Genomic DNA, 230,686 nt, shown 5'->3' on the forward strand with positions numbered 1-230,686 from the left:
GCAGTCAGTAATGAGAGCTACCTGATGGTGGCCCTTTTGTTTCATCAAAATATCGCAGGCTACCGGTGTCACATGGTGGCCGTCACAGATAAGCTCCGCATAGGTGTTGGGAAGGCTGTAAACAGCTCCTACCATGCCCGGTTCGCGGTGACTGAGTCCCCGCATGCCATTATAAGCGTGCACCCAGACACTGGCACCGGCTTCCACCGCTTCAACAGCCTGCTGATAGGTAGCGTTGGAGTGGCCCAAAGCGACTGTCACCCCTTTTTCTCTGGCATAGCGAATAAATTCTTCACTGCCTTTGCGCTCCGGTGCGATGGCTATCTTCTTTAAAAGGCCCTGACTGGCCGTCAGCCAGGCATCCAGTTCCTGACAGCTGGGATTGCGCATATAGGTCGTATTTTGCGCACCTTTATAGGTTTCCGTAAAGTAAGGCCCTTCAAAATAAAGACCTTGAATCCTAGCACCGGTTTCTTGACCTGCAAATTCTGCTGCGGTCTGACAAATGGCCGTCAATTCTTCAAATGAAGCTGTCAGAGTTGTCGGCAGGAAGCTTGTTACACCGGCCGCAAGCAAAGCCTGACTCATCTTTTCCAGAGAAGATCTGCTATTGTCCATGGTATCAGCACCGGCATAGCCGTGAATATGGGTGTCAACCAAACCGGGCGCTATTGAATACCCTGTACAGTCAATCACATCGGCTTCCTTAGGCACGTCGCTCTGCCATTGTCCAAAACAGCCGTCTGTAATTTCCAGAAATCCGCTTCCCTTAACGTCATAGGGGTAAAAAAAGCTATCTGCTTTAATATATTTTGTCATCAAAAAACGCCTCCATTTCGTTTATATTATACAGTAAATTTTTGGCTTTATAAATAAAAAATCAAGAGTTTACTGCTCCTGATTTTTTGACTGGTGGCGCTTTGACAAAGCTTGATTGATTTTTTGGGTTTTAAGATAGATATCCAAACGCACCATGCACCATATAATCACATAGATTAGGAAATACTCGATCCAGAATCGCGGCAAAAGCAGAACCTCCTGCCAGCCGTTGTAAACCATCATAGCTGCGACAAGGGCCAAAGTGGCTAAACAGTGGACAGCCAAAAGCAGCAGAAATGAAAAACGCTCACTGTCAAATATCAGACTGACAAGCCCAATAGCAGCACTCATGACTAAAATACTAATAATATTGCTTTTGCTGACCGGTGATTGCTGAATATCAAGAAGAAGAACTAAGAGATAGGTAAGACTGCCTGTACGAAGTCCTGACAGCATAGCACTGAATACTTTTTTCATCCCGATTTCCTTTCTAAAGTCCCAGCTGAGCCATCAGCAGTTTGACATACTTGCGGCTCACGCTGGACTTAATATTGTTGCTTAACTTGGCCATCATATTTCCTGAAAAGCTGTCAGACAGCGATTCCAGATGGTCAAGGTTAATCAGGGCATGCTTTGAAATTTGAATAAAATTAGATTTATTCAGCCGGTTTAAAAAATGAACCAGTGTTTCTGTTGTCGTATAGACACCCTTTAAGGTATAAATTTTCAGAGTCGTTTGGCTGACATCGGCCAATATGATCTCGCTGAGTTTGAGCATGATGATTTTGTCCATGCTCTTGATGGGAACAGCAGTGCTTGCGGTCAGCTGATAGTTATCAATATAATCAAGCAGCCGCTGAATATCGTCTGTTTTTTCTGCTGCCTTGACCAAAACAAGGGGAGTATGGACCGGAATTTGCGAATCCAGCTCAAATTGACTTTTTACCACCTAATCTTCCTCTCTAAACAAGGGCTCGGCGCTGCATCAGAGCATTTTGCAAGCTGAACAGGACAAGTCCAATCGCTAAGATACCTACCACTATATAGTAGGTCTGAACATTTGTCAACAACTCCTGCCAATCTAAGCGTATTCCCATTATTTTTTCAAAGTGCTCTCTGGCGCTGCTCTGGCTGAAATTATTTTTGAGGGCATCTGCCATGAGCACCTGTCTGAATAAGGAAGCGATATAAGCTCCCGGTGTGCATTTCATCAGGGTTTGCGCAAAATCCGGAAGCGCACCGATCGGAACGTAGGTTCCTACAAGAAAACCCGAGGCAGCCCCAAAAACAGTTGCAAGTTTGCCGAGATTATCAACTGAGCGCATACGGCTGACCAAAAGAGCATTAAGCAGGGTTGAGATAAGCGTATTTAAAAGCATGACAGCAAGGAGCTGAGGCCACACAGACCAAGAAAGGCTGACCTGATCCGCCACATAAAAGTAGCTGCTCATAATAGCAAACATTATCAGCTGCATGACAAAGCCAACAAGAGCTGCACTGAGAATATAGCTGAAAGACAGGGACCAGCAGCCAAGATCGGTAATCAGGAGATCCTGACGCACATGACTTTCCCTGTCCTTTGTCCACTGAGACAGACTGGATAAGGTAGTGGTAATCCCGGTGATAGCCAGTGTTCCTCCCATCAGCCATGTGTCTAAAAGCTGGTTGGTATCATCAATACGCGACCAAGAAGATTCGATATTGTCTTTGAGAAAAACCAGATAAAGAATGAAAGAAATGAGAGCTCCCATAAGTGAGAAAATCACACCGCTGCGGTTGCGGAAATAAAGAATACAGTTGCGTTTCATTAAAGCTAACATTTAGCGTACCTCCCGTCCAGTTAAGGTCATAAAAGCATCATCCATTGTGCCGGGACGAAATTCAAAATTGTGAATGAGCCCTCGGCAGCTGCTGAGAATATCCATAGCCTGCTCAGCCGTCTCAGGCCTTAAAATGACTTCCTTTTCTCCGACTTGCTCAATCAGGCTGGCCTTCTGCAAGCGATCGAGAAGACTGTTCATCTGTTCACTGTACAGTTTAAGGATATTTTTGGCATATTTTTCCTTGATGAAACTGGCTGTACCCTGCGCAATTACCTGTCCGTGATCAACGATATATACCCTATCAGCACTGTCTGCTTCATCCAGATAATGAGTGGTTAAAACAATGGTCAGCTGATCTTTTTTCTGAAGCTGATTCAGCAAATCCCAGATGGTCTGCCGGGTCTGAATGTCAAGGCCTGTTGTCGGCTCATCCAAAAAGAGAATATCAGGGCTGTTCAGCAGGGCACGCGCAATATCCACACGTCTTTTTTGCCCTCCTGACAGGCTTCCGTAAGCTTGATTGATAAAATGCATCAGCCCCAGTTTGTCAGCAAGTTCCTCTATCTTTTGAGGAGCAATATGCTTATACTGGCGTGCCCGGATGTGCAAGTTCTCCCTAACAGTCAGCATGTCATCTAAAACACTGTTTTGAAAAACCACACCGATTTTTGCCTTTTGCGTATAAATGACTCTGCCAGCATCAGGTTGGGAGAGGCCGATGAGCATCTGGATTGTAGAAGATTTCCCTGCACCATTGGGGCCTAAGATAGCGGTAAAGCTCCCCTTTTCAATATCCACATTGAGATCATTAACCGCGATATGTTTACCGTAAGTTTTAACGAGGTTTTGAGTTGTCAGCAGCATGATGAACTCCTTTCTTATCTATCTGACTGCAGTTTAACAAAAGCTCACTCAAAAATCTCGGCTTTTTGGACAAGAGGTCAAAATGCAGGGATAAGACGTTAAATAAGAGAAATGAAATCAGACTGAAGAAAAAGTCAATTTTTATCAAAAGAACTATTGTGTTATGATACTTTCCTTAGGCAGCAACTTCCTTTGGAATTTCATACCTAAGTTCAAGATACAAAGGGTGCCTTTATCCGCAGCCTCGTTCAATTCGCCTATTTTTCTTATAGATTGTGAATTGATACTATCCTAAGATGTGTGTGCTTGTGAAATGCTAACTATAGAGTTTGTCTGCAAGCTGATGATTGTTTTTTCTTATCAATAAGAACTGCTGCATAAGGCATTGGCTTTTTTCAGGCTTTCCCTTATAATAAAGAGTGCTGGCACATGAGAGCTTCTTTTTGTGTTCATATAACAATAAAGCGGTAATGATTAATGAGACTTCCTATAGCAATGATATTTTCCGGTCTGGGTGCTTTTTGCCTGGCCTATTCTTCTTTTACTAAAAATAAGCAGCAGATGCTGATCTGGCAAATCAGCGATTATATGTTTACCATTATAGCCAACCTCCTTTTAGGCGGTTATACAGGCGCCCTGACTATCAGTGTCTCCATCATCAGAAACACACTGATTATCAAACAAAAAAACAGCAAATGGATTACTGTTTGTCTGATTCTATTTCAAATCGGCCTAGGCAGCTATGTCAATAATTTGGGGCTCATCGGCTATCTGCCTATCATCTCTTCGGTCTCTTATACCCTAACAACCTTTGTAACCTCTAAAATGCAGATTCTGCGCTGGCTCATCATCGAAAACATGCTGCTCTGGCTGGTTTATGACATCACTATCAAGGCCTATCCCGTTGTTTGTATGGATATTTTCATCAGTCTGTCAACACTTTTAGCCATTTACAAACACCGAAAAGATTCCCAAAACTTATAAAAACAGGAGTGAAACGGTCTCTCCCCAGACCCTTTCACTCCTTTTTTTAGTACAAAGTGTTCAGCAGTAACTTGCCAATAAGTCTAAGACTTTTCTGCTAATCTTTTGCTGCTTGCAAAACATATTTTGTGATGGCTTCTGCCACACCGGCTTCATCGTTTGAGCTTGTTATGGCGTCTGCAATTTTTTTAACATCCTCAGCAGCATTTCCCATGGCAATACTGAAACCTGCTGCTTTCATCATTTCAAGATCGTTAGCCGCATCACCCAAGGCCACAATATCTTTGGCCTCTACATCTAATTTTTGAGCCAATTCTTTTAAACCGCTCGCCTTGGTAATGCCCTGGGGCATGGCTTCAAAAAGGTAGGATTGACTTCTGACCATACTGAATTTTTCAGCCAATTCTGCCTCAAAATCAGCCTGAAAGCTATCTAAGACGTCAGGCTCTCCCATATACATGGCCTGAAAAACGGGGTTGTCTGCTGTTTTTACATCTGCCAAAGAAACCGGCTTGGGCTCTGTGAAAACTAGGCTGGCATCATAAGTCACCAAATCCGGTACTTCATCAGCAAGTACCAAATAGTCCACATCAGCAATCAAGGTCAGGTAAATCTCGGGATAGCCGTCTAAAAGGCTGTAGAGATACTGCACATCATGAAAGTCCAAGTTATGGTAACTTAGGAGCTGCCAGTCCTCCCGAATCGTGTGAAGAGAGCAGCCGTTATTTAAAACAGCATATTCTTCCTCCGCCTTTAGCTCTAATTGATCAAAGTAAGGCTCCACACCACTTTGAATGCGGCCGGTGCAAATGACAATCTTATGGCCTTTTTGAGCTGCTTCCTGAATGACATCAATATTTCTTTGGGAAAGCTCCTTTTGACTGTCTAAGAGCGTTCCATCCAAATCAATAGCAATTAATTTAAGCACAATAATTACGACCTTTTCTAAATCAATCTACTGTCTAGTTTATCATATTTAAGCAAATAGCACATCCCATAATACAGCTGCTTATTGCCTGCATCAAAATAAGCGAGAAAATTTCTGCGGCAGCAGTTGACCTTCTCGCTTTCTTTTTTGTTAAATCATTCCTTAAAACGGCTAGACTTCTGCTCCTAATTCATACTTTGTTCCTTTTAGAGCACGTTTTAAAGACCACTTGCTGGGGTTGCCTGTTACGGTGACTTCTTTTTTATCAAGGTCAACTGTCACACTGTCCACTTTTTTTAATTCTGAAAAACGTTTGGTGACATTGTCAGCACAGCCTTGGCATTTTAAACCGTTGATATGATATGTTTTTTCCATGATAATTCTCCTTTTACAATTTTACGATTTTTAGACGCAGGGCATTTAAAACAACAGAAACTGAACTAAAACTCATAGCCAGACCCGCAATCATAGGATCAAGCAGCGGTCCGCCAAAGAGGTAAAGCACACCCATTGCTATCGGAATGGATAAAATATTGTAAATAAAAGCCCAGAATAAATTTTCTTTGATATTGATAATGGTCGCTCGGCTGATTTTGAGCGCCTTGACAATATCAAGCATAGCCGATTTCATCAGGACAATATCTGCAGATTCCATGGCAATGTCTGTTCCGGAACCCATCGAAATCCCAATGTCCGCTGTCGCAAGCGCCGGAGCATCATTGATGCCGTCTCCAACCATGGCAACCTTCTTACCTTCAGCCTGCAAATCAAGAATGGCCTGCGTTTTTTCCTGCGGCAGAACCTGACTGATTACAGAAGAAATGCCAACTTCTTTGGCAATCGCCTTAGCGGTCTCTTCATTGTCACCGGTCAGCATGACCACTTCGATTCCCATATCCTGCAAAGTTTTAACAGTTTCCTTACTGTCAGGTTTGACCTTATCCGCAATGGCAATCAAGCCCAGAAGCTGACCGTCACCTGCAACAAAAATCGGTGTTTGTCCCTTGGCAGTTGCTCCTTTGAAATCACTTTGAGCCTGTTCAAGAGAAATATGATTTTGCAGCATGAGCTTGTCATTGCCCACCAAAAGCTCTGTACCGGCTACGCGGCCTTTGAGCCCAAAGCCTGTTAACGAAGTGAAATCCTCAACGTCAAGCAAGGTATTTTCTTCCTTTCGGGCATAGTCCACAACAGCCTGACTTAAAGGATGCTCAGACAGAGCTTCCAAGGAAGCTGCCAGCTGCAGCACAGACGAATGAGAACTGTAGGAAAAACTGTTAACAACTTCCGGCTTGCCCCGAGTGATGGTGCCCGTCTTATCAAAAACGATTGTGTCAGCCTGATGGGCTAATTCCAGCACATCCCCGCGCTTATAGAGAATCCCATTTTCAGCAGCCCGGCCTGTGCCCACCATAATAGCGGTCGGCGTTGCTAAACCCAAGGCGCAAGGGCAGGCAATAACAAGAACAGCTACGCTGACTGTCATTGAAAAAGTGAAATCCTGTCCCATCACAAAATACCAGAAGAGACCTGTCAGCAGGGCGATTGCGATAATAACTGGGACAAAAACTGCCGATACCTTATCCGCAATCTTAGCAATAGGCGCTTTTGTCTGCTGGGCATCTTCAACCAGTTTAATAATCTGAGACAGCAAGGTTTCACTGCCAACCTTTTCGGCTTCAAAGACAAGGCTGCCCTGACCGTTGATGGAGCCGGCATAAACTGGACTGTCAGCTGTTTTTTCGATAGGAAGCGACTCTCCCGTCAGCATGGACTCATCAATAGCAGAATGGCCGGAAAGCACGCGGCCGTCAACCGGAATCTTCTCTCCCGGTTTAACCAGGATATGATCGCCAATCTCTACATCTTCAATCGGAATGCGGACTTCCTTGCCATCGCGAAGGACGATTGCTTCTTTTGCCGATAAATGCATCAGTTTTTTGATAGCATCTGATGTCCGACCTTTGGATAGCGTTTCAAAGTATTTCCCCAAGGTAATCAGTGTCAAAATAACAGCTACCGATTCATAGTAGAGATGGTGGGCATAATGAACATGGCCCAGATAAACGTGATAGGTTCCGTAAAGACTGTAAAGGAAAGCCGCTGCCGTCGCTAAGGCAACAAGCGAATCCATATTGGGATGCCCTTTAAAGAGTGAGCGAAAGCCATTGTCATAATAACGGCGGCCAAAGTACATGACTGGTAGGGTCAGAGCCAACTGTACCAGTGCATAAATCATGGGGTGGCGGGACATGTCCAAGATACTTGGCACCCACATGCCCAGCATAGAGCCCATGGACAGGTAAAGCAGAGGCGCGGCGAAAAGTGCCGACCAGAGGAACTTGTGCCACATGGTGTTTGTCGCCTCACCTTGGCGCTCTTCCTGAGATTTGGCTGTAGCTGGGTCAAAGACGCTGGCCCCATAGCCCGCATCAGCGACAGCTTTTTCAATCTCTGCTTCAGAAATCTTGGCAGGATCATAATCAACCGTCATCTTCTCCGTAGTCAGATTGACCACTGCAGCGTCCACGTTATCCAGCTTTTTGACTGCATTCTCAACCGTCAGCGCACAGGAGGCACAGGTCATGCCTTCAATAACAAATGTTTCTTCCTTCATCTTCTCACCCCCACATGTTCTTGACAGCGGCACTGCCCTGGAATACAGTTGCAGGGCACCTGCTCGACCGTTTCTTTGGTCAACAGCAGAGCTTGCAGCTGACTGACATCTTCTGCCGTCATTGGGGTTTCAGCCAGCAGATGCTCTAAGATTGCCGCATGCTTGCGCTGGCAAAATTTGGCAAAGAGCTCATCAGCCTGCTTGTTGATGCTTTCTTCTTCACTGAAGGAAGCCGAATACAGAAACTGCCGTCCATTTTTCTTTGTTTGCAAATACCCCTTGTCCGCCAGACGTTTGAGGAGGGTCTTGACTGTTGACGCCGTCCATTCCGTCTTTTGGCTCAGGATATCTATAATCTCTGCACTGGTCGTCTGGCCCTTGGTCCAAACCACCCGCATGATTTCCCATTCCGCATTTGAAATTGTCATGCTTGTGCTCCTTTCGTTTACGTTTGTAAACAAATTATAACACCGTCGTCTACAGATGTCAACGATAAAAATTAGAAAAGAACAGACAACCCTAGTACCTAGGCAATTACGGTTATCTGTCCCAACAGTATTTCATTTTATTATTTTTTGCTTTCCAAATCCCGCAGCATTTGGTCAATCTTATTGCCATAGTCAATAGATTCATCTCTGATGAACTGGAGATCCGGAATCTTGTACATGGTCAGGTTTTTCCCTAATTCACGCTTGATAGTTCCCGTAGCCTTTTCAAGTCCCAACTGTGCTTTTTGTCTGTCAGAGGCCAGATCGCTCATAACCGTATAAAAAACCTTTGCCAAAGACAGATCGCCCAGCATTTGAACTTCTGTTATGGTGACTTCATGAACGCGCGGATCACGAACCTTCTTTTGCAAAATCTCGTTGACTTCACGTTTGATTTCCATGCCCACACGGTCAATGCGATGATTAGACATTGTTTTTTCCTTTCTTTTTAGCTTTCCAATTTTTAAACCTAATAGTTCAAAAATTCTGTGATAGTTAACAATTTTTCGAAAAAGCTAGGCCAGATGACCTAGCTTTATATCGTTGCTTTTTGCTTCCAAAAGAAATAATATGACCTTAATCCAAGGTACCGCAACGGCGGCTGTACTTGCGTACGGCTAAAGGCGGTAAGGAAGGATAAGTAACTATTATTATCTTTTAATTTCTTCCATGATGTAAGCTTCAATGGCATCATCAACTTTGATATCATTGTAGTTTTCAATCATCAGTCCGCCTTCTTGACCGTTGCCGACTTCTTTCACATCGTCTTTATAGTGCTTCAGGCTGGCTAATTTACCATCAAAGACGACTACACCGTCACGGATAACACGGACACTGGAATCGCGCGTAACTTTACCGCTGGTTACCATGAAGCCGCCAATTGTTCCCACTTTAGAAACCTTGAAGGTTTCACGAATAAGTGCTTCACCGATAATTTTTTCTTCAAATTCCGGATCCAGCATACCTTTCATGGCATCTTCCACTTCTTCAATGACCTTATAAATAATGGAATGCAGGCGGATTTCAACATCATCAGCCTCAGCCTGCTGACGGGCCTGCGGTGTCGGACGGACATTGAAGCCGATAATAACAGCATTGGAAGCTTCAGCCAAAGTAACGTCGGATTCATTGATAGCACCGACAGCTGAATGGACAACATTCACCTTGACACCTTCAACATCAATCTTGAGAAGAGAAGATGCTAGGGCTTCAACAGAACCTTGGACATCCGCCTTGATGATGACATTAACTGATTTGACTTCGCCGGCTTTAAGCGTATCAAAGAGATTATCAAGGCTGACACGGTGCGTCAGTTGACGCTGTTTCATCAGGGCACGCTTAGCTCGTTCTTCTCCGGCTGCACGGGCTGCTTTTTCATCTTCATAGACCGCAAAATGGTCTCCCGCCATAGGTGCCTCATTCAAACCGGTAATGGACACCGGTGTTGATGGCAAAGCTGTTTTGACGCGGCGGCCGAGATCATTAGTCATGGCACGGACACGGCCAAAAGTATTGCCGACAACAATCGGGTCCTGAACATGCAGGGTTCCCTGCTGAACCAAAAGCGTCGCAACAGCTCCCTTACCTTTATCCAGACGGGCTTCGATAACCGTACCGATAGCACGGACTGTTGGATCGGCTTTGAGCTCTTGAATTTCCGCAACCAGAAGTACCGTTTCCAGCAATTCTTCAATATTTTGACCGAATTTTGCCGAAATCTCAACAAACTCAGAATCACCGCCCCAGGCTGTTGAAATAACACCGTGTTCTGCCAACTCACCGATTACGCGCTCAGGATTGGCTCCGGGCTTATCAATCTTGTTAATGGCAACAATAATCGGGACATTGGCTGCTTTTGAGTGATTGATGGCTTCTATCGTTTGAGGCATAACCCCGTCATCAGCTGCAACGATGAGGATAGTGATATCCGTAACAGAAGCTCCCCGTGCACGCATGCTGGTAAAGGCCGCGTGTCCCGGTGTGTCCAAGAATGTGATCTTCTTGCCGGCTTCTTCAATCTGATAGGCACCAATATGCTGAGTGATACCGCCTGCTTCACCTGTAGCAACACGTGAATTGCGAAGCGTATCAAGGAGCGTCGTCTTACCATGGTCAACGTGCCCCATAATAGTAACAACAGGTGCTCGTTCAACCATATTTTCTGGATTGAGATAATCATCCTCAACGAAGAAACGCTCAATATCGGCTGTATCGATCTCAACCTTCTTATGGGCTTCAATACCATAATCTACCATCAGCAGTTCAATAGTATCTCCGTCCAAAGATTGGTTTTGCGTTGCCATAACTCCCATCATAAAGAGTTTTTTAACAATTTCTGCCGGCTCACGCTTGATACGTTTTGCAATCTCAGCAACCGTCATACCTTCTGTGTATTCAAATTCTTTCGGTAATTCATGGAACTTGCGCTCAGTCACAGGTTTTGGACTGCTGTCCTGATTGCGATGATGTTTACCTTTTTTAGCTTTCTTGTTCCAATTACTATTTCTTTGGTTTCTCACTTGATTTTGCTTATTCCGATTTTTCTTGTTTTTGCTTTGTTTTGGTCCATCCTCATTTTCATGTGCAAAATCACGTGATTTATCTGGACGGGCCTGTTTCTTCCGCCGTTTATCTGCTGCGGCCGGGCTCGGTGCCGGTGCCGCCGGCTGACTTTGCAGCGGTGCCGCAGCTGATGCCGCCTGAGCAAGTGCTGCTGCAGCGTTCTGCTCTTCTTCTTTGGCCTTTTTGGCTCTTTCCTGAGCCTGCACTGCTTGACGGCGCTTAGCTTCTTCAGCTTCATGGAAACGCACTTCACTCTGACGAGAATACTCAGCATTCTGCTCTGCTTTTAAAGCAGCTGCCCGCGCTTTAAAGTCCATACGCGGTCCTGCCTGACTGCCCCTTGGAGCAGCTTGATTGCGATTGTCGCGGCGATTGTCATTCTGACGGCGATTGCGGCTGTCGCCTCGGCGATTATCCTGACGGTTTTGCTGATGGCGATTATCGCTGCGTCGGTCATTGCCGCGGTTAGATCGGCCTTCATTGCGATTGCCGCCGCTGGCCCGGCGCTCTGCCTCTGCCTTAGCACGCGCCTCACGTTCTGCCTTAAAATTCCGGTTTTGCGGTCTTGGACGAGCCGGCTTAGCTTGCGTTTTGGCTGCTTCAGATGGCTGCTTATCCTGCGCTTTTGCTGCTTCTTTCGGAGCTTCTGCAGCTTTTGGCTTCTGCGGAGCCGCAAAACTTTCTGCAATGCGCTTAGCATCCTGTTCATCCACACTCGAAGCGTGGCTTTTTACTTCTAGGCCCAACGATTTTGCCTTTTCGACAACTTCTTTACTTCCTTTGCCAATTTCCTTGGCAATTTCGTATAATCTTTTCTTAGACAAATCTTGTCCTCCTATTCTTCTAGTCCATAAGAGTCCTCATTTTCTTTGAAAATCCAGTGTCCGTAACAGCAAGCACTTTTCTGCTTCTGCCAATAGCGGCACTTAATTCCAGTGTTGAAAACACTGTGGAGACTTCTATATCATAATAGTTGCTTTTATCAGTCACTTGTTTGGTCAGATTGACCCCGGCATCCTTGGCCAGAAAGACGAGCTTAGCTTTGTTGGCCTGAATAGCTTTAATAACCTGTTCCTCGCCGGAAATAACACGTCCTGCTCGCTGGGCCAATCCCAATAGCTGTGACAGTTTTTCTAAATTACTCAAGGCCTAACTCTCTTCTTTTTACCTTATGATCAACGAAGGCAATCAATTCATCATAAAAGCTCTCGGGAACGTCCATGGAAAAGCTGCGGTTAAAAACCTTTCTTTCCTTAGCTTTCAAGGCCTCTTCGTTGTCAATCTTGATGTAGGCGCCCCGGCCGTTTTTCTTGCCGGTAGGATCAATAAAAATCTGGCCTTCCTTGGTTTTGACAATGCGGAGCAGATCACGCTTATCAATGATTTCGCCCGAAACAAGAGACTTTCTTAAAGGTATCTTTCTTGTCTTTGCCATCAAACACCTCCGGATTCTCTACTCAATATCGTCTGACACAAGTTCCTGAGCAAAATCAGCCTCAACAGCCTCTTCAGTGTCTGTCTCATTGGCAGGAAGCTCTTCAAAGGACTCCTCTTCCTGTGCCCATTCAACTTCCATTTCTTCAAATTCACTGGCCGATTTAATATCAATACGGTAGCCTGTCAGATGAGCTGCCAAACGAACATTCTGCCCGCGGCGGCCGATAGCAAGCGACAGCTTGTTGTCAGGGACGACAACAGTGGCATGCTTTTCATCTTCTTCGTCAAAGAGAACCTGATCAACCTCAGCAGGTGCAATAGCATTGTAGATAAACTCAGCCGGATCATCAACCCATTCAATGACATCAATGTTTTCTTCAACAGGCACCCAAAGCCCAGTTTTTTGATCTAAACGTTTCGGATGGAATTTGCTGGTAACTTTCTTGATGTTGGCACCCTTGCGGCCGACAATGGTTCCGATAGCGTCAACATTAGGATTGTGGCTGCGGACAGCAACCTTGGTTCGGTCACCGGCTTCACGTGCCACACTCATGATTTCAACCGTTCCGTCAAAGACTTCCGGAATTTCCTGTTCCATGATACGCTTGATGAATTCCGGATGGCTGCGGCTGACGAAAACATTTACCCCTTTAGGATTGTTTTCAACCTTGTAGACATACACTTCAATGCGGTCATGAGATGCAAAGGTTTCTCCCGGAATTTGATCCTGACGGGACAGCTGAGCTTCAATAGTCCCTAAGTTGACATAGATAAAGCGGTCATCAAAACGCTCAACTGTGCCTGTCATGATTTCTCTTTCATGCTCTTTGTATTCATTGAAAGTCACTTCGCGCATTTGACGGCGCATTTTTTCCATGATAGTCTGCTTAGCCGACTGAGCAGCCACACGGCCGAATTCTTTGGGACTTTCTTCAAAGCGAATCTTATCGCCCAGTTCATAAGCCGTGCTAATCGCAAGAGCATCTTTGAGGCTGATTTCAAGGCGGCTGTCAAAAACTTCCTCGACAACTTCGCGCACAGTATAAACCTTAAAATCACCTGTTTTTTCATTAAATTCAATTTCAGCACTTTCGGACTGGCCGTAACGGCGCTTATAAGCTGACTTCAGAGATTCTTTAACCGCATCAATAATATCATCTTTGTTAATGTGTTTTTCTTCTTCCAAAATACGGAAGGCTTCTAGCATTTCTTTGCTCATAGTCTTCATCCTTGCCCAACAAGGATTTTCCTTTCTAAAGTTTTACAGAGAGACGGGCTTTTGCGACCATCTTATAGGGAATCGTAACTGTTTTTTGACGTGTTTTATCCATATAGGAAATTGTCAGTGTTTCGCCATCAAAAGCAAGCAAATCACCTTCAAAAACCTTTACCTTGTCAATAGCCTGATAGAGGCTGACATTGACATACTGACCGACAGCATTTGCCAGACTTTCAGCAGTTTTTAACGGACGCTCGAGGCCTGGACTGGATACTTCCAGCATGTACTGATCTGGAAAAGGATCTGGTTTGATGGTATCCAGCAGAGGACTGATAATATCTGTCAGTTCTGCCGTATCCTCGACGGTAATGCCCCCTGGTTTATCTACCAAAATACTGAGAACATAATCGCCCCCCATTTTTTCATACTCGACATCAACCAGCTCAAAGGGCTCAGCAATAACAGGCCTTACTGCCTGTGTCACTATATCAATAATCGTTGCGATTGCATTTCCCTCCTTACACACACAAGGAGCGAAGTCACAACTTCGCTCCTTTCTGTATTATTTGTTAACATTATAACATAAATTGAGGAAAATGCAAGCCTAACAGTTGGTATTTCTGCTGTTTAGGCTATTTTTATCCCTGACAGACAGCCTGATTTGAACTTTTAAAGGCTATCTCTTTCAGCATAACATAAGGAGAGGAGGGGATTAAATGAGAATTCTCAATCCATCTACATCTTCTAAAAAGCTATTAAAACGCGGTTTGATATTACGATAAATTGGATAAAATAGGTACAAAAAGAGGTTTGATAAAAAATTGGTGGGTGGTTAGTGGGTGATTTTATTATCTTAAAAAGGTACTAATAGCCAGCATAAAATTTCCGCAATAATGGATATTTATAAAAATTTCCGTTTTCTAGATAGTAAGCAAAAAACCTTAGAAAATCCTAAGGTTCTATCTGGAATTATTTTACTGCTCCTTTTTGAAAATTATCAAATGTCTTAGTTGACACTTTCATATTTTTAACTCCATTTGCCCAGAAAACTGCAGGGTCTTTTGCATCAAGCAAAGCATAAAATACTCCACCTGTAACTAATGCGATTCCTCGGTTTGGTGCTGAAATTGTAAACATATCTTCTTCCTCCTCTTCTTTACTAATGTCTGCATCCTCATATTTTGGACGAATCCAACCAATAACATCTGTTAATGAACGTGTACGATAGCGAGCTGGTCCACCAACATAAAGTGCATCAGCATTTCCATCAACGTTCTGCTCAACAGTTTTCATATTACTGCTATTACTATCTTCAATAACTAAGCCAGTATGTCCATAATTTACTCCACCGATAATAGAGTTCATCACAAAGACATCTCCCGCTTTAGGAGCGACTCCAGAAGATTTGTAAATAACAGTGTAACCATTCTGTTTTGCTGAATCAAGTAAATTAATAGCGTTGCCGCTTAATGGACGACCAAAAAATTTACCAAAGACCCAGTTTACTAAGTCAACACACTGCGTGCCATATTGACCATCATAGTCAACACCAACACCGCGGTTTGCTAAATCTTTCGCCCAGTTTACGACGTCCGATCGTTTTACCATAGTTTCTCCTTCCCTTCAAGGTTAACACGTTTAAAATTTTAGAAAGCATTGGATCCTCACCTTTCTAATTATAGTTTAACACGTTAAACACATTTTGTCAAACATGTTAAACAAAACCATTTAAATTTTTAGTGAGTCATTGTATAATAAGAGTAGTAACTAAAAAGAGGATAAAAAATGAAACTAGGTGAATTATTAAACGACTATCGTTCAAAATATAAAATTTCTATGGATGAATTCTCAAAAGTGTCTAATTTGACAAAGGGTTATATTTCTATGCTAGAAAAGAATGAGCATCCGAGAACTAAAAAACCAATCATTCCTTCATATGAGACTGTCCAAAAAATTGCTAAAGGTATGGGAATTTCTTTTGAAGATTTACTTACAAAACTAGATGCAGATCAAGAAATTGCAGTTAACGCTACTCCAGATTTTTTCTTTGTATCTGATATTCAAAAAATTTATAATCAATTAAAAGGAGTCGAAAAGAATAAATTACTGAAATATGCTAATAATCTCCTTATTAAGCAAGAAAGTACTGAACAATTATATGCAGTAACTGGTTTATCTGCCTCTGCAGCTGCTTCAGGTTGGGGAAGAGGCTATGGCTATGATGATAATGATATTTACACTGTATATACAAACGAGGAACCACCAAGACATGATATTTCAACCATGGTTATTGGAGATTCTATGGAGCCTGAATATCATGATGGAGAAATGTTATATTTGGCAGACAAAGGAATTTCCACGTACAATGGCGATTTAGCAGTCGTTGTTTATGAAGACAGAACTTATTTTAAAAAAGTTTATACCGAACAAGATCAAATTCGCTTGATCTCACTTAATAAAAAATATGATGATATCTGCATTGATTTTCCACCAGCAGAAGATTCTCATATTAAAATTTTTTCAGTCGTTGGTAGCTTTAAACCTATTGAAGTATGATACAAAAAGTTAGAAACTTTGTATTTTTAAAGATCATTTTGACGATTAAAAAAGCCCTAACAAAATTATAGTAACCAAAAACCAATTTACTACTTCAAAATTCAAAAAACGCCAAAATTTGCAAATAAGCATTGAAAAAAACTAATGCTAAACTCAAAAAAGCTGTTTTTGCAAAATAAAAAATCCTACCAATTCGGTATAATTGGTAGGAATATTTCCAGTAGGGTATTTCTAATCAAAGAGCGCGCCCTTCCGCGCTTCTTTTAAATTACTATTTACTGTTATTATTTCCAGTAAATAGACCAATCAAACCCAGCGCAGTTGTACCAGTCAGGATACTACCCGCTATTTGTTTATCTTTTGCAATTAGATAGATACCTCCAATAATAACCATGGTAGCAATTAAAAATCCAAAAAGTTGACCTAATTTGTGAGCCGTAATATTTCCTGACAAATACCTCTCTTCCATTTTTCTTCTGTGAACACTTTCTGATATCCCATTGTCAATGATTTTCTTGGCTGCATCAGGATATAGTCTGTTATACCCCTCTAAAATATCTGGGTGTGGTAAATCGCCTTGATAAATTTCTAGTTTCTGGAGAACTACTTGGCGCTGATCTATCGGTAACTTTTCGACTTCTTCAACAATACTATCAATATTTTCAATTTCGTTTGAATTTTTATTTTCTGTAGTCAAACTCTAATACCTCTTTTTGGATACCTTCAAATGATTTTAGGTAATCTTTTTTGACTTTATTACCATCAGATAATTCTTCTGCGTCAATCTTTTTAATTGGTTGATTAAAATTTAAAACAGGTAAAATAATAGCAGACATTCCTAATAAGAATGAATTAAAATAATGAGGTTGTTTCTTAGCATTGATCTTAATAAATCTTCCATTATTTTTTGATAATGTAGTCATAACATAACCCCCTCTTTTTATATAATTTTTTATATAATTTTTTATATAATTAATTGTGTCATATATTACACAAAATGTCAATCAGCGATGTCTGACTAGGCGAAGTATTTACGGTAAAATAAAAAGCCCTAGGATTTTCCTAGGGTTAAAAATCGACTGCTAGCATTTTTCGTCTGCTAGACGTGCAAGGAGAGTTACCTCTTCTCTTTTTTAGTTTTCACAGTCTTATTTTAGATATAGTGTTTCTTGCTATTATTAGTCTGTTTAAGAGCTGTAAAAAAATATTTGACCCATTTTTGAAAGTTTAGTCTTCGTTCAAATTTACCATGCTCTCGTCGAAATTTGATGTATTCTGGCGAATTAGATCTAACAAATACTGCTCGAGCTATCTTTTTTGCGCTAAAAGTTTTAATTGAGATAGTCTGATTAGATATGGGCAAGACAGCTTATGATCGATAACTGCAATCTCATGCTTGATTTGCTGTTTACATGTATTTGGCATGTACTATCACCTACTTTTGATAGTCGGGCCTAATACAGCCGAGTATGTAATTTTTATCATTGTGCATGTATGTCCATGCCCGTAAAGAGCTAACGTATCTATAAATAAAGATATAGCCGAGCTGCGGCTCTGCGTTGCCAGAAACGACGTTATAACTGACAGCTCGTGCATTATCCAGTAAATCGATAGCATTACCACTGACTAACTGTCCGCAGTAGTTTCCCGTCAAATCAAACACAATATCTACACACTGCATGCCAAACATACCGTCGTAATCAACACCTTGACCACTAGTTGCCATACGAGTATACAGCTCGTTTGTTTGATGAACAGTTAATCTAGATGTAACAGCATCCCCATCTGTGGTTTGTGGTTAATATAAATGATAAGAAAGATAAAACTAAAATCATAAATAATTTAGATGCCTTGATAAAATCATCGCCCTTTATTAATAATTATCAGCTGGTTCAATTGTCTTGATTTTAAATGTATGAACAGCACGAGTTACACCTACTGCGTTAGTTGTAATTGTAGTTAGCATTTTAAAATATGGAGTGAACAATTTATATTCTTCGCTAGAGATGTGCTTCATAACTCCTGTGGCTGTATTCACCGTAAAGATTGCTCCTGCCCCGTACTCGTCGTCACCTAGTTTTACGTAGCCGTTTAGTTTGATTAAAAACATGTCCTTTCCTTTCAATTTTTCGTATTGTTTGTTAATTGTTGACGTTGACTGTGGTGCTGTTTCGTCATTGATTAGCACTATATTTTTGTCTAATCCACCGGGTAGACCAGTTGACGTAAATTGCCACCATCTGATGCCGTCCATACTTGGGAAGATGGACCATACCGGATCCGGCGTATAGTTGTAGTTTGGATAAGCCGCAATCCAGAGACTATCAGGATATTTAGCCAAGATTTGTTTATAGTAAACATTAGCCAGTGTAAAAGGCTTGTAACTGTAATAGATAGGTATATACCCTGCGGCTTTAATCGTATCCATAAACGCCAATACAGCGTTTGTGTTGGCTTGCACATTACTGCTAGCGGAATCTTCGTAGTCGCATACTAAGTATTTAACGCGCTTAGGTACCGTGCTCAAAAAGTATCTAGCCTCTGCTTGTGCCTGTGCAACTGAGTCGCCGAATCTTGCGAAGTGATAGTAACCGACGCAATTTGACGTATTAGTCTGAGATACAGCGCTATAGTTGTAGTATCCGATACCTTCTGTCAGCTTGATAATCGTCTTGTCACTTGCTGACGCATATAAAACGGCATTTGCATTTTGGTAAGACGAAATGTCGATGAAATAATCATTCTTTTTTAGGTCAGTCATTCTAACCTCCTTAATCAATCGGTTACAGTTGTAATTAGATTTTCAGGATCTTTGGCATCTTCTGGTTTTTCAACAACTTCAACGAGTTTAGCATCTTCAACTGTTTCCAGTTGTGCCACTTTTTCAGCGTCATAAATAGCTGTGTTTTCTTTCTTAGTGCCAGCAGTCGCGCTGTCAGACAACTTGTTGACTGCTGCCTCAATTAAATCATCAAGCTGATCTTCTGTGACTTTAAGTTTGAGTTTGCTGTTATTGATATAAGCAAGCATTTTAGTGCGTGCAACAGCTTTTTTATCAGACGGCAAGAGATTGCTCATCTGTTCTACAGCTGTTACAACGCGCAATGTATAGCTTTCTAATACTTGGATCCGCTTGTCTGTCGTTTTTGCTTGCAACCACTTGATAGCTGAGATAACCAGCGGTGATACCACCGTTAACACAGCCAAAACATCAAAAATATTATTTGCGATTGTCACTAGTTGTTCCGTCATTTAATTTCTCCTTCTAGTTTTTCGTCAATTTTGTCAACTTTATCAGATAAAGCAGAGATTTGTTCTGTTAGTCTAATGATATTTTCATTTTGTTTATCATGATTATCTAGTCGCCGCTTATGCTCTTTTAGCTCTAGTTGTTGGTTTTGTTGCTTTACTTCAAGTAACGTCAGTTTTTTATCGAGCAAGAGCGATTCTTGCTGATGCTCTTTATTTTTATTGTTGAAGAAAGTGTTGACTGTGATAAGCGTTGTTATAAAACTAAGGGCTATAGTAAAAGCCTGAAATAACTCGAGCCTCATTAAACCAACTCCTCAATTATAATGATAACAACTGGTTTAGTCTTTCTGACAGATACTGTCATCAGCGAACTGTCGACTTTAAGATTATTGCTGACTTCCATAGCTGCTTGCAGGTTAGTTTTGAGTGTGTCAATTTTCTTCTTGATTGATTTTTTGCGGTCTGCTAATCGACTTTCTTCTTGCTTAATGACCGCGATGTCATTTTCAAGATTTTTGATGACTTTTGCATAGCCAAAAACTTTTTCTTCAAAATCTTTTTGCCAATCAATAGTCTCCAACGTATCTAGTTTCGTTTCGTCGGTAATATCTATGTTGTAGATGTCTAAATATTGACCTGTTAGTTCGTATAGTGTGCTCATTTTTTGCTCCTTTGTTTTATCAGCTTTCCTCTTGCTTTGTTTTCCATGTTTTTGCCTTTCTGTTAAGCTCTTTCCCAATACTTCGTTAAATCGACAGATAACACAGCGCCTAAGTTTCTTTTCTCAGTTGCAATTTGTTTTCGATAAGGAGTTATTCCTGCTTCACGCTCATCTTTGTTCCGTGGAATGTAGTAACCACTTGGTTGCGTCTTCTTTGCAACAATCGGATGTCCATGTACGAACCTAAGAGTTTCAACAATCTCTTCAAGACCACGCTTTGATAATCCTAGATCATTTCTAATTTTCTCTGCTTTTACTGGTAATTTAAAACTGCCGCGGTTTAAGATAACGTCGAGGACGTTAGCCTCAATAGTTGTCATTTCTCTGTTCATAAGCTTTCCTTTCTCTTTCTGTATATGCTAAGTGCTTGTTTAGATGTAATCTTTGCGCCAAAGGCATATAAATTTATGGGGTTGACAATCGGTTTCACGCCATCCTTAGTAATTCCTGTTTTACAATAACTCAAAAAATTATTGAATGTTCTTTGTGATGACGGTCTGCTAAAATGCTTCTTCAAAAAAATGTTGTACTCACTAAAAAGCGTTCGGGTCATCTTTTATCTCGCTTTCATTAACTTTTAGATCGTCTAAATCTGGCGCTTTGTAGTTTGGATTACTCCATTTGGGGACGTTTGATTTACTTTGTTGTTTAACCGGCTGATTGAGATAGCTTTCAAATTTCGTTCCAAAAAGTGTTTCTGGTCGTAAATACTTAGACATATCTGTATTTAGCCACTCATCAACTTTTTTGTTGATTACTGTTTTAAAATCTTCTAAGCTAAAGCCATCATTTAGCCTAGCTTTTATATGTTTACGTGTTTTTTGGGTGCTATGTTTGTACTTAGTACCAGCTTTTAAGTTTAAGTAAGAGACAACATCAATGATTTCAGCGGATAATGCCGTCCTTGTTTCGTCAGAAACTGGACTATATATATCTAATCTACCCTTATCTAATCTATCCTTACCTAACCTAACCTGCGTCTCCATTTTGGATACATTTTGGATATATTGTTTTAAAGGCTTTAGGTTAGCGGTTTTTGTCTCGTCGTATTCAAGTTGTTCTTTTTCTTTTTTATATAAAGTGCTTTGAAACCTATCGGACTGAATATAGTTGTGGATTCTCCAATGACGAATTACAACTATTCCACTTTCAAACGGGATTATAAATCCTTTTGCAATCAGGATTTTCATGTCGTCTTCATTTGCGCCGATGGTACGCTGAATCGTTTTTGCTTTATTGACAAAGCCTTCATCGTCAGCCCCTAAATTAAGATGGAAATATAACGCTTGACTGGAAAGTGGCATGTCTATAAAGGCATCGGTTTCCGTTATCTTCTTACTAAACATTCTTCTTTGAGCCACTATTACCACCTTCTTCCTATTTTACTCATTTCTTTCTCTCTACCTTTCTTAAATTTTATTCTCAGCTAATCCATGCGCTCGATTGTACGCTCTAGCACTCGCTTCCCAACCGTCATTTTTAACCGTCCAAGCAGGTCCCGCTTGCTGCTCCTGTTTTGGTTCAAATAATTTTGCAAATAATTTTTTCATCTTACACTCCTATTTTTGTTCTTCTAACCATTTGATGATGGCTAATTTTGACCAACGCCGCGCTGGTAGTTCTTTTGGAAACCCACCAAGCCCCCGATAATGATCATCAAATGTGGTTACATCAATATTCAACATATCTGCCACTTCTTTACGCTTTAACAGAGTTGCTTCAAGTTCTGCTTCACGCATTCTGACAATTTTGTTGGTGGCTTCTAAGACGGCAGAAATAATCCAGTCTTTTAATGATTCAAAAATATTGTCCATTGTGATATAATCTCCTTAGGTGTTATTTTTTTAGTCGCTGTTACCGCAGCGGCTTTTTCTGTTCTCGTGTCAAGTCAATTTGGCAATTAAAATCAATTTAACTTCTGCATAGCCGTTATCGGCTGTAGTTTTTATTTCAAATTCCGTTTGTTGTTATCGAAAAAGATACCAAATAATAAGACTTAAAATCCCAATTATGCCAACAACAGCAATAATAAACAGCAGTATTGCAATCACAAATCCCATAAATTCACCGAATTTTACACTTAGCGGCTTATCCATGTAGACTTTCTCAGCAAGTTCAGCTAGCTCTTCATCTTGATATGCAAGCTGTTTCTCGAGTTTCTCTACTCTTTCTTGTAATGTCATTTAGTCTCCTTTCTAAATTCATCTAAACTGATATCCAGCGCATCAGTGATTTCAGGAAAATGCAGATCCATCTGAAAAATCGTTCCGTGGAAATCAAATGGCTGTCATTTCATACTATATTTCTCTTGGTATGCTCGAGAAATATCACCGATGGCTGAACAAATAGTTTTGCCATCTATTTTCAAGCCTGCTAGTTCACAGCAAGTAGATTTTCTATTTCCGCTATACGGATAACTTTTTGGTCTCATACTGCCTCCTTTCTAAGTTCTAATTCTTCCAGATTCAAATTTTTGTTTATACACGTCTGTAATTTTATTTTACGAAATTTTCGTATTTATTTCCTAAAAAAATATCATCAAACTTAACATGAAATTTATCCATGTATTTCTTCAGAGTTCGATAACCAATGTCAGAACTATCTTTTTCAAGTCGAGCTATTGTTTGACTTGAAACTTCAAATTCTTCTGCAAGCTCCATTTGGGTTAAATTAGCAGAAACTCGCATTGCTTCTAGCGTCCACTGCATCTTCTCACCTCACTTTCTTTGGTATAATATAAATAAAAACATTTGGAGAAAATTTTATGAAATCGTTCAATACTGTTGTTGGAACTCTTGGGCTAATTATTGCTGTCATTGCATTGATGCATGCAATCTATTACAACCTTGCCAAAATAAAACTATCTAACTGCACAATTGACAGAGTTGACGAAGGTTACAACAAGATTTACTCTTTCGAAGTAAGCAACCTCTCAAATGTATCTATAATGGTTACAGGCATTGAGTTATATAATAAACAAGGAAAATTATTGAATGATAGTGGATTTGATCCATATAAAAAATACGATAACGAGTGACAGACATCCGCCGAATCATACGGATTTAGATTGCACCTTCCAAATATTCACTTACCATCTGGTTAGAAATTTGTGCCATTTAAACATGAGATGGAGGTTTTCCTACTCTCTGAATGAACAACCATCTCGAATTATTGTCAAAACAGATAAACGTATCCATAAATTCAGAAAGAAAAAAATCATTCTTTCCCCATTTTGATAATAATTGCTAAGATAACACTATTTACAATCAAATTTAAAATAAGTGCTGCTGTTAGTATCATTTTTATATCCTTTCTATCCATATTTAGGCGTTAGCCTATAGCATAGCCATCAGCAGTTTCAACAATTAGAGATGTATACAACTCTGAATTTAATGTTGTTTCTAACTTCAATCACTGTCTCCTTTCCACCCTTTCTTTTTTATTTACTTAATTCTTTAAGCTTGATCATATTATAATACGTTTTTTTCGTATAGTCAATGATTTTTCCTAGGGAAATAAGATTTTTTCGTATTTTTTTATTGTTAAACTATAAAAAATGATATATAATATTTATTGAGAAAGGAGAGCGCATTTATGGAAAATAAAGAACGAATGAAAATTATTGCTAATAATATCACTTACTTCAGAAAGCAAAAAGGGATAACACAGAAAGAATTGGCTAAGAAGATAGGAATACAACCTAGTACACTTTCTGATTACATTAATTTAAGAAGCGCTCCTTCTTTCGGAATAATTCAAAAACTAGCTGATTATTTTGAAATAAACAAATCTGATATTGATACTACTTTTAAAGAAAAAGATGATGCGGTATCTTCCACAAAATCCGAAATTCAACAAATCTACGATCAATTATATGAACCAAGACAAATAAAAGTTATAGATTTTGCTCAAGACCAATTAGATGAACAAACAGGTAAAAGCATTGACGTCACTGAAAAGCGGACTATGTATAAAGTTAGGAAGCGTATCAGACTTCCTGCGCCAGGCAAAGTTTCAGCTGGTAGCGGCTACTGGCAAGAAGACGACTATGATACAATGGTTGATTTCTACGCTGATGAAATACCCAATAGCAGTGACTATGACACTATCGCTATTGTCGTAGGGCATTCAATGGAGCCAAAGATAAAAAATGGTGACTTCCTTTTTATTAAATTAACAAATCAGGTTGACCTAAACAAGATAGGTATCTTTAAGGTTAACGGTGAGAATTATGTTAAGAAATTAAGAAGTAATTATTTAGAATCGTTAAACAAAGAATATAATGATATTCAGCTATCTGCAAACGACGACATCAGAACTATCGGCGAAGTCGTAGACATTTATAGAGAAAATTAATTAATGTGCAATAACTGATGCATATAAAAAGCTGACAGGAGAAGAAATAAAAAGTAAAAGTATTTAGTCTGGCTGTCTTAACTGCATTAACATTAGCTACATTAACGATTTAGCAAACGTGACATCAAATTCATCCGTTATTGTTCAAGCCAAAACTAAAAGGAAGAAGAAAAAACTAAAACGAAAGTTCCAAGAGAATACAGAAACGCTTTAAAATCAGCACAGAACTATATTGATAATATGGCCTTTTCTAAGAGAGGGCTTCACGAGCAATTAACTTTTGAAAATGGCGAAAAATTTACCGCTGAAGAGGCTCAATACGCTATCGATAATTTAGACAAATAAAAAAGAGGTTGGGCAAAAAGTCCAACCTCATCAATTAGAGTTCGTTTTAACATCATAACGCAGTGGTTGAATGGCAGTTTCGTTCGCGTTTTACACTCCGAACCTGGCCTATTCAACTGTGCGGGGGTGGGAAGACGAACCCCTTTGTTATTTGTTGGATTCTTTCCCACTCCCAATGTCTACTAGTATTTTATTCTAAAATAATTGAAAAGGTGATAGAGATTAGGAGATAAGATGGAAAAACTAGCAAAACGTCTAGTTGATAAAAGCATAGAGGCTTTCATTATGGGACTGGAGATATACAATAAACCAACAATTAAATACAGAATTGAAAGTTTTAGTTTCTTTATCTGTAACGCATGGGAACTCATGCTGAAGGCTGAAATGTTGAATAGAAATCAATCAATCTATATTTCAAAGACAATCCAGATAGGACACTTAGCCTTGAAAATGTTGTGAAAAAGATATATTCAGACGACAGCACACGTATTCGTCTAAATCTTGAGCGCATCATCGAATTACGGAACATCAGTACCCATTACGAATTAAAGTACGCTCCACTATTTCAGGCTTGTGTTCTCAACTATATCAATGAACTTCAAAGATTTCATTCAAAAGATGTTACAGAAGCTATTTCGCAGAATTTCTTAACAATTTCTGCAACATATGAACCCTTATCCAACGAACAAATCAGATTAAAATATCCATCAGAAATTGCTGAAAAATTCATTCAGCAGGCAAACGACATTGATGTCTTGGTAGCTGAGTATAATTCAGATAAATTTGCCATTGGTGTAAAACAAAATCTTTATATCACAAAGAAAAAGTCTGAAGCAGACTTTACCGTTACTATCGCAAATCAATCACCTTCTCAAGTTGCGATTGTCAAGGACCTAAAAGATCCATCGGAAACACACAAATATTCCTATGAAAACGTCATCTCTGTTGTGGTTGATAGGTTGAATAAAAATAATATAAAACTTAACTATAAACCTGCCTTCAACCAATATGTTTTGACACTAATCATTGATTTCTATTCGATAAAATCAGACGAAAAGTATGCTTACTATCACAAAATTGGTAAATCTGAACATTATACTATTCACAACAATTCGTTGATTTTATTGTTTCAGAAATTGAAAAAGACCCCCGACATTTTGTTGAGAGCCTAAAAAAGATAACCCCAGGCACATAGGAATGCTCAGCCTTAATGGCTTACCCCATTCTGGGACCCAGCGTTTATCCTTCACAAGTTATCTTTATAACACACAAAAAATGCTCTGTAAAGAATTTAATAAAAAACTCCCTACGCCCCAACCGACCAAAACGAAGTGTAAGGAATTGATACAAGAAATAAGGTAAAAAACAATGGCAAGCTATCGAAAATTAGATACAGGATGGGAATTTAGAATTATCTATAAGGACCACAATGGAAAAAGAAGAGAAAAGTCCAAACGCGGCTTTAAAACTAAGAAATTAGCACAGATAGCTGCTGCTGAAGAAGAGCTATTGTTTGATCTTAAGACTGAAAGTCTAAGGAATATGACAATATACGACTATTCAGTCAGATGGGCAAATATCTATAAACGCCCTCATATAACAGCTAAAACTTGGAAAACTTACACTAAAAATTTCAAGCATATTAAAACTTATTTTGGTGATAGTAAAATTAAAGATATATCACCATCATCTTATCAGCAGATCCTTAATAATTTTGGCCAAAAAGTAGCTCAAAGCACACTCGAAAAACTGCATTATCACATCAAAGGGGCTATGAAAGCCGCTGTCAGAGACGGCATTATCAGGGATAATTTTGCTGAAGGAGCCATCATAAAGGCGCAAAAAGCCGGACAATCTAAAGAAGATAAATTTTTGCAGGAAGACGAGTATCTAAATTTTATCAAGATAGCAAAGAGCAAAATCCAGTACCCATCATATCTCACTGCATACCTCATCGCCGTAACTGGCTTAAGATTTGCGGAAGTTCAGGGCTTGACATGGGATGATATTGATTTTGAAAAGGGTACAATTGATATAAATAAAACCTATGATTATTCCATTTCTCAAGAATTTGGCCCAACAAAAAACAAACAATCTATGCGCATGGTGCCGGTTGATGGAAATACACTGCAGGCTTTACAGTATTATAAAGACAATTACTATAAAGATAACCAGCTTGATCGTATCTGCTTCGGGACATCTAATAATGCGGCCAATAAAGCAATAAAAAAGGCGACCGGCAAAAATGCAACCTGTCACTCTTTAAGACATACATATGCCTCTTATTTAATTTTTAAGGGCGTTGACCTCATATCGATCTCCCAACTTTTGGGACACGAAAATTTAACAATCACTTTAAAGGTTTACGCACATCAGCTCGAGAAACTCAAAGATAAAAACAATGCTGAAATTAAAGAAATTTTCTCAAAAATAACATTTGGTGGGTGATTGGTGGGTGAAATCTTCACAAACCCCATTATATCAAGGGGATAAAAGGAGAGGAGGGGATTCGAACCCCCGAGCCCCGTTAAGGACTACACGCTTTCCAAGCGTGCGCACTCGGCCACTATGCGACCTCTCCGTAAAGAGCGAGACTAAAACCTCGCTTCAACACGATAGATAGGCTGACCTTTCTGCGAAAATTTCTCTTCATACTCGGTCATCACATTATTATCATAATCACTGGCATGCAAATCTAACCATACCTGCTCTAAAATCATACCATATTGTGAGAAACTTGCCAAGCTATATTCGAAAAGTTTGCGATTATCTGTCTTAAAATGAATCTGACCTTGTTCCGGCAGAATCTTTTGATAGACTTCTAAAAAGTTTTTATGAGTCAGACGCCGCTTCTCATGGCGCTTTTTGGGCCAAGGGTCGCTGAAGTTTAAATAAATCAAACCAACCTCATGATCCGCAAAATAATCGCTAAGACTGGAACCATTTGCCAAAAGCAGCCGAACATTGGGAAGCTGATCTTCCAATACCTTATCTAAAGCATGGCTGAGAACCGAAACCTGCAAATCAATCCCAATATAATTAATTTGAGGATTCTGGGCAGCCATGCCCGTAATAAAACGTCCTTTGCCGCTTCCAATTTCAATATGAATAGGGTTATTGTTGCCAAAAACTTCCTGCCAGTGTCCCTTGACTTCTTCCGGCTTTAAAATAACATAGTGAGGATTATTTTTCAGATGCTCTTCGGCACCTTTGCGTCTTCTAACTCTCATGCTTTCTTTCTAAAAGGATTCTCTGAATTTGCGCAGTTCATAGATTTCCTGATTGACATTTTCCATATCGCGGTTTTCATAATATTTTAAAATCTGTGACAGGTAAGAAAGCTGACCGTACCATTTAATCTTTTGAAAGACTTTTTCATTTTTCTTATAACCGTAATAAGTCAGCCATTCCGGCCAGCGGGTATGCGGAATATAATGGCTTAAAATATGGGCCACATCATACATACGGTCTGTCACACGCACTGAATCCCAATCCACCAAGTAAATCAAACCGCTGGTTGTCACCACCCAGTTGCTGTGTCTGACATCTCCGTGAACAATGGTCGCATAGTCCTTCTTAAAATCAGGCAGATTGCGCTTCATTTCGGCAACTACAGACTGTAAGTAGGCATTTTCTGCAATTTGATAAGGCGCACTGCGCTCCCAAGACAGCAGTAAGTCCAGCGGCCCTTCTATCTTATAATTTAATTGCAGCAGCTGGTTTACCAAGGGCTTTGATTTGTGCATCTGCAGCAGAATCTGAATAATCTGCTTACTGTTCATATCAGCTCTGGTTAAGAGTCTGCCGTCCAGCCATTCCTGAGCACTCATCATATCACCGTTGCCCAGGCGCTTGGCCCATAAAAGCTGCGGTGCGATCTGTTCTTTGGCCAGAGCCGCTAAAATCGGCGTTGTGTTGATTTTTACAAAAATCTTATCACCATTGGGATAAGTGCCGATATAGGCTTGACCGCTTTTCCCTTTTAAGGGTGTCAAGGTTAAATCTTTATCTGATTGGATCACACGCTTTCCCTCCTTTTCATCTCGAATCACTAGTCCTATTTTACTTGTTTTATACAGCTTAGTCAATCATCTTCTTTATTTTGTAGGACAGGTAGAGTTCATTTAAAATAATCATTGCTGCCGCTAGAAAAAGCGACTTCTGCCAAGAAAAGCTAAAGCATATTTCAATAGCAGTCAGCAGGTACAGAACAAGCCGCAAAAATTGCTTGAGATTAGTTTTTTTAGCCTTGCTGTCAATTGGAAAAAGCCTGGTCAGATACTGATAATCATAGTGCTTATACAAGGCCAGCAGCTGAAACAGCAGCAGATAATTAAAGAGCACAGCCAAACCTGCTGACATCAAAGGATTGGCAATGAAAACAAGGCTCAGCAAACTTAAAATACCCAAACGCAGCGTAAGACCCAGATAATCACCGCTCCGCAAAAAAGCACGTAAATAGAGATGCCCCCAAGTATGACTGTGCTTTCGCAATAGAAAACCTGTCACAAAGTCCAGATAAGAGCGGCGCTTAACACTGGCAGAAAGGCCCTTAACATTGGTGAAGAGAGAGAAGAATTTTAAAATTATCTGCCGGCGCTTTCTTTCTTGACTGATAGCCTTGACCCAGTCCAGTTTTCCTTCATGCACAAAGACCTGCACTTTTTTGGCAATAATCAGCCATTTTAAAGCAAGAAAAACAAGCAGAAAAATCACAAAAGAAACAAAAGACATTCCCAAGCGCAAAAATAAGGGCGCTAAAATCAAAAGAAAAATAAGCTGCAGCGTTCCCCAAAAGAGGAAGGCCCGCTTTTGAGCCCCTTTGATTAAGGAAACGACTTCCTTTTCCTTCACTATTAAAAAATGCTGATCAGCCGGCTCCAGATAAGTGGCTGAATTTCCCCAAAAAAGCAGAGCTGCAACCACCACAGATAAAACGATGATGACAGGCAGATGATTGACGGGAAAATGCTTTAACAGCTGACTGTACTGCACCATGAGAAAGCCCAGCAGAAAAATGAGCACCAAAACAAAATGGTCATTAAACACATAGCGCAGGTATTTGCTGCTTTGAGTAAGAAAAGCGAACCGCCTTTTGCTAAATATTGTTTTCATAATCACGCCTCTTTGGTCAAAGCCATATAAATATCATTGAGACTGGCTGTAGGACTGCCGAAATCGGCCCGTAAGTCGTCCAGCCTACCTTGGGCTCTGATCTGTCCGGCATGCAGAATAACAAAACGGTCACACATTTTTTCTGCCGAATCAAGAACATGCGTTGACATGAGAATGGATTTTCCCTTTGCTTTTTCAGCCGCCAAAAGCTTAGTCAAGTCCGCAATAGCTACAGGATCCAGCCCCAAGAAAGGTTCATCAATAATAAAAAGACTAGGATTAACAACAAAAGCACAAATAATCATCACTTTTTGTTTCATACCCTTAGAAAAATGGCTGGGAAACCAGTCGAGCTTATCTTCCAGCCTGAACAGCTCCAAAAGCTTTTGAGCACGGCTCATTGCTTCTGCCTGTTCAATATCATAGGCCATAGCGATGGTCTCAAGATGCTCTTTCAGCGTTAGCTCCTCATAAAGACTGGGGGTCTCAGGGATAAAACCGATTTTCTTACGGTAATCTTCTTCCTGTTCGGACAGGGTCAGCCCATCAATGCTGATTTTCCCTTCATAGGGGGTCAGAAGACCGATAATTTCATTAATCGTCGTTGATTTACCGGCACCATTGAGCCCGATCAGACCGACTAATTCGCCGTCGTCTACTTGAAAACTGATATTTTTTAGGACAGGGATATTGACATAACCGCCTGTCAGATTTTCGATTTTTAACATGACGTTTCTTTCTAACTTTGATATACTATATTATAACAAAAACAAGCTAAGAAGGTGATTTTTAATGGACAATTGTATTTTTTGCAAGATTATAGCGGGTGACATTCCTTCATCAAAAATCTACGAGGATGAAGACGTTTTAGCCTTTCTGGATATTTCACAGGCTACTGTAGGCCATACTTTGGTCATTCCCAAAGAACATGTTCGCAATGCTCTGTCTATGGACGAAAAGAGCGCAGCCAAACTGTTTGCCCGGATTCCTAAAATTGCCCGCGCCCTGAAAAAAGCAACCCAGGCCGACGGACTTAATATTATTAATAACAATGAAGAAGCAGCCGGACAGACCGTTTTTCACGCTCACGTGCACCTGGTTCCCCGCTTTGCGGATTCAGACGAATTTGCCATTCATTTTGTAGAGCATGAACCCGATTTCCCTGCTCTTGCTCAGTTGGCTGAGAAAATTCATGAGGAGATTGAGGCATGAAAGTAAAAACCTTTATTGTTTCAAGCATCCTTGGAGCAGGTCTTTACCTGCTTTATCAAAAACGCCATGTTCTCCAAAACTCGCTGACAGAATCCAAGCAGCATTTTGACCGGGCAAAGGCTGATGCCGACAATATCAAAAACAGTTTGCTCACCATCAATCAGCAAACAGAAAAACTGGCTGCCATCAGTCAGGAGTTAGCTTACAAATTTCGGGTTCTGCAGGAAGAGAGCCAGTCTCACTTAGCAGAAATTAAAAAAACAACTCAGAAGTACGGCTCCAAAGATTAAATCTGTTTACAGCATAAAACAAGAGAGGAAAGCACTTATGCGCTGACCTCTCTTTTCTATTGTTCAATTAATAACCGGAGCCTGCAGCGGGCTGCTGGTAATTTCCTTGGTTATAATAACCGCCCTGATCAGAATAGCTGCCTGAATTGGATGAACCGCCCGAGCTATAGTCTGAACCCGAGCTTGCCCCTGAATCGTAACCATAAGCTGAGCCGGCTCCGTAATCAGAGGAGCTGCTTGAGCCTGAATAATCACTGCTGCTATAGTCTGAAGCGCTCGATTCACTGTCATACACACTGGTATCACCGTACAGACTTTCATAGAGACTGGCTGTTGTTTTCAGGTTTTCCGCAGTCGATTTTTTCTGTCCCAGCTGCTTCTTGATACGATTTTGCACCTTGAGCATTTCCTTGGCTGTTACCAGCTGATAAGAACCGCCGTCAATAGTGGCTGATTCGCCTTTAAGCTGATAAGTTTTAACATTTTTAAGAGCATCGCTGTAGCCCAGAAGATTAGGAATAGTAGAGCTGGAAATTTCAATATTAGTCTGCATATTCTTGCTGACAGCAGACAGAATTTTACGGTACTTGCTGACACTGTCCAGAGCCAAAATCTTTTTCAAGACCTTGCTGATAACTTCGCGCTGCCGCTTTTGCCGGCCATAATCGCCATCGGGATCATCATAGCGCATCCGAGAATAAACAAGAGCCTGCTCGCCGTTAATCTTGTGACGGCCGGGTTCTACAGACGCTGTAAACTCAGGCTCGTGTTCTTCTATAGAAATAGGAAAATCAAAGTGATTGGTCACCGTGATACCGCCCACAGCGTCTACCAGCTGAACCAGACCTTTCATGTTGATTTGAACATACTTGTCAACCGTAATATCAAGCATATCCTGAACAGTCATGATTGCCATTTTGGCTCCGCCGGCAGCATAGGCAGCGTTCAGCTTGGCATCATAGCCTGTCTGTTCATTACTTTTGGGTCCGGACAGCTTGATTAAAATATCACGCTCCAAACTGGTCATGGTTGTCTTTTTCGTCTTTGGATTAATAGTTACCAGAATCATGGAATCGCTGTTGCCTTCCCATTTGGACGTTCTTTCTGCCGAACCGGTATCTACTCCCATCAAAAGGATACTGAAAGGTTTTTCGTCAGCAATAACATCTTTTCCTGAACCTGTTCCATAGTCTTTAAAAGTCTTTGAAAATTCACCCAAAGAAAAATTATAGATACTTGTCGCATAAACCCCCAAAGCAAGAAAGCTTGTAAGAACTATGGTGACAAGCATGATTAAAATTTTTTTACCAATTTTCATCTGTTTTTCGTTAATCTATCAGTTTCCCCATCAGGTAAACATCAAGAAATTCTCCATCTTTTGTTTTTGCACCACGTTTCTTGATGCCTTCAATTTCAAAACCAAACTTTTCATAAATATGTACTGCTTTGGCGTTGCGCTGCTGAACAGTTAATTCCAATCTGCGGATGACAGAGCTGTGTTCTGCCCAGTCAATCGCAGCCTCCATCAAGAGCTGGCCTATCCCATAACCCCAATAGTCTTTTAAAACTGCTAGAAAAATATCGCCAATATGATTGATGCGGTTGTGGCTGTAGGCAGAAACCATCAGGACACCTACGACACGATCTTCAATTTTAGCCACAAGACAGATTTCATTGAACGACTGTGATTTTTGCTCAATAAATTCAGCCATTTCCTGAGCGTTCATATGAGGACTGTCTTCATCCCGCGTAATAAAATCAGTTTCTTTTGTCAGCTGTTTCAAGGCGGCGGCTAAACTTGCCGCATCCTCAGGCAGCACCTCACGGACAATAACCTCTTGCTCAATCATGATCAATTTCCTCTGCTAACGCTTGACTGCGTGACCCATGCGGAATAAAGGTCAGCTGTCTGCCCTCATCCAGCCTGTCTATCTGGATAGTCAAGTAGTCGTCAAAAAGAGCAGCATCCAGCAGTTCTCCCCATTCGATGACAGTCACCCCATCACCAAAAAGAAAATCATCCAAATCAATAGAGTCAGGATCATCACCAATACGATAGACATCCAGGTGGTAAAGCGGCAGTCTACCTTCATACTCACGGACAATTGTATAGGTAGGGCTCTTAACCATCTGCGTAATCCCCAAACCTTTAGCAATTCCTTTTGTAAGAGTCGTCTTGCCAGCCCCTAAATCTCCTGTCAAAACAAGTACGTCCTGAGCTTTGAGCTTTTGACCAAGCCTTTGACCGAAAGCCAGAAGCTGATTTTCATTTTGGCTATAAAACATAGACATATTATATCAAAATGTTTTACCTCTTCCAACTATTTTCCGAAAAAGCAGAAAAATTTTGCTGATTCCCCAAAGAAGAGCAGCAAAAAAGAACAGGCCTCCGCTGAACCAGCGCCTGAGTCCTGTTCCTTTATTATTAATCAAAAAGTGCTGAGCCAATTTCATTAAATGTCTATAAGACTGCCAGACTGATGAAGTTCAAAATGAAAAGAACATCAAGCACCCAAATAATCGGGTGGATATCTTTTGCTTCTTTTTTAATAACTTTTGAAAAAGTATAGAAAAGAAAACCGGTCGCAATTCCCTGAGTGATACTGTAAGCAAGACCCATGAAAATTGTCGCAAAGAAGGCTGGGATAGCCTCACTCATATCAGACCATTCAATGTCTTTAAGACTGGACAGCATCATAATTCCCACAATCAAAAGCACGGCGGCTGTTGCCTGGGTTGGAACGATAGCAAGAAGGGGACTGAAGAAACTTGAAACAGCAAAGAGAGCTGCTACGACAACTGCTGTCAGACCTGTGCGGCCGCCAGCACCAATACCTGCTGCCGATTCTACAAAGGTAGTGACATTTGAGGTTCCGGCAATGGCGCCGACAGTGGTTCCCACCATATCGGAAAACAGCGCCTTATCCATCTTGTTTTTCAGACCGCTCGATTGAGAGTTATCTGTTACATCAAAAATACCTGCTTTGGCACCTGTACCGATCAGCGTACCGACATTATCAAAGATATCTGTCAAAGCAAAGGCCAAGACTGTCATCAGCACTTCAGGAATACGTCCGGCATCTGAAAACAGAGCGCCTAAACCTTTACTTCCAAGAGCTGCTCCAAAAATAGTTCCCAGATCCTTAACGGCAGCCGCCGGATTATTGGCTGAAAAGTCAATAGCTGACAAATCAACAATACCAGCCAGAATAGCAATAACAGTCGTCAGAATAATAGACAGAATAACACCGCCCTTGATATTTTTAATAATGAAAAAGGCAGTGATGATAATCCCAACAACAGCAACGACAACCGCAGGATTGTTGAAATTCACCAGCGATGGAGTTGCCGAAGAGTTAGCTGTAATAGAAGCCAAGCCTTTTGCTGCTCCTTTACCGGAAATTGTATAGGTCCCGGGATCAATAGCAAAGCTTAAGAGACCGGCATTTTTCAAACCGATGTAAGTTAAGAAAACACCGATACCGGCACTGATGGCTTTTTTTAGACTGTCAGGAATTTCATCAATAATCATCCGGCGAACCTTGGTCAGCGTAATAACAATAGAGATAACACCGCAGATAAAGACCATAGCTAAGGCCTCCTGCCAGGTGTAGCCCAGCGAGAAGACAACCGTATAGGTGAAGAAAGCATTGAGTCCCATACCCGGCGCCATAGCATAAGGAATATTAGCATAAAGCCCCATCATCAAAGTTCCGGCAATGGATCCGATAATGGTAGCCAGAAAAACACCCTGTGACGGCATTCCCGTCTGGCTTAAAATAGACGGGTTAACAAATAAGATGTAACTCATGGCAAAAAAAGTGGTAAAACCAGCCAGCACTTCGGTACGGACCGTTGTCTTGTTTTCTTTCAGTTTAAAAAACTTTTCCATTATAAAAATACAGTCTCCTTTTTATGAACGATAGTCCTATTATAGCTAAAGATTGGACGCTCTTCAAGAGCTTTATTTAGTATTTTCCTGATTGAAAAAGAGCAGAACCATTACCTGCAAAAAGGTAAATCCCAGAATAAAAGGCAGGGCACTTTGTGAAAATACCTTGGTCAGCTCATCGATGACAAGCAGGGGCCGCAGAGCTATATCCCATGAATTGAGTCTGGCATAGCGTCCCAGATGAATAGCCATGCTGGACACAAATGAAAGCAGCAGCATCAGAACTAACTTGGCATAAAAATCCCTAATGTTAAAACGTTTAAAAAACTGACTGACACTCTCAGCACCGCACAGGACGCCAAACAAAATACTAGCCAGAAAAAGAAAATAAAGGATGAGGCTCCTTGGATCACTGAAAATGCTGGTCACAAAGTTCATATGAACTACATCTGTCAGCATGTAAAAAGTATTGGGGTAAAAGAAAAACCAAAGCAGCCCAAAAAGCAGGCTCAGAAAAAGATTCTTAAAACGATTCAGGCAAAAGCTAAAATCCAGAGCCGACAGTGCCAGAAACATATTCCAGATCAGATACTTTTCCTCTATTTTAAAATAGAGGATGGCTCCAGAAATGATAACGAAGAAAAGATGGCTGATTAATAGCTTGTTTTTCATAGCGAACTCCTTATTTACTGAAAATCAATTATACCACACTGTCCTCTGACACCAAACCAACTCACTATCTTTTCTTGCCTATTTTTCTTACTTTCTGCTATAATGGCTCTATGACTAAAAAAACGATTGCTATTGATTTAGATGGGACACTTCTTAGAAGTGACGGCACCATTTCAGATTATACGGTGGCCATTATCAAAAAAATTCAGGAGCAAGGACATCTGGTCATTATCTCAACCGGCCGTCCTTACCGCATGGCTCTGGAATTTTATAAAATTCTGGGATTAAAAACACCAATGATTAATTTCAACGGTTCCCTCATCCATATTCCTGAACAAAAATGGGCTGGTGAGCACAGGGTTAAGATTGAACGTAAATACCTCTTTGAAGTTTTGAAAAATGAAAAGGCCTTTGAAGCGGATTTTATTGCCAGCGAATACCGTAAAAAATTCTATCTGACTTTCAATCACCGCCAGACCATCAAACCGGAAATATTTGGGGTCAAAGAGCTGACCGATAAGATGCAGCTCAAACCAGAAAAAATTACCCGCGACCCGCATGCCCTGCTCATGCAAACCCGAGTTGAGGACAAATATGCTCTGGCTGACGATATGCGCCGCCATTTCAACCACGAAATGGAAATCAGCAGCTGGGGCGGTCCTATGAATATTCTGGAATTCTCGCCCAAGGGCGTTAACAAGGCTTATGCCCTTAAGCACCTGCTAAAAACGCTCAACCTCTCCAAAGAGGATTTAATTGCTTTTGGCGATGAGCACAATGACCGTCAGATGCTGGCCTTTGCTTCTGTTGGCTACGCTATGAAAAATGCCAGCCAAGTCCTGCTTCCCTATGCGGATAAAATGACAGCATTTGATAATGATCACGATGGTGTGGCTAAAGAATTAAAAAAGTTGCTTTTGTAAATTAAAAAAGAGTGGACAGACAGGATTGCTGCGCCTCACTCACAAAATAATGTCAGCCAGGTAAGATAAGCAGCTGCGTCCGGAATTGAGGATGAAAAGAGAGTGGAAGGTTTTTATTCCACTCTTTTTTGAGCTTTATATCACTGAAGGTAAGACGAAGGCCAAAGAAGTGACATGAAAACGGGCGAAAAACAACGGCTGGCCAGCACTTCCACTTAACACCATAAACAGCCATCGGCCGAACTGCAGTCTCACCTCAAAAACATTCCCCCCAGAAATCTTAAAATATGAGAGATGTAATTCTTTATCCTGATTCTAGCTGGGCTTGGCACTGCCGGTATTTCTTAGTCCCTTGCCGGCTCCATTCAACTTAAAAATCATCTGCTGTCAAGGAAAACTCTTCCTTATTACTGTCTTCTAGAGCCGTTACTGTTACACCCAGCAATCGAACACCGGAGTTGTTTTCAGCAAGGCTGTCAAAAATTTGATGAGCCTGATGTTCAATAACATCAAAGTCCTGTGTTGGAAAATCTAATGTCTTGCGCTTGGTAAGGGTCGAAAAATCCGAGTAACGAACTTTGATGACGACAACCCTTCCCTTTCTCTCATTTTTTATTAAGCTGTCGGCCACCCGTCTCGCATTTTTGGAAAGTTCCAGTTTGATGTCTTCATCGCTGTAAAGGAGTTTACTGTAAGTCCTTTCGCTGCCGATAGATTTGCGAATGCGATCATTTTTGACGGGTGAATTGCTGATGCCGCGCGCCTTTCGATAGAGATCAAAGCCAAAACGGCCAAAGAGATCAATCAGAGTCATTTCTGGTATCTGCTGCAAATCTTTGCCGGTAAAAACATTGAGTTCATGGAGTTTCTCAACTGATTTTTTGCCCACTCCGTAAAATTTTTCAATGGGCAGATCAGCTAAAAACTCCTCTGCCTCATCAGGCAGAATAACCGTCAAACCGCGGGGCTTCTCATAGTCGCTGGCCAGTTTAGCCAGAAATTTATTATAGGATACTCCGGCTGAACAGGTCAGATGCAGCTCATTCCAGATATCGTGCTGAATCAATTTAGCTATTTTAACAGCAGACTTAATCTTCGGCTTATTCTCTGTAACATCTAAATAGGCCTCATCAATGCTCATAGGTTCTACCAAATCCGTGTAACGTTTGAAAATATCCCGAACCTGCATGCCGATTTCACGGTATTTGGCATGATTGCCCCTGATAAAAACAGCCTGCGGACAGCGTTCATAGGCTTCTTTAGAAGACATGGCTGAGTGGATTCCAAATTTTCGCGCTTCATAATTGCAGGTCGAGACCACACCGCGGCCGCCTGTCTGACGGGGGTCCGCACCAATAACCAAGGGCTTCCCCCGCAGCTTGGGATTGTCCCGCTCTTCGACCGCAGCAAAAAAAGCATCCATATCAATATGAATGATCTTTCGCGATGTGTCATTAATCAGCGGGAAAATTAACATTAGACCTCCTCAGCAGAACCCTAAAGCATAAACAAACATGTTACTATCACCAAGGTTTTCTTATAGTCTTTATTGACCAAAAGGTAGACACTGCCAAATAAAAAGCCGGCCAGACAGGTTAAAATACCTGTCAGGACACTTCCTTTTGACAAAATATGCATCAAGCCCCAAGTCAGCCCCAACAGAATACCGCCATAGGGGATTTTATCATTTTTAAACCAGAGTTCAAAAGCCTTCTGCCCAAAAACCAAGACCAGTGAAATCAAAAAGCTTTCAGCTATATAGTAGAGGTATTGAAACACAAATTTCAGCCAGCCCAGATGCTGAAATTCAATCAAAATTTTAAACCCTTTCCAATCCCAATACTGAACCAGTGTGATAAGGACAAAACTCAGGATAACTGCCAACCATTGCCAGACAGACACTCTCTTTTTATTGCCTTTTAGAAGATCAAGACCGGTCTGCTTCTTACCCAAAGCAATGATAGCAAGTCCTAAAGCCAGCCAGCCCAGACTGGTGACAATCCAGTGGCCAATCATCTGAGCTGGACTTGCCTGATTGAGCGAGATGCCAAAAAATTCTTCAATCGGCACTAACAGAATTTCAAATAAGAAGGCAGCTGCTGCATATAAGGCCAGCCATAGAAAAGTAAACCCTGTAACATTGTTTTTTGGTTTCATGGCAGACAGTCTCCTTTAAACTTTTAATAATCCTATTATCATTATACTCTATTTAGAGGATTTTTTCATTTATAGTACAGTTAAGTTTCTTTTAATGATCTGTATTATAAAAGAAAGTGTTTACAGCTAGAGCTTTTTAGTTGTGAAAACGGTTACTGTGTGATAGAATGTAACTGAAAAATGTAACAGATGGACTGTTACTAGAAAAAAAGAGGATATTTCATTATGGCAACTGTTAAAACTAACACTGACGTTTTCGAAAAAGCTTGGGAAGGTTTTAAAGGAACTGACTGGAAAAACAAAGCCAGCATCGCTCGCTTTGTACAAGCTAACTACACACCTTATGACGGTGACGAAAGCTTCTTGGCAGGACCAACTGAACGTTCTTTGAAGATCAAAAAGATTGTAGAAGAAACTAAGGCTAAATATGAAGAAGCTCGCCGTTTCCCAATGGACACCCGTCCAACATCAATCGCTGACATCCCTGCCGGCTACATTTCAAAAGATGATGAGTTGATTTACGGTATCCAAAATGATGAACTGTTCAAACTGAACTTCATGCCAAAAGGCGGTATCCGTATGGCTGAAACAGCTCTGAAGGAACATGGTTATGAACCAGACCCAGCTGTTCACGAAATCTTTACTAAATACGTTACAACTGTTAACGATGGTATTTTCCGTGCTTATACGTCTAACATTCGCCGTGCCCGTCACGCTCACACTGTAACCGGTCTGCCAGATGCATACTCACGCGGACGTATCATCGGTGTTTATGCACGTCTTGCCCTTTACGGTGCTGACTACTTGATGCAGGAAAAAGTTAACGACTGGAATGCTATCACTGAAATTGATGAAGAATCTATCCGTCTTCGTGAAGAAGTGAACCTTCAATACCAAGCACTCGGTGAAGTTGTTAAATTGGGTGACCTTTACGGTGTTGATGTGCGCAAACCTGCCATGAACGTTAAAGAAGCTATCCAATGGGTTAACATCGCATTTATGGCCGTCTGCCGTGTCATCAACGGTGCTGCTACTTCTCTCGGACGTGTGCCAATCGTTCTTGACATCTTTGCAGAACGTGACCTTGCCCGCGGAACATTCACTGAAAGTGAAATTCAAGAATTTGTAGATGACTTCGTTATGAAACTTCGTACCGTTAAATTTGCACGTACTAAAGCTTATGACGAACTTTACTCAGGTGACCCAACATTCATCACAACTTCTATGGCTGGTATGGGTGCTGACGGACGTCACCGTGTCACTAAGATGGACTACCGTTTCTTGAACACTCTTGACAACATCGGTAATGCTCCAGAACCAAACTTAACAGTTCTTTGGACTGACAAACTGCCTTATTCATTCCGCCGCTATTGTATGGTAATGAGCCACAAACACTCTTCTATCCAATACGAAGGTGTGACAACAATGGCTAAGGATGGTTACGGTGAAATGAGCTGTATCTCATGCTGTGTATCACCGCTTGACCCAGAAAATGAAGAACAACGTCACAACATCCAATACTTCGGTGCTCGTGTAAACGTCCTCAAAGCCCTTCTTACAGGTCTTAACGGCGGTTACGATGATGTTCACAAAGACTACAAGGTATTTGACATCGAACCTGTCCGTGATGAAGTTCTTGACTTTGATACCGTTAAAGCTAACTTTGAAAAATCTCTTGACTGGCTGACATCAACTTACGTAGATGCCCTTAATATCATTCACTACATGACAGATAAGTACAACTACGAAGCTGTTCAAATGGCCTTCCTGCCAACTAAACAGCGCGCTAACATGGGATTCGGTATCTGTGGTTTCGCAAATACTGTTGATACTCTGTCAGCTATTAAGTATGCTACTGTTAAACCAATCCGCGACGAAGATGGCTACATCTATGACTATGAAACAACCGGCGAATACCCACGCTGGGGTGAAGATGACCCTCGTTCAAACGAATTGGCAGAATGGCTGATTGAAGCTTACACTACTCGTCTTCGCAGCCACAAACTTTACAAGAACGCTGAAGCTACTGTATCACTTCTTACCATCACTTCAAACGTTGCTTACTCTAAACAAACTGGTAACTCACCAGTTCACAAGGGTGTTTATCTCAACGAAGATGGCAGCGTAAACTTGTCTAAACTTGAATTCTTCTCACCAGGTGCCAACCCATCTAACAAAGCTCGCGGCGGATGGCTGCAAAACCTCAACTCTCTTGCAAGCCTTGACTTTGCCTATGCAGCTGATGGTATCTCATTGACAACGCAAGTTTCACCTAAAGCACTTGGTAAAACATTTGACGAACAAGTTGATAACTTGGTAACAATTCTTGACGGTTACTTCGAAAACGGCGGTCAGCACGTTAACTTGAACGTTATGAGCCTCAAAGATGTTTACGACAAGATTATGAGTGGTGAAGATGTTATCGTTCGTATCTCTGGTTACTGTGTAAACACTAAATACCTGACACCAGAACAAAAGACTGAATTGACACAGCGTGTCTTCCACGAAGTTCTTTCAATGGACGATGCTGCTGAAGCTCTTAGCGGTCAAAAAGCTTAATCTTTAAAAGCTAGCAGACGAGTTTGGGACAGTATGTCTCAAACTCGTTTTTAATGTAAAAGCCGAAGCTGCATCTGCTGCTAACAGTTTTGATGACCTCATCTACAGCATATGCAAAGCGAGGCACTCCTGAAACTTTCTGCCTGATTCCTGACCAATAAAACTATGAAAATAAAACAAACGCGCGATACTTTATCAACTGTCTATCTTGATGCTGTTAAAATCAGAAACACAATCTTTGTCCAAGGACAGGGAGTTCCTCTTTCTATCGAAATTGATAAAAATGAGGCCCGCTGTATTCATTTCGTCCTTTATGATGATAATAACAGCCCCCTTGCGACCTGCCGGCTTCTGCCCAACAAGCAAAAAGATGTTATGACTCTGCAGCGGATGGCTGTTCTTGACAGCCACCAAGGGCTGGGCTTAGGGCGTATGATTCTGCAAGCAGCAGAAAAATTTGCCAAAGAACAAGGCTTTAAAAAGGTTACCCTTCATGCACAGATAAGCGCCTATAGCTTCTATGCTAAAAATGGCTATACACCAGTAGGTGAGCGATTTTTAGAGGCCGGTATTGAACATATCACTGTTGAAAAATTTCTCCAAAGCAAAAGGGCTGGAACAGTCCTGTACGCTGACTGACAGTCAGGCAGGGCTTGTTCCAGTCTCCCTATTTAATATTTAACTTTTTAAAAGCAGGCCGACAAAAGGCCTGCTTTTTTGCTTGTTTACTAGTTTAATTCTTGCCGGATCAGAGCTATTAGCTCATTGCGATCCAATATCCATTGGGCGCGCTCATCTTTTTCGTAGGTTCGGTTGCTTAGAAAAATAGCTGCACGCTGCTTGGGAATATTAATAAGAACAAAAGTTCCCGTATAACCAGTATGCAAAAGCCAGTCACCTTCCAAATCCCATGCCAGGCTGCGCTCCTTAGCATCAAGGGAATAATTTTTAGTCAGATGTCTTGCAAAATCATCAGCCAGATAGTGATTGACAAAAATTTCCAAATCTTTAAGCGTTGAAAATAAACCGGCCGAACCCGTATGAACACCTAAAACCTGGGCCTTGGGATCGTGGACTCTTCCTGGCGGAAGACCTCTGACCGTCGGAACGGCTGAGGAAACCGGACCAAAGGTTGTTTCCCTCATATTCCAAGGTGTAAAAATCTCCCGATTAAAAAGACTGGCTAAAGACTGGTCCGTCAGCTCTTCCAGCATAAAACCAAGTAAAATAAAATTAATATCCGTATATTTGAAAGACTTGTCTGCAGTCACCGTGATGTGGTTGACAGCATCTTTCAGCTCGGCTGCTGACAGACTGTTTCGATTGGGAATATAGGGATCAATACCGCTGGTATGTGTCAGAAGCTGCCGCAGCGTAAGCGACTTATCATGAAAAGCGGGGTAGTAAAACTGCAAAGAGCGATCCAGCTCTAAAAGGCCGCTGTTGAGCATGAAAGTGCAAACAGTTCCAACACCGACAACCTTGGAAACACTGGCCAAGTCGTAAAGGAGATTAGGCCTTGTTCTTTCTGCAGGAGACGTCTCTCCAAGATAAAACTCCTGCCAGCTGTCATTTTCATAAAGTGCCAGACTTGCTCCTAAATAAATGTGCTGGCTGATTTGGTCCTGAATCTTAGTGATTATCTTTTGATGGTTCATGATAATTTACGGAACCAAATTTCAATGCGGCTGGGATCCGACAGAACCAGAACTTTTTCCTTTTTATCCAAATAGACGTCCTGTCCCTTTTCTTCAAGGTAGACCTTCAAAGCTGCCAAATCATAGTCTGGAGTTACCTTAACTTCTAAAATTTCCAGATCCCAGGCAATATGCGGAGCAATCTCCAAATCATCTCCTAGCCCTTCAACAAAATCTACGGACAGCGGAAATTGATTTTGAAAAAGCCTTTGATAAAAATCCTGTGATTTGCCTTTATCAGGAACATTTAAGATAAGTTTTTCCACCCTATAGGCGGACAGTCCTTCAAAATCCTCCTGCGGCCGGATATCCGGTTCTTCTGCTTCTTTGAGAGTGCTCAGATCATCTTCAGCATGGAGTAAAAAAAGATCATTGTCCGGTGACAGAGCTTCAAAAGCATAGCCCTTTGCCCCTTTGAAAATCTTAACAGCCTCAGCCCCGTTTGCTAATAAAGCCGCAATCTCATCTGCCTTGTCAGCCTTGATAATCATTTTTTGCAACTTTTTCAAACCTTTAACCGCTCTGGTTCTAACATCAGGTGACTCTTCAATAATAAAACGACTCCCCGAATGAGACCAGTCCGTAAAAATAGCCAGTGCATTTTCTTCCGAAAACAGCCTAAAGCCTAAAGTCTTCTGATAAAAATCAATATTTTTATCGCGGTCATTAACCCGCAGGACCGGCGAGTGAAAATCCATTTGTTCAAATAAGCTCATTGTCCTATCCTCCCTTAACATTTCCATTTTAGACAAAATATGGCTATTTGACAAGAAATTATGTGCTCCATCAGGCATTTTTCATTAAAAAGCAGGAACAGACTGTTCCTGCCCCATCATTCACATTTATGGTTAAGCCCGCTCTTTTCAGCAGCTGTTGAGAAAAGGTCAGCATTTCAGCGTCATGCTTCATTCAGTCCAGCTGTCAGCGGCTTTTCTTTTAGTAAGCTCTTTATTTATCCGATTTATCTGTTAAAAAGAAAAAGCCGGGAATTTCTATTTGACATCCCGGCCTTTAGCTATTATTTCAAGTATAAATATTTAAACAAAGCCACACCTGCGATAGCGGCAAGAATTGGCGCACAGACTGGCACCCATGCATACCACCATTTTGAATCACCTTTGGATTTACCCAAAACTGACTCTGGCAGGAAGTGGTGCAGAAGACGCGGACCTAAGTCACGTGCAGGGTTAAGGGCAGGACCTGTAGGTCCTCCTAAAGCTGCTACAAGAGCCATTACAAGGAAGCCTAAACCTAAGTGGGCCACTGCTAAACCAGAATTGATATTAGCGCCGACAGTCAAACCAACTTGAGAAAATTTAAAGGATGATGAAGATACATCTGTTCCCATTGTATTTAATTGCTGAACAATTTCACCGCCGAAATAATTTTTAGTCAGGGCAAGCGCTCCGAAGAAAAGGACAAATGAACCGGCAAACTCATTGAGGAAGCCATTAATCAATGATGCTTTCTTAGTCGCATCCGTATCATCATCAACAGCTGATGTCGTTGAGAAAGTTCCTAAAATAGCATTGGCATCTTCAGTTTGTCTGTAGTATGGCGCATGAGTTGCCACAACAACCAATTGACCGAAAATAGCTCCTAAAACCTGAGCCGCAATGTAAGGAAGGACTTGTTTCCATGGGAAAAGATCTGAAACAGCAAGACCGAGCGTGAAAGCCGGGTTAATATGGTTGCCAGACACATTACCAAACATCAAAGCGGGCAGCATAACACCAAAACCATATCCTAAAGTGATAATCACCCAACCGCTTTTATGACCTTTTGTTCCTTTTAATTCAACATTTGCAACGGCACCATTCCCCAAAATAATAAGGAGAGCTGTACCAATAAATTCTGTGATATACTTCACAGTCCATGTAACATCCATTTGTCTTTTAATCCTCCGAGTTCAAATTTTTTAGACATGTACCATTTTATCAAGTATAATAGATAATGTAAAGCCTCTTAGAAAATTAAAAACGTTTACTTTGAAAGGTTCCCTATGAAATACAATCAATACAGCTACATTGAGACAGCGCTCCCTCAGGCAGAAAAAGAACTGCAGGAGTTGGGATTTCACTTAAGCAGTCAACAAACAAATAAGGAAAATTTGGCTGAGTTCATCAGTCAGATTTATTTTCACAACCCTGATAAAGATTATGTCTTTCAGAGTCTGATTGCTGACAGCAAGACTGATTTTGCTGCTTTTTTGCAGTCTCCCCAAGAGCTGACAGATGAGATTTTCTATCTGCTGGCACTGCAGCTTTTAGAATTCATTCCCCATGCGGATTTCACAAACAGCAAGTCCTTTGTCAAAGAAATCAAATTTCCGCTGACTTTTGATCCCGAGCATTTTCTGCTGAATCTCTATCAGCTGCTGGCAACCCGCACCAAAAACGGCATGACTCTCATTGACCGCTTAGTCAGCCAAGGCTTTCTTTCAGCTGACAACAGTTACCATTATTTTAACGGCAAAAGCTTAGCCACCTTTGATACGGCTGATGCCATCCGCGAAATCGTTTATGTTGAGGCGCCGATTGACACAGATAAGGATGGAAAACTAGACCTCATTAAGATCAATATTATCCGCCCTAAAAGCAGGGAACTGCTTCCTGTTATCATGACTGCCAGCCCCTATCATCAGGGCATCAATGAAAAGAAATCCGACCAAAAGCTGCATCAAATGGAAGGTGAGCTGACTGTCAAACAAGCGGGGCCTATCAAGGTTACCCAATCTGATTTTCAGCCGCTTAAAACCAGCCTTCCTGACCTGCCGACAGGTCCAGCTCAGGAGAGCTTTTCCCATATTAGCAGCTATACCCTCAATGACTATCTTCTGGCTCGCGGCTTTGCCAATATTTACGTGTCCGGTGTCGGTACCAGGGACTCTGATGGGTTCATGACCAGCGGCGACTATGCCCAAATTGAATCGTTTAAAGCTGTCATTGATTGGTTAAATGGCAGAGCAGCTGCTTACAGCAGCCACAAGCGTGACCAGCTGGTGACTGCCGACTGGACAAACGGACTGGTTGCTACATCTGGAAAATCTTATCTGGGCACCATGTCTACTGGTTTGGCAACAACAGGAGTTGAGGGACTTAAGGTTATTATTGCAGAGTCTGCCATCTCTTCCTGGTATGGCTATTACCGGGAAAACGGGCTGGTCTGCAGTCCTGGCGGTTATCCAGGCGAAGATTTGGATGTCCTTACCGAGCTGACCTATTCGCGCAATCTGACGGCTGGTGATTATTTGAGAAACAATGCCCGCTATCAAGAGATGCTCGAGGAGCAGTCTCAACAAATAGACCGTACCAGCGGCGACTACAATCAGTTTTGGCAGGACCGCAATTATTTACCCTATGCGCACAAAGTCAAGGCACATGTGGTTTATACGCACGGCCTGCAGGACTGGAATGTCAAACCTAATCATGTCTATGATATTTTAAAGGCTCTGCCTTCTCACATAGAAAAACATGCCTTTTTGCACCATGGCGAGCACGTCTACATGCACAATTGGCAGTCTATTGATTTTCGTGAAAGCATGAATGCCCTTTTGACTAAGGAATTGCTGAGCTATCCTAATCATTTTCAGCTGCCGGCTATCATCTGGCAGGATAATTCACAGTCCCATACATGGCAGCATTTAGAACATTTTGGCAGCAGTCAGACTGTGCAATTTTCTCTTGGAGAAGATCAGCAGATGATTGACAACCATTATCCTGCTGCTGAATTTAAAGGTTACAGCAAGGATTATCACCGTTTCAAAGCAGATCTTTTCACTAAAAAAGCCAATGAAATTGTTGTTGATCTGCCGATTGAGGAAGACCTCCTCATCAATGGCCAAATCACCTTAAATGTCAAGCTCAAATCCAGCAGCAATAAGGGAATTCTCTCGGCTCAAGTCTTAGATTTCGGCCAAAAAGAGCGTTTTGCTGATTCACCAAGTATTGTAGAGCTCAACAGCATCGATAACGGCCAAAACTTCTCCCTTGAAGCCCTTCGTGAACTGCCCTACAAAAAAACACCTTACCGGGTTATCAGCAAAGGCGTTCTCAATTTACAAAACCGCACAGACCTGCTAAAAATTGAGGATATTACCCCCAGAGAATGGATGACTGTGCAGTTTAAGCTGCAAGCCAGTATTTACCAGCTCCAAAAAGGAGATACACTCAGAGTTATTCTTTATACCACTGACTTTGAACATACTATTCGTGACAACAGCAACTATGCTCTGACGGTGGACTTAGCCGAGTCATCGCTGGACATTCCGCATACGCCACTTTCAAAGTAAACATTTTCAAACTGCAAACAGCCCAAAAGCGGCGAAGCAGCAATCGGGTTTTAACCGACAGCTGCTTCGCCGCTTTTACAGTTAATAAAGTCTAAGCTTCTTATTATAATAGACTGCAGGCCGTCCCGGAGTAGAGCAAAGTGAAGCCAACAGTCTATCGTTTTTTTAGCCCACAGAGCCTTCCATTTCATAAGAAATCAGGCGGTTGAGTTCGATGGCATATTCCATTGGCAGCTCCTTGGTGAAGGGTTCAACAAAGCCCATGACAATCATTTCGGTAGCCTGGCTTTCTGTCAAGCCGCGGCTCATTAAATAATAGAGCTGCTCTTCAGAAATTTTTGACACCTTGGCTTCATGCTCCAAGGCCACCTGAGAATTGTGAATTTCATTGAAAGGAACGGTATCAGACCGAGAAAGTTCATCCATAATAATGGTGTCACACTCAATATGGCTGACAGATTTTTGAGAATTTCTGCCGAAAGTCACCTGACCTCGGTAATTAACTTCCCCGCCTCCTTTGGAAATGGATTTGGAAACAATTGAAGAGCTGGTGTGAGGAGCATTGTGAATCATCTTGCCGCCAGTATCCTGAACTTGTTTGCCATTAGCAAAGGCAATTGACAGCATGGTCCCACGCGCACCTTCTCCATCCAAAATAACAGACGGATACTTCATCGTCGTATGGGAGCCTAAATTGCCGTCAATCCATTCGACTGTGGCATTCCTATCAGCTTTGGCCCGCTTAGTTACCAAATTATAGACATTATCCGACCAATTTTGAATGGTCGAATAGCGCATGTAAGAACCTTCTAGAGCGTAAACTTCAACAATGGCAGCATGCAGACTGGCAGTAGAATAAATGGGTGCCGTACAGCCTTCAACATAATGGACGCTGGCTCCCTCATCAACAATAATCAGGGTCCGCTCAAACTGCCCGGTCTCTTCATGGTTCATCCGAAAATAGGTCTGCAAAGGAATATCACATTTGACACCTTTGGGAACATAGATAAAGGTACCGCCTGACCAAAAAGCAGCATTTAGCGCTGACAGTTTATTGTCTCCCGGCGTCACCAATTTCGCAAAATACTTTTTAAACAAATCAGGATATTCCCTGAGCGCCGTGTCCGTGTCCGTAAAGACAATTCCCAGACGGTCATACTCGTCTTTCATGTTATGGTAGACAACTTCTGACTCATACTGAACAACAGCGCCGGCCAAGTAATTGCGCTCCGCTTCAGGAATCCCAATCCGGTCAAAGGTTTCCTTTATCTTCTCGGGAACATCATCCCAGGAATATTCGGCCTGCTTTGAAGCCTTTTGATAATAAATAATCTCATTAAAGTCAAGCTCAGAAAGATCCGGTCCCCAATCCGGCATAGGCATTTTATGAAAGGTCTCAAGAGCCTTGAGACGGAAATCCAGCATCCATTCGGGCTCTCCCTTAGCTCGGGAAAGTTCGCGCACGGCAGCTTCCGTCGCACCTTTTCCGGTTGAAATAATAGGCTCGATATCATCATGAAAGCCAAATTTATAATCACCTAACTCAATAGGTTTAGGACTTACTTGTGTACTTGTTTCAGACATTGTTCCACCTTCTTTAATATATTATCTAATATACTAAAATTTCTGATATTTTGCCATTTTTCTGACAGCTTTTTTTGCCCCTTTAAAACAAGCATAATACTGTCGGCTGCATAAATTATTGGAGTGCAGCTTTAAAAGAGCTGATGTAAACTTAGAAATCTAGAAATCCTGCAAAATTGATCAAATACCAAGCCTAACTGACAAACGTCTCTCAATTAGCCGCTACAGCACCTTGAGATTTGAAGGACTAATCAATAAAACTGACTGTCTTTCACACAAGACAGCCAAATAAATTTAGGGATTTAAGTTACTGCCCAAACATGGTATAATAAACACTGTACTTCTTCTTACAAGAAAGTGCTTCTGCCTTTTAAAATTTTTAACAATAAGGCAAAATAAGGCAACGAAAATTTACAAATAGGGTCTAAACCCTTGATACGAAAGGAATCTAGAAAATCTTATGATGAATATGCAAGACCCCTAGTTCAGTTCTGTAAGTCTTGTAATCGTTATAAAACCTTCTATAAAGGGCTTTATCTTTCGTTAATATTATCTAAAAACATTTAAATTTATTTCCATAAGACAAAAAATAGGCAATGGCAGTATCTTTTATACAACCTAAAAAAAGCTTCTCTCACTGAGAAGCTTTTTAAAATTTATCTGTCGGGAAGTTAAATAACTTCCAATTATCTTTGTCCGAATTATCAATTATTATTTTTCTTTGATTACGCAGCAATTCATTGCTCACAAAATATTGCCCCAATCGATCTATATTTCCACAGTAGCGACAAGTATATAAATAGTCATTTCTAATCTCATCTATCAAAACTTTATCAAAATCATAATTATTCCCACACTCATCACAAGTCATACTGATAGTATTACTAGCAAAAATGTGTCCAAAAACACTTCCTAGCTCTCTATTTTCATCTTTTGATAAGGCTAATATTACCTTCAAGTTTCTTATATATCGATTAATCTCTGATACTTCTTGATTAATTTCTACGTATTTTTCAAATATGGCAATAACAACCTCTACTAAATAAATCAAAATATATGGAATTTTTTCATAATACAGATTCCAAAAGTCATTCCAAATTTTATCATCTGCAAATATAAAGTTAAGATTCTGTTTTTCAGTGGGATAATTTTTATTTCTAGTCACTAAATGAATTGATTTATCAAATGCACTAGTTAAGCTATTTTCAGCCCTTCGATTATATATGACATCATACAATAATTCTGGATTAAGTAGTTCTTTACTAAAATCTAGTGAATTACTTTCAGACTGTATTAATCTCTTTGCTTTTGAGAACAGGTCAACAACAACTTCTTTATTTCCTTTTAAAGCACTGACATCATATTCTTCGAGGCTTCCGTATTGTACTTTTTCTAAAAATTCAGCTGGTCTAACCAAAATCCAACTTAAATAAAACAAGTTATCTTGTAAAGGTTTCCGTGCAAGTGAAAATGCAACAGTAACTTTCCCTCTCTCAATACAACTCAAGGATTCATAGAGATAATAATTCAAATCTCTCAGAATTGAAAAAAAGATATGTGGAATAAAAACTCGTTCAGAAATCTCTATATCTCTTTGTCTTTCTAACTCGTCCAATAGATCAAGTTCATCATCAAGCTTATTAGTAAGTTTAAAAGATAAATTTGATAATCCATATTTATCAGCTTTGACTAATATATCTACTAAGATATCATACAAGTAAAGAAGCAATTGATGGCGTTTTTTATACTTATTAGGCAACATTTCCGATACATATGATTTAGCCAATATTTTTCCTCAATTCTTTTTTATTAGTAATATTATACTCCTAAAATAACTAATATCTATCTTTAAATTTTACTCTTCAATATGTTAGTCCACTTTGACTTTCAATCTATATGTATTAGATTTCTCTTTTTGAGTATGTTTAAAGTTTTTCTTCTACCCTCAAGCAAACAATCTTTTAAATACATATACAACTTTACAAGGTTGTATATTTTTGGTAAAATTGAGAAAAATATGGAGGATTTGAAATGAAAAAAATTATCTCAATTATCGTACTCGTTGCTTTAGTCTCTGGAGCTACTTTCTTTTTTATCAATCGTAAATCTAGTCCCGAAGATCAGGTCGTTGGAACTTGGTATAACGGGAAAAATGACCAGACAATTATATTAAACAAAGACAAATCTCTTGAAATGACTAATAAAGATGAAGAAAAAAGAACTGGTACTTGGAAAATTGCTGGCGACAAAATTAAACTAGATCTTACTAGTTCAGCTGATGCATCAGGCGAACTTCCAAAAGGGGAAATTAAATCAATTTATATAGAATTTGATGGCTTGAATAAAGATAACTTTTACACATTTAGTGGTACATTTGAAAAGCAATAATTACAAAAGAGCATGGTTTAAACTGCCATGCTCTTTTCTATTAACTTCACTGCTATCTGATATCAATCAATATAATGAAATCCGAAATATTTCTCAATCAGGTTCTTTCTCACATAAGAAATACTAACATTGGATGCCAATGTTAGTATTTCTTATGATTGATTGTTATTCTGAAACTTTAGTACCACACTCTGCACAGAAACTCGCATCATCTGATAATTGTTGCCCACAATTGGAGCAATATCTTATAATCTTATCTACTCCTATCACATCTATATTCTGATGCTCAGTTTTTTCTACTTTTATACCACAGTGTGGACAAAAAGTAACATCCCCACTTAATGATTTACCACAAGTGTTGCATAAAACACAAGGCTCGTTTAAACTCTTTTCATTCTCAAGTTTCTCAATCATCTTATCAGAGTTTAAAATCTCAGTAATTAAATTTTTAAACTCATTTTCTGCATTTCCTCTATATTTTTCAAAATATGATAGTCCCAGAGTTTTTAATAATTCTTCCCTTTTCTTTTTCTCTTTGGAAATCTGACTTTGAACTTTAGCATTCTGAACTAACCCACTTGTTTTTTGACCAACTATATTGCTTGCATCTGTTAATTTTGCAGTAATTTCCTCAATTAAAGACATGAACAACTCCTTATATTATTTCTAATTACTTAAAAAGTAAATAAATCATCATATAACTGATCAGTATGATTACTCATACAAATCATCAATAGTATTATGGCAAAAGCTAATAAGATAAACTGTAACTTTCTATTCGTTGCATGTTTAAATCCTATTAAACCAGTAACAATTGAAATAAAACTAATAAAAATTCCTAGGACTGGTTGAGTCATGCTCAACATCAAAACAATTACTAACAAACCTGCTGTTACGTAAGTATAAAAGTCTGGTGATGAACCTAACTTAGTATTAACTTGCTTTTGTTTCGAACCTGAAGACATCTCAGATACTGTATTGATAGTCTGTAAGGATGCTCCACACGACACACAAAATTTACTTCCACTTTTGTTCTCTTTCCCACATCTTGAACAAAACATATCTAACTCACCTCAATCTTAGTTATTCTAAATTAAAAAATTAAAGTTATGAGTATTAACCTATAAAATAGGATATCAAAAATAAAACAACTTTTCAAGGCTGTATACAACCTTTTGAACAGTTAAAAACAACCTTACAAGGCTATAAAATATCCTTTGAGGTGAGATATGGAAAAACTACAAGCATATATCAGCAAACGAATTAGAATTCTACGCACTAAGCAGGGAATGACACAGGAACAACTAGAAGAAAAAGGTGAGCTACCAACTAATTATGTTTATAAACTAGAAAATTTAGAACCCAATATTAAAATTCAAACATTAGAAAAGATTATGAAAGCTTTAGATGTTGACATTGCTACATTTTTTGATGTCACACTAAAAGAAGAAAATATTGAGCTAACTCAATTAGTTGATAACATTAAGTCCTTACCAGATTATAAGCAACAAAAAATTATTTCTGCTATTAATACTTTAATTCAAGAAACTAAATAATGTAAGCCCTGACGTTCTACATTCGTCAGGGCTTTTTTGAAATTAATTCACTAAAGCCAGTATATTTTCTATATATTCATCGATTAACTATAGAAAACATACTATTCTTCACCTTATAATTACTACTTGCTTCAAATCGACTTTATAAACAATTTATTAATTTAAAAAATAATAAATATACTCTGGCTACCAAAATGGTCAGAGTTTTTTTAATGTAAAAAAGAGTCATATTTCAACTAAAAAAATGCCGTTCAAGTGCTCTTAGAATGACATACTTTATTTGAAGATATCAAATGTTTATATAAATTGATATCTTTCAAAAACTCAAAAATCGTTCAAAATGATGCGCATCAATCGGACGGAAAGGAAAATTTATGGCTCTTAATATTCTTATTCGAAGTATATACACTCAAAAACTAGGTGATTACTTAAACCAAAAGAACTTTTCTTACACAATAAGAGTTTTTGCTCCCAAATCATTGCTGAAATTTTGTATCTTATTACAACAAATGAAAACTTCGAAGGAACTTTATTGAAATCAAATATATTAAAATTATTAAATAATACCAATCCAACTTCAAGCAATATATTAAATCAGCTCAATAATAACTATCGTATTCAATTAATCGATTCCTTGTGGAATTACTTTCCCTCTTTTCCTGAAGAAGAAACCTCTTATGATATCGCTGACAAATTGACAGACTGGTTATCCGTAGAATTGGCATGTCTCATATCACAATTTTAAGTTAAAAACCGTCAAAAAAATTGACGGTTTTTAATAATCACATCAACTAAAATGTAATTGTGCTTAGCTAAGACACAAAAAATTTTTTTAACGGAGGTATGCCAAAATGCGTACAAATCATAGAAAAGGCGGATATTCAACTGCAACTGCAAAACAATACATTGATTCAAAACAACCAATTTATTCTTTGAGCACTGAGTTAGAACCTCAAACTAAATTTGAAGATAAGCAACCAACAGGGAAAATTGTTGCTTACAAAGCATGGTTTTCACAAAAAAGATTGCCTCCTTTCAACGTAAAATTGAATCAGATATTTCCTTACCTGATTATATGGCAATTATTGAATTTGACAATCTTAAAGCTTGTGAAGTAGGATTTAATGTTTACTTCAAAGCAGATGATATTAAGGTAATTAAATAATGAATAAACGTGAATTAGAAAACTACTTACTTCAATATCTTAATATGGTATTAGGTACTTTAATACAAGGTGAGACTAGCTATACTAATAGTTTTGACTGTAAAATTATGGAGGATGGCTTCTTATTTCTACCACGACTTCCATCAAGTTATATTATTGATGATGATCTATATCAAAAAAATCTATTTGATTGCGAATGCTGCCTTATATCCACTTTATACCCTGCTAAAGCAAAACTCTGCTTATTTTGTAGCACTAAAAACTAATGATACCCATACACAGCGTGGACTATTTTTTCCATGGAAAAAGGGAGTTTCAGAACGATTAGCTATTCCTGATTTAGATATCTTTTCACGTAAGCCAAATAATAATGAAATTCCAATTATGAAAAATTTCGTTATTAATTATGATAAAGTGACATCTATTGCCATTGTTGGCAACAGTGGGGCTGGAAAGTCTTACACGTTGACTTACTTCTTAAGTCTTTTGAAATACATATCCGATCTTATCATTGTAGATCCGAAGCAGGACGAACCAAGTCGTTACTGTCGTCAGTATGGTATTGCTGTTATTCATCCTAAAAAGAACCGCTCTAAATCCGATTTCGTTTCTGAAATTAACGAAACTCTAAGTACAGGCTTAGACATTATTCATCAAAAACAGGAAATTCTTTATGATAATCCTGAGCATCAGTTTGACCATCTAACAATTGTTATTGATGAAGTATTAGCATTATCTGAAGGCATCAATAAATCTATCAAAGATTCTTTCTTCTCATTGATTTCACAAATTGCACTTCTTGGTCGTGCGACTAGAGTCCACTTACTATTGTTTTGATCATAACACTATTCCTGTATCTGTACGAGAACAGCTCAATGTCCTTATTCAAATTGGTAATATAAATAAGAAAACGACTCAATTTTTATTTCCTGATTTAGATCCTGAAGGAATTGTCATACCAATTGGAAGGGGAACTGGATTGATTCAAATTATTGATAATGAACATCCTTACCAAGTGCTTCCGCTTCTTTGTCCGACCTACTACACCAAGAAAGGAATACTATAATGAAAAAAAGTTTTTTTCAAATGACGTTTAACTTTATTCGTTATTTATTGATTTATAGCTGTTTCTGTCTTCTCCTTTCATTTGCTTTTTTTACCTTCAAGTATTATTTAAAAATGGGTATTTTAATCAAGAAGTAGTCATAATATTACAACAACTTTTAGTAATCTTGTCAAGTTATGCTCTTATTGTTGGTGTCGTCCTTCTTCTGAATGCTACCATTCTAATATTCATTGAACTGACCAACCGAATAACATCAGATAATATTCAAAATTACATAATATCTATAAAACAAACAAAGCAGTTGCGACGTTTTTTAAGACAAGATGAACAATCAGAACAGTTGACTGGTTTCAACAATAGGACAAGTACTCACTTCAACCCAATTCTGAAAGATTTCAATAAAACACTTTCTAATGTACAGTGGATGTTCAATACGAAACTATTCAAGTTACTCTGAACTATCCTAAAAGTCAACAAGCACAAAAGCTACTAAATATAATAGAAATTCAAATAAAAGAAGAAGTCTCCAGTTACAACCCAGATTACTATTTCTCCTCATTCATAAGAAAAGGAAATACGATTTGGCTATCGGGAGCCAGAAAATAATGGAGTGGTAGTGCTTGGCTCACGCAGTGAAAGCCAGAAGTACCGCCTTTTTAAACTCTATCTCAACCATGTAATGGGGTTACTACGACCCCCATTACACCAATAATCACTCATCAAAGAAAGGAAGACAATGACAAAAGAAAGACGCTCAAATAAATGGGCATTCCTGCTCTATCAGGAAAGTGCTCCTGATAACTACTTAGAAGTTCTTGAAAGCATGCACATTCCCTTTATTCTTAGTCCATGGCATGACAAGGATATCAATAAAGAAACCGGAGAATTTAAAAAAGCTCATAAACATGGAGCACTCTTCTTTGAGTCACTCAAAAGCTATTCACAAGTCTCAGAATTATTGACTGAACACCTGAACACTCCAGCACACGTGAAAATTGTGATGAGTCCTAAAGGCATGTACGATTATTTCACCCATGCGGAAAATCCAGAAAAGACCCTCTATGACATCAATGACATTGAATTCGGCTGCGGGTTTGAATTAGATAAATTTCTCCTCAGCACTAGCAACAATGAATTCTTCACAACTGTTATTGACATTATCGAAGAACATAACTTTACAGAGTTTAACAATTTAGTCAAATATGCAAGAACTGAGAATCCTCAACTCCTTAGCTTAATTATAAATAAAACTTATTTCTTCGCTAAGTATTTGGATTCACGGCGACATAGCTCTCAGCAGAAACAAGCAATTAAAGGAGAGTATGATGATTGATATTGTAGACAAAAATGACCTAATGACATTAACAGGCTACTCTCAAAGTCAATGTAAAAAGTTGATTCGAGAAGCCAAAGCTAACTTAGTTGCAAGTGGATTCTCTTGGTATGATAACAAGCGTGTTGGACGTGTTCCACTCAAGACTATTGAAGACATTCTCGGCTTTCGGTTATCTCAGAAAAATGATATAATTTATGATGTACTTCAAAATGCTGGTCTACATGATACAGGAGAACAGCAATGACAGTTACAAAACTTAAAAACGGAAAATGGTTTGTAGATATAAGTGATGGTTATAGTCACTTAACAGGCGACCGCATTCGTCACCGTAAAAAAGGATTTAGGACTCGCAAGGAAGCTGAACGATATGAAGCCGATTATCGAATCAATCAGCTTCATCAGTTCAAACCAAAAGACCGTCTGAGTATCGACTACCTCTATTCTCTGGTTCGTCAAGAAGACAAATTGAGAGGAAACAAAAGAGGAACAATTGATACACAAGAATCCTATTATACCCAATATGTTTCCAAATTCTTCGCTAATGCTGATATGAAACTTGTTACGGTCAACGATATTAAGGAATATCGTGACTGGCTCATCCAGACACCAAGTGTAAAAGGAGGAACATTGTCAAACAGTCATATCAATCAACAGATGATTTTCATTCATAAGCTGTTTGAGGTAGCGATTGCTAAACGTTTTAGGACTGATAATCCTTGTAACGGGCTCAAGCGTCTGCCTGAGCAACACAAGGAAATGTCCTACTACACACCTGAACAGTTTAAAATCTTTGATAGTTGTTTCACTGAAGGTGAATACCGCTATCAGCTACTCTATCGAGTATTGATGTTCACAGGTGCACGGCTTGGTGAAGCCTTGGCTCTTACTTGGAATAATGTAAATCTTACTGAACACTACATTGATATTGTTTATAGTGCATACTATCGTAAGAATCAAGTTCATATTGGAACAGTGAAAACAACTCAATCACGAAGACGGATTTACATTCATTCTGCCTTTGCTGAAGAGTTGAAACAATGGAAAGAACAACAGGGAGAACTCCTTTCAGAGTTCACAGAGGACCTTGAAAGTCTTCAAATCTTTCAAGACTCTCCTGAAAGCCTGACTTCTGCCAATGTCACCAATTTCAAGACAAAACTGAAGAAGCGACTACCCGAGAATATGAAGATGATTCGCAATCATGACTTCAGACACTCACATGCAGCTTTTTTAATCAGTCAGGGTCTACGAAATGGAGAAGGAAAAGATTATATCTTCTTCACTCTCATGAAACGTTTGGGACATTCATCCATTAACACAACCATCAATGTTTACTCTCACCTTTTTCCATCACAACAAAAAGAGGTCGCCAATGCCTTTGATAACTTCTAAAAAAGTGGTCACGATTGGTCACCGTTTCAAAACAAACAGGGTCTAACCCCTTGATACGAAAGGAATCTAGAAAATCTTATGATGAATATGCAAAACATGATGAAGCAAGCACAAAAGCTGCAGAAACAAATGGAGAAAAAACAGGCTGAACTGGCTGAAACAACTTTTGTTGGCAAATCAGCCCAAGAACTCGTTGTAGCTACCTTTACAGGTGACAAGAAACTTGTTTCTATTGATTTTAAAGAAGCTGTTGTTGATCCTGAGGACATTGAAACACTGCAGGATATGACCGCTCAAGCTGTAAACGATGCTCTCAGCCAAATTGAGGACGCTACGCAAAAAACAATAGGCGCCTTTGCCGGTAAACTGCCGTTTTAAAACTCGTCAAAAAGATAATATAAAAAAAGCCCAGCGGATTGGACAAAACAGGAACTTGAAAAAAATTAAGAAAGTGACTGTTCAATCTGCCGCGGTATCAGCCGATACAAAGTTCAAGACTGGAACATTTTTGTTCCAGCCTTCTTTTATTTCCCAAACAATCTCGCAAAGAAGCCTTTTTTGATGCCTTCCTGCTGATTTTGAATCTCTTCAACCTCTGCCTTAGCTTCATCCAGCTCCAGCTTCAGCTGTTCCTTATCCTGCATGGCTGTCAGGGTCAGCTGCTGCTGCTGATCAATTTGCTTATCCTTTTCAGCAATCTGAACATCCTTGATGCGCAGCTGCTCGTCTTTTGAATCCAGTTGGCTGTCTTTGGCCTTAAGCTGCTCATAAAGGCGCGTGATCTCAGTATTTTTTTCGTCAATTAAAATTTCCAGAAATTCCCGCTGCTTAACTTCTTCACTGACTGGCTCGTCTTCAAAGATTGTTTTCTTGTAAATTTCCTCTAATTTAATAAGGCCGGCACGGTTGACAACCGTAACCCCCTTGTCATTTTTTTCAACGTATTCTTCAGGAAAAGATTTTACACGGTTATTGACCGCTTGCCGGCTCACTCCCAGAATTTCAGCCAATTCGCTGACTGTCTTTTCAATTGCCATAATATCCTCATTTTTACAGAATTTATACTATGAAAATAGTATCATATCACCCTTAATCTGTCAATTTATGGCAGGTCATGCAGTGTTTGAAGGAAGCTGTCAAAGGCAGTAAATTTATGCTAAAATGAACCTATGACACATTTTGATACTATTGTTATCGGCGGCGGTCCCGCCGGTATGATGGCCAGCATTTCTGCCGGTTTTTACGGACAAAAGGTTCTCCTCATTGAGAAAAACCGCAAGCTGGGCAAAAAGCTCTCCGGTACTGGCGGCGGCCGCTGCAACGTTACAAACAACGGCACTCTTGATGACCTTATGGCAGGTATTCCTGGCAATGGGCGCTTTCTCTACAGCGTCTTTTCCCAGTTTGACAATCATGATATTATCCATTTTTTTGAGGAAAATGGGGTAGCCCTGAAAACTGAAGACCACGGGCGCGTCTTTCCGGTAACGGATAAATCACAGACAATTATCCGCGCTCTGGAGGCAAAAATTCAAGAAACCGGCGGCACCGTTCTGACCAATACAGAAGTTACTTCAGTCAAGAAGAAGGACGGTCTCTTTCAGGTCAAATCAAAAGACGCAGCCTTTACCTGTCAGAAACTAATTGTTACAACCGGCGGAAAATCTTATCCATCGACCGGTTCAACAGGATTTGGCCATGAAGTTGCCCGCCATTTCAAGCTGGAAGTGACCCCTCTTGAAGCGGCTGAAAGTCCGCTGCTGACAGATTTTCCCCATAAGGCCTTGCAGGGAATCTCACTTGATGACGTCACCCTTAGCTGCGGCAAACACCGTATAACTCATGATTTGCTCTTTACACATTTTGGCCTGTCCGGCCCTGCTGCGCTTCGTCTGTCCAGCTTTGTCTCCAGCGGTGAGACGGCTAATCTGGACTTCCTGCCACAGATGACGCCTGCTGATCTGCTCAGCTATTTTCAGGAAAACCGTGAAAAATCCTGCAAGAATACTCTTAAAAGCCTAGTTCCCGAGCGCGTGGCTGACTTTCTAACTGCAGACCTGCCGGACAAGATCAAGCACTTATCCCCAAGCCAAGCACAAGAGCTTGCGGACAAGCTTAAAAAACTGCCTATCAAGATTACCGGCAAGATGTCTCTGGCCAGATCTTTTGTTACCAAAGGCGGAGTCAATCTTAAAGGAATCAACCCTAAGACACTGGAAAGCAAAAAAGTGCCGGGCCTCTTCTTTGCCGGTGAAGTCTTAGACATCAACGCTCATACAGGTGGATTCAACATTACATCTGCTCTGTGCACCGGCTGGGTGGCCGGCAGCAGTTTGCTTTAACTCAGCTTACCTCTGACATGACCAAAGCGTATCAACAGTTCAGACAGGCTTTGGTGTTCGCTAAAATAGCAAAAAAACTGGGGTACTCATCCCAGTTTTTTACTGATACTATCTGCAAATGCCTTCACAGCAGAACTCGCACTAAGCTATCATGACTGTTTAAATCTTTCAAGGAATTTAGTCCTTACCTGATCTCTGGTAGTTTCCAGATTTTTTAGCTGATTGACCTGATGAATGCCGTAAGCAATGTTATAGGCTGAAGTCACAAAACGCGGCACAACCTTGCAGCAAATTTCTTGCTCAAAACGATAAAAGAACAAATTATAGGAGCTGCAGCGGCCGCCGGCAAAATCATTGAGCACATAATCACTGAGCAGCTGAACACTGTCCGCTAAACGATCCAAGTCACTGATATCAGCAATTCTGACATTAAATTCTGTAAAGTCCTGTAAGGGATACGAGGATATACTAATTTCGGTCGCATCTTTTGCTTCCTTATATATTTCTAAGCCTGCAAAAGTTTTCTTATCCAAAGCCGCATAGGCATCTATATCTTTAAAGCCTACAAGCTGTGAATGCGGATGTCTGAGGCTCCCGCCAGACAAGGGACCAAAATTACGAAAGAGAACAATACTGCGGTAATCGTTGCGGGCTTCAAGCACTGCCCATTTTTCAAACATAAAGGCGAAAAGCTGACGGTTAACGGTCAAATCATAAGCAGAGATGTCACCATCGTGCCAGCTGGACTCAATAATCAGGGTCTGATAGCTGTCTTGTAAAACAGGAAACTTATTTTCAACCCAAATCATGTCCTTTTTCGTATCTAAAATTTTGCCCAGCTCCGTCTGGTCGCAAAAGGGACAGACGTCCTTGTTGCTAGGCTTCTGACTGGCAATATTGGGATTAAAAGTGAGCTTGCGGTAAGTCATGATTTTTCCTTTTCTAACTGTTTATGAGACTATTCTAGCATAATTTTTTCTGATTGAAACAAAAAGAGAACCGGCTCTTTGCCGGAACTTGTTGACAGCTTGGATATAAAGCATTGCTGACTTTTTACCGTACAGAACTATTAAGACAGCGATTGTAGGCAGCATAGGTCTTTTCATCGAACAGGACCCATTCGACAAGGTCAAAAGCATCTGGATGCTCCCGGATATAACTGGCAACCTCAGAACAGGCAATTTCGGCCGCCTTATCAAGAGGAAAATGATAGACACCTGTTGCTATGGAAGGAAATGCAATCTTGCGAATACCATGCTGGGCCGCCAACTTCAGCGACTCACGATAACAGGAGGCCAGCAGTTCAGCTTCGTTTTTCCCGCCGCCCTGCCAGACCGGGCCAACTGTGTGAATAATGTAGCGACAGGGAAGATTATAGGCCTTGGTCAGCTTTGCCTGACCGGTCTTACAGCCTCCAAGCCGGCGGCACTCTTCCAGCAGCTCTTTGCCCGCAGCCCTATGAATCGCACCATCTACACCGCCGCCGCCCAGTAATGTTTGATTGGCTGCATTGACGATAGCATCAACGTTTGTGACCTTGGTAACGTCCCCTTGAATAAGCTCTAACATAAACTCTACCTCAATTATTTTTAGTGACCATCCATTTAACACCCCGCCTGCAGCAGCTATTATTAAAACAGCAGACGAATCACGGCCATGGCTGCGATTCCTGTTAAGACAGCATAGAGTAAATTTTTAGACTTATAGGCAATGTAAAAAGCAGGCAGACTGGCTAAAACTTCCAGCCAATGGACTTGCGGCAGACGTCCTATCTTTTCACTGAGAAGACTGGAAAAAGTCAAGGCAAAAAGAATGGATACCGGCAGATACTTGAGAAAACGAACCGCAATATCCGGCAGCCCCTTATACTTGACCAGAATAAAAGGTGCAATCCGAGGCAGCCAACTGACTGCAAAGCCCAATAAAACAGCGGTTAAGACATAAGAATCAAGACTCATCCAGCACTACCCCCACTCCGCAGCCAACCAAAGTTGAACACAGCACTGCCAAGGCTTCTGACAGCAGCATTGAAAGCAGCACAAAACTCACTGCAACTGCTATCAAAACCAGAACAACCTTTTTGGTGCCGTCTGTCAGCGTCATGGCATCAAACTGACTGACCAAAAGCCCGATAAACATAGCAATCAAGGCAAAATCAAGACCGAAATTTTCTGGGTTGGGAATGGTGTTGCCCAGTAAGGTTCCTGCAATACTGGCTCCCACCCAGGCCGAATAGCTCAGAAGATTATTGCCGTGCATCCAGCTGGCCTGGATGTTTTTATTGTGGACATTTTCCCCCAGCAGGACGCCGTAACTTTCATCGGTAATCAGTGTACCAATAGCAATATTCTGCCAAAGGCTGGACTTGGTAAAAATCGTCGTTGCATGCAGACTCATAAGCATATTGCGCAAGTTAACCAAAAAAACAGTCAGAGTAATCGTTCCCAAATCTGCACCTGAAACAAACATAGCAACCATGGCAAATTGGGCAGAACCTCCATAAATCAAGAGGCTCATCAAACCAACCTCTAAAGGAGACAGACCGGCAGCTGCTGCCACAATCCCAAAGGCAAGTCCTATTGAAATGTAGCCTAGTGCTGTCGGTGCAGCATCCTTCATTCCTTCCCGAAATCCTTTTTCCTGCATCAAATCCCTCACAATTCATCTCATGTTTTCATTATAGCACACAAAAATGCTCTTGAGTATGGAATCAAGAGCATTTGACCTGCATTCTTTTAGAGCCTGTCTTCTTCTATCGCCTCAATCATATCCAGTCTCTTTTGATGGCGGCCGCCTTCGTATTCCGCATTCAGCCAGCTGTCTACAATCATCTTGGCCAATTCAATCCCTACGACACGCGCGCCAAAGGCAAGAACATTGCTGTTGTTGTGCTCGCGGGAAAGTTTGGCCGAATAGGGTTCACTGCAGATGACGCAGCGAACGCCCTTGACTTTATTGGCTGAGATTCCGATACCGACGCCCGTACCGCAGATTAAGATTCCCTTGTCAACCTGACCGCTGACGACTGCCTGAGCAACCGCCTTGGCTGATAGGGGATAGTCAAAACGTTCCGGGCTGTCTGTTCCAAAATTAACGACCTCATAGCCATACTCTTCTTCGATGTAAGCACTGATAGCCTTCTTATAATCCACAGCGACATGGTCATTGCCAATTCCAATTTTCATAATTTTCGCAGCTCCTTCATTAACTCTTGATAGCTTTTTCCCTGGCCAAAAAGCGCACTGGTTCCTAAAACAAAGCCATCACAGCCCATTTGGGACAGCTCAGCTATAATTTGGGGACTGCAGGCTCCGTCAATGATGATTTTGTAATGATAGTTTTCCCTCATATCAAGCAAAACTTTGATTTTTTCTTTAACGGCTGGCAAAAATGCCTGGCCGGCAAAACCCGGATTAACCGTCATGACTAAAAGGTAATCACACAGGTCCAAAACTTCTGTTACTATTAAAGGGTTGGTATCAGGGTTAATGGCAAGACCTGCCAGCTTCCCTCGGCTTTTAATATAGGCAAGCGTCTTTGAAACATAGCGCTCACTCTCAGGATGAATGTAAATCAAATCAGCACCGGCATCGATGAACCAGTCGATCTTACTGGCGGGATTTTCAATCATGAGATGGCAGTCTACCATCTTATCAGTATTTCGGCGGACAGCTTCAATAGCCATCATTCCCATGGCTATATTAGGGACAAAGCTGCCGTCCATCACATCGCAGTGAAAGCTATCAGCACCGGCTAAATCAAGTTCTGTCACTTCTTTTTTGAGAGTGTCAAAATCAGCGCACATCATACTGGGACACAGTAATTTTTCCATACCTATTCTCCTTTTTTAAATGAAAAATCTTCTTCCTGAAAATATCAGTAATCAGATCTTCATCATCAGAAGCAGGTATCATTTTACCTTCAGCGAGACAATATCATTAATTGTAGAATCGAATTGGTCAGAAATTACGGTAAGGTGTTTCAGGTCAAAGGCCTTAACATTGGAGGTCTTGTGAAATTTTGAACTGTCACACAGGAGAAATAAGTGATTGGAATGTTCCTTAACAATTCTTTTTTTAACAGCTTCTGCCAGTGTCGGTGTCGTTCCGCCGCTGGCTTTTGACAGACCGTTGATGCCTAAAAATGCCTTGTCAAAATACAGGTTTCCTAAATTTTCTTCGGTCAAACTTCCTTTCAAGGAAGATGTTTTAGGATTGTATTCACCGCCCAGCAGAATAATTTTAGCAGCGATTGGTTCACGAAAGGCTAAAATATCGGTATTGGTCGTGTAAATGGTTATCCTCCTGTCAAAAATCTTCTCAAAAAGAGCCGAGCAGGTCGAGCCTGAATCAAGATAAATCACATCACCGTCTGCAATTTCTCGGGCAGCAATTTTAGCAATTTTTGCTTTTTTATCGCTGTTTAGAGTACTTTTTTGCGAAATCGGTATCTCTCTGACTGTCGAATTAAGCTTGACAGCTCCTCCTGACAGAGCTTCGATCTTACGAGCTTTTTCCAATTCTTTCAAATCCCGTCTCAAGGTTGAAATTGATACACCGCTTATCAATTCTTGCAGCTGGTCAATTTTTACAATTTCCTTATTTTCAATAATTTCTAATATTTTTTGCTGTCTCTCATATGGAATCATTATCAGTCACCTTCACTTTATAGTAATAATGATACCATATTTACCCTGCATTTTCATTTACGCTAATTGATCTTCTTTTGTCGTGAAAATATAGCCTAAAATCCCGCCAACAAGTACTGAGATAGCAAGACCGATGATGCCGTTGATGACATTTGCATTCCCCGCAATGAAAGCCGGAAAAGTTGTCACGCTGCCAAACACAAAGGCATTGGTCACCACTTTAGTAAAGCCTAAATAGGCTCCGCCAACAGCACCGCCGATAATTTGAGCCAGAAATAGTTTTTTATTTTTGACCAGCAGACCAAACAAGGTTGGCTCAATGATAGCTGATAAAGCAATCGTTACCACACCGGTCAGGGCAAAATTTTTCAGATTTTTGTCCCTTCCTTTGAGGTAAACACCCATGGCTGTTCCAATAACGGCAAAGTTACAGGCAAAGGTCAGAGGACAAATATAGTCAAAGCCGTTTTGAGAGATATTATTAATCATAATCGGATTGACTGCCCAGTGAATACCAAAGCTGACCAGCACACTCCAGCCGCCGCCAATGACAACTCCTGTTAAAAGGCCGCTTCTTTCAATCAGCCAGTTCACACCATTAGCAATTAATTCACCGCCATACACACCCATAGGTCCAATAACAATTACTGTTAAAGGCACCATGATTAATAGAGAGATCAAGGGAACCATAACTAATTTCAGCGTCTCAGGAATATGCTTATCCAGCCATTTATAGAGGTAAGAATAAGCCCAGATAGTTAAAATAATGGGAACTACAGTTGAATTATAGTTCATCAGAACAACGGGAATTCCAAAGAAATCAGTCATTGCTCCATTTCCTGTTTTACCCAGCAAGGCAATAAAATCCGGATGCAAAAGGGCAGCCCCAATCAAAGCAGATATATAAGGACTGGCACCAAAGCGTCTGGCAGAGGTAAAGGCCAGCAAAACAGGCAGGAAGTAGAAAACACTCATTGACGCAGCAAATAAGATGGTATAGGTTCCACTCTTTTCACTCACCAAACCCAGCTGTACCGCAAGAATGAGCAGACCTCTTAAAATACCAGATCCTGCTAAGGCCGGCAAGAGAGGCGCAAAAATTCCAGAAATAGCTGAGAAAACTTTACTGATGAGACTGCCGCCTTCTTCCCCTCCTTCATCAAGGCTGTTATCGTCATTTCCCTTAACCAGAATTTCAAATTCATCATAGACATGAGGAACCTCTGTTCCGATTAGAATCTGATACTGGCCGGCCTTGTTGATGACATCTACAACTCCTTCAACATTTTTGATAGCTGCATCATCTGCTTTGGAGCTGTCTTTTAAGTTTAAACGCAACCTCGTTGCACAATGTGTCATGTTCAAAATGTTTTCAGGACCGCCAATATGACTTAAAATGTCTCTAGCTGTTTTTTTGTAATCGACCATTTTATTCTCCTTTAGGTTGAAGGAAAGGTTAGTTTCCTTTAAAAAACTCAAGCATCAGCTGACTTGCTGCCACTGCATCATTCTTGTCAATAACAGACTGTATATATTCCAGACCCATCTTATCAATTAAACGCTCAAAATGCTCAATCATTTTTATATTTTGTTCACATTCCTTTGAAGCATCTTCGATAACCGGAAAGGTATCAAAATAAATAACCCCATCAAAGTTGTGCTTTTTCAAATAATACAAGAGTTCCAGCGTCTTAAAAGGTGTCGAAGTTCCAACCATAAGCCCGTCATCGTTAAGACCATAGCCGTCATTGAGATGAATACCGTAGAGTTTTTTTCGGTTGCCAAAAATATCGGCCGCAAAGGCTGGGTTTTCATGCTTCATCAGCATGTGGCAGTAATCCAGTGTCACACCGACATTTTCCCTATTGACATCATTCAGCATCATACCCGTCACACCCATGCTGTCAATAAAAGCGTAAGCCCGAGGCTGGAAAGGCTTGTATTCAATACTGATCTGCAAGTCAGGAGCATAATCGGCAATCGTTTGATAGGCAGCCGTCAGCTGCTGCCAGACTTTTTGATAATTGATTTGAAAACTGTAATCAAAACCATCAAAGCCCAGCCAAATAGTCACTACTTTCCCGCCTGCCTGACGGCAGTAATCAGCAGCGTCCTTGCACAGCTGCAAAGCTTCTTGGGCAACCTGAGGGTCGGCATTTCCCAGTTCGCCATTGATAAACTGCTCTCTAAAACGCAGGGCAACCCCGTTTAAAGCTAAGTTATTGTCAGCTAGGAGAGTTTTCATCTCTTTTGCTTCATAGCCTTTGACATGCTCCGGATAGTTGAGGTCAACATAGCCCAAACCCAGCTCTTTAAAGCGTTTAAAAACCTCCTTGATATCATTGTTGTTTACTGGCAGAAACGAATTGATACGTGTTGCTAATTTCATAATCTTTCCTTTCTATGTAGCTACAACTGTATTATATCTTTTTTGTTAATCGTTTTCAATCATTTTTTATCATTTTTTTTAATATTTTTTCAATTATTTTCGAACTTTGCCAATTTAAAACAAAAAAAGCGAGCACCAAACAGAATTCTTAAACAATCTGTTTGGTGCTCGCTTCTTGATTGCACTTTTATTCTAAACTGTCAAATGCCAAACTTGGCTTCGCATTTAAATCAAGTTCTGCCAAGTGCCCCTTTTCATATTCTACAGCAGCAGCATAAGCTATCATACCCGCATTGTCGCCGCAAAGCCGTAAGGGCGGAATAATGACAGGGACATCGCTTATTTCTGCCTCCAAACGCTCACGAAGTCCTTGATTTGCTGCTACACCGCCTGCTACCACCAAGGTCTTGACAGGGTATTGCTCCAAGGCCTTTTTCGTCTTTGCTAAAAGAATGTCTAAGACTGCGGCTTGAAAAGAGGCACATAAATCTTCTAAAGAAAGCTCTTCTCCCTTTTGCTGGGCATTATGGTGAAGATTAATAAAGGCCGATTTCAGTCCGGAAAAGGAAAATTCAAGATTGTCTTCCTTAATCATAGCTCGCGGGAAATTGTAAATATCCTGTCCCTTGTGAGCCAGTTCATCAATTTCTCTTCCGGCAGGGTAAGTCAGCCCCATGACACGGCCTACCTTGTCATAAGCTTCTCCCACTGCATCATCACGTGTTTCACCGATAATTTTATACTGTCCTGCTTCTGATACATAAACCAGTTCAGTATGACCGCCTGACACTAGGAGAGCTAGAAGAGGGTATTCTAAATTGGCTATGCTTTGTGCTGCCATGAGATGACCAGCCATATGATTGACTGGAATTAATGGAAGCCCATGCGCCCAGGCAAAAGCCTTGGCCGCTGCCATCCCAACCAGCAGAGCTCCAACCAGTCCCGGACCGTAGGTCACCGCAACTGCCGATAAATCACTCGCCTCAACTCCTGCTTCTTGCAAAGCGTCCTGAATACACAGCGTAATAACCTCTACATGATGACGGCTGGCAACCTCCGGCACCACGCCGCCAAAACGCTTGTGGCTTTCTACCTGACTGGCAATAATATTGCTTAAAAGCTCACTATCATTTTTTAAAACAGCCACACTGGTCTCATCGCAGGATGATTCAATGGCTAAAATATATCTATCTGTCATTCGTTTTCTTTCTTTTTACCTTAATAGAGCAAACCTTCACGTTTCATTAAAATAGCATCTTCTATGGGATTATGGTAATAGGCCTTCCTTTCAGCAACAGCCCGAAAACCGAATTTCCGATAAAGAGCCTGCGCTGCTTGATTAGAAGCTCTAACTTCCAAAAAGACAGGAAGCTGTTCGTCTTTTATAAATACACTCATAAGCTGACTGCCCAGCCCTTTCCCCTGATAGGCTTTCTTAACAGCAATGTTAGTCACTTCAAGCTCTCCCACTAAGTGCTGAATGGACAAAAAACCGACAATTTTCTTGTCATCGTAGGCAAAAAAGTAATCGGCATCCCGACGGTTCATGTCTGCCAAAATCTGTTTTTTGCTCCAAGGGGAAACAGAATAAACATCTTCTAAGATGGAAAAGAGAGTCCCAGCTAGTTTTTTATTCTTTTCATCTTTCATCATCACACCCGTTTGATATAGGCAAGACCAGATTCCTTATGAGTTTTGAGCCAGTTTTCTTCTGCCTCCACCCGTTTGAGATATTTGGGAACAAAGCTGTGCACATCAACAGGCGCCAGTTTTTGACCTGCCTGACCAATTTTAAAAGCAGACGGCAGAACTTCCTGCACCTTAGCCTCAGGAAAGGCCTGACTGATTTCTTGGCGAAAAACTGCTACTTCTCCTACAAAGGTGACCTGTTCTCTGCCCTTTAAATGTTCTAAAACCGCAGCCAAAGCAGCATGTCTGTCAGCCTCCACAGCTCTGCCATTTTCATAAAAACCAACATAGACATTACGGCGTCTGGCATCCATAATAGGAATAACCAAGCCCTTCGAGTGACTGCTGAGAGCAAGTGCCTGCAAACTGGAGACGCCCACCAAATCAATAGCAAGTGCATAAGCCAGCGTCTTAGCGGTTGCCACAGCCACGCGCAGTCCCGTGTAAGAACCGGGGCCTTCCGCAACCACAATACGGTCTAAATCGGCTGGCTTCAAATCTGCTGATTTCAGCAAAAAATCAATCGCAGGCATCAGACTGACACTGTGATTTTTTTTAATATTTAAGGTCATAGATGCCAAAAGATACTCCTCCTCTAAAAGAGCAACGGACATCGTTTTACTTGACGTATCAAATGCTAAAATTTTCATGACTTTCCTTTATTTCTTCTCATCCCAGAGTAAACGGCGTTTGAGTTTTTCTTCGTAAGAGCTGCCTTTTCTCCTAAACATGAGCCTTTTACTATTGTACACCATATTATCTCAATTGTTTATTATTTTCCTTCAAAAATATAGCATAAAAATAAGGGACTGTCATCTTTTTTAAATAAATTCCTGCCAACTTTTGAACTGCACCTCAACAGTTAGACTAAACATCTGATGGATTGAGAATTTTATCCTAATGCTTTTACTAACTTCTTAAATTATGGTATAATCTTAATAATTGCAACGAATCAAGGTTAAACCTATTACTCATAAAAATTTCATAGTTTCCTGTCAAATATAGCGAGGTCTTATATTTGACCGATTTTTTGTAGTTTGGATTAATCATGATATAACAGAAAGGAATAAAATGATTTACAAAGTTTTCTATCAAGAAACCCAAGACCGCAGTCCGCGCCGCGAACAGACAAAAGCTCTCTATCTCGATGTTGATGCTAACGATGAACTTGAAGGACGCATCAAAGCCCGCCAAATAGTTGAAGAAAAAACAGCTTACAATATTGAATTTATCGAACTTCTCTCAGACAGACACCTGGAATACGAAAAAGAAACAGGTGCCTTTGAACTAACGGAGTTCTAAAATGGCAAATATTAATTTAAAAGCCGAAGAAGTCGGTGTTTATGCTATTGGCGGACTGGGAGAAATCGGTAAAAATACTTATGGCATTGAATACCAAGATGAGATTATCATTGTTGATGCCGGGATTAAATTTCCTGAAGATGATCTCCTTGGCATTGACTATGTCATCCCAGATTATTCTTATATTGTGGACAATATTGACCGCATCAAGGCGCTCGTCATTACACACGGTCACGAAGACCATATCGGCGGCATTCCTTTTCTTTTGAAGCAGGTCAATATTCCTATTTATGCAGGTCCTTTGGCCTTGGCTCTTATTCGCGGTAAATTGGAAGAGCACGGTCTTTTGCGCGATGCAAAATTATACGAAATTAACCATAATACTGAGCTGACCTTTAAAAACCTCAGCGTCACTTTCTTTAGAACCACTCACTCTATACCAGAGCCCTTGGGAGTTGTTATTCACACGCCTCAAGGAAAAATTGTCTGTACCGGAGACTTCAAATTTGACTTCACGCCGGTTGGTGAACCGGCCGATCTTCACCGCATGGCTGCTCTTGGCGAAGATGGCGTACTCTGTCTTTTGTCAGACTCGACCAATGCCGAAATTCCGACCTTTACCAATTCCGAAAAAGTTGTCGGACAGTCTATTATGAATATTATTGAAGGCATTCACGGGCGGATTATTTTTGCCTCCTTTGCCTCCAATATTTTCCGTCTGCAGCAAGCTGCCGAAGCAGCTGTAAAAACAGGACGCAAAATCGCTGTTTTTGGCCGCTCCATGGAAAAAGCCATTGCCAACGGTATTGAACTGGGTTACATAAAGGTGCCTAAAGGAACCTTTATCGAGCCTAACGAAATCAAAGAATACCATGCCGGTGACATTATGATTATGTGTACAGGAAGCCAGGGAGAATCTATGGCAGCCTTGTCTAGGATTGCTAACGGCACACACAGGCAAGTTCAGCTGCAGCCCGGTGACACTGTCATTTTCTCATCCAGTCCCATTCCCGGTAACACAACCAGCGTCAATAAGCTGATTAATACCATTCAGGAAGCCGGCGTTGAGGTCATTCACGGCAAGGTCAACAATATCCATACATCCGGACACGGCGGCCAGCAGGAACAAAAACTGATGCTGCGCCTAATCAAGCCAAAATTCTTCATGCCTGTTCACGGTGAATACCGTATGCAAAAAGTCCATGCTGGACTGGCTATTGATACGGGGGTTCCTAAGGATAACATCTTCATCATGGAAAATGGTGATGTTCTGGCCTTAACTAAAAACTCTGCCAGAAGAGCCGGGCATTTCAATGCTCAGGACATTTACGTTGACGGAAACGGTATCGGTGATATCGGTGCAGCTGTCCTGCGCGATCGCCGCGATCTTTCTGAGGACGGTGTTGTTTTGGCCGTAGCCACTGTTGATTTCAAAACTAAAATGATTCTGGCCGGTCCGGATATTCTCAGCCGCGGCTTTATCTATATGCGGGAATCCGGCGACCTCATTCGCAGCAGCCAGCGAATTCTTTTCAATGCTATTCGCATCGCTCTGAAAAATAAAGAAGCCAGCATTCAGTCAGTCAACGGAGCTATTGTCAATGCACTCAGACCATATCTCTATGAAAAGACCGAGCGCGAACCTATTATCATTCCTATGATTTTAACTCCTGACAAACACTAAAATTTAAAACGAGACCTACCGGCCTCGTTTTTTTACTTTTATAACAATAAAAGATCCAAGCCCTTCTTAGCCGCACAGCAGCTTCGAATTGCCTTGGATCTTTTTAATAATGATTAATTCGCATAAATATAGCTGACAGTGCCAGGTGTACCACTGTTATTTGGATCGAACCAGCCGCGGTAGTTATCAAGCCACTGCTGATCTTTATAATTTGATTCCAGAACTTGAATTCTGCCATCTTCACCAACAGCTGTTACATAAGCAACATGCCCGTAACCGCCATCTGTCCAGCATATAATTGAGCCAACTGCCGGAGTATTGCCGACACTGTAACCCTGTGCTGCTGCGCTGGCAGCCCAGTCACCGCCATTGCCCCACCAATCGCCGGCCCAAGATGCGACTTCTTTTACTCCCCAGGTACATTGGCCAACGGGATAGGTATTGCCATCTTCTGCCGGTGCTGCTTCTGCGGGAGCTGCAGCTGGTGCCTGTGTCTGGCTAGTATCTGCAGGTGCTGCAGGACTGTTGACCGTTAAGGTCTGTCCCGGCAAAATGAGACTGGTAATTTCTTTTCCGTTAAGTGCTGCCAATTCATAGGCATCCATATTGTACTTTTGGGCAACACTGAAAAAAGAATCGCCCTCTTGAAGGGTATACGTGTCTGCACTCGTTATTTCATTTCCTAAAACAACTGTTGCTGCCGTAGCTGCAACAGTAAAGGCTGCTTTTTTAAAAAAATGATTTTTCATAACTATTCCTATCTTCTCCTTTTAGTAGTAATAACATCATATCGAATAATTATTTCAAACTTTTTAAGAAAAAGAACTTTTTCCATTACTAATTGATAACAAGGAAAGACTGGGACACAAATATGCCCAGCCCTATTAAATATAAAAAATTCTCTGTGCTCGTTCAATTGCAAAGATGACTAGCAAAAAATGGCCAATTTATTTTCTGTCATCATACCCTTTTGGATGGCTAGAATGCCATGCCCATGCCGAAGCAATAATTTTTTCAATGTCGTCAAATTGTGGTTCCCAACCAAGGATCTCACGCGCTTTGTCAGATGACGCAATCAAAGTATCTGGGTCTCCAGGGCGACGGTCAGCAAGTTCTGCTGGAATTTCTTTGCCAGTCACTTTACGAGCGGCTTCGAGAATTTGAAGATTTGAAAATCCTGTTGAAGAACCCAGATTAAATGCCGTCGACGGATTACCTTTACGCAAGTATTTTACCGCAAGCAAATGCGCATCTGCTAGGTCAAACGGGTGCACATAATCACGGATATTAGTGCCATCCGGCGTGTTGTAATCATTACCAAAAATCATGATTTTTTCACGCACACCTTGTGCTACTTGTAAAATAATTGGTAACAAATGTGTTTCTGGTCCATGGTCTTCACCGATTGAGCCATCTGGCTTAGCACCAGCTACGTTGAAATAGCGAAGCGGTACAAATTTAATACCATAAGCTTGGTCAGACCATTTCATGATGGTTTCCATCATAAGTTTACTTTCACCATAGGGATTGATTGGACGTTGCGGCGTTGTTTCTTTGATTGGAATTTCATCTGGAATGCCATAAGTTGCTGCTGTTGATGAGAAAACAATGTACTTCACACCAAATTCATTCATCACTTTAAGCAATTTAACCATACCAGCTGTATTGTTATCAAAGTATTTTAAGGGGTTTTCCATTGATTCGGCAACCAATGAGTAAGCCGCAAAGTGAATGACCGCATCTATATCTGGATTTGCTGCAAAGACTTTACGCATAAAATCTGGGTCAGTCAGGTCGCCTTGATAGAATGTCGCATCAGGGTGAACCGCAGCACGGTGTCCTGTCACCAAACTATCAACCACAACAACCTTTTCTTCACCTTTTTCAACCAAACGGTCAACCATGTGAGAACCGATGTAACCAGCCCCACCAAGCACTAAAATTGACATTTATTTCTCCTATTCTAATCCCACGCTGTCCACAAAACGCATAAAGGCAGCTTGACCTTCTTTATCTCGTTTGTAAACACCTGCGTCTTCTAAAACACGGACAAAGGTTTGCCCGACAGCCTGTCTGACGATTTCTGAAACAGTTTCTTTATTGACTTCTGGATGGCTAGCCTTGATGGCATCCGCCCAATCCTTGTGATAGTTCGCTATCTTATTATACTGGTTCAGGAGGTATTTTCCAACTTCTATCAGTTCATCTTTTAACCTTGGCGGCAAAATAGCCAAGCCCATAACCTCAATCAGACCGATATTTTCTTTCTTGATATGCTGCACATCAGCGTGCGGATGGTAAACACCATCAGGAAATTCAGCTGTCGTGTGATTGTCACGAAGGACGATATCCAGTTCAAAAACTCCGTCACGTTTACGAGCAATTGGTGTCACAGTGTGATGCGGTGTGTCTCCTGTATAAGCGACAACGTCAACACTGGCATCGGAATAATCACGCCAAGCCAAACGAATTTTTTCAGCCAATTCAACTAAACGATATTTGTCTTCACTGCGCAGTCTGATAACTGACATTGGCCAATTAACAATACCAGCTGTCACATCAGAAAAACCTTTGAACTGAAACTCACGGTCTAGCTCTGCTATTTCCATAGGAAAAACCTGACGACCACCTTGATAATGATTGTGTGTCAAAATTGACCCGCCAACAATCGGCAAATCAGAGTTCGACCCTGCAAAATACCCTGGGAACATGTCCACAATGTCTACTAACTGCGCAAAAGTATCCTTGTTAATAACCATTGGCACATGCTGAATGTCGAGGAAAATGCAGTGCTCATTGAAATAAGCATAAGGCGAATACTGGAAGCCCCATTTCCTATCACCCAAATTCATACGGATAATGCGGTGGTTGGCGCGAGCAGGGTGGTTAATTCTGCCTTGGTAACCTTCATTTTCCATGCAAAGTTGGCATTTTGGGTATGAAGAAGTTTTGACAAGTTTAGCTTGTGCGATGGCTTTGGGATCTTTTTCAGGTTTTGATAAATTGATTGTGATTTGAATATCGCCATATTGTGATGAAGTTGTAAAGGCAATATTTTTTGCAATTGCGGCAACTTTTATATAATCGTTGCGTTTGCTGAGGGCGTAAAAATCTGCGATAGCTTGCCGGGGTGATTTTGCATAAGTATCCCAGAATTTACGGTTCACCTGACTTGGGACAGGCGTGATAAAATTCATTAGCTCAGCACCCAAACAATCCTTTTCAGCCGCCAATTCACCAACCTTGCCATTTTGCACGGCTAAGTCAACCAGTTCATCTTTGAGAGCAATAAGATCTGTTCGCTTCGTTTCATGCTGGCTCCCTTCCTCGCCAACAAGGGCAAGGATACGATTACGCAAGTAAAAAATATCATCTTCTGTGTAGTCGCTAACTGCAATGACTTTAGCGACAAAAGTATCTACTAATGCTGCCATAATCTTACTTCCTTGAGAGAACACGTGAACCACCTGCAATTTCAGCAATGTAGAAAGCTGGCGCATAGCCAATTGTTTCTGTGTAAACATTGCCAACATTTTGAGTGAATTCATCAACTTTGTCTTTAGCGACAATGGCAATACCGCAACCACCAAAGCCCGCTCCTGTCATACGAGCTCCAAGGACACCTTCTTGCTGCCAAGCGGTGTGAGCAAGGGTATCAAGCTCGATACCGGTCACTTCATAATCATGCTCAAGTGATACATGCGAGGCATTGACCAAACGACCAAATTTTTCAAGTTCACCCGCAATCAAAGCTTCTTTGGCTTGAAGAGTACGTTGATTTTCCCAAACAGCGTGGCGAGCACGTTTGAGACGATTGTCATCTTTAATGAGGTAACTGTATTCATCAAAAGCTTGCAAATCAAGCTCACCAAGTGTCTTGATAGCAAGCTCTTGATTCAATTCTTCAACTGCTTTTTCACATTCGGCACGACGTTCATTGTATTTTGAATCTGCCAATTCACGACGTTTATTGGTATTCATGATAACAATAACATTGTCACCTAAATCAAGTGGGACAAGGTTGTATTCTAATGTGTTGGTATCAAGGTAAATAGCTTGCTTGTCTGCTCCCATACCAATGGCAAATTGGTCCATGATTCCTGAATTGACGCCGATAAATTCATTTTCCGTTTGTTTACCAATTTTTACCAAATCAAGACGGTTTAATTTGAGGGCAAATAATTCTTCAGCAACAATTCCGACTAAGAGCTCTAGCGAAGCTGATGATGACAAACCAGAACCATTTGGAATATTACCATTGACATAAAGGTCAAAACCAGTATCAATCGTATATCCAGCTTCTTGCAAGAATTTGATGACACCTTTTGGATAATTCGTCCAGCTGTCTTTTTTATCAAAGACAAGATGACTAAGATCAACCTCAATAATGCCTAAATCATCAAAGTTTGCTGAATAAAAACGAAGTTTCTTATCATCACGTTTGCGAGCAGCACCATGCGTTCCAAGTGTGATAGCCGCTGGGAACACATGACCTCCATTGTAGTCCGTATGTTCACCAATCAAATTGATGCGTCCTGGTGAGAAGAAGGTTGCATCTGCTTCAGCGCCAAACACTGCTGTGAAGGCTTCTTTTAATTCTGTAACTTTCATGAGGGTCTCCTTTGTGATTACTTTGCTTTCATTTTACAGCCTCAGCAAAGACTAGTCAATATTTTTACTAAAATTTTACTAAACATCTCTTCTGTGTTATACTTTAAAAAAGAGGTAATTTTTATGGCAACACTGAAAGATATCGCAAAGCTGGCAAATGTGTCCCAAGCAACTGTTTCCAGAGTTTTAAACAAGGATAAAACGCTGTCTGTCAGCCAGGAAACCAGACATCGCATTTTAACCATTGCTAACGAGCTTGCTTATCAAAAGCATTTAAAAACCACTAACTCCCCTCAAACGAGACAAAAGATTGCTATTGTGCAATGGTATAGTCAAGAAGAAGAGCTTAACGACCTCTACTACTATGCTATCCGTTTAGGGATTGAAAAACGAGCTCAGGAAATGGGTTACGATATTGTCCGTTCCTTCAACAACGAAAGCTTAGATTTACCTAAAGATATCGTCGGTTTGATTGCTATTGGCAAGTTCAGCACCCATCAAATCACAGAGCTGGAAAACTTATCTGACAAACTGGTTTTTGTTGACAGCGATACGCTCAATGCCGGACATCCTTGTGTAACAACTGATTTTGATAATGCGGTTATCAAAGTGCTTGATTACTTTATGGACCAAGGCTTTACGAAAATCGGGATGATTGCCGGTGAAGAACACACAACTGATGGAAAAGAAATTCTCGTTGATCAGCGTTTTCGTACCTATAAAAATTATGCTTCTGAACATGGTCTTTATGAGCCTAATCATATCTATATTGGTCCTTTCTCTACAACATCAGGCTATAAGCTGATGAAAAGAGCCATCGCAGAGTTAGGAGAGGATCTGCCACAAGCTTTCTTTGTTGCTAATGATTCCCTTGCTATCGGCGCTCTACGCGCTCTTCAAGAAGCTAACATCAGAGTCCCAGACCGTGTCAGTCTGATTTCATTTAATGATACTCCGCTGACACAGCAAGTTTTTCCGACGCTGTCAAGCGTTACTGTTTTTACTGAAGAAATGGGACGTACTGCTGTCGATGTCCTTAACAGACAGCTCCTTAACCTTGATGTCATTCCAAGCATGACCAGATTAGCAACCCAACTGACACTAAGAGACAGCAGCTTATAACATGGGGCGCCAAGACTTTAATTTAAACTTTTATAAAACAAGAACAGCTGTAATTGAGTATAAGAAAAAATTGATGTGATATTATATCATGTAAAACTAAAAAGGAAACGACTGATGGTTTAATCGTTTCCTTTTTTAATTTTAAGTTACCGAACTTTGATACAAAAGGCATCCCAAGGCTGCAGTTTGTGATGAACAAGAGCTGCGCTTTCATTTGTATTGCTAATAAGTGTTTCTTGATAGGTGGCAGATGTCTCGAAAATTTGTTCTTGATCGGAAAAATTGACAACAATAAGGTAAGTTTCTTCGGCGGTCTGCCGTAAATAGGCAAAGACCTTGTCTGCTGTATCAAGTAATTCAAAATCAGCATCAACTAACCAATCCTTCTCCTTGCGAAGCTGCACTAGTTTTTGATAAGTATAAAAAATTGAATTTGGATTTTCTAAAGCTGTTTCGACATTAATTTTTTTATAATTTGGGTTAACTGCTAACCACGTTTCATTTGCTTTGGAAAAGCCAGCATTTTGTGAAGCATCCCACTGCATAGGTGTTCTGGCATTATCACGGCCAATCATGCGGATACTGTCCATAACTTCTGCTTCACTTCTGCCTTTTTGAAGAGCTTCTTTAGCATAATTAAGGGACTCAATATCATCTACTTCCGTCAAATCTTTGAAGGGATAGTTGGTCATACCAATTTCTTCGCCTTGGTAAATATAAGGCGTACCACGCATGAGATGGAGGAGAATAGCCAGTGCCTTAGCAGATTTCTCACGATATTTTCCTGTATCGCCCCAAATAGAAAGCACTCGAGGCAGGTCATGATTATTCCAAAAAAGTGAATTCCAGCCTTGTCCTAATTCTAACTCCGTCTGCCACTTGCTAAAAACAGCTTTAAGAGCTGGAACATTCAATTCTTTTTCATAGTCCCATTTAGGAGCATTAGGTTTATGCTGAAGACCGATATGTTCAAATTGAAAGACCATAGAGAGTTCATGATGATCCGGATTTGAGTATTGTTTAGCAATTTCAGGTGTCGCTCCCCAAGTTTCCCCAACTGTCAACAGATCATGCTGACCAAAACTGGCAGCATTCATTTCCTTAAGATAATCATGCAATTTCGGACCATTATTGACAATATGTTGATCAGGAATTTTTCCAATCATATCAATAACATCCATGCGAAAACCGCCAATTCCTTTATCAATCCAAAAATTCATCATATCATAAATCTTCTGGCGCAAGGCTTTGTTTTCCCAGTTGAGATCTGGCTGCTTTTTACTAAAGAAGTGCAAATAATATTGACCGGACTTATCATCATACTGCCAAGCAGAACCACTGAAAACAGATTCTAAATCGTTTGGCTGATCCCGCCAAATGTAGAAATCACGTTCTGAGCTATTAGGATTGTCACGCGCTTCTATAAACCAAGCATGTTCATCTGAGGTGTGATTAACTACCAAATCCATGATAATTTTAATGCCGCGCTTTTTGGCTTGCGCCAGCAATTCATCCATATCTGCCATACTGCCAAAAATATCAGCAATAGCTTCATAGTCTGCAATATCATAGCCATTGTCATCCATCGGACTGTCATAAACCGGAGAAAGCCAAATAGCTGTAATTCCTAATTTTTGCAAATAATCAAGCTTACTCGTGATTCCTTTAAGGTCACCAACTCCATCACCATTTGCATCCATAAAAGATTTAGGATAAATTTGATAAATAGTTGCTTTGTGCCACCAATATTTTTTCATCTTATCACTACCTTTATTTATTATTAATACAAATTGATTTTCTGCTCAATAATCAGAAAATTCTATTTTCACCGAATGGCCTGCTTGGTTTCTGCATCAAAGAAATGCCCCTTAGCCACATTAAAGGTCAGCTGAATCTTTTCACCTGGTTCATGGAAATCTCTGGCATCCACCCGTGCCGCAAATTCTGTCTGACCCAATTTGAGGTAAAGCATGGTTTCAGAACCCAATAATTCAGAAACCACTACCTCTGCAGCAAGGCTAGCATCTGGATAGGTTTCCTGAACCAAGAGGCTGCTGGAGATATCCTCCGGACGAATGCCAAAAATAACCTGCTTATTCTTATAACCTTTGGCTTCAAGCAGCTTGAGCTGACCCTCTGTCACCGCTATATGAAGCCCCTCACTATTAACCAGATAGCCATTCTCAATCGTCACCTCAAAGAAGTTCATAGCCGGACTGCCAATGAAGCCTGCCACAAATTTATTGGCCGGCTGATTATACAATTCCTGCGGCGTTCCTACCTGCTCTACGCGGCCAATGGTACCTGAGCCGTCTTCATTTTTGGTGGAAGACATGATGACAATACGGTCAGCCAAGGTCATGGCCTCAGTCTGATCATGAGTCACATAGATGGTTGTGGCACCAATACGACGGTGAATCTTAGCAATCTCTGCCCGCATAGATACCCGCAGCTTAGCATCGAGGTTTGAGAGCGGCTCATCCATCAGAAAAACCTTGGCATCCCGCACAATAGCCCGTCCCATGGCCACCCGCTGGCGCTGACCGCCTGAGAGGTCTGCCGGTTTGCGCTCAAGAAACTCGCTCAAGCCGAGAATCTCCGCAGCTTCCTTCACCCGCTGATCAATAGCGTCTTTAGAATATTTGCGGAGTTTGAGCCCAAAGGCCATGTTGTCATAAACGCTCATGTGCGGATAAAGGGCGTAGTTTTGAAAAACCATGGCAATGTCACGGTCCTTGGGAGCCTTGTCATTGACGACTTCACCATCAATCGTTAACTCCCCCTTAGTGATGTCTTCCAAACCAGCAACCATGCGAAGAGTTGTTGATTTTCCGCAGCCTGACGGGCCGACAAAGACGATGAATTCCTTGTCCTTAATGTCCAAGTCAAAATCTTCAACAGAATAATGACTGCTGTTAGGATATTTTTTGTAAATGTGATTTAAATTTAATTCAACCATAGTCTCTCTCCTAATTATTCAAAGGTTACTGTTTGATGATTTTCGGTTACACTGTAAGTGAGGTCTTTGAGATTAATCTCTGCTTGCGCCAGATGACTGCCAGCTTTATTGTGACGTTTAATGATAATGGTTGTCTCATTTGGCGTCTCCACTTCAATACTGCCTTCTAAATCAAAGGCTTTTGACTGATTGCGATAGGTAAACAGCTTGAGCAGGGCTTTAACAACGGGACGTTCAACCTCCTGAGCGATTTCCTCACTCGTATAATAATGGCGGTTGATATTACGCCCTTCCTTGGTCTGTTCAAGCAGTTCTAAATCATTCCTGCCAGCTAAGAAACCAACATAGTAGACCTGCGGAATCCCCGGCGCAAAGGCCTGTATCAGACGGGCGATAAAATACTTTCTGTCGTCATCGCCGAGCGCTGAATAGTAAGTCGAATTGATTTGATAGATATCCAAATTATTGTATTCAGCTGTTGAATATTTGCGATTGACATTGGCACCAACTTTATAGAGCTGGTCTGAAGTATAGGTAATTTCCTCGTCCGTTAAAATATCCTTGACGTCCACCACGCCAATACCGTCATGGGTATCAAGAGTCGTAAACTGTTTCATGGGACTCATTTTAAGCCACTTGGCCAGACGGTCAGCCTTGCCTGAATACAGGCTATAGAGTGTCACCATGGGAAGGGCAAAATCATAGACATAATAGTCATGATCGGCAATCTTAAACTGGATGGTATAATGTTCATGAATTTCCGGCAAGATGTCTACCCCAGATTGAGTTGCAATATCACGCACTTTAGCTAACAGCTCCCAAATCTCTGGCTCCACAAAGAAATCGTTGGTATCCAATTTTTTAACCGCATAGGCAAAGGCGTCCAAGCGAATGAGATCGCAGCCATTGGCGGCTAGGTATTCGATGGTCTTTTTAATAAAGTCCATCGTCACTTCTTTGGTTACATCAAGGTCAATTTGTTCTTCGCCAAAGGTGTTCCAGAGATGTTCAACAGAGCCATCCGCAAATTGAATCTCTTGTTTGGGCGCACGGTCTTTACGCTTGTAAATCAAATCCACATCGGCCTGGGTCGGACGCTTGTCAGGCCAAAACTTATCCCAGTTGAGAAATAAGTCTTTATAGGCGCTGGCTTCATGTTTTTCCTGATAATCCTTGTAGTACTTCGACTGACGGGAAATGTGATTGATCATAAAGTCAAACATGAGGTAATACTTTTCACCCAGCTTTTTCACGTCATGCCAGTCGCCGAAGGCAGGATCAACCTCATCATAATCAACCGGTGCAAAACCGCGGTCGCCGGTTGAAGGAAAGAAGGGCAGCAGATGCACACCGCCGACAGCAGCACCGAAATAGCGCTCCAGATTGTCTTTTAATTCTTTTAGGTTCTTACCCAGGCTATCTGAGTAAGTGATTAACATTGTTTTATTCTGAATTCCCATAATAATTCCTTTGTTTTATTTTCGATGATTTATGGCCTTGTAAATGCCAAGACACAGTTGGAGACGACCTCTAAACTTGGCAAAAATGATAATTCTTCCTAGAACGTCCGTGTTTTTCGTCTAAATCCCTATTTTCACTGTGCCCGCTATACGCCCTCTGTATCCTTATTTCACCGCTCCATTACTCATACCAGCAATGATATGTTTTTGGAAAATGAGGTAGACAATCGTAATGGTAATGATTCCCACGATATAAGAGGCAAAACTTGGGCCATAGTCATTAAAGTATTGTCCGCTGTAATTGTATTGGAAAAGTGGCAGCGTCCACATGCTTGAATCCTTGTTAAGAATTAACAAGGGCAGCATAAAGTCATTCCAGAACCAAAGTGCATTAATAATCAAGGTTGTTGCATGCATTGGTTTTAACATAGGAAAAATAATTTTACGATAAGTTGTAAATTTATCCGCACCATCAATTTCGGCAGCTTCATCTAAACTGTCAGGCACACTTAATTTAATATAGCCAACATAAAGAAAGAGGGTCTGCGGAATAGCATAAGTCAGGTAAAGGATAATCAGCCCCCACATATTAGCTAGTCCCAATTTGCTCATCATAACCGTAATAGGAATCATAATAACTTGGAAAGGAACAAAAATTCCCAAAATCAAAAGACTGTACATGATATTGAAGGCGCGTCTTCTAGACATGTTACGAGCAATGGAATAAGCTGCTGCAGGAATAAAGAGCACAACCACTAGAACTGATAAGATGGTGATAACTGTTGAATTCCAAAAATATCCTCCAACACCATCAGCCAACAAGCGCTTATAATTATCCAAAGTGATGGGATTTGGAAAAGCAAAGAAATGATTCATAATATCCTTAGTTTTCTTAAAAGAACTAAAGACAGTGACCAAAAGGGGAATCAGAATTAAAATACCGCCAGCAGCCAAGAGAACATATTTCCAAAAATAATTCAATTTTTCGTCTTTTTTCATAACTCTAGTCTCCTTTAAACTTCAAATTTCTTAGAGAGTTTAATCTGCAGTACAGAAACAATTCCAATGATAATAAATAGAATCAAAGCGATGGCATTAGCATAGCCATACTGATTGCTCTTAAAGGCATAGTTGTAGACCAAAAGACCTAGTGATGTTGTTGAATTATTTGGACCACCACCCGTTAAAGCAAAGATTTGGTCAAAGGCTGTTAAACCTGCTTTCAAAGCCATGATGAAAACCATGGAAATACTTGGAAGTAAGTAAGGCAATTCGATTGACCAAAAAGTCTGTCTGCTGTCAGCACCATCAATTGCTGCTGCTTCGACAATTTCCGATGGAATACTTTGAAGACCTGAGAGAAAAAGAATGATAGGCATAGCGACACCTTGCCATAAAAGAACGAAAATTGAAGCAATGACAGCCCCGTTCGCTGTTCCCAACATACTTGTTTCTAAAAATTTAAGTCCTAAAGCACTGCCGATTGCTGGGAGGCCATAATTAAAAACTTGCTTAAAAATCAAAGATACAGTTAAGCCAGATAAAACAGCTGGGAAGAAGAACCAGGCTCTAAAAAAAGTTTTTCCTTTTATTTTAGCATTGAGAGCACGCGCGATAAGGATGCCAAGGACAATTTCACCAACAATTAGGGCCAGAGTCAAAATTAAAGTAAAGCCAATAGCCTTCATAAATTTTCCATCAGTCATCAAAATTTTATAATTATTGATGCCAACAAAATCAAAATTATAGGTCAAGCCAGTCCAATTTGTAAAACTGTAAAAAGCTCCTTGAAACATAGGGAAATAAAAGAATACAGCTTGTAAGATAAGGGGAACAATTAAAAATGTCCAACCCCAGTATTTGTTTAAAAATTTTCTGATAGTCATTCCTTATCCCTCCTAATCAACATCTGCTTTCATTGGATTAAAGAAAGCGTTAAGATCATTGGCCAACCCCTTACCATTCTTGGTCATTAGATAGTTTGTCGTCGTCGTGAAGAAATCATCTTCGCTATTCCAATGCTGACCTAACCATACATAATGCTTATCGGTAAAGGCTAATTTATTCAGGGGCTGCAAAGGTGAATTCTTATCTTCCTTAACACCCTTAACTGCTACTGGTGAACCATCAACATCATAATATTTTTGCATAGCTTTAGCAGTTGTCATATATTTAATAAATTGTTCAGCCTCTTTAGGGTGCTTTGTTTTAGCCGAAATAGATAGGGCTAAATCTCCAGCTCCGACAGTTATCCCATCTCCAGATTTTTTACTCGGAAAAGCAAAAGTGCCAATTTCAAATTTTGGATCTTGCTGTTTAATGGCTGGCAACGCCCAGGAACCATTTGGTGTCATGAGAGCTTTTTCATTAGCAAAGGCCACAAGGGCATCATTATAGGAAGCACCTTTCCAATTTTTTTGCTGGTTGCCCTCATCGGCTAAAAGATTAAGACGTGTCATGTCTTCTTTAAGAACTTTATCACTAGTCTTAATCGAATTTGGCTGTGAAAAACGAAGATACTTATTAGCGGCATCCGCACTGCCAGTAATTGAAATTAAGGATAACTGATGGTAACCGTTCAAGGTCCATCCTTCTGTTCCTGCTAGGGCAAATGGTATTTCCTTCTTCGCCTTGATCTGTTCTACCAATTTAACGAACTCATCCCAAGTTTCAGGAGCCTTTAAGCCCAATGCTTTAAATTTGGATTTATTATAATAAATCCCTGAAACATTAGCTGTCAAAGGAACGCTATAAACTTTTTTGTTAATCTTATATTCATTGGCATAGTGATTTTTTAAATTATTAAGATATGCTTTACCAGTCATATCATAAAAATAACCTGCTTTTGCCCATTCTTGAAAGTCCATATTTTGAGGATAAATATTAATGACATCGGGCACATCTCCTGCCAAGACACGTGTCTTCAAGACTGTACCGGCATCTGGAACACTGGTCATTTTAACATGAATTTTAGGATTTTCTTTTTCAAAATCTTTAATGATTTCTTTTAAAGCAGCATCCATTTCCTTTTTCTGGTTAAAATATTCAATCGTAACTTTACCAGCCTTTGTTTGCGATGTCCTGCCTTTACCACATGCAGCCAGTGTGACACTTGCCAAACCAACAGCACCTAATAAAACAATCTTTTTATACCATTTCATAAGTGTCTCCTTTTACTTTTTAATAAAATAGTATTGTTTACTCAAATAATCACCCTGAGGCATATCAACCGTTAAACCAGCATACATTAATTCCGCACCTGAAAATTCCTGTCCAGTTTCTGTGAGAAGATAAGTTGCATCTGCTTGCAGTCCTTTTAGTTTTACAGTTGTCTCAATCGTTTCTATTGTTGATTGAATGCGAACATAGGTAACAAGTACTTGATTCTCATAAACATATTGCACCGCTACTTCATTTACTCCAACCTCAGGATTGATCAAACGATAAAGCTTGCCGAATTGCACAACAGGCCTTATCTTTTTGTACTGCTTAATCTGACTAGCAACAATCCTCCTTTCTTTTGCTGTTAAGATCGTTAAATCCAATTCATATCCTAAATTTCCCATCATAGCAACATGTCCTCGCGTTACCAGAGGCGTATGCCGTCCCATCTGATGATTGGGAACCGCTGAAACATGGGCTCCCATAGAGATGGTTGGGTAAAGATAAGAGGAACCATACTGTATGGGTAGTCTTGCAATAGCATCTGTATTATCACTTGGCCATACTTGAGGAAAATAAGTCATCATTCCTAAATCATTGCGACCACCACCACCAGAACAGGATTCAAATAGAACCTTATCATGCTTTTTCGTTAAGTAAGAAATAATGTCATATAAACCGAGCATATAAGCATGAGACTGCATTTGGGTTTCCAAGTAAGTTTTACCATTGCCAATATTGGTTATATTGCGATTGTAATCCCATTTAACATAATCAATCGCATGTTCTGTCAGTAACTTATCAATAATATTTTTTACATGGGAAACAACATCAGGATTAGCTAAATTTAAAACTAATTGATTACGAGAATAGGTATGTTCTCGCTTGTCTGTCTGAATAACCCAATCTGGATGGGATCTATACAGGTCACTATCAACCGACACCATCTCTGGCTCAAGCCAAAGACCAAATTTCAGACCTTTAGCATGAATTTCTTTAATAAAATCTTTAAGGGAACCGCCTAGTTTTTCTTCATTAACAAACCAATCACCAAGCGCTCTATTATCATCAAAACGATTGCCAAACCAGCCATCATCAAGCACAAATAATTCAATCCCCAGCTCACTGGCTTCATCTGCCAACTCCAACAGCTTATCCTTATTAAAATCAAAGTAGGTTGCTTCCCAATTATTAATGAGAATAGGACGTTCTTGGGCAGCAAAATTTTTCGGAATAATATGATCCTTAATAAAATCCTGGCTTTCCTGTGTCAAATCCGTCAGCCCATCACTCGCATAAGTTATTAAGGCTACAGGTGTCTCAAAACACTCAGCCGCTCGCACTTCCCATGAAAAATTATCATCATTTAATCCTATACCCAACCGAACTTCATTTAGTTGATTTTTCTGAACAAAGGCTTGAAAATTTCCACTGTAGATTAACTGTAAAGCAAGAGCCTCTCCATAAGATTCATTACTATCATGCTCTGTTAAAATAAGAGCCGGAGTTTGAGCATGACCCGAAGCTCCTCGATTGGAACTCACTTTAAAGAAGCCCTGTTCAAGCCGATGGCGGCGTACAGTTTTTTCACGGGCATAGGCTCCTTGCAAAGTCAGCACATCATAATTACTGGCGGGCAAATCAAACATGGCTGACAAAGCCCGATGCAGAACAACCGGCTGATCAGATAGATTTTCAAACCTGATAAAAGTTGATAACGTACTGCTATCATCATAAGCAGTGTAATAAATAATCATGCGCAGCTTTGCCAAATCATCTTCTAAAACCAGAGCCAAAGTCTCAGCAGTTTCTTCTGTATGCGGATTGGGCAAGCCCTGCACCTTAACAATTCCCTTAATGATCTTAGCTTTTTTAAATTTAAACTGCGTCAAATCATTATTATCATGCTGAAGGATTAAAGATGGTGTTCTAAAATCACCAAAGCCATGAACACCAAATACCTGTCTTTGTGTATCATAACTATAGTTCCTATCAGCTGCACTGGGATTTCCTGAGAAGGCGTGATCCTTTTCAAAGACTGTATTTGAAAAATGATAGTTCTCAACTTTTCTGCCTAAATGTTTTAACAGTAAGTCACCATTTCGTTCTTCAATAATCAGCGATGACCTTTTGGTATGTATGTAAAAAAGGTTGTCTTTTATAACAATAGTCATTTAACTCTCCTTTCTTATTTCTTTTATTATATATTTTGTAAGCGCTTTTAAAAATAGGTGTTTGTTTCTAAAATATGGTAAAATGTTTCCTATAAGGAGTCATGATATGAATATTTTAAATACTTATAATGAATTCGATATTAACAACTTTGATCTAAGTATTGACCATTATGGCTCAGAAAAATGTGACAAAGGCTACTCTTTCGGCCCTGCCATTCGAGATAATTACGTCATTCACTTTATTCTTGAAGGGAAAGGGCAATTTACTATAAATAAGCAAACAGTTGAATTAAGAGCAGGTGATATTTTTATTTTACCCAAAGATGTGACTACTTTTTATCAGGCAGATTCACGAATACCCTGGCATTACATTTGGGTAGGATTCAGTGGTTCTCAGGCAGAAAGGATTCTTAAAAAATCGAGCCTTTTAGAAAATTTTTACGGTCATTCAAGTTTTATGTCAAAGATACTTTTACAGATGAAAAAAATTATACAGTTTTCTGATCAGCCTTTGACAGATATAGGGGAATTATCAATGATTGGCGAGCTCTATAAACTTCTAGCTGCCCTTATCGAAGAATTTCCTAAAACAGACTCTGAGGATAACCGATTGACAAAAATTTACATTAAACAGGTTAAAAAGATGATTCATTCTCAGTATGGCACACCTCTTAGAGTCAGTGATCTTGCTAAAAAACTGAACCTTAGCAGAAGTTATCTTTACAAAATTTTTAAAGATAATACTAATATCTCTATCAAAGATTATATCCTTCATATTAAAATGGACAGAAGCAAAACTTTACTAGAAAATCCAGACTTGAGCATTACTGAAATTTCCAATTCTGTAGGCTTTACAGATCCTCTCGCTTTCAGTAAAACCTTTAAAAAATATTTCGGTAAGAGCCCCAGTACATTTAGAAAAGAGAGCCAAAACAAATAAAAATTTTCCAATTATTCTAATTTCTTTTACAAAAAAGATGGAAGTTTTACTTACAAGCAGTTGCGATATATATTTATTGCAGCACTATTTTTATAAAGTGTTTTTCTAAAAAAAATATTGAGCCTGCACCGATTGAGAGTCTTTTCGGACATTTCAAGACTGAGGACTGCAAGCTCAAAACCTACAAGACCAATTGCTGATATTGACAACTATATCTATTTTTACAACAACCATCGTTATCATAAGAGAAGCACAAGGGCCTCGCTCCTCTTGAAATGAGGAGCGGGGCCCTTAACTAATCTTTATATTACTTGACGGTCTGCTTGACAGGGAACTGTTCATTCGAAATACCTTAGCATCAGAAATCGGTGAGAAATCAATGCTTTGAATGATTGATTTTTCCTACTTTTATTCAGCAACCATCATTCTGAGGTTTTGATCAATTTTTTCTGCTGTTTTGCGGCCTTCACGAATTCCCCAGATAACGAGACTGGGCCCGCGGCGGGCATCGCCTGCAACAAAAACTTTCTCATTGCGGGTTGAATAGTCATCGTAGACACATTCCACTTGAAATTGGTCAAAGAGAGCTTTTTCAGCACCCGTGAAGCCCATGGCCAGAAGAACGAGGTCGGCTTGGATAGTGTCTTCTGTTCCATCAATGGTTTTAAAATCAGGACCAACTTTGACAGTTTTAGCAGCAGTTACCTGACCATTTTTACCAAGAAATTCTACTGTTGATGTAGTATAATCCGTCAAATCAGCAGACTGAACGAAGTTAGCTTCTTCCTGTCCGTAACCCGTACGGTTAATCATTGGATACTGCGGCCATGGATTTGTTGGAAGACGTTTTTCAGGCAGCTGCGGCGTAATTTCCAACTGTTTAACGCTGGCAGCACCCAAACGTACAGCCGTACCGATACAGTCATTCCCAGTGTCACCGCCGCCGATGACCAAAACATGCTTGCCTTCAAGCGAGCGAGGCAGCTGCTTGTCTTCACTGTCCAAAAGCGTCTTAGTTGTTTCCGTTAAGAAATCAACTGCGAAGCGAATGCCTTTTAAGTCACGGCCCGGAACATCCAAATCACGGGGAACACTGGCACCGGTTGCTAAGATAACACGGTCAAATTTGTCTAACAGCTCTTCTGCTGTGATATCACGGCCAATTTCTGTATTGGCAACAAAGTTAATACCAATCTCAGCCATGGTGTCAATGCGGCGCTGAACAACTTTTTTATCCAGTTTCATGTTGGGAATCCCGTACATGAGCAGACCGCCAAAACGATCCGAACGTTCAAAAACTGTCACGCTGTGTCCCAGTTGATTGAGGCGCCAAGCTGCTGATAAGCCAGCCGGACCTGAACCGACGACAGCTACTTTAAAGCCAGTCCGCTCAATGGGACGGCCGGAATCAGCTACCCAGCCCTCTTCGAAAGCATTATCAATGATAAAACGTTCATTATCATGAATGGTAACGCCAGCACCGTTTAAACCTTCTGTACAGGCCTTTTCACAAGGAGCCGGGCAGACACGACCTGTCATTTCCGGTAAAGGATTGGTCCGCGTCAGCCGCTCAAAAGCACGCCTGAAATCGCCTTTATAAGCTAAATCATTCCACTCAGGAATCAAATTGTCATTTGGACAGCCGGAAACAGCACGGCCGCCGCCGTAGAATGTCCCCTCATGGCAAAAAGGAATCCCGCAATTCATACAGCGAGCCGCTTGCTTCTGGCGCTCTTCAACGGATAAAACTGTCTGCAGTTCTTCAAAATCTTTGATACGCTCGCTAACAGGACGATAGGGATTGTCCTTGCGTTCATATTTTAAAAATCCAAATGGATCTGCCATCTCATTTTCCTCCTGTTACACTAGCCAGCAAAGCTTGCCGCTCTTGCGCTGTGGCATCGCCGCCAGTGGCTACTTCAAATGTATGCAATTCGAGTTCATCGCCGCTCATGCCTTTTTGACTGAGAGCATGTTCAATATCATTAATGTCATGGAAATCGCTTGGGTAAACCTTGATGAATTTTTTCACTTCTTCATCCCAGTTGTCCAGAAGACGTTTAGCCTTGGCACTGCCTGTGTATTCATAGTGTTTTTCAACCATGTCTTTTAAGATGTCATCTCCGCGCGTTTCACCAACAGCGTACAAGTCAACCATGTCCATGTTGACCTTTTCCTTAAAGTCTCCGTCAACATCGTATACGTAGGCTACACCGCCGCTCATACCGGCAGCAAAGTTGCGGCCTGTTGTTCCAAGGATAACGGCCACACCGCCGGTCATGTATTCACAGCCGTGGGCACCGACACCTTCAACAACAACTTTGGCTCCCGAATTACGAACACAGAAGCGCTCACCTGCACGGCCTGCAAAATAAGCTTCGCCCTTGACAGCACCAAAGAGGGAAACATTGCCGACAATTGGTGAATTTTCAACGTCGTAGGCCGCATCATGCGGAGGCTTGACAATTAAACGTCCGCCTGACATGGATTTTGCAATGTAGTCATTTGCTTCACCGACCAAAGTATATTCCAGACCTTGTGTAATATAGCTGGCAAAACTTTGTCCGGCAATTCCCCTATAGTGATATTTAATCAGGCCTTCCTTAACAGAATCGTTGCCGTAGCGCTCTGCCATCCAGCCGGCCATGCGGCTGCCAACCGAACGATCCACATTATTGATAGTCTTTTCAACAGTAACACTGATGCCTTTTTCAATAGCTGCTGCTGCAAAACCATCTAGTTCTTTCCATTGGCGTTCTTCAGCAAAAGGATCTTCATTTTTCCGATCAATCGGGAAACTATTGCCAATAACCCTTGAAAAATCAAGAGATTTTGCCTTACCTTGTGCCACAAATCTTGATTTCAAGACTTCTGCATGGCCAACCATTTCATCAACAGAACGAAAGCCTAATTCAGCCATGTATTCCCGCAATTCTTCCGCTAGGAAAGTCATCATGTTGATTACATGTTCTGGCTTGCCTGAAAAGTTCTTGCGCAATTCAGGATTTTGTGTTGCAACACCGACAGGACAGGTATTGAGTGAGCACACGCGCATCATGACGCAGCCGACTGAAACCAAGGTCAAACTGGCAAACGAATACTCCTCTGCACCTAATAAGGTGGCAATAGCAATATCGCGGCCTGTCATTAATTTCCCATCTGTCTCCAAGGTCATGCGCTGACGAAGACGGTTGAGCGATAAGGTCTGATGAGCTTCAGCCAAGCCCATTTCCCACGGAAGCCCCGCATCGCGAACGGAATTGCGCGGAGAAGCACCTGTACCGCCATCATAGCCTGAAATTACCACCTTATCAGCACCCGCTTTGACACAACCGGTAGCAATGGTACCAACGCCTGTACTTGAAACTAATTTAACATTGATTTTGGCATAAGGATTGATAGCCTTCAAGTCATAAATTAACTGTGCCAAATCTTCAATAGAATAAATATCATGATGGGGCGGCGGCGAAATCAAGCGTACACCCGGGGTCGCTCCGCGAATCTCAGCAATCCAAGGGAAGACCTTTTGGCCGGGAAGCTGGCCGCCCTCACCGGGCTTAGCTCCCTGCGCTAATTTGATTTGCAGCTCTTCTGCAGACATGAGGTATTCTGCATTGACACCAAACCGTCCGGAGGCAACCTGCTTAATTTTAGAATTAATATTGCGGCCATCGGCTTGCGGCTTGAAGCGTTTGCGGTTTTCACCGCCCTCGCCAGAGTTTGATTTGGCTCCGATGGCGTTCATGGCTTGAGCAATTGTTTCATGTGCTTCCTTAGAAAGGGAGCCAAAACTCATGGCACCAACTTTAAAACGTTTTACAATTTCCTTGGCTGGTTCAACTTCTGATAGATCAACTTTGGGCCGTTTAGAATCAAATTCCCAGAGAGACCGCAGAGTTGTCGGCTGTTTTAGAGCCTCATTGTCCAACTCGGTTGAGTATTGCTTAAAGAGGCCGTAGTCCCCGCGGCGAATAGATTGTTGGAAATTATAAATAGAACGCGGGTTAAAGAGATGGTATTCTCCATCTGTCTTATACTGGTAGGAACCGCCCGAAGGCAGGAAATCATTGGCCCTTGGTCCAAAGGCAAAATCAACACGCTCCAGATATTCTTTTTCGATTTGATTTAAGGTCAGCCCTTCAATACGCGTAGCTGTTCCTCTGAAGTATTGGTTAACAACGTCAGAAGAAAGGCCGATTGCTTCAAAAAGCTGAGCTCCTTTATAGCCAAGTACCGTTGAGATTCCCATACGGCTCATAACTTTCACAATCCCTTTTTCGGCAGCCTTACGGTATTTTTCAAAAGAATCGCTGGTCTTATCAAAGGCAGCTAAGGTTGCATAGGCACCATAAGGGTGGATCGCTGTCGCACCAAAACCAACCAAGGTTGCAAAATGATGAACCTCAAAAGCCTCTGCCGTATCAACAACAATCGAAAATTGGCTGGCTTTCCCTTTGACAACCATGTAGTTATTCAGACCAGAAACCGCCAGCAAAATAGGAATGGCTAGGCGGCCCTTAGTGACGCCGCGGTCTGACAGGATAATAATCTTACTGCCTTGGCTGACTGCCTCGTCGGCCTTTTTGAAAAGATCTTCCAAAGCATACTGCAGACGGTTATTGTCAGAATCGCCCAGGTCATAAACAGTTGATAGGGTTGTCGCCTTGTAGCGCTTATCTGTCAGATTGGCTAATTTTGCAAAATCCTGACTGGAAAGCACAGGACTGTCAACCTGAACCTTGACACAATTATCAGCATTGTCTTGGCGAATATCCCCGTCACCGCCTAAAAAGACTGTCGTTGAAACCACTAACTGCTCACGAATGGCATCAATAGGAGGATTGGTTACTTGAGCAAATTGCTGTTTAAAGTAAGTGAAGAGAGATTGCGGTTTCTTTGACAATACTGCTAAGGGACTGTCAAAGCCCATCGAAATAACAGGCTCTTCCCCTTTTTCTGACATGGGCAGAATAACCGTCCGAATGGTCTCATCCGTATAGCCAAAAATTTTCCACATTTGATTAACATCATAATCATTGGCAATTTCTTCCTGCTCAGCAAATTCATCCAAGAGGGCAATATTCTCTTTTACCCACTCTTGGTAAGGGTGCTGTTTGGAATAATGTTCTTTAACGTCTTCGTTCTTTAATACCAAGCCTTTTTTGGTATCAATTAACATCATATTGCCGGGACCAAGAACCCCTTTTTCAACAACTTGGCTGGGTTCTATGTCAACGACACCGGATTCGCTTGAACAAATCAAGAAATTATCTTTGGTGCGAGAATAGCGGCTGGGACGAAGACCATTACGGTCCAAACGAGCTCCGACCATCTCACCGTCAGTAAATACCAAAGCGGCCGGGCCGTCCCAAGGAGCGACAAAACTGGATGCATACTCATAAAAAGCCGTTAATTCTTTAGAAAGTCCTGCATCTTTTCCCCAGGCTTCAGGTACCATCATCAGCAAGCTTTGCGGAATATCGCGGCCATGTCGGTAGAGATACTCCAGACAGTTTTCCAGCTTAGCGGAGTCTGAGTTTTCTTCATTATAGACTTCAATTTGATGGCTGTGCATCCAATTTTCAGCCCCGCGAAGCGTATTGATTTCTCCATTATGTGCCAAAAAACGGAAAGGCTGAGCACGGTCCCAAGACGGGAAAGTGTTTGTTGAAAAACGAGAATGGGTCAATGCAATGTGTGATTTGAACAGCTCATCTGACAAGTCAGGATAAAAGAGACGGACCTGAAAGGCATGCAGCATGCCTTTATAAACGATTGTTTTGCTCGACAAAGAGCAAATAAAAAGTTCATCTGCAGCAAAAGTTTTTTCCAGCTTACGGCGCAGACGGAAAAGTCTGTCTTCAAATGCGCGTCCGCTGCTTGTTTCAGTCGGTTTTTCAATAAAGAGCTGCACAAAACTCGGCATAATTTCCTGAGCAGCCGGACCGCAATTATCATAATTAAAAGGAACATCACGCGACAGCAGTATGTTAAAACCTAATCTTTTGATTTCACTAAGCAGACTGTCTGCTAAAATTGTTTTTGCCACCTTATCCTGAGGAAGAAACAGTTGGGCAACGGCATAATCTCCCAATGGCGGCAAATCAACGTTTTCCTCTTTAGCTTTCAGTCGGAAAAATTCATCCGGCATAGCCAGCAGCATACCGGCACCATCACCGGTATCAGGCTCAGCACCCGTACCGCCGCGATGGTTCATTCTCTCTAACATCGTTAAGGCATAATCAACCAGCTGATGACTGGCGATCCCATCAATCTGAGCAACAAAGCCCATACCGCAGGCGTCCGATTCAAAGGACGGATCCCACAGAGTTGTTTGCTGTGCCTTTTTAATAACCTCTCTCATACGTTCACTCCTAACCAGGTTTAACGAAATCTCGTTTTTTGAATAGACGATTAAATTATATCACATATTTATGCAGAAGGACCAAGTATAGTAAAAAAATTCTGAAAATTCAATTATTTAGTAGACAAAAAAACAGCCATAACTGGCTGCTTTTTGCTTAGTAAAGATCCAAATAGCTATCAACTTCCCATTGTGATACAAAGGCAGCATAGCTGGACCATTCAATACGCTTAGCCTCAAGGAAACTTGTATAAATATGATTGCCTAAGGCTGCTTTAACCACTTCATCTTCTTGTAAAGCTTTCAGCGCATTGTGAAGAGTTGACGGAAGATCCGCAATGCCAGCTGCTTTACGTTCTTCAACAGTCATCACATAAATATTCGATTCTACAGGTGCCGGTGCTTCAATTTTGTTTTCAATACCATCAAGTCCAGATTCCAAGAGAACAGCCAAGGCCAAATAAGGATTAGCTGTAGGGTCAACCGAACGCAGCTCCAAACGTGTGCTGACACCGCGTGAAGCAGGTACGCGAATCAGCGGAGAACGGTTGCGGCCAGCCCATGCGATATAAACCGGAGCTTCATAACCAGGAACTAAACGTTTGTATGAGTTAACCGTTGGATTCATGATAGCAGTGTAACTGTAAGCATGTCTCACCAAACCGCCTAAGAACTGATAGGCCGTTTCAGACAGCTGCATTCCTTTTGGATCTTTTGAATCAAAGAAGGCGTTCTTACCGTTATTGTCAAACAGGGACATGTTACAATGCATTCCTGAACCATTAATACCAAACTTAGGTTTAGCCATAAAGGTTGCATACAAGCCATGTTTACGAGCGATTGTTTTAACAACTAATTTGAACAGCTGAATTTTATCACAGGCCGTTAAAACATCAGCATATTTAAAATCAATTTCATGCTGGCCAATAGCCACTTCGTGGTGACTGGCTTCGACTTCAAATCCCATTTTAGTCAGAACATTAACAATCTCACGGCGTGTGTTATCCGCAAGGTCCGTAGGCGCTAAATCAAAGTAACCGCCCTTGTCATTTACTTCAGTAGTCGGGTTGCCAAATTCATCCATTTTGAAAAGGAAAAATTCAGGTTCTGGACCGAGGTTAAAGGATTGAAAGCCAAGCTTTTCCATGTGGCGCAAAGCCTTTTTCAAATTACCTCGCGGGTCACCGGCAAAGGGTTCCCCTTCTGCTGTATAAATATCACAGATTAAACCAGCAACAGCTCCATTTTCATCTCCCCAAGGGAAAACGGTCCAAGTATCAAGATCAGGATAAAGATACATATCTGATTCATTAATACGCACAAAACCTTCAATTGAGGAACCATCAAACATCGCTTTATTTGCAAGTACTTTATCTAATTGTTCGTCAGTAGCTGGAATCTCTACATTTTTCATGATTCCCAAGATATCTGTAAACATTAAACGGAGGAAAGTAACATTTTTCTCCTTAACTTCGCGACGAATGTCCGCTGCTGTGATTGCCATAACGGCCTCCTTTTAAAAATTAAATTTCACGTTACGCACTTACATGCGTAAACCACCAAGATGTTGGGTTGGACTTGAAAAACGGCCCTGATTTCGGAGTTCGTCATGCAAGATCCGTCGAACATCCGCATCTGTCAAAGCCTTTTGCTTTTTCAAGGAACGATCTTTGCGATCAGCATACTCTCTCTTGATAGCTGCGATATTTAATCCTTCATCCAAGAAGTCCTTGATTTCCAGTAAAACATCCATATCATTCAGCGAGTACAGACGTCGATTTCCAGAACTGCGATCCGGGGTCAGCAATCCTTGATCCTCATAATAACGAATTTGACGAGCTGTTAAATCCGTCAGTTTCATTACAGTCCCGATAGGAAAGACTGCCATTGATCGCCGAAGTTCTTTTTCTTTCATGATTTCCTCCTTTCATCGTCTATTATATTCTGAAAATTTATGGCTGTCAACCCTGTATGTTATATTTTCTGACATAAACATTAAACTTTTTCTTTCCTCAGCCATTTTCGTATTTTATCGATGTCCGAATTAACAGTGATGGCAATGAAAACACCCATGAAAGTTTCAAAAATCCTGGCAAAAATATAAAGCATTGTTTCATCCTTAGGAATGGACAAGGTAATAATAAGCAAGGCTGCAACACCGCCGATAATCCCTGTTTTATTATTCATGGCAACATTGGTCATAATAGTTAACATGGTGAATATGGGGACAAAAACAACTGTGACCCAGTATTGATAGTGAAATAAACTATTGATGAGAAAAAAGATGAGCGAGTAAACACCGCCAATACTGTTGCCGACTATGCGCGATGTCCCAAAATGAACACTTGTATCAAAATCCTCACGCAAACTAAAAACAGCCGTTAAAGCACCAATCTGAAGACCTTTCCAGCCAAATAGGCCAAAAAGCAGGAGCACTAAAAAAACAGCCAAACCTGACTTGAATGTTCGCATGCCTAAGGTAAATTTTTGAGGGTCAAAATGATATTTTTTCATACTTTAATTGTAACATGTTTTCCAGCGAAAAGTGGCTGTAAAATAATAGCCAGCCTACTGTCATACCAGCTACCTCCAGCAAGCAAGATTGCTCCTGCATGAAAATAACCCTTGCTGGCAGCTGCGCCATTTAGCTAAATCTGCAAATCCAATTACGAAGTCCTGGCAATTTAGCTTTAAACAGCAAAAAAAGAGCTCGCAAGCTCTTTTTATTATTTCTCAGTAAGTGCTGCAAGTCCAGGAAGAACTTTTCACCTTGCTAGAATTTCTAACTCGTTTCGCTTCGTAGAAATTCTACGCGATGTACAGAAAAAGACGCACATTGCGCCTTTTTCCAGCCTAAAACTATCTCCCAGATAGTTTTAGCTGACTTACCACTTATTTGTCTGTCAACGCAGCCAAGCCTGGCAACACTTTACCCTCTAACAACTCCATGCTTGCGCCTCCGCCCGTACTAATCCATGAGAATTTATCAGCACGGCCGAGGTTGATAGCTGCAGCAGCTGAGTCACCGCCGCCGATGATTGATTTAACACCCGGTTGCTTAACGATAGCGTCCATAACACCGATTGTACCAGCTTGGAAATCAGGATTTTCAAAGACACCCATTGGACCATTCCAGACAACTGTTTTCGCACCAGTCAATTCTTCATCAAATTTAGCGATTGATTTAGGACCGATATCAAGGCCAAGGAAGCCGGGATCGACAGCTTCACCTTCCGTATCTTTAACTTCAGTGTAGTCAGCAAATGCATTTGCTTCTTTTGAGTCAACTGGCAAAATTAATTTACCGTTTGCCTTAGCTAAAAGGTCTTTGGCAATATCAAGTTTATCTTCTTCAACAAGTGAATCACCGATTTCGATACCTTGAGCCTTAAGGAAAGTATAAGTCATACCGCCGCCGATAAGAACCTTATCAGCTTTTTTCAGCAAGTTTTCAATAACACCGATCTTATCTGAAACTTTTGATCCGCCAAGGATAGCTACGAATGGACGTTCTGGAGTTTCAACAGCTTCTTGGATGTAAGCAATTTCGTTTTCAAGAAGGAAACCGGCAACTGCTTTTTCAACGTTTGCTGAGATACCGACATTTGAAGCATGCGCACGGTGGGCTGTACCGAAAGCATCATTTACAAAGATACCGTCGCCAAGGCTTGCCCAGTATTTACCAAGTTCTGGATCATTTTTAGATTCCTTCTTGCCGTCAACATCTTCAAAACGAGTGTTTTCAACCAAGAGAACTTGTCCGTCTTCAAGAGCATCAATAGCTGCTTCAAGCTTTTCACCGCGTGTAGCACCTGGGAAAACAACTTCCTGACCCAATTTTTTAGAAAGATCAGCTGCTACAGGAGCGAGTGATTTACCTTCTTTGTCTGCTTCTTCTTTCACACGTCCAAGGTGGGAGAAAAGAACCGCACGGCCACCATGTTCAATGATGTATTTAATAGTTGGTAAGGCCGCAGTAATACGGTTATCATTTGTAATAACGCCATCTTTTACAGGTACGTTAAAGTCAACACGAACGAGAACTTTCTTCCCTTTCAAATCAACGTCTTTAACAGTCAATTTTGCCATGAATATAGACTCCTTAAAATTTTTTATACATGCTAATTATATCACAATTTTTTCCAAAGTGGAATCTGTAAAGCCGTTTCATTCCCTAATTTACAAAATAAACTATCAATAGCGCAGCTAAAAATGGGTAAACAAAAAAAGAGTAAGAGCATAAAACACTGAAACGATATGCCTTACTCTTTTATTTAGCAAACAGCTGCCGCAATTAGAAACCAACCTGATCAGGATTTTGCTGGGTCTTGATTCCTTCGAGCCTGTCTAATTTGCGGATATCTTCTTCGTCCAAATCAAAATCAAAGATATGAAGATTAGCCTCAATATTTTTAGGAGTCACTGATTTTGGTAAAGGCAGGAAACCTTTTTGCAGTGACCAGCGCAGGGCTACTTGCGCAGCTGATTTATCGTATTTATCAGCAATTTCTTCAACCACCAGATTGCCAAAGATTGTTCCGGTTCCCAGCGGACTGTACGCTTCCAAAAGAATATCATTATCTCGGCAAAAAGAAACCAATTCTTCCTGAACACAGCCTGGCGCTAAAAGAATTTGATTGACATGCGGTTTCACCTCAGCCGTTTCAAACAGTGCTTCCAAGTGATGGATCATAAAATTAGAAACACCGATGGCACGAACTTTTCCCGCCTTATAAGCTTCTTCCATAGCTTTCCAGGCACCGGCATTGCCGGCTTTCCAAGCATCATTCTCCCGCAAAGCTTTAGGATTAGGCCAGTGAATCAAAAGAAGATCTAAGTAATCAACACCAAGTTTTTCAAGTGACTCTTCAATAGATGCTTTAGCCAGTTCATAATCATGTTTGTCATTCCAAACCTTGGTTGTCAGAAAAATATCGGAACGCGCCAAGCCGCTGTCTGCGATTGCCTTTCCGACACTGACTTCATTGCCATAGGCTTGCGCGGTATCTACATGGCGGTACCCCACTTTAAGGGCATGACGAACACTGTTATAAGCCTCATCCCCTTCAGGAATCTGCCAAGTTCCAAAGCCAATCTTTGGGATTTCTACACCGTTATTTAAAGTATAAACTTCCATATCGCTCCTCCATTTTAAAAAGTTTCCATTGGATTGTAGGATGCTTTAATAATTTCTTTCACATCATCTACTGTCAAATTAACAAAACGATCGTTGGACAGACCGCCGTGCTTAACGGCCTGTTCGCTCATTTCTGAGAGTAAATCCTGATTTTCAATGCCTACTTCCGGCAAGGTCATCGGTATTTCAAGCTGCTCTTTGAAGAAATTATAAGTCTTTTGAACCGCCTGTCTGGCCAATTCTTCATCTGTTCCTTGGTTTAATCCCCAGACATTGCGGGCATAGGCTGCAAATTTTGCATGCGTCGTGCTGTCTTTATCAAGACAAAATGCCATCCAGCGCGGTGTCAAAATAGCAAGCCCTATACCATGCGTAATGTCATAGTAGGCCGATAATTCATGTTCTATCGGATGGCAGCTCCAGCCGCCTGAGCGCCCTTGTCCGACTAAGCCATTAAGTGCCAGCGTCGAACTCCAAAAGAGATTTGCCCGCGCATCATAGTTTTCCGGCTCCTGAATAGCAATCGGTGCATGTTTAATGATTGTTTTCAGCAGCCCTTCTGCGATGCTGTCTTGAACATCAACAGCTTCCGTACGGTTAAAATACTGTTCGAACAGATGACTCATCATATCTGCTGCACCAGCAGCTGTCTGCCATTTAGACACAGTATAAGTCAAGGTCGGATCTAAAAATGATGCCTTGGGAATTAAATCCCAGCCGCTCGTTCCTAATTTTTCATTTGTCTCAGGATTTGAAATGACGGCATTGCGATTCATCTCGGTACCAGTCGCAGCCAAGGTTAAAATATCAACAATAGGCACAGCTCTGCCAACCTTGCTCCTGTCTAAAACTAAGTCCCAGGCATCGCCATCATAATAAACACCAGCGGCGATTACTTTGCTGGCGTCAACAACAGAGCCGCCGCCGACAGCCAAGATAGCATCCAGCTGATTTTCCCGGATTAAACGAACACCCTGACGGACAGAATCAATTTTAGGATTGGGCGCTATTCCGGATAATTCTACAAAACTAAAGCCATTGTCTTTTAAAAGCGCAGTAACTTTATCATAGAGGCCCGATTTTTTAATGGAACCACCCCCGTAAGCCAGCAAAACACGTTTGCCGTAAGGGGAAAGTACCTCAGGCAGCTCCTCTAATCGATCTTTTCCGAAACGAATGTCAGTCGGAATGTGTAAGCGAAAATTTTCCATTGTGCACTCCTTTCTACTGGTTAAACATAACGGTTTCAAAATCAAAAACATCAGGAAGGTGATGAGAGATGGAATACTCAAACACTCGGCAATTGTCCAGACTGCCGACTTGCTCGATTTCCATTAAAAAGTCAGTTTCTGCAAGATTCATCTCTGTCTGCTCCAGTTTAGTGGGGCGCACACCTGAAACTTTTACGAAGGCACTGTGCACCTTACGCTTGAGTTCCTTAGTGATATATTCGTAAATAGATCGTTCAAGATGCTGCCGTTTCAATCCCGGAATGACCGCAATCGGCATAAAGGTATACTCAATGATAATCGGACGTCCTTCTAAAATACGCAAACGAATGATCTCATAGACAAAATCATCTTCTGTTAAGGACAGCTTTTCAGCCACAGCCGAAGAAGGATGCGTCACTTCAAACTTTAAAACCCGTGACGTCAGCTTATCCTGATAGTCATAATAAGTTCCCTTCAAGGAATAGAGATGCGGAAGCTGTTCTACCTTCCAATCTCTGACGAGCGTCCCGTCTCCCCTGCGCCGAATAATATAGCCCTCGGCTACGAGTAGATCTAAGGCTCTTTTTAAAGTCATTAAACTGACTCCGTAGGCCTTAGCCAGACTAGTGCCATCGGGCAAATACTCATGGACAGGATAAGTGCCATCCTGAATTTTTGAACGGATGTCATGGCAGATACTGAGATATTTCGGCTTTACTTTTCCTATAAAATCACCTCCCCTTTATCTATGAAACGGCTTTCTTTTATTATAGCACCGGTTTTTCTAAAAGTCTATAATTTTAAAATAATATATATAGCTTTTTAAGCTTCTAAAACAACAAAAAAAGAAGGCCGAAGCCTTCTTTCAGACTGTAGACAAATCTCCATTTGCCTACTTTGATCAGCAAAAAGAGTCTGCAGACTACCATATAAATTTCTACGAACACAAACGAGTTAGATAAAGGAGGATACTTCCACCGTGATGAAAGTGTCAGAAATGGTGAATTTAAGCCAATTCTGACACTCGGAAACATTGAGACCGTGGCTCAAAGTTTAGGCATGGAATTCCCCAGGAAGTCGCTGCCGTCCGACATCACCTAAGGAAGTATCAAACTTTTTCTTCAAGCTAAAAGAAGGCCGAAGCCTTCTTTCACAATCACTTTTATTTAGCGATTTTTGCGAAGTACTCAAGAGTACGAACAAGTTGTGAAGTGTATGACATTTCGTTATCATACCAAGAAACAACTTTAACCAATTGTTTGCCGTCAACAGTTTGTACTTTAGTTTGAGTAGCATCGAACAATGAACCGTATGAAATACCAACGATATCTGATGAAACGATTGGATCTTCAGTGTATCCGTATGATTCATTTGAAGCTGCTTTCATAGCTGCGTTAACTTCATCAACAGTAACTTCTTTATCAAGAACTGCTACCAATTCAGTAACTGATCCAGTTGGAACAGGAACACGTTGAGCAGCACCATCAAGTTTACCGTTCAATTCAGGAATAACAAGACCGATAGCTTTTGCAGCACCAGTTGAGTTAGGAACGATGTTAGCTGCAGCAGCGCGAGCACGGCGAAGGTCACCTTTACGGTGTGGTCCGTCAAGAACCATTTGGTCACCAGTGTAAGCGTGGATAGTAGTCATCAAACCTTGTTTAACACCAAAGCTATCTTGCAAAGCTTTTGCCATTGGAGCAAGACAGTTTGTAGTACATGAAGCACCTGAGATAACTGTTTCAGTACCGTCAAGGATTTCATGGTTAGTGTTGAAAACGATTGTTTTAACATCATTTCCGCCAGGAGCTGTGATAACAACTTTCTTAGCACCGCCGTTAGCATGCAAATGTTTTTCAGCAGCTTCTTTAGTTGCAAAGAAACCAGTTGCTTCAAGAACGATTTCTACACCGTCAGCAGCCCAATCAATTTTTGTTGGATCAGCTTCAGCAGAAACTTTAACGAATTTGCCGTTAACTTCAAATCCACCTTCTTTAACTTCAACGTTACCGTCGAAGCGGCCTTGAGTTGAATCATATTTCAACAAGTGTGCAAGCATGTTTGGATCTGTAAGGTCGTTGATGCGTGTAACTTCAACACCTTCTACGTTTTGGATACGACGGAAAGCAAGACGTCCGATACGACCGAAACCGTTAATACCAACTTTAACTACCATTAGTGATTTCCTCCTTATGAAAATCAAAAAATTTATTTTAAAAGGCTCTGCCTTTTAGACAATTGTGAAAAGATTAACTTACACAAGTATAAACCAACCTTTTAACGCACTTATTATATAATTATTTTAAGAAAATTGCAAACGATTTTCCCTGATGAAAAGAAAAAAAGGAGAACGAAAAGAAAGCTTTATCAAGCTAACTTTCACGTTTTCCTTTTCTATGAAAGAATCAAGCCTGCGCAGCAGCTAAGCTAAGCTGTCAGGCAGCTTAAGCTTCCCCTGCGTTTTTCTTGATGATTTCTTCTTGAACAGATTTCGGAACATCTTCATAGTGGTCAAATACCATCATGAATGTACCGCGTCCTTGAGATGCTGAACGAAGAACAGTTGCATAACCGAACATTTCAGCAAGCGGTACATAAGCACGGACAATCTGGCTGTTACCGTGTGCTTCCATACCATCAACACGTCCGCGGCGAGCGGTCACGTGTCCCATAACATCACCGAGGTTTTCTTCAGGAACCGTAATGGTTACCAGCATCATTGGTTCAAGAATAACCGGCTGCGCTGTTTTAGCAGCTTCTTTAAGGGCAAGTGATGCAGCAATCTTGAAGGCTGTTTCAGATGAGTCGACATCGTGGTAAGAACCATCATAAAGCTTAGCTTTAATGTCAACCATTGGATAGCCGGCAAGAACACCGTTAGCCATAGACTCTTGAAGACCTTTTTCAACGGCTGGAATGAATTCACGCGGAACCACACCGCCGACGATAGCGTTCTCGAATTCGAATCCTTTACCTTCTTCATTTGGTGTAAATTCAATCCAAACATCACCGAATTGACCTTTACCACCGGACTGACGTTTGAAGAATCCGCGCGCTTGCGTAGGAGCACGGAAGGTTTCACGGTAAGATACCTGAGGAGCACCGACATTGGCTTCAACCTTGAATTCACGTTTCATACGGTCAACAAGGACATCCAAGTGAAGCTCACCCATACCAGAGATAACTGTTTCACCAGTTTCGACGTTTGTTTCAACGCGGAAGGTTGGATCTTCTTCAGCCAGTTTTTGCAGAGCGATAGCCATTTTATCTTGGTCAGCCTTAGATTTAGGCTCAACCATCAGCTGGATAACCGGTTCTGGAACTTCAATAGATTCCAAGATAACCTTAGCTTTTTCATCGGTCAATGAGTCACCGGTCGTTGTTTCTTTCAAACCAACAGCAGCAGCAATGTCACCGGAATAAACTGTTTCAATTTCCTGACGGCTGTTAGCGTGCATTTGCAGAATACGTCCGATACGTTCGCGTTTCCCTTTAGTTGTGTTTAAAACATAAGAACCGCTGTTCAAAACACCTGAATAAACACGGAAGAAAGTCAAGCGTCCCACAAATGGGTCAGTCATAATCTTGAAGGCGAGAGCTGCAAACGGTTCGTCATCTGAAGCTGGACGTTCTTCTTCTTCATCTGTATCTGGATTTACACCTTTAATAGCAGGAATATCAAGCGGGCTTGGAAGGTAGTCAATAACCGCATCCAGCATCATTTGAACACCCTTGTTTTTGAAGGCTGAACCGGCAAGAACAGGGAAGAATTCAACGTTGATAGTTGCCTTGCGGATAGCAGCCTTTAATTCGGCTTCTGTGATTTCTTCACCTTCAAGATATTTCATCATGAGGTCTTCATCAGTTTCAGCAACGGCTTCAATCAATTTTTCACGGTATTCATTTGCTTGATCAACGTATTCAGCTGGAATATCTTCAATCAGAATATCTGTACCGAGGTCATTGGTATAGATTTCCGCTTTCATTGTCACCAAATCAATGATTCCTTGGAAATCATCTTCAGCACCGATTGGCAGTTGAATTGGATGAGCGTTTGCCTGAAGGCGGTCATGGAGTGTGCTTACTGAGTAAAGGAAGTCAGCACCAATTTTGTCCATCTTGTTAGCAAAAACGATACGGGGAACACCGTATTCAGTTGCCTGACGCCAAACAGTTTCGGTCTGAGGTTCTACACCTGACTGAGCATCAAGAACGGTAACGGCACCGTCAAGAACACGGAGAGAGCGCTGTACTTCAATAGTAAAGTCCACGTGTCCTGGGGTGTCGATAATGTTAACACGGTGGTCTTTCCATTGTGCTGTTGTCGCAGCTGAAGTGATCGTGATACCGCGTTCTTGTTCTTGTTCCATCCAGTCCATTTGTGAAGCACCTTCGTGGGTTTCACCGATTTTATGGATTTTACCAGTATAGTAAAGAATACGCTCTGTTGTAGTTGTCTTACCGGCATCGACGTGAGCCATGATACCGATATTACGAGTTTTTTCAAGTGAAAATTCGCGAGCCATTGTGGTTTTTCTCCTATAATCTATAATTTTTGGAAAAAACGGATAGGCAGGGACCTACCCGTTCTCAAGTTTCCTATTTTGTCTAGAATTTGCTTAACGCTCTCGTATCCTAGATCATTGAACTCGACTCGAGAGCAGCCAGTCCAAAAAGATAAAATTTCCTAGAAGCTGAAGCCTCATCGTCAATTTTCCTATTTTGTCCTTGCGCTCTTCGTCTCTGTATCTTAAATAATTGAGTTCGGACTAAAAATTCGGGAAAAAAGATAAATCTTCCTAGAGCCCAAAGGCTCGTCGTCACATTTCCTATTTTTCCTAGAATTTTCTTGACATCCTCACATCTTAAATTACCAGCGGAAGTGTGCGAAGGCACGGTTGGCTTCTGCCATACGATGTGTATCTTCACGTTTCTTAACAGATGCACCTGTATTGTTTGACGCATCAAGAATTTCTTTAGCCAAACGGTCTTTCATGGTGTGTTCACCACGGGCACGTGATGCTGTTACCAACCAACGAAGACCAAGTGTTGTGCGGCGTTCAGGACGTACTTCAACTGGGACTTGATAGTTGGAACCACCGACACGGCGAGCACGAACTTCAAGAACAGGCATGATATTTTCCATAGCTGTTTCAAAGACTTCAAGAGCATCATTTCCTGTTGCTTCTTTGATTTGTTCAAAAGCTCCATAGACAATTGATGCAGCTGTACCACGTTTTCCATCCAGCATAACGCGGTTGATAAGACGTGTTACAAGTTTAGAATTGTACAATGGATCCGGCAATACTTCGCGCTTAGGCGCACGGTTTTTACGACTCATTTCTCAATCTCCCTTCTTATGCTTTAGGTTTTTTCGCACCGTATTTAGAACGGCCTTGTTTACGGTCAGCAACACCTGCAGTATCAAGTGCTCCGCGGACAATATGATAACGTACCCCTGGAAGGTCTTTTACACGTCCGCCGCGAATAAGAACAACGCTGTGTTCTTGCAGGTTGTGGCCGATACCTGGAATATAGGCAGTTACTTCAATAAGGTTGCTCAGACGTACACGGGCAAATTTACGAAGGGCTGAGTTAGGCTTTTTAGGTGTCATTGTTCCGACACGGGTAGCAACGCCGCGTTTTTGCGGTGAAGATACATTTGTTTGAACTTTTTTATGGCTGTTATAGCCGATATTCAAAGCTGGTGACTTAGATTTTTCTACTTTAGACTTACGTGGTTTACGTACCAACTGGTTAATTGTAGGCATCTACATTCTCCTGTAAAATTTTTATTTTGGTTGATATGGCACTTGGTGACAGCCCATATCTGTGTGTACTTTGCAACATTTGTCAGCACGTCTCTGTACACTTTTGAGAGACCAAAAGTAAAAAGTACCGCTTATCATAATAACACAGCAGCACTGCTTTGTCAATAGTTTTTTCCTATTCTTATGCTTCTGCAAAAAATAAAAACTAGAGCCAAAAATTTAGAAGATTCTCATGCATTTTGGCTCCGCATATTATCTGATAAAAAACTGAGGCAGACACATACGATTTCTCTGCAATCATGTGTATCTGCCTCAGCCGCTTTTGATGACATTATTAAGGGTTTACCTGAACACTTCCGTCCGGATTGACTTTCACACTGGAGTCGCCATTGTTAGCTTCAACGCCGTCCTCGCCTACTTTAGCACTGGAATCACCATTCTCCGCTTCAATTTCGCCATTTTCTTGAACGGATGCCTTTGAGTCTCCGTCTTCAGCTTCAATATTTCCGTCATCAACAGAAGCTTTTTTCTTTTTTTCTGTTGTTGTCTGCGTTGTTTTTTCTGTCTTTTCAGACTTCTCATTTTCCTTTTTGGAACTGCTGCAGGCAGCAAGAGAAAGCAGTAAAAACAAAGACAGAACAGCGGTGAGCACTTTGTGAACTTTTGTCATAAAAATCTCCTTTAAATGATTAAATACAGGTATTTTATCATAAAGTTCTGGTTAAAACAAAACTTTTTTAAAATACCATTTTGCCGTTAAAGGCTTAGTCAAAGCTGGATAAAAGCAGGATTCCTGCTGCTCCTAGGCGTCAAAAATATTTCCCAGCCGGACATCCACCTTATTTTCTTTAACATCAATATTTGTAACAGTCAGAAGAGATTTGTAGCCCAGGCGGTCGCGCTTTCCTTGCGCATTGTCAGCAAAAACAGCCACACCGACCAAACTGCAGTCAAATTCTCTTAACAGACTGACCATTCCGCTGATCGTGCCGCCTCCTTTAAGAAAATCGTCTACAATCAGAACCCTGCTGTTAGGTTTAAGGCTGCGTTTGGACAAAAACATCTTTTCGATACGATCGCTGGAGCCAGAAGCATAGTTGACAGAAACAGTTGATCCTTCTGTAATCTTCAAATCCCGCCGAACAATGACAAAGGGAACATTGAGGATATTGGCAACCGCGTTGGCTAGGGGAACGCCTTTGGTTGCGACCGTCATTACGGTGTCAATTTTTTCATCCTTAAAAGCATTGGCAATAATCCGGCCGATATTTTTTAAAATGCCGGGCGTACTCAGTAAATCCGACAGATAAATATAGCCTCCCGGCAAAATACGATTGTTTTCTGAAAGCCGCTGGCAAAGCTCCTCAGCAATTTCTTTGGACTCAGTTTCAGAAATTGCCGGCGTAAAAATAACACCGCCGTTGGCACCGGTCACGGTCTCAATATGACCAATACCGCCTTCTGCAAAGGCTTTTTTTATAATAGCAATATCTTCTGAAATGGAAGATTTTGCTGCGCCGTATTTTTCTGCAAAAGTGTTAAGACTTGTTAGTTGATGAGGGTTGTTCACCAGATAATTGGAAATAACAACCATCCGTTCGCTGCGTCGTAATTTCATAAACTCACCATTCATTATTTTACTATTATTATACCATATAAAGAAATAAAAAGACGAACATTATCGCTCTAATATCCATCTTTTTTCGTCTTTTAGTGATTTGTTTTGGGCTTATAGAAAGAACGATTGTCCATAGCAAAAATCCGGCCGGTCATTTCTCCTTCGGACACTCGCGACAGGGCTGAAGTCATCATCATCATTTCCGCATCAAGATTGTCAATCATGTGGATAATCTCTGCCTCCATAATCCTCGGTCTGACCGGACTACCGTATTCCAAGAGCCCGTGATGGCTGAGGATAACATGGCGCAGAACGATAACATCCTCCTTGGTATCGTCAATGTTTAGCTCCGCTAAAGCCTTGGTAATTTCTTCATCAATCAAGGCAATATGCCCAATAAGATTGCCGCGGACAGTATATTCTGTATTATCAGGGCCGGTCAGCTCAAGAACCTTGGCTAAATCATGAAGCATAATGCCCGCAAAAAGAAGGCTCTTGTCAAGCTCCTGATAAATATCTCCGATGCTGTCTGCCAAGCGAACCATGGTTGCTGTATGGTAAGCCAGACCGACTTCAAAGGCATGATGGTTGGTCTTTGCGGCAGGAAAGCTGAAAAATTCATGGCTGTACTTGCGATAAAGTGCTCTGACAATCCGCTGCCAAGTGGCATTTTCAATTTTAAAGAGCATCTGCTCTAAATAGTCTCTGATTTCATTGACATCAACCGGCGGTTTTTCCTTGAAATCCTTAGGATTATTAGGTTCACCGTCCTTGGGGTGGCGCAGGCTGATTTGATTGACCTGCGGTGTACCGTTGTAGACCTCACGGCGCCCCTTCATAAAGACAACTTTGCCGGCTGTAAATTCTTCAACATTATAGGGCTGAGCATCCCAAAGATTGCCGGAGATTTCTCCCGTATCATCCTGAAAAGTGAAGGCAAGATAATCCTTGCCAGCTCTTGTTTTTCGAAGTTCTGCTGACTTAATGAGATAAAATCCTTCAAAAAGCTCATCTTTTTTCATTTGACTAATTTTCATCTGGTTCCTCATCTTCTAGCGGTGCAATATTTAAGAGCAGCCGAGTATGGTCATCTTCGTACAGTTCAATGTCTCTAAGCACCCGATCAATGGCATTGGTCCGCGTTGTCAAAAGCTTATCAATATTGTTGCTGGCTCGGTGCAGCTGTTTCTGAGTTGTCTGCAGAAGGCCGCCGAATTTGTTAAATTCTGATTTAACATTTCCTAAAATTTTACTGATATCATCAGCATTCTTTTGAATATTCAGAGTCTTAAAGCCAACGGACAGCGAATTGAGAAGCGCTGACAACGTGGACGGACCGGCAACTACAATGTGCTCATCACGGCGCAGACTGTCAAAGAAATCAGCATTCCTGACAACCTCAGAATAAAGGCCTTCTGTCGGCAGGAACATAATGCCAAAATTGGTCGTTTCCGGCGGATTAAGGTATTTCTTTTGAATATCCTTAGCAAAACGTTTGAGACTGGCAAGCAGAGCCTTGCGATGAAAGTCAATCTGCTCCTTGTCGCCCGTTTCATAAGCATCTTCTAAACGGTAGTAATCTTCCAGCGGAAACTTAGAATCAATAGGCAGATAGACATAGTCATCCTGATGGCTGCCAGGGAGTTTGATGGCATATTCCACACGTTCCGCCGATCCCTTAACCGTCGCAAATTCACGTTCATACTGACTTTCAGTCATGATGTCTTCAATGATTTGCCCCAGCTGCAATTCTCCCATAATGCCCCGCGTCTTAGTATTAGAGAGAACTTTGTTTAGAGTGCCGACATCACGCGCTACTGTCTTCATCTCACCTAGACCTTGGTTGACACTTTCCAGCTGCTTGGAAACTGTTTCAAAGGATGTTCTGAGACGGTTATGCAAGGTTTGATCCAGTTTTTCTTCAACCGTCTGCCGCATTTCCTCCAAACGTTTCTCATTTGAAGTCTGCATGTCTTTAACAGACTGCGTCAATTGGAGATTGATCTGCTCCAAACGTTTATCGGAACGGTCGCGGCTGTCAGTAAGATTTTGATATAAAACGTCTCTTAAATCCGCAAACTGCTGTGAAAGGTCATTTTGCAGACGCGTCAGCTGCGTATTGATTCCAAGCAGCTGGTTTTTGTCCGCCATTTCTAGCTGGTAGGAAACCTGATCTGACAAATTATCAGCATTGTCATCCAACTTTTTTTCCAAATCTGATTTGTTTTTATCCAGCTTCAAAAAAACAGCAACGCTGATAAAGCAGGCACTCAGAGCCAGCAATAAGGTGAGAATATCCATTATTAATTAAATCCTATCTTTGGTTTGAATCACAACAGCATAACCCGATGAAACAGAAAAACAGATGGGTTTGCCGACAAATTCATTGCTGCCGTAAATCTTCTTCTGGAAAAAATTTCTTTCAGAGAGTTCGTATTTGGCATCCTGAATGGTCAAGGGAGCGTCATTGTCAGCCATAAAAGAGATATAAGCCATTCCGGCTTCCTGTTTAACACAGTGCTGACCCGGCGGAAAAAACTGTACCAGATTTTGCCTGTCACGCAGCCGAAAATGCTCCATAAAAGGAGCTAAATCCGGATTGCTGGGCAGAAAGATATTGGCCAGAGTGTGATCAAGACGGCCGCCAAAAGCTCCAAAAATGGTTACTTCAGCCTTGTCAAATTGCTGAAAAATCGTTTTGAGAGCCAGTTCAGTGTCCGTATCCTCTTTTTCTGCCGGAGCCATGATAAACTGTGTGGCTGCAGTCTTAATTTTCTTCAGTTCCTGATCAGACACCGAGTCGAAGTCTCCAACAGCCAAGTCCAGAGGCAGGTGATTTTGGAGCAGGAAAAAGCAGCCCCTGTCAATTCCCACAAAATAATCAAAATTCGTCGTGAAATACTCCAAGTCACCCCCGGTGAAAAGAGCTACTCTAGTCATTTAAGGCCGCTTTCAAGGTTTCCACTCGGGCTGACAAATTTTCCTTGAAAAGGTAAGAGCCTGCCACAAAGACATTGGCTCCTGCTTGGGCACAGGCACTTATGGTCTTGTTGTCTACTCCGCCGTCCACTTCAATGTCATAGTCAAGGCCGCACTGCTTACGCAGCCGAGCTGCCAGCTTTACCTTTTCCAAGCATTCGGGAATAAAGGCTTGTCCGCCAAAACCCGGATTGACAGTCATAATCAAAACCTGATCAACCAAATTCAGCACAGGTTCAATCGCTGCCAAAGGAGTTCCGGGATTGATGACAACACCTGCTTTCATCCCTGCAGCCTTGATTTTTTGCAGGGCACCGTGAATATGGGTTGTAGCCTCAGCATGAATGGTCATAATGTCAGCCCCTGCTTGGGCAAAATCATCAACATAGCGTTCCGGATTGACAACCATAAGATGGCAGTCAAAGACTAATTTACTGTGCTTACGCATGCTGGCAACCACGCCTGCACCAAAGCTGATATTCGGTACAAACTGGCCGTCCATAATATCAATATGGACATATTTTACACCTGTTTCTTCAATACGCTTTAACTCTTTTTCAAAATTAGCGTAATCTGCAGCCAAGATAGATGGGGCAATTTTGTAAGTTGACATAAAAAAGGACCTACTTTCTCTTAATTGTTTTCTTAAAAGTCTCCCGACGGTTTTCAATCTCGCTAAGGAATTGCAGATAATGCTGATAGCGTTCCTGCCAGATATTCCCCTGTTCCACTGCTTCCTTAACTGCACAGTCCGGTTCATGCGTATGGGTACAGGAACGAAATTTGCAGGCAGAACTCAGCTGCAAAAATTCAGGAAAGGCAGCGTTTAAGGCTTCACTACTTGTTATTTCGTAATCAAGCGAGCTAAATCCAGGAGTATCAGCAATTTTACCGCCGTGCACATTGTAAAGTGTTACAGCGCGTGTTGTATGGCGGCCGCGGCCTAAGCTGTCTGAAATCTCAGCAGTTTCCAGATTCAAATCCGGAGCAATTTTATTAAGCAGCGTTGATTTGCCAACTCCTGTTTGCCCCATAAACACAGTAATCTTGTCCTTTAGAAGCGGCAGCAGCTCTTCCAAATGATAAATAACCTGGTAGCCAATCTTTTGATACTGCTCCTTAATAGCATCCAAACAGCTCAAATCGTTCAGCAAATCAAGCTTAGAAATATAAATCAAAGGCTTGATCGTTTTATGCTCCAAAAGAATCAAGAAGCGATCCAGCAGCTTCGTATTCAAATCGGGCTCCTTAGCTGACATGATAACCACAGCCTGATCAACATTGACAATGGGCGGCCGTGTCAAACTGTTTTTCCGCTCATGAATGGCCAGAATATAACCCTCAGAATGTTCTTCCGCCGAAAAATCGACCTCATCACCAACATAGGGACGATGCCCTTTTTTTCTGAAATTCCCGCGTGCCCGTGTCTGATAAACCTGTCCATTAGACTCCACATAATAAAATCCGGCCAAAGACTTAATAATTTTACCTTGCAAACGCTCTCCTCGCTAAACTTATTAAGTTCATTATATCAAAAAATTAATCTTTTTTCTGTTTAGGTATTGGCAAATCTCAAAAAAAGCGTATAATAGTATAATGTATTATAAAGTTAGCGGAGATGGTGGAACGGCAGACACGCATGCTTCAGGCGCATGTGCCCGTACGGGCGTGAGGGTTCAAATCCCTTTCTCCGCATTTTTCGAGCTTTTCAGCTCAGTCAGCTTTCTCGCTGACTCTTTTTAATATATTGACAGCTTTTTACGATTATTTAAAAAAGCCGCATTTGGAAAGGTGGCCCAGCTTGGTACGGCACCGGACTCGAAATCCGGCAAGTGGACTTTGTTCATGCGCGGGTTCAAATCCCGTCCTTTCCTTTAACCAAGATACAAAGGGACGATTCGCTTTAGCGAAAATTCCTGACAGAGAAATAGGGGCTTTCTTTGAGTAACAAGCTTACTCCAGAGCAGCCACAGTTGTAAACGCTAAAGTACAAACAGTGTGCATCTCTTTTCCCTAAGAATTTCATCTGCACTTAGTCACAACCTAAAAAATCTCTCACCTCATTAAGGGTGAGAGATTTTTGGGCTCTATAGAGCAAAAATAGCCTGAGCAAGAAGGCTGACAGTGTGCTCGACCCTGTCACATACTTTTTCAAAAAAGCTCCTACTGATAAAGAAATTAAAGAAAGAATGGAACCTATAAAAAAACCAGAGAGTAGCACAAAAACCAGCCAGTATTTTTCTGGCATTAAAAATTTTCTATGTGATAGTTTCTTTCAAATGTGGGTTGGCTAACAACCTTACCATTGGTTAAATCAATAACATCTCCAATATTCCCAATAGCATACATTCCATAGCCATAATTGCGATCATCCTTCGCCCATTTTGGATACAAGGCCGGTATCAAAATACGAAGTCTGTCATCTAGCCAGACAAGCTCATTTTTGTCAAAGGCATCGGAGACCCACTGTGGCTGACTGCCTTCCTTGGTAATTCTCCAAATTTCTACTTCTTGATTTTTGTAAAAAGCTTTCAAAATAGCTCCTCCTTTATTTTGTGAGCTGGAGTAATTTATTAAAAATTACAAGAATTAGGTGTTCCTCCTGTTCCATAAGGTGAACATGATTTTGGAGTTGAACGATCAATGCCGTTCAACTGTTCCAGAGTAACACCTCCTCCATCAAAAGCACTAATAGCTCCTCCTAGAAAGAGCCCCCCAAAACCTCCTTCAATTTTTGAAAGCTCTTCCTTTGTCATTATTTCAAATTGTTCAAATACTTGTGTATTCATAACAAAACCCCTTTTTCATTTTTTAATCTTATCCCTTGGCCAAGAAACACCTATAGTATAACTTATTTTGATCACTTTGTGCGGCCATTGTCATAAATGGTATCAAATGGGTCGTGAATGGGAAAAATGGCTCTTGATTTCTCAATAAAATATCCATTCACGACATTCACTTCAATTCTTTTAAATTTTTTTCATAATGAAAGCAGATTTATGAAAAAAAGAAAAGTAAAAAGAATTGGTCTAACACCCCGACAAACAAAAAGACGCCAGACTTGAAACAACTAATAAACTTATCAAAGATATCAAGTGTCAAAGCTTTGGCTAGCGCAATTTTCTTAACTTCAAGAAACGGATTTATCTTATCTTGAACAGCAAAAAGAAGAGAACCAGCTGGGTTCTCTCCAGAGTATAGCTTTTCGTCACCCACTACAGTTAACAAGGAGCCAGTTTGAGCTGGTTTTGTTCATTTTAGAATCCTGCTTCCTTTAAAGCATCAGCTAATCTGGCAAAGGCCGCAATGGGCAGCGCTTCTCCGCGAACAGATGGTTTTATTGCTGCCATTTTCAAGGCCTGCTCGAGCTTGACTTTGACGTCTGCCGACTTACCGAAGCGGTTGGTCAGGTTATTCCACAAGGTCTTGCGGCGGTGGACAAAGGCTGCTTTTGTGATGTCAAAAAAGAAATCTTCATCTTGAACCTTGACCAAGGGCCGCTCACGGCGTGTCATTTTCAAAATGGCAGAGTCCACGTTTGGTGCTGGCACAAAGACAGTGCGCGGCACGATGAAAGCCACCTTAGCCTCCATGTAGTATTGTACTGCAATGGACAGCGAACCGTAAGACTTAGTGTTGGGCTCAGCTGAAATGCGGTCGGCCACTTCTTTTTGCATCATAACCACAAACTCGGCAAAAGGAATCTTGCTCTCAATCAGGTGCATGAGGATAGGCGTCGTGATGTAGTAAGGCAGGTTGGCGACCACCTTAATCGGCAGGTCAGGATTGTTAAAGTTTTGAATCTGCGTCTGCAAATCCGCTTTCAAAATATCCTGATTGACCACCTGCACATTGTCAAAATCGCGGAGCGTATCTGCCAAAATCGGAATAAGCCGATTGTCAATCTCAAAAGCCATGACCTCTGCTGCCTTCTCCGCCAAAAACTCTGTCAGAGCGCCAATACCGGGCCCGATTTCGATAACGTTGACGTTCTTGTCAATCTCTGCGGTATCAACAATCTTCTGTAAAATATTGGTGTCGGTCAAAAAATTCTGACCGAATGACTTCTTAAAAGTAAACCCGTGACGCTCAAGGACAGCGCGGGTCACGGAGTAGTCTGCTATTCTCATTTTTGTTCCAATCTTGTTTTTTACTATTTTACCATAAAAAAAGAGATGAATATACTCATCTCTTAGCAGTTGTTTTATGATTAATTACAAAAGAGAGTGGGGCAACAAAATTAGCTTCAAATACCCGCTATTACTTGTTTAGCAAAGAATAAGAACTTCCAATTAGCAGTGGTTCATTAGGTGCTAAAGCACCTAATGAACTGTGCAGAGGTAAGACTAAGTCGGCTAAGCCAACAAGTTTTACTCCTAACCACTGCGTTAAATATGTGATACTTCATAAATTGAAAGAGTTTGAGACTTTTGTCCCAAACTCCTTTGCTTTTTTATGAGTACGATCAGTTGTCGTCCTTTTTTAAGCTTTTCACTGCACCTTCGACAGTATCTTTAGTATCTTCAAATACTTCTTTTGCTTTGCCGGTTATTTTATCAACTTTACCTTCCGTTTCAGTTTCTTTATCACCTGATAATTTACCAAAACCTTCTTTGATTGAGCCTTTGGCTTGTTCTAACTTTGCATCAAATTTTTCTTCTGACATATCTATGACCTACTTTCTTTACTTAGATGACTATAGTTCATCAAATGAACAGTATGCTTTGCTGTCTTATTTGCTGCGGCCTAGGAAGAATGAAAACAACAGCCACAACAATAACTGCACCAACAATAGATGGAATCAAAGCCATTCCTGCCAGACTTGGTCCCCAGGTTCCCAAAAGAGCCTGACCGACAGCTGATCCGATTAAACCTGCAAAAATATTGGCAATCCAGCCCATTGAGCCACCTTGTTTAGTAATCGCACCTGCAATTACACCAATTAATGCACCAACAATAATTGACCATAACATAATTTTATCCTCCAAAGATTCTAAAAAACTTGCAATCAGATATCTTAAAGGGTCAATTATAAAGCGAAGACATCTAATATAGGTTACATCTCTCATTATACTCAAAATAATGCATTAAGCCAAATATTATATTTGGTGATGTAACTCCTGTTTCATTATCTTAAAGTGAAGGAATTGACTGGGTGTATGTTATCAGGACTCTCATATTTTAGCTGGTAGAAGTCAGGCAGCCACATTACCTCTGCTAATAGACACTGAGTTTCTTGACCACACTGATCTTACGCATTGTAGCTCTAATCCCCAGCCGTTTTTCCAAAAAGTTGGTATTCAAGCGTTTCTTCCGTGCGTCACGCGGCAAGTAAAGGTAGAGACACTCATTGCCAATGTAAAATTCTTCATCTCCAAAATCGGTTTGAGACAAACTTTTTAGAATTTCAGTGTCTAGGCCATCATTCGTCAACACCAGATGAATCCTCGAAAAGTCATGAGTCTCATCAAAAGGATTTTCCCGAGCAGCTGAGCCAAGCTGGTCGGGTGTTTTGATAATGACGGATAAATCCGCTCCGATTTTTTTCAAAATCGTATCGTGGACAAGTTTCCTAACAGCCTCATCAGGCAGATTCGTCTCTAAGACAGCATTGCCGCTTTGGATATAGGTCCACACATTTTCAAATCCAGCTTCTGTTAAAATTTCTGCCAGATAAGCCATCTTAGGAATGCGATTTTGCCCTGTGGGTGTGACACCGCGCAATAGAATAACTTTTTTCATGTCTTTTACCTAACGTAACTTTTTCTATTTTGGAAAAATCCCTGGCATTTGAGAAACTGTTAATCCTACTGCTCCCGCATTAAGTTTTAAGTATCAATCCTGACAATATTCGTCAATGCCTTATTGCGGTAAACCAAGTCTTCTCTAACGGTAAAGCCGCATTTTTCCCAGAAATCATTAGCAACCTGCCAAAACAACTATGGCTGACAGACCGCCTCCTTAGGCTTCATCAATCATCAACTTCACAAAACCGTCTTCTTCGACATTGTAAACATGTTTTCCAATAATAGAACGAAGATTTTGGATATCCGCTAAGTCAGGACTGGCAAATTCCAGATAGTTTTTTTCAGAATCCGCTGTATTCATATCCTTATAAAAATCGCTAATATAGCAGTAAAATTCCTCTAAAATATCTTCCAGAGGATACTGCGCAATGACCTCACCAGTTTCCTCACCCAAGTCAGGCTCCTGTACAAAAGACAACGAGGTCACATACAGAAGTTCTCCGCTCTCATCGGTAGTCTGATAAATGCCTGATTCAACTTCTTCGTAATTCGTTTGTTGATATTTTTCTGCCTGATAATTTTCAATAGCCTTCATATCGCACTCCTTTATACTTTGTCATTACTTAACTTTCTCCAAAGTTATATCAAATGGAAAAACTATAATTCAACCACCATAATCAGCTCCTCATCTTTCTCAGAATAGATACCAAATCCAAGTTTCCGGTACAGTTTAACGGCATAATTGGCCTTTTGAACAGATAAAGAAGCTGCCTTAAAGCCACTTGTTTTGAGTAAGGTCAGCATTTCTTTCATCAGAGCTGTTCCAATCCCCTGTCCTCTGTAGTCTTCAAAAAGAGAGATAGATAGAGAGGGCGTGTCATCATTGATATGCCCATAGTCATCCATTATCCTGCTCCATACAGCACCGACCAGCTGTTGATCAATTTCTGCCACCAAACAAAAATCCCCAAACTGACTTCCGAAGTCTTTAACATATAGCTGCAGCTCTGGGCGTTTGATAATGTCTTTATCAGGTTTTTCCATTCCTTTTGGAATAAAAATCGCTTCATACAAGAAATCATCCAAGCGTCCGAACTCAGAGTTTTTCATCTCCCTGATAGTGTAGGTCATGCTCACCTCCCGCAGTCTTGTTTGATAGTCTAAAAACTATATTTTTATGCCTCAAACGTGATTAGTCATAGGTTTCCCCACATTAGACTTTAAGCAGCAATCCTGATAACATCTGTCAGTGTCTTATTGCCGGCTAGTCGATTATCGGCTGGGCCTTCTGTGATTAGTGAATGTTATCAGGTTCTCTGAGTCAGGATAAGGTACTTATCTCCGCCATCATCAGGATTGAGACTTCTTTCAGTAGACTCTCTTATTCCTTTGGAATTAACAAGCAAATCAACACCTTCAGCTGGGACATTAACTGTTAAGGTGTTGCTCTGTTCCCAGTCAATCTTGCAGTAAACTTCGTGCATGCCTTCTGGCACAGAAAATTCTAGACTTTCTCCTCGCTTAATCTTGCCAACACAGTCATCATCAATGAAAACTTTAAATTTCCGAAACATGTTGGCACCTTTTCTGCCTCTTTCTAATCTGATTGTAGCCATTTTCTTTCCTCCAATCTTTAACTTTCTTGATAATCCTTTATCGCTTCCTCAACTTCCGCCAAGGTCACACCAAAGAGTTCCAAGCGTTTGAGGAGCTGTTTGCCGTTGGTATAGCCAATGCGCAGTTTTTCACCCAGATATTCCCGGCGCTTGCGGCTGTCAGAACCCATCAGCAACCCTAGGCGCATGAGGTCTGATTTGGTAATGTCAAAATGATTAGCATCATCGTAGTGACCCAGCACGCCAGACAGAGCTTTTTGTAAATCCTCAAAGCTGGCGTGCTCGACACCGAGCGAGCGCCCTTTTGTTTTTGATTTGGGAACGGCTTCTCCGCGATTGAGAAAGGCATGCTTGGCTGTGGGAACGGCTTCCATGATGAGCTTGCGGATGCGCTCTCCGTTGTAATCAGGGTCGGTAAAAACAATCACTCCGCGCAGCTCATTGAGTTTTTCAATGCGTTCTAAATCTTCATCCGTGATGGCAGAGCCGCGGGTTTCGTAAGTATCCACATCATAAAAGCGGCGTAAATTAGCAGTGTCACTCTTGCCTTCGACGACAAGGACTTCTTGTATTTTGATTTTTTCCATAATATCTATTTTTTGAACAGCTACTTAAGTGGTTGGGGCGGTAGCAGCCAGCAAGCTGTCTCATACCTAATTGTCGAGCCTAACGTCTCGCCAATTCCCCCGCCTAATAGCATTCGCTATTAGGCTTATAACCACAGCGCAGCTGTTCGGAGTAGGCTCGCTTTGCTCGCCTCTAATCCTCTAATCTAAACAATTTCCTTGCATTCTCATAAGTAGCTTTTGCCACTTCTTCGCTCGTTAAATCCCGCAGCTCAGCGATTTTATCAACGACATAGCGGGTATAGGCCGTGCGGTTTTCACGGCCGCGCTTGGGAACCGGTGCCAGATAGGGCGCATCCGTTTCCACCAGGATTTTGTCTAAAGGTAAATGCTGCGCAGCCTCTTGAACGTCCAGAGCCTTCTTAAAGGTAACCACACCGGAAAATGAAATCATCATCCCCAAATCAACAAAGCGCTCTGCCATTTCCAAAGAACCTGAATAAGAATGCATAATGCCGCCGCGAGGGCCAACACCAGCTTCCTTGATAACTTGGTAAGTGTCCTCAAGGGCATCACGGGTATGGACGACAAAGGGCAGATTGTGATCTTTCGAGAGCTGAATCTGACGCTTGAAAACCTCTATTTGAACCTCTTTTGGGTCCTCCATCCAGTGGTAATCAAGCCCAATCTCGCCCAGCGCAATGACCTTGGGATCCTGCAGGTGCGAGACAATCAAATCTTCTGCTTCTTGGGTATAAGAGCCTGCCTCGGTCGGATGCCAGCCGATAGTGGCGCAGAGTTCTGGGTAGAGCTCAGCCAGTTCAAGGGCACGCTTGATAGTTGGTCGGTCAAAGCCAACGACATTGTGGCGGGTCACACCAAGCTCCTTGGCAAGTGCCAGCTCCTCATCCTCACGTCCTGCAAACTGATCAATATTTAAATGCGTATGGGTGTCAAAGATATTCATGCCTTCATTATATCAAAAAAGCCCAAGGAAAACACCTTGGGTTTTGAGAAGTTTCTTTGATAAAACAGCTTAGCAGCAATTTTTTGCGATGTGTGCAGGAGCTGCAAAAATAGAAATCACTGAGCAACAGGGCTTTTTGCTCATGTACAGAAAGTCTATCTCAGCCTGATAAAACTGTTCCTGCAAATCTTTTAGCGATTTGCCTTGCTTTGGCCATTCAGCCAGTCAAAAATATTGCTGTACTCCCTGCCATCAACGGTAGCCTTGCTGGCACCTCCCTGAGTTGGATTGGTGGCAACCAGACCGTTTAGACCATCCATTGAACCGACATTTGCTGTGCTTTGAACCCCGCTGACTTGGTCGTTGAAAAAGTAAACCCAAGACCAGTGGCCGTTGTAGGTCATATTAGGCATTTCCGTTCCTACAACACTCTCATAATAGGAAATCCACTTATTATCAGCTTTCGCATCAATCAAGGCTTTGTAGAAGGGCAGAGCACTTTCTGAGGGCGCTAAGGTTGTGTCTGTCGCCGAATGAATCAGCCACATGGGCTGGTCTTTCAGGGCATTGAGCGTCCGGTCATCCAGACTGTAGCTGGTTTTACCATTTTCATTGTTGGTTTGATAAGAATAAGGAGCTGCAATCGGAACAAGAGCTGCAAAATAATCAGGATATTTAATCCCCATATCTAAGGTCATGCCGCCGCCGTTGGAAGCTCCGGCAAGGTAAATGCGGTCGGCATCAACATCGGGATGATTGGCAACGTAAGATTTTATGGTTTCCATCAAAGCATCAGAATACTGATCAACCGACCAAGGGGTAGGTGCCTGAACAGTTAAAACATAGGCTCCGCTCTGCGCTCCCGTACCTGTCGAAGTGAAATGACTCTGAATGCCGTCTTTTGTTAGATTAACAACCTCGCTTGATAAAAGAGGCAGATTGATATCTGTGCCAGCTTCACCAACTCCATGCAGCCAAACAATCAAAGGATTTTTTTCACCGCCCGCTGCCGACTGAGGCGCATAAGCTGCATACTGCATACTGTTGGTCCCGCGTTCTGAGAACCGTTCTGCTGATGGAGTGATGCGATTATTAATGGCTTCCTGTTCTGAATTAATGGTCTGTATACGGCGGCTTCCTGATGAAACTGCTTTAAGACCTGCCACTTTTACCATATAGCTGCCCACCCAGGCATTTCTGTAAGTATCCAAATTGAACGTAAAAGGCGAAGCGCTTTGAGAGGGATCATCTGCATTGTAGGTCACTTCCAGTTCCAAAGTTACATACCTGCTTCTGGCACCTCTTCGCAGGGCATTTCCCCGTTCATCCGAAAGATAGCTTGCCTTTACCTGCCTGTTAATGCCAGCTGTTGTAACTGATGTCTGGGAATCAGCAGCGACCCCTCTTAAATATTGATCGGTTTCAAGGACGATTTTTGAAACCCCCGGACCAAATTCGTAGCTGTCAATGACAAGATTGGTCTTTGAAACGGCCACGCTATTGCCAAATGCTTTGACCTTAAGGCTCCCTGTAAAGACAAGCATTCCCAAGGCTAAAAACAGCAGTCCTTTTATCCATTTGTGCATAGTAACAACTCCTTTTCTTTTTCTTAAAATCTCCCATAGCAGCACTGATTCAGCGCCTTATCATGAGTTGTGTTCCACTTTATAGCTTTCTTGAAAAACTGTCAATAGCCTTAACATAATCTTAACTTGGTTTTACACAATGTAACTCTTTTCATATATAAACACAATAAAAAGGCGCTCTTTGCTGTACCATTACAGCTTTTAACAAGCAGCCTCATTTATCATATTCTTTCAAAAAAATCCTGTCGTTTTCAGAAAAGACAGCTTCTAAAAACAGCAAGATTTTTAATACGCTCAACTTGAAGATAAAATCTTTTTCTGAGACTTTCCTAGGGTGACACGGACGGCAGCGACTCCTTTTAGAATTCCCTGCCTAAGATTTGAGCCTGAGGTCTCAAATCTTCCGAGCGCCTGAAAATCGGGTGTTTCAGGCACTTTTATCACGGCGGAAAGTCTCGGTTAGTACTCTGAAATGTTTAATAATCTTTGACTTTCATAATCCGAACGAGATTGGCCCGTTCAGCTTCTTCCAGTTTGAGTTCGATATAGTGGATGGTTTCTTCTAACTGCGGAATCGTTGAGTGTTCCAGACCGTTAACACGGCGTCTGGTTTTTTCAATTTCATCTGCCATCAGCTGACAGGATTTTTCAACTTCCGCCAAACGCAGCAGCTTTTCCACCAAACCATCCATTTTCTGAATGGTGGCGTCCATTTCGCTGTTGGAAGCCAGATAACTGTAAACGACATCTCCTTCATCGCTGCCGTAAGGATTGTCAATCTGACTGTGCATTCTGGGAACCGTCACGCTCATAATATTTTCTTTTTCGATGAACAATTGAACCTGCTTGGTCGGAACCGCAAAAATTTCCTCCACCATCAGGTCATTTTCAAGCGATTTTGCCACAACAAAGTCCTGCATATTGCTGACTAAGGCAGTTTCTACCTCCTGCCGGAGCCGATTGTTCTCGCGAATCAAATCAACAAACCGGCGCATGAGCTCATCGCGTTTATCTTTAAGCAGTTTGTGACCGCGGGTAGCGGTTTTCAGGCGCTCCTTAAGATTGCTTAATTCCATGCGTGTCGGTTTGATATTCAGCCGTGCCATCGATTATCACCTCCCTTGAACCTCTAAGGATAGACGCTCTTTTGATCTAATCGGCTGTATTTTCTTGAGTTTTTGGCAAGTATTGGTCCAGCATATCATCCTTGATCCGCTTGAGTTCAGTCCGCGGCAGAATGGATAAAAGCTCCCAGCCCAGATTAAGGCTTTCTTCAATACTGCGGTTGGTATAAAAGCCTTGATTAATATACTCTTCTTCAAAGAGATTGGTAAATTTCACATACAGTTTATCCGTTTCAGACAAGGCAGACTCTCCCAGCACCACTGCCAGTTCCTTGGCCTGCTTGCCTTGGGCATAGGCCGCAAAGAGCTGATTCATGGTCGCTGCATGGTCGCCGCGCGTCTTGCCTTCGCCGGCTCCCTTATCTTTTAAGCGGGACAGGGACGGCAGGACATTAATTGGCGGACGGTAGCCTGAGTTGTACAGCTCGTGCGAGAGGATAATCTGACCTTCGGTGATATAACCGGTCAAGTCTGGAATCGGATGGGTAATGTCATCCTCGGGCATGGTCAGAATCGGAATCTGAGTAACAGAACCCTTTTTACCAATCAAACGGCCGGCACGTTCATAAAGCGTTGAGAGGTTGGTGTAAAGATAACCCGGATAACCGCGGCGCCCGGGAACTTCACGCCGAGCTGCAGACACTTCACGCAGGGCTTCACAGTAATTAGTCATATCCGTCATGATAACCAGAACATGCATGTCCTTTTCATAGGCTAGATATTCTGCTGTGGTCAGGGCAATACGCGGAGTCGCAATACGCTCAATAGCAGGGTCGTTGGCCAGATTGACAAAGAGAACCGAACGGTCAATAGCGCCTGTCTGACGCAGGTCGTTCATGAAAAACTCGGCTTCTTCAAAGGTAATTCCCATGGCCGCAAAAACCACGGCGAAATTTTCATCAGAATTCAAGACCGTTGCCTGACGGGCAATCTGCGCCGCCAATTCATTGTGGGGCAGACCAGAGCCTGAAAATACAGGCAGTTTTTGTCCGCGGACAAGGGTATTGAGGTGGTCAATGGCTGAAATCCCCGTCTGAATAAATTCGTCGGGATAGTCACGCGCCACTGGGTTGATGGCCTGGCCGTCAATATCCAAGTACTTTTCTGGAATGAGCTCCGGCCCGCCGTCAATAGGTTTCCCCATACCGTTAAAGATACGGCCGACCATATCTTCTGACACCGCTAGTTCAAGCGGGTGGCCTGTGAAACGAACCTTGGCTTTTTCGAGGTTGATACCAGATGAGCCCTCAAAGAGCTGCACCATGGCCTTATCTTCCTGAACTTCCAAGACCTGTCCCTGCCGAATTTCTCCGCCGTGGAGCTTGATTTCAACCAGCTCATTGTACTGGACACCTTCCACTTGATCCACAATCATCAAAGGGCCGACAACTTCGCTGACTGTACGATATTCTTTAAGAACACTCATGCTAGATACCTCCCTTTGCCAGCACTTGATGGATGCTGTCTCGAACAGCATCAGCAAGCGCCTGAATCTTTTCTATTTGGTCTTCTGAAATATATTTGCTGCGGGCAATACGGTTGCGAACATCAGCAGTTCCGTCCATAATTTCAGTGTAATAAGCCCCCAGTTCCAAAGCCTTGCCGGCTTCATCCGCAAAGGTCAAAATATTAGTTAGCATGGCTTCTTGCTTAGGGAAAGACGTAAAGGTATCAACCGTATCAAAGGCATTTTGCTGCAGGTAGTCCTCACGAATCTGCCGAGCAACAGCCATGGTTAGGCGATCCTGATCTGACAGCGAGTCAATACCGACCAGACGGACGATTTCTTCCAGACTTGACTCTCTTTGCAGGACATTCATGGCACGCGTCACCTTAGCCGCCCAGCGAGTCTTTTGCACTTTGTCAATATACTTGCCGACATCATCCTTATAAAGCGAGTAAGAGCTCAGCCAGTTGATAGCCGGGAAGTGGCGGCGCTGAGCAAGCGGCGCATCAAGTCCCCAGAAAACCTTGACAATACGCAGGGTATTTTGAGTGACCGGCTCTGAAATATCACCGCCGGGAGGCGATACAGCTCCGATAGCAGTAATGGTGCCTTCGCGGCCTTGGCTGCCGAGCACACGCGCACGGCCGGCACGTTCGTAGTATTCAGCAATACGAGAACCTAGGTAAGCTGGATAGCCTTCATCACCCGGCATTTCTTCCAAGCGGCCGGACATTTCCCGCAGAGCTTCCGCCCAGCGAGACGTCGAGTCGGCCATGATAGCAACAGAATAGCCCATATCACGGAAATATTCAGCAATAGTGATACCGGTATAAATAGAGGCTTCCCGCGCAGCCACAGGCATGTTGGACGTATTGGCAATCAAAACGGTCCGTTCCATGATCGACTGGCCGGTATTAGGGTCAATCAATTCCGGAAATTCATTCAGCACATCGGTCATTTCGTTTCCGCGTTCACCGCAGCCGACATAGATAACGATGTCAACGTTGGCAAATTTGGCAATCTGGTGCTGTACCACTGTTTTACCAGCTCCGAATGGCCCTGGAACGGCAGCAGCACCGCCTTTGGTCACAGGAAAGAAGGTATCGATGACACGCTGTCCCGTCACAAGAGGCTCAACGGGAATCAGTTTTTGAGCAACCGGGCGGCTCTTGCGAACCGGCCATTTTTGCATCAGTGTCCCCTTGAAAACAGAACCGTCGGCCTGTTCAATTTCATAGACAACATCATCAACCGTAAAATCGCCTGCTGAGATAGCAATGAGTTTCCCGGATACCTTGTTGGGCACCATAATACGATGTTCCACAACCAAGGTTTCCTGAACCACTCCCAAAATGTCCCCGGAAACGACTTGACTGCCGACTTCAAGGCTTGGCTTAAAGGTCCATTTCAGCTCACGGTCAAGACTTGGAATAGTGACACCGCGGATCAGAAAATCACTGTCTGTAGCTGTTTTAAAACGATCCAGCGGCCGCTGAATCCCATCGAACATTTGCGAAATCAGTCCCGGTCCCAATTCTACTGACAAGGGGCTTCCAGTTGTGACAACAGGCTCACCCGGTCCAATACCCGATGTTTCTTCATAAACTTGGATAGAAGCCTGATCGTGGCGCATTTCAATGATTTCACCGATCAAGCCTAAATGGCCAACCCGGCAGATATCCTGAATATTGGCCTCCTGCATGCCAGAAGCCACAACTAAGGGACCTGACACTTTTATAATTTTTCCTTGGCTCAAGATATTTCCTCCTGAATTAAGATACAGCAGTAAGTCACAAAATGATCATTTGCAACGCCCTTTCCTTAAGGAGACTGCTTTCTTTTATAAACGTTAATGTGTAAATATTATCTCCAAACAACTTTGGCACTTTATTTTCAAAGACTGACAGAAACTAACACTGTGATACTTAGCAGCAGTCCTGAGTAAGTGTTAGAGAATGTTTTGGCCGACGGCCTTTTCTACATTATCCTGTACCCGCTGCAAACCAAGCCCTGTCGTCCCCTTGTGCGTGGGAATGAGAATCAGAGCCGGTGTGACCTGACTGTCATAGTAGGCAATCGTTTCAGGAATTTCCGCAGCAATATCTTCTGTCAAATACACAATACCGTAGTCATTTTTGGCCAGCTTTCGCAGCTGATTAATGGCTTCCTGCGCCTGATTCACAGGAAAGGTCTGAAAACCTATCATACGAAAAGGCAGGATGGCATCACGATTTCCAATCACGCCAATTTTGTATTTTTTACTGTCCATAAATCGGCCTCATCCTTTCTTTAACCAGCTCCAGCGGCAGCTGGTTGCTGATTGCTGATAAAAGCAGGCGTAAATTTTTAACCTCAAATTCCCGGCAGAGCAAATAACGCGCTAAGACCAGCGGGCCTTCTGCAGTGTACTTAGCCGGATCCAGCAGCTGAAACTGCATGAGGTCATAAAGATATTCTAAATCAACTGCTGATATGCTTCCTTGGCGCATTTTATCCTCAAATACTGCCCAATCCGTATTGAAGTGGTTGGGATTAATCTGAGTGAACCAAGATATGAGCTCCTGTTTTTCACCCAGCTCAATAAACTCTCTGGCTGACAGACTGCCTTCGTCAGAAAGCAGCTGCATCATAAAACTCTGTGGTTTTTCCTGAGAGAGCGCACGCTGAACGGTGATAACATTGTAAAAATCGATCATCAGGCCGATAGCCTGACTGAAGACTTCTGATTCCAGCTCCGTCTGATTAGCCAGACGTTTTAAGTGTTTGAAATAAGCTAAGTCCGTCCCGATCTCCAAGACTCGGATATCCTGATAATCCTCATATTCCGCCCATATCATAGCCAGCTCATCAACCATAAATTCTGGAAAATTGTCCGAGCTAAAGGTTGAAATCAAGTGTTCCAAAGATTCCAAAGATTCCGAACCAATGGGAATCAAGAGGTGCTTTAACTCCTGTTTAGTGGCTCTGGCTTTAAAGAAGACCTTAATATTGTGATAGACATAGCGCAGAGCAAACAGGCTGACGATATCCTGATCCGGCGATTCAGCAAAGGCCCAGGCATATTCCTTAGCAAGTCCTGATGTCAGCCGCTGATCAATGAGATTGAGGTCTTCCAAATCTGCTGCCGACAGGTGATAAGAAGTTGCCTGCAGCAAAAGCGCCAAACTTTCTGTATCAGGAGCCTGCAAGAGCTGTTCAAATTGTTCCGGAGTAATAAGCTCTCGTTCCTTAACACTGATAGTCGTGTTAATTTGTGAGAATTGACTTGCATCCATCTCAAATCCTCCTAATCCTCTTTGAAAATGTCAGCAGCAATACGAGAGCTCTCCTCTTTGTAGATAGAATCAATCAAGTTGGCATACAGGTAATTATCATCAATTTTCCCACGAGAAATGACCAGACCAGCCTCATCGGAGATGGTCTGATCTGCAAAGGTCACATGGGGAAAATCTGCTGCAAGCTGCTGCAAAGCACCTGAGTCCCATTTGTCAGCCGTTATTTGGCCGAACTGAACAGTCATTGCCTCTTGCCCGTACTTGCTAAGAATCTTCCTGACAAAAGACAGTTCCTCTTCCTGACTCCAGTTTTTCATCTGTTCAAGGGCTGAAGCAAAGAGTTCTTTAAGGACCTTTTGCTTTGATACCAAGGTAGATTGGCGTTCTTTGTTTTTAATTTGCTGAGCTTCGATTTGAAAGGCCTGATCGACTTCTTTCAGCTGACTTTGACGCTCATTGGCTTTTTCTGTCTGAAGCTGCGCCTTGCGGTCTTCGAAATCTTTTTGAATTTGTTTTTTAGCAGCATCTAATTTGAGCTGTCCTTCTTGACGCGCCTGTTCAATAATTGATGTCTTTAATGGATTTGCTTCACTCACAAGACGTCCTCCTTCTGATTATTTTACTGCGGTAAGAAGAGCAGTCTACACACGAAGTGTCAGCAGGAAGGATACAACGAAGGCTAAGATGGCATAGGTTTCTACCATGGCAGACAAGATGACACCCTTCATTGTTTCTTCCGGACGTTTAGCCAAAATCTGCATACCCGCAACAGCCACATTTCCTTGATGTTTAGCTGAAAAATAACCAACCAAAGCAATGGGAAGCGCAACAAAGAAATAAGCAACACCTTTTTCAAGCGGCAAATCCGGTGTAATCTGCAGCCAAATCAGCATGCCGATAACGAAGCCATATAGCCCTTGTGTTCCTGGCAGAAGCTGCAAAATCAACGCCTGAGCAAATTTTTGCGGCTGCTCTTTGAGCAGGGCTGCTGCCGCCTGACCTGTTTTACCGACACCATAGGCAGAGCCCATACCGCTAAAGCCGACAGCTAAAACAACGCCCAGAGCTGCAAAAAAGGCACCGCCGTGTGATGAAAAGTAACTCGCTAAATGTTCCATTTTATTTGTCCTCCAAATGAGTTTTAGTTATTTTTATGTATTTTTCAGCAGGTTTCAAAGGCTTGAAGGCTTCGCCTCCGCCGTCATAGAATTTACCGAAAAACTCAACGAATATAAGACGTGCACCATGCACATAGCCTGACAGAAGCGACAGGAAAATATTGATGGCATGCAAGAGCACAAAGATGAGCAGACCAACTGTAAAACGTCCCAGCGGCGGGAAAAGACCGACAATCAAATTGAAAGCCGAGCCGATACTTGCTCCCGACAGCCCCAGCGCCATCAGGCGGGTAAAGCTGACTAAGTCACCGACATAAGACGAAATATTATAGAGATTGAAGAGACCTGAGCCAATACCAGACAGACTTTTTGCCTCAATAACAGAGGCAATCACAACCCCTGCGGCATTAACAACAGCCAGTACAGCACCGACAGCAGTCAATGCAGACAGCTGAGGCAGCATCATCCCCAGTGCCAGCAGCAAAATACCGATCAAAATGAGACACCAGGCAAAACCGGAATGATAAGCTTCTGCGTATTTTTTCATTCTGACCTTCTGGAAACCGCCTAAAAGCAGCCCGACGACCACGGTTATAAAACCAAAGGCCACTGACAGCGCTAAAATCGTCATGACATCTGTAGTTGTCGATATCAGCACTACCGGCAGGGTATAACCGAAAAACGATCCGTAAATAAGTCCCCACAGGGAGACCGAAACACCCAAAATATTAAGAAATTTAGCAAAGCGAGCGGTCCCTTTAGAAAGATGAAAATATCTTAAAAGGAGGAAAGTCGCTATAAACAAAAGCAGGCCGTAACCTAAATCGGCTACCATCATGCCAAAAAAGGTAAAGTAAAAAGGCGCTAAAATCGGTGTTGGATCCTTTTCATAATATTTAGGCAGAGCATACATCTCTGTCACCAGCTCAAAAGGCTCAACCAGAGGATGATTCCGCAGTTTAATCGGGACCTTTTCCAAATCTGATTCTTCGACATCTACTTCTTGAAGGTAGATACTGTCGCCAAACTCCTGTGTCAGTTCAGTTTGCAGAAGCGCTGCCTGATCCTTTTCCACCCAGCCCTCCAAAGCAACCAAATGCTCTGTGCTGGCTAATTTCTTCTTGGCCTCCTGACGGGAATAGAGATTTAAAAGGTAGTCTGTTTCAGCCTCTAAATCTTCCAACTCCTTTTGCGAATGCTGCAGTTCCTCTAGGAGCCGCTGCCTTTCTTTGGACCATTCTCCGACATCGCTTTGCATCTGTTCAATCGCCTGTGCCGGAAGGACTGACCTTTCGTATTCAAAAGGTTTAAAGTGATAATCTTCTTCCAAATGAAGATCAGCCTTTTTATCAAAGAAAATGAGAAGACCGTATTCAGCTTCTGAATTAAAAATTTCCTGACACTGAACATGAGGATTTTCCCGCAGCTGCCGGTAAGGACCGTCATCAAGCGTTTTGGGAAGAGTTCCGACAGCAGCGCTCACAAAATCAAAGGTCTTTAATTCTTTGGGAGTGATCTCTAAGTCTTTCCACTTGCTTAAGCTGGCAATGTCAGCTTCATTTTCAGAAATCTGTCCTTCAAGAACATGAAGACGGCTCATTTTTTGATTGACCTGAGCAATCACTTGCTCGGCCCCTTTGTCCCTGCCGTAATTCTCCAATTCCTCAAAAGAAAGTGAGGAAGCTTCCTTACGCAGAGCAGTCAGAAAGCTTTCTTTCGGTATGAAGGGGCGCAGCTTATCAATGGTTGTCTCCAGATGCTGCTGCCGCTGAGAAAGGTAATGCAGAGCTTCTTCACCCTCAAGTCTCTTCCCCTTATCCTCGTCGGCCTGATAAATAGCTGGCAGGTGCACTTCTGAGCGTTCAAAGACTTCCTGCCAATTTTCCATCTGCGCCATCTCTCGCACCTGCAGATTTTCTAAGCGCTGAAGAGTCAGCAAAACAGCATCCAGCTTATCTTTGGCAAACACGATGGAAATTTTTTTCATTTGACTAATTGCCATATTTTTCTACCACCCTGTCCACAATTTGCTGAACGAGACCTGCTTTTTTATCCGACAGAACCGACCGGACATGCTGGTCATTTTTAGCCATTGTCTCTGCCAAACTGGCCTGCAGATCTGTTTTTTGCTGGGTTAACACTGCTTCTAGCTTTGATACTTGACGTTTTGTTTCTTGGTCACAATCCAATTTAACTTTGTCTAAATCCTCTGCAGACTGGGCGCGGAGCGCCTGAATCTGAGCATCATAATCTGCCAGAACATCCTTAGCCTCTGCCTCAATGGTCTGCATCGTTTCTAAAATGGAGTTTGCCACCTTGCCACCCCCTTTCAATGTTATGTCTATTTTACCAAAATTCCGACAGCTTGAACCGCTAAAATTAAAGTTTTTTAGGATTTTTTTGCCTGAAATCACATTGAAGACTGATTTGACAGTCTATCAGTTGAATCGTTTCATTTTGATGACAGCAGCAAGCAGCATTTGTTTCCTCTATACAAAAAAACTCTTGCACAAGAGCTATGCAAGAGTTTTTAAACAGCGAACTCAGCCTTTAGGCAATAGTAACCTTGCGTGAATTAACCCCTTGAATCGGAATAGGAATGTAGGCTGTCCGTGTCACAACCGTCAGTTCGACATCATGTTCGCCAGCCAATAAACCACCGTCTTGGACAACCCGAATCTTCAAAGGAACATCATATTCCCACTTATAGGTGGTAACAGTAGTCATTTCATCCAGTGTGAACCAATCTTCTCCTTCGGCGCTGCAGCGAATAGCTTCGCGAGGAACCTCCTGTCCATCTACTTTAACACGAATATCATTAACCATTGATAAAGGAATAGCACGGTAGTAAGTAATGTAGGTTTCTAGTTCAAAACCGACTGTTTTCCCATCAATAACTGTATTTTTACAAGAATCTTTTTTAAAGACATTATTATCAAACATTGTCTTTCCTCCTAACCTTCAATTTCTGCGATAGCTTGGCGCAAGAGCTTTTGATGGGCAGCTACCTGTTCTTTTTCAACCATTGGGTTGCCCGGCAAAATCCAGCGATTGCCTTCGTATTCAGTTGCCACGTAACCATCATAACCTTTGTCATGAAGGTACTGAAGAATCTTCTTATAGTCAATGGAGTATTCAATACCTTCATCAGTCATTTCCCAAAGTTTGAAATGGAAATGCTTGATGTAAGGCATCAAATCATCAAGAGCTGACAATGGTGTATTTTCATAACCATCTGCCAGCATGATGTAAGGCATGTTTTTAGGGCTTGCAAATTTTTCAAGTTCCGGAACCATTTTACGATTGCGATCAATGAGATGTGTCCCGTCAAGACCTTTGTCAAACTGAGCGTTAAACAAATCAATAACACCGCGGTCAACACCTAAAACTTTTTCATTGAAATCGTTGAAAACACGCGGGATACGGTCACAAAAGATTCCCGTATCAACCACAATACCGCAGTAAGGCGAATTGACACGTTTCATTTCTTCGATGAATTTAGCTGTCGCCGGTTCATCGAAACTCATTCCGGCATGGATTTCAAGAGCGAAGGCCACATCGTACTTTTCAGCGTATGGAAGCAAGGGTTCAATCACGAAACTTGGAACCATTGACACCAAGCGAATCAGCTTGAAGCCCAGACGATTGGCCAATTTGATTTCATCAATCAAGAGGTCAACACATTCTTTTTCAGTCAGCGTTCGGTTATTGTAAAGGTTGGTGTTCAAGAAAACATCGGCACAGACTGGTTTTGCTTTTGTTTTTGCCACGATGCGGTCCCACTCAGCCAAAGTTTCATCAGTTGGATGCGGTGTTCCATGCAGCATTTGGTCTGGCAAAATTTCAAAACCTTGTACTTGGTTGGCATCAAGGTAGGCCATAATATCTTCAAGAGACATGCGGCCATTCATAAATTCATCTTGCAAGCTGTAAAGACTTACAGCAGTTTTAATACTCATGATTTTCTCCTCTTTTCGTCTTAAATTACAAAATTTCTAAGATAACGTGTGCTGAGTGTAATCGAATTGCGCAAAGCCTGATCGTCTTTTTCAAAAGATTTATCTTCAACTTCGATGCAGGTATAACCATCAAAGCCAATATCTGTAAGGGCTGATACATATTTGCCCCAATCCACATCACCGAGTCCTGGCAATTTTGGACTCATGTATTGGAGCGGCGTTGCCATGATACCGACATCTTTGAGTTTGTCCGGAAGAATCTTGATGTCCTTGTAGTGCACATGGAAGATTTTATCCTTAAATTCATAAAGCGGTGCAATATAGTCAATTTGCTGCCAGACAAAGTGAGATGGGTCATAGTTGATCCCAAAATTGTCATAAGGCAAAATGTCAAACACCTGACGCCAGATAGCCGGTGTGGTAAAGAGGTTTTGTCCGCCGGGCCACTCGTCTTCTGTGAAGAGCATAGGGCAGTTTTCGATGGCAATCTTAACACCTTTTTCAGCCGCATATTCAACAATCGGAGGCCAGACTTTTTTAACTTCCGCCAAGTTTTCTGAAACGGACTTGCTTGGCATACGGCCAATGAAAGACGTGACCATGTTAACTCCCATGAGAGCTGAAGCATCGATCACTTTGTAAAGATGGTCAATAACAGTCTGACGTTTTTCCAAATCTTCATCAAGCGGGTTTGGATAATAAGCCAGAGACGAAATCTCAACACCCTTATTTGCTGCATATGCCTTGAGCTCTGCGGCTTTGTCGGCTGTCAAATTAGCCACATCAATATGTGAAACCCCTGCATATCGGCGGGCAGCTTTTTCCTGCGGCCAGCAGGCCACTTCAACACATTCCAAACCATTTTCAGCGACCACATCAATCAACTCGTAAAAATCTGATTTGTCCAAAATCGCTGATACTAAACCTAGTTTCATATTTTTCCTCTTTCTTCTTAATAGAAAGGGAGCCGCTCAAGCAGCGACCTCCCAATAATAGTGTATAGTCAAAAGAAATTACTTTCAGACAAGAACTGAGACGCAAGACATAATTGGAGTTGGGCAAGCCGGCAGTGACACCTATCAAAGTAATTTCAAAAGATCATATTTTATTCAAATGCAATGCTGCGATGTTCCTTAGCAGATACGCGGATAGCATCCATCAGCTTCATCAAACGAAGAATCTGTTCTGGTTTAACAACCAAGTCACCCTTACCAGTCACATAGTCATAATAGGTATCAAAGTAATTTCTGTGGCTGACATTGACTTCCGGAAGAGGTTCTGTCACAATACGGCCTTCTGGCGCTGGTCCAAAGGAACGTGTAGGTCCAGCAGCCGTCATGGTAATTTGACCAGGAACATTGCGAAGCAAATCAGTTGTACGCGTAATCTTACCTTGTGGATGGAAACCATCAATTTTGGCACTGCCATCATTACCGCCAAGGAACCAATGGCGTTCAAACCAGCCATCTTCATCACTCAAGAAATACGTTCCCAATTCAACCTGACCCGTCACACCATTCTTAAACTGCAATTGGATGTTGAAATAGTCATCGACATCTTTATTGATAACATTTTTGACTGTTGCATAGACTGTTTCAATCTCACTGTCAACCATGAACAGCATTTGATCAAGAAGGTGAATACCCCAGTCATAAAGCATACCGCCGCCAAATTCTGGGTAAATGTGCCAATCGTGCATATTGCCATTGAAGCCATAAAGGCTGTTTTGAATGGTATAAGTATCACCAAGCGTACCGCTTTGATAGACCTCACGCGCAATCCGATAGTCCTTATCCCAGCGGCGCTGATGATGAATGGTAAACCGCACACCCGCTGCTTCAACGGCTTTTTGCATTTGTGCAAATTCATCTGCATTCAGAGCTGCCGGCTTTTCACAGATAATATCCTTGCCAGCAGCCGCTGCTTTTTTAACCATTTCCAAATGAAGATGGTTGGGAACAGCGATAATGACGGTATCAATAGCATCATTTTTCAGCAATTCATCTGCCGTCAGATAGGTTTCATAGCCTTCTTGAGCATTTTCCAGCTGCATTTTATTAATGTCACAAACTGCAACTAATTCTGCATATTCTAAATCTTCTGTAATCATTTTGGCATGAGTTTGCCCCATAAAACCAAAACCGATAATACCAAAATGTAATTTCTTTTCTGTCATGTTTTCTCCTCATGCCAATCTGATTTTTGCCGCTAATCGTTCTGTTGTTAATCTTCAAAAACGACGACTTGACCCGTTTCAGCTGATTTATAAATAGCTTCCAAGATACGTGTCACGACGATAGCTTGCTCTGGCTTAACAAGCGGTTCTGTATCATTAATGATGGCATCAACCCATTGCTGAGCCTCAGCATCGCGCTGTTCAAGACTTTCTCCTGCAAATCCAAAGACACCGCCAGCTTCAGAAGGTTTTGTTTCTTCCAATTGTCCGTGCGCAGCTTTGTTGAAGACCACATAGCCTTGGTCCATAAAGGCTGCACCAAACATTTCAGCTCCGCCTTTGTCTCCGCAAAGGGTAACTTGTGCTTCCTTAGGATTAATCATGTTGAGTGCCCAAGCAGCTTCAAGGAAGATTGTTGCGCCATTTTTCATCTTGATGAGACCAAAGGCTGAGTCTTCCGTTTCAAAGGTTTCTGGGTCCCAAGGACCAAACATGTTGCCCATTGGATTGTCTTTTAGTTTTTGGTAAGTTGAGCCAAGAACCATAGCCGGTTCATAGTTGTCCATGTACCATAAAGTAAGGTCAAGGGCGTGAGTACCGATATCAATAAGCGGTCCGCCGCCTTGTTTAGACTTGTCTGGGAAAACACCCCAAGTTGGAACACCCTTACGGCGAATAGCATGCGCTTTAGCAAAGTAGATATCACCAAGTTCTCCGGCTTCACAGGCGTCTTTCGTAGCAAGAGAGTCAGCACGGAAACGGTTTTGATAGCCAATTGTCAATTTCTTACCGGTGCGTTTAGCCGCATCCAGCATAGCTTTAGCCTCTTTATAATTAATAGCCATTGGTTTTTCACACATGACATGCTTGCCGCCTTCCAGTGAAGCAACTGTAATTTCTGAGTGAGACACATTTGGTGTCAAAACATGAATAACATCGATATCAGGATGATTGGCCACTTCACGGTAGTCCGTTGTAACAAGAGCGTCTTCTTTGCCATATTCTTTGGCAGCTTTCTCTGCACGTTCTGGGATAATATCGCAGAAAGCTATAATTTCCAGTTTGTCTGACAGTTTTGCCAAAGCCGGAAAATGTTTGCTGTTAGCAATGCCGCCGCATCCGATAATACCGAATTTTAATTTACTCATGATAGGTTCCTCCCTTAATTGGTTTTCTTATTGTTTACAGTTATTATTATAAAAGCCGAGAAGTCTAAAATCTCATCATATTTCAATTCTAAAATTCTTATTTTTTGTCACATTTTTGAATTTTTAAGAGCAAAAATCAAAAATGTATCAAACAAAACAGCACTTTTTTAAACATTCCTTTTTTCCTCCTGCCTAAAAATGAGAAGGCAGCAACTGCTGTCATTTAATAGCTGATATTCAAGCCAAGGTACAAAAACCGTAAGGGTTTTGGATCGTTTTCCTACCTCTGAACAGCGATCTGATAATTTCTAAACTTTGCTATTCAATGCTCTCTTAAATAACAAAAGGGACTGAAAAGTTATTCTAATCAGTCCCTGTCATAAATTATTTATCTAATGTCAAAACTTGTGCGGCTGAAGTCAAGCTGCCTGAAACTATTGGTTTAATTTGCGAGTACTCACCTGTATTTGTTACCAAGACCAGAACAACATCATCCAAACCTGCCTGCTCAATGACATCCCTATCAAAGGCGCCAAGCTGCTGACCTGCCTTAACCTTATCACCAATTTTCACTGTCTTAGCAAAGCCTTTGCCATCAAGGGCAACTGTTCCCAAGCCTAGGTGAATTAATATCTCAGCTCCTTTATCAGTACGCAAATTGTAAACGTGGCCGGTAGGATAAACATTAGTGACTTCACCGTCAGCAGGAGCCAGCAAAATACTGGAATCTGGTTTGATTGCAAAGCCCTGACCAAGAGCACCGCTGGCAAAGACATTGTCATTAACATCCTCAAGAGCAACAAATTGACCGGACACCGGTGCCAAAAGTGTTTCATCGCTGATTGGCAGAGATTCTTCAGCAACCTCATCCACACTTGCCCGAATAGCACGTTTGTCTTCTAATTGGAAATGGATATCGTCCATTCGCTCTGCTGATAAATCCCACATAAAGTAAGCAACAACAGCAGCTAAAACAAAGAGAACAGCCGGAACAAGATTCACAATCAGATTAATACCATGCTGGGTGCTGACGCTTTGGGCAACATTAGGTTTGTAGCCCATGTAAGACAGTACTAAAACACCGACCGCACCGCCAACAGCATTACCGATTTTAGTCGCCAATCCATAAGTCGCATAGGCCGTACCGTCTGTCCGCACACCGGATTCCAACTCTTGATAGTCAACAGAGTCAGCCACCATGGTGAGAGTGATTGGGTAACCCATATTGAAAATCCCAAAAATAACGTGACCAATAATAATCTGAGTAATATTGGAGAAGTCAGAAAAATAAACAAGCAATAAACCTAAGCCCTGCAATAAGAGAGAACCTGCTAAGACAGCTCTTTTACCGAAGCGCTTAACAAGAGGAACAATAAACAGTGAACACAGAGCACCGCCGATGGAAGGAATTGTCATTAGCAGAGAAATCAAGGTAAAACTGCCCAAACAATAGATGACATAATAAGATGTAATAGCAATGCGTCCCATGTATGCTGTCATCTGCAGCATCATGATGCCAAAAACAATCATGAGATATTTATTGCCGACAACATTTTTTAAAGTGTCTCTCAAAGGCACCTTTTCAGCACGAATAGGCTTGACAACTTCCTTGGCTGTTTTAAAAACACCAAAGAAGATTGGCAGAGATACAATGGCATAAATCAAAGCTGTCATAAAATAGCCATGGTTCGTAGCGGTTTTAGATCCTTGCGAAAAGGCAAGCATAATGGGCGCCGACAAGGAGTTGACAATAATCATACCAACATTCATACCAATCGAACGAAAGGCATTCAGCGTATTACGCTCCTGATCGTCTGTTGACATGACCGCAGCCATAGCTCCGTAAGGAATATTAACGAGGGTATAAAGCATGCCCGCCATAATGTAAGTAAATGCTGCCCAAGCAACGCCGGCAGAACCGTGACCAAAAGGACCCGTAAAAGTGAGGACACTAAAAATAGCTAAAAAGGGAGAACCAAACAAAATATAAGGTCTGAAACGCCCCCATTTAGAATGTGTTCGTTCAGCAATCATCCCCATGACCGGGTCATTAAAACCATCGTACAGCCGAGCAATCAGCATAATGGCTGACACGGCAGCCGGAGCTAGACCAACAATATCCGTATAATAAACGGTCAGATAGGTACCAACAAAAGTCCAAACAAACTGACTGGCCAAGTCTCCCATGCCGTACATGATCATACTGAATTTACTTAATTTCTGACTCTGATTAGTCATCTCGAAACCTCCATTTGTTTTAATAGTATAAGTGTTATAACTTTTTATGACACTTTTATTAAAACAAAAATGTAAGCGGTTTACTCCTGAATTATCAGTCTGAAACTAATACTTTTTTGCTATCTATAGCAGTTAGGAATTAAACAGTTTAAAAAAATAACATGCTTTTTTAAACATTACTGATCAACTTCAATAAAGACCATATCATGCGGTGCCAGCTCTATCTGAAATTCTAAGCCGTCCTTGCTCCCTTTTTTCTCTTCCCGCGTCAAAGCAGGAATGCATCTAAACTTTAAATAATTAATTTCTTCGCGGCTGAAGTTGTCTTTTAAACTCAAGTGATTGGACTCGGTTAAAAAGGAACCGTCTTCAGTCCCGATACGTCTTACCTTAAATTTGTATTCCTTGGAATCTGTCAATGCTTCAAAGTGAAACAGATACCTGCTGCTGCCATCATTTTCAAACATAGAAGCAATGGTTGTCTTATTAAATTTTTCCTGATTGGAGTAGTAATAGAGACTGTTGAGATGACAGTAATGATAGAGCAAGATCATTAGTTTGCTGCGCTTTTGGGTGACAACAATGCCATTTGCCTGATAGAGCAGAGTGTCTCCCAAACTGTTAAAAAAATCAAAAGCAAAAAAGCTGGGTTTAGCTATTCCCGATTTGGAAATAAGTCCGGCACCGCCAAAAATTTCTTTTTGGTTGACATCAAAGGCAGCAAAGGACATGTCAGCCAATTGCCAGTAGCCGATTAAATCACAGCTATCTAGCATTGACAGTAGATTTTTTAAAATATAAGGTCCCTTAAAAGCTGAATCATTGATAATGTCACGCGCACTGTTAGTGATATTAAATTCCGATACGATAAGCTGTGAACATAAACCTGATTCATCAAGCAGCATCCTGGCCTTTTGCAGACTCAGTTTTAAAAAATCAGAATTAGCCGAAATAAGCACCTGATTTTGCTGGCTGTTATAACCTTGTTTTAAAGTATCCAAAGGGAAAATACTGAGACTTAAAAAATCAGGTTTCTCCTGCTGCTGAGACCAGCCGTCAATAAAATGCCAGTAATCTTTGGCTTCCAAATCAAGACTGATACCACTGCCGCCAACCGCTATGTCCGGAATGATACTTTGTATCGCCCTTTTCACCTGTGAGAAAAACAGATAATAGCTAGAATTCTCCCGCAGATCAAGCGGACAGCCATCATCAGATAAGATAGCTAAATCAGTCTGCTTCAAGGTTTCCAGCACATAAGCGTTGGGTTTCCAAATTTCTATTTTCCATGAAGCCAGCTCATCGTAGCCAAATTTACCAAGCAAATGCCTGAACAGCGCTTCATAACGCGTTAAGACTGCCTTCATATCCTTATAAGGCAAACTGAACTCCTCCTGACTAACAATCTTAGAGACCGATTCATGAATCTGCTTTCCCTTAAAACCTAAGTCTAAGAAGGGCGTCAATTTCAAGTCTAAAATATTTTGAATGATTTCATCCACCTTGCTGAAATCAAAATAGTCATCTTTCTGCCGTAAAATAGTATCGCTAAGCAAGCCCCAGATACGGCCGTAAGAAAAAGAAGTGTAAGTCAGTGTATAGCCGATTTCCTTGACCAGAGAATTTTGCAGGAGATCCCCTGCATACCCCAAGTTAATCATCAAGTTTTGCTTATGAAAAGGGATTTTCTTATCCTGACTGATTGTAATGTGCTTAAGGTCAGAATGCAAGGTTTCCTCTTTCAAATATTCTTGGATGATATCATAATCTTCCAGATTAATCTCTTCTGCCGAGCGTGTGATTCGAAGCTCCTTTTTAGCTTCATAACGGTATTGACTGGGGGTCATCCCTTGGTACTTTTTGAAAATACGATTAAAGGAATTAATATTAGAAAAACCAGCTGAAAAAGCAATGTCGGTAATACTGTCTTCCGTTTCTAAGAGGAGCTGGCGCACCTTGGATAAGCGCCGCTTAATGAGATACTCTGAAATGCCAATGCCATTTTGTTCCTTAAAAACACGTGAAAGGTATTGTTCAGTTATATAGAGCTGGTCGGCCAAATCAGACAGTTTAATATCTTTTTCAAAATTATTGTCAATGTAGAATTTTAAATCCTCAATTTGCCCCTTGATACTCTGATTGACATTGCTGCGCAGCTCAATCTGATAATACTGTTCAAGCAGGGTTATCAGGGTAAAGTACTGCTTAAAAATTTTAGAAAAATGACTAGAATCTTTGAGCGTTTTCAGCAGCAGGAGCTGCTTGAGATTATAAAGCAATTCAGTGTCTGTCGCTCTAGGCTTATTGATGCTGTCACCTTTAAACGCATAAACATAGTTGTCATTTTTATTTTTGACAAAATAATCCAGCGTAAAATAAAAAACCTTGCCCTTATTTTTGACCGTTAACTCATACTTTTCAGCCTTGGACAAAATATAAAAATCATCCCTCTTCAGCGTCAAGGTCTGCTCCTGGTTTTTCAAAGCAGCTTCTCCAAGCAGGACATAAACGATATGAATTCTGGAATCAAAATATTGAATGGTTTCTTTATGGTTCATCGTTTTAATTTTTATATTATCCCATGGATTTGAAAAATTCATGTTTCCTCCTCATTTCTGAATGCGTTTTCTCTATGATTAATTTATTATAGCATTTTCCCGTTTGAAATACTAAAAAATACCTTGAAGTTTAAAACTATTTTGCAATCAGCCACTGTGCCTAAACCGCCATTTCTATTAAGGAGCAAAACAAAACCCAACAGTCTCGAGCACTGCTGGGTTTGCTTTATTTGTCAAATATGATTTTAGTTTAGATAAAACTGTTTTTAAACAGCTTTGCAAAGCTGCAAACAGTTTTAGAACTAAAATTAAGCAGACAAGACTTTACGTCCCTTGCGGCGGCGTGCTGCTAAAACACGGCGGCCATTTTTAGTTGACATGCGGTGACGGAATCCGTGCTTGCGCTGACGACGGATTTTACTTGGTTGAAAAGTACGTTTCACGCTGAATACCTCCTCATAGATTTTCGTATTCGTTTAGCCGGCTATTATGTGATCAGTTACTAAACATACTAGACTATTTTATAACAAAGCACGTACAGTGTCAAGATTTATTTTTCTTGGACATGTGTCTCAGTTTTTAAGAAAGCTGAAAAATCCTATAATCATGTCAGAACAGCCAGTACTGTTACTGAAAAAGACTGAAAGCAGCCCTTGCCCTGAGGGAGGCAAATCTGTAAAGAGGGACTGCACCAGTCATCATTTAGGATGTTTCACAATATGCTGTAAGAAGAAAGTAGCTCATGACGGCATTAAAACAGGGACTGGAGGTCTTTTATCCAGTCCCATATCTAGTAATTGAGATTTTAGCTATCGCTAAATGCCTTAGTCTTTCAAGGCTACTACTACATAGCGATTAGGATCGTTGCCTTCAGAATAGCTTTCGACGCCTTCAATCCCTGTAATGGTCTTGTGGACAACCTTGCGTTCACTGTTGCTCATCGGATCCATTTGGTAAGCTTTTCCTGAATCTAAGACACGGTTGGCAATCTTATGGGCAAAGTCAATCAAGGTTTCTGTCCGATGCTCCATGTAATCGTGGACATTTAAAGACACCGCAAAATGTTTTGAATAATGGTCATGAAGAAAATTCTGAGCCAGTAATTGCAGAGATTTTAAGACCTTACCATGATAGCCAATCACGCGCCCTGCTTCCGGTGTTTCAATCTGAAGATTGATTTGACGGCGGTTATTGGTCATCTCAATGCTTGCTTCCACATCCATCTCATAGATAATATTCTGAACATACTGCAAAACAGCTGCTCCGGCCTGAGCAATATCAGCACCGCTGTCAACCTCGTCAAATTCATGAGCAACGAATTCCTCAAAGCTTTGATCCGCTTTGGCCTTAGGTGTGTCAGCCTGCTTAGCAGCTGCTTCAGGCTGAGTGTCAGAGCTCTTTAAATTTTTCTGGCTTCCGGCTGACGGATCTTTTGTCAGGACTTCCTGCGGCGAAATATTTCCTTCTGCAAGCTGCTCTTTGAGCCCTTCATCCAAAGGCTGACCATCTTCTTTTTCTATCTCTTTGATTGCCTTGGAGAGCTTATTTAGGGCTACCGTATCCTCAACACTGCTGGAAACAGGGGCGTTTTGCTTATTGACAGCCTCAGGTACGCCGCGGACGGCTTTCTGATCTGCTTTGTGAGCTGTTTTTTCACTAATCCCTTCAATTTCAACACGGGCTAATTTTTTGCCAAAGCCTAAAAAGCCCTTTTTTTCTCGCGAGATGACTCGGATATGAGCCTTCATACGGGAAATCCCCATTTGTTGCAAACCATTTTCAATAGCTTCTTCAACAGTTTTTCCTGTGAACAATACCATGATTTGTTCTCCTTATCTTCTCTTCTTCTGTGCTTTTTTCTTAGCACGTCTTTTCCTGACTTCCAGCTCACGCGCTTCTCTTTCAAGGCGCTCGCGCTCTGCAATAATCTTAAACGGATTATTTAAGAGGAGAATCTGGAAGACCTGATAGGCATTGGAGATTACCCAGTAGAGAGCAACCCCGCTCGCCAGATTAAATCCAACCAGCAGAATGAAAATCGGCAAAATAATGTTCATTGCCACCATCACGCCGCTTCGCTCCTTAGCCGCCTTATTGGTCAGCCAGGATGACAGGAAGGTGAACGCTGCTGCCAAAACCGGCAGGATAAAATAAGGATCCTTATCGCCAATATCCATCCAGAGAAAAGAGCCTGTTTTTAAAAATTCAACACGGGTCAAGGCCTGATAAAGCGCCCAGAGCACCGGCATTTGGATAAGCAGAGGAAAAAGGCTGGCATAAGGATTGACACCGTATTCTTTATAGAGTTTTTGACTCTCCTCAGCTAACAGCATCCGGCTTTCTCTGTCTTTGCCCGGGTATTTGGCTTGCAGGGCTTTCAATTCAGGCTGAATTTCCTGCATTTTCTGTCCGGATTTCAGCTGCATATTGAACAGGGGCAAAAGGACTGTCCTAATCAAAATCGTAAAGATAATGATCCCAATGCCGATACGGCCGTTAACAGAGAAAAAGCGAATAATTTCTGCAAAGAAATAAACAAATTTCTCCCAAGCCCCTTCTGACTGATGACTTACCTGGCTGCGGCCGCACGCTGACAAAAATAAAAGCGCAACAGATGCCAAGCCCATTACTTTATATTTCTTTTTCACTGCTAATTCCTTCCTGATACAATTTAGCCAGTTTTAAAACATGGATTAAATTCTTTTTAAGCGCCTGATAGTCAAGTTCTTCAGTCCCTTTTCTGGCAATAATGACAAAATCCTGCGGCTGCAAATCGGGGCTTAATTCCATAAGAATATGGCGCAATTTTCGTTTAATGGCATTTCTAGTGACAGCATTTCCCAACTTTTTCCCAACCGAAAGCCCCGCACGATAGTGACTTTGATCTTTTTTTAAACTGTAGACAACAAACTTCCGATTGGCAATGCTGTGCCCTTCAGTAAAAATAGCCTGAAAATCTTTATCACTCTTAACGCGATAGCTTTTTTTCAAAACATGACTCCAATTAATTCAAAGTATTCTTATTATATCATAAAATGAAAAAAAGCCAAAAATCTCATTAATTTTTGGTTTCTTTCCTATTTCTTAAAAGGCTTTTTTAGCCTCTTCTATCTGCCATTTGACTTGATCAAAGCCGGTACCGCCCAGTGAATTTCTGCGTTCCACAGCTGTCTTAGACTGAAGAGCCGTGTAGATGTCTTCTTTGATGAGGTCTGAAATTTCCTGATAGCGCTCAAAGGGAACATCCTGCAAGTAGTGCCCGTTCTTGGTGCATTCCAAGACCAGCTTACCAACGATTTCATGAGCCTGTCTAAATGGCACACCTTTAACCGCTAAATAGTCAGCCAGTTCAGTCGCATTTGAAAAATCTTTTTCTGTAGACTCAGCCATATGACTATCATTGACTGTCATCGTCTTCAGCATGCCCGCTAAAATATCGATGGCAACGGTAATCGTTTCTGCTGTGTCAAACATCCCCTCCTTATCTTCCTGCAGATCCTTATTGTAGGCAAGAGGAAGAGATTTCATGACTGTTAAAAGGCCGAAAAGATTGCCAAAGACACGGCCGGATTTACCGCGAATCAGTTCCGCCATATCGGGATTTTTCTTTTGCGGCATGATAGAAGAACCGGTAGAAAACGTATCAGATAAGGTCACAAATTGATACTCATTGCTGCACCAATTAATGATTTCCTCACAGATACGGCTCATGTGCATCATGAGAATGCTGGCATTGGACAGAAATTCTAAAATAAAGTCACGGTCAGACACCGCATCCAAAGAATTACTGTAAGGCTTGGCAAAACCCATCAAATCAGCTGTCATCTTCCGATCAATCGGAAAAGTTGTTCCTGCAAGAGCAGCCGCACCGAGCGGTGAGATATCCGTATGCTGCTCATTAAAGGCGAAGCGCTCACTGTCGCGCGTAAACATATTGTAATAAGCCATCAAGTGGTGGCCAAAAGAAATCGGCTGGGCATGCTGAAGGTGCGTGTAGCCTGGCATGATTGTATAGACATGCTTTTCGGCCAGAGTGAGCAAAGTGTGCCGCAGATTGCCCAATTTTTCCAGCACTTCAGCCAGTTTAGCCTTTAGGTAAAGGTGCATGTCTGTTGCTACTTGGTCATTTCTTGAACGTGCAGTATGAAGTTTTCCCGCTGTCGGACCGATTTTCTCTGTCAGCAGCGTTTCAATATTCATGTGAATATCTTCATTTGAAACATCAAAAACCAGCTGCCCTGCCTGATATTCTTGCAGCAGTTCTGCTAAACCTTCCTTGATTTTATCAGCATCTGCCTGCGGAATAATCCCCGTTTTTCCCAGCATCTCCACATGAGCTAAGGAACCTTTAATATCAAACTCGGCCATCTTTTGGTCGAAGGTAATGCTGGCACCAAACTCTTCTACCCACTTCTCCAGTCCTGCTTCAAAGCGGCCGCCCCAAAGTTTTTTTTCTGTCATTTTATATCCTCTTTTTATTTTCATTATAGAAAAGGGCTAGAAAACTAGCCCCCCATGAGTGTCACTGCACTTGTCTTTCTTAAATCTTGCCTCTCTCGCGGACAAGTTTATTTAAGCTCGGTGTAACTCTCTGTTTACACTTACGAGTGGTTAGAAAAGAGTTTCAGATGGAGATCACTGTGTCCTTTTATCTGATAATCTTTTCATAACCATTGCCTGCCGGTTTGTCATGATGTTTTATCATTCAAACCCTTTTATTGCTTGTTTTGATTGGCCACTTCGGCATTCACTTTCGTTGGCAGACCCCAAAGTTTAATGAAACCAACCGCTGCATCCTGATCAAAGGTATCAGCAGATGTGTAGGTTGCCAAGTTTTCATCATAGAGTGAATTTGGTGACTTCCGGGCAACGACCTTGGCTGAACCCTTGTAAAGTTTAACTTTGGCCGTTCCATTAACGGCTTTTTGCGTTTCATTGATATAAGCAATAATCGCCTCTGTCGCCGGATTAAACCAAAGAGCATTGTAAATGAGATTTGACAGTTCATTTTCAAGAATTGGTTTAAAGTGAGACACCTCGCGCACCAAGGTCAAATCTTCAATTTCCTTATGAGCCGTCAGCAGGGTAACCGCTCCGGGGCATTCATAAATTTCACGCGATTTGATACCAACAAGTCTGTTTTCCACATGGTCAATCCGTCCGACACCGTGTTTACCGGCAATGACATTCAGCTTTTGAATCAAATCAGCCAGCTTCATTTCTGTGCCGTCAAGTGCAACGGGTTTCCCAGCCTTAAATTCAATTTCCACATATTCCGGTGTATCGGGAGCCTCCTCAACAGAACTTGTAATACCAAAGGCATCTTCCGGAGCTTCATTCCACGGATTTTCAAGGACTCCGCACTCATTGGCACGGCCCCAAAGATTTTGGTCTACTGAGTAAGGATTGTCAAGGTCCGCCGGAACAGGAACACCGTTTTCCTTAGCATAATTAATTTCCTCTTCACGTGACCATTTCCACTCACGAACCGGAGCGATAACCTTTAATTTAGGGTCTAAAGCAGCAATAGCCACTTCAAAACGAACCTGGTCATTTCCCTTGCCGGTACAGCCGTGAGCAATTGTCGTTGCTCCTGTCTTGTGAGCAATTTCAACTAATTTTTTAGAAATAATCGGACGGCTGAGCGCTGAAACTAACGGATATTTTTGTTCATAATAGGCATGCGCCTGCAGAGCTGGAAGAACGTATTCTTCGGCAAATTCATCTTTAACATCAAGGACGTAAGACTCAACAGCCCCAACTTTCAAAGCTTTCTCATGGATAAAATCTAAGTCTTTTCCTTCACCGACGTCCATGCAAACAGCAACAACATCATAATCTTTTTTGAGCCAAGTAATGGCAACTGAGGTATCAAGACCGCCTGAATAGGCTAAAATAACTTTTTCTTTCGACATAAAATAAACTCTTTTCTATTTTGAATTTTGATTAATTATTCAAAGAATGATTTTATTATATTGTATATTTATTCAAAAGTCAAGTATATTTTCAAAAAATATTTATTTTTATGTATTTTTTTGCTGATTTAATCTCAAAACAAGAAACCCAGCCAGAAAATTAATGTGCCATCATAAAGAAAAAAGATTGGAACGTCTTGTTCCAATCTCAGGTTGTAGACAAACTCTATAGTTAGCATTTCACAAGCATACACATCTTAGGATAATATTAATTCACAATCTATAAGAAAAATAGGCGAATTGAACGAGCCTGACCCTGATACTTTCCGCTGTAGCAAAAACGCCAGAAATCACTTATTTCTGGCGTTCGGAGATTTTGAGACTTGGGCTCAAAATCTTAATTGAACACAGGCTGCGGATTGTATCTTGAACTTAGGTATGAAATTCCAAAGGAAGTTGCTGCGACGATTGCCGTTAGAAATCGATACTATTTCTAACGGCAATCTAATGCAAAACCTAGTCAAAAGCTATAGCGTTGGCGTTTGGTTTTGCCGTCCGTGCTACCTAAGGAAAGTATCATAACACAATAGTTTTTTTGATAAAAATTGACTTTTTCTTCAGTCTGAGGTTGGAACGTCTTGTTCCAATCTCTTTTCACAGTTATAATCAATTCTCCTATTTTGGATACTTATAAGTTAATAAATAATCACCATTAGATTGTTCTACAAATTCCAGAGATACATAAGAGAGTTTAGAATCATCAGAACTTGAGTAGTCACTGTAGAGAATCCTCAAACTCTTTTCAATGCCTCGGCCGTAACTTTCTATAACTTCCCTTGCCTCAACAGGATTACCGTGCTTTTTGATGATGTCATCTAATTTCGCACCGCCCGACCCAGTTTCTCTGTCACCAACGGTTAAGGCATCAACATCAGCTTTTGTCCAATTGGATTTGTATGAACCTCTTTCAGATGTTTTAACCTTCGATGAATTGAAATATAATGATCCGCTTGAAAGAATAAATGTGCCATCATATTGCTTTCTAAAAGACAGTCTTACTCTTTCATCATCGGTGTTGCCTTTATACCTCAAAGTCAAGGCGTCGCCATTAATAGTAGCGTCTGAAGCCTTACCAAATTTTTTGAGGACGGACTTAACCTTAGAGCCGTCATTGTTAGAATACCCGGCAAACTCTAAATCTTCAAACTTAGATTCGGTCCATTTGTACTCATAATCAGAACTGTCTGCAATATAGTCCTGCACATCAGTACTGTCCTCTTCACCCTCATCTTCTTCGTCATCGGTATCTTCTTTATCGTCTTTCTTTTCGTGCTTTTCAGTTTTTACCTGTTCATCCCCAGACTGACGGACAAAAACAGCAGCTCCGCTAGCCAAAAAGACTACTGCGGCCAGCACAAGAGCAATAATTGACAACACTTTTTTACGTTTCAGATTGACAATCAGGCTGACAACAGCATAAATAAGAGCCAAGAAAGCAATAATGACATAAATAATCGGAAGCGGTGCCAACCAAGCTAAAATCAGGGTAATCACCGAAACGACAAATGAAATAATCGGGAGAACAATGAGTTCCTTACGAGCCGGAGCACTTTGAAAGGCTGGATTAACAGTTGGAGGAACAGTCGGCTGTTCAAAGTTCATTTGCCCCTGCTGAACATCGGTTTGCTGAGGCACTGCAGGTTCAGGCGTATTTACAGGAGCTTGCGGCTGACTTTGAGCTTCCTGATAAGCTGCAGGTTCTCCTGCACTTTGTTCCGGTACAGGCTGTTCCGATACAGGCTGCTCTGCTGGATTTTGAGCCTGTGGCTGATCAGCCTGATTTTCTGGTTCAGGAGCCCCTCCAGCTGGATTTTCTGGAGTATTTCCATTATTAAATTCTTCTGCCATGATATCTCCTTCGTTTTTTTCTTTATTGTACTATAATCAAGGGCTTTTTTCAATGCTTCCCCGAACTTTAATACGGCCATAAAAAACAGCAGCTCTGCCATCAGATGATTAGCCAATCGCAGAACTGCCTATTCGTTTTTAGATACTTTTTGCCGTCTTAAGAAATTTCCAGCAATAATAGGCCAAATAAAAATCAACCATTCCATGAACGAAAGAACCGATTCCGATTAAAACAATTAAGGTCAGCCAGTAAGACATGGACACCGAACCGGAAGCTGTCAGCAGCAGAACGACCAAAAACTCAGCCAAACCATGGATAACATTGAGCCCCACTGCCAAAAGCAGCGTTTTTCGCCAGCCTGTCAAAAAATCAGGATGTTTATGAACCAGACAGGCACCCACTGCAGCAAAAATCAGATGAGACAGGGCACGCATGACAATCACGAAAGGAAAACCGGCCATAAAAAAGCCCAGTCCTGCTCCCAGAGCAACAGCAACAGCTACTCCCGGCGATATAAACACGGCAAGAAAGACAGGCACATGGCTGGCCAAGGTAAAGGAGGCGGGTCCAATAACTACCTTAACAGGCATGACCAGCGGAATCAAGATGGCAAAGGCAATGAGCAGAGCAGACAGGGTCAGCTTTTGAATACGTTTTTTAGAGATAGGGGAAGCAGACATGATAACTCCTTAATCATTTTTACTGATTCAAGTTTACACCATATCTTTACATGTGTCAAGACACCTATCTAATCTTCGAATACCAGCCCTTCTTTTTTAAGATGCTGATAAATTTTTTCAAAGGTTTTCTGGTCTCGGCAGGATATCCTGTGAAGGTGAATTCCTCCCGTCAGACTGCTCAGCAAGCTCCCTTGATAGCAGGACAGTTTATCCATAAAATAGTCTATCTCATCCTGACTTTCAATGTTCAAAGGAGCTGTAATCATGCCATAAATAGGGTGCTCTACTTCAACATCCAGTATTTTCCCGCCATTTTGAACGATTGTCTCTAATTCCAGGCGAACTTCCTTGGCACTGTGCTTGCAGGCTAATTTTCCATGATAATAAGATTTTGGAACCTGCAGACGTTCTGCTAACAGATAGCCCCGATGGGTGGCCATAATATCATGATTTTCGGCCCTTAAGAGAGCAACGTCTCCTACAATAATCTGACGGCTGACTCCCAGCTCTTCAGCCAGACGGCTGGCTGAAAGCGGCTGTTCTGCTTTTTCTAATTTTTCTAAAATAGCCTGACGGCGTTCCATAGCTTTCATTAGTCACCTCTGTTTTGGCCATACATTTTCGTATGCCCGATTACTTTCATTATAGCAAATCCTGTTAACTGCTGTCAGCAGCAGCTGAAACAAAAAATCTGTCCTGTCTGCCCAAGCAAACAAACAGGGACCAAGCAAAATCGGCTCAGTCCCTATTCTTCTTATGTTTTGTACGATAGTTACCTTCCGAGCTATCACAGGGAAATTTTTTATCGAATCTTTTCCAGCATAGAGGTCAAATGTTCAATAGACTTTTCCCTGCCCAGCAGGTAAATAGTGTCCGGCAGTTCCGGACCGTGCATTTCACCTGAAACAGCAATGCGGATTGGCATGAAGAGATTTTTTCCCTTGATACCGGTCTCTTTTTGCACAGCCTTGATTTGCGGAAAGATATTTTCAGACTTAAATTCTTCGTCCGGCAAGGCCTCTAATTTAGCCTTGAAAGCTTCAAGGACCGTTGGCACCGTATCGCCGGCCATGAAGGCCTTGGCTTGGTCTGTTAATTCTGGAAAATCTTCAAAGAAAAGATCAGTCAGCGGTACAATTTCATCCATAGATTTCATTTGCGGCTGGTAAAGTTCTACCATTTTTTCAGCCTTATCCGTCAAACGGCCTGCTGCCTGCAGGTAAGGTTTGGCCAGGGCAAAAACAGTATTGAAATCAGCATGTTTAATGTATTCATTGCTCATCCAGTCAAGCTTCTTCTGGTCGAAAGCCGCCGGGGATTTACTGAGGCGTTTTTCATCAAAGAGCTCAATTAATTCCTTATGAGAAAAGATTTCATTTTCTCCGCCAGGATTCCAGCCCAACAGCGCAATAAAGTTGAAAACTGCATCCGGCAGGTAACCTTTTTTACGGTAGTCTTCGATAAATTGCAGGGTATTGGTATCGCGCTTAGAAAGTTTCTTGCCAGTTTCAGAATTGATAATGAGGGTCATGTGCCCAAACTCAGGCGCCTCCCAGCCCAGAGCTTCATAGACCATGAGCTGCTTAGGGGTATTGGCAATATGATCATCACCGCGGATAACATGGGAGATTTGCATATCATGATCATCCACTACAACGGCAAAGTTATAAGTCGGATAGCCGTCGCGTTTTTGGATAACCCAGTCGCCGCCGATATTGCCGCCTTCAAATTCAATATCACCCTTGACCATATCCGTCCACTTGTAAATACCACTTTCATTAACTGCTAAACGAACCGTTGGCACAATGCCAGCTGCTTCACGTTCTGCGATATAAGCTGCTTTTTCTTCTTCAGACATACCGAGGTATTCGTTGATGTAGCGTGGTGTTTCCCCAGCTGCTTCCTGACGCTCACGCTCAGCTGCCAGCTCTTCCTCAGTAACATAAGACTTGTAGGCCTTACCCTCTGCCAAAAGCTGATCAATGTACTTTTGATAGAGTGCCAAGCGTTCAGACTGACGGTAATTTTCATGCGTCTCCGGGCTTTCATCCCAGTCAATTCCCAGCCAGCGCAGATTATCGAGCTGGGAGCGTTCCCCATCCTCAACATGACGCTTACGGTCTGTATCCTCGATCCGAATCACAAAAGTACCGCCATAGTGACGAGCATAAAGGTAGTTAAAGAGCGCTGTCCGCGCATTGCCAATGTGTAAGAGCCCCGTCGGACTTGGTGCATAACGCACACGAATCTTGTTTGTCATTTCTCTCTCCTATTATTTTAGATGGCACAGACTGTGTGCAAGGCGGAAAAATTCCTGAAAATGAATCATGGGAAGTCCGCCTCTATCTTTTTTTGACTGTGCCCATAAAAATCAATCGTTTCTATTATAGCACATCCTAGTCAGTCAGGTGAAGAAAATAAGACTAACTTATAAAGAAAGTCCTCAATCAATATTTTTCATACTTAAAAGGCCAAAAAATAATTCGCCATTTATACAGCAGGTCAGTTTGATCTGCTTCGTCAATGCCTCATTTATAACTAAAAATCGAGGCCGAATTTTATTCCAGCCTCAATTTTACATCCGTTTTTAAATAATGACTAATGGTTGCCTGTTGTAATCAAGTTCTGCAGAACACCCGCAAATTGCTGCAGATTAAGACTTTGCATATAAATGTCACCTGTTCCTCGGAAAGTATTAACAACTCCTTCGCCGGTTCCAATAGATTGCATAAAGCCATTTTCCAAATGAATGTCATAGTCTAGATCTCGGCTCCAAACTACAACATGAGCATTGTCAATCGTGATTTCCTGACCTCGCAGCTCTATTTTTTTGATGGAGGCAAAACGGTTAGCCAGCAGAGTCCCCTGACCTTCTGTTGTCATGACGAAAAGACCGCCCTGACCACTAAAAAGAGCCCGTCCAACATTTTGAGCTTTCATTTGACACTGAGCAGATCCATCCAGAGCCAGGAAAGTACCGTCATTGAGCCGATATTGCCTTTCTCCCAGTTCTAAAGCAATGACTTGGCCCGGCATCGCAGGAGCCAAATCTAACTTGCCATCGCTCGCATTGGACACTGCTTTTGAACAGGAAAATGACAGCATTTTTTATGATTAGTTTACTACCCTGATCCTTCCTGTATCAACATCGTAAACAGCTCCTGAAATAACAATGTCATCAGGAATCAAAGGAGAATTTTTCAAAATAGCCATATCTTCCCGAACACTGTCTTCAACATCTTTAAAAGGCAGAAAATCCTGACCCTCTACGTCAACAGCCAAATCACGCTTTAACTGCTGGGCAAACGCTTCATTTGTAAAGGTCTGTGCTCCGCAGTCCGTATGATGCAAAACAACAATTTCACTGGTCCCCAGCTGCTGCTCGGAAATAACCAGAGACCGGATAACATCATCAGTCACACGGCCGCCGGCATTGCGCAAAATATGGGCATCACCCAGAGCCAATCCCAAAGCAGGTGCTACGTGCAAACGGGAATCCATACACGTGACAATGGCGACATGGGTCTTAGGCTTCAGCGGCAAATGTGCGGTCCCATGCAAGTCAACGTAGGCTTTGTTGGCTTTCATAAAATTATCAAAATAAGACATTATAACTCCTTTGCTTGGCGCCAGTCAAAAAGTTTTTAGAATAACTGGCTTAGGCTGTATCATACCACTTTTCAAACACCTTGTCACTCAATCAGCCAAATACTTTTTTCAGCACTTCACTGACAGTAGTGACCCCCACTATCTGAATAGTTTGAGGAGCATTCAAGCCGGCCAAAGCATTTTTCGGAACAAATATTTTGGTAAAGCCGAGTTTGGCAGCCTCATTGATACGCTGTTCGATACGGTTGACACGGCGGATTTCACCCGTCAGTCCAATTTCGCCAATGTAGCATTCCTGAGGATTAGTCGGCTTTTCCTTGTAGCTTGAGGCAATGGCTACCGCAACAGCAAGGTCAATAGCCGGTTCATCTAAGCGGACACCGCCGGCAGATTTGAGATAAGCATCCTGATTTTGCAGGAGAAGCCCGCAGCGCTTTTCCAAAACAGCCATAATCAAACTGACACGGTTAAAATCGAGACCGGTTGTTGTACGTTTGGCATTGCCAAAAACAGTCGGTGTTACCAAGGCTTGAACTTCAGCCAAGATTGGCCTTGTTCCTTCCATAGTGACAACAATGGCTGATCCTGTCGCCCCATCCAGACGTTCTTCCAAAAAGACCTGACTGGGTTTCAGAACTTCAGCAAGGCCGCTTGCTCTCATTTCAAAAATACCGATTTCATTGGTGGATCCAAAGCGGTTTTTAACCGCACGCAGAATGCGAAAAGTATGTTGCCGTTCCCCTTCAAAATAAAGGACCGTATCCACCATGTGCTCTAACATTCTAGGACCGGCCAGAGTTCCTTCCTTGGTCACATGACCGACGATAAAGGTGGCAATGTTATTGGTCTTAGCCAGCTGCATCAGCTCTGCAGTCACCTCACGGACCTGCGAAACAGACCCCTGAACACTTGAAATTTCCGGGCTCATAACCGTTTGAATGGAATCAATAATCAAAAAATCCGGCTTAATTTTTTCAATTTCAGCGCGAATGCTCTGCATATTTGTCTCAGCGTAGAGGTAAAATTCGTTATCAATATCTCCCAGGCGCTCGCTGCGCAGCTTGATTTGCTCGGCTGATTCTTCTCCTGAGACATAGAGAACACATCCCTTATTGGCCAACTGAGTAGATACCTGCAAAAGCAGGGTTGATTTCCCGATTCCGGGATCCCCTCCGATAAGTACAAGACTGCCCGGCACAACACCGCCGCCTAAGACGCGGTTGAATTCACTCATTTCTGTTTTGATTCTTGCAACTTGATTGGAAGTTACTTGATTGAGCTTAATCGGTTTTGTTTTTTCGCCCGTCAGAGATACACGCGCATTTTTTACCTCAGCAACTTCCACTTCTTCAACAAAGGAAGACCAACTGCTGCAGTTTGGACAGCGGCCTAAATATTTAGGCGAATTATAGCCGCACTCCTGACAGACAAAAGTCGTTTTTTTCTTAGCTATGATTGTTCTCCTTTCCTTGCTATCCCAGCAGCCCGCCATTGCTGCAGTGTTTTTTGAAATTTTTTCTTGTTTATGACACCAAGACAGGCTAATCCGTCTGCATATCAATAACCAGCAAATAATCAGCCATTTCTTACTTTCCTGTGCTGCCAAAGCCGCCGGTTCGGGTGCCCTTTGCTTCGTCATCATCTGCTACCAGAAAAGGCATAAAGACACCTTGTACGATACGTTCTCCGGCTTCTAAGACAACTGACTCATTCGTGATATTTTGCATCTGAGCAAAGATATGCCCCTCATTGTTAGGATTGTTATAATAGTCTCCGTCAATAACGCCAACCGAATTGATCAGCACCAAGCCCTTTTTGCGTGGGTTGGATGAGCGGTCATACAGATAAAGTACCTCACCAGCCTGCATATAGGCCTTAACCCCTGTCGGCACCAGAACGATTGCTCCAGCCGGAATCTCCGTTCTCTCTGCCACCTTTAAATCGTAGCCGGCTGCATGAGCTGTTTCTCGTTTGGGCAGCAAGTCTTTATCCTTGTAGTCAGAAATTAATTCAAATCCGCGAACTTTCATTGGGCACTCCTTAAGCCTTTTTAGTGATAAACATAAGACTAAATGATAATAATGTTTCTCAATTTCTTCTATTATAAATGATTTATTCGCAAAACAAAAGCAAAATCCCTGCCAGCCCATGCAGACCCTTTTTTGGCAGCGCTTCAGCAGGAAGGCAAAGAATAACGATTTCCTTTCAACTAAGTAAAGACAAATGAATTGGCTTTATGATATAATGAGGTTAACTTTCCATGAACTATAGGAGAAAAATGATGAGACAAAAAATTGCCGTATTAGGTCCCGGGTCGTGGGGAACTGCCTTATCCCAAGTTCTTAATGACAACGGTCATGAGGTTCGCATCTGGGGGAATATCCCCGAGCAAATTGACGAAATTAACGAGCATCATACCAACAAACGGTATTTCAAAGATGTGGTCTTAGATGAAAAGATTAAAGCCTACAAAGAATTAAAAGAAGCCCTGAAGGATGTTGATGCTATCCTTTTTGTCGTGCCCACAAAAGTCACTCGCCTAGTTGCCAAGCAGGTAGCAGAGCTTCTTGACCATAAGGTCATTATCATGCACGCCTCCAAGGGTCTGGAGCCGGGAACACACGAGCGTTTGTCTGTGATTCTCGAAGAAGAAATCCCGGCTGAGCTCCGCAGTGAGATTGTTGTTGTTTCCGGTCCCAGCCATGCTGAGGAGACCATTGTCCGTGACATTACTCTGATAACAGCAGCCTCGAAAGATTTAGAAGCCGCTAAATACGTACAAAAACTCTTCAGCAATAATTACTTCCGCCTTTACACCAATCCAGACGTCATCGGTGTTGAAACCGCCGGCGCACTCAAAAACATTATTGCAGTCGGAGCGGGTGCCCTTCATGGCATGGGCTATGGTGACAATGCTAAGGCTGCTGTCATCACGCGCGGTTTGGCTGAAATTACCCGTCTGGGAGTAAAATTAGGTGCCGATCCGCTGACCTACAGCGGTCTTTCGGGAGTTGGCGACTTAATTGTTACCGGAACCTCAGTACATTCGCGTAACTGGCGGGCCGGAGATGCTCTGGGCCGCGGTGAAAAATTGGAAGACATCGAAAAGAATATGGGCATGGTCATTGAAGGTATTTCAACCACCAAGGTTGCCTATGAACTTTCCAAGGAACTTGATGTCTATATGCCTATCACCAGTGCTATTTATCAGTCCATCTATGAAGGTAAAAATATCAAAGAAGCCATCAGGTCAATGATGTCCAACGAATTCAGAGCAGAAAATGAATGGAGTTAGCCCTATGCCAAGTAAAAAAGTGAGAAAAGCAGTTATCCCCGCAGCAGGTCTGGGAACACGTTTCCTGCCAGCCACCAAAGCACTGGCCAAGGAAATGCTGCCCATTGTGGATAAACCAACAATTCAATTTATCGTAGAAGAAGCCTTAAAATCAGGCATTGAGGATATTTTGGTTGTTACTGGTAAATCAAAACGTTCTATTGAAGACCATTTTGATTCCAACTTTGAACTTGAATACAATCTGGAGCAAAAAGGAAAAACCGATCTTCTCAAACTCGTTAATGACACTACTGCCATTAATCTGCATTTTATTCGCCAGAGCCATCCGCGCGGATTGGGTGATGCTGTCCTGCAGGCCAAGGCCTTTGTGGGAAATGAACCCTTCGTTGTTATGCTTGGCGATGACCTCATGGATATTACAGATGATCAGGCCGTTCCTCTGACACGCCAGCTGATTAACGACTACGACCAAACCCACGCTTCTACCATTGCTGTTATGCCGGTGCCGCACGACGAAGTTTCTGCCTACGGCGTCATCGCTCCCCAAGGTGAAGGGGTGAATGGTCTTTACAGCGTTGATACCTTTGTTGAAAAACCAGCTCCTGAAGAGGCTCCCAGCGATCTAGCCATTATCGGCCGCTATTTGCTGACTCCTGAAATCTTTACGATTCTGGAGACCCAAAAACCCGGTGCCGGCAATGAAGTTCAGCTGACCGATGCCATTGATACCCTAAACAAAACACAGCGGGTTTTCGCGCGTGAATTCACAGGAAAACGCTACGATGTCGGCGATAAATTTGGCTTCATGAAAACCTCAATTGACTACGCTTTAAAACATCCTCAAGTTAAAGACGAGCTGAAATCCTATATCATCAGTCTCGGTAAAGAATTAGACAAAGAAAGCAAACAAAAGAACTCGAATTAATTTCGAGTTCTTTTGTTTCAGGTTGTAGACAAACTCTATAGTTAGCATTTCACAAGCACACACATCTTAGGATAGTGTCAACTCACAATCTATAAGAAAAATAGGCGAATTGAATGAGTCTGACTCAGATACTTTCCGCTGCAGCAAAAAACGAGAGTGGGACAAAAATCAGTAAATCGTGGCAAAATCACGATTTTGATTTTGTTGTCCTACCTCCGCACAGTTGATTAGGGATTGACATGAACTAACGTTCATAGAATTGGATATCCTCCAACAGTTCCCCAAACTGTTGGAGCTATCACTTGCCTAGCAAGGGATAAGGACCTCCAATCAGCAGTGGTTCATTGGTGCTAAAGCACCTAATGAACTGTGCAGGGGTAAGACTAAGTTGACCTAGCCAACAAGTCTTACTCCCAACCACTGCGTCAAACTGCTATATCTTAAATAGTTAAAGGAGGAAGGACTTTTGTCCCAGCCTCGTTCGGAGATTTTGAGACTTGGGCTCAAAATCTTAATTGAACACAGGCTGCGGATTGTGGCAAAAAGATGAGTCCGCCTAGAATCTTAACGATTCCGCGGCGCACTCCCTATTTTGCCTTTATCCGCAGACGCCCTTTGTATCTTGAACTTAGGTATGAAATTCCAAAGGAAGTTGCTACCTAAGGAAAGTATCATAACACAATAGTTCTTTTGATAAAAATTGACTTTTTCTTCAATCAGAATCAGCGATGGAAGCCTAAAAACAGCAGACCCAGAGCAAGTCCCAAATAAAGCAGGAAGGCCAGAAAACGCTGACCGGGCCTAAAAGCGTTCTTTTCTGCTTGACTGGGCAGCATAACAGCTGAAACAAGCCCGCCAACAATTCCGCCTAAGTGCCCGGCAATACTCACGCTTGGCATGAAGAGATTGAAAATCAGGTTAATAACAATCAAGGCCTGATAATTCCGCCCCAGCTGTTTTAAAAAAGGATTGCGGCCAAAATACCCCAAGACCGCAATAGCCGCAAATAAGCCAAATAAAGACGTTGAAGCACCGGCCGCTACAACACTCGGCGTAAAGAAAAGCGTAAAAATATTTCCCATAATACCAGCTAAAAGATACAGAAGCAAAAATTTCCAAGAACCCCAAATGCTTTCAGCCAGCTGACCTACAAAGTACAATGTCAGACCGTTGAACAAAAAATGTTCCCAGCCAATGTGAACAAAAATCGGTGTGATTAAACGCCAGAGCTGATTCGGCATCTGAACGACTACATCACCGTACATACCGCCAAAATTAAAGACGGCAAGCGTCTCTGTCGCCCGACCGAAATAAAAGACCTGCATGGCTAAAAAAACTAGTGTTGTCAGTACTAATAAAAATGAAGTCGCAGGATATTTTTTAAAGGTCTCCATGTCGCAATACCTCTTTCACTGGAATATCAAAATGACTGGGCTCAAAAGCAAGACTCTGAAAAGGATAGATAGTGCTGACCGTATTCCCTGTAAAATCAGCCAGATAGCGGTCGTAATAACCGCCGCCGAAACCAAGACGATAGCCCTCATTAGTAAAAGCCAGTCCCGGAACATGGATAAGATCAATATTAGACTTGGCTACCGCCTGATTGCTTCTTGGTTCTTTGAGACCAAATGTGCTGGTTTTTAAATCAGCAGCATCGTAGGAAACAAAAATCATTTTTCCCTGTCCATAGACCTTGGGTACCACTACCTTTTTCCCGTCTTTTTGCGCCTGCTCGATCAGCAAAGACGTATCAAATTCAAAAGGAAAGGCCAGATAAGTTGCAAGCGTCTGGGCTTGCTTATAAGCCTCAAGGGCAATAAAATGGCTGAGCAGTTCCCTGTCTCTTTGCGCCTTAACAGTCTTGTCCTGCTTTTTTAACTGCTCTATCATTTGAGCTCTGAATTCTTTTTTTGTCATGCTAATATCATAACACGATTAGGCTTTTTTTTCCCATTATTAACTCAGACCGACAACAGCCAAACGGCTGAAAAAATCTCCCTTTTTGTCTCTTTTAACCGATAAACCTGATAAAACAGGCCTATTTGTTTTAATGAAATAAAAATTTTAGTTTAAGGTTTCTTTAAGGTTTCTCTTATATAATCTAATCATCCTAAAACAACCACTTCCCCAAGTGGTTGGGGAGATAAACTTCCCTAATTTATTTCCCCTTTTTCATAAATCTCCTAGAGCATCAGCGAAAGCTGGTGCTCTTCCCTTTTTCTTTTAAAAAAATCCTTAGGAAGTCAAGTCCTAAGGATTTTTGCTTGTTATTCGGTGGGTGACTACGCAGCAATCCTTGCTGTCTTTCCCTTTTAATTTGTTCTCGTTTTTAGAAAACCGCTGATTTTATCAACTGCAAAAGGCAGAGCTTCTTCCTTAGGGCTCATCTTGGGGTGGTGAAGCGCATAAGGTGTGTCGACCCCCAGCCAGAACATCACACCGGGAATTTTATTGAGCAGATAACCAAAGTCTTCACCAGTCATAGCAGGCAGACAGTCAATCAAATGGACACCGTCTGTATTTTCAAAATAAGCCATGAGATTTTGAGCCAGTTCGGGATTATTCTCGACCGGCAGATAACCGCCCTGCTTTAACTGAACATCAACTTCTAAGCCAAAAGAGGCTGCAAGACCTAGGGCCATTTCCTGCATGCGCTTTTGAATCAGCAGGCTCATATCCTGTGTCAATGTGCGGATGGTTCCGTGCAGGGTCGCAGTCTCAGAAATAACATTGTTGGTCGTTCCGGCGTGCATGGATCCAAAGGTCACGACACCGCCTTCAATAGGATCAACATTGCGGCTGACAATGGTCTGCACTTGTGTAATAAAGTAAGAGGCAGCCACAAGCGCATCATTAGCCTCATGCGGAAAAGCCGCATGTCCGCCCTTACCCTTGAAAGTAATAAAAACCTCGCATGTTCCGGCAAACAGAGTACCTGTATTGGTCGCAATATCTCCGACCTTAAAATCGGGACGAACATGCAAACCGTAGAATTCATCAGGCTGCCAATCACCAAAGGCTCCATCTTCATACATGAGCATACCGCCGGCCTCATTTTCTTCTGCCGGCTGAAAAAGAAAGAGCAGATTATTTTTGGGCTGAATTTCTGCCATTTTATCAAGCAGCCCCAGAGCAACAGTCATATGCATATCGTGACCGCAGGCATGCATCCGGCCTTCATGAGTACTGGCAAAATCAAGTCCTGTCTCTTCAACGACAGGCAAAGCATCAATGTCTGTCCGCCAGCCAATCGTTTTCTCAGGTGCCCGACCTTTCAAAAAGACTAAAATTCCTGTGCGCCAGGTACGCTGTTCGATAAAATCTTTTCCGGCAGTTATCTCGCCAATCCGCTCAAGAAGATAGGCCTGCGTTTTAACTTCTTCCAGACCAATTTCCGGAATTTGATGCAAGTCACGGCGAATTTTAATTAAATCTAAAGTCATACTCATTTCCCTTTTGTAAAAGAGAGCGGGACCAACAGCCATGGTGGCTGTCCCACTCTCTTTCATTTTTTCTTTTTAGTGCTTGTGCTACAGCTAATGACATTTTCTGCGTCTGTCTGACTATGAATAGCAGAGTGCGGCAATGCCATTAAAGACTGCTGTCTTACCCGCCTAGAGGTTGCGGAGGGCGTCTTCAAGAGCCGTTTTTTGCTGCGTTTTTGCATCAATTTCTTTGATGACACGTGCCGGTACACCAGCTACGACAACATTTTCAGGGACGTCCTGAGTAACAATAGCCCCAGCTGCAACAACTGAACCGCTGCCGACTTGCACTCCTTCAATAATAACCGCATTGGCACCAACCAAAACATTGTCTCCGATACGAACAGGATCAGCTGAAGCTGGCTCGATAACGCCGGCAAGAACAGCGCCGGCTCCGATATGGCTGTTTTTGCCAACAGTTGCACGGCCGCCAAGAATAGCCCCCATATCGATCATCGTACCTTCACCAATTTCAGCACCGATATTGATAACAGCTCCCATCATAACCACAGCATTATCCTCAATAGTCACTTGGTCGCGAATAATTGCTCCCGGTTCAATACGAGCGTTGATATGGCGTTTATCAAGCAAAGGAACTGCCGAATTGCGCCCGTCTTGCTCGACAACATAATCCTTGTTCTCAGTCAGTTTCGCCAGCAAAGGCTCAATATCCTTCCAATCACCGAAAAGAACATTGCCAAGCTTAACAACTGAAGCAGGAACTTCCCCAGTAAGCTCTCCCTCAAAAGTCACTTTGACATTGGTCTTCTTTTCCGCATTTCCAATAAAAGCAATAATCTCTTGCGCAGACATTTTTTGTGCAGTCATGATTTTCTCCTTAATAACTTTATTACTATTATAACAATATTCAAGTTATTTGTGTCAAATTTCCATAAAAAAATACCCTAATAACGGGCATTGATTAAATTAATCTGTAAACTTTTTTAACGTTCCTAAATAAAGTGAACCTCCAATAATCGCCAGAATGCCGCCAATCCATCCCAAAAATGGAACAAGTGAAATAGCTCCTCCAACAATCATTAGAACACTGGGGGCTGCTCCTACCCGTATATCACCTTTATAATAGACAATTCCCACAATTCCAAGGACCAGAATAGCAATCTTGATAATATAAATAAAAGCTGTCATATTTGATGTTGCTGATACAGAACCTGTTGCCGCAGCACCAAAAATAAACCAAACTGCTATGAGTAAAAAAATACCACCAATTAAACCTACGATACCATTAGTTAATGCCAAATTTTTTGCTTTCATATTTCTCACTTTTCTAATCATTTATTCTATCATCTGATTCTTGACTGCTTTTCCATTTTTTCCATTTCAAATATTCTTGGAAATCAGCATAGTCATCAGAGAGTACAGTCTCTTTTACTTGTCCATCAGGCTCATCTTCCTCATTACTGGGAGAAATAAAATTAGCTAACCGATCTGCCATTTTATTTCCTGTATTAACTCTCTTTTTCTTAAAAATCCTGCCAGATTTATGAGCTGCATTCGCATTAATTTTGTTATTTACTGCATTTCCTAAGATTGCTCCTAATCCAATCCATTTCCCAGCTCTGATTAATTCTTGGATGATAGTCGCAGCTGTTAGAACCATCATGAATAAAAACAGCATAATTATTAAAAAATAAGAACTAAACATAAATTCCACCTGAATTCTATTATCATGAACCAAATATTGTATCTACAGCTTGTCTATAGGTATCACGGGCTTGAATAAGCGCTTGTGCCAAAATCTCTTCAGAACCACTTAGAGGCATATTTTTCATTGATGCATATTCTTCTTTAGCCTTTTTATATTCTGTGTCAAGTTCAGCTTTTGTTTTTTTGTATTCTTCTTTATAGTCACTATCAGTTAAATTAAGCTGCTCTAATTTATAATTGTAGTATCCAATATAATCATCAACAACTAATTTGTATGCATCAAGATAATCACCATATGTTTTTATAGATTTAATTTTTTCATCAGAAACAAGGTTTGGATCATAATTTAAGCTATTTGTAGATTTTGATGCAGTATCTGAGTCTGAACTTTTCTTTGTTTTTGTTGATGTTGTAGTAGTAGAGACATCTTTTGATACTTTATCAACAGCATCGCTGTAAGCAGACTGAGAAACTAAAACTATCACAATTCCTGCCAATGAAATGATTGTTCCAATAATAGTCAAAATCTTCTTTTTCTTTAAATTAACAATAAACGCTACTATCCCTAGGATAAGACCCACAATAGCAAAAAGAAATGCTAAGTTGTTAATAAATGGTATCCATGACAAAGCTAGTCCTATCCCTCCAAAAACCAAAGCTAAAATGGGCAAAACTTTTCTTTCTTCTTTTTTCATTCGCTTTTCTCCTATTTTGAAAATCTTTACAAAACTATTATATATATATATATATTGTCAACAGTGTAACAAAATATTTACACGCAAAATAAAAAACCTCTGTAAGAGGTCTTTTAGAAGGACTGGTAATTTCTTTCAGATTTTCAGCACAAGATCTGATAACGATACTTTGTTTAGCGATGCTGCGCCTAACTGAAAAGCTGAATGACTGATCCGGTTCCCAGAACTGCGGGCTCAGCTGCCTGAACATGGAGGGTGCCCGGAAGCGAACCCTCATTTGAACCATCAAAAGAGATGGTAATATGGCCCAGATTTTTTAAATTTTTCTCGACGACAGCACCAACTGCGGTAATTGGAAATTCCTGATTGTCAATCAGCAGTCTGCCGCCTTTTGCTATGGTTCCCGATAACTTTTTATTGTCAATCTTGTAGCAGTACTCCGCTAAATCTTCCGGAGCTTCTTCGCCGAAAAGAATCAGCATATTGGCATCCTTAATCATACCAGCTGCTTCCGGGCCAACTTTAAGGACCCTGGCTTCAAAAATTTTAGTCATTGTCTCTCACTTCCTTTTTAATCTTATTATACTCTTTTATTGATATAAACCAAAGCTTGCCAGCCATGCTACAATGACTCTTGGTACACCGTTTAAGAAACGTGAATAAAGCACGGATGGTACACCAACCTCTACGGTTTCAGCATCGGCTTCTGATAAACCTAAAGCCACAGGGATGAAGTCACAGCCATTTTGAGTATTGATGGCAAACAGTGCCGGAAGAGCCATTTGCGGCGGGATGGTTCCTTTACCGATTTCAACGCCGATAAGGGTTCCAATGATTTGTGAAATAACAGCCCCTGGTCCAAGCAGCGGCGATAAGAAAGGCAGTGAACAAATAAAACCAATGAGTATCAGCCCCCAAACATTGCCGGCCAGCGGAATCATCAGCTTAGCAATCCAATTACCAACACCAGAACCTTGGATAAAACCGATTAATAGGGATACGAAGGCCATAAAGGGCAGAATGGTATTCAGCATGGTTTGAATGGCATCACGCGCTGCCTGATTGAAGACGGCAACTACTTTACCAGCTCCCATACCGATACGGGCAATAAAGCTGCTTTCAGCGCGCTGCTCTGTAATTTTCTTGCTGGTATCGTAACCCTCAGTCTTAGTTTCTGCTGGCTGAGGCTCTGCCTGAACCGCAGTTCCTTGGGGAGTTTCGGCAGCACTGATTTGTTCAGGACCTACGGCTGATACATAAATATCTTCTGTAATGTATTGTGCTAGGGGACCGCTTTTTCCAGTCGCTACAATATTAATGGTTGGTATGCCTTTTTTAGGATAGATACCGCAGCGAAGGGTTCCGCCGCAATCCACAATAGCAAGGGCAATTTCTTCGTCCGGGATAGACGTTTTAAAGCCGTTAACAGCTTCCATACCCGTCAATTCAGCAATTTTATCAACGATTTCCGGTTTCTCACCACCACCTGTGATATAAATAAACTTATGCTTTTCCGCTGTCGGTGTGATGGTCAGAGGTCCTCCAAAACCGCCGCTTCCTTTTACAACTGTAATGCTTTTGTATGTCATAATGCTTCTCTCTTTCAATTCATTAAGTTTGATTAATGCTGCGGAGTTTTTCGTCTTTCAGCGCAGTTCCTTATAGTTGTCCAAATCCAAAGCTAGCCATAGATTAATCAAGCGTCTTGCTTAGAGTAACGCCCTGCTGCTTGCATACCCATGCAGTAGTGAGGTCCGTTACCCAGCCGCCGATAAAGTTCATAATCAGACCAACTAATAAATAGCGGATAGCCAGATCCATTTGACTGAGTCCCAGTGTCTTGATACCTGAGGCGATTCCCATCCAGACAAATAATTCGCCCGGGTTAATGTGAGGAAAGACCCCATTTGAGGTATGGCAGAACTGCATTTGTGAGGCTATATAGCTTGGTTTATAATATTCCGGCATGAAGCGGCCCATACTGATTGCCATTGGATTTCCCAGCATGAAGGCTGAAATAAAGGGCAGAATCATATAACGGCTGACTGGATTTTTAGCAGAAATCTGAGCCAATCTGTTAACGCGTTCTTCTCCCAGCAAAGCAATGAGTGCGTTCATAGCTACCAAAAGCATCAAGACTACAGGAACAATTCCTGTCATCCAGCTGATAAAATTATCGCCGCCGGCCTGAAACAGCTTCATGAAACCTTCAGCAAATTTTGTAATATACTTCATAACAAACTCCTTTTATTAAGATACGGTAGAGGCTTGTTATCTAAGTGCTTCGCACTTGATAACAAACGCCAATCACCATGGTGCATTGGCTACCTCTCCCGCTAACTTTGTTTGGTTAGTAAAATCGACTAACCAAACAAAGTGTCGCAAAGGGCGTTAAGAAAGCGAGAAGAAAATAGGAGTCTAACGCCATGAGCTCTGCGCATAAGGCAGGCTGTCTTTTTCTCGACGCTTTTAGCCCGTGTTCAATTAGTAAGATACGGCAGAGGATTGTTTGTTATCTAAGTGCTCCGCACTTGATAACAAACGTCAATCACCATAGTGAATGGCTACCTCTATGATTTTTTAAATTGCAGTTTAAGTCGGGCCAAGAGCAGTTTGGCATGCAGGCCGACATCAACCAAAGGCGCAGCCTTGGGCACATCTTTGTAAACACCGGCCTCTGTTCTTAAAAAGACTTCTCTGGCATCTTCAATAGCTGTCTGCAGCAGCTTATTTTCCTGACGAACCAGAGGATTATAGCTGTCAAAATAATGGATATCCTCGCCGATATAGGCTGGCATTTTTTTGAAGCGGGCGGCTACTGTTACACCCTGCATTTTTCGAGCATCTAAAACGCGGCCTTCCTTATCAAGAGCAAACATAACAATCGTGCCTGATTTCACCTTGCCGGCTCTGCGGCCTATGGCTACGCGGCCCTGACGCCTCAAGACTGCATAAACTTGATTGAAATGCTTAATCTGCCTCAAGCCAAATATAATCTGCAAAGCATAGGCAGCAAGCACCAAGCTTCCCAAAACAATCATAGCATTCATTAAAAAACTCCCTTCTGTTTGGTTAAAGCAATAAAATCCGCTTCAGTCTTTACCTTTCTCAGATCCTCTTTCAGATCATCATCGCCGGCAATTCTGAAAATATCGTCATAGAGTTCCAGCAATTCGCTTTCCATGCGAGACTCAATTTCTTGGGGAATGGCTACCAGAAAGATGAACTCCACCATCTCATTGTTAACAGCAAGGCCATCTTCCGGCAGACCAAGCATCAAAATCGTTTTCCCCTGCAACTGATTTACCGTGTGAGGAAAGGCGATGCCGCTGCCAAAAACCGTTGATTGTTTTTCTTCCCGTTCCAAAATGCGCCGGCCAAAATCACCATCCACTAATTTTTTATCCTCTAAGAGGTCTGTCATCTGCCTCAAATAATCTTCATAGCTTGCAGATTTTGGCAGCCTGACAAACTGCAGGTTAATTGTTTTGAGGTTCTTTTGGTGATAGTGCTTGACCCGCTGCCATTCTTCGCGCAGCCATTGGTCATCAAATAAATTGGTAATATGGATAACAGGCGATTTCAACTTGCCGAATTTCAGCGGAATTGTCGTAAAGATGGCAAAATAGTCATCATCTGCCCTTGGATTAAACCCTTCTTCTGAATACTGAACAATTTCAATGTCATGCCCCAGCACCCGCATCAGCTGCCGGTAAATCATATTAGCCGTTCCCCTGCCTGTCGTACAGACAACAGCAATTTTACGTTTCTGCCCATCAGAAACCGGATCATTTTCGTGCAAAATCATCTCAAAATAAAGGGCCAGATAGCTCATTTCTGATTGCTCCATCTGATAGCCAAAATAACTTTTCAGCTCTTCGCCGGCGACCTTTGCCATTTCAAAAGCTAAAGGATATTTCTGCTGGATTTCCCCATGAAAAATATCATTAATCTGAACCCGGAAAATCAGCCGATTAATCAGAAATTTTAGATGTGTATGGATTTCAGCAAACAAGCGTTTTTCATCAAAGGTAAGCAGCAGTGTCTCCTTGATACGCTTGACCAAGCGCTGATAGAGAGTCTGTAAATCTTTGATAGGCATCTGCTCATAGGTTAAGCCGTCAATAAACTGTGTGTTCAGCGGAAATACCAGAAAATCTTGTTCATACTGGCTCAGTGAAATCTGGTAAACCATTTCCATATGATAAACCAGCGCTTCTGCAAAGGACGACTGCTTAACGCCGTTTGTATAATACTTGATGAAACCTTCCAGCGGCTTTCCCCGTTTGATGCGGGCTATCGTGATGGAAATAACCTTGGTCAGCAGTTCCTGCGTTTTTCTGGGAATTCTAAACTCCGTATATAAGTTTTCCAAAAACTGCAGTGTTTCATCAGTCAGCGTATCTGAATCAAAATAAGAATAGACATGGTGGATATAAAAGAGCCGCAGATTTAATTCTTCACCAACAATCTCCAAACCGTGGTTGGGCTTACCTATAATAGTAACATCATAGGCGCTGGCTAAATTTTTAACCTGTTTTAAGTCCTTATTGATTGTCGTTCGGCTGACACCGATGGATTCGGCCAAGTCATCAATAAGAAGCGGCGAGGCGCTCTGTGTTAACTGTTTGATTAGGTAGGAACAGCGCTTGCTGGCAGAATTAAAGTCACTTTCTTTTCTGAGACTTCCCGCCATAATATCCTCAAGTCTGTCATAATCATAAACTTCAAGAAAGAGCCGATTGTCTTTCTGCCTAATTTGAACATCAGCGTCCAGTAGATCATTAAGCTGCTCAATGCTATTTTGCAAGGTGTGCATGCTGACGTTAAGATCTGTCCGCAGATCTTCTAAAGTGACGCTGTGCTGTGCTGCTAAGGTATCTAAGATGCGATACCAACGATTAACTAATGCCACCTTTCACCATCCTATAATTTTTTATCCGCGTGTCTTACCTCCGGCCACATTAATCGTCACGCCCGTAATATAACTTGAGCGCTGTGAAAGAAGATAAGCCACAAGATCAGCAACTTCGCTCAGTTTGCCGCTGCGGCCAAGCGGGGTCGTACTTGTGGAGGCATAGCCTGCACGAATGTCCTCAACCGTTTTGCCTCTAGTATAACCGAGTGCTTCCTCGTAGGCAAGCGTTCTCAACCCCGTTGCTTCCATAATACCTGGCGCCACTCCGACAACACGAACATTGTGCTTACCCAACTCCTTAGCCCATGAACGGGTATAGCTGTAGACTGCAGCCTTGGTTGCTGCGTAAGCGCTCTGGCCTTCAGAGCCTTCAAGTCCTGCTTCTGAAGCCATGTTGATGATGACCCCTGCCTTCTTGTCAACAAGAACCCGGCCGACAGCCTGACTGACCAGATACAGTCCCTTTTGATTGATGCTGGTAATCTTATCAAAAACAGCGTCATCCAGTTCGTACTTGCCATGAGGGTCTTTAGGGTCAATTAAAAGCCGTGGGATATTGATGCCTGCATTATTGACAGCAGCATCAATGGTTCCAAACTTCTCGATCGTTGCTGCTACAGCAGCTTCCACCTGTTCACGAGAAGTGACATCTACCTTTTGAAACAAAAGGTTGTCACGTTTAAGGTCATTGTCTGCAAGGTCAAAGTTTGCAACATTGACATCTAAGGCGAGCAGCTCTTCGACAATAGCTCGGCCAATCCCAGATGAAGCTCCTGTGACAACAACCGTTTTACCTGCAATATTTAACCAATCTGCCATTTTTTGTGACTCCTTTACCGTCTTGATTATTTTTGTGCTTTTATTATAAAACGCTTACAAAAAATAATTAAGACAGTCTTTTTCCATGATTGGCAAAATTTTGTGTACTAATTAAAAAAATGAAAATAAAAAATCGACAACCTTTTAAAGATTATCGATTAAGATTCACATGCTATGAAATCTAAAATAACAGCTGTCGGATTATTTATCTGCTTATTCTCCAAACACGGTTACTTGACACTTACGCGTACGCGCCCTCGTTTTATCATAATCAACAAAATAGAAATAACCCGTACTGCCTACTCCCAAATCAGCATTAGTCACATCCACAAGCTGACTGGAACCAATTAGAGTTGCTTTGAGATGTCCATCTCCATTCCAGAGAGCTCTCCGATCCCCACCTGGTAGATATTCTGACGCATTTGGCCAAGATTCTACAGCCTGATAGTGGGCTTCTCCTGGATAGATATAGGTAGCGGCACTGGTATGGTCTGGTACGATTTTTTCCAATACATGATTGAGATCGGCCTGCAAGGACTCATCCCCATCCTCTGTATAATCATGGGCAAATTCTTCAAAGAAGACTGCACAGGTTGTATGAGGCGAAATCATGGCCAATAAACCATTTTGAATCCCACTTTCTTTGACGATTTCCCTAAGTTTTGGCGTAATATCAACATAGGTTGCTTTGCCAGCTTCTGTTTCGACGGTAAAGGTTGCCTTATGTAATTTCATTTGACTTCTCCTTATGCTTTACTGGCTTTGACAGCCGCTTCCACCATATCGCGTAGCATTTGTTTGGGATCCGGTGCCCCAGTTATGCCACTGGTACAACCTGTTCCGTCTGCACCCAGTTCAATGACATTGTATACATCTTGTGCGCTGGAGATTCCTGCTGCCTGCATGACGAGGGTATTCGGAGATACTGCCTTGATAGCTTCGTTGGTGCTGGTGACATAGGAAGCATCACTGGTATTGCCCGTACCAATTAATTCGGTTGGCTCACAAAGAATAATATCTGGTTCAAGAGTAGCAATTGCACGCGCCTCCTTGAGTGAATCCGCACATACCACTGTCACTATATCCAATTCATTAGCCCGTTCAACAGCCTTGACCAATTCACTAAAGGTCAATGGGCGCTCTGCATGATTTAAGAAGGTTGCCTGTGCTCCTGCTGCCTTGACAGCTTCTGGAAGGACATAGCCCATCCCACGCCCTAGCTTGATGCCATCCATATGCTGGGCTGATACGATTGCCTTATCTGTCACTGCTGCAACACGACTAATATCCGCAAATGGGCAAGTGACAAAGACAGACGCTTCTGGATACTGAACAGCCATTTCTTCTGCGACTTTCGCCATCTCCACAATGTCAGCCCCAAAAAGATAGGATTTTGGATTGAACATGAAAAATGGGGCTTTTACTGTTACTTTACTCATAATATTCTCCTATATTTTTTGCGTTCCAAATACATCATAATAATGCTCTAAAACAGCTTCCATCGCTTTTTCTGCCGCCTTACGCGAAACGATATAATCATCTGTATCGGTTTCTTTGAGCGCCTTTTGAGCTGCTACGATAAAGTCCGTATAGATATTGATTTTGGTGATGCCTTCACGGGCACAGCGGCCAAGATTCTCATCACCAGAAGAAGAACCGCCATGCAAGACTAGGGGAACAGTGGTCAATTCCGCAATTTCATGTAGACGATCAAAATTGATGTTTGGAGTTCCCTTATAAACACCATGGGCCGTACCGATGGACACCGCCAAGGAATCTACATTGGTCGCTGCCATAAAGGCTTGCACATCACCAACCTCTGTATACACTGAGTCCGTTAATTCTGCTGCCTCTGATGTATCATTTGCTCCCACGTGCCCCAATTCTGCTTCAACTACAATGCCTCTTTCGTGAGCATATTCCACCACTTTTTGTGTGATGGCAATATTGTCTTCAAAGGATTCTTGCGAAGCATCAATCATAACAGAGGTAAACCCTAAGTCAATCGCACGTTTGATAAAGTCAAAATCCGCACCGTGGTCAAGGTGCAAAACGATTGGCACCGATACTGAGTCCGCATAATAGTTCCCAATTGCCGCCGCCTCTTCTAACGAAAGGATCGAAGAATGAGACTGTGCATAAGCCAAGAGCAGAGGCAATCCTCGGCGCTCTGCTACTGTCACATAAGCACGTGCCGAATCCGAATCAATAAAATTCGCATGGGGAATAGCAAAATTCTCGCTTTTCGCCACCTCGTAAAGATATTTTGAACCCACTTTCATAGATTCTCCTTTCTGTTTTAAAATGATATTTTTCTAACTTGATTATAGCATTTGCTTTTTCCATATGAAAATTATTTTTCAATCATATTTTACATTTGTAAAAACAAGCGATATAATAGAAAGAAAACTAAGGATTTTTTAACACATGACAGACCGTAATCAGCTGATGTACCAAGTTTCTCGTCTTTTTTACGAAAAAGAAAAAACACAAACTGAAATCGCTCATCTTCTCCAGTTGAGCCGTCCCACTATTGCCAGTCTACTCAAAGACGCAAAACAAAAAGGAATTGTCCGCATCACCATTTCCCCTCAGCATTCTTCCACTATTGAAATGGAGCATCAGCTTTGTGAAAAATATAATCTGCAAACTGTTCGTATTACCCCAAGTGGAAATTCAGATAATCAGAGCAAAATTCACATCGGGCAGGCACTTGCCGATTTCATCGAACATCGGGCCTACGATCTTTCCTCTATTGGGATTGGTTGGGGGTCCACACTCTATGAATTCATCCAAGCTGCTCATCCGATGCCCTACCAGCACCTCTCGATTGTTCCGCTAATGGGAGGAGCAAGTGTCGAATCTCTCCATCTTCACTCCAACCACCTTTGTTTTCAATTAGCTGAAAAATATCAAGCTTCTGTCAGTTATTATTATGCTCCAGCTATTGCTGATACAGCCCTGCAAAAGGAGGAACTTATGCATTCCTCCTTTATTAAAAAATCTCATAAAAAAGCTTTAGCAGTAGATTTAGCACTTGTCAGCATTGGAAATCCTGCTTTATCTTCTACCTACAAGCAACTAGGAGTTGTTTCTCCAGAAGATGAAGCTGACATTCATCAAAAAAAAGTCATCGGGGATGCACTTGCTACTTTCTATGATCAAAACGGAGAAAGTACTGATACTAATTTAAGTAAGCGAATGGTCGGCATCACTCTTGAAGAATTGGAAATGATGAACGAAGTCGCTATTCTGGCTTCAGGCATTTCAAAGGCTCCTAGCCTCTTTGCCCTCCTACAAAAAGGTTGTGTTGACCATATTATTATTGATCAAAGTGTGGCAGATTATCTACTTGCAAAAGACTATTAAAAAAGAAAACGGGGCAGAAGTCAGAATTCTAAAGGAAGCGATTTTACAACCTTACCTCAGCATACATACTGTTGATTCGAATAACCGCTAACGCTTACCATCAATCAACAGTAGCTCATTAGTGCTAAAGTAACTAATAAATTATGCAAGTAAAATTCTAAGTTAACTAAGGTTACCAGGTTTCTTCCAACCACTGCGTTTGCAAGTAAAATTACAAAAATACAGGAAGCTGAGAAAGTTGTCAGCCCCCTGTATTTGTAGTTAATGACTTTTGTGCTAGTGCAGCTTATTGCTTGACATTTTCCCATTTCCAATTTTGAACTTCAGGGATATCATCACCGTGCTCACGGACGTATTCTTTGTGGTACTTCACAGTTTCGTCCATCTTCGCTGTGAACTCTGCAGCTTTTGTGCCGAGTACAGCGTTGGCTGCGTCTTGTGCCAAGTGGAAGCGATCGAGTTCAGACATTACACGCATATCAAATGGAGTGGTAATATCCCCATTCTCACGGTAACCATGCACATAGAGATTATGATTTTTACGAGTAAAAAAGATATCGCGAATCATGTCTTCGTAAGCGTGGAAAGCAAAGATAACTGGTTTAGTAGTTGTAAAGACCTTGTCAAATTCTTCATCAGAAAGACCACGAGGATCCACATCTGGATGACGAAGTTTCAAGATGTCTACCACGTTGACAAAGCGAATCTTGAGTTCTGGGAAGGCCTTGTGTAAAATGGTAATGCCCGCAAGAGCTTCTAAGTTTGGCTCTGTACCTGCTGCTGCAAAGACAACATCCGGTTCTTCATCTGATGAGACAGTGGAAGCCCAGTCAATCACTTTATAACCTTCACGCACGAGCTCTTCTGCTTCTGCAACAGAGTAAAATTGAGGACGTGGATGTTTTGAAGCGACAATCAAGTTGATGACATCTTCATCTTTGAAGGCTTTGTCCGCAACAGCAAGGAGTGAGTTAGTATCAGCTGGTAGGTACTCACGGATAAATTCAGGTGTTTTTTCTGATAAGTGAGCCAAAATACCTGGATCTTGGTGAGTGTACCCATTATGGTCTTGTTGGAAAGCAGTTGAAGTCGCAATCAAGTTAAGAGCAGGGTAGTTTTTACGCCATGTTGTGTGGGTCTTAGATTTACGCAACCATTTGAAGTGTTGAGTAATCATAGTGTCTACAACACGCAAGAAGGATTCGTATGAAGCAAAGAATCCATGACGACCTGTCAAGACGTAACCTTCGAGGAGACCTTCTGCCTGATGTTCAGACAATTGTGAGTCGATGACACGACCAGCAGGTGACAACCATTCGTCATAAGAAGCATCACGACGTCCCATCCATTGACGGTTAGTTTTCTTGAAGACTTCTTGAAGACGATTTGATTTAGTTTCGTCTGGACCAAAGATACGGAAGTTATCTGGGTTTGCTTCGACAAGGTCAGCCGCATATTTACCAAATTCAATCATATCTTGTGCCATGATAGCACCAGGAGTTTCAATGTCAAAGGCGTGTTTTTTCCAATCGGCTGTGTTCATTGGCTTGATGATACCAGCATTTGTGATTGGGTTCATAGACATCCGACGGTCCCCTTTTGGTGAGATTTCTGCAATCTCTGGAAGGAGGCGACCTTCTTCATCAAAGAGTTCTTCAGGACGGTAGCCTTTAAGCCAGTCAAGAAGGGCATCAACGTGTTCCATATGATGTGAATCTACTGGGATTGGCACTTGGTGCGCACGCCATCCACCTGCAATTGGAGTTCCTTCCCAGCTTTCTGGACCAGTCCAGCCTTTCGGAATACGAGCCACCAATACCGGCCATGCTGGCATGGTTGCTTCTGCTGCAGAACCCTTACGAGCTTCTGCTTGAATAGCCTTGATTTCTTCAATTGCTTGGTCTAATTTTTCAGCGAAGAGCTTGTGAGATGCGTCAAAGTCCTTGCTTACAGCAGTAACGTCCGCAAAGATTGGTTTCCAACCAAGACCACGGAAGAAGAGGTCAAGTTCTTCATCTGTTTTACGTTCTAGAATTGTCGGGTTGTGGATTTTACCACCATTCAAGTAAAGAATAGGAAGGACTGCCCCATCATTGACAGGGTTAATAAAGGTATTGGTAAACCAACCAGCCATAAGAGGTCCTGTTTCAGCTTCCCCATCACCAATGACAGTTGCCGCAATCACATCTGGATTATCTAAGATAGCACCAGCCGCATGAGAAAGGGCATAACCCAATTCACCACCTTCATGGATAGAACCTGGTGTTTCAGGAGCTGCGTGAGAAGCGATACCACCTGGGAATGAGAAGATTTTACACAATTGTTTGAAACCTTTTTCGGTTTGTGGGATGTTTGGATTCAACTCTGTGTAAGAACCATCGAGGTAGGAGTTGGAAACCATGACTTGTCCGCCATGACCTGGTCCTTCAATATAGAAGATATCGGCATCGTATTTATTGATGGCACGGTTCAGGTGAGCATAAACGAAGTTTTGTCCAGGCACTGTTCCCCAGTGCCCGATTGGGTGAACTTTCAAGTCGCTTTCAATCATTTCACGTTTTAAAAGCGGATTATCTTTCAGATACATTTGAGCAGCAGAGATGTAGTTAGCTGCACGCCACCAAGCATCTACTTTTTTCAAATACTCTTGTGAATCATAATTTCTTGTCATAGTATAGACTCCTCGTGCTATATATTTACAGGTTTTAGAACCCTCAGTTTTTTATAAAAGTTTTATAATCCTTGATTACTGCAATATTTTTCAGAGCAATAGAACTAAATAACTAATTTAAATATTTCCTATCAGAGCATTACTAAAGGTAGCTGTCTATTGACGATTACTGCTGTTTCCACTATGGTAACAGAAGAGAAGTATTATTTTTAAAAATTAGTCAAAACTCGTTCTCTATTGCCAAGAATAACTATAAATGTTATTCTCTATCCTAAAAAATCCTCCAAAGAGGACTTTTGGTTTAATAGTTTAGTACATACCAATACTAAATACCCAGCCAATAATGACAGCTAGTGCTCCTGTAATGACACGACTGTAAAGTATAGCCGGTACACCAACTTGTACCGTCTCAGGCTTGGCCTCACCAAGCGACAGTCCAACGGGGATAAAGTCACAGCCAGCTTGCGCATTGATGGCAAAAAGTGCTGGTAATGCATAAGTTACGGGAATAGTGCCCTTGGCAATCTGCGTTCCTATCAAAACACCGATAACTTGAGCTATAACTGCTCCCGGACCGATAACAGGTGATATAAAAGGAATGCTGCAAATAAAAGCAATTACCACAAAACCAATAACAGATCCCGATAATGGTTCAAGTAAATGAGCAATAATATTACCAACACCGGTATAATTAATAATCCCAATAATCATACTCATAAAGGCCATGAAAGGAATAATATTCTTTATTAGCATATCGACAGTATCACGTCCTGCCTGATAAAAAATTCCCATAACATTTCCAATACCGCGAGAGAATTTCACTAGTAAGGTATCTTTAGCATCTTGATTAGCCTCATGCTCAGCTTTTACCTGAGCATACTTTTCATTAAAGGCTTCATCACTTATTACATCCTGATTTGTTTCTTCTTCGTTACTGTCTGTTGTATCAATTGCCGAAGAATCTGCTAATGAGACACATTCCGGCTTAACACCTGAAACAAAGTTCTTTTCATTAATATTCTTAGAAAGCGGTCCTGAAGGTGACGACGGTAAAACATCAAGTGTTAAGATCCCCTTCATAGGATAAACACCAATACGAGCTGTTCCGCCGCAATCAATAACTGCTGCAGCTATTTCACTGTCTGGAACAGCATTTTTAAAACCATCAACAGCTTCTGCACCTGTTAATTCCGCTACTTTTTGAGCTACAGGATGGATGCCCCCTCCAGTAACAGAAACAATCTTATTTTTTTGAGCAGTCGGCTGAATAAGTAACCCTTGGCCCCAACCATTATCACCTTTGTTTACAAAAACTGCCTTATATTCTTTTATCATACGTTATCCTCTTTCTTATCAATCTTGTTCAATTGTAATCCTTAGCTAGCACGCTGCACCAAGAATTTCGTAATTCTTTCTGTAACAAGGCCGCGAATAAAGATAACAACAATACCAGCCAGAAAATAGCGAACTGCAAGACTTCCTTGAGAATGCCCTGCTTCAACAACACCCTTGGCAATTCCCAAAAATACAAATAGTTCCCCTGCATTTGCATATGGAAATAAACCAGTAACAGGGTGAAGCATACTTACTGTTGCATCGTAAAAGGCAGGCTTTTCTTCTTCTTTTAAAAATCGTCCAAAGGTATAGGCCATTGGATTGGTTAGTATGAGACATGCCAATAAAGGCATTACAGTATAGCGCAAAATAGTAAATTTAGCACAGGAACGAACAAACTTATTGACGCGTTCTTGACCAATTAAAGCAATTAAAGCGTTAGTAAAGGTTAAAAGGGCAACCAAAAGAGGAATAATCCCTGTCATATAACTGACAAATTGTTTACCTCCTGCTTGGAACATACCAATAAAATGTTCACCAAACCATTCAATATAGTCCATATAAATTCCTCTCTTTAATTTTCTTTCGTCGCAAAAATAGTAAGCGCTTGCATTTTTCTTTAAAGATAGGGAGTGGGACGCAATCATATGATTTCATCGAAATCGATTTTGTCTCCACTCACTACCGTTTGTTTTTTCAACAATTTATTTTTAGATATTGGAAATCAGCTTTTTCTTTTTAACTCATACCATTAAAAAGAAATTTTACTATACTTTGATACTAATTTCCATTTAAAATTTTCTGAGCAGTTGTATCTGTGGTAACAAGAATATCAATTAATTGATTTTCCAGAGAAACCTTAATAACCTCTACTTTATCATGTCCATAGGCAACCGCTACTACTGTAGGAATATTTTTAATTTGATTCAAATCAAGACCCATGACTCTTTGATTAATATCATAACCAATTTCATCGCCATACCTATCAAAAAAGTGAGAATTAATATCTCCAATGACTCCTAATTCCTTTAATTCTGCAATATCATTAGCATTGATATAGCCTGTTTTAGACATTGTATTCTGATTGTTTATTCCAGCAATACCAACTAAAGCAACATCGACATTTTTAGCCTCTTCTAAAACACTGGAAATCGTTAAATCCTGTTCCAGCTCTTTTTTTAAGGCAGAAGTTGACACCATAGCCGGTACATAAAGATAATGTGCTTTTGCTCGTATTTTTTGTGCCAGCTCATGAACTAGCTGATTGGAATGTAAGTAAAAATACTCATTCCCCATACCACCGACCAAAGGGTAGATATAAATATCCGGATAATTCAAATAAGGAAAGTAGTCAACAACACTTTTTAAAGATGCTCCCCAAGAGATACCAATTTTATTGACAGTATCAGTTTTCTTGATGTAAGATTCAAGATAGTTTGCCGCAGTTCGTCCAACCTTTCGTCTAATTTCAGGATCAGATAAACTTTCTGTATCCACAACAATAGCATCTTTTAAACCAAATTTTAGTTCTAGTGCTCGTTCAAGTTTTACTGTGTAAACTGACTGACTATTGATAAAAACTTCAACAATTTTAGCATCCTTGGCATCAATTAGTATTTTTGAAATGAGCGAACGAGAGACTCCTAATTTTCTAGCAATTTCAGCCTGAGTCATTCCTTCATCATAATACATAATCGCAACTTTGACATAGTCTTTTTCTGAATACTGATCCATGATTATACCTGATTTCTAATAATATATGTCATATTATAACATACCAGATTTCAATCATTAATAATCTTTATCGTATCCCCAACTTGTAATTTTGGAAAGATGAGCGGCTCTGCTATGATAGCCCCAGGCAAAATATCATTCTCACCTTCTCTAAAATAGACAGAAACATGCCCCAACTCTTGAAAATTTTTGTTAGCAGCATCACCAACTTGAGTAACAGTATATTCTTGAGCCCCAAGTTGAAGCTTGGTTCCAATCTTGAATACATTATTTTCTTCTCCTTGATAATCGTGCACTACACAAATTGCTCTTAGTTCCGGCGGAGCCATTTGACCAAAAAGAACAACAAGCATTTCTTCTTCAAAAGCAGGCACCATTTCACCTATTTCAACAACTCTAAATACTTCCATTAGATACTCCAATTAATTATTTTTTGCTACCAAAGATTCAATGGCCTTTTGTATAGCTTTATGATTTTCGCTTTTAGCAACATCAACTAAATGATTATTTAATTCTTCGCCTATAATTTTGTCAAACAGAGTAAACTTGGAAAAAACGGTTAAACCTTTTAAATAATATGCCTCAACAATCCTTTTTTCCTTGTTAACAATTAAGATAACAATCGTTGAAGCAATAATTGATTTTACAACTTCAGAGATTAAACGATAGCCATTTTTCCCTTGGTAATTAGCTACCAGATTTTTGACAAAACGCTGATAATACTGTATTTGATATAAGCTCAATATAAGTTGAAATAAAATAATCACTGTTAAAGCAATTGCTAAATTGGCCATTGTTATTCCTTGGTTTATTAGTTTAAGTTAGGAGAAATTATTAATAATTTCTCCTAATATTATAACCTAACATTTCTAATCAGTATAGGCAGTTCTAGCAAGAAAGTCTTAATTAAATGTTTCATCTTGTAACTTACGTAATTTATAAACAGTTGTTGTATCATCCAGTTCAATATCATCGTAGGTTAGGAAGGTACCATCTTTAATATCTCTTTTAGCTACCGAGTTTCCACCAACAAGACCAATTGGTACATTATTATTTTTCTTCATATCTTCATGAGTTTCAACAACACCGCGTACACAGAAACCTCCAATGCCATCAATTTTTTCACCAGCCTTGATATCGCGTTTAGCAACTGCAACGGTTTCAGCAATCGGAGCTCCTAATGGAACGATTGCATAATCATGTTCTAACACGGCACGAGCAATTGTCAACGGAGTTTCCAAACTGCATAGATGATAAGGACGGTAAATGATGTGATGATCACGATCTCCAACTTTTAAAAGATAATTCATTTCATGTTTGACACCTTCATTTTGGCCTTCGACAATTACAAACACACCCGGTGCAATACCATCCACATATTCAACAACTCCAAATTTATCCAGAACCCCGCCGTTTTCCTTAAGATCAAGATTCTCAACAGTGCCTTTCAAATCTGCTGAAATACCATGCATACCAGGAACATCAGGTACAAAACCAATTGCATTAGCCAGCAGATTCATTTCTGCCATTGTTTTTGTCCCATCTTGAAAAGCGGCCAGCATATGGCTGTTCATTTGTTTTGAAGCAGCTTCTTCAGCAGCAGTATCTGGATTTGCAGAAACTTTCAAAGCATTGTTTTTCCCTTTACCAGCAACAAGGACTTTCATACCCATGCTTCTAGCAAATTCAAATAATTGAGCGGTAGCAGCCGGCTCATCACCATCCGAACCAGTGTAAACCAGACCTGCAGCATCATATAATTTTTTCATCAAAGGACCGATAGTAATATCAATTTCAACATTTAATAATACAAGATGCTTTTTAGCAATCAAGGTTTCAAGGGCAATTTTTGCACCAGCTTCCGGAACACCTGTTGCATCAACAATGACTTCAACATTATCAGAATGGATAACTTCTCTAAAGTCTGTACTAGTTAAAATATTAACTTTTTGTTTAGAGCTTTGATTGAAAGCTTGAGCTGCACGATCAGCATTGCTAAGGTTGATATCACTGATACCAGCAACAATCATACCTGGAATAGTTGAAATTTGTGAAATCATTCCATATCCCATTTGACCAGCTCCAATAACACCAACCTTAATAGGATTTGCTTGGGCTTCTCGTTCCAAAAGTTTACCATATAGCGTCATAATAGACCTCCTTTTTGTCATATGACATTTCTTTTGTCATTTGCTACAAGTATAATGTACTCCTTTCTGTGTCATTTGTCAATGTTTTTGTCAAATGTAATATAAATGTAATTTAATAAAAAAAGCCTAAAGTAAACTGCATAATTACAGGTAAATCGTGCAGTTTTTACATTAGGCTCTTACAACTATTTATAAAGAGATTAGAATAGAAAAATCAAGACACCAGTCTTGATTTCAGGTTGTAGACAAACTCTATAGTTAGCATTTCACAAGCATACACATCTTAGGATAATATTAATTCACAATCTATAAGAAAAATAGGCGAATTGAACGAGCCTGACCCTGATACTTTCCGCTGTAGCAAAAACGCCAGAAATCACTTATTTCTGGCGTTCGGAGATTTTGAGACTTGGGCTCAAAATCTAGGTATGAAATTCCAAAGGAAGTTGCTACCGTCCGCGCTACCTAAGGAAAGTATCATAACACAATAGTTCTTTTGATAAAAATTGACTTTTTCTTCAGTCTGAAATCAAGACACCAGTCTTGATTTCTAAATTTATCATTAAAGACGTTTATTGAGTTCGGCACCCAAATCTTCAAAGCCCGGTTTGCCAAGAAGGGCAAACATGTTTTTCTTGTATGCTTCAACACCCGGCTGGTCGAATGGATTGACCCCATTGAGATAGCCTGAAAGGGCGATCGCAAGCTCAAAGAAATAGATCGTGTAGCCAAGTGTGAACTCATCTTGTTCAGGAATGGTCAGATAAGTATTTGGCACACCGCCGTCTGTGTGGGCAAGAAGCACACCGTCAGTAGCCTTTTTATTAACAAAGTCAACGTCCTTGCCTTGCAGGTAGCCAAGACCATCAAGATCTTCTGCCGATTCCGGCACAAGGATGTTCTTGCGCGGTTTATCCACACGGATAACTGTTTCAAAAAGGTTGCGGTAGCCTTCTTGGATGAATTGTCCAAGCGAGTGAAGGTCTGTTGAGAAGTTAGCTGATGTTGGGTAGATGCCCTTTTGATCCTTACCTTCTGATTCACCGGCTAATTGCTTCCACCATTCGCTGAAATATTGAAGTGTCGGTTCATAATTAGCCAAAACTTCTGTCACATAGCCTTTTCTGTAAAGGATATTACGGATAACAGCATACTGATAAGCTTCGTTTTCGGCAATCTTGTCTGACGAATAGTCCTTGCGGGCCGCATTGGCACCTTCCATCAATTTGGTGATGTCCGCACCGCTTGCTGCGATTGGAAGCAGACCAACCGGTGTCAAAACAGTAAACCGTCCGCCGACACTGTCCGGAACAACGAACGTTTCCCAGCCGCTGGCGTCCGCTTCAACCTTAACAGCACCTTTTGCTTTGTCAGTCGTTGCGTAAATACGCTTGTTAGCTTCTTCTTGACCGTATTTTTTAATCAAGAGATCCTTGAAAACGCGGAAAGCAATCGCAGGTTCAGTTGTCGTCCCAGATTTTGAAATGACATTGACTGAGAAATCTTTATCGGCAACATAATCTACAAGATCCGCAAGATAGTTTGAAGAAATGGAATTTCCAGCATAAAGAATTTGCGGTGCCTTGCGGTCTTCTGCCTTTTGCAGGTTAACAAATGAATTGTTTAAGAAGTCAATGGCTGCTCTGGCACCAAGGTAAGAACCGCCAATACCGATAACGATGAGAACGTCGCTGTCAGACTGAATTTTAGCAGCCGCTTTTTGAATACGGGCAAATTCTTCCTTATCGTAATCTTCCGGCAAATTGAGCCAGCCGGTCATTTCCGCACCTGGTCCGGTACCATTGCGAAGAGCTGCATCCGCAGCTGTCACATGCATTTGCAGATAGTCCACTTCGTGCGGCGCTACGAATTGATCCAATACTTTAGAATAATCAAATGTAATATGTGTCATGTCAATACTCCCCTGTAAATTTCAGTTTCTTTATTATCATACTCTTTTGTAAGGGTTTTTTCAATGATTCTGAGCAGAATTTCACAAAAAAGAGAAAATCGCTTTCTTTTCTGAAAATAACTTGAAATTTCTCATTATTTCATGAAAGTGACTTGATAATTTCCACCCTTGTAATGACGCCGTCTTTCATGCTGTCAACCCGCAAAGCAACATCGTTCAAATAAACAGCCGCACCAATGGTGACGTGCTTTTCCTCTGCTTCCAAATGCCGTACGACAAAGTCTCTTAACAGCTCACCTTTTTGAGCCTCCAGATTCACACGCGCTAAAACATTGGCAATCTTAACCTTTTGACTTCCCCGAACAATGATATTAGTCGAATCATCAAAATTAGTAAAAAGATATTTTCGCGTGGCAAACAGGGCAGAGATAGCCAAAATGCTCCACAAAGAATTCAGGCTGTTACTCTGATCAATAACAACATGTCTGGCGATGGCAAAGAGCAAAACCTCAATGATGGTAGCGGAGGTATGCTTGCTCAGCATTTTTATTAACTCCACACCGATGGCGATGCTCATAGCCTGATTGAGAAAATTGTGCAGATAGGCTTCAATAGACCTTTGAGAATTAAAAATTCCCAGAATATCCACAGCCAGAAAAAAGGTTGAAATGACAAGAACAATCATTAAAATCAGAGAAAGCAAAATCTCAACATAAAATGACATCTCGTAAAAGCTTACCTGTAAAAATTTTCGCATAAAACCTCCTTTTATTAAGATACAAAGAGCGTTTAAAAATCCGTATAAAAATAGGAAACTGACGCCGTGTCGTTAAGACACAAGGAAGTTTATCTTTTTTACTAGGATTTTAGCTCGTGTTCAATTAGTAAGATACGGCAGAGGATTGTTATCTAAGTGCTTTGCACTTGATAACAAACGCCAATCACCATAGTGAATTGGCTGCCTCTCCCGCTAACTTCGTTTGGTTAGTAAGATCGACTAACCAAACGAAGGGTCGCAAAGAGCGTGAAGAAATCCGTATAAAAATAGGAAACTGACGCTGTGTCCCCAAGACACAAGGAAGTTTATCTTTTTTACTAGGATTTTAGCCCGTGTTCAGTTAAACGCTTTCTCCAAAAGAAAACTTTATTCTATTATAACTGATATTGAGTGGAAAAGATAGGCTTTCAAAACAAAAGAAAAGTGCTAAATCATTCAGCACTTGATATTTAACAGCTTATTAACAGTCAGTCTTTTTATCTACACAATGGTATAGCCGTAATCTAAGATGAGATTATGCCCTCTAATTGACTTGCTCTGATCGCTTAACAAAAATTGGATGGAATGGCTGACATCTTCTAAATCAACAATCCTTCGATATGGTATTGACTCTAATATCTTTATAAATCATAATTCCCCTAAAATTCTAAGTTTTTAAATTTATGCAGGCTGACAAAATAGATAACAATGCTGTATAAAAGGGTTAGTCCTACAACTGTCAGCAAGCCTATCCCCAGACCATTTGCCTCTGCAAAATCGGCATAGCCTACAGGAAAGAGCCAGTTAAGCCCTCCGATGATTCCTGACAAACTCATAAAGACATTGAAAATCAAAATAAGGGTAATCACTATTCCGTTGCTTAAATATAAAGATGCCAGACTGGACAGCATGACTACAAGGATATAGGCTAAAACAACACCAAGACTTGAAATAATGGAGTAGGTGAAATCATTACTCCAAAACTGAAGACTGCCGTAGGACAGATGGGCTACACGTGTATAATAGGTAAACAGGGCCGCTAAAAAGTAAATGCCGCAATACAGCAAGACAACAGTTATAAGGCTGAGAATTTTTGAGAGAAATATTTTTCTTTTATCAATGTCCTTGTATAAAAAAAGAATATGCGCCGAAATCTCTGTCCGAAAAACACTGATGGCCAAAAAAGCCAGTGCCAAAGACGAAATAATGGAATTAAATTGCAGATTAAATTGACCGTAAAAGAAATCAAAAAAGGCAATTTTGCTGCCGGCAGGCCCAGAGAAAGAAAACATCTTCGTTTTCAGAAAAGTTGACAGAAAGTAAAGAAGAGGTGTCAGACTGAGTACTAAAAATACCTTTACTTCTCTGCGATTAAGAACTGAACGTAAAACGGGATAGAAAATCGACATACTTATTCCTCACTTCCAAAAAAATCGCTAAGATGATTTTCCTTGACAGTCATTCTTTCAATGACTTGTTTGCTGGATAAAAGGAACCATATCTGATTCAGCAGTTCAGCATCCAAATCCGTTGGAATTTCTATTGTGAGATTATCTTCCACTTTTATAAAAGCAGGTAAATCAAGATTTTTGGCTGCTGCTCTTACATGGACAATAACACTTGGAGCCTGTTGTTTTTCAAATTCTTCAGCGAGATGGCCATTCTCAATAAAAACATAACGGTTGCACAAGGCTTCCAGTTCTCCCAACTGATGACTGGAAATAATCATCGAGATATTACGTTCCTTGGACCACCTTTTCAAAATATCAATCAGCTGCCTTACCCCGATAGGGTCCAAACCGACAAACGGCTCATCCAGCAAAAGAAACTCCGGTTCTGCAACTAAGGCAATAGCCAGAGCAGTACGCTGTTTCATTCCAAAAGAAAATCCTTTAGGCTTGCGATGGCGTGCCTTCCAGAGATCAACCAACTTTAAAATAGTTTCTATATTCTCGTAATGCTGTTTTTTTCCATGCAGGTCTAAATAGAATTTTAAATTGTCTGCCACAGTCATTTCTGGATAAAAAACAGGGTCAATCATTATGCCAAAATCCTCAAGAGCATTTGAACGTTGACTGATATCTTTACCTAGATACATTATCCGTCCGCTGCTTGGTTTGATGGATTTGGCAATTAATTTGAGCAGGGTAGATTTTCCGGCTCCGTTTTTTCCGATTAAACCAACGATATCTCCTCGATTGACCGTTAAACTCACATCTTGAAGTGAATAAAAATCGTTTCCCTTAAATTGTTTGGATAAATTTTCGATCTTGAGCATTTGTATTTTTTCTCCTATTTTTTGCATGATGTTTGAAATACTTCCAGTCAAAATTCAATTTGTTCAAATTTTTTAAGTCCCAAAGCATACGCTGCTACTATATAAACAGAGCTAACCAGACACATCAGGATTAGCGCAAAAAGAAAATGCATTCCTGTTCCCACATACCCTGTTGGGAAGAAATATCTTCCGAGCGGTAACTGCGGAGCTACATTTGCTAATAACATAAAGAACAAACCTGCTAAAACTGAGATGGAATTGTTGTAGCGGCTGGATAAAACTGAGACCAGCAAAATAACAATCACATAAATAATCAGCCGTGACAAAATAGTCAGTAAACTCATCTGAATAATAGACCAATTGTCAGGGAAAAGATGCCCTGATATATAAGTTTGAGAAAGCATCAAAGTATAGTAAGATAAAAGCGAAACTAAAAAAGTTAGTCCGGTAAAAATACCTAAGATTTTGATGAGACTCCAAACCTTTGCCTTAAAAATCAGTTTTTTGTCCAAATCTTTATATAAAAATAAAATACCCGAATGGATTTCAGTATAAAAAACGGTAGTAACAGCATAGGCTAACAATAAGATTGGTATCGCTAGCTGCCACTGGGTCTGAACATTAATAGACCAATACTCTAAAAAACTCAGTTTTCTTCCATGAGTCATACCTTTTAGTCCTGACTGAAACAGACTGACTGCCGACGCTAATAAGGGATAGAGAGAACAAAATAAGAACGCTGCTATTTCCCTGCGTTTTAGTATTGATTTATAAATTGGTGTAAAAACGTGTTTCATTTTTTTCCTCTTTTGATTTTATACTTTTTGATATTCCTATTATAAAAAAAGACAAATAATAAGACCATGACATTTATGTCATGGCACTTTATCACGACTATAAACTGATTATTGCAAGCTATCTATTACTCTGTCATTACATAAAAATAGAGCACACACCTGACATCGCTTAGGGCTGCTGGATTCCTCCCCTGACCCGCTTCACGCGCAGATGTTGCTCCAAAAATATTATAACATAGATTGAGAAAACTGCCAACTTAAGACTTTCGTCTTTGCCTAAAAAAGTCCTGCATAATTCTGGCACAGTCTTCTTCGAGGATTCCTGTTTCCACCTGTACACGGTGGTTGAGACGCTCATCGGTTAGAATGTCATAGAGGCTGCCGGCGCCGCCAAATTTTTTATTGGCAGCTCCGTAGATGACCTGCGGAATACGGGCAAGACCGATAGCACCGCTGCACATGACACAGGGCTCAATCGTTACAAAAAGCGCCGTATCCAGCAAACGCCAGCTGTTCTCATGCTTATTGGCCTCTGTGATAGCCATGATTTCGGCATGCATAATCGCCTGGCTTAACTCCTCGCGTGCATTGTGCCCGCGGCCGATGATTTGACCGTCCTTAACAATGACACAGCCGATAGGGATTTCTTCTTTGGCCAATGATTTTTGGGCTTCTTTCAGGGCTTCTGCCATGAAAAATTCTTTTTCTTCCTGAGTGAAGTCGGCCATCAGCACTCACCGATTTCCCATGATTTATGAGGCTCTGCCAATTCTACAGGAATGCCTTTTGAGTAAGTCTCAGTCTGGCTTCTGAGAACTTCCAAGTGATTGTCTGGGGCAATCTCTGCCGGCGGCAGCGGCGGCATATGGGTCAGAACTAAGCGTTTTACAGCAGCCGCACTGGCAATTTGTCCTGCTTCCTTTGTGGTCAAATGGGCTATGTGATTTTCATTGCCTTCATAAAGATAAACATCAGCTAAAAAGAGGTCAGCACCTGCAGCAAATGTATCCAAGCCATCAAAATAGCCTGTATCACCAGTGAAAACAAAAACCTGCCCTGTTGCACGCTCAAGAATCCGAAAGGCATAACAAGGCACAGGGTGCACCGTCTTGATGAACGTGATGTCAAAGGGTCCGATGTGCTCAGTGCCCTTAACGTCATAAGCAATCCCTTGAGAAACGCCATCAAGGGTCAGTTTGCTAAACTCATAACTGTCCTCATCATGGCCATAGATAGGCAAGACTTTAGGCTCCCACAGATGCTTGGGATAGAGCTGAAAATAGTGCCGCAAAACACCCAAATCAGCTACGTGGTCAGGGTGATAGTGGGAAATGATAACCGCATCCAAATCCAGCGGACTGATTTCTTTTTCCAGTTCATTGAGAGCACGGCTGCCGCAGTCGATTAGCAGCTGAAAACCATCCTGTCCCGTCAAGAGATAAGAGGTCGTACCGCCGTCTTTGTAAGGGTAAGCTCCCCAGCAGCCTAGGGTTGTTAACTTCATAAAAAACACCTTCTTTATTTCCTGTTTGCTTTATTATAGCAAATTTCCTGCGACAACTAAACAAAGGCCTGCTTCAAAGAGTATCTCTGAGACAGACCCTGTAAGTATTTATCTAAAGTAATTAAGCATTAAAAGTCCTATAACGACGGTATAGATGACCATAAAAACCCACTTGAGACGGGCAACAATAGCAATAAATTCTCGGATAAAAGCGCTGGGAATATAATAAGCAGCAGTCGAGCAGCCCAAGCCATCTCCAGCCATATGCAGCTGACGGGCATAGACACTGGTCCGAAAAACATGATAGGCATTGGTGACAAAGAGAAAGCGAGGACGGCTCATCTCTTTTTCGGCCAACTCTTTTGAAAACAAGAGATTTTGATAGGTTGAACGCGACTGCTCTTCCAAAAGAACTTTATCGCCGGGAATATCTCCTTGCTGCTGGATATAGGCAGCAATGGCCTTGGCTTCTGAAATCTTTTCGTCAGCTCCCTGACCCCCGCTTGCAATCAGCTTAACCTGGGGGTTGCTGGATTTGCGAAAGGCCTCAAGCGCCTTATCAATCCGCTTTTGCAGCAAGGGCGTTACTTCTTTGCCCTTCATCAGTCCTGCACCATGGATAATAATGAAGTCATAGTGCTTATTTTTAGGAATGATGAGATACAAAAGGGAATACAGCATAAAAGCAAGAAAGGACATGCCAAAAAGTAAAAAAGTAAATACTATAAGAAAGTAAATAAGGTAGAAAAAACTATTTTGCGGCAGATTTGTCAAAAAGGCTGAGCTCAGGTAAACGAAAAGAAAGAAGCCTACAATAGCAAGTCCCAGAAAAAGGGATAAAAAATTAGTTTTTGACCGGCCCTCTTTTTTCAAAAGAACAAAACCGTTGTAAATGAGAAATAAGCCGCCAAAAAAGATAAAGGCGGGAACCATCAGAAATCCCAGAACAAAGATTAAATAAGCAGCTGTATAGCCCTGACGGTAGAAAAAACTGACAGCCGTAACATAGGCAAAAAGCAAAAAGATAATTAAAAGAACGGGATTAATCAGACTGCGGGCATCGTGATGTATGGAGATGGCCAGCAAAATAAAAAGTATCAGTGTAATGGCTTCTAACATCGCTTCTCCTTAAAAGTCTTCTGCAAAAATCACATGCAATACCAACAGACGATTAAGGTAAGCAGGATTAAATCACAAAGCATAAAAATCAAAATTAAGTATTTTAAGCAATCGGCCTTTGTCATCAATTATTCCTCCTTGGCTGTTAGATTCGGGGCTAAATCATCAGCACCCCTTAGCGGTCACCTTTATTTTACTGGAAAAATCATAAACCAAACTTACACTTTTGTAAGCTGGCAGGCTGTGCTAAACAGTTCATCAGAAAATCAAAACTGGCTGCAAAGACTGATGACGAGTTCTCAGGGATTTTGGCGGATAACTAAAAAGACCGGAGCAGCTCCCGCAAATGGGATTTTGCTCCAGCCAAAACAGTCAGCTTTTGCTTCTATAGGATAGCTTTTTGATGGTGTTTTAGAAATTGCGTTTAGATTTATTATAGCCATAACGTTCGATAAAATCTTCACGGAATTCCAGCAAATTGTCATCCATGATGGCCTGACGGACCTTTCGCATCAGATTCAGAAGAAAATAGAGATTGTGATAACTGGTCAGACGCAGCCCAAAGGTCTCATCTGCCTTGAGCAGATGGCGAAGATAGGCGCGCGTGTAATTTTTGCAGGTATAGCAGTCACAATCGTGATCAAGCGGCGTAAAGTCTTCTGCATACTGGGCATTTTTAACAACCAGACGGCCTTCTGAGGTCATACAAGTTCCGTTTCTGGCAATGCGGGTTGGCAGAACACAGTCAAACATGTCAACACCGCGGATAACTCCGTCAATCAGACTATCAGGCGCACCGACACCCATCAGGTAGCGCGGCTTGTTTTCCGGCAGGAGAGGTGTTGTGAAGTCAAGCACAGCATTCATTTCTTCATGGCTTTCGCCAACAGCCAAACCGCCAATAGAATAGCCCGGAAAATCCATGGACACCAAGTCAGCTGCCGACTGGCGGCGAAGGTCCTCAAAACCAGCACCCTGAACGATACCAAAGAGGCCTTGGTCATGCGGACGACGGTGAGCTTTTAGACCACGTTCTGCCCAGCGGCTGGTCCGTTCAATAGAATTTTTAACATAATCGTAAGGCTGATAAAACTGAGGGCACTCATCAAAAGACATCATAATGTCAGAGCCCAGATTGTTTTGAATGGCAATAGCCTTCTCAGGTGACAGGAACATTTTGGCACCGTTGAGGTGGTTTTTAAAGGTCACCCCTTCTTCGGTGATGTTGCGGCTGTCAGCCAGCGAATAAACCTGAAAACCGCCGCTGTCAGTCAAAATAGGCTGATCCCAGTTCATAAACTGATGCAGTCCGCCAGCACGTGCGATTAGGTCATCACCCGGCCGCAGCCACAGATGGTAGGTATTAGCCAGAATGACGCCAGAACCCATTTCTTTTAATTCTTCAGGGGACTGTGTTTTAACAGTTGCCTGAGTTCCTACTGGCATAAACATAGGGGTCGGAAAAGTTCCGTGCGGTGTGATGATTTCCCCCAGACGTGCTCCCGTGTGCTTTTCTTTTTTAATTAAGCGGTATTGAATCGGCGAATCTGTCATGTCTTTTTTCTCTCCTTGCTGCCAAAATAGGTTTGGCCAGTTTAACCTTATCAATTTTATCAAAAAAGCCCTTGTTTGTCATTCACCGCCGCTTCGTTATCTGTATCAAAAATACCTTTGCTGTCTGGGCTATAAAACGGCAGGAGCATATAAATCTGCGGTTAAAGCACTGCCAAAAGAAGCAAAAGGATAACAAGCGAGCTGCAGCATCTGATGAGCCTGCAGGAGTATGGTTAAAACTAGAACAGCCAGTCGGTTTTATTTCCAGCTGCTGCATCTAAAGAAAATAAGAACCTGAGACAGTTTTGTCACAGGTTCCTAGCTTCATGTATTATTACAGCCAGCTCATTTAAGGATGGTTGACAGCAGAGCACTCCATTGCTGGATTGCTAATGATCAGAGGATAGCTCATCTATTTTATTGATTAGCCAACTTTTGATATTCAATCTTGATGCACCGGTTCATGACAATATCGTTGCGCCCTGCTGCACGCAGGATGGTTTCGGCTTCTTCGCTCTCTAAACCTAGCTGAGCCCAAAAGACACGAGCATCCGTTTCAATGAAATCACGGGCAACATCTGCTAAAAACTCGCTGCGGCGAAAAACATCAACAATGTCAACAGGCTCAGGAATATCCTGCAAGCTAGCATAAACCTTTTCACCCAAAATAGTGCTGCCGACGGCTCTTGGATTAACAGGAATAATCTTGTAGCCAGCCCTTTGCATCAGCTGAGAAACCTCATAAGCAGCTGTTTCTTCTCGAGCGGACAAACCTACTACTGCGATGGTTTTAGCCTCTTTTAAATAATCAAAAATCACTTCTTGACTGGGATTTTGAAATTGATAGGTCATAAACAACCTCCTCATCTATTTTTGACAATACCTTATTTAGCTTCATACCAGGTCTGACCGGCATTTTCATCAGCTACCAGCGGTACAGACAGCTCAATCGCCGATTCCATGGTTTCCTTGACCAGCTGCTTAACAGCCTGTAGTTCTTTGTTGGGAACTTCAAGGACGATTTCGTCATGTACCTGCAGCAGCATGCGCGCTTGGTAATTCCCTTGCGTCAAAGCCTTATCCAGATTAATCATGGCTACTTTGAGAATGTCTGCTGCACTCCCTTGAATCGGGGAATTAATGGCTGTGCGCTCGGCAAAGGAGCGAATATTGAAATTACGTGAATTGATGTCTGGCAATTCGCGCCGCCTGTGAAAGAGCGTTTCTACATATCCTTTATCACGCGCTTCTCTAACCACCCTGTCCATGTAATTTTTAATACCCGGATAGCGTTCAAAGTAGGTATCAATATAATTTTTGGCGGCCTTGCGGCTAATACCCAGATTATTAGCCAGACCAAAATCAGAAATACCATAAACCACGCCGAAATTAACTGCCTTGGCATTGCGGCGGTCATTAGGCGTTACATCTTCCGGCTTGTCAATGCCAAAGACACGCATAGCCGTTGAGGTATGGATATCTGCACCTTCTTTAAAGGCTGCTATCAAGTGTTCATCACCTGAAATGTGCGCCAAAACCCGCAGCTCAATCTGTGAGTAATCTGAACTGAGCAAAACGCTGTCCGGCCATTCCGGAACAAAGGCCTTGCGAATCAGCCGACCCTGCTCTAGGCGAACAGGTATGTTTTGCAGATTGGGATCGACACTGGATAACCGTCCGGTCTGTGTCAAATCCTGCAGGTAGCGCGTGTGAATTTTACCGTCAAAAGAAATGGCTTCCTGCAAACCAATGATATAGGTTGATTGGAGTTTGGCAATCTGACGGTACTCCAAAATTTTGGCTACGATTGGTGAGCGATGAGCCAGACGTTCCAGAACATCAACGGCCGTCGAATAGCCGGTCTTTGTTTTTTTGGTGGCCGACAGGGGCAGGCCCAATTTTTCAAAGAGAATGACTCCCAGCTGTTTGGGCGAGTTAATATTGAACTCCTCTCCCGCCAAAGCATAGATTTCCTGCGTTAGGGCTTCTAGTTCAATCTCATTGCTGCGCTCCATGTCTTTGAGCGTTTCTTCCTTGATGGAAATGCCCGCAATTTCCATTTTAGCAAGGACATTAGCCAAGGGCAGCTCCATTTCAAAAAGCAGGCTTAGCTGATCATTGTCAGAGAGTTTCTTGCGCATGGGCTCTTCGCTGGCAATCAGGACACTGACTTTTTTGGCTAAATGGCTGAGCAGGACATCTTTGTCAGGAACAGCCCGTTTGGCACCTTTTCCGTAAACTTCTTCATCAGTCGCCAGCGGCAGGTCTGTATAGAGTCTGGCAATGGTCGAAGTGTTGTTGTTTTCAACAGTGGACAGCAGATACTTAGCCAAGCGGCTGTCAAAGCTGGCTGTCGGCAGATCAATTCCCAAATGGCTGAGCAAGACCTTGCTGCGCTTGAAATCATAGGTCTTAATGGGTTTAGCCAGAGCCTTTTTGAACAGGTCATCATTCAGCAGACTGACATCAGTGCTGGCATAGATAGCCTGACTGTTGCCCCAGGCAAAGCCAATCATGTCTTCGGTATGATAGTTGTCATTTAAAATTTCAAAATAAAAGAACTGATCCTCGGCAAACATGTCGGGTTTAAGCCGGCTAACCTCTGTATAATGAGCTTCAAAGGTCTTAGCATCAGGCGATGACCCCAGCTGCGAGCGGAACTGCCTAAAGTCCATCTCATCATAAAATTTAGCCAGGCTGTCAAATTCGGGACCTGAATAAACAATATCATCTAAACCGATGGTAATGGGCGCCTGAACATCAATAGTCGCTAAGGTTTTTGATAAGAAGGCCTTTTCCTTATCATTAACCAGATTTTCTTTCATTTTGGAAGCCTTGAAGCTGTCCAAATTGGCATAGATAGCCTCTAGGCTGCCGTGTTCATGCAGGAGCTTCAGACCGGTCTTCTCGCCAATCTTGGTGACACCCGGAATATTGTCAGACTTATCTCCCATGAGCGCCTTAAGGTCAATAAACTGCTTGGGCGTCAGCCCCATTTTTTTCATGAGATAGGCTGGCGTGAACTCTTCAAATTCGGCAACGCCCCTTTTAGAAATTTCAACGGTCGTGTTGCTGTCAGCCAGCTGAATCAGGTCTCTGTCCCCGCTGACAATCGTTACTTCGTACTCATCTTCATTTTCTGCCAGTTTATCCAGCGTCCCAATAATATCATCGGCCTCATAATTGTCCAAATCGTAAAAAGGCACACCGAGCGCCGTCAGCATTTCACGGATATAGGGCAGCTGCTCACGAAATTCTGTTGGCGTCTTATCGCGTCCGGCCTTGTAATCCGTAAACATCTCTGTCCTAAAAGTCGTTTTGCCGGCGTCAAAGGCCACCAAAACATGGGTCGGCTCTACCCGCTTTATCATGTGATCCAGCATCAGATGGAATCCATAAATCGCATTGGTATGAAGCCCCGCAGGATTTTTAAAGCGGTCAATTTGATTGTAAAGTGCAAAAAAAGCACGGTAGGCAACGGAAGAACCGTCAATCAACAGTAATTTTTTCTTGTTTGTCATAGGTCTATTGTAACATAATTCTCCCTGTTTAAAAGTTTAAAACTCACTGTCTGAAGCTGTCCTACCCATAAAAACAACACCGAAAGATGTCAAACAAAAAACAGGAACACTTGATATGTCCTGTCTCATTTTTATAGTCAGTGTTTTCTTAAATAATGGTTGGAATCTCATCGTCATCGTCAAAGTCTTCCACTTTTTCTTCATTAGGGAAGGGCTTTTGCAGATGGCCCAAGATAAAACGTGAAACAGGTCCCACAAGCAGAAAATTTAAGGGAACTGCCATCACAAAGTTTGTCAGCCATGCCCTCAAATAAACCGGCAGTGTTAAAGCAACCTGATTAATCAGCAAGCCATATAAGGACATGAGAGAAACCATTCCCAGAATCATCAAGCCTGAGATTGTCAGGATTTTCTGCCAGCGTTTATGATGGTCTTTTAAAAAACTAAAGGCAGCCTTCTTGGCCAGCGGCCCTACTATCAAGGTATCTGCTAAAAAAGCAAGGACAAATCCGGGAATATACCCCAAAGCTAAGGCCTTCCAGCTAAAATGACCAGCCACTGTTAAATTATAGGCACTCATTCCCAGTACCATTAACCCGCACATCATGGTTGTAAAAAACATGGCTTCTTTAAAATTTCTTGGCATTACTCGCCTCCTTTTCGTATTCTAAAAACTAGCATATCATAATTTAAACAGCCGTGTAAGTTCTTTTTTGAAAATTTATTGAAAGTGCGGTTTCAAAAAAACCTATCAGAAATTCCCCTTAGCATTTGCCTTTAGGAATTTCCAATAGGTTTTTAAAATGTGCTGTTTTCTACAAGTGAGGATGCCTAATCCTTAAGATTTTTAATGCGGCTGGTAACACCTTTTAGGTTATAACACTCTGCATAGTCTCTGATTGGCCGCTTGATATGGTCAATAACATAACGCTTGCCATCAATATGATGGGCAGATAAGTTGGCATAGAGCTTTTCAATTTCTGCCTTTACGGCTGCATCATTAAAGGTATAGTGGCCAGCAATATCTAAAATTTCTTCAGACAGTTCCTTATCTGCTTTAATGTCTTCAACACTCAGATTAACCTGATCGCCAACCATCCATTTTCTCCAGCGCTGGCTCTCAATAGCTTTTACTAACAAGGTTTCACGAATTTTAGACGGCTCCTCAACCAAACCATATTCAACCAATTTAGCTTCAACTTTAGCCAGATTAAGATAAGCCCTGGTTTCTTCAGTACCGTACTGCGGTGCTACATTGGTTGCTGTAATAGCTGACGGTACATGCTCCAAGAGCGTAACATCATCAAGGTAATCCCCATTATGTTCTTTAAGACCAACACCGTATTTTTTGGCCATCTGAGCCAGATCATAGGCATTTTTAAAATTAAAATGTCCGACTTGCTCCGTCTTTCGTGTCAGGGTTCCTGTCTGACCGACGATAAAGGTCGGCATGGGCAGACCGCGGTTGCCCAGCTCTGATTGCAGCTGTTTGATGAAGGTTTCATAAGTTTCAGTAGAAGTGAGACCGCCATTGGTTTCTTCAGTACCGACTTCATAACCAATTTCAGGCAGGTTGCGTTTTTTACGTTCATTCTCACAGAATTCAATCAGCTCAACCGTACGCTCTAAAACCGTGTCAAGAGGGATAACCTTGCCGATTTCAAAAGGATCCTTGGTTGGATCGATCATGAGCAAGTCAAAGCCTGCTTCAATATCTCCCACATAGGACTGTTCTCCCAGTTTCATGGCTTCATCTGTCGGTAAGTGGCTGTTGCGTTCCTTGTCCCGTTGCCAAGGACCGCCGTGATCGCGGCAGAGATAGTAAAGATTGTCATAATGAATGTCTTCTGCGACCTCTTTGACTGCCTCAGCAAAGGTGAATTGGTTCCAGCCATTAACATAACCGCCGCCAAGTTCATCCAGATCGACCTGATTGCGGCTGGCAATAAACATGACAGGATAGTCGTCTTCCTGAGAAAGCTCTAAAGCTGCCTGAACGCAGTTTTTAGACATGGGACCAATTCCTAAGAGTGTGGCACTTTCACCAGTTTTTTGCAGTTCTAAGAGTCCTTGGACAGTCTCTTTAATAGAAAGTTTTGTCATGATTTTCCTCCTTTAATTATGTTTATTCTTCAATATCTGGTTTTGTAAAGTGTAAGATAGCGACTGAAATCAAAGTACCAATCAGCATGGCGATGACATACCAGAGCTTTCCGTTAACCACAGGCAAAATAATCAAGCCGCCGTGCGGAACCAGAGCCTCAACATTATTAATCATCCCAAGCGCTCCGCCAACAGCACTGCCGATAATAATAGCAGGCAGCACACGTTTCATATCTTTTACCGCAAAAGGAATAGCACCTTCAGTAATGCCAATCAGACCCATAAAGAAGGCAGACAATCCCAAATCACGGTCTTCCTTGCTGTACTTCTTGCGATCAATAAAAGTGGAAATGGCCACAGCCAAAGGCGGAATAGCTACAGCAATCCGGTGGGCACCATTAGGCGAGTAGATCCCTTCCGCCATCAAGGCTAAGGTAAAGGCTGTTGCTGTTTTATTGATGGGGCCGCCCATGTCCACTGCTGTCATTGCACCGATAATCAAGCCCAAAACAATGGCGCTGCCTCCCTGCAGCTCACCCAGTGTTTTCACCAGCCAATCCATTACAAGACCGATAGGTACGGCAATGATATAAATATAGATCATTCCCAAAACAAAGGTTGTTATGATCGGAACAATCAAAATAGGCATCAAGGTTCTGACTAGCTGCGGTGTCTCCCAGCTCTTAGTCCATTTAACAAAATAACCTGTCAGCACCCCTAGCAGCATGGCACCCAGAAAACCTGTTTTGACCTGATCAGCACCAATAGGATTATTAGCAATATAGCCCAAAATCATAGCTGGCGCCAAGGCTGGCTTACCGGAAATGGAATAAGCAATATAGCCAGCCAGAAGCGGAATCATCATCGCAAAGCCGGCAGTTCCCAAATCGTTTAAGTTTTTCATGAACTGATTGGTGATTTCCATGCCCTTATCAGTCGGCTTTCCGGTGGACAGCGCAATTGCCAGAAAAACACCGCCGACGACAACTGAAGGCAGCATGTAAGAAACCCCAGTGTTGAAAGCTTTTTGCAAGTCTTTCCATATTTTTTTATTCATCATTTCACCCTCTTATTCTTATAGTGCTTCTGCCTGATCTAAAACTCTGGCTGGATTTTTAATAGCCTCTCCTGGGTCAACAGTGAGGACCTTCCCCTGTGCTCGTTTGTCATCAAAGCGCTCCTGTCCTTCAATCTCCACAGCAATGGCCAAAATCACCAGATCTGCTTCATCTACGGCTGCTTGTTCTAATTCGTTTTCAATTCCCATACCGCCTTGCGTTTCAACCTGATAGTCATAGCCGCGTTTTTCACATTCTTTTTCAATGGCTTCCTGAGCCATGTAAGTATGGGCAATGCCTGTCGGGCAGGCTGTCACTGCAACTATTTTCATCTGTAACCTCCTTAAATATCAATAGCATGCAATAGCTGAAATACTTGATCTTTATCTTGCTGCAAGAGCTCTTGTCTAAAGTGCTCATCCAGCAATTTTTTACTGACCTGCGAAATAAATTTTAAATGCAGTTTTTCAGTACCTGTTTCAGGAACACCAATCAGAAAAATCAGCTGAACTTTTTCATTATCTTCTTGGCTCCACCTAAATTTTTCCTTAGTGCGCAAAAAAGCGATAAAAGGCTTTTTAACAACATCGGTTTTCCCGTGCGGAATAGCAATGTCATAACCGATTGCAGTCGGGACTTCCGCCTCCCTTTTTAAAACGGCCTGAAAAAACAAGTCAGCATCGCTGACATAGCGGATAGCTTCAGCCGCCTTAGCAATCCATTTAATAATCTGATCTTTACCTGTCTGTTCACAATCAAGAAAAATCAGTTCTTGACGAATAATATCAGTCTTTTCCATAAACGATTTTTAAAACCTCCTTAACATCTTTCTCCTGCCTGAGCGTCTTTAATCTAGCCTCATCATTGATAATCTGGTAAATGCCGGCAATAATCGCTCGAGCCTCTTTCAAATCTTTTTGAGCAATGCCTATCATAAATACAGTATCTACATAATAAGTATTCCACTTATACTTTTTACAGTTTTTAATAAGGGCAACAAACGTTTTTAGCACATGAATTGGTTTGCCATGGGGAACTGCAACACCCAGAGGCAGATCTGTTCCGCCTAATTCTTCACGTTTTAAGACATCAAACTTAAAGTCGCCAGTCACCAGTTGCTTTTCTTCCAGATGCTTACCGACACTTAAAATAACATCTTTTTTTGACGCATATTGTTTATCAGTAAAAACTAGATGCGGCAAAATATAATGCTCAAGAACTTCCGGTGATTTGGACAAAATCTTATTTTGCTTCTTTTCTTCACTGAAAAGACTGATGAGTTCACTGTTGCTGATAAAAGGAGACACATAGAAGCTGTTGTCTGTCTGCTGCTTTAGCTTTACAGTGGTCAAAACAAAATCATATTGATGTAGGTTTAATTCTGCTGCCTCTGCCACAGAAGCAACTTCCAAGGTATCCAGTGAAGGCAGGGCATTTTTTATACGATTAATCAAAAGCTCTGAAGTGACAAGGCCTGTCGGACAGATCACCAAAATTTTCCGGCTGATTCCGGCCTTTTCAATAGCCAGTTGAAAATAAATGGTCAAAAAAGCTATTTCATCCTCATTGATATCAACCCCCAGCTCATCGCTGAAATCTGTCATGACCAACCATAAAATATTAAATACCACTGAATATTCCAACTTAATCTGCTCTGTAAAAGGATTTTTAACAAATGTATGCGAGCGCAGGCGCTGAAGCATGGCCGGAATGTGCATTTTCAGCTGCTCCAGCAGGTGCTGATCAGCTGAAAAATCAATCGTTAAAGCCTGCGATACCTCTTCGATCAAGCGCTCTACCAAACCATCATCAACATAAGCTGCTGGTATCGGTTCAAAGCGGTAATTGAGGAGCATGTAGGATAAATATTCAATATCACCGTTTGTATAGACAAAATCTAAGCGCACAGAAGCCTTATGCAGAATTTTTACTGCACTGTCAATGTAAAAAGCGTGCATTTTGCGATTCAGCAAACCCTCTTTTACAGATAAATGGTCTCCCTGTAAAAGCTGGTAGACTAAAGCAATAAGAACGCTCAGGAAACTCTGAACATATACCTCAGAAATGGTATTGATATTCTCCTTGATATAACTGTACAGAATATTTTCACAGACCTTAACGGCGTCCTTGGGATAGCAGCTTAATAGAATGTCAATATCATCTTCCAGCTGCGATTGGCTTAAAGATTGAGAATGCTCTATCAGAAGCTGATTGAAATTAAGCAGAACATTGAGTTTTTCTTCAGGATTTTTCCATACGGCTCTGGTTCCTTTATGATCACTAAGCAGATGAAAATCATTACCCTTGCTTAAAGTCTTTTCGATGAACTTAAAGTCTTGTTTGATGGACGTTTTACTGACAAAGTATTCCTCAGACAAGGCATTAAACGTTACTGTTTGATCTTTGAAAATCAACCGAATCATGACGGCGACCCTTCTTTGCAGGCCTTGATTTTCATCTTCTGCCGGTCTTTCATTCCCGTCTTTTTGATCAACAGCGATCCCCACGCCGCGCTTTCTGATAATGTTAAAACCAGAATTTTGAAGCGCTTTCATTTCTGTGTACACTGTTCGCTCAGAAATTCCCAATTTCGCAGCTAAATGGGCAGCCGTCTGAAATGACGGTTCCTGCTTAAGCAGACCCAGCAATTTTAACTGTCTTTTGGTGAGCATTTTCAAATCACCCCCTGACGCATCTATACCTATTATTCACATTGGATTGAAACATCTTGCAGCAAAAACACCCGTAAGGCAAGCAGGTAGAGCCATTAAAGCAATTAGAATTCACTGCAGCTGCTCTTGTGATAAATTCATTATAAACAATGGCCAACATCTCTGTAAATAACAAAAACCTGCAGGAAGTTCCTGCAGGTTTTAAGACTCTAAAAGGCTGTTGGTTCATCAGAATTTATACTAGATTAGACTAGGTATGAGCCGCAGACAGTACCGAACTGCGGCAGGGCGAAGTCAAGACCTGTGATTTTGACTGTCAAAGAGTATTGGCCGATAGACTTTTTCCTGTCGTCTCTTCGTAGTCTTTTGCCATGATTTCCCATGATTTTTCAATATCATCCGTCAGGGAGAACAAGCCGCTCTTGCCGACAATATAAATATCCGGCCCCGCCTCATCAATGCGTTTAAAGGTCTTGCGGCTGGATGAACCGTCCATTTCTATCAAGTAAGGGTAAGAGTGCTCATCTCTTAGATGTCTTAACTCAACAATTTTCTCCAAGGTTGATTCTAAGAATCGCTGCCCTGCAAAGCCCGGGTCAACTGTCATCACGGTGACCTTGTCCAGCAAGCCAATGTAAGGCAGAATAACACTTACCGGTGTTTCGGGATTAAGGACAACGCCTGCCTTTAATCCGGCCGCGTGGATCTGATCGATTAACCGAAAGGCTAAGCCATTAAGAGCTTCGGCATGCATGCAAATCCACTCGCACTTCATCTTTATCATCTCAGCCACCCAGAATGCTTGATCAGTAACCATGAGGTGGATGGACAGGGGCAGGCTGGAGAGCTTTCTGACTTCACCGATAAACCACGGTGACAGCGTAATATTGGGAACAAAATGTCCGTCCATAAGGTCGATATGATAGGAATGGGCATGCTGATTGAGGAAGGTGATTTCCTCCTTAAATTTGTCCAGATTCATACACATCAAGGAAGGTGATATTTCAGCTGCTGACATCTGTACTGCCTCGCTTTCTTATAAAATTTCAAAGTCATCCAGACTAATGTCTGCTTCGTCTTCCGGAGCGCTATCTGCCAGCTCTTCTTCAGAAACGGGCTTTTTAATCACGGCATAGACCAATCCGGTTACCAAAATATTGATCAGCAGACCGCAAATTCCAGCTAGGGGTCGCGACATGGTCGGAATCATTAGGATTCCGCCAAAAGGCACTGATGAGTCGGCTCCCATAGTCATGGAGACAGCGCCGCCCACTGCTCCTCCCAGTGCTGTTGCGATCAAGCCCGGTATCAGATTGTTCATGACAATGGGAATGACCCCTTCAACAATATTTACAATTCCCATAGGGACAGCAGATTTCAGCGTTTCAATTTCATCTCTGCTGTAGATATTCTTTCTCATCAATTTAGCAATAAAATAAGCTAAGCCAAATCCAACGGGAGTAGCCGTATTGACCAGCTGCAGAGCTGTCAGGGGTTCTTTGACCCCTTCTGCCTGAAGGGTTAAGACAAAGGCATAGACAGTCTTATTAAGCGGACCGCCAAAGTCAACGCCGCTCAGCACTCCGACAACACCGCCAAATACAATGCGGGACGAGGAACTAAGACCTTTCAAGAAAGTCGTCAGCCAGCTGGTAAAGGCACTGATTGGACCGCCAATCAGGTAAATCATAATCAAACTGCTGACAAAGGCGGTCACAAAAGGCACAATCAAGGTTGGCATCAGCCCCTTTGCCCAATGAGGAACTTTTAAATTTTTCAAAATGTAAAGGGCCAGAAATCCTGCAATATAACCGCCTAGAATACCGCCGATAAAACCAGCGCTGATGCTGTTAGCAATCAAACCGACAACAAAGCCCGGTGCAATCCCTGGTTTGCCAGCAACGGAGTAAGAAATCCCAGTCGCAATAACAACCGGTAACAGCCCCAGAGCCTTGCCGCCCATGGTTGCCATAGCATCCCAAAAGGAAAATTTTCCAATGATGAGGGCATCTTGAGACGCACCGCCCATAGCCATCCCAATAGCTACCAGAAAACCGGCGCCGCAGACGATGGGAATCAAATAGGAAATAGCCGTCAGCAAATGCCCCTTTAAATTAGCTTTTTTCAACAATTCTTTCATTTTATCCTCCTATAATGAAAATGCAGCCACAACAGCTTCTGGGCTTTCAGCCTGCAAGAGCCTTGCCACGACCTGATCATTGCCCAGCTTTTTGGCAAAAAGAGCCAGTAATTTGAGGTGTTCCTTAGCTGCCTCAGAATCAGAACCGACTGCAAAAAGAATCACTGCACGCACCCCTTTGCCGTCAAGACTCTCCCAAGGAATTTCCCGGTCATTAATCCCAATAGCTACCGCAGGGATTGTGACAGACGGGCTTTTCCCATGCGGAATAGCCACGAAATGGCCAATTCCTGTCTGGCCCTGAGCTTCGCGTTCGTAAACATCTTTAAGAAAGGCTTGCTGATCAGAGATTTTACCTTCCTGAAACAGCAGGCCGGACAAAGCCTGCAGTGCTTCTTCTTTAGTCTTTGCCGATAACTGAGTGTCAATCAATTTAACATCAATCGCATCCTTTGCTTCCATTAGCCATCCTTTCTACTGCTTAGCGGCTACTTCTGCCAGTTTGGCAATCAGTTTATTGGGTGATTTGATAGCGACTTCGGTCGGAACTTTGACCGTCTTTTTGCCAGCAAAGCGCTCTTCTCCGGAAATCTTGACATCAATCGCCAAAACGACAATATCAGCTCCTGCAATATCCTCAGCACTTAATTCATTCTCAATGCCGATAGTGCCCTGTGTTTCAATTTTAACGTCGTGCCCTGCTTTTTTAGCAGCGGCCTCTAATTTTTCCTGAGCAATGTAAGTATGGGCAATCCCGACTGTACATGCTGCTACTCCAACGATTTTCATAGTTTTCCTCCTGTTTATAACATTTTTTCAATATTAGCTTTGCTGTCTGTTAAGAGCTTTTCAACATAGGCAGCAGCTGCCAGTTTAGTCATAAAACCTCTGATTTGCTCTTTGACAGCTCTGTCTTCATTTGTCTTCAAGGCCAAACAAATAACTAATCTGATGTCTTTGATGGTTTCGCTCCAGTCTTTGATAGGCTCAGCTAGGCGCAGAATTAAAAGCTGACTTTGCCTAAGCTGGCTTGATTCAAGATGGGGCAGCACTGTCTGTTTATCAATTTGAATATTGGCCAGCTGTTCGCGGACCAACAGCTTTTTGGCTAAATCCTGACTGATTGAGGCGTCAATTTCTTCGGCTAAAAAACGATAGACATCTTTCACTTCCTGAAAGGATTCTCCGATAAATACTTTTTTAATCAAATCACTGCTCATTTTTGATTTCTCCAATCTTTTGCCGCAGGCGTTCCTGATCTTCCGCCGTAAACATTCCATTTACCAGTAAAAAATGATAAGAGGGCGACTGTTTCAGGGGAATAGTTGAGATTAACAGATCAATAGCAGGATAGGTTTCTTCCAAGTGCTCAACCTCACGCGAAGCAATAACATCAACGATTTCCAGCTCTGAAAAATTATTGGCAATCTTAGCCCGCAGCAATTCTGAAATACCAATACCGGTTGTGCAGACAATCAAAGTTCGCAGTTTACGGCTGCTGGTCTCCAGCAATTTGGCAAAGTAAAGTGTTATAAAGCCATTTTCATCTGCCGAAATGGGAGCCAGATGATAAATCTGGCTGATTTCTTCTGATGTTTGGCAAACCCTGTCAAAAAGATCAGGATAAACCAGCTTAATCTGACTGAGCAAGCCATTTTGAACCATGATCTTTTGCTCCAAACGTTTGAGCATGGGCTTGATATGATTGGCCAAGTCAAAGAAAATATCTTGATTGCTGATATCAAAGTCCCATTTTTGATTCATCAGTTTCAGATAAGTCCGCGTGATGTTCACCACTTCTTCTGAAAATGAAATACTTTCAGAACTGACCTTCTCCAGCCTTGAAGCCGATAAATATTGATAAAGGTAATAGACCTCAATTCTTGGAATCGGCAGCTGCAGGTAGTTTTCCAAATGCTTGATGACTTCCTGAGATATATCCAGCAAAGCATGGGAGATCTCCCTGAAATCCCTTTTTTCAGTATCATAGGCATAGGTTTGACGGGCTCTGATGCGCTCCATCAAAATATACAAGTGTAAAAAGATGTTGATGTTATAAGGATAGGGAATTTTGCCGGAAAGATGTCTTTCAATGATCTCTAGCTGGTAAAGAATAAAAGCCGCATCTTTCTCATCAATATCCAAGCTCGAGTGTTCCTTTAAATCAACAAAGTCAACAATCTGATCATGCTGAATACCGGCTAGAATCGCACGGCGGATATTTTCCTCTTTTCCTTCAACAGCCAGTGTTCGCTTTTTACGCAGCAGTTTCAGGTCAAACTTCTTAATATCCTGAGCAATAATCTTCTCATCAGCAATCAGAACAGATTCCCCTAAAAAGAACTCCTCCATAACATCAAAAACGCTGACCGGCTTAGGTGCCTGCAGGAGCAATAATTGTTTTAGCTTATTTCTTCTTTGCTGGGGCGAATAATCGGCAGGCGGCTTATTTTCATACAGCAGCAAGTAACGATCATAGTCCAGCTTATACCCCCTTCCTTTTTCAGAGATAATCAAGGGACCGTCCGGCAGATTGTCATTAATACTTTTAACCCATCTGTAAATAGTCTTGGCTGAAGTTTTTAACTTTTTTGCCAAAATATCAGACGTTATAAAATCCCTTTGAATTAGCAGGAGATATATGAGTTCCTCACTTTTGCCTTTCAGACTCATCTAAGCTTCCTCCTTTATAAGTTTATGATAACAATATTTCCTATCAGCATTTTACTAATTATTGTCCATAGCAACAGACATGATTTTAAAAAAAGGCTGAAAATCGGTTTAAAGACACCAAAAAAGAGCAGGACAGCATTAGTTTTTAAATCTAATGCTGTCTTGCTCCTTTGAAGACTGCGAAAGTCTGCCTAATTCAAATGATATTTCCTTTTAAAGCTATCTGCAGTCTATAATACAGCTCTTTAATCCGGCACTATAGCCACTGCCCTGACCGGTGAACCTGTGGCTTTTTCCCAATACGGATAAGCGATAGCTATCAAGCTTCCTGTTGCGGGTACCTGGTCAAGATTGGCCAGAACCTCAAGCTGATAAATATCCTGCTCCAGTACATAATATTCTTCGGCTAAACGGCCGTTTTTTGCTGCCCGAACACCGCTGTCAGTATCCAAGGTCTCATGACCCAAAGCTGAAATGTTTCGTTCATGGATGAGAAATGCCAAAGCCTCGTGCGACCAGCCGGGTGTACGCTGCACCCCTTGATCATCCAGGTTACGAATAGCTTCTTGATCTGGCCAGCGCTTTGACCAATCACTGCGAAAGGCCACAAAGCTGCCCGCCGGAATCTCTCCATGCTCTGCTTCAAAGGCAAGCACATCTTCTTTAGTCAGTTCATAATCAGGATTAGCGGCTACTGCCTGCGATTTATCAATTACAATTAAAGGCAAAAGCAAATCTTTCAAAGCAATCTCATCCAGCCAGCGGCCGCCTTCCACGAAGTGAATAGGGGCATCGATATGGGTACCATACTGACCGACAACAGAAAACTGCTGCACGTGAAAGCCGTCTTTTAAGGTAAAAATATCCTTCTTCTCCAAAGCTGGCAAAAGCGGAAAATGCGGGCTTTGATCATTTATTTGATGGGTCAGATCCACCCATTTAGCTGATTTTAGGGTTCGATAGGCTGCTAATACATTTGACATAAAATAATCCTCCTTTATAATTAGTAAGCCAAAAAGTTGGCTCTAGACAGGGCTTTTTATCTGTTAAATAGAATGAACAGCATCTGCGTCATTTAAAATAGTTTCATCCAACTGATTGGTTTTCTTGGCTGTGATAATCCCTGCTAAAATGCTATCGTTGACATTTACCAATGTCCGTCCCATATCCACAATCGGATCGATGGCAATCAAGACCCCCAGAGTTGTTACAGGAAGATTCAGAGCTCCCAAGACAATCAGGGTTGTAAATAAGGCTCCGCCGCCAACACCGGCAACACCAAATGAAGCAATAACATCAATCAGAACAAGCATCAGAATAAACTGCCATGAAAAAATATCAAGGCCAACGGTCGGTGCAATAATGGTGGCAACAATGGTCGGGTAAACACCGGCACAGCCATTTTGTCCAATGGTCAGACCAAAGCTGGCAGCAAAGTTGACCACTGTCGGACTGACACCGAGAGATTCTGTTTGAATTTTGACATTCAAAGGAAGCGTTCCAGCGCTGGTACGTGAACTAAAGGCAAAGAGCAAGGCCGGCAGTGCCTTTTTATAATATAAAACAGGATTAATTCTATGGACGGACAAGATAAGCGTATGAACAAGCAAGACAAGAATCAAGGCCGTATACACAGCTGCAATGAACAGTCCCAAATGGCCGATACTAGCCAGAGAATTCACCGCAATGGTATTGGTAATGAGGGCAAAGGTTCCATAAGGTGTCAGCGCCAAAACCAATTTAACCAGCCGATTGATGATCAGCTGAAGAGCCTTTATTCCCTTAGCAAAGACCGCTGCATGCTCAGGATCACTTTTTCGGACAGACAGATAAGCAAAACCAACCAAAAGCGCAAATATGACAACCGCTATCGTGCTGGTCGCCCGGCTGCCGGAAAAATCAGCAAAAATATTGCTGGGCAGAAAACTGACAATCTGCTGAGGCAGCGTGAGCCCCTTGATTTCACCTTGGTGTTCCTGAATAGCTGTCAAGGCTTCCTTGCCTGCTCTGCCGGAAAAATCAGCTCCCTGCAAATGAAACAGAACGGTAGTGAAAAAGCCCAGCAAAGACGCGACAGCTGTTGTTCCCAGCAGAACACTCAAGGTCACTCCGGTAATTTTTTTAAGATTTTGTTTTACTTCCAGCTGCGTAAAAGCGCCAACCAAGGATAGGAAGATTAAGGGGACTACCAGCATCTTAAGAAGTGACACATAGCCGTTTCCAACAATTCCGATCCAATCAAGCGCCTGAGCTAACACATGACTTTTTGTTCCAAAAATCAGCTGGAGGACAAAACCAAAGACTGTTCCTAAAAGCAATGACAGCAAAACTAAAGGGGTAAACCCTGCTTTTTTCTTATGTACAGCAGCCAAACCTGCTAATAGCAGAAGAGCAGCTGCCACAATAATAAGCGTTCCAAGTGTATCGTTCATAAAATCCTCCTCTTACATCAGCCAACTAATACTCAAAGAAAATCAAACGAGGCAGCAGGCCGCAGAGTGGAGGACAAAAATCGAAATCGTAATGACATTAGACTTTTGTCCCAGCCTCAAGCAAAGTCAAGACCTATGATTTTGATTGTCAAAGCGTATAAAAAAGCCTTGCAAAGCTGCTGCTCTGCAAGGACGTTAAAACGTGTTACCACCTTGAATTCATGGTATTCTCACAAATACCAACTCCATCAGTACACTTAGGTATACTGGCAAGCTGTATCGGGCTTACCCGTAGCAGTTTTAGAAAGAACTTCCTTGACTGCTATCACTCAAAGACCATTTTCAAAGCGCACGGCTAATCTTCTCACACCTAACGAAGACTCTCTGTCTAGCAGCAAACCTCTACTTTTTCTTATCAGCATGATGTATTTAATTGTTTTAATTATAGCTGTAAAACCCTTTAAAATCAACCGATTCAGCCATTAAGCTTCTTTATAGACAGCCATAATTAAAATTTATGGCAAAACGGCAAAAGTAAAAGGCCTCCGCATTTTGCGAAGACCTCAGTGTTTTTATGCTGCAAGATTATAGGCTTTTGACAACATTAACAACATTTTCAACTGTAAAACCATAGTTTTCAATAACTTCTGCCGCTGGAGCCGAAGCACCAAACTTATCAATACCGATAACTGCACCATCGAGACCAACATACTTATACCAAGGCTGGGTAGCTGCCATTTCAATAGCTGCACGGCGGCGTACTGAGCTTGGTAAAATAGCTTCCTTGTAATCATCAGACTGAGCATCAAAGAGCTCGGTTGACGGAACAGAAACAACACGTACCTTTTCACCTTGCGCTTCCAATTCCTTAGCTGCTTTGACAGCCAGATTCACTTCTGAACCAGATGCCAGAAGAATGGTGTCGAAATCCGAACCTGTCTCATAAATGACATAGGCACCCTTAGCAACTGAAGTGAAACTAGAACCAGCCTCAACATTAAGATTTTGACGTGTCAGTACAAGAGCCGTTGGAGTAGTCTTGCTGGTCAAAGCATAGTGCCAGGCAGCCTGTGTTTCACGCGCATCTGCCGGACGGAAAACGGTCAGATTTGGAATAGCACGCAGACCGGCCAAGTGTTCAATCGGTTCATGCGTTGGACCATCTTCACCGACAGCAATCGAATCATGGGTAAAGACATAGGTCACAGGCACCCCTTGAAGAGCTGACAGACGCACAGCCGCTTTCAGGTAATCTGAGAAGACAAAGAAGGTACCGCCGTAGACACGCAAGCCTCCATGAAGAGCCATACCGTTCAAAACAGTTCCCATAGCAAATTCGCGCACACCAAACTGAATATTGCGGTTGAGCGGGTTTTCAGCATCCTGAAGACCGTCTTCTTTAATATAAGTCATGTTAGAGTGAGCCAGGTCAGCTGATCCTCCAAGGAAATTAGGAAGTACAGCCGCAGCTGCATTGATAGCATCCTGAGAAGAATTGCGGGTTGCTTGAGAGAAGCCGTCTTCATAGACAGGGAAGTCTGCTTCTTTGATTTCAACAGGATCCTGACCAGTGATCATTGCTTCAACCTCACGCGCTTCCTCAGGATAGGCCTGACGGTATTCTCCAACCAGATTTGACCAAGCAGCATAGGCAGCTTCGCCGCGGTCAGCAACATTTTCCTTGAAATCGGCATAAACTTCTTCAGGCACTTCAAAAGGTTCGTAATCCCAACCAAGAGCCTTGCGGGTCGCCGCCGCTTCTTCTGCTCCGAGCGGTGCCCCGTGAACCGCATTGGTTCCGCCTTTTGTTGGAGCCCCATAGCCAATCACTGTTTTCACTTCAATCAAGCTTGGCTTGCCGGCACCTTTAGCCTCTTCAATGGCCAGACTGATGGCATTGACGTCTGTGCCGTCTTCAACCAAGCTGGTATGCCAGCCGTAAGCTTCATATCTGGCACGGATATTTTCCGTGAAAGCATCATTGGTTTCACCATCCAAACAAATATCATTGGAGTCGTAAAGGACAATCAGTTTATCTAAGTTTTGTTTAGCAGCGTAAGAAGAAGCCTCTCCGGAAACACCTTCCATAAAGTCACCATCACCGGCAATTACATAGGTATAGTGATCAAAAATAGGATAGCCTTCGCGGTTATATTTGGCTGCCAAGAAACGCTCAGCCTGTGCCAAACCTACAGCCATCGAAATTCCCTGGCCGAGCGGACCGGTTGTGACATCAACACCGGCAGTATGGCCGTACTCAGGATGGCCCGGTGTTTTGGAGCCCCACTGACGGAAATTTTTAATCTCTTCCATGCTCACATCTTCATAGCCTGACAGGTGCAAGAGAGCATATAAGAGCATGGAACCGTGACCTGCCGACAAAACAAAACGGTCGCGGTTGATCCAGTTTGGCTGACTGGGACTGACTCTTAAATGCTTTGTATACAGGCTGTAAGCCATAGGCGCAGCTCCCATAACAACGCCCGGATGGCCCGATTTAGACTTTTCAATAGCATCCACACCCAAAAAGCGGATGGCGTTAACCGATAAATCTGACATAATATTCTCCTTTATAAATGATACCCTTATTTTAGCATAAAACGCTTACTTCTTCCAGAAATCTTGGGAGAGCAAGGCAGTTTCTTTTAAAAAATATCCACACATCAAGCGATATGCGGATATAAATTGTCATTTTCAGCAGCTGCCCTACTGCAGAGCTGACAAGCATAGATACGATAAGGCAGCCGTCTAAACCATTGCTTTGATTTTGCCGCTTAGAACAAGCGGGCAGCAGCCAAAGCTTTCTTAACTCAAAAGCATAAACAGATAACATGCTTACAGCAGTGCTTTGAACTGAATGTTAGAATCATGCTCGAAGCAGTCATCAAAGCCGCGCGGATGGTGGTATTCAATTCTGTCCTTATCCTGCGGATAGGTATATTTGCCGCCGACTTCCCAGATGAATGGATGGAATTGGTATTGCAGGCGTTCTTTGCGCATCTTCCAGAGAGCTAAAATTTCATCGGTTGATGCCATGAAGTTAGACCAAATATCATAATGCACCGGAATAATGACCTTAGCACGCAGGTTTTCAGCCATACGAAGAAGATCAATAGAAGTCATCTTGTCCTGAATACCTACCGGATTGTCGCCATAGTTATTGATAGCAACATCAATATTGAAATCCTTACCGTGTTTGGCAAAATAGTTTGAAAAGTGGGAATCAGCCCCGTGATAAATAGTTCCACCAGGTGTTTCAAAAACGTAGTTAACGGCCTTGCGAGCCATTTCTTCATCCGTAACAGCCAAGCCTTTTAATTCTCCATCCTGCTGGTCTGCCCCTTCAACTGGCAGGGTTACCAGACAGGTCCGGTCAAAGGATTCAACAGCCGTTACCTTGATATCTTTAAATTCAAAGGAGTCACCTGGTTTGATAACAATGATCCGATCTTCCGGCACACCCCATTTTTTCCAGATTTCACCGCATTCGTAAGGACCGACAAATTTAACATGATCCAGTTTTGGATTATTGACAATGGCTGCTGCTGTATTAATATCAATATGATCACTGTGGAAGTGAGAAACCAAATAGTAGTCAAGTTCATTAATGGCAAAAGGATCAATAACCATAGGCTGAACGCGCAGATTAGGCTGCAGTTTGCGAACGCCGGCCATATTTGCCATCTGATGCCCGCGCACCATATCCTTGACCTTTTTCGTTGATTTTCCGCGGTTGGACCAGAGGTCCATCACAACATTGGCACCGCCCGGTGTTTTTATCCAAACGCCGCAGTTACCCAGCCACCACATAGCAAAATTATCGGCAGGAACGACTTCTTCTTCAATTTCTTCATTAAGCCAAGTGCCCCATTCTGGGAAAGTGCTTAAAATCCACGATTCTCTTGTAATGTCTTTAACATTAGCCATTTACGCTTCCTCCTGTGTACAGATATATTTTCTACACTTTTATGATACCCCTATCATAATCGTAAAAAAAGACCAAATAAAACACAAGTTTGTGTTCACATTTGGACTGTTTCCAAAAGTCTAACAGATAATCATACACCGTCACCATTGGTTTAGACAAAAAATTAAAAGCCATTGCGAATAGTCTTAGTAGAAGGGCAGCTAGTACCCCTTCCTGATAAATAGTGCAGAACAGGAGCACTATTTCTGCTTTTAGCGCTTAGGTCAGCCGACGGTTTCGCATTAAAGAAAGGAGCAAATTTGCTAAACCGACGGCAGAAAAGCTGATGCTGCGGCCGGGCTTCATACAGTGTGCCAACATAGATCCTGCAGCTGTACTCCTGCAAGACTTGGTACTGCCTCATAACATTTCAAAATTTCCACACAGCAAAACGAATTCAGCCATGCATCAGCCAGATTTAAGTCTAGCAAAAACCCGCAAGCTAAAAGCTTGCGGGTTTTTGACTGCTAAACTGCTCCAAACCGGAACTAGTTTTCAGCGGCAGTTTTTAACTGGCTGTCATAGAGCAGTTCCTGATTGATTAAACGTTCGATCTTGGTTTTCAAAACATAGCAGTCATCATCATCTTTGACATAGTGACGAATATAGCTTTCTAATTTTTTATCAAAATCATCCTGTCCTGCCTGAGCGTGCTGCTTAGCAAAGCGGATTAATTTGATGGCATCATCGTCTGTCAAAATCGAGTGAACAAAGAGCGTCGGCAGCTTGGTATCAAGATTGTCAACAGCGGAAATCACCAGATCAACCGTAATAATATCAGCAATACTGTAGAACTGCTCAGACGTTAAAATGGCTTCGATTTTGCTGTGAGGCAGGTACTGGCTGCACTGCTGCATGAACAGCTTTTGCACACCGATACCCTCATCACAGATCAAGGCCAGAGTTGCCGGCGGTGTCGGTTTCGACTCAGCATGCTCCAATTCACCGCCAATATGAATCGTAATATAGGCAATATCGTCATCATCCATCTTGATAAACCAAGATTCTTCTAAAATAGAAATGCAGGCCTTGGTCATGGCAAACAAATCTGCATATTTATCTTTGATTTGCTCGGTCAAGGGATTATTGGCGACGATGCCATAGGTCTTTCGAAAGAGCAGAGCCTTGCAGTGGGTCAGCAGCTGATTGAGCAGCAACTTTTTATTTTGAAAATGGACATGGTAGTCCAATTCAAAAGTATTGATAAAATTCCCCAACACGCGGCGCATATCATCATAATCATGGCTCTCCAAATGGGTATCTCGGTCCTTGCGGTAGGACAGCAGCAAAACCGCAACCAAGGACGTCTCAATTTCATCCAGTTCCAAAGCAAATTCGTTTTTGAGACTTTCTGTCAGATTTTTAGCTATTTCATACTCTTTTCGCTCCTTAATAGGAGAAAATTCCTGCAGCAGGTCGCTTTGTTCTGCCTCAGACAGATTCAGATTGCGGTAGCTTAAAATATGATAAGGCAGCGTTTCAACCATCAAACGAATATCCTGAGAATTGATCTTCTTCCCCAGTAATTTTTGAGAGGCCTGCAGCTCCTTATCCATAAAAGATGAAATATCACCTGAAAAATAACCGGACAGACCGGCAAAATTCCGCAATTTATCACGAACCATGGCGGTATAGTTGGGATTGCTGTCCATATAAATAGTATAGAGCAGCTTATTCAAATATTGAATTTTAGACAGGGGATGGCATTTTAGATGATAGCCCCGCGACTTAGTAACTTGCAGCTGGATACTGTATTGTTCAAAAGACAGTTTCTCACGGATTTCATTCAGATCGTTTAAAATCGTATTGCGGGAAACATCATTGAGCTGCATGAGCTTCTCAATGGTCACGCGGTCTTTAGAAACCGCAATATAAGTGATACTGAGGAGCATCCGCTCGTGCACGCTCATGACATAGGAATAATCATCTAAGTCAGCTAAAAGGGTTCGGCAGGCTTCCTTTTGCTTAAGTGACAGGAGGATTCCCACACGCGGATGACTGATAATTTTAGGAAGCTGAGGCGGCAAGGCCTCGTTTATTTTATCCAGATGGTAATAAACTTTGCGCCTTGATTGGCCTAAAACTTTTGAAATAGTCATAACGGTCTCCGGTTCTTCTAATTCAATGAGATAGGCCAAAAGATCATAACTATTTCGATCCAGGATAATCATTTTTCACATCCTTTGTTCATCGATCATAGCTTTGTACGACAAAGCTCATATGCAAACTGACAGCTCATTCTGATAAAGACGAAAGCTAAATCAGAAGTCTTTTATTGGTAAAAACTTCCATTCCCAAGCAGTATCGGCCAAATCATGAAAAGCAGATTAAAATATTATAGTAGCTTCATTATAACATACTTTCGAGAGAGCCGAGCCCATTTCTTTGACTGCTAAACTTGAGCACCAGCTGTTATTAAAGCGCGATACTAGCAGCTAATCATGCAAAAAACCTGTTCTTCTTAAGGCGAAAAAGCAGGTTTTTAATAGTTTTAAATGAGTTAGCTTATACTAAGCATAACAACTGAGTCTGCCCGCAAATTCTTAGAATTTGCTGAAAGTTTGACCGTTTAACACCGACAATTAATTGTCAAGCTTGTTCAGCAGCTTGTCTTTGAAGTAGTTAAAGTAGGTCTTTTTATCAGTCACCGTAACTGTTTTGCCGGTCATACCATATTTAACCAGCTTACTGTCTTTTTTAGAAACCGTCACTTTAGCCGTTACCTTAAAAAGATTGCCGCTTTTAGTCTTGGTAGCCGATAAGGCAACAGTATTAATTTTACCTTCAAGAGTAATCCTGTCGTTGCCCTTTCTTTCCAAGGAAAGCCTAGTCTTTTGCCCTTTCTTCATAGAAACAACATCATCAGAAGAGACATAGTAGGTAATCAAAACTTTCTTAGTCTTTCTAATGTCAGGGTAGAGCTGCCCAATTTCAGCCCATTTTGGAATGAGATTCATCCCTTCGTACTTGGGATTGGTATGGATAATTCCATCGTCTGAAGCAAAGATGGAAACTTTCTTGATTTCATCCTCATCATCGGATTTTTTCTTTTCAGTCTTCTTTTGCTTACTGTCTTTATTGTCAGTATCCTTTTTAGAATCTTTGTTTTCAGACTTCTTTTTAGATTTTTTCTTGCTGTCTTTTTTATCTGTTTTCTGATCTTTTTTCTTTGCTTCTTCGGCTCGCTTTTGTCTTGCTTCTACAATCTTCTTTTGTTCAGCCTGCCGCTTAGAATCAGCTGTTCCCGAATACTTAATCAGCAGATCGCCTTTTTTAACACTGGCATTGTTGTCTAAATTATTTTTAATGATGGACGTATCACTGTAAGATTGAATAACCGATACCACCCTTGTCGGAGCCACTTCACCTGTGGATGTGACGGTGATCTCTTTTTTGGCAAAGCAAAGGAACACTGCGATAAAGATAATCAGACAGACTAAAGGAATAATCAGCAGGGTCGCGAAATTATGATAGCGCCTCCTATAAAATTCTGCACTTTGTAAAAATTTAGGATCCATGTTATCCCCCTTCTCAATTAAACAGGTTATAATAGAAACCTTTTTGGGCTAAAAGTTCTTTATGAGCGCCTTGCTCAACAATCTTTCCTTGATCCATCACGATAACATTGTTAGTCCGTTGGGAGATACTTAAGCGATGGGCAACAAAGATAATGGTCTTATCAGTCATCTGCAAAAGATTGCTGATGATTTTCTTTTCGGTCAGAATATCAAGACTGCTGGTCGCTTCATCAAGAATCAAAACCGGCGCCTTGGTTAAAAGTGCTCTGGCTAAAGCGATCCGCTGTTTTTGACCGCCTGAAACACCGGCACCGTCTGATAATTCAGTCTGGTAGCCCAGCGGCATTTGTTCAATATCTGAGCGGATTTCAGCGATTTCACAGGCACGAATAATCTCTTCCTGCGTTGTTCCTTCTTTAGCACCCAGAGTTAAGTTATCCATAATAGATCCGCTGAATACATAAGCCTGCTGAGGCAGATAGCTGATATGCTGCCGCAGGGCTGTTTTATCAATAACCTTTAGGTCATTGCCGTTGATACGGACAATACCTCTATTGGGCTCATAAAAATTAACAATCATCTTGGCCAAAGTCGTCTTACCGGAACCGCTGGGACCGACAATACTGACCTTATCTCCCTTTTTGATGGTCAAATTGATATTTGACAGAGTGTCACGGCCAAATCCATACTTATAAAAAAGATTTTCAAAGGAAATGTCGCCGTCTAAAAAGGCATCACCTGACAGTTCTCCATCTTTTTCAAACTCAGATTCAACCAGGTAAACTTCATTCAGACGGGTATTGGCAACACGGGCTGACTGCAGCTTGGATTGTAAATTGATAATATTTTCAATAGGATTGGAGAAGTAAGACAGCAAAGCATTGAAAGTAATGAGCTGACCGACTGAAATTTTATTATCCATAACTAAGCGAGAGCCATACCAGAGAATGACAACATTAAGAATGAGCTTGGCACCGCTTTTTAGTGCAGATTGAAGGGCACTGTACTTGTGCAGTTTAAAATTCTTTTCCAAATAATCAACAAATTCACTGTCAACATTTTGATAACGAGTCGTTTCACTCGTGAGTGATTTGATGGTTTCCATCCCGTTGATATCTTCAATGATAGAAGAGCTGACCACAGCATTGCTTTCCATCACTTCATGATTCATTTTCTCAAAGGGTTTTAAGAAAACAAACACAATAAGAGCGTAAATCGGAATGGAAAGCAGAGTCAGGAAGAAAAGATTATTATTTTGCACCAGCAAGACCCCGCCAACCAATATAATCATGGTCATATCCAAAAAGATGGAAAAGATGGTTGACGCCACGGCATCAATAATTTGATTAGCATCCGTAAAACGAGAAGTAATCTCACCTGTCCGCCTCGTCGCAAAGAAGGACATAGGCAAAGTAAAGATATGCTTAATATAAGACAGAATGACATCAATAACTAAGCGCAAACTAAGAACTGCCAAGAGATACTCCTTGGCAAAAGCCATAACCTGTTGAATAATATAGGTGATTATCAAGCCAATGGTAATGATGCCTAAGGTCGAAACCAGCTGATCAGGGATGTACTCATCCAATATGCCTTGAAGATAGTATGATCCGACAATATCAATCAAAGTCACAATCAAGCTGGCCAGGATGATATAGGCCATCAAAGCTTTCTGCTTAAAGATCAGCGGGAAAAAGTCAGACAAGCCGTTCTTTTTACCTTTATGAGGTTTATAATTCGGCTGAGGAGCCAAGAAAATGGCCACTCCTGTCCACTCTGACTGAAAGTGCTCCTTGCTCATTCTAGTTACCTTGACCGAAGGATCAGGATCCCCAATAATCAGATGATCTTTTTGGTTGGCATAGACAACATAATAATGCTGCAGGCGTTGATTTTTAATCACGTGAACAATGAAAGGATAGGTCAGATCATCATAATCAAACAGCGTCATATCCGCCTTAATAGAACGCGTTTCAAAACCAATCTTTTTAGCGGCTTCGACAATGCCAAGAGCCGTCGTTCCTTGTTTATTGGTCTTTGACAGTTCCCGCAGATGCGCAAGAGAATAATGCGAACCATAGTGCTTAGCAACAGAAGCCAAAGCCGCCGCTCCGCAGTCTCTGGTATCAATCTGAGGCACCATCTTATAATGTCTGCGCCAGAATAATCTGGACTGCCCGTCCGGCAATGGCTCAGAAACGCCCATTCTTCCTCTGATAACTCTTTTAACAACTTCTAAAAGAAGATTAACCAAGACCACCAAAACGATAATTAAAATGATGTAAAAAGTTGTTTGTTTCATAAGATGTCTCTCTAAAATAAATTTAAACTAGCTTAATAATCCGACCCTACTCAAAGGAGAACTCAGGGAGCTAACTGTTACCAGCTATAATCTATATAATATTTGCCAGACCTCTGCTTAGCTGGAAGATGGGCAGGTTCCAAATGCCAGTACAGTCAAATTCTGCTAAATTGCACCCTCTATTCACTTGACTATTCGTCATTGTAATCCTTAAAATGTGCTGATTCAGCAAAAATGCGAGTGATTATTGGTTTAATCATAAAATGGTAAAAACTAGTAATCACTTTTTCTAAACACAGTACCTTATACAAAAAAGGACCTGACCTTTATATAGTAAAAAAGAAATCAGATCACGAGAAAGCGGAAATAATCCACTAAACTTAGGAAAAATATTTATTTTTTAAATAAAGAGCTATTACTAATAAGTTTTCTAACATAAATATAGAAAACGCAATCAGACTAATATTGTTTACATGCGGAAACAGCAAAGGTATAAGCAATATAATAAGGTAACTTGCCAAAACAAAACGAGAAAGCTTAGGTGATAACATTGTACACCTCCTTAACTATTCTATTTATCAAGTATTTACAGCTGCTCCTGCAACAAATCCTCCTGCGGCTCCTCCTACACTACCAAGACCAGCTAACAGAATGATTTCAATGTTTGATAGCTTTAAGTAGCCTTCTCCCATCCACTACAATGAAAGAAAGACTTTCTAACACCATTAATCCTACAGCAATATACTGCACAGTTCTGATAGGAGTATATACAGCAATCAAGGCCAGCCCCACAAAAAGCGGCAGCAAAGCTTTTTTCAGCATGACTTTAATCATCATTAAACTGTACACCTCCTTAAAAATCATGTGACCCTACTTATTTTTGTTTTTTAAATAAGAAAAACCAATATAAGCTAACAATAAAATCTGCACAAGAATTACAATTGCAGTGCAGATATGCCTAACACTTTGACTGCTGCTGGAAGAGACGATAACCGCTGCGGTCGAGGAAATCACTAGAGCCAGCGTAAAAAATAAAATAATATTATCGCCAAACTTCATTATATCACCTACTCTATTTATCACATATTCCATCCCGTGATAACCCCATGGATAAGGCCAACGGTTCCTCCAATAATCATACCACCAGCCGTCGTCAGCTCACCAAGACCAGGAATTAACAGGCCTTCACTTCCCACATTAAACCCTGTAGCAACGCCGGCAATCCCTTCAGTGATGCCTAGACCAATTGCAGCACCTAGTCCTTCACCTTCAACTCCAGCAAGATAATCTTCTCCAGGTGCTTTAAAATTGTCAAATGCTAATGAATTTATCACATTAGTCTTTTTTTTACCTGCTAATACCGCCATTATAATACTTCAATTTTTCAGATGCAATAAAATTTCTGTTTTTTAACACAGATAGTAATAAATCGCAAAAAACAATAAAATTTTCTGACGATTATTATTTTATTAGTGCCAATTAGCTTTTTTAAAAAATGCCAACTGGCAGATTAGTTAAACTAATTGACTTTTTAATTCATTAAAAAACGAAGAGAGTGTCACTCAGCTCTTATTGAAAAAATCACAAATATAAACCATAAAATGTTATTGCAATACACTCTAATACAAAGACCCCAAAAGAAATCAGTCTAATGATTGTACCTTTGCCATAAGCAGCGATTAACGGACATACTATGCAGCTAATCATAAAAAGACGACTTAAAATACTCCACATGTTATTACCATCCGTTTTTCTAACCTTCAGCTTCAGAAAAAGCAGTTACATCTGCCAAAATGATCAACTACTAATGATTGAAGAGAGACTAAAATATGATAGAACTACAATGAGTTTTACGACTTTAAAATCTGAATTTGATTACTTGTCACTTAGTCTTAAAATAACTAACGCCGATAATGATTAGTGAAATAATATCCACCAAAATTAGTAAAGTAAGACAACAATATTTTGTCGTATTATTCCCGCTGGATGCACTAATCCTCGCTAAAATTCCCGAAATAATCGTTGCTGTCATTGCAACCACTAAAATTTTCTTAAAATCTAACATATCCATAACCTGTTACAAATCCATTATACGCACCATGAATAAAACCTGCAGCTGCACCAATAACAGCACCAAATTAACCAAAATCTACCGTTATTTATGGGATTTTAAATCTCTTAGCACTTGTAAGAAATACTTACCATATACTGCAATCATAATTAAACTTGCTACCAATCCTATGAGAAAAGTAATCAGCTCTATGTTTTCACTTGGAAACCACTTTGGAATAAACACTAAAATGCTCATACTGATTACATACAACAGACAAATTATTATAGTATGTCCCGAAATTTTCATATCAAACTCCTAACATTTTTTAATCCAAATTCCGTACGTATCATAACTGAAACCTTTCATAAAACCAGCATATAACCAATAATTTGACAATACTTTTGCTTTCACTAATGCAAAAGATAATAAACAAATAGACCAAGCAAAATGATGACACAGATAAATGAAATTACTATGTTTTTACTGCGGTAAGAAATAAGTGCTAATACACAAAGAGCAAGTAACACTAAAATTGACTGAATTATGTGCATAAACCAACATCACCTTTTCTATATTGTCTGTCATATATTTAAAGAGAAATATGAGTGAAATCATTAACATAAGATGTACACGATCTAAAAGCTTCATGTAAAAACATGAAATCACCTCTTTTTATTTTTCCAATAATCTTTTATCAGTTGCACCAGTTTGAAAAAATCCTTCCAGCATAAAACGATAACCAACATCGTTCCTATTAGATACACAGTAGAAACAAAATCTCTTATGCTTGGAAAGATGGTATAGAGTATAAGACAAGTAGGTATAGCCAACATATAAGTATAACTAACGATTATAGATTTTTTTGAAAACATAAAATTTCCCCTTCAATCATGAGAAATAAAATGTGCTTGCCTATCTTCAGACACTTTCAATGTTTAATCATTTTTAATAGTTTTGCTCCATCAATCACAATGAGAGAAAGTCCTTCTAATGCCATTAAAGCAACTAGAATATACTTAAGGGGTCTTATCGATGTATATACAGTCACTAACCCCATTATTACAAAAAGCGGCAACAAGCTATTCTGAAATATACGTTTAATCATAGGCTATACCCAGATGCAAAACCAGCTCCTCCATATATAAGACCTTGACCAACTCCATCAACTAAGGCACCAATTATTGTACCATATCCAGGCTCTATTGCAGTTCCTACCCCAGCTCCTTGGACAACTCCATGAGCAAAACCACCGGCAAAACCGACAAGTCCAAGACAGATGCCAAGACCCAGTCCTTCACCTTCAACTCCAGCAAGATAATCTTCTCCTACTGTTTCAAAATGATCAAATGCCATTGAATCTAAAGTTACTGTGTTCATAAAACTTCTCCTTATATTATATTTAGTGCAGTTAGCTGCTGCCAAAGCCCAAGTGATACACTTGGAATAAGCCACTGTGGATTAGTTAATCTTCTCCAATCGCTTGACGATTTCGAAAAGGCTCTAACCACAGCTTTTTGTTTCAATTGGTAATGAGTTTGATAACGCCTAGACGTTTAATCTCCTGTAAGGTGACAAGGCAAAAAGTTCGTGGATAACCAAGTGCGCTTGAATACAATATCTATTAGGAGGTAACCTCTATGCTTTTTGTGGGCATTGATGTCGCTAAAAACAAACATGATGTATCCGTCTTAAACGAACAAGGAAACAATGTCCTCAAACCACTCACTTTCTCTAATAACAGAGCTGGTTTTAGGCTCTTAGACAATACCCTGAAACAGCTAAACCAAGACGCTCTCATCGCTCTTGAAGATACCGGACATTATGCCTGTAATCTCTTAACTTTCCTTCATGAACAGGGCTATCCGGTCTATACTTACAACCCTCTGATTATCAAGGAGTTTGCCAAGTCACTGTCACTTCGTAAAACCAAGACAGATAAGAAAGATGCCCGTGTTATCGCACTTAAGGTATTATCAGATCCAAACCGTGAGCAGTTTCGACACGATAGCTGTCAAGAAGAGTTGAAGATTCTGACGAGACATATCCATCGCCTCAAGAAGAAACAGTCCGACTGGAAAGTCCAATATACTCGCTGTCTGGACATCATCTTTCCTGAGTTGGCTAAAATCATTGGAAAGCATTCCGATTATGCCTACGAGCTACTCTCACGCTACCCCAGCCCTCAGAAAATGCTGGACGCTGGGGTTGAGCAACTGATAGACATTAAGCGATTAACAGTCCCTAAAATACAGGATATTCTCAAGGTCGCATCAAACTCTATCGGGACAACTTCACCTGCCCATGAGTTTGAACTCCTCGAAATCATTGAGAATATCCAGCACTATAACAGGCTCATTGACAAAGCCGAAAAACAAGTCGATGAGCTGATGGCTGAGATCAACTCGGTCATCACTACTGTGTCAGGTATCGGTAATCGGTTGGGCTCAGTTATCCTAGCGGAAATCAGAAATATCCATACCTTTGACAATCCAGCGCAACTTCAGGCTTTTGCCGGACTGGAACCCTCCATTTACCAATCAGGGCAGATAGACATATCAGGGAAAATGGTCAAGCGTGGATCGCCTCACCTACGATGGGCTCTCCTGCAAGCCGCACAGAAAGCGGCACGCTATTCCCCTGCCTTCAAAGCCTATCTCAGAACTAAGTTAGACCAAGGGAAGCATTACAATGTCGCTGTCACTCATGTCGCTAAGAAACTTATCCGAATACTCTTTTATCTGCTCAAATACGACAGCCCTTTTGACGAAAATAAAGTAAGATAATTCTCGAAAATCTTAGACTTATCCTAACCTTTGAAAAAATGAGGCGTTTCAGAGGCTTTTTAGTGTCCTCTCAAACTCATAATGGGAAAAATATAAATTCATCTAAAACTATTGACTTTTCTTATAGTTTGTATTTTCTAAATATTGCTGCCATTTAGCATTTTAAAATGACAGGTTCAATAATATTTCTGACTTTTCACTTTGACGGAAACAAAGTGAAAAGCGAGTATAAATTTTCTGATAACTATTGTTTGAATTAATTTCTTACAAAAAATAAGCCAGTCATCTCGTACAATGACCCAAAGGCTGATCGCTAAAAACTAATTTCAGAACTTTATCCCGCCCTTCCTTCACCTTCCTACCTTTTATATTCGCCAACGATTACAAAATAATTTATTTTCTTTTATTTTTTAAATAGCGAAAGCCCATATAAGCCAACAGAAAAACTTGTACTATGATAGTGATAACTGCACAAATCTGCTTGACCTTCCCATATTCCTTTTCATCATTGAAAGGATACTGACGCTTTTATCTATTTTGAGTTATCTTTACTATTTTCAGCTTTTTTCATGACAAAAACAGTTACGGCTGTGATAAGAATAACTAGTACTATTGCTGCTATTTTTGAATAGCGCCATATAATGACAGCAGTAACCATGGCAAATATAAACCAAGACAGCAAATAAAGTATTCTTCGTATTTGATTCTCTCTCATGCTAGCGGTTGAATCATTTGCTTTTTGATCTCTCTCATTATTTTTTTCTTCGGCTTTCTTTGTAGAAAAAAAGTTGAAAACAGCTACAGCTGTAATAAGTATAAGTAGCACTATTGCTATGATTTTCGAATGCGACCATTCAACCAAAGCTAGGCTTGCAGCCAGCAAAAGCCAAGAAAGCAAAGTTACTATCCTTCGTGTTTTTTCATCTTTTATCATCATGTTAATACATCCCAATCATTAATTTGTCCATAATAAATGGCTCAGCTGCACCACTATTGGAGACAGTAAAATGAACTCATTTGTCAATGTTGATGCTTTTTATTCCAATAAAGTATTAATACTGAAATATTTTCTATCATAAAAATTATAAACACGATAAGCTTAATATTTTTAATAGGTAATAATAGGGGAATAAGCAACAAAACGGGATAACTGATAAGAACAGCTCTTCCTAATTTTTGTGTCAGCATCACATACTCCTTAATCTCTGCAAGCCCAAATGAGTGCACTCAATACTTGTTCTAAATATTGCTGTCATTCTAACATTTTAAAATATCCTGTGCAATAATATTCCAGAAATTTAACAGCGATGGTAACAAAGCGAAAAAGGAACAAAAATTTTCTGATAATTATAACATTATTCGCTTTTTATTTATAGATTTGCAATTCTTATCGGAAATAAAAGAGTCTGGGACATAGCGTTCCAGACTTATAAATGTTTCTTTTTTGTGATTATATATATTAATGACCATCGCCCTTTTGCCCATAATAGGCGTTTTTCCCGTGTTTGCGCAGATAGTGTTTGTCTTTCAAAGCTTGCGGCACTTCTTCGACCTGAGGGTTGATGGCTTCGGTATAGCGAGCCATTCGAGCGGTTTCTTCTAAAACGACTGCGTTGTAAACAGCTGATTTTTCATCCTTGCCCCAAGAAAATGGGCCGTGGTTGCGCACTGTAACACCTGAAACAGCTAAAGGCTCTAAGCTGCGTTTGGCGAATTCTTCGATGATAACCTTACCGGTTTCTTTTTCATATTCCCCGTTAATTTCCTCGGCTGTCAAGGCTCTGGCACAAGGAATCGGTCCGTAAAAGGTATCTGCATGGGTGGTTCCGTAGCAAGGAATATCACGTCCTGCCTGAGCCCATGCAACACCTTCAGTTGAGTGGGTGTGGACAATGCCTCCGATTTCCGGCCAGGCTTTATAAAGCTCGACATGGGTTGGCAGATCCGATGATGGATTGAGTTCCCCTTCAACGATATTTCCGTCAAGGTCTGTCACGACCATATTTTCAGGTGACAGTTTGTCGTAAGCAACACCTGATGGCTTAATAGCAATATAGCCTTGCTCGCGGTCAATGGCCGAGACATTGCCCCAGGTAAATTTTACCAAACCATGAACTGGTAGCTCCATATTAGCATCGTAAACACGTTTTCTTAATTCTGGTACTAACATTTATCGTAACCCCGCTTTCTCAATTAGTGGATAAAGGAAATCCTGCGCTTCCTTGATAGCTGACCGTGTTTCTTCAACTGTTTCACAGTTTTCTGACCACATTTCAATCAAAAATGGGCCGTTGTAGTTGGTCTTCTTTAACACCTCAAACATGGCTTCCCAATCAACACAGCCTTGACCAAAAGGCACATCGCGAAATTGCCCTTTTGAGCTTTCTGTGACAGCATAAGTGTCTTTTAAGTGAAGGGCTGCGATGGAACGATGCCCGATGTAAAATTCACTCCAGAGGTTATTGCCCCAAGCCGAAACATTACCCGTATCCGGGTAGACAAACAGATAGGGGGAGTCAATTTCTTTTTCAATAGCCAAATATTTTTCAATGGAATTAATGAAAGGATCGTCCATGATTTCAATAGAGAGGATGACTTGGGCTTCTTCTGCCCAGGTGCAGGCCTGACGCAGATTTTTAATGAAGCGCGCCCGCGTTTCCGGCGATTTTTCTTCGTAATAGACATCATAGCCTGCCAGCTGAATATTGCGAATACCGATGTCTTGGGCAAAGGTGATGCACTTCTTCATCATGTCCATGGCACGCGCTTCCTTGTCGGGATCATTTGATCCCATCGGAAAGCGGCGATGGCCGCTGAAGGTGATGGTGGGCACACGCACACCCGTTTCAAAAATGGCCTTAACCAAATCCAATCTTTCCTCTTTTGACCAATCCAAGCGCGCTAAGCGCTCATCACTTTCATCAATAGATAACTCGACAAAGTCAAAACCTAATTCCTTAGCAAAGTTGAGACGCTCCAGCCAGGTAAAGTGTTTGGGTGTTGCTTTTTCATAAATACCGATTGGACGTGCCATAGCCTACCCCCAGATCCGTTTGATTTCGTCTTTAAAGGCACGTGCTGCTGCCGCTGGATCGGGAGCTTCTGTGATACCGCGGCCTGCGATAAAGGTAAAGACATCAACATCTTCAAACAGTTTTAAGGTGTCTACACTAAGTCCGCCGGTGACAGAAACACGAAAGCCCATATCAATCAGTTTTTTAACCTTATTAAGGTCTTTTTCACCCCAAGTTTCGCCGGCTAAGAGCGCATCGCGCGATTGGTGGTAGATGGCTTGTGAAATCCCAGCGTCCAGCCATTGCTGTGCTTGTTCGTAAGTCCAGTCACCGTAGAGTTCGATCTGAATTTCACCGCGGTCTCCGCGGACTTCTTCGATGGCCTTGCGGGCTGCTTCCATGGTTGGAATCGTTGCACAGCAGATACAGGTCATCCAGTCAGCACCGCGGACAGCATTGTTTTTAGCTACCGTTCCGCCGGCATCGGCACACTTAGTATCAGCAACAATGATTTTATCCGGGAAGAGACTGCGCAGCACTTCTACTAATTCACTGCCGACTTGAAGGAGGCAAACTGTTCCTGCTTCGATAACATCGACTTCGTTTCCCACTGAAACAGCTGCTGTAACAGCTCCCTGCAGGTCAGAATGGTCAAGAGCAACTTGTAAATTTGGTAATTGTTTGGTCATATTTATTTTCCTTTCATTAAAGATACAAAGAGGCTGTTTTAAGAATCTAAATCCAAGCCTTCAAGATAGGGACTGCTTTTGGACTCATCAACCATAGCCAGCACTTCCTCAGGTGTTTTGCAATCCAATAAACGCTGGATCGAATTTTCCAATTCAAAGAGAGCGATAATCTGCGGAATGGCCACAGATGTATGAATAGCGGGACTGGTAGCGGCCAGACACAGCAGCACCGATACTTCTTTCCCGTCTGAAAATGCAACTGGTTCCGTCAAAGTAATGAGTGAAAAGGCATCGCGATTGACTCCTTCACCAGCCATTGCATGGGGCATAGCCATTCCCGGCATGAGGACATAGTAAGGACCGTATTCTTCCGTAGAAGCAATAATATTGTCATAATATTTTTCTGTGACTGCACCGCTGTCAATCAAGGGCTGAACAGATAATTTTACAGCTTCTTCCCAAGTTTTTGCTGACAGTCCCAGTCGAATGGAATTATTTTCCTTAAATGATTTTGTTAAGTTCATCAAAAAACCTCTCTTACCAAAATTCTTTATCTTTTTTAAAGTGGAAGGAAGCGGGACGCCTCTTTGTATTGTTCTAGATTTACTAGATTAACGCAGTGGTTGATTGGTGGTCCTTATCCCTTGCTACGCAAGTGATAGCGGCCAACCTAATCAACTATGCGGAGGTGGGACGACAAAATCAAAATCGTGATAAAATCACGATTTACCGATTTTTGTCCCACTCTCTTCCTACATTAGATCATTACAAGATTTCCTGTAATTTTGTTTTAATTTCGTTATCGTCCATTAAATTGTCAAGACCTACCAGATGACCGTTTGTCCGTCCGTCCAATTCATGAATCAAGTGGTTGGAAGCCACAACAATGTCATAATTTGCAGCTAAGCCTTTAGCTTCGCCGACTGAGCAGGAAGCTGACTCAATATCAGTCACACCCAGCTGACGCAGAGCATTTTCAACTTTCATTTTAATAACCATAGATGATCCCATGCCATTGCCGCATGCTGTAAGAACTTTAACCATGATAATTCCTCCTGTAAAATATTTGCTGATGATAGTAATGTTATTATTTCGTCTAAACTGTGATTAAGGCACTATTGTCCTTGAACATCTCCGCGATAGTAAGCGTCCTTATTTTTTGCTCTGGCAAATTGAATTTGCGGGATAGCAAGTAAGAAAAGAGCTACAAGGGCATAACCGATAGGACCTGCATACTTAAAGAGATAAGCAAACGGTACCCATGGAATTTCAAAGTCAATATTACCGTGGTAACCGCCAAAGTTAGCCAGACCCAGAAGGGCAACCGCTACGGCACCTAAGACAACCTGAAGCACACCTGATATGAAGGAGAGAATTACAGCTGCCTTCCAGCCGCCGCGCTTATCCGCGTAAACCGCAATAGCCGCATTATCAAAGAAGACCGGAACGAATCCTGTAATAATCAGGACTGGATTTTTAAAGACAATGAGAAGGACAATGGTAATCAGCTGTCCGATGAGACCAGTTGCAAAACCAAAGAGCACTGCACTTGGCGAGCCAAATCCGTACGATGCTGCCACGTCAACCGCTGGAAATGATCCAGGCAGAAGTTTGTTGGAAATCCCTTGGAAGGCATTGGTCAGCTCACCAACGAACATGCGAACGCCCTGCATCAAAATGAAGAGGTAAACAGAGAAGGTGAAAGCAGTTTGAATGACATACATGAAGTAAGACTGTTTCGTCGGATCAAACAGAGTTCCTGTAGTGATGACCTTAGGATTGGCCATGATGTCCGGACCTAAGACTGCAAGGATAGCGCCAAAGAAAACCAGCATTAAGGTTGCTGAAGCAACGACTGTATCGTGGAAAATGTTAAGAAAAGCTGGGAGTTTCAGATTGTCCAGATTTTCTTCTTTTTTACCGAGTTTTGGTGCAAATTTATCAGCGAACCAGATGGCAAATTGCTGTTGGTGCCCGATTGCAAAACCGCCGCCGCCTGTCAGGCGCTGAGTTGGTTCAACGGTAAGGTTGGAGCTGACAGCCCAGTAAAGGCCGCAGATAATTCCTACTGCCAAAGTCCCCCAAAATTGATTGCGGAAGGCCGGAATCAAGAGAATAACCATCAAAGTGACCGTTGCAGCCTGCTGCACCATGATGTGTCCTGTGATGAACAGAGTGCGAATCTTGGTTACCTTGCGAAGGGCAACAAGAAGAATATTAAAGAAAAAGCCGATCAGAAGGGCTGATGTCGCCGTACCGATAAATTGAGGAAATTCCTGAGCAATTTTTTCATTGGCTGCTGTCAGTCCAAAGTAGGGATCAATAACCGCCGCACCGATATTAAATTTGTAATTGAGAGCTGCCAAAATCGGGCGGAAAGTGGTTACCAGACCAGCAGCGGCCACATCCAGAATCATGTAACCAACTGTCGCTTTGACAAATCCTGCAAAAACATCATGTAAAGGCTTCTTCAGCAGCAGGTAACCGATCAGTACCAGCAAACCAACGAAGAAGGCCGGTTTTTGCAAAATATTTTGCGAGAACCAGTTAAGGACATCTAAAAGAATGTTCATTGTTTTTCCTCTTTTCTAAAAGTTTGTTAGGTTTTATAGCTTTATTATAATTGCTGAAAACGCTCACAACAAGACCAATAATCACACATGCAAGTGTTCAAAATTGGGCTGAAAGATTTTATGAAAGGAACAAAGACATTCTCCAGACCCTAAAGAGCTGTAGGCTGCCTTGTTATGCGAATGTTTAACTCATAAAAAAGCCGGGACAGCAGTGTCCCAGCCTTAAACTTTTATAGTGTGAGGCAGTGGCCCATTGTTTCGCACTGTAGAAACAACGAGCTAAAATCACAGCAAAAAACTCCGCATTCCTTTAAGAATACGGAGTTATACAGGCAATCGCAGTCGCTGTTTGACAAACAGCAGCAATCAGTTTAGGTTTTCCCACTGCCACTGATTAACTTCTGGAATATCGTCGCCATGCTCCCGAATATACTGTCTGTGATAAGAGACTTTCTCATCCATTGCTTGGGCAAATTCAGAAGCCCTATCTCCTAAGGCAGCCAGTGCAGCATCCTGAGCTAAGTGGAAACGGTCCAGTTCGGACAGCACCCGCATATCAAACGGCGTGGTGATATCCCCGTTTTCGCGGTAGCCGTGAACGTGAAGATTATGATTGTGCCGAGTGAAAAAGATATCCCTAATCATGCCTTCATAGGCATGGAAAGCGAAAATAACAGGCTTATCTTTTGTAAAGACATCATCGAATTCCTCATCGCTCAGGCCTCTGGAATCCACACTAGGGTGGCGAAGCTTCAGGATATCAACAACATTGACAAAACGAATTTTCAGCTCTGGAAATTCTTTGTGCAGAATGCTGATAGCTGCCAAAGCTTCTAGGTTGGGTTCCGTTCCGGCTGCTGCAAAGACCACATCAGGTTCCTGCCCCTTATCGGTAGAGGCCCAGTCAATCACCTTATAACCTTTTTGAACCAATTCCTCAGCCTCCTTAGCAGAATAAAACTGCGGGCGAGGATGCTTAGAAGTCACGACTAAATTAATTTTATCTTCTGATTTCAAGGCCTTGTCCATAACAGCCAGCAAGGAGTTGGTATCTGCCGGCAGGTATTCACGGATAAATTCCGGTGTTTTTTCAGACAAGTGCGTTAAAATACCCGGATCCTGGTGGGTATAGCCATTGTGATCCTGCTGGAAGACAGTTGAGGTTGAAATTAAATTCAAAGATGGGTAATTTTTGCGCCAGCTAGTGTGGGTTTTGGATTTACGCAGCCACTTAAAGTGCTGGGTAATCATTGTATCAACCACACGCAGGAAGGATTCGTAGGAAGCAAAGAAGCCGTGGCGTCCTGTTAAAACATAGCCTTCCAAAAAGCCTTCAGCCTGATGTTCTGACAGCTGCGAGTCAATCACGCGCCCGGCAGGACTGAGCCATTCATCATAACTTTCATCCCGGCGAGCCAGCCATTGACGGTTGGTCTTTTTGAACACTTCATTGAGACGATTGGATTTGGATTCGTCAGGACCAAAGATACGGAAATTATCAGGATTGGCTTCCACTAAATCAGCCGCATACTTCCCAAATTCTATCATGTCCTGAGCAACCACAGCACCCGGTTTTACGGTATCTATAGCAAATTTCTTCCAATCGGCAGTGTTCATCGGTTTAAGGATTCCTGCATTGGTGATTGGATTGGTTGACATCCGCCGGTCACCTTTGGGCGAAATAGCTGCTATTTCAGGCATTAAGCGGCCGGTTTCATCAAACAGCTCTTCGGGCCGGTAAGATTTCAGCCATTTCAAGAGAGCATCGACATGTTCCATGTGATGGGCATCGACCGGAATAGGGACTTGGTGAGCACGGAAACCGCCTTCGATAGGTGTCCCTTCCCACTCTTTCGGACCTGTCCAGCCCTTAGGAATGCGGGCAACAAGTACCGGCCATGCTGGCATAGCTGCTTGGTCTGCCGGATTTTTACGGGCTTCAGCCTGAATAGCCTTGATTTTTTCAACCGCTTCATCCAGTTTTTCAGCCATAAGTCGATGCGATTCAAGAGTTGGCTCTTTCACTTCGACAAAAATCGGATCCCAGCCCAGACCTTGGAAGAATTGCTGCAGCTCCTCATCTGTGCGGCGGGACAGAATGGTCGGGTTGTGGATTTTTCCGCCATTGAGATAGAGGATCGGCAGAACAGCACCGTCATTAACAGGGTTGATAAAGGTATTTGACAGCCAGCCGGCCATTAAAGGACCTGTTTCAGCTTCGCCGTCGCCAATAACCGTCGCAGCGATGACATCCGGATTATCCAGTACTGCACCAGTCGCATGTGACATGGCGTAACCCAATTCACCGCCTTCATGGATAGAGCCCGGCGTTTCAGGAGCCGCGTGCGAAGCAATACCGCCTGGGAAAGAGAAGATTTTACAGAGCTTGGTAAAGCCTTCCTCTGTTTGAGTAATCTCAGGGTTTAATTCAGTGTAACTGCCGTCCAAATAGGAATTAGACACCATCACCTGTCCGCCGTGTCCAGGCCCTTCAATATAAAACATGTCTAAATCATACTTGTTAATGGCACGGTTTAAATGAGCATAGATAAAGTTTTGCCCCGGAACAGTGCCCCAGTGTCCGATAGGGTGGACTTTAAGGTCATTTTGGGTCAGTTCTCTTTTTAACAGAGAATTATCTTTCAAGTACATCTGAGCTGCTGAGAGATAGTTGGCTGCACGCCACCAAGCATCTACTTTCTTTAAATAGTCATCTGATTCAAAATTCATAATCCTT

The 230,686-nt window shown here is 41.7% G+C and carries 224 protein-coding genes, 3 tRNA genes, 1 other RNA gene, 11 pseudogenes and 1 other annotated feature (1 of these 240 running past the window's edge); of the genes and pseudogenes, 34 read left to right on the top strand and 205 right to left on the bottom strand.

Translation table 11 applies throughout. The features are described 5' to 3' along the window. The 5 genes from nagA to BMI76_RS00305 all read right to left on the bottom strand — a co-directional run. A protein-coding gene (gene nagA / locus BMI76_RS00285; RefSeq protein WP_075345645.1) for an N-acetylglucosamine-6-phosphate deacetylase crosses the window boundary here: on the bottom strand, positions 1-819 show its 5' portion. The gene continues 339 nt to the left of window position 1, outside the view; 819 of the gene's 1,158 nt are visible here — the first part of the coding sequence; it begins with the start codon at positions 817-819; its stop codon lies off the left edge, out of view. A 69-nt stretch (positions 820-888) separates the two neighbouring features. Continuing rightward, on the bottom strand, positions 889-1,296 hold the full coding sequence (locus tag BMI76_RS00290; protein ID WP_075345646.1) for a DUF3021 domain-containing protein: 408 nt from the start codon (positions 1,294-1,296) through the stop codon (positions 889-891). Positions 1,297-1,309: 13 nt separating this feature from the next. Beyond that, on the bottom strand, positions 1,310-1,768 hold the full coding sequence (locus BMI76_RS00295; protein ID WP_075345647.1) for a LytTR family DNA-binding domain-containing protein: 459 nt from the start codon (positions 1,766-1,768) through the stop codon (positions 1,310-1,312). Between the two features lie 13 nt (positions 1,769-1,781). Next, positions 1,782-2,639: an ABC transporter permease gene (locus BMI76_RS00300; protein WP_075345648.1), complete on the bottom strand. Its 858-nt coding sequence runs from the start codon at positions 2,637-2,639 to the stop codon at positions 1,782-1,784. Continuing rightward, positions 2,640-3,506, bottom strand: coding sequence for an ABC transporter ATP-binding protein (locus tag BMI76_RS00305; protein ID WP_075345649.1), 867 nt, complete (start codon positions 3,504-3,506; stop codon positions 2,640-2,642). Between the two features lie 477 nt (positions 3,507-3,983). On the opposite strand from BMI76_RS00305, the gene BMI76_RS00310 reads away from it, so the two are divergent. Next, entirely contained in the window at positions 3,984-4,490 is a 507-nt protein-coding gene (locus BMI76_RS00310; RefSeq protein ID WP_180372815.1) for a YgjV family protein, read from the top strand. A 97-nt stretch (positions 4,491-4,587) separates the two neighbouring features. Here BMI76_RS00310 and BMI76_RS00315 read toward each other — a convergent pair whose 3' ends face one another. The 12 genes and pseudogenes from BMI76_RS00315 to BMI76_RS10820 all read right to left on the bottom strand — a co-directional run bounded on the left by BMI76_RS00315 (position 4,588) and on the right by BMI76_RS10820 (position 15,349). Continuing rightward, complete coding sequence (locus BMI76_RS00315) at positions 4,588-5,418, bottom strand: Cof-type HAD-IIB family hydrolase (protein ID WP_075345651.1); 831 nt, start codon at positions 5,416-5,418, stop codon at positions 4,588-4,590. Between the two features lie 171 nt (positions 5,419-5,589). Continuing rightward, positions 5,590-5,793, bottom strand: a complete 204-nt coding sequence (gene copZ, locus BMI76_RS00320) for a copper chaperone CopZ (RefSeq protein WP_075345652.1) — start codon at positions 5,791-5,793, stop codon at positions 5,590-5,592. A gap of 13 nt (positions 5,794-5,806) precedes the next feature. After that, complete coding sequence (locus BMI76_RS00325) at positions 5,807-8,035, bottom strand: heavy metal translocating P-type ATPase (protein ID WP_075345653.1); 2,229 nt, start codon at positions 8,033-8,035, stop codon at positions 5,807-5,809. Further along, positions 8,032-8,463, bottom strand: coding sequence for a CopY/TcrY family copper transport repressor (locus tag BMI76_RS00330; protein WP_075345654.1), 432 nt, complete (start codon positions 8,461-8,463; stop codon positions 8,032-8,034). Before BMI76_RS00330 ends, BMI76_RS00325 begins: the two co-directional genes overlap by 4 nt. Before the next feature lie 140 nt (positions 8,464-8,603). Continuing rightward, positions 8,604-8,954 (bottom strand): 30S ribosome-binding factor RbfA, encoded by a 351-nt coding sequence (gene rbfA, locus BMI76_RS00335; protein ID WP_075345655.1) that lies wholly within the window; start codon positions 8,952-8,954, stop codon positions 8,604-8,606. A gap of 219 nt (positions 8,955-9,173) precedes the next feature. Beyond that, complete coding sequence (infB, locus tag BMI76_RS00340) at positions 9,174-11,291, bottom strand: translation initiation factor IF-2 (RefSeq protein ID WP_374057267.1); 2,118 nt, start codon at positions 11,289-11,291, stop codon at positions 9,174-9,176. Beyond that, a pseudogene (locus BMI76_RS10960) lies at positions 11,291-11,909 on the bottom strand (translation initiation factor IF-2 N-terminal domain-containing protein); the annotation flags it as partial. The gene infB and the pseudogene BMI76_RS10960, both read right to left, overlap by 1 nt. Before the next feature lie 19 nt (positions 11,910-11,928). Beyond that, a complete protein-coding gene (locus BMI76_RS00345) occupies positions 11,929-12,231 on the bottom strand; it encodes a YlxQ-related RNA-binding protein (protein ID WP_075345657.1) in 303 nt (100 codons plus the stop codon). Beyond that, the gene (gene rnpM, locus BMI76_RS00350) at positions 12,224-12,520 is read right to left on the bottom strand and encodes an RNase P modulator RnpM (protein ID WP_075345658.1); all 297 of its coding nucleotides are present in this window, start codon (positions 12,518-12,520) and stop codon (positions 12,224-12,226) included. The genes BMI76_RS00345 and rnpM overlap by 8 nt, the downstream gene beginning before the upstream one ends. 18 nt (positions 12,521-12,538) lie before the next feature. Further along, positions 12,539-13,741, bottom strand: a complete 1,203-nt coding sequence (nusA, locus tag BMI76_RS00355; RefSeq protein WP_075345659.1) for a transcription termination factor NusA — start codon at positions 13,739-13,741, stop codon at positions 12,539-12,541. Between the two features lie 34 nt (positions 13,742-13,775). Next, entirely contained in the window at positions 13,776-14,267 is a 492-nt protein-coding gene (gene rimP, locus BMI76_RS00360) for a ribosome maturation factor RimP (protein WP_075345660.1), read from the bottom strand. Positions 14,268-14,710: 443 nt separating this feature from the next. Next, positions 14,711-15,349 carry a CHAP domain-containing protein gene (locus BMI76_RS10820; RefSeq protein WP_075345661.1) on the bottom strand — a complete coding sequence of 213 codons (639 nt, stop codon included), beginning with the start codon at positions 15,347-15,349 and terminating at the stop codon, positions 14,711-14,713. 177 nt (positions 15,350-15,526) lie between these two features. Between BMI76_RS10820 and BMI76_RS00370 the strand changes: the two genes are divergently transcribed. Continuing rightward, positions 15,527-16,297 (top strand): S24 family peptidase, encoded by a 771-nt coding sequence (locus tag BMI76_RS00370; protein ID WP_075345662.1) that lies wholly within the window; start codon positions 15,527-15,529, stop codon positions 16,295-16,297. A 271-nt stretch (positions 16,298-16,568) separates the two neighbouring features. Here the strand turns inward: BMI76_RS00370 and BMI76_RS00375 are convergent, their stop codons facing one another. The 13 genes from BMI76_RS00375 to BMI76_RS00435 form a co-directional block, all read right to left on the bottom strand. Beyond that, positions 16,569-16,994, bottom strand: a complete 426-nt coding sequence (locus BMI76_RS00375) for a DUF2335 domain-containing protein (protein ID WP_075345663.1) — start codon at positions 16,992-16,994, stop codon at positions 16,569-16,571. Continuing rightward, entirely contained in the window at positions 16,978-17,220 is a 243-nt protein-coding gene (locus tag BMI76_RS00380; RefSeq protein WP_075345664.1) for a hypothetical protein, read from the bottom strand. Before BMI76_RS00380 ends, BMI76_RS00375 begins: the two co-directional genes overlap by 17 nt. A 950-nt stretch (positions 17,221-18,170) precedes the next feature. Next, complete coding sequence (locus BMI76_RS00390; RefSeq protein ID WP_083623597.1) at positions 18,171-19,058, bottom strand: GH25 family lysozyme; 888 nt, start codon at positions 19,056-19,058, stop codon at positions 18,171-18,173. A 14-nt stretch (positions 19,059-19,072) separates the two neighbouring features. Beyond that, positions 19,073-19,549, bottom strand: a complete 477-nt coding sequence (locus BMI76_RS00395; protein WP_075345665.1) for a phage holin, LLH family — start codon at positions 19,547-19,549, stop codon at positions 19,073-19,075. Further along, entirely contained in the window at positions 19,546-19,851 is a 306-nt protein-coding gene (locus BMI76_RS00400) for a hypothetical protein (protein ID WP_075345666.1), read from the bottom strand. The genes BMI76_RS00395 and BMI76_RS00400 overlap by 4 nt, the downstream gene beginning before the upstream one ends. Then, the gene (locus BMI76_RS00405) at positions 19,851-20,210 is read right to left on the bottom strand and encodes a siphovirus Gp157 family protein (RefSeq protein WP_075345667.1); all 360 of its coding nucleotides are present in this window, start codon (positions 20,208-20,210) and stop codon (positions 19,851-19,853) included. The genes BMI76_RS00400 and BMI76_RS00405 overlap by 1 nt, the downstream gene beginning before the upstream one ends. A 62-nt stretch (positions 20,211-20,272) precedes the next feature. Then, complete coding sequence (locus tag BMI76_RS00410) at positions 20,273-20,602, bottom strand: hypothetical protein (protein ID WP_075345668.1); 330 nt, start codon at positions 20,600-20,602, stop codon at positions 20,273-20,275. Between the two features lie 201 nt (positions 20,603-20,803). Further along, complete coding sequence (locus tag BMI76_RS00420; RefSeq protein ID WP_083623623.1) at positions 20,804-21,631, bottom strand: conserved phage C-terminal domain-containing protein; 828 nt, start codon at positions 21,629-21,631, stop codon at positions 20,804-20,806. Between the two features lie 48 nt (positions 21,632-21,679). Beyond that, the gene (locus tag BMI76_RS10740) at positions 21,680-21,820 is read right to left on the bottom strand and encodes a hypothetical protein (protein ID WP_180372816.1); all 141 of its coding nucleotides are present in this window, start codon (positions 21,818-21,820) and stop codon (positions 21,680-21,682) included. 9 nt (positions 21,821-21,829) lie between these two features. After that, the gene (locus BMI76_RS00425; RefSeq protein ID WP_075345671.1) at positions 21,830-22,084 is read right to left on the bottom strand and encodes a hypothetical protein; all 255 of its coding nucleotides are present in this window, start codon (positions 22,082-22,084) and stop codon (positions 21,830-21,832) included. A gap of 153 nt (positions 22,085-22,237) precedes the next feature. Further along, positions 22,238-22,453 carry a hypothetical protein gene (locus tag BMI76_RS00430; RefSeq protein WP_075345672.1) on the bottom strand — a complete coding sequence of 72 codons (216 nt, stop codon included), beginning with the start codon at positions 22,451-22,453 and terminating at the stop codon, positions 22,238-22,240. Positions 22,454-22,557: 104 nt separating this feature from the next. Continuing rightward, the gene (locus tag BMI76_RS10745) at positions 22,558-22,701 is read right to left on the bottom strand and encodes a hypothetical protein (protein WP_180372817.1); all 144 of its coding nucleotides are present in this window, start codon (positions 22,699-22,701) and stop codon (positions 22,558-22,560) included. Positions 22,702-22,765: 64 nt separating this feature from the next. Then, on the bottom strand, positions 22,766-22,978 hold the full coding sequence (locus BMI76_RS00435) for a helix-turn-helix transcriptional regulator (protein ID WP_075345673.1): 213 nt from the start codon (positions 22,976-22,978) through the stop codon (positions 22,766-22,768). Positions 22,979-23,034: 56 nt separating this feature from the next. On the opposite strand from BMI76_RS00435, the gene BMI76_RS10825 reads away from it, so the two are divergent. The 5 genes and pseudogenes from BMI76_RS10825 to BMI76_RS00460 all read left to right on the top strand — a co-directional run bounded on the left by BMI76_RS10825 (position 23,035) and on the right by BMI76_RS00460 (position 27,419). After that, positions 23,035-23,307 (top strand): hypothetical protein, encoded by a 273-nt coding sequence (locus BMI76_RS10825; protein WP_257615225.1) that lies wholly within the window; start codon positions 23,035-23,037, stop codon positions 23,305-23,307. A 557-nt stretch (positions 23,308-23,864) separates the two neighbouring features. Next, positions 23,865-24,626, top strand: coding sequence for a S24 family peptidase (locus tag BMI76_RS00445; protein ID WP_075345674.1), 762 nt, complete (start codon positions 23,865-23,867; stop codon positions 24,624-24,626). Positions 24,627-24,833: 207 nt separating this feature from the next. Beyond that, positions 24,834-24,971 (top strand): annotated as a pseudogene (locus BMI76_RS10530) (Ltp family lipoprotein); the annotation flags it as partial. Between the two features lie 234 nt (positions 24,972-25,205). After that, positions 25,206-26,166, top strand: a pseudogene (locus BMI76_RS00455) (DUF3644 domain-containing protein). Positions 26,167-26,339: 173 nt separating this feature from the next. After that, positions 26,340-27,419: a tyrosine-type recombinase/integrase gene (locus BMI76_RS00460; RefSeq protein ID WP_075345675.1), complete on the top strand. Its 1,080-nt coding sequence runs from the start codon at positions 26,340-26,342 to the stop codon at positions 27,417-27,419. 46 nt (positions 27,420-27,465) lie between these two features. Here BMI76_RS00460 and BMI76_RS00465 read toward each other — a convergent pair. The 5 genes from BMI76_RS00465 to BMI76_RS00485 all read right to left on the bottom strand — a co-directional run bounded on the left by BMI76_RS00465 (position 27,466) and on the right by BMI76_RS00485 (position 30,814). After that, positions 27,466-27,552 (bottom strand) — tRNA-Ser (locus tag BMI76_RS00465). A 13-nt stretch (positions 27,553-27,565) separates the two neighbouring features. Continuing rightward, positions 27,566-28,201, bottom strand: coding sequence for a tRNA (guanosine(46)-N7)-methyltransferase TrmB (gene trmB / locus BMI76_RS00470; RefSeq protein WP_075345676.1), 636 nt, complete (start codon positions 28,199-28,201; stop codon positions 27,566-27,568). A 9-nt stretch (positions 28,202-28,210) separates the two neighbouring features. Beyond that, entirely contained in the window at positions 28,211-28,993 is a 783-nt protein-coding gene (gene ccrZ / locus BMI76_RS00475; protein ID WP_075345677.1) for a cell cycle regulator CcrZ, read from the bottom strand. Between the two features lie 58 nt (positions 28,994-29,051). Continuing rightward, complete coding sequence (locus tag BMI76_RS00480; RefSeq protein ID WP_075345678.1) at positions 29,052-30,086, bottom strand: ABC transporter permease; 1,035 nt, start codon at positions 30,084-30,086, stop codon at positions 29,052-29,054. Positions 30,087-30,088: 2 nt separating this feature from the next. Further along, on the bottom strand, positions 30,089-30,814 hold the full coding sequence (locus tag BMI76_RS00485; protein ID WP_075345679.1) for an ABC transporter ATP-binding protein: 726 nt from the start codon (positions 30,812-30,814) through the stop codon (positions 30,089-30,091). A 64-nt stretch (positions 30,815-30,878) separates the two neighbouring features. Here BMI76_RS00485 and BMI76_RS00490 point away from each other — a divergent pair, with 64 nt between their 5' ends. Both BMI76_RS00490 and BMI76_RS00495 read left to right on the top strand, forming a co-directional pair. Next, on the top strand, positions 30,879-31,298 hold the full coding sequence (locus BMI76_RS00490) for an HIT family protein (protein WP_075345680.1): 420 nt from the start codon (positions 30,879-30,881) through the stop codon (positions 31,296-31,298). Continuing rightward, on the top strand, positions 31,295-31,588 hold the full coding sequence (locus BMI76_RS00495) for a hypothetical protein (RefSeq protein WP_075345681.1): 294 nt from the start codon (positions 31,295-31,297) through the stop codon (positions 31,586-31,588). Before BMI76_RS00490 ends, BMI76_RS00495 begins: the two co-directional genes overlap by 4 nt. A 67-nt stretch (positions 31,589-31,655) precedes the next feature. Here BMI76_RS00495 and BMI76_RS00500 read toward each other — a convergent pair whose 3' ends face one another. From BMI76_RS00500 to BMI76_RS00520, 5 genes are all read right to left on the bottom strand, one after another. Beyond that, on the bottom strand, positions 31,656-32,906 hold the full coding sequence (locus BMI76_RS00500; protein ID WP_075345682.1) for an LCP family protein: 1,251 nt from the start codon (positions 32,904-32,906) through the stop codon (positions 31,656-31,658). A 10-nt stretch (positions 32,907-32,916) separates the two neighbouring features. Continuing rightward, positions 32,917-33,438 (bottom strand): GNAT family N-acetyltransferase, encoded by a 522-nt coding sequence (locus BMI76_RS00505; RefSeq protein ID WP_075345683.1) that lies wholly within the window; start codon positions 33,436-33,438, stop codon positions 32,917-32,919. Continuing rightward, complete coding sequence (gene tsaE / locus BMI76_RS00510; RefSeq protein WP_075345684.1) at positions 33,431-33,874, bottom strand: tRNA (adenosine(37)-N6)-threonylcarbamoyltransferase complex ATPase subunit type 1 TsaE; 444 nt, start codon at positions 33,872-33,874, stop codon at positions 33,431-33,433. The genes BMI76_RS00505 and tsaE overlap by 8 nt, the downstream gene beginning before the upstream one ends. Before the next feature lie 175 nt (positions 33,875-34,049). Further along, complete coding sequence (locus tag BMI76_RS00515) at positions 34,050-35,480, bottom strand: NCS2 family permease (protein ID WP_075345685.1); 1,431 nt, start codon at positions 35,478-35,480, stop codon at positions 34,050-34,052. A gap of 72 nt (positions 35,481-35,552) precedes the next feature. Beyond that, the gene (locus BMI76_RS00520; protein ID WP_075345686.1) at positions 35,553-36,152 is read right to left on the bottom strand and encodes a DUF1361 domain-containing protein; all 600 of its coding nucleotides are present in this window, start codon (positions 36,150-36,152) and stop codon (positions 35,553-35,555) included. A gap of 110 nt (positions 36,153-36,262) precedes the next feature. Between BMI76_RS00520 and BMI76_RS00525 the strand changes: the two genes are divergently transcribed. Then, positions 36,263-37,075, top strand: coding sequence for a Cof-type HAD-IIB family hydrolase (locus BMI76_RS00525; RefSeq protein WP_075345687.1), 813 nt, complete (start codon positions 36,263-36,265; stop codon positions 37,073-37,075). A gap of 370 nt (positions 37,076-37,445) precedes the next feature. On the opposite strand, the gene dinB is transcribed toward BMI76_RS00525, so the two are convergent. Continuing rightward, on the bottom strand, positions 37,446-38,552 hold the full coding sequence (gene dinB / locus BMI76_RS00530) for a DNA polymerase IV (RefSeq protein ID WP_075345688.1): 1,107 nt from the start codon (positions 38,550-38,552) through the stop codon (positions 37,446-37,448). Between the two features lie 20 nt (positions 38,553-38,572). Next, positions 38,573-39,232 carry a hypothetical protein gene (locus BMI76_RS00535; RefSeq protein WP_075345689.1) on the bottom strand — a complete coding sequence of 220 codons (660 nt, stop codon included), beginning with the start codon at positions 39,230-39,232 and terminating at the stop codon, positions 38,573-38,575. Positions 39,233-39,457: 225 nt separating this feature from the next. Here BMI76_RS00535 and pflB point away from each other — a divergent pair, with 225 nt between their 5' ends. Together pflB and BMI76_RS00545 are read left to right on the top strand one after the other, a co-directional pair. After that, positions 39,458-41,791 carry a formate C-acetyltransferase gene (pflB, locus tag BMI76_RS00540; protein ID WP_075345690.1) on the top strand — a complete coding sequence of 778 codons (2,334 nt, stop codon included), beginning with the start codon at positions 39,458-39,460 and terminating at the stop codon, positions 41,789-41,791. 165 nt (positions 41,792-41,956) lie between these two features. Further along, complete coding sequence (locus BMI76_RS00545; protein ID WP_075345691.1) at positions 41,957-42,430, top strand: GNAT family N-acetyltransferase; 474 nt, start codon at positions 41,957-41,959, stop codon at positions 42,428-42,430. 89 nt (positions 42,431-42,519) lie between these two features. On the opposite strand, the gene BMI76_RS00550 is transcribed toward BMI76_RS00545, so the two are convergent. The 3 genes from BMI76_RS00550 to gla all read right to left on the bottom strand — a co-directional run bounded on the left by BMI76_RS00550 (position 42,520) and on the right by gla (position 45,376). Then, positions 42,520-43,449: a serine hydrolase domain-containing protein gene (locus BMI76_RS00550; protein WP_075345692.1), complete on the bottom strand. Its 930-nt coding sequence runs from the start codon at positions 43,447-43,449 to the stop codon at positions 42,520-42,522. Beyond that, positions 43,446-44,204: a CppA N-terminal domain-containing protein gene (locus BMI76_RS00555; protein WP_075345693.1), complete on the bottom strand. Its 759-nt coding sequence runs from the start codon at positions 44,202-44,204 to the stop codon at positions 43,446-43,448. Before BMI76_RS00555 ends, BMI76_RS00550 begins: the two co-directional genes overlap by 4 nt. 302 nt (positions 44,205-44,506) lie before the next feature. Beyond that, entirely contained in the window at positions 44,507-45,376 is an 870-nt protein-coding gene (gla, locus tag BMI76_RS00560) for an aquaglyceroporin Gla (RefSeq protein WP_075345694.1), read from the bottom strand. A 114-nt stretch (positions 45,377-45,490) separates the two neighbouring features. On the opposite strand from gla, the gene BMI76_RS00565 reads away from it, so the two are divergent. Beyond that, the gene (locus BMI76_RS00565) at positions 45,491-47,779 is read left to right on the top strand and encodes a Xaa-Pro dipeptidyl-peptidase (protein ID WP_075345695.1); all 2,289 of its coding nucleotides are present in this window, start codon (positions 45,491-45,493) and stop codon (positions 47,777-47,779) included. 165 nt (positions 47,780-47,944) lie between these two features. On the opposite strand, the gene sufB is transcribed toward BMI76_RS00565, so the two are convergent. Beyond that, the gene (sufB, locus tag BMI76_RS00570) at positions 47,945-49,363 is read right to left on the bottom strand and encodes a Fe-S cluster assembly protein SufB (protein ID WP_075345696.1); all 1,419 of its coding nucleotides are present in this window, start codon (positions 49,361-49,363) and stop codon (positions 47,945-47,947) included. 649 nt (positions 49,364-50,012) lie between these two features. Continuing rightward, positions 50,013-51,149, bottom strand: coding sequence for a hypothetical protein (locus tag BMI76_RS00575; RefSeq protein WP_075345697.1), 1,137 nt, complete (start codon positions 51,147-51,149; stop codon positions 50,013-50,015). A 245-nt stretch (positions 51,150-51,394) separates the two neighbouring features. On the opposite strand from BMI76_RS00575, the gene BMI76_RS00580 reads away from it, so the two are divergent. Further along, on the top strand, positions 51,395-51,751 hold the full coding sequence (locus tag BMI76_RS00580) for a hypothetical protein (protein WP_075345698.1): 357 nt from the start codon (positions 51,395-51,397) through the stop codon (positions 51,749-51,751). 165 nt (positions 51,752-51,916) lie between these two features. Here BMI76_RS00580 and BMI76_RS00585 read toward each other — a convergent pair whose 3' ends face one another. Next, positions 51,917-52,396, bottom strand: a complete 480-nt coding sequence (locus BMI76_RS00585; protein ID WP_075345699.1) for a zinc-ribbon domain-containing protein — start codon at positions 52,394-52,396, stop codon at positions 51,917-51,919. Between the two features lie 29 nt (positions 52,397-52,425). Beyond that, complete coding sequence (locus tag BMI76_RS00590) at positions 52,426-52,812, bottom strand: zinc ribbon domain-containing protein (protein ID WP_075345700.1); 387 nt, start codon at positions 52,810-52,812, stop codon at positions 52,426-52,428. 168 nt (positions 52,813-52,980) lie between these two features. On the opposite strand from BMI76_RS00590, the gene BMI76_RS00595 reads away from it, so the two are divergent. From BMI76_RS00595 to BMI76_RS00635, 7 genes and pseudogenes are all read left to right on the top strand, one after another. After that, positions 52,981-53,307 (top strand): helix-turn-helix domain-containing protein, encoded by a 327-nt coding sequence (locus BMI76_RS00595; protein ID WP_075345701.1) that lies wholly within the window; start codon positions 52,981-52,983, stop codon positions 53,305-53,307. Positions 53,308-54,158: 851 nt separating this feature from the next. Then, a pseudogene (locus BMI76_RS00600) lies at positions 54,159-54,472 on the top strand (hypothetical protein). Then, positions 54,472-55,538 (top strand): annotated as a pseudogene (locus BMI76_RS10925) (AAA family ATPase). Before BMI76_RS00600 ends, BMI76_RS10925 begins: the two co-directional pseudogenes overlap by 1 nt. Before the next feature lie 736 nt (positions 55,539-56,274). Further along, positions 56,275-56,871 (top strand): replication protein, encoded by a 597-nt coding sequence (locus tag BMI76_RS00620; RefSeq protein WP_075345702.1) that lies wholly within the window; start codon positions 56,275-56,277, stop codon positions 56,869-56,871. Continuing rightward, a complete protein-coding gene (locus BMI76_RS00625) occupies positions 56,864-57,118 on the top strand; it encodes a DUF3173 family protein (RefSeq protein ID WP_002295456.1) in 255 nt (84 codons plus the stop codon). Before BMI76_RS00620 ends, BMI76_RS00625 begins: the two co-directional genes overlap by 8 nt. Next, positions 57,115-58,266, top strand: coding sequence for a site-specific integrase (locus BMI76_RS00630; protein WP_075345703.1), 1,152 nt, complete (start codon positions 57,115-57,117; stop codon positions 58,264-58,266). The genes BMI76_RS00625 and BMI76_RS00630 overlap by 4 nt, the downstream gene beginning before the upstream one ends. Before the next feature lie 78 nt (positions 58,267-58,344). Then, positions 58,345-58,644 carry a YbaB/EbfC family nucleoid-associated protein gene (locus BMI76_RS00635; RefSeq protein ID WP_075345704.1) on the top strand — a complete coding sequence of 100 codons (300 nt, stop codon included), beginning with the start codon at positions 58,345-58,347 and terminating at the stop codon, positions 58,642-58,644. Between the two features lie 146 nt (positions 58,645-58,790). On the opposite strand, the gene BMI76_RS00640 is transcribed toward BMI76_RS00635, so the two are convergent. After that, complete coding sequence (locus tag BMI76_RS00640; protein WP_003089405.1) at positions 58,791-59,303, bottom strand: DUF536 domain-containing protein; 513 nt, start codon at positions 59,301-59,303, stop codon at positions 58,791-58,793. 132 nt (positions 59,304-59,435) lie between these two features. Here BMI76_RS00640 and BMI76_RS00645 point away from each other — a divergent pair, with 132 nt between their 5' ends. Continuing rightward, a complete protein-coding gene (locus BMI76_RS00645; RefSeq protein ID WP_075345705.1) occupies positions 59,436-60,608 on the top strand; it encodes an NAD(P)/FAD-dependent oxidoreductase in 1,173 nt (390 codons plus the stop codon). 149 nt (positions 60,609-60,757) lie between these two features. On the opposite strand, the gene BMI76_RS00650 is transcribed toward BMI76_RS00645, so the two are convergent. The 12 genes from BMI76_RS00650 to tsaB all read right to left on the bottom strand — a co-directional run bounded on the left by BMI76_RS00650 (position 60,758) and on the right by tsaB (position 69,984). After that, positions 60,758-61,537, bottom strand: coding sequence for a DUF4931 domain-containing protein (locus BMI76_RS00650; protein ID WP_075345706.1), 780 nt, complete (start codon positions 61,535-61,537; stop codon positions 60,758-60,760). Positions 61,538-61,661: 124 nt separating this feature from the next. Further along, positions 61,662-62,177, bottom strand: a complete 516-nt coding sequence (locus tag BMI76_RS00655) for an O-acetyl-ADP-ribose deacetylase (RefSeq protein WP_075345707.1) — start codon at positions 62,175-62,177, stop codon at positions 61,662-61,664. Positions 62,178-62,239: 62 nt separating this feature from the next. Continuing rightward, positions 62,240-62,566 carry an AzlD domain-containing protein gene (locus tag BMI76_RS00660; protein ID WP_075345708.1) on the bottom strand — a complete coding sequence of 109 codons (327 nt, stop codon included), beginning with the start codon at positions 62,564-62,566 and terminating at the stop codon, positions 62,240-62,242. Continuing rightward, a complete protein-coding gene (locus BMI76_RS00665) occupies positions 62,556-63,254 on the bottom strand; it encodes an AzlC family ABC transporter permease (protein WP_075345709.1) in 699 nt (232 codons plus the stop codon). Before BMI76_RS00665 ends, BMI76_RS00660 begins: the two co-directional genes overlap by 11 nt. An 89-nt stretch (positions 63,255-63,343) precedes the next feature. After that, a complete protein-coding gene (rpiB, locus tag BMI76_RS00670; RefSeq protein ID WP_075345710.1) occupies positions 63,344-63,793 on the bottom strand; it encodes a ribose 5-phosphate isomerase B in 450 nt (149 codons plus the stop codon). Next, positions 63,790-64,440 (bottom strand): ribulose-phosphate 3-epimerase, encoded by a 651-nt coding sequence (locus BMI76_RS00675; RefSeq protein ID WP_075345711.1) that lies wholly within the window; start codon positions 64,438-64,440, stop codon positions 63,790-63,792. Before BMI76_RS00675 ends, rpiB begins: the two co-directional genes overlap by 4 nt. Positions 64,441-64,518: 78 nt before the next feature. After that, positions 64,519-65,256, bottom strand: a complete 738-nt coding sequence (locus BMI76_RS00680; RefSeq protein WP_075345712.1) for a DeoR/GlpR family DNA-binding transcription regulator — start codon at positions 65,254-65,256, stop codon at positions 64,519-64,521. Positions 65,257-65,313: 57 nt separating this feature from the next. Then, positions 65,314-66,684 (bottom strand): PTS transporter subunit EIIC, encoded by a 1,371-nt coding sequence (locus tag BMI76_RS00685; RefSeq protein WP_075345713.1) that lies wholly within the window; start codon positions 66,682-66,684, stop codon positions 65,314-65,316. 28 nt (positions 66,685-66,712) lie between these two features. Beyond that, positions 66,713-67,645: a sugar phosphate isomerase/epimerase gene (locus BMI76_RS00690; RefSeq protein WP_075345714.1), complete on the bottom strand. Its 933-nt coding sequence runs from the start codon at positions 67,643-67,645 to the stop codon at positions 66,713-66,715. Positions 67,646-67,832: 187 nt separating this feature from the next. Beyond that, complete coding sequence (tsaD, locus tag BMI76_RS00695) at positions 67,833-68,843, bottom strand: tRNA (adenosine(37)-N6)-threonylcarbamoyltransferase complex transferase subunit TsaD (protein WP_075345715.1); 1,011 nt, start codon at positions 68,841-68,843, stop codon at positions 67,833-67,835. A gap of 20 nt (positions 68,844-68,863) precedes the next feature. After that, positions 68,864-69,298 carry a ribosomal protein S18-alanine N-acetyltransferase gene (gene rimI, locus BMI76_RS00700; RefSeq protein WP_075345716.1) on the bottom strand — a complete coding sequence of 145 codons (435 nt, stop codon included), beginning with the start codon at positions 69,296-69,298 and terminating at the stop codon, positions 68,864-68,866. Next, positions 69,298-69,984 (bottom strand): tRNA (adenosine(37)-N6)-threonylcarbamoyltransferase complex dimerization subunit type 1 TsaB, encoded by a 687-nt coding sequence (gene tsaB / locus BMI76_RS00705; RefSeq protein WP_075345717.1) that lies wholly within the window; start codon positions 69,982-69,984, stop codon positions 69,298-69,300. The genes rimI and tsaB overlap by 1 nt, the downstream gene beginning before the upstream one ends. A 421-nt stretch (positions 69,985-70,405) precedes the next feature. On the opposite strand from tsaB, the gene BMI76_RS00710 reads away from it, so the two are divergent. Both BMI76_RS00710 and rnjA read left to right on the top strand, forming a co-directional pair. Continuing rightward, positions 70,406-70,636: a DNA-dependent RNA polymerase subunit epsilon gene (locus BMI76_RS00710; RefSeq protein ID WP_075345718.1), complete on the top strand. Its 231-nt coding sequence runs from the start codon at positions 70,406-70,408 to the stop codon at positions 70,634-70,636. Position 70,637: 1 nt separating this feature from the next. Then, the gene (rnjA, locus tag BMI76_RS00715) at positions 70,638-72,320 is read left to right on the top strand and encodes a ribonuclease J1 (protein WP_075345719.1); all 1,683 of its coding nucleotides are present in this window, start codon (positions 70,638-70,640) and stop codon (positions 72,318-72,320) included. A 113-nt stretch (positions 72,321-72,433) separates the two neighbouring features. Here rnjA and BMI76_RS00720 read toward each other — a convergent pair whose 3' ends face one another. The 4 genes from BMI76_RS00720 to BMI76_RS00735 all read right to left on the bottom strand — a co-directional run bounded on the left by BMI76_RS00720 (position 72,434) and on the right by BMI76_RS00735 (position 76,931). After that, positions 72,434-73,069 carry a CHAP domain-containing protein gene (locus BMI76_RS00720; protein ID WP_075345720.1) on the bottom strand — a complete coding sequence of 212 codons (636 nt, stop codon included), beginning with the start codon at positions 73,067-73,069 and terminating at the stop codon, positions 72,434-72,436. A 198-nt stretch (positions 73,070-73,267) separates the two neighbouring features. After that, complete coding sequence (galE, locus tag BMI76_RS00725) at positions 73,268-74,269, bottom strand: UDP-glucose 4-epimerase GalE (protein WP_075345721.1); 1,002 nt, start codon at positions 74,267-74,269, stop codon at positions 73,268-73,270. A gap of 9 nt (positions 74,270-74,278) precedes the next feature. Beyond that, positions 74,279-75,754 (bottom strand): UDP-glucose--hexose-1-phosphate uridylyltransferase, encoded by a 1,476-nt coding sequence (gene galT, locus BMI76_RS00730; RefSeq protein WP_075345722.1) that lies wholly within the window; start codon positions 75,752-75,754, stop codon positions 74,279-74,281. 4 nt (positions 75,755-75,758) lie between these two features. Beyond that, entirely contained in the window at positions 75,759-76,931 is a 1,173-nt protein-coding gene (locus tag BMI76_RS00735; protein WP_075345723.1) for a galactokinase, read from the bottom strand. 123 nt (positions 76,932-77,054) lie between these two features. On the opposite strand from BMI76_RS00735, the gene BMI76_RS00740 reads away from it, so the two are divergent. Then, on the top strand, positions 77,055-78,053 hold the full coding sequence (locus BMI76_RS00740) for a LacI family DNA-binding transcriptional regulator (RefSeq protein ID WP_075345724.1): 999 nt from the start codon (positions 77,055-77,057) through the stop codon (positions 78,051-78,053). 146 nt (positions 78,054-78,199) lie between these two features. On the opposite strand, the gene dexB is transcribed toward BMI76_RS00740, so the two are convergent. The 7 genes from dexB to BMI76_RS00775 all read right to left on the bottom strand — a co-directional run bounded on the left by dexB (position 78,200) and on the right by BMI76_RS00775 (position 87,808). After that, entirely contained in the window at positions 78,200-79,810 is a 1,611-nt protein-coding gene (dexB, locus tag BMI76_RS00745; RefSeq protein ID WP_075345725.1) for a glucan 1,6-alpha-glucosidase DexB, read from the bottom strand. A 68-nt stretch (positions 79,811-79,878) separates the two neighbouring features. Further along, entirely contained in the window at positions 79,879-81,012 is a 1,134-nt protein-coding gene (locus BMI76_RS00750) for an ABC transporter ATP-binding protein (protein ID WP_075345726.1), read from the bottom strand. Between the two features lie 14 nt (positions 81,013-81,026). Next, complete coding sequence (gene gtfA, locus BMI76_RS00755) at positions 81,027-82,472, bottom strand: sucrose phosphorylase (protein WP_075345727.1); 1,446 nt, start codon at positions 82,470-82,472, stop codon at positions 81,027-81,029. 165 nt (positions 82,473-82,637) lie between these two features. Next, positions 82,638-83,471 (bottom strand): carbohydrate ABC transporter permease, encoded by an 834-nt coding sequence (locus BMI76_RS00760; protein ID WP_075345728.1) that lies wholly within the window; start codon positions 83,469-83,471, stop codon positions 82,638-82,640. A gap of 14 nt (positions 83,472-83,485) precedes the next feature. Beyond that, positions 83,486-84,358: a carbohydrate ABC transporter permease gene (locus BMI76_RS00765; RefSeq protein ID WP_075345729.1), complete on the bottom strand. Its 873-nt coding sequence runs from the start codon at positions 84,356-84,358 to the stop codon at positions 83,486-83,488. Positions 84,359-84,370: 12 nt separating this feature from the next. Beyond that, positions 84,371-85,633 carry an extracellular solute-binding protein gene (locus tag BMI76_RS00770; protein WP_075345730.1) on the bottom strand — a complete coding sequence of 421 codons (1,263 nt, stop codon included), beginning with the start codon at positions 85,631-85,633 and terminating at the stop codon, positions 84,371-84,373. Between the two features lie 12 nt (positions 85,634-85,645). Further along, a complete protein-coding gene (locus BMI76_RS00775) occupies positions 85,646-87,808 on the bottom strand; it encodes an alpha-galactosidase (RefSeq protein WP_075345731.1) in 2,163 nt (720 codons plus the stop codon). Between the two features lie 106 nt (positions 87,809-87,914). Here BMI76_RS00775 and BMI76_RS00780 point away from each other — a divergent pair, with 106 nt between their 5' ends. Further along, positions 87,915-88,748, top strand: a complete 834-nt coding sequence (locus BMI76_RS00780) for an AraC family transcriptional regulator (RefSeq protein ID WP_075345732.1) — start codon at positions 87,915-87,917, stop codon at positions 88,746-88,748. 110 nt (positions 88,749-88,858) lie between these two features. Further along, positions 88,859-89,047: pseudogene (locus tag BMI76_RS10830) on the top strand (IS3 family transposase); the annotation flags it as partial. Between the two features lie 109 nt (positions 89,048-89,156). Here BMI76_RS10830 and BMI76_RS00785 read toward each other — a convergent pair. The 20 genes from BMI76_RS00785 to rsgA all read right to left on the bottom strand — a co-directional run bounded on the left by BMI76_RS00785 (position 89,157) and on the right by rsgA (position 113,324). Next, the gene (locus tag BMI76_RS00785; RefSeq protein WP_075345733.1) at positions 89,157-90,593 is read right to left on the bottom strand and encodes a glutamate synthase subunit beta; all 1,437 of its coding nucleotides are present in this window, start codon (positions 90,591-90,593) and stop codon (positions 89,157-89,159) included. A 1-nt stretch (position 90,594) separates the two neighbouring features. Then, positions 90,595-95,112: a glutamate synthase large subunit gene (gene gltB / locus BMI76_RS00790; RefSeq protein WP_075345734.1), complete on the bottom strand. Its 4,518-nt coding sequence runs from the start codon at positions 95,110-95,112 to the stop codon at positions 90,595-90,597. A gap of 157 nt (positions 95,113-95,269) precedes the next feature. Continuing rightward, positions 95,270-96,616 (bottom strand): type I glutamate--ammonia ligase, encoded by a 1,347-nt coding sequence (gene glnA, locus BMI76_RS00795; RefSeq protein WP_075345735.1) that lies wholly within the window; start codon positions 96,614-96,616, stop codon positions 95,270-95,272. A gap of 39 nt (positions 96,617-96,655) precedes the next feature. After that, positions 96,656-97,027, bottom strand: coding sequence for a MerR family transcriptional regulator (locus BMI76_RS00800; RefSeq protein ID WP_075345736.1), 372 nt, complete (start codon positions 97,025-97,027; stop codon positions 96,656-96,658). 80 nt (positions 97,028-97,107) lie between these two features. Further along, a complete protein-coding gene (locus BMI76_RS00805; protein WP_075345737.1) occupies positions 97,108-97,626 on the bottom strand; it encodes an aromatic acid exporter family protein in 519 nt (172 codons plus the stop codon). Between the two features lie 378 nt (positions 97,627-98,004). Then, on the bottom strand, positions 98,005-99,201 hold the full coding sequence (pgk, locus tag BMI76_RS00810; RefSeq protein WP_075345738.1) for a phosphoglycerate kinase: 1,197 nt from the start codon (positions 99,199-99,201) through the stop codon (positions 98,005-98,007). Between the two features lie 205 nt (positions 99,202-99,406). Next, the gene (locus BMI76_RS00815) at positions 99,407-100,249 is read right to left on the bottom strand and encodes an aldo/keto reductase (protein WP_075345739.1); all 843 of its coding nucleotides are present in this window, start codon (positions 100,247-100,249) and stop codon (positions 99,407-99,409) included. A 14-nt stretch (positions 100,250-100,263) separates the two neighbouring features. Beyond that, positions 100,264-101,460: an iron-containing alcohol dehydrogenase gene (locus tag BMI76_RS00820; protein ID WP_075345740.1), complete on the bottom strand. Its 1,197-nt coding sequence runs from the start codon at positions 101,458-101,460 to the stop codon at positions 100,264-100,266. 13 nt (positions 101,461-101,473) lie between these two features. Beyond that, a complete protein-coding gene (locus BMI76_RS00825; RefSeq protein WP_075345741.1) occupies positions 101,474-102,187 on the bottom strand; it encodes a GntR family transcriptional regulator in 714 nt (237 codons plus the stop codon). Between the two features lie 435 nt (positions 102,188-102,622). Next, the gene (gene gap, locus BMI76_RS00830; RefSeq protein ID WP_075345742.1) at positions 102,623-103,636 is read right to left on the bottom strand and encodes a type I glyceraldehyde-3-phosphate dehydrogenase; all 1,014 of its coding nucleotides are present in this window, start codon (positions 103,634-103,636) and stop codon (positions 102,623-102,625) included. Positions 103,637-103,904: 268 nt separating this feature from the next. Further along, complete coding sequence (fusA, locus tag BMI76_RS00835; protein WP_075345743.1) at positions 103,905-105,986, bottom strand: elongation factor G; 2,082 nt, start codon at positions 105,984-105,986, stop codon at positions 103,905-103,907. A gap of 344 nt (positions 105,987-106,330) precedes the next feature. Further along, positions 106,331-106,801, bottom strand: a complete 471-nt coding sequence (gene rpsG, locus BMI76_RS00845) for a 30S ribosomal protein S7 (protein ID WP_075345745.1) — start codon at positions 106,799-106,801, stop codon at positions 106,331-106,333. Between the two features lie 16 nt (positions 106,802-106,817). Continuing rightward, entirely contained in the window at positions 106,818-107,231 is a 414-nt protein-coding gene (gene rpsL, locus BMI76_RS00850) for a 30S ribosomal protein S12 (RefSeq protein WP_057489967.1), read from the bottom strand. Positions 107,232-107,565: 334 nt separating this feature from the next. Continuing rightward, positions 107,566-107,901: a hypothetical protein gene (locus BMI76_RS00860; RefSeq protein WP_075345747.1), complete on the bottom strand. Its 336-nt coding sequence runs from the start codon at positions 107,899-107,901 to the stop codon at positions 107,566-107,568. Between the two features lie 132 nt (positions 107,902-108,033). Continuing rightward, the gene (gene purR / locus BMI76_RS00865; protein WP_075345748.1) at positions 108,034-108,849 is read right to left on the bottom strand and encodes a pur operon repressor; all 816 of its coding nucleotides are present in this window, start codon (positions 108,847-108,849) and stop codon (positions 108,034-108,036) included. 92 nt (positions 108,850-108,941) lie between these two features. Continuing rightward, complete coding sequence (locus BMI76_RS00870; protein ID WP_075345749.1) at positions 108,942-109,886, bottom strand: 3'-5' exoribonuclease YhaM family protein; 945 nt, start codon at positions 109,884-109,886, stop codon at positions 108,942-108,944. Further along, positions 109,876-111,150, bottom strand: a complete 1,275-nt coding sequence (locus BMI76_RS00875; protein ID WP_075345750.1) for a DNA recombination protein RmuC — start codon at positions 111,148-111,150, stop codon at positions 109,876-109,878. The genes BMI76_RS00870 and BMI76_RS00875 overlap by 11 nt, the downstream gene beginning before the upstream one ends. A 6-nt stretch (positions 111,151-111,156) precedes the next feature. Beyond that, positions 111,157-111,789, bottom strand: coding sequence for a thiamine diphosphokinase (locus BMI76_RS00880; RefSeq protein WP_075345751.1), 633 nt, complete (start codon positions 111,787-111,789; stop codon positions 111,157-111,159). Further along, complete coding sequence (gene rpe / locus BMI76_RS00885; RefSeq protein ID WP_075345752.1) at positions 111,782-112,441, bottom strand: ribulose-phosphate 3-epimerase; 660 nt, start codon at positions 112,439-112,441, stop codon at positions 111,782-111,784. Before rpe ends, BMI76_RS00880 begins: the two co-directional genes overlap by 8 nt. A 10-nt stretch (positions 112,442-112,451) precedes the next feature. Continuing rightward, positions 112,452-113,324 carry a ribosome small subunit-dependent GTPase A gene (gene rsgA / locus BMI76_RS00890; protein ID WP_075345753.1) on the bottom strand — a complete coding sequence of 291 codons (873 nt, stop codon included), beginning with the start codon at positions 113,322-113,324 and terminating at the stop codon, positions 112,452-112,454. A gap of 116 nt (positions 113,325-113,440) precedes the next feature. Here rsgA and BMI76_RS00895 point away from each other — a divergent pair. After that, positions 113,441-113,523: transfer RNA gene (locus BMI76_RS00895), tRNA-Leu, on the top strand. A 90-nt stretch (positions 113,524-113,613) separates the two neighbouring features. Beyond that, a tRNA-Ser gene (locus tag BMI76_RS00900) sits at positions 113,614-113,702 on the top strand. 373 nt (positions 113,703-114,075) lie between these two features. Here the strand turns inward: BMI76_RS00900 and BMI76_RS00910 are convergent. After that, positions 114,076-114,363: a hypothetical protein gene (locus BMI76_RS00910; protein WP_075345755.1), complete on the bottom strand. Its 288-nt coding sequence runs from the start codon at positions 114,361-114,363 to the stop codon at positions 114,076-114,078. Positions 114,364-114,401: 38 nt separating this feature from the next. Then, the gene (locus BMI76_RS00915) at positions 114,402-114,617 is read right to left on the bottom strand and encodes a Blp family class II bacteriocin (protein WP_075345756.1); all 216 of its coding nucleotides are present in this window, start codon (positions 114,615-114,617) and stop codon (positions 114,402-114,404) included. 262 nt (positions 114,618-114,879) lie between these two features. On the opposite strand from BMI76_RS00915, the pseudogene BMI76_RS10835 reads away from it, so the two are divergent. After that, positions 114,880-115,029 (top strand): annotated as a pseudogene (locus BMI76_RS10835) (ISL3 family transposase); the annotation flags it as partial. 56 nt (positions 115,030-115,085) lie between these two features. Here BMI76_RS10835 and rsmA read toward each other — a convergent pair. The 42 genes and pseudogenes from rsmA to BMI76_RS01130 all read right to left on the bottom strand — a co-directional run bounded on the left by rsmA (position 115,086) and on the right by BMI76_RS01130 (position 155,496). Further along, the gene (gene rsmA / locus BMI76_RS00925; protein ID WP_075345758.1) at positions 115,086-115,958 is read right to left on the bottom strand and encodes a 16S rRNA (adenine(1518)-N(6)/adenine(1519)-N(6))-dimethyltransferase RsmA; all 873 of its coding nucleotides are present in this window, start codon (positions 115,956-115,958) and stop codon (positions 115,086-115,088) included. A 335-nt stretch (positions 115,959-116,293) separates the two neighbouring features. Further along, complete coding sequence (locus tag BMI76_RS00930) at positions 116,294-116,494, bottom strand: CsbD family protein (protein WP_075345759.1); 201 nt, start codon at positions 116,492-116,494, stop codon at positions 116,294-116,296. Between the two features lie 40 nt (positions 116,495-116,534). Then, positions 116,535-116,801: a GlsB/YeaQ/YmgE family stress response membrane protein gene (locus tag BMI76_RS00935; RefSeq protein WP_075345760.1), complete on the bottom strand. Its 267-nt coding sequence runs from the start codon at positions 116,799-116,801 to the stop codon at positions 116,535-116,537. A 244-nt stretch (positions 116,802-117,045) separates the two neighbouring features. Further along, positions 117,046-117,570 (bottom strand): DUF1697 domain-containing protein, encoded by a 525-nt coding sequence (locus BMI76_RS00940; RefSeq protein ID WP_075345761.1) that lies wholly within the window; start codon positions 117,568-117,570, stop codon positions 117,046-117,048. An 86-nt stretch (positions 117,571-117,656) separates the two neighbouring features. Next, a pseudogene (locus BMI76_RS10840) lies at positions 117,657-117,749 on the bottom strand (GNAT family N-acetyltransferase); the annotation flags it as partial. Positions 117,750-117,789: 40 nt separating this feature from the next. After that, a complete protein-coding gene (locus BMI76_RS00950) occupies positions 117,790-118,170 on the bottom strand; it encodes a hypothetical protein (RefSeq protein ID WP_083623607.1) in 381 nt (126 codons plus the stop codon). Positions 118,171-118,232: 62 nt separating this feature from the next. Next, positions 118,233-118,706: a GNAT family N-acetyltransferase gene (locus BMI76_RS00955; RefSeq protein WP_075345763.1), complete on the bottom strand. Its 474-nt coding sequence runs from the start codon at positions 118,704-118,706 to the stop codon at positions 118,233-118,235. Between the two features lie 176 nt (positions 118,707-118,882). Continuing rightward, entirely contained in the window at positions 118,883-119,191 is a 309-nt protein-coding gene (locus BMI76_RS00960) for a hypothetical protein (RefSeq protein WP_075345764.1), read from the bottom strand. Positions 119,192-119,208: 17 nt separating this feature from the next. Then, entirely contained in the window at positions 119,209-119,781 is a 573-nt protein-coding gene (gene rnmV / locus BMI76_RS00965; protein WP_075345765.1) for a ribonuclease M5, read from the bottom strand. Between the two features lie 169 nt (positions 119,782-119,950). Then, entirely contained in the window at positions 119,951-120,724 is a 774-nt protein-coding gene (locus BMI76_RS00970; RefSeq protein ID WP_075345766.1) for a TatD family hydrolase, read from the bottom strand. A 191-nt stretch (positions 120,725-120,915) separates the two neighbouring features. After that, on the bottom strand, positions 120,916-122,310 hold the full coding sequence (locus BMI76_RS00975; RefSeq protein ID WP_075345767.1) for an alpha/beta hydrolase-fold protein: 1,395 nt from the start codon (positions 122,308-122,310) through the stop codon (positions 120,916-120,918). A gap of 476 nt (positions 122,311-122,786) precedes the next feature. Further along, the gene (locus tag BMI76_RS00980) at positions 122,787-123,416 is read right to left on the bottom strand and encodes a V-type ATP synthase subunit D (protein ID WP_075345768.1); all 630 of its coding nucleotides are present in this window, start codon (positions 123,414-123,416) and stop codon (positions 122,787-122,789) included. Between the two features lie 46 nt (positions 123,417-123,462). Beyond that, positions 123,463-124,860, bottom strand: coding sequence for a V-type ATP synthase subunit B (locus tag BMI76_RS00985; protein ID WP_075345769.1), 1,398 nt, complete (start codon positions 124,858-124,860; stop codon positions 123,463-123,465). 1 nt (position 124,861) lies between these two features. Then, complete coding sequence (locus BMI76_RS00990; protein ID WP_075345770.1) at positions 124,862-126,637, bottom strand: V-type ATP synthase subunit A; 1,776 nt, start codon at positions 126,635-126,637, stop codon at positions 124,862-124,864. A 192-nt stretch (positions 126,638-126,829) separates the two neighbouring features. Further along, positions 126,830-127,150, bottom strand: a complete 321-nt coding sequence (locus BMI76_RS00995) for a V-type ATP synthase subunit F (protein ID WP_075345771.1) — start codon at positions 127,148-127,150, stop codon at positions 126,830-126,832. After that, positions 127,140-128,156 (bottom strand): V-type ATPase subunit, encoded by a 1,017-nt coding sequence (locus BMI76_RS01000; protein WP_075345772.1) that lies wholly within the window; start codon positions 128,154-128,156, stop codon positions 127,140-127,142. Before BMI76_RS01000 ends, BMI76_RS00995 begins: the two co-directional genes overlap by 11 nt. An 11-nt stretch (positions 128,157-128,167) precedes the next feature. Continuing rightward, the gene (locus BMI76_RS01005) at positions 128,168-128,752 is read right to left on the bottom strand and encodes a V-type ATP synthase subunit E (RefSeq protein ID WP_075345773.1); all 585 of its coding nucleotides are present in this window, start codon (positions 128,750-128,752) and stop codon (positions 128,168-128,170) included. A gap of 45 nt (positions 128,753-128,797) precedes the next feature. Beyond that, positions 128,798-129,274 carry a V-type ATP synthase subunit K gene (locus BMI76_RS01010; protein ID WP_075345774.1) on the bottom strand — a complete coding sequence of 159 codons (477 nt, stop codon included), beginning with the start codon at positions 129,272-129,274 and terminating at the stop codon, positions 128,798-128,800. A gap of 1 nt (position 129,275) precedes the next feature. After that, on the bottom strand, positions 129,276-131,276 hold the full coding sequence (locus BMI76_RS01015; protein WP_075345775.1) for a V-type ATP synthase subunit I: 2,001 nt from the start codon (positions 131,274-131,276) through the stop codon (positions 129,276-129,278). Continuing rightward, the gene (locus BMI76_RS01020) at positions 131,266-131,589 is read right to left on the bottom strand and encodes a hypothetical protein (RefSeq protein WP_075345776.1); all 324 of its coding nucleotides are present in this window, start codon (positions 131,587-131,589) and stop codon (positions 131,266-131,268) included. Before BMI76_RS01020 ends, BMI76_RS01015 begins: the two co-directional genes overlap by 11 nt. A 235-nt stretch (positions 131,590-131,824) precedes the next feature. Continuing rightward, on the bottom strand, positions 131,825-132,217 hold the full coding sequence (locus BMI76_RS01030) for a DUF6379 domain-containing protein (protein ID WP_075345778.1): 393 nt from the start codon (positions 132,215-132,217) through the stop codon (positions 131,825-131,827). A gap of 11 nt (positions 132,218-132,228) precedes the next feature. Continuing rightward, positions 132,229-133,233: a sugar phosphate isomerase/epimerase gene (locus tag BMI76_RS01035; RefSeq protein WP_083623611.1), complete on the bottom strand. Its 1,005-nt coding sequence runs from the start codon at positions 133,231-133,233 to the stop codon at positions 132,229-132,231. A 20-nt stretch (positions 133,234-133,253) separates the two neighbouring features. After that, positions 133,254-134,168 carry a sugar phosphate isomerase/epimerase gene (locus BMI76_RS01040; protein ID WP_075345780.1) on the bottom strand — a complete coding sequence of 305 codons (915 nt, stop codon included), beginning with the start codon at positions 134,166-134,168 and terminating at the stop codon, positions 133,254-133,256. A 170-nt stretch (positions 134,169-134,338) separates the two neighbouring features. Continuing rightward, complete coding sequence (locus BMI76_RS01045; RefSeq protein WP_075345781.1) at positions 134,339-135,409, bottom strand: Gfo/Idh/MocA family protein; 1,071 nt, start codon at positions 135,407-135,409, stop codon at positions 134,339-134,341. Between the two features lie 47 nt (positions 135,410-135,456). Further along, on the bottom strand, positions 135,457-136,557 hold the full coding sequence (locus BMI76_RS01050) for a Gfo/Idh/MocA family protein (RefSeq protein WP_075345782.1): 1,101 nt from the start codon (positions 136,555-136,557) through the stop codon (positions 135,457-135,459). 384 nt (positions 136,558-136,941) lie between these two features. After that, positions 136,942-138,795 carry a glycoside-pentoside-hexuronide (GPH):cation symporter gene (locus BMI76_RS01055; protein ID WP_075345783.1) on the bottom strand — a complete coding sequence of 618 codons (1,854 nt, stop codon included), beginning with the start codon at positions 138,793-138,795 and terminating at the stop codon, positions 136,942-136,944. A gap of 176 nt (positions 138,796-138,971) precedes the next feature. Then, positions 138,972-141,395, bottom strand: coding sequence for a helix-turn-helix domain-containing protein (locus BMI76_RS01060; protein ID WP_075345784.1), 2,424 nt, complete (start codon positions 141,393-141,395; stop codon positions 138,972-138,974). Positions 141,396-141,661: 266 nt separating this feature from the next. Continuing rightward, positions 141,662-141,796: a 50S ribosomal protein L34 gene (gene rpmH, locus BMI76_RS01065; RefSeq protein WP_002262507.1), complete on the bottom strand. Its 135-nt coding sequence runs from the start codon at positions 141,794-141,796 to the stop codon at positions 141,662-141,664. Positions 141,797-142,177: 381 nt separating this feature from the next. Further along, complete coding sequence (gene jag / locus BMI76_RS01070; protein WP_075345785.1) at positions 142,178-143,173, bottom strand: RNA-binding cell elongation regulator Jag/EloR; 996 nt, start codon at positions 143,171-143,173, stop codon at positions 142,178-142,180. A gap of 12 nt (positions 143,174-143,185) precedes the next feature. Beyond that, positions 143,186-144,001: a YidC/Oxa1 family membrane protein insertase gene (locus BMI76_RS01075; protein ID WP_075345786.1), complete on the bottom strand. Its 816-nt coding sequence runs from the start codon at positions 143,999-144,001 to the stop codon at positions 143,186-143,188. After that, on the bottom strand, positions 143,985-144,344 hold the full coding sequence (gene rnpA / locus BMI76_RS01080; RefSeq protein WP_075345787.1) for a ribonuclease P protein component: 360 nt from the start codon (positions 144,342-144,344) through the stop codon (positions 143,985-143,987). The genes BMI76_RS01075 and rnpA overlap by 17 nt, the downstream gene beginning before the upstream one ends. Positions 144,345-144,437: 93 nt before the next feature. Continuing rightward, positions 144,438-145,814, bottom strand: coding sequence for an argininosuccinate lyase (gene argH, locus BMI76_RS01085; protein WP_075345788.1), 1,377 nt, complete (start codon positions 145,812-145,814; stop codon positions 144,438-144,440). Positions 145,815-146,068: 254 nt separating this feature from the next. Beyond that, on the bottom strand, positions 146,069-147,268 hold the full coding sequence (locus BMI76_RS01090; RefSeq protein ID WP_075345789.1) for an argininosuccinate synthase: 1,200 nt from the start codon (positions 147,266-147,268) through the stop codon (positions 146,069-146,071). Between the two features lie 675 nt (positions 147,269-147,943). Beyond that, positions 147,944-149,176, bottom strand: coding sequence for an MFS transporter (locus BMI76_RS01095; RefSeq protein ID WP_075345790.1), 1,233 nt, complete (start codon positions 149,174-149,176; stop codon positions 147,944-147,946). 138 nt (positions 149,177-149,314) lie between these two features. Beyond that, positions 149,315-149,857 (bottom strand): hypothetical protein, encoded by a 543-nt coding sequence (locus BMI76_RS01100; protein WP_075345791.1) that lies wholly within the window; start codon positions 149,855-149,857, stop codon positions 149,315-149,317. A 68-nt stretch (positions 149,858-149,925) separates the two neighbouring features. Next, positions 149,926-150,450, bottom strand: a complete 525-nt coding sequence (locus tag BMI76_RS01105) for a transcription repressor NadR (RefSeq protein ID WP_075345792.1) — start codon at positions 150,448-150,450, stop codon at positions 149,926-149,928. Positions 150,451-150,659: 209 nt separating this feature from the next. Further along, complete coding sequence (gene gltX / locus BMI76_RS01110) at positions 150,660-152,117, bottom strand: glutamate--tRNA ligase (RefSeq protein ID WP_075345793.1); 1,458 nt, start codon at positions 152,115-152,117, stop codon at positions 150,660-150,662. Between the two features lie 338 nt (positions 152,118-152,455). Beyond that, positions 152,456-152,956: pseudogene (locus tag BMI76_RS01115) on the bottom strand (AIM24 family protein); the annotation flags it as partial. Positions 152,957-152,971: 15 nt separating this feature from the next. After that, positions 152,972-153,466, bottom strand: a complete 495-nt coding sequence (locus BMI76_RS01120; RefSeq protein WP_075345794.1) for a carbonic anhydrase — start codon at positions 153,464-153,466, stop codon at positions 152,972-152,974. A gap of 91 nt (positions 153,467-153,557) precedes the next feature. Beyond that, on the bottom strand, positions 153,558-154,958 hold the full coding sequence (gene radA / locus BMI76_RS01125) for a DNA repair protein RadA (RefSeq protein WP_075345795.1): 1,401 nt from the start codon (positions 154,956-154,958) through the stop codon (positions 153,558-153,560). Next, a pseudogene (locus BMI76_RS10595) lies at positions 154,916-155,011 on the bottom strand (cysteine hydrolase); the annotation flags it as partial. The gene radA and the pseudogene BMI76_RS10595, both read right to left, overlap by 43 nt. Positions 155,012-155,052: 41 nt before the next feature. Then, positions 155,053-155,496, bottom strand: coding sequence for a dUTP diphosphatase (locus tag BMI76_RS01130; RefSeq protein ID WP_027975082.1), 444 nt, complete (start codon positions 155,494-155,496; stop codon positions 155,053-155,055). Positions 155,497-155,744: 248 nt separating this feature from the next. On the opposite strand from BMI76_RS01130, the gene BMI76_RS01135 reads away from it, so the two are divergent. Together BMI76_RS01135 and galU are read left to right on the top strand one after the other, a co-directional pair. Then, on the top strand, positions 155,745-156,761 hold the full coding sequence (locus BMI76_RS01135) for an NAD(P)H-dependent glycerol-3-phosphate dehydrogenase (protein WP_075345796.1): 1,017 nt from the start codon (positions 155,745-155,747) through the stop codon (positions 156,759-156,761). Between the two features lie 4 nt (positions 156,762-156,765). Continuing rightward, complete coding sequence (gene galU, locus BMI76_RS01140) at positions 156,766-157,686, top strand: UTP--glucose-1-phosphate uridylyltransferase GalU (protein ID WP_075345797.1); 921 nt, start codon at positions 156,766-156,768, stop codon at positions 157,684-157,686. Between the two features lie 722 nt (positions 157,687-158,408). Here the strand turns inward: galU and BMI76_RS01145 are convergent. From BMI76_RS01145 to BMI76_RS01220, 16 genes are all read right to left on the bottom strand, one after another. Then, the gene (locus BMI76_RS01145) at positions 158,409-159,080 is read right to left on the bottom strand and encodes a rhomboid family intramembrane serine protease (RefSeq protein WP_075345798.1); all 672 of its coding nucleotides are present in this window, start codon (positions 159,078-159,080) and stop codon (positions 158,409-158,411) included. Beyond that, positions 159,067-159,603, bottom strand: coding sequence for a 5-formyltetrahydrofolate cyclo-ligase (locus BMI76_RS01150; RefSeq protein ID WP_075345799.1), 537 nt, complete (start codon positions 159,601-159,603; stop codon positions 159,067-159,069). The genes BMI76_RS01145 and BMI76_RS01150 overlap by 14 nt, the downstream gene beginning before the upstream one ends. A gap of 395 nt (positions 159,604-159,998) precedes the next feature. Then, positions 159,999-161,129, bottom strand: coding sequence for an N-acetyldiaminopimelate deacetylase (locus BMI76_RS01155; RefSeq protein WP_075345950.1), 1,131 nt, complete (start codon positions 161,127-161,129; stop codon positions 159,999-160,001). 171 nt (positions 161,130-161,300) lie between these two features. Continuing rightward, positions 161,301-161,999 carry a 2,3,4,5-tetrahydropyridine-2,6-dicarboxylate N-acetyltransferase gene (gene dapD / locus BMI76_RS01160; RefSeq protein ID WP_075345800.1) on the bottom strand — a complete coding sequence of 233 codons (699 nt, stop codon included), beginning with the start codon at positions 161,997-161,999 and terminating at the stop codon, positions 161,301-161,303. A gap of 99 nt (positions 162,000-162,098) precedes the next feature. Continuing rightward, a complete protein-coding gene (locus BMI76_RS01165; protein WP_075345801.1) occupies positions 162,099-162,446 on the bottom strand; it encodes a hypothetical protein in 348 nt (115 codons plus the stop codon). Between the two features lie 13 nt (positions 162,447-162,459). Next, entirely contained in the window at positions 162,460-162,837 is a 378-nt protein-coding gene (locus BMI76_RS01170) for a hypothetical protein (protein ID WP_075345802.1), read from the bottom strand. 22 nt (positions 162,838-162,859) lie between these two features. Further along, positions 162,860-163,534, bottom strand: a complete 675-nt coding sequence (locus BMI76_RS01175) for a hypothetical protein (protein WP_075345803.1) — start codon at positions 163,532-163,534, stop codon at positions 162,860-162,862. A gap of 188 nt (positions 163,535-163,722) precedes the next feature. Then, positions 163,723-164,088, bottom strand: coding sequence for a PTS glucitol/sorbitol transporter subunit IIA (locus BMI76_RS01180; protein WP_075345804.1), 366 nt, complete (start codon positions 164,086-164,088; stop codon positions 163,723-163,725). A 36-nt stretch (positions 164,089-164,124) separates the two neighbouring features. Beyond that, positions 164,125-165,123 carry a PTS glucitol/sorbitol transporter subunit IIB gene (locus BMI76_RS01185; RefSeq protein WP_075345805.1) on the bottom strand — a complete coding sequence of 333 codons (999 nt, stop codon included), beginning with the start codon at positions 165,121-165,123 and terminating at the stop codon, positions 164,125-164,127. 103 nt (positions 165,124-165,226) lie between these two features. Continuing rightward, on the bottom strand, positions 165,227-165,769 hold the full coding sequence (locus BMI76_RS01190; protein WP_075345806.1) for a PTS glucitol/sorbitol transporter subunit IIC: 543 nt from the start codon (positions 165,767-165,769) through the stop codon (positions 165,227-165,229). A 335-nt stretch (positions 165,770-166,104) separates the two neighbouring features. After that, positions 166,105-166,584 (bottom strand): transcriptional regulator GutM, encoded by a 480-nt coding sequence (locus tag BMI76_RS01195; protein ID WP_075345807.1) that lies wholly within the window; start codon positions 166,582-166,584, stop codon positions 166,105-166,107. Next, positions 166,584-168,449 carry a transcription antiterminator gene (locus BMI76_RS01200; RefSeq protein ID WP_075345808.1) on the bottom strand — a complete coding sequence of 622 codons (1,866 nt, stop codon included), beginning with the start codon at positions 168,447-168,449 and terminating at the stop codon, positions 166,584-166,586. Before BMI76_RS01200 ends, BMI76_RS01195 begins: the two co-directional genes overlap by 1 nt. A 21-nt stretch (positions 168,450-168,470) precedes the next feature. After that, on the bottom strand, positions 168,471-169,271 hold the full coding sequence (locus BMI76_RS01205) for an SDR family oxidoreductase (protein ID WP_075345809.1): 801 nt from the start codon (positions 169,269-169,271) through the stop codon (positions 168,471-168,473). A 213-nt stretch (positions 169,272-169,484) separates the two neighbouring features. Further along, on the bottom strand, positions 169,485-170,006 hold the full coding sequence (locus BMI76_RS01210) for a YjbQ family protein (RefSeq protein ID WP_075345810.1): 522 nt from the start codon (positions 170,004-170,006) through the stop codon (positions 169,485-169,487). 11 nt (positions 170,007-170,017) lie between these two features. Then, positions 170,018-170,710 carry a triose-phosphate isomerase gene (locus BMI76_RS01215; protein ID WP_075345811.1) on the bottom strand — a complete coding sequence of 231 codons (693 nt, stop codon included), beginning with the start codon at positions 170,708-170,710 and terminating at the stop codon, positions 170,018-170,020. Between the two features lie 9 nt (positions 170,711-170,719). Continuing rightward, positions 170,720-171,553: a class II fructose-bisphosphate aldolase gene (locus BMI76_RS01220; RefSeq protein WP_075345812.1), complete on the bottom strand. Its 834-nt coding sequence runs from the start codon at positions 171,551-171,553 to the stop codon at positions 170,720-170,722. A gap of 145 nt (positions 171,554-171,698) precedes the next feature. Between BMI76_RS01220 and BMI76_RS01225 the strand changes: the two genes are divergently transcribed. Next, positions 171,699-172,640, top strand: a complete 942-nt coding sequence (locus BMI76_RS01225) for a sugar-binding transcriptional regulator (RefSeq protein WP_075345813.1) — start codon at positions 171,699-171,701, stop codon at positions 172,638-172,640. 286 nt (positions 172,641-172,926) lie between these two features. Here BMI76_RS01225 and BMI76_RS01230 read toward each other — a convergent pair whose 3' ends face one another. The 44 genes and pseudogenes from BMI76_RS01230 to BMI76_RS01470 all read right to left on the bottom strand — a co-directional run bounded on the left by BMI76_RS01230 (position 172,927) and on the right by BMI76_RS01470 (position 220,267). After that, positions 172,927-175,311 (bottom strand): phosphoketolase, encoded by a 2,385-nt coding sequence (locus tag BMI76_RS01230; RefSeq protein ID WP_075345814.1) that lies wholly within the window; start codon positions 175,309-175,311, stop codon positions 172,927-172,929. Between the two features lie 309 nt (positions 175,312-175,620). Further along, positions 175,621-176,646 (bottom strand): PTS glucitol/sorbitol transporter subunit IIB, encoded by a 1,026-nt coding sequence (locus BMI76_RS01235; RefSeq protein ID WP_075345815.1) that lies wholly within the window; start codon positions 176,644-176,646, stop codon positions 175,621-175,623. Between the two features lie 41 nt (positions 176,647-176,687). Further along, positions 176,688-177,206 (bottom strand): PTS glucitol/sorbitol transporter subunit IIC, encoded by a 519-nt coding sequence (locus BMI76_RS01240; protein ID WP_075345816.1) that lies wholly within the window; start codon positions 177,204-177,206, stop codon positions 176,688-176,690. 220 nt (positions 177,207-177,426) lie between these two features. After that, complete coding sequence (locus BMI76_RS01245) at positions 177,427-178,380, bottom strand: sugar-binding transcriptional regulator (RefSeq protein ID WP_075345817.1); 954 nt, start codon at positions 178,378-178,380, stop codon at positions 177,427-177,429. A 50-nt stretch (positions 178,381-178,430) separates the two neighbouring features. Further along, a complete protein-coding gene (locus BMI76_RS01250) occupies positions 178,431-178,790 on the bottom strand; it encodes a PTS glucitol/sorbitol transporter subunit IIA (protein WP_075345818.1) in 360 nt (119 codons plus the stop codon). Positions 178,791-178,802: 12 nt separating this feature from the next. Next, the gene (locus tag BMI76_RS01255) at positions 178,803-179,174 is read right to left on the bottom strand and encodes a transcriptional regulator GutM (RefSeq protein WP_075345819.1); all 372 of its coding nucleotides are present in this window, start codon (positions 179,172-179,174) and stop codon (positions 178,803-178,805) included. Positions 179,175-179,282: 108 nt separating this feature from the next. Continuing rightward, positions 179,283-180,530: an NAD(P)H-dependent oxidoreductase gene (locus BMI76_RS01260; RefSeq protein ID WP_075345820.1), complete on the bottom strand. Its 1,248-nt coding sequence runs from the start codon at positions 180,528-180,530 to the stop codon at positions 179,283-179,285. 562 nt (positions 180,531-181,092) lie between these two features. Next, positions 181,093-182,442, bottom strand: coding sequence for a glucose-6-phosphate isomerase (locus BMI76_RS01265; protein WP_075345821.1), 1,350 nt, complete (start codon positions 182,440-182,442; stop codon positions 181,093-181,095). 139 nt (positions 182,443-182,581) lie between these two features. Continuing rightward, the gene (locus tag BMI76_RS01270; RefSeq protein ID WP_075345822.1) at positions 182,582-183,199 is read right to left on the bottom strand and encodes a phosphate-starvation-inducible PsiE family protein; all 618 of its coding nucleotides are present in this window, start codon (positions 183,197-183,199) and stop codon (positions 182,582-182,584) included. A gap of 501 nt (positions 183,200-183,700) precedes the next feature. After that, positions 183,701-183,826 (bottom strand): annotated as a pseudogene (locus BMI76_RS01275) (SDR family oxidoreductase); the annotation flags it as partial. Positions 183,827-183,858: 32 nt separating this feature from the next. Beyond that, on the bottom strand, positions 183,859-184,608 hold the full coding sequence (locus tag BMI76_RS01280) for a hypothetical protein (protein ID WP_075345823.1): 750 nt from the start codon (positions 184,606-184,608) through the stop codon (positions 183,859-183,861). A gap of 2 nt (positions 184,609-184,610) precedes the next feature. Next, positions 184,611-185,477, bottom strand: a complete 867-nt coding sequence (locus BMI76_RS01285) for an ABC transporter ATP-binding protein (protein WP_075345824.1) — start codon at positions 185,475-185,477, stop codon at positions 184,611-184,613. Positions 185,478-185,524: 47 nt separating this feature from the next. Continuing rightward, entirely contained in the window at positions 185,525-186,145 is a 621-nt protein-coding gene (locus BMI76_RS01290; protein WP_257615228.1) for an amino acid transporter, read from the bottom strand. A 262-nt stretch (positions 186,146-186,407) separates the two neighbouring features. Further along, positions 186,408-186,505, bottom strand: an RNA gene (gene ffs, locus BMI76_RS01295) — signal recognition particle sRNA small type. Between the two features lie 26 nt (positions 186,506-186,531). Then, complete coding sequence (gene tadA, locus BMI76_RS01300) at positions 186,532-187,002, bottom strand: tRNA adenosine(34) deaminase TadA (RefSeq protein ID WP_075345826.1); 471 nt, start codon at positions 187,000-187,002, stop codon at positions 186,532-186,534. Then, positions 187,002-187,778 (bottom strand): MBL fold metallo-hydrolase, encoded by a 777-nt coding sequence (locus tag BMI76_RS01305; protein ID WP_075345827.1) that lies wholly within the window; start codon positions 187,776-187,778, stop codon positions 187,002-187,004. The genes tadA and BMI76_RS01305 overlap by 1 nt, the downstream gene beginning before the upstream one ends. A 108-nt stretch (positions 187,779-187,886) precedes the next feature. Then, a complete protein-coding gene (locus BMI76_RS01310) occupies positions 187,887-188,897 on the bottom strand; it encodes an ElyC/SanA/YdcF family protein (RefSeq protein ID WP_075345828.1) in 1,011 nt (336 codons plus the stop codon). 411 nt (positions 188,898-189,308) lie between these two features. Then, on the bottom strand, positions 189,309-190,451 hold the full coding sequence (gene tgt, locus BMI76_RS01320) for a tRNA guanosine(34) transglycosylase Tgt (protein WP_075345830.1): 1,143 nt from the start codon (positions 190,449-190,451) through the stop codon (positions 189,309-189,311). 417 nt (positions 190,452-190,868) lie between these two features. Then, entirely contained in the window at positions 190,869-191,303 is a 435-nt protein-coding gene (locus BMI76_RS01330) for a CoA-binding protein (protein WP_075345832.1), read from the bottom strand. A 32-nt stretch (positions 191,304-191,335) separates the two neighbouring features. After that, positions 191,336-193,972, bottom strand: coding sequence for a DNA polymerase I (gene polA, locus BMI76_RS01335; RefSeq protein WP_075345833.1), 2,637 nt, complete (start codon positions 193,970-193,972; stop codon positions 191,336-191,338). 148 nt (positions 193,973-194,120) lie between these two features. Then, complete coding sequence (locus BMI76_RS10845) at positions 194,121-194,618, bottom strand: DUF2798 domain-containing protein (RefSeq protein ID WP_075345834.1); 498 nt, start codon at positions 194,616-194,618, stop codon at positions 194,121-194,123. A gap of 185 nt (positions 194,619-194,803) precedes the next feature. Beyond that, on the bottom strand, positions 194,804-196,075 hold the full coding sequence (locus BMI76_RS01345; protein WP_075345835.1) for a class II D-tagatose-bisphosphate aldolase non-catalytic subunit: 1,272 nt from the start codon (positions 196,073-196,075) through the stop codon (positions 194,804-194,806). A 22-nt stretch (positions 196,076-196,097) separates the two neighbouring features. Beyond that, on the bottom strand, positions 196,098-197,135 hold the full coding sequence (locus tag BMI76_RS01350; protein WP_075345836.1) for a PTS fructose transporter subunit IIC: 1,038 nt from the start codon (positions 197,133-197,135) through the stop codon (positions 196,098-196,100). Positions 197,136-197,150: 15 nt separating this feature from the next. Further along, positions 197,151-197,465, bottom strand: a complete 315-nt coding sequence (locus BMI76_RS01355; protein WP_075345837.1) for a PTS fructose transporter subunit IIB — start codon at positions 197,463-197,465, stop codon at positions 197,151-197,153. 11 nt (positions 197,466-197,476) lie between these two features. Then, positions 197,477-197,932, bottom strand: a complete 456-nt coding sequence (locus BMI76_RS01360) for a PTS sugar transporter subunit IIA (RefSeq protein ID WP_075345838.1) — start codon at positions 197,930-197,932, stop codon at positions 197,477-197,479. Continuing rightward, a complete protein-coding gene (locus BMI76_RS01365) occupies positions 197,919-199,805 on the bottom strand; it encodes a transcription antiterminator (RefSeq protein ID WP_075345839.1) in 1,887 nt (628 codons plus the stop codon). Before BMI76_RS01365 ends, BMI76_RS01360 begins: the two co-directional genes overlap by 14 nt. A 316-nt stretch (positions 199,806-200,121) precedes the next feature. Then, positions 200,122-200,823, bottom strand: a complete 702-nt coding sequence (gene alsE, locus BMI76_RS01370) for a D-allulose 6-phosphate 3-epimerase (protein WP_075345840.1) — start codon at positions 200,821-200,823, stop codon at positions 200,122-200,124. Between the two features lie 18 nt (positions 200,824-200,841). Beyond that, a complete protein-coding gene (locus BMI76_RS01375) occupies positions 200,842-201,945 on the bottom strand; it encodes a PTS fructose transporter subunit IIC (protein WP_075345841.1) in 1,104 nt (367 codons plus the stop codon). 9 nt (positions 201,946-201,954) lie between these two features. After that, positions 201,955-202,407: a PTS sugar transporter subunit IIA gene (locus BMI76_RS01380; RefSeq protein WP_075345842.1), complete on the bottom strand. Its 453-nt coding sequence runs from the start codon at positions 202,405-202,407 to the stop codon at positions 201,955-201,957. Between the two features lie 12 nt (positions 202,408-202,419). Then, on the bottom strand, positions 202,420-202,734 hold the full coding sequence (locus BMI76_RS01385; protein ID WP_057490085.1) for a PTS fructose transporter subunit IIB: 315 nt from the start codon (positions 202,732-202,734) through the stop codon (positions 202,420-202,422). Positions 202,735-202,748: 14 nt separating this feature from the next. Beyond that, on the bottom strand, positions 202,749-203,165 hold the full coding sequence (locus tag BMI76_RS01390) for a PTS sugar transporter subunit IIA (protein WP_075345843.1): 417 nt from the start codon (positions 203,163-203,165) through the stop codon (positions 202,749-202,751). Further along, the gene (locus BMI76_RS01395) at positions 203,155-204,618 is read right to left on the bottom strand and encodes a PRD domain-containing protein (protein WP_075345844.1); all 1,464 of its coding nucleotides are present in this window, start codon (positions 204,616-204,618) and stop codon (positions 203,155-203,157) included. The genes BMI76_RS01390 and BMI76_RS01395 overlap by 11 nt, the downstream gene beginning before the upstream one ends. 245 nt (positions 204,619-204,863) lie before the next feature. Next, positions 204,864-205,601 (bottom strand): cyclase family protein, encoded by a 738-nt coding sequence (locus BMI76_RS01400; RefSeq protein WP_075345845.1) that lies wholly within the window; start codon positions 205,599-205,601, stop codon positions 204,864-204,866. Positions 205,602-205,664: 63 nt separating this feature from the next. Then, positions 205,665-207,050 carry a cation:dicarboxylate symporter family transporter gene (locus tag BMI76_RS01405; RefSeq protein ID WP_075345846.1) on the bottom strand — a complete coding sequence of 462 codons (1,386 nt, stop codon included), beginning with the start codon at positions 207,048-207,050 and terminating at the stop codon, positions 205,665-205,667. A 185-nt stretch (positions 207,051-207,235) separates the two neighbouring features. Next, positions 207,236-207,478, bottom strand: a binding site (T-box leader). A gap of 157 nt (positions 207,479-207,635) precedes the next feature. Then, positions 207,636-209,609, bottom strand: coding sequence for a transketolase (gene tkt / locus BMI76_RS01410; RefSeq protein WP_075345847.1), 1,974 nt, complete (start codon positions 209,607-209,609; stop codon positions 207,636-207,638). Positions 209,610-209,885: 276 nt separating this feature from the next. Next, positions 209,886-210,977 carry an L-ascorbate 6-phosphate lactonase gene (ulaG, locus tag BMI76_RS01415; RefSeq protein ID WP_075345848.1) on the bottom strand — a complete coding sequence of 364 codons (1,092 nt, stop codon included), beginning with the start codon at positions 210,975-210,977 and terminating at the stop codon, positions 209,886-209,888. A 528-nt stretch (positions 210,978-211,505) separates the two neighbouring features. Continuing rightward, positions 211,506-213,188 (bottom strand): transcription antiterminator, encoded by a 1,683-nt coding sequence (locus BMI76_RS01425; RefSeq protein ID WP_075345850.1) that lies wholly within the window; start codon positions 213,186-213,188, stop codon positions 211,506-211,508. 411 nt (positions 213,189-213,599) lie between these two features. Then, positions 213,600-214,535, bottom strand: a complete 936-nt coding sequence (locus BMI76_RS01430) for an HlyD family efflux transporter periplasmic adaptor subunit (protein WP_075345851.1) — start codon at positions 214,533-214,535, stop codon at positions 213,600-213,602. A gap of 13 nt (positions 214,536-214,548) precedes the next feature. Next, complete coding sequence (locus BMI76_RS01435) at positions 214,549-216,741, bottom strand: peptide cleavage/export ABC transporter (RefSeq protein ID WP_374057268.1); 2,193 nt, start codon at positions 216,739-216,741, stop codon at positions 214,549-214,551. A gap of 753 nt (positions 216,742-217,494) precedes the next feature. Next, positions 217,495-217,674 carry a hypothetical protein gene (locus BMI76_RS01440; RefSeq protein WP_037586696.1) on the bottom strand — a complete coding sequence of 60 codons (180 nt, stop codon included), beginning with the start codon at positions 217,672-217,674 and terminating at the stop codon, positions 217,495-217,497. A 242-nt stretch (positions 217,675-217,916) separates the two neighbouring features. Further along, the gene (locus tag BMI76_RS01450) at positions 217,917-218,204 is read right to left on the bottom strand and encodes a hypothetical protein (RefSeq protein WP_257615229.1); all 288 of its coding nucleotides are present in this window, start codon (positions 218,202-218,204) and stop codon (positions 217,917-217,919) included. A 788-nt stretch (positions 218,205-218,992) separates the two neighbouring features. Next, positions 218,993-219,196, bottom strand: a complete 204-nt coding sequence (locus BMI76_RS01460) for a hypothetical protein (protein WP_075345854.1) — start codon at positions 219,194-219,196, stop codon at positions 218,993-218,995. A 356-nt stretch (positions 219,197-219,552) separates the two neighbouring features. Beyond that, on the bottom strand, positions 219,553-219,762 hold the full coding sequence (locus BMI76_RS01465; RefSeq protein WP_075345855.1) for a hypothetical protein: 210 nt from the start codon (positions 219,760-219,762) through the stop codon (positions 219,553-219,555). 229 nt (positions 219,763-219,991) lie between these two features. After that, positions 219,992-220,267, bottom strand: a complete 276-nt coding sequence (locus BMI76_RS01470) for a hypothetical protein (RefSeq protein WP_075345856.1) — start codon at positions 220,265-220,267, stop codon at positions 219,992-219,994. A gap of 260 nt (positions 220,268-220,527) precedes the next feature. Between BMI76_RS01470 and BMI76_RS01480 the strand changes: the two genes are divergently transcribed. Next, positions 220,528-221,673 (top strand): IS110 family transposase, encoded by a 1,146-nt coding sequence (locus tag BMI76_RS01480; protein WP_075345857.1) that lies wholly within the window; start codon positions 220,528-220,530, stop codon positions 221,671-221,673. 532 nt (positions 221,674-222,205) lie between these two features. On the opposite strand, the gene BMI76_RS01485 is transcribed toward BMI76_RS01480, so the two are convergent. From BMI76_RS01485 to BMI76_RS01520, 8 genes are all read right to left on the bottom strand, one after another. After that, a complete protein-coding gene (locus BMI76_RS01485) occupies positions 222,206-222,610 on the bottom strand; it encodes a hypothetical protein (RefSeq protein WP_075345858.1) in 405 nt (134 codons plus the stop codon). Positions 222,611-223,132: 522 nt separating this feature from the next. Then, entirely contained in the window at positions 223,133-223,843 is a 711-nt protein-coding gene (locus BMI76_RS01490; protein ID WP_075345859.1) for an L-ribulose-5-phosphate 4-epimerase, read from the bottom strand. Continuing rightward, a complete protein-coding gene (locus BMI76_RS01495; RefSeq protein WP_075345860.1) occupies positions 223,844-224,707 on the bottom strand; it encodes an L-ribulose-5-phosphate 3-epimerase in 864 nt (287 codons plus the stop codon). A gap of 3 nt (positions 224,708-224,710) precedes the next feature. Beyond that, on the bottom strand, positions 224,711-225,376 hold the full coding sequence (locus BMI76_RS01500; protein WP_075345861.1) for a 3-keto-L-gulonate-6-phosphate decarboxylase UlaD: 666 nt from the start codon (positions 225,374-225,376) through the stop codon (positions 224,711-224,713). 38 nt (positions 225,377-225,414) lie between these two features. Continuing rightward, a complete protein-coding gene (locus BMI76_RS01505; protein WP_075345862.1) occupies positions 225,415-225,900 on the bottom strand; it encodes a PTS sugar transporter subunit IIA in 486 nt (161 codons plus the stop codon). Between the two features lie 241 nt (positions 225,901-226,141). After that, positions 226,142-226,420, bottom strand: a complete 279-nt coding sequence (locus BMI76_RS01510; RefSeq protein WP_075345863.1) for a PTS sugar transporter subunit IIB — start codon at positions 226,418-226,420, stop codon at positions 226,142-226,144. Between the two features lie 71 nt (positions 226,421-226,491). Continuing rightward, entirely contained in the window at positions 226,492-227,949 is a 1,458-nt protein-coding gene (locus BMI76_RS01515; protein WP_075345864.1) for a PTS ascorbate transporter subunit IIC, read from the bottom strand. A 366-nt stretch (positions 227,950-228,315) separates the two neighbouring features. Next, positions 228,316-230,679: a phosphoketolase gene (locus BMI76_RS01520; protein ID WP_075345865.1), complete on the bottom strand. Its 2,364-nt coding sequence runs from the start codon at positions 230,677-230,679 to the stop codon at positions 228,316-228,318. Positions 230,680-230,686 lie beyond the last annotated feature (7 nt).

This window comes from Streptococcus sp. 'caviae' (assembly GCF_001937065.1).
Lineage (GTDB): Bacteria > Bacillota > Bacilli > Lactobacillales > Streptococcaceae > Streptococcus.

Excerpts from the sequence above, each read along its gene's own strand:
- tgt (WP_075345830.1), bottom strand. The coding sequence starts at position 190,451 with ATGACAGATTCGCCGATTCAATACCGCTTAATTAAAAAAGAAAAGCAC.
- BMI76_RS01400 (WP_075345845.1), bottom strand. The coding sequence starts at position 205,601 with ATGTCAAATGTATTAGCAGCCTATCGAACCCTAAAATCAGCTAAATGG.
- rbfA (WP_075345655.1), bottom strand. The coding sequence starts at position 8,954 with ATGTCTAATCATCGCATTGACCGTGTGGGCATGGAAATCAAACGTGAA.
- BMI76_RS01030 (WP_075345778.1), bottom strand. The coding sequence starts at position 132,217 with ATGTTTGATAATAATGTCTTTAAAAAAGATTCTTGTAAAAATACAGTT.
- BMI76_RS00930 (WP_075345759.1), bottom strand. The coding sequence starts at position 116,494 with ATGTCAGAAGAAAAATTTGATGCAAAGTTAGAACAAGCCAAAGGCTCA.
- BMI76_RS00435 (WP_075345673.1), bottom strand. The coding sequence starts at position 22,978 with ATGCAGTGGACGCTAGAAGCAATGCGAGTTTCTGCTAATTTAACCCAA.
- BMI76_RS01130 (WP_027975082.1), bottom strand. The coding sequence starts at position 155,496 with ATGAAAGTTCGCGGATTTGAATTAATTTCTGACTACAAGGATAAAGAC.
- BMI76_RS01015 (WP_075345775.1), bottom strand. The coding sequence starts at position 131,276 with ATGGCAATTAGTCAAATGAAAAAAATTTCCATCGTGTTTGCCAAAGAT.
- tkt (WP_075345847.1), bottom strand. The coding sequence starts at position 209,609 with ATGTCAGATTTATCGGTTAACGCCATCCGCTTTTTGGGTGTGGATGCT.
- BMI76_RS00785 (WP_075345733.1), bottom strand. The coding sequence starts at position 90,593 with ATGGCAGATCCATTTGGATTTTTAAAATATGAACGCAAGGACAATCCC.
- BMI76_RS00625 (WP_002295456.1), top strand. The coding sequence starts at position 56,864 with ATGATTGATATTGTAGACAAAAATGACCTAATGACATTAACAGGCTAC.
- BMI76_RS00290 (WP_075345646.1), bottom strand. The coding sequence starts at position 1,296 with ATGAAAAAAGTATTCAGTGCTATGCTGTCAGGACTTCGTACAGGCAGT.
- BMI76_RS00535 (WP_075345689.1), bottom strand. The coding sequence starts at position 39,232 with ATGAAACCAAAAAACAATGTTACAGGGTTTACTTTTCTATGGCTGGCC.
- BMI76_RS01405 (WP_075345846.1), bottom strand. The coding sequence starts at position 207,050 with ATGAACGATACACTTGGAACGCTTATTATTGTGGCAGCTGCTCTTCTG.
- BMI76_RS00765 (WP_075345729.1), bottom strand. The coding sequence starts at position 84,358 with ATGACTATCAGAAAATTTTTAAACAAATACTGGGGTTGGACATTTTTA.
- BMI76_RS01245 (WP_075345817.1), bottom strand. The coding sequence starts at position 178,380 with ATGGATCAGTATTCAGAAAAAGACTATGTCAAAGTTGCGATTATGTAT.
- BMI76_RS01180 (WP_075345804.1), bottom strand. The coding sequence starts at position 164,088 with ATGACTAAAATTTTTGAAGCCAGGGTCCTTAAAGTTGGCCCGGAAGCA.
- BMI76_RS00310 (WP_180372815.1), top strand. The coding sequence starts at position 3,984 with ATGAGACTTCCTATAGCAATGATATTTTCCGGTCTGGGTGCTTTTTGC.
- BMI76_RS01520 (WP_075345865.1), bottom strand. The coding sequence starts at position 230,679 with ATGAATTTTGAATCAGATGACTATTTAAAGAAAGTAGATGCTTGGTGG.
- BMI76_RS01235 (WP_075345815.1), bottom strand. The coding sequence starts at position 176,646 with ATGATAAAAGAATATAAGGCAGTTTTTGTAAACAAAGGTGATAATGGT.
- rpe (WP_075345752.1), bottom strand. The coding sequence starts at position 112,441 with ATGTCAACTTACAAAATTGCCCCATCTATCTTGGCTGCAGATTACGCT.
- BMI76_RS01375 (WP_075345841.1), bottom strand. The coding sequence starts at position 201,945 with ATGAAAGAATTGTTGAAAAAAGCTAATTTAAAGGGGCATTTGCTGACG.
- BMI76_RS01305 (WP_075345827.1), bottom strand. The coding sequence starts at position 187,778 with ATGAAGTTAACAACCCTAGGCTGCTGGGGAGCTTACCCTTACAAAGAC.
- BMI76_RS01120 (WP_075345794.1), bottom strand. The coding sequence starts at position 153,466 with ATGTCTTATTTTGATAATTTTATGAAAGCCAACAAAGCCTACGTTGAC.
- tsaE (WP_075345684.1), bottom strand. The coding sequence starts at position 33,874 with ATGTTTTATAGCCAAAATGAAAATCAGCTTCTGGCTTTCGGTCAAAGG.
- gltX (WP_075345793.1), bottom strand. The coding sequence starts at position 152,117 with ATGACAAACAAGATTCGTGTGCGTTATGCACCAAGTCCGACGGGGCTC.
- galU (WP_075345797.1), top strand. The coding sequence starts at position 156,766 with ATGCCAAGTAAAAAAGTGAGAAAAGCAGTTATCCCCGCAGCAGGTCTG.
- BMI76_RS01215 (WP_075345811.1), bottom strand. The coding sequence starts at position 170,710 with ATGAGTAAAGTAACAGTAAAAGCCCCATTTTTCATGTTCAATCCAAAA.
- BMI76_RS01230 (WP_075345814.1), bottom strand. The coding sequence starts at position 175,311 with ATGACAAGAAATTATGATTCACAAGAGTATTTGAAAAAAGTAGATGCT.
- BMI76_RS01460 (WP_075345854.1), bottom strand. The coding sequence starts at position 219,196 with ATGAAAATTTCGGGACATACTATAATAATTTGTCTGTTGTATGTAATC.
- BMI76_RS01055 (WP_075345783.1), bottom strand. The coding sequence starts at position 138,795 with ATGACTAATCAGAGTCAGAAATTAAGTAAATTCAGTATGATCATGTAC.
- BMI76_RS10820 (WP_075345661.1), bottom strand. The coding sequence starts at position 15,349 with ATGGTAAAACGATCGGACGTCGTAAACTGGGCGAAAGATTTAGCAAAC.
- BMI76_RS00685 (WP_075345713.1), bottom strand. The coding sequence starts at position 66,684 with ATGGTCGATTACAAAAAAACAGCTAGAGACATTTTAAGTCATATTGGC.
- BMI76_RS01045 (WP_075345781.1), bottom strand. The coding sequence starts at position 135,409 with ATGACAGAAAAGAAATTACATTTTGGTATTATCGGTTTTGGTTTTATG.
- tsaD (WP_075345715.1), bottom strand. The coding sequence starts at position 68,843 with ATGACAGATAGATATATTTTAGCCATTGAATCATCCTGCGATGAGACC.
- BMI76_RS00580 (WP_075345698.1), top strand. The coding sequence starts at position 51,395 with ATGAAAAAAATTATCTCAATTATCGTACTCGTTGCTTTAGTCTCTGGA.
- BMI76_RS00710 (WP_075345718.1), top strand. The coding sequence starts at position 70,406 with ATGATTTACAAAGTTTTCTATCAAGAAACCCAAGACCGCAGTCCGCGC.
- BMI76_RS00655 (WP_075345707.1), bottom strand. The coding sequence starts at position 62,177 with ATGTTAGAGCTTATTCAAGGGGACGTTACCAAGGTCACAAACGTTGAT.
- BMI76_RS00645 (WP_075345705.1), top strand. The coding sequence starts at position 59,436 with ATGACACATTTTGATACTATTGTTATCGGCGGCGGTCCCGCCGGTATG.
- BMI76_RS00515 (WP_075345685.1), bottom strand. The coding sequence starts at position 35,480 with ATGGAAAAGTTTTTTAAACTGAAAGAAAACAAGACAACGGTCCGTACC.
- BMI76_RS00630 (WP_075345703.1), top strand. The coding sequence starts at position 57,115 with ATGACAGTTACAAAACTTAAAAACGGAAAATGGTTTGTAGATATAAGT.
- BMI76_RS00445 (WP_075345674.1), top strand. The coding sequence starts at position 23,865 with ATGGAAAATAAAGAACGAATGAAAATTATTGCTAATAATATCACTTAC.
- BMI76_RS00640 (WP_003089405.1), bottom strand. The coding sequence starts at position 59,303 with ATGGCAATTGAAAAGACAGTCAGCGAATTGGCTGAAATTCTGGGAGTG.
- BMI76_RS00495 (WP_075345681.1), top strand. The coding sequence starts at position 31,295 with ATGAAAGTAAAAACCTTTATTGTTTCAAGCATCCTTGGAGCAGGTCTT.
- BMI76_RS00505 (WP_075345683.1), bottom strand. The coding sequence starts at position 33,438 with ATGATTGAGCAAGAGGTTATTGTCCGTGAGGTGCTGCCTGAGGATGCG.
- BMI76_RS00760 (WP_075345728.1), bottom strand. The coding sequence starts at position 83,471 with ATGAAAAAAGACGAAAAATTGAATTATTTTTGGAAATATGTTCTCTTG.
- BMI76_RS01350 (WP_075345836.1), bottom strand. The coding sequence starts at position 197,135 with ATGATGAATAAAAAAATATGGAAAGACTTGCAAAAAGCTTTCAACACT.
- rimI (WP_075345716.1), bottom strand. The coding sequence starts at position 69,298 with ATGATGAAAGATGAAAAGAATAAAAAACTAGCTGGGACTCTCTTTTCC.
- BMI76_RS00800 (WP_075345736.1), bottom strand. The coding sequence starts at position 97,027 with ATGAAAGAAAAAGAACTTCGGCGATCAATGGCAGTCTTTCCTATCGGG.
- BMI76_RS01095 (WP_075345790.1), bottom strand. The coding sequence starts at position 149,176 with ATGGCAGAAGAATTTAATAATGGAAATACTCCAGAAAATCCAGCTGGA.
- BMI76_RS01050 (WP_075345782.1), bottom strand. The coding sequence starts at position 136,557 with ATGAGTAAATTAAAATTCGGTATTATCGGATGCGGCGGCATTGCTAAC.
- BMI76_RS01265 (WP_075345821.1), bottom strand. The coding sequence starts at position 182,442 with ATGACACATATTACATTTGATTATTCTAAAGTATTGGATCAATTCGTA.
- BMI76_RS01495 (WP_075345860.1), bottom strand. The coding sequence starts at position 224,707 with ATGGCACGTCCAATCGGTATTTATGAAAAAGCAACACCCAAACACTTT.
- BMI76_RS00410 (WP_075345668.1), bottom strand. The coding sequence starts at position 20,602 with ATGAACAGAGAAATGACAACTATTGAGGCTAACGTCCTCGACGTTATC.
- BMI76_RS00815 (WP_075345739.1), bottom strand. The coding sequence starts at position 100,249 with ATGGAAGTTTATACTTTAAATAACGGTGTAGAAATCCCAAAGATTGGC.
- alsE (WP_075345840.1), bottom strand. The coding sequence starts at position 200,823 with ATGTCAGCAGCTGAAATATCACCTTCCTTGATGTGTATGAATCTGGAC.
- BMI76_RS00330 (WP_075345654.1), bottom strand. The coding sequence starts at position 8,463 with ATGACAATTTCAAATGCGGAATGGGAAATCATGCGGGTGGTTTGGACC.
- gap (WP_075345742.1), bottom strand. The coding sequence starts at position 103,636 with ATGGTAGTTAAAGTTGGTATTAACGGTTTCGGTCGTATCGGACGTCTT.
- BMI76_RS01285 (WP_075345824.1), bottom strand. The coding sequence starts at position 185,477 with ATGCTCAAGATCGAAAATTTATCCAAACAATTTAAGGGAAACGATTTT.
- BMI76_RS00950 (WP_083623607.1), bottom strand. The coding sequence starts at position 118,170 with ATGAAGGCTATTGAAAATTATCAGGCAGAAAAATATCAACAAACGAAT.
- BMI76_RS01170 (WP_075345802.1), bottom strand. The coding sequence starts at position 162,837 with ATGTTTAGTTCTTATTTTTTAATAATTATGCTGTTTTTATTCATGATG.
- BMI76_RS00305 (WP_075345649.1), bottom strand. The coding sequence starts at position 3,506 with ATGCTGCTGACAACTCAAAACCTCGTTAAAACTTACGGTAAACATATC.
- BMI76_RS01485 (WP_075345858.1), bottom strand. The coding sequence starts at position 222,610 with ATGATGATAAAAGATGAAAAAACACGAAGGATAGTAACTTTGCTTTCT.
- BMI76_RS01250 (WP_075345818.1), bottom strand. The coding sequence starts at position 178,790 with ATGGAAGTATTTAGAGTTGTTGAAATAGGTGAAATGGTGCCTGCTTTT.
- BMI76_RS01450 (WP_257615229.1), bottom strand. The coding sequence starts at position 218,204 with ATGGCGGTATTAGCAGGTAAAAAAAAGACTAATGTGATAAATTCATTA.
- BMI76_RS01385 (WP_057490085.1), bottom strand. The coding sequence starts at position 202,734 with ATGAAAATCGTTGGAGTAGCAGCATGTACAGTCGGGATTGCCCATACT.
- BMI76_RS00975 (WP_075345767.1), bottom strand. The coding sequence starts at position 122,310 with ATGCACAAATGGATAAAAGGACTGCTGTTTTTAGCCTTGGGAATGCTT.
- BMI76_RS00680 (WP_075345712.1), bottom strand. The coding sequence starts at position 65,256 with ATGATTCCATATGAGAGACAGCAAAAAATATTAGAAATTATTGAAAAT.
- BMI76_RS00650 (WP_075345706.1), bottom strand. The coding sequence starts at position 61,537 with ATGACTTACCGCAAGCTCACTTTTAATCCCAATATTGCCAGTCAGAAG.
- rpsG (WP_075345745.1), bottom strand. The coding sequence starts at position 106,801 with ATGAGTCGTAAAAACCGTGCGCCTAAGCGCGAAGTATTGCCGGATCCA.
- BMI76_RS00955 (WP_075345763.1), bottom strand. The coding sequence starts at position 118,706 with ATGACCTACACTATCAGGGAGATGAAAAACTCTGAGTTCGGACGCTTG.
- BMI76_RS01355 (WP_075345837.1), bottom strand. The coding sequence starts at position 197,465 with ATGAAAATAGTTGCAGTGACAGCCTGCCCGACAGGCATTGCCCATACT.
- BMI76_RS00750 (WP_075345726.1), bottom strand. The coding sequence starts at position 81,012 with ATGGTTGAATTAAATTTAAATCACATTTACAAAAAATATCCTAACAGC.
- BMI76_RS01470 (WP_075345856.1), bottom strand. The coding sequence starts at position 220,267 with ATGAACACAGTAACTTTAGATTCAATGGCATTTGATCATTTTGAAACA.
- BMI76_RS00720 (WP_075345720.1), bottom strand. The coding sequence starts at position 73,069 with ATGAAAAATCATTTTTTTAAAAAAGCAGCCTTTACTGTTGCAGCTACG.
- BMI76_RS00775 (WP_075345731.1), bottom strand. The coding sequence starts at position 87,808 with ATGACTATTGTTATAAAAGACAACCTTTTTTACATACATACCAAAAGG.
- galT (WP_075345722.1), bottom strand. The coding sequence starts at position 75,754 with ATGGCAGCATTAGTAGATACTTTTGTCGCTAAAGTCATTGCAGTTAGC.
- BMI76_RS01225 (WP_075345813.1), top strand. The coding sequence starts at position 171,699 with ATGACAGACCGTAATCAGCTGATGTACCAAGTTTCTCGTCTTTTTTAC.
- BMI76_RS00985 (WP_075345769.1), bottom strand. The coding sequence starts at position 124,860 with ATGAGTGTTCTTAAAGAATATCGTACAGTCAGCGAAGTTGTCGGCCCT.
- BMI76_RS00395 (WP_075345665.1), bottom strand. The coding sequence starts at position 19,549 with ATGACGGAACAACTAGTGACAATCGCAAATAATATTTTTGATGTTTTG.
- BMI76_RS01515 (WP_075345864.1), bottom strand. The coding sequence starts at position 227,949 with ATGAACATTCTTTTAGATGTCCTTAACTGGTTCTCGCAAAATATTTTG.
- BMI76_RS01195 (WP_075345807.1), bottom strand. The coding sequence starts at position 166,584 with ATGAATGCTATGATTGTTTTGGGAAGCTTGGTGCTTGCTGCCTATGCT.
- BMI76_RS00960 (WP_075345764.1), bottom strand. The coding sequence starts at position 119,191 with ATGGCTACAATCAGATTAGAAAGAGGCAGAAAAGGTGCCAACATGTTT.
- BMI76_RS01360 (WP_075345838.1), bottom strand. The coding sequence starts at position 197,932 with ATGGAAAAGACTGATATTATTCGTCAAGAACTGATTTTTCTTGATTGT.
- BMI76_RS00380 (WP_075345664.1), bottom strand. The coding sequence starts at position 17,220 with ATGACTACATTATCAAAAAATAATGGAAGATTTATTAAGATCAATGCT.
- BMI76_RS01105 (WP_075345792.1), bottom strand. The coding sequence starts at position 150,450 with ATGAAAGCTATGGAACGCCGTCAGGCTATTTTAGAAAAATTAGAAAAA.
- BMI76_RS01345 (WP_075345835.1), bottom strand. The coding sequence starts at position 196,075 with ATGACAAAACTTTCTATTAAAGAGACTGTCCAAGGACTCTTAGAACTG.
- BMI76_RS00875 (WP_075345750.1), bottom strand. The coding sequence starts at position 111,150 with ATGGATATTCTCACCTTATTGCTGGCTCTGAGTGCCTGCTTTATCAGC.
- BMI76_RS00425 (WP_075345671.1), bottom strand. The coding sequence starts at position 22,084 with ATGGACAATATTTTTGAATCATTAAAAGACTGGATTATTTCTGCCGTC.
- BMI76_RS01145 (WP_075345798.1), bottom strand. The coding sequence starts at position 159,080 with ATGGAGACCTTTAAAAAATATCCTGCGACTTCATTTTTATTAGTACTG.
- purR (WP_075345748.1), bottom strand. The coding sequence starts at position 108,849 with ATGAAATTACGACGCAGCGAACGGATGGTTGTTATTTCCAATTATCTG.
- BMI76_RS00595 (WP_075345701.1), top strand. The coding sequence starts at position 52,981 with ATGGAAAAACTACAAGCATATATCAGCAAACGAATTAGAATTCTACGC.
- BMI76_RS00660 (WP_075345708.1), bottom strand. The coding sequence starts at position 62,566 with ATGAGTCTTGATTCTTATGTCTTAACCGCTGTTTTATTGGGCTTTGCA.
- BMI76_RS00490 (WP_075345680.1), top strand. The coding sequence starts at position 30,879 with ATGGACAATTGTATTTTTTGCAAGATTATAGCGGGTGACATTCCTTCA.
- BMI76_RS00590 (WP_075345700.1), bottom strand. The coding sequence starts at position 52,812 with ATGTTTTGTTCAAGATGTGGGAAAGAGAACAAAAGTGGAAGTAAATTT.
- BMI76_RS00480 (WP_075345678.1), bottom strand. The coding sequence starts at position 30,086 with ATGAAAACAATATTTAGCAAAAGGCGGTTCGCTTTTCTTACTCAAAGC.
- BMI76_RS00675 (WP_075345711.1), bottom strand. The coding sequence starts at position 64,440 with ATGGAAAAATTACTGTGTCCCAGTATGATGTGCGCTGATTTTGACACT.
- BMI76_RS00390 (WP_083623597.1), bottom strand. The coding sequence starts at position 19,058 with ATGACTGACCTAAAAAAGAATGATTATTTCATCGACATTTCGTCTTAC.
- BMI76_RS00585 (WP_075345699.1), bottom strand. The coding sequence starts at position 52,396 with ATGTCTTTAATTGAGGAAATTACTGCAAAATTAACAGATGCAAGCAAT.
- BMI76_RS01390 (WP_075345843.1), bottom strand. The coding sequence starts at position 203,165 with ATGAGCAGTGATTTGATTAAAAAAGTATTTATCGGAGAATCCTTTCAG.
- pflB (WP_075345690.1), top strand. The coding sequence starts at position 39,458 with ATGGCAACTGTTAAAACTAACACTGACGTTTTCGAAAAAGCTTGGGAA.
- BMI76_RS00620 (WP_075345702.1), top strand. The coding sequence starts at position 56,275 with ATGACAAAAGAAAGACGCTCAAATAAATGGGCATTCCTGCTCTATCAG.
- gltB (WP_075345734.1), bottom strand. The coding sequence starts at position 95,112 with ATGAGAGAGGTTATTAAAAAGGCACAGCAAACAACTCTGTGGGATCCG.
- pgk (WP_075345738.1), bottom strand. The coding sequence starts at position 99,201 with ATGGCAAAATTGACTGTTAAAGACGTTGATTTGAAAGGGAAGAAAGTT.
- BMI76_RS01480 (WP_075345857.1), top strand. The coding sequence starts at position 220,528 with ATGCTTTTTGTGGGCATTGATGTCGCTAAAAACAAACATGATGTATCC.
- BMI76_RS00980 (WP_075345768.1), bottom strand. The coding sequence starts at position 123,416 with ATGGCACGGCTGAATATCAAACCGACACGCATGGAATTAAGCAATCTT.
- BMI76_RS01270 (WP_075345822.1), bottom strand. The coding sequence starts at position 183,199 with ATGCGAAAATTTTTACAGGTAAGCTTTTACGAGATGTCATTTTATGTT.
- BMI76_RS01510 (WP_075345863.1), bottom strand. The coding sequence starts at position 226,420 with ATGGTTAAAGTTCTTACAGCATGCGGCAATGGCATGGGATCATCTATG.
- BMI76_RS01090 (WP_075345789.1), bottom strand. The coding sequence starts at position 147,268 with ATGTCGAAAGAAAAAGTTATTTTAGCCTATTCAGGCGGTCTTGATACC.
- BMI76_RS01365 (WP_075345839.1), bottom strand. The coding sequence starts at position 199,805 with ATGCTCACCAAAAGACAGTTAAAATTGCTGGGTCTGCTTAAGCAGGAA.
- nusA (WP_075345659.1), bottom strand. The coding sequence starts at position 13,741 with ATGAGCAAAGAAATGCTAGAAGCCTTCCGTATTTTGGAAGAAGAAAAA.
- BMI76_RS00860 (WP_075345747.1), bottom strand. The coding sequence starts at position 107,901 with ATGACAAAAGTTCACAAAGTGCTCACCGCTGTTCTGTCTTTGTTTTTA.
- BMI76_RS01240 (WP_075345816.1), bottom strand. The coding sequence starts at position 177,206 with ATGGACTATATTGAATGGTTTGGTGAACATTTTATTGGTATGTTCCAA.
- BMI76_RS00935 (WP_075345760.1), bottom strand. The coding sequence starts at position 116,801 with ATGTTATGGTCAATTATTGTTGGTGCATTAATTGGTGTAATTGCAGGT.
- BMI76_RS00665 (WP_075345709.1), bottom strand. The coding sequence starts at position 63,254 with ATGCAGGAAAAAGGATTTCGGGAAGGAATGAAGGATGCTGCACCGACA.
- ulaG (WP_075345848.1), bottom strand. The coding sequence starts at position 210,977 with ATGGCTAATGTTAAAGACATTACAAGAGAATCGTGGATTTTAAGCACT.
- gtfA (WP_075345727.1), bottom strand. The coding sequence starts at position 82,472 with ATGGGAATTCAGAATAAAACAATGTTAATCACTTACTCAGATAGCCTG.
- BMI76_RS00770 (WP_075345730.1), bottom strand. The coding sequence starts at position 85,633 with ATGAAATGGTATAAAAAGATTGTTTTATTAGGTGCTGTTGGTTTGGCA.
- trmB (WP_075345676.1), bottom strand. The coding sequence starts at position 28,201 with ATGAGAGTTAGAAGACGCAAAGGTGCCGAAGAGCATCTGAAAAATAAT.
- BMI76_RS01060 (WP_075345784.1), bottom strand. The coding sequence starts at position 141,395 with ATGAATTTTTCAAATCCATGGGATAATATAAAAATTAAAACGATGAAC.
- BMI76_RS01425 (WP_075345850.1), bottom strand. The coding sequence starts at position 213,188 with ATGATTATCCTGGATCGAAATAGTTATGATCTTTTGGCCTATCTCATT.
- rsmA (WP_075345758.1), bottom strand. The coding sequence starts at position 115,958 with ATGAGAATAGCAGACTACTCCGTGACCCGCGCTGTCCTTGAGCGTCAC.
- jag (WP_075345785.1), bottom strand. The coding sequence starts at position 143,173 with ATGGTATTGTTCACAGGAAAAACTGTTGAAGAAGCTATTGAAAATGGT.
- BMI76_RS01220 (WP_075345812.1), bottom strand. The coding sequence starts at position 171,553 with ATGAAAGTGGGTTCAAAATATCTTTACGAGGTGGCGAAAAGCGAGAAT.
- BMI76_RS10845 (WP_075345834.1), bottom strand. The coding sequence starts at position 194,618 with ATGCCAAGAAATTTTAAAGAAGCCATGTTTTTTACAACCATGATGTGC.
- BMI76_RS01280 (WP_075345823.1), bottom strand. The coding sequence starts at position 184,608 with ATGTCGATTTTCTATCCCGTTTTACGTTCAGTTCTTAATCGCAGAGAA.
- BMI76_RS00870 (WP_075345749.1), bottom strand. The coding sequence starts at position 109,886 with ATGAAAATTAGTCAAATGAAAAAAGATGAGCTTTTTGAAGGATTTTAT.
- BMI76_RS00460 (WP_075345675.1), top strand. The coding sequence starts at position 26,340 with ATGGCAAGCTATCGAAAATTAGATACAGGATGGGAATTTAGAATTATC.
- BMI76_RS01310 (WP_075345828.1), bottom strand. The coding sequence starts at position 188,897 with ATGTTAGAAGCCATTACACTGATACTTTTTATTTTGCTGGCCATCTCC.
- BMI76_RS00820 (WP_075345740.1), bottom strand. The coding sequence starts at position 101,460 with ATGGAAAATTTTCGCTTACACATTCCGACTGACATTCGTTTCGGAAAA.
- BMI76_RS00500 (WP_075345682.1), bottom strand. The coding sequence starts at position 32,906 with ATGAAAATTGGTAAAAAAATTTTAATCATGCTTGTCACCATAGTTCTT.
- BMI76_RS01255 (WP_075345819.1), bottom strand. The coding sequence starts at position 179,174 with ATGGCCAATTTAGCAATTGCTTTAACAGTGATTATTTTATTTCAACTT.
- BMI76_RS01210 (WP_075345810.1), bottom strand. The coding sequence starts at position 170,006 with ATGAAATTACATAAGGCAACCTTTACCGTCGAAACAGAAGCTGGCAAA.
- radA (WP_075345795.1), bottom strand. The coding sequence starts at position 154,958 with ATGGCGGGCTGCTGGGATAGCAAGGAAAGGAGAACAATCATAGCTAAG.
- BMI76_RS00735 (WP_075345723.1), bottom strand. The coding sequence starts at position 76,931 with ATGAAAGTTACAGAATTAAAAGAAGCCTTCACAGCAGTGTTTGGCGCT.
- BMI76_RS01175 (WP_075345803.1), bottom strand. The coding sequence starts at position 163,534 with ATGAAAAAAGAAGAAAGAAAAGTTTTGCCCATTTTAGCTTTGGTTTTT.
- BMI76_RS00370 (WP_075345662.1), top strand. The coding sequence starts at position 15,527 with ATGAAACTAGGTGAATTATTAAACGACTATCGTTCAAAATATAAAATT.
- BMI76_RS01260 (WP_075345820.1), bottom strand. The coding sequence starts at position 180,530 with ATGACGCTATATGGTAAACTTTTGGAACGAGAAGCCCAAGCAAATCCT.
- BMI76_RS00405 (WP_075345667.1), bottom strand. The coding sequence starts at position 20,210 with ATGAGCACACTATACGAACTAACAGGTCAATATTTAGACATCTACAAC.
- BMI76_RS00485 (WP_075345679.1), bottom strand. The coding sequence starts at position 30,814 with ATGTTAAAAATCGAAAATCTGACAGGCGGTTATGTCAATATCCCTGTC.
- BMI76_RS00740 (WP_075345724.1), top strand. The coding sequence starts at position 77,055 with ATGGCAACACTGAAAGATATCGCAAAGCTGGCAAATGTGTCCCAAGCA.
- BMI76_RS01100 (WP_075345791.1), bottom strand. The coding sequence starts at position 149,857 with ATGTCTGCTTCCCCTATCTCTAAAAAACGTATTCAAAAGCTGACCCTG.
- BMI76_RS01135 (WP_075345796.1), top strand. The coding sequence starts at position 155,745 with ATGATGAGACAAAAAATTGCCGTATTAGGTCCCGGGTCGTGGGGAACT.
- BMI76_RS00915 (WP_075345756.1), bottom strand. The coding sequence starts at position 114,617 with ATGAATACACAAGTATTTGAACAATTTGAAATAATGACAAAGGAAGAG.
- BMI76_RS00300 (WP_075345648.1), bottom strand. The coding sequence starts at position 2,639 with ATGTTAGCTTTAATGAAACGCAACTGTATTCTTTATTTCCGCAACCGC.
- rpsL (WP_057489967.1), bottom strand. The coding sequence starts at position 107,231 with ATGCCTACAATTAACCAGTTGGTACGTAAACCACGTAAGTCTAAAGTA.
- rpiB (WP_075345710.1), bottom strand. The coding sequence starts at position 63,793 with ATGAAAATTGGAATTGGCAATGACCATGTCGCTGTGGATTATAAGAAG.
- BMI76_RS00550 (WP_075345692.1), bottom strand. The coding sequence starts at position 43,449 with ATGAACCATCAAAAGATAATCACTAAGATTCAGGACCAAATCAGCCAG.
- BMI76_RS00880 (WP_075345751.1), bottom strand. The coding sequence starts at position 111,789 with ATGACTAGAGTAGCTCTTTTCACCGGGGGTGACTTGGAGTATTTCACG.
- copZ (WP_075345652.1), bottom strand. The coding sequence starts at position 5,793 with ATGGAAAAAACATATCATATCAACGGTTTAAAATGCCAAGGCTGTGCT.
- BMI76_RS01000 (WP_075345772.1), bottom strand. The coding sequence starts at position 128,156 with ATGGATGCAAGTCAATTCTCACAAATTAACACGACTATCAGTGTTAAG.
- BMI76_RS00780 (WP_075345732.1), top strand. The coding sequence starts at position 87,915 with ATGAATATTTTAAATACTTATAATGAATTCGATATTAACAACTTTGAT.
- galE (WP_075345721.1), bottom strand. The coding sequence starts at position 74,269 with ATGTCAATTTTAGTGCTTGGTGGGGCTGGTTACATCGGTTCTCACATG.
- BMI76_RS01395 (WP_075345844.1), bottom strand. The coding sequence starts at position 204,618 with ATGAGTCTGAAAGGCAAAAGTGAGGAACTCATATATCTCCTGCTAATT.
- BMI76_RS10740 (WP_180372816.1), bottom strand. The coding sequence starts at position 21,820 with ATGAAAAAATTATTTGCAAAATTATTTGAACCAAAACAGGAGCAGCAA.
- BMI76_RS00635 (WP_075345704.1), top strand. The coding sequence starts at position 58,345 with ATGATGAATATGCAAAACATGATGAAGCAAGCACAAAAGCTGCAGAAA.
- BMI76_RS00995 (WP_075345771.1), bottom strand. The coding sequence starts at position 127,150 with ATGGACAGTAAAAAATACAAAATTGGCGTGATTGGAAATCGTGATGCC.
- fusA (WP_075345743.1), bottom strand. The coding sequence starts at position 105,986 with ATGGCTCGCGAATTTTCACTTGAAAAAACTCGTAATATCGGTATCATG.
- BMI76_RS00520 (WP_075345686.1), bottom strand. The coding sequence starts at position 36,152 with ATGAAAAACAAGCTATTAATCAGCCATCTTTTCTTCGTTATCATTTCT.
- BMI76_RS01190 (WP_075345806.1), bottom strand. The coding sequence starts at position 165,769 with ATGAAGTATATTACAAAATTTGCTGAAGGTTTCATGAAGCTGTTTCAG.
- BMI76_RS00545 (WP_075345691.1), top strand. The coding sequence starts at position 41,957 with ATGAAAATAAAACAAACGCGCGATACTTTATCAACTGTCTATCTTGAT.
- BMI76_RS01040 (WP_075345780.1), bottom strand. The coding sequence starts at position 134,168 with ATGAAACTAGGTTTAGTATCAGCGATTTTGGACAAATCAGATTTTTAC.
- BMI76_RS01430 (WP_075345851.1), bottom strand. The coding sequence starts at position 214,535 with ATGGATCCTAAATTTTTACAAAGTGCAGAATTTTATAGGAGGCGCTAT.
- BMI76_RS01465 (WP_075345855.1), bottom strand. The coding sequence starts at position 219,762 with ATGTTTTCAAAAAAATCTATAATCGTTAGTTATACTTATATGTTGGCT.
- BMI76_RS01155 (WP_075345950.1), bottom strand. The coding sequence starts at position 161,129 with ATGACTTTAGATTTAATTAAAATTCGCCGTGACTTGCATCAAATTCCG.
- BMI76_RS01330 (WP_075345832.1), bottom strand. The coding sequence starts at position 191,303 with ATGACCTATCAATTTCAAAATCCCAGTCAAGAAGTGATTTTTGATTAT.
- gla (WP_075345694.1), bottom strand. The coding sequence starts at position 45,376 with ATGGATGTTACATGGACTGTGAAGTATATCACAGAATTTATTGGTACA.
- BMI76_RS01205 (WP_075345809.1), bottom strand. The coding sequence starts at position 169,271 with ATGGCAGATTGGTTAAATATTGCAGGTAAAACGGTTGTTGTCACAGGA.
- BMI76_RS01500 (WP_075345861.1), bottom strand. The coding sequence starts at position 225,376 with ATGACCAAACAATTACCAAATTTACAAGTTGCTCTTGACCATTCTGAC.
- argH (WP_075345788.1), bottom strand. The coding sequence starts at position 145,814 with ATGACAGAAAAAAAACTTTGGGGCGGCCGCTTTGAAGCAGGACTGGAG.
- rnjA (WP_075345719.1), top strand. The coding sequence starts at position 70,638 with ATGGCAAATATTAATTTAAAAGCCGAAGAAGTCGGTGTTTATGCTATT.
- BMI76_RS00970 (WP_075345766.1), bottom strand. The coding sequence starts at position 120,724 with ATGAATATCTTTGACACCCATACGCATTTAAATATTGATCAGTTTGCA.
- BMI76_RS01490 (WP_075345859.1), bottom strand. The coding sequence starts at position 223,843 with ATGTTAGTACCAGAATTAAGAAAACGTGTTTACGATGCTAATATGGAG.
- sufB (WP_075345696.1), bottom strand. The coding sequence starts at position 49,363 with ATGTCTGAAACAAGTACACAAGTAAGTCCTAAACCTATTGAGTTAGGT.
- dexB (WP_075345725.1), bottom strand. The coding sequence starts at position 79,810 with ATGAAAAAATATTGGTGGCACAAAGCAACTATTTATCAAATTTATCCT.
- BMI76_RS10825 (WP_257615225.1), top strand. The coding sequence starts at position 23,035 with ATGAAATCGTTCAATACTGTTGTTGGAACTCTTGGGCTAATTATTGCT.
- BMI76_RS00400 (WP_075345666.1), bottom strand. The coding sequence starts at position 19,851 with ATGAGGCTCGAGTTATTTCAGGCTTTTACTATAGCCCTTAGTTTTATA.
- BMI76_RS01010 (WP_075345774.1), bottom strand. The coding sequence starts at position 129,274 with ATGGAACATTTAGCGAGTTACTTTTCATCACACGGCGGTGCCTTTTTT.
- BMI76_RS00565 (WP_075345695.1), top strand. The coding sequence starts at position 45,491 with ATGAAATACAATCAATACAGCTACATTGAGACAGCGCTCCCTCAGGCA.
- tadA (WP_075345826.1), bottom strand. The coding sequence starts at position 187,002 with ATGGCCGACTTCACTCAGGAAGAAAAAGAATTTTTCATGGCAGAAGCC.
- BMI76_RS01035 (WP_083623611.1), bottom strand. The coding sequence starts at position 133,233 with ATGAGTATTAAAACTGCTGTAAGTCTTTACAGCTTGCAAGATGAATTT.
- BMI76_RS01380 (WP_075345842.1), bottom strand. The coding sequence starts at position 202,407 with ATGGAAGCAAAGGATGCGATTGATGTTAAATTGATTGACACTCAGTTA.
- tsaB (WP_075345717.1), bottom strand. The coding sequence starts at position 69,984 with ATGAAAATTTTAGCATTTGATACGTCAAGTAAAACGATGTCCGTTGCT.
- BMI76_RS01290 (WP_257615228.1), bottom strand. The coding sequence starts at position 186,145 with ATGACTCATGGAAGAAAACTGAGTTTTTTAGAGTATTGGTCTATTAAT.
- dinB (WP_075345688.1), bottom strand. The coding sequence starts at position 38,552 with ATGTTAATTTTCCCGCTGATTAATGACACATCGCGAAAGATCATTCAT.
- BMI76_RS10745 (WP_180372817.1), bottom strand. The coding sequence starts at position 22,701 with ATGAGACCAAAAAGTTATCCGTATAGCGGAAATAGAAAATCTACTTGC.
- BMI76_RS00525 (WP_075345687.1), top strand. The coding sequence starts at position 36,263 with ATGACTAAAAAAACGATTGCTATTGATTTAGATGGGACACTTCTTAGA.
- BMI76_RS00430 (WP_075345672.1), bottom strand. The coding sequence starts at position 22,453 with ATGACATTACAAGAAAGAGTAGAGAAACTCGAGAAACAGCTTGCATAT.
- BMI76_RS00555 (WP_075345693.1), bottom strand. The coding sequence starts at position 44,204 with ATGAGCTTATTTGAACAAATGGATTTTCACTCGCCGGTCCTGCGGGTT.
- dapD (WP_075345800.1), bottom strand. The coding sequence starts at position 161,999 with ATGACTGCACAAAAAATGTCTGCGCAAGAGATTATTGCTTTTATTGGA.
- glnA (WP_075345735.1), bottom strand. The coding sequence starts at position 96,616 with ATGGCAATCACAGCAGCGGACATTCGTCGCGAAGTTAAGGAGAAAAAT.
- BMI76_RS00805 (WP_075345737.1), bottom strand. The coding sequence starts at position 97,626 with ATGAAAAAATATCATTTTGACCCTCAAAAATTTACCTTAGGCATGCGA.
- BMI76_RS01435 (WP_374057268.1), bottom strand. The coding sequence starts at position 216,741 with ATGGGCGTTTCTGAGCCATTGCCGGACGGGCAGTCCAGATTATTCTGG.
- BMI76_RS01505 (WP_075345862.1), bottom strand. The coding sequence starts at position 225,900 with ATGAACTTAACAAAATCATTTAAGGAAAATAATTCCATTCGACTGGGA.
- BMI76_RS01150 (WP_075345799.1), bottom strand. The coding sequence starts at position 159,603 with ATGACAAAAAAAGAATTCAGAGCTCAAATGATAGAGCAGTTAAAAAAG.
- BMI76_RS01165 (WP_075345801.1), bottom strand. The coding sequence starts at position 162,446 with ATGAAAGCAAAAAATTTGGCATTAACTAATGGTATCGTAGGTTTAATT.
- rnpM (WP_075345658.1), bottom strand. The coding sequence starts at position 12,520 with ATGGCAAAGACAAGAAAGATACCTTTAAGAAAGTCTCTTGTTTCGGGC.
- BMI76_RS00325 (WP_075345653.1), bottom strand. The coding sequence starts at position 8,035 with ATGAAGGAAGAAACATTTGTTATTGAAGGCATGACCTGTGCCTCCTGT.
- BMI76_RS00690 (WP_075345714.1), bottom strand. The coding sequence starts at position 67,645 with ATGAAATTAGCAACACGTATCAATTCGTTTCTGCCAGTAAACAACAAT.
- polA (WP_075345833.1), bottom strand. The coding sequence starts at position 193,972 with ATGACAAACAAGAAAAAATTACTGTTGATTGACGGTTCTTCCGTTGCC.
- BMI76_RS00940 (WP_075345761.1), bottom strand. The coding sequence starts at position 117,570 with ATGAAAAAAGTTATTCTATTGCGCGGTGTCACACCCACAGGGCAAAAT.
- BMI76_RS01440 (WP_037586696.1), bottom strand. The coding sequence starts at position 217,674 with ATGATGATTAAAGTCATGCTGAAAAAAGCTTTGCTGCCGCTTTTTGTG.
- BMI76_RS01185 (WP_075345805.1), bottom strand. The coding sequence starts at position 165,123 with ATGACATACAAAAGCATTACAGTTGTAAAAGGAAGCGGCGGTTTTGGA.